This window comes from Chryseobacterium angstadtii (genome assembly GCF_001045465.1).
GTDB lineage: Bacteria > Bacteroidota > Bacteroidia > Flavobacteriales > Weeksellaceae > Chryseobacterium > Chryseobacterium angstadtii.
This window is the reverse complement of the sequence record NZ_LFND01000003.1, coordinates 115,344-346,029: the sequence shown is the minus strand read 5'-3', so window position 1 is coordinate 346,029 and position 230,686 is coordinate 115,344. Positions and strand designations below refer to the sequence as shown.

At 37.2% G+C, this 230,686-nt stretch carries 192 protein-coding genes (1 of these 192 running past the window's edge); 74 read left to right on the top strand and 118 right to left on the bottom strand.

Annotation, left to right across the window (positions count from 1 at the left end; genetic code table 11):
* From ACM46_RS09715 to ACM46_RS09705, 3 genes are all read right to left on the bottom strand, one after another.
* Positions 1–1,497: the 5' portion of a S9 family peptidase gene (locus ACM46_RS09715; RefSeq protein ID WP_048506454.1), read on the bottom strand. 498 nt of this gene lie to the left of the window's left edge; 1,497 of the gene's 1,995 nt are visible here — the first part of the coding sequence; it begins with the start codon at positions 1,495–1,497; its stop codon lies beyond the left edge, outside the window.
* 226 nt (positions 1,498–1,723) lie between these two features.
* Positions 1,724–2,068 (bottom strand): phage holin family protein, encoded by a 345-nt coding sequence (locus ACM46_RS09710; RefSeq protein WP_048506453.1) that lies wholly within the window; start codon positions 2,066–2,068, stop codon positions 1,724–1,726.
* Between the two features lie 111 nt (positions 2,069–2,179).
* Positions 2,180–2,602 carry a PaaI family thioesterase gene (locus ACM46_RS09705; RefSeq protein ID WP_048506452.1) on the bottom strand — a complete coding sequence of 141 codons (423 nt, stop codon included), beginning with the start codon at positions 2,600–2,602 and terminating at the stop codon, positions 2,180–2,182.
* A gap of 648 nt (positions 2,603–3,250) precedes the next feature.
* Between ACM46_RS09705 and ACM46_RS09700 the strand changes: the two genes are divergently transcribed.
* Positions 3,251–3,673: a hypothetical protein gene (locus tag ACM46_RS09700; protein WP_048506451.1), complete on the top strand. Its 423-nt coding sequence runs from the start codon at positions 3,251–3,253 to the stop codon at positions 3,671–3,673.
* A 4-nt stretch (positions 3,674–3,677) separates the two neighbouring features.
* On the opposite strand, the gene ACM46_RS09695 is transcribed toward ACM46_RS09700, so the two are convergent.
* From ACM46_RS09695 to ACM46_RS09650, 10 genes are all read right to left on the bottom strand, one after another.
* Positions 3,678–5,801: a type IA DNA topoisomerase gene (locus tag ACM46_RS09695; RefSeq protein ID WP_048506450.1), complete on the bottom strand. Its 2,124-nt coding sequence runs from the start codon at positions 5,799–5,801 to the stop codon at positions 3,678–3,680.
* 168 nt (positions 5,802–5,969) lie between these two features.
* On the bottom strand, positions 5,970–6,713 hold the full coding sequence (locus ACM46_RS09690; protein ID WP_048506449.1) for a M17 family peptidase N-terminal domain-containing protein: 744 nt from the start codon (positions 6,711–6,713) through the stop codon (positions 5,970–5,972).
* Between the two features lie 112 nt (positions 6,714–6,825).
* Complete coding sequence (locus ACM46_RS09685; RefSeq protein ID WP_048507125.1) at positions 6,826–8,193, bottom strand: alginate export family protein; 1,368 nt, start codon at positions 8,191–8,193, stop codon at positions 6,826–6,828.
* 128 nt (positions 8,194–8,321) lie between these two features.
* The gene (locus tag ACM46_RS09680) at positions 8,322–10,094 is read right to left on the bottom strand and encodes an amidohydrolase (RefSeq protein WP_048506448.1); all 1,773 of its coding nucleotides are present in this window, start codon (positions 10,092–10,094) and stop codon (positions 8,322–8,324) included.
* Between the two features lie 59 nt (positions 10,095–10,153).
* Positions 10,154–10,843: a hydrolase gene (locus tag ACM46_RS09675; protein WP_048506447.1), complete on the bottom strand. Its 690-nt coding sequence runs from the start codon at positions 10,841–10,843 to the stop codon at positions 10,154–10,156.
* A gap of 36 nt (positions 10,844–10,879) precedes the next feature.
* On the bottom strand, positions 10,880–11,755 hold the full coding sequence (locus ACM46_RS09670; protein WP_048506446.1) for a pirin family protein: 876 nt from the start codon (positions 11,753–11,755) through the stop codon (positions 10,880–10,882).
* Positions 11,756–12,045: 290 nt separating this feature from the next.
* Positions 12,046–12,630 (bottom strand): Crp/Fnr family transcriptional regulator, encoded by a 585-nt coding sequence (locus tag ACM46_RS09665; RefSeq protein WP_048506445.1) that lies wholly within the window; start codon positions 12,628–12,630, stop codon positions 12,046–12,048.
* 9 nt (positions 12,631–12,639) lie between these two features.
* The gene (locus ACM46_RS09660; protein ID WP_048506444.1) at positions 12,640–12,951 is read right to left on the bottom strand and encodes a response regulator; all 312 of its coding nucleotides are present in this window, start codon (positions 12,949–12,951) and stop codon (positions 12,640–12,642) included.
* 27 nt (positions 12,952–12,978) lie between these two features.
* The gene (locus ACM46_RS09655; protein WP_048506443.1) at positions 12,979–14,589 is read right to left on the bottom strand and encodes a Na+/H+ antiporter; all 1,611 of its coding nucleotides are present in this window, start codon (positions 14,587–14,589) and stop codon (positions 12,979–12,981) included.
* Between the two features lie 158 nt (positions 14,590–14,747).
* Positions 14,748–15,041, bottom strand: a complete 294-nt coding sequence (locus tag ACM46_RS09650) for a GNAT family N-acetyltransferase (protein WP_048506442.1) — start codon at positions 15,039–15,041, stop codon at positions 14,748–14,750.
* Positions 15,042–15,552: 511 nt separating this feature from the next.
* Between ACM46_RS09650 and ACM46_RS09645 the strand changes: the two genes are divergently transcribed.
* The 6 genes from ACM46_RS09645 (at position 15,553) to ACM46_RS09620 (ending at position 21,271) form a co-directional block, all read left to right on the top strand.
* On the top strand, positions 15,553–15,765 hold the full coding sequence (locus tag ACM46_RS09645; protein WP_048506441.1) for a DMT family transporter: 213 nt from the start codon (positions 15,553–15,555) through the stop codon (positions 15,763–15,765).
* Between the two features lie 11 nt (positions 15,766–15,776).
* Complete coding sequence (locus ACM46_RS09640) at positions 15,777–16,007, top strand: hypothetical protein (protein WP_048506440.1); 231 nt, start codon at positions 15,777–15,779, stop codon at positions 16,005–16,007.
* Positions 16,008–16,027: 20 nt separating this feature from the next.
* Positions 16,028–17,056: a methionine ABC transporter ATP-binding protein gene (locus tag ACM46_RS09635; RefSeq protein WP_048506439.1), complete on the top strand. Its 1,029-nt coding sequence runs from the start codon at positions 16,028–16,030 to the stop codon at positions 17,054–17,056.
* Entirely contained in the window at positions 17,049–17,705 is a 657-nt protein-coding gene (gene metI / locus ACM46_RS09630; RefSeq protein ID WP_048506438.1) for a methionine ABC transporter permease MetI, read from the top strand. Before ACM46_RS09635 ends, metI begins: the two co-directional genes overlap by 8 nt.
* 129 nt (positions 17,706–17,834) lie before the next feature.
* A complete protein-coding gene (metQ, locus tag ACM46_RS09625) occupies positions 17,835–18,641 on the top strand; it encodes a methionine ABC transporter substrate-binding lipoprotein MetQ (RefSeq protein ID WP_048506437.1) in 807 nt (268 codons plus the stop codon).
* 368 nt (positions 18,642–19,009) lie between these two features.
* Positions 19,010–21,271 (top strand): glycoside hydrolase family 3 C-terminal domain-containing protein, encoded by a 2,262-nt coding sequence (locus tag ACM46_RS09620; protein WP_048506436.1) that lies wholly within the window; start codon positions 19,010–19,012, stop codon positions 21,269–21,271.
* Between the two features lie 430 nt (positions 21,272–21,701).
* Here ACM46_RS09620 and ACM46_RS09615 read toward each other — a convergent pair whose 3' ends face one another.
* From ACM46_RS09615 to ACM46_RS09580, 8 genes are all read right to left on the bottom strand, one after another.
* Positions 21,702–22,661: a Fic family protein gene (locus ACM46_RS09615; protein WP_048506435.1), complete on the bottom strand. Its 960-nt coding sequence runs from the start codon at positions 22,659–22,661 to the stop codon at positions 21,702–21,704.
* A 131-nt stretch (positions 22,662–22,792) separates the two neighbouring features.
* Positions 22,793–23,347 carry a DUF2652 domain-containing protein gene (locus tag ACM46_RS09610; protein ID WP_048506434.1) on the bottom strand — a complete coding sequence of 185 codons (555 nt, stop codon included), beginning with the start codon at positions 23,345–23,347 and terminating at the stop codon, positions 22,793–22,795.
* A 59-nt stretch (positions 23,348–23,406) separates the two neighbouring features.
* Complete coding sequence (locus tag ACM46_RS09605; RefSeq protein ID WP_048507124.1) at positions 23,407–24,825, bottom strand: efflux transporter outer membrane subunit; 1,419 nt, start codon at positions 24,823–24,825, stop codon at positions 23,407–23,409.
* A 17-nt stretch (positions 24,826–24,842) separates the two neighbouring features.
* On the bottom strand, positions 24,843–27,983 hold the full coding sequence (locus ACM46_RS09600; protein WP_048506433.1) for an efflux RND transporter permease subunit: 3,141 nt from the start codon (positions 27,981–27,983) through the stop codon (positions 24,843–24,845).
* Between the two features lie 9 nt (positions 27,984–27,992).
* Complete coding sequence (locus ACM46_RS09595) at positions 27,993–29,138, bottom strand: efflux RND transporter periplasmic adaptor subunit (protein WP_048506432.1); 1,146 nt, start codon at positions 29,136–29,138, stop codon at positions 27,993–27,995.
* Positions 29,139–29,367: 229 nt separating this feature from the next.
* The gene (locus ACM46_RS09590; RefSeq protein WP_048506431.1) at positions 29,368–30,285 is read right to left on the bottom strand and encodes a helix-turn-helix domain-containing protein; all 918 of its coding nucleotides are present in this window, start codon (positions 30,283–30,285) and stop codon (positions 29,368–29,370) included.
* Between the two features lie 146 nt (positions 30,286–30,431).
* On the bottom strand, positions 30,432–31,178 hold the full coding sequence (locus ACM46_RS09585; protein ID WP_048506430.1) for a metallophosphoesterase: 747 nt from the start codon (positions 31,176–31,178) through the stop codon (positions 30,432–30,434).
* A gap of 72 nt (positions 31,179–31,250) precedes the next feature.
* The gene (locus ACM46_RS09580) at positions 31,251–32,639 is read right to left on the bottom strand and encodes an MFS transporter (protein ID WP_048506429.1); all 1,389 of its coding nucleotides are present in this window, start codon (positions 32,637–32,639) and stop codon (positions 31,251–31,253) included.
* 142 nt (positions 32,640–32,781) lie between these two features.
* Here ACM46_RS09580 and ACM46_RS09575 point away from each other — a divergent pair, with 142 nt between their 5' ends.
* Both ACM46_RS09575 and ACM46_RS09570 read left to right on the top strand, forming a co-directional pair.
* Positions 32,782–33,252 carry an Lrp/AsnC family transcriptional regulator gene (locus tag ACM46_RS09575; protein WP_048506428.1) on the top strand — a complete coding sequence of 157 codons (471 nt, stop codon included), beginning with the start codon at positions 32,782–32,784 and terminating at the stop codon, positions 33,250–33,252.
* Between the two features lie 223 nt (positions 33,253–33,475).
* Complete coding sequence (locus tag ACM46_RS09570; protein WP_048506427.1) at positions 33,476–34,243, top strand: methyltransferase domain-containing protein; 768 nt, start codon at positions 33,476–33,478, stop codon at positions 34,241–34,243.
* A gap of 45 nt (positions 34,244–34,288) precedes the next feature.
* On the opposite strand, the gene ACM46_RS09565 is transcribed toward ACM46_RS09570, so the two are convergent.
* The 10 genes from ACM46_RS09565 to ACM46_RS09520 form a co-directional block, all read right to left on the bottom strand.
* A complete protein-coding gene (locus tag ACM46_RS09565; RefSeq protein ID WP_241485986.1) occupies positions 34,289–34,804 on the bottom strand; it encodes a hypothetical protein in 516 nt (171 codons plus the stop codon).
* Positions 34,805–34,821: 17 nt separating this feature from the next.
* A complete protein-coding gene (locus ACM46_RS09560) occupies positions 34,822–35,871 on the bottom strand; it encodes a hypothetical protein (RefSeq protein WP_048506426.1) in 1,050 nt (349 codons plus the stop codon).
* Between the two features lie 314 nt (positions 35,872–36,185).
* Positions 36,186–37,478 (bottom strand): McrC family protein, encoded by a 1,293-nt coding sequence (locus tag ACM46_RS09555; RefSeq protein WP_048506425.1) that lies wholly within the window; start codon positions 37,476–37,478, stop codon positions 36,186–36,188.
* Positions 37,471–39,720 (bottom strand): AAA family ATPase, encoded by a 2,250-nt coding sequence (locus tag ACM46_RS22810; protein WP_053082688.1) that lies wholly within the window; start codon positions 39,718–39,720, stop codon positions 37,471–37,473. Before ACM46_RS22810 ends, ACM46_RS09555 begins: the two co-directional genes overlap by 8 nt.
* A gap of 418 nt (positions 39,721–40,138) precedes the next feature.
* Positions 40,139–42,313 carry a DNA/RNA helicase domain-containing protein gene (locus ACM46_RS09545; RefSeq protein ID WP_048506424.1) on the bottom strand — a complete coding sequence of 725 codons (2,175 nt, stop codon included), beginning with the start codon at positions 42,311–42,313 and terminating at the stop codon, positions 40,139–40,141.
* Between the two features lie 8 nt (positions 42,314–42,321).
* Positions 42,322–42,648, bottom strand: coding sequence for a nucleotide pyrophosphohydrolase (locus ACM46_RS09540; RefSeq protein ID WP_048506423.1), 327 nt, complete (start codon positions 42,646–42,648; stop codon positions 42,322–42,324).
* A 235-nt stretch (positions 42,649–42,883) separates the two neighbouring features.
* Positions 42,884–43,606 (bottom strand): FAD-binding oxidoreductase, encoded by a 723-nt coding sequence (locus ACM46_RS09535; protein WP_048506422.1) that lies wholly within the window; start codon positions 43,604–43,606, stop codon positions 42,884–42,886.
* Between the two features lie 81 nt (positions 43,607–43,687).
* Positions 43,688–44,560, bottom strand: a complete 873-nt coding sequence (locus ACM46_RS09530; protein WP_048506421.1) for an AraC family transcriptional regulator — start codon at positions 44,558–44,560, stop codon at positions 43,688–43,690.
* A 157-nt stretch (positions 44,561–44,717) separates the two neighbouring features.
* The gene (locus ACM46_RS09525; protein WP_131707568.1) at positions 44,718–46,256 is read right to left on the bottom strand and encodes a T9SS type A sorting domain-containing protein; all 1,539 of its coding nucleotides are present in this window, start codon (positions 46,254–46,256) and stop codon (positions 44,718–44,720) included.
* Positions 46,257–46,627: 371 nt separating this feature from the next.
* Positions 46,628–47,263, bottom strand: coding sequence for a LysE family translocator (locus ACM46_RS09520; RefSeq protein ID WP_048506419.1), 636 nt, complete (start codon positions 47,261–47,263; stop codon positions 46,628–46,630).
* Between the two features lie 748 nt (positions 47,264–48,011).
* Here ACM46_RS09520 and ACM46_RS09515 point away from each other — a divergent pair.
* The 4 genes from ACM46_RS09515 (at position 48,012) to ACM46_RS09500 (ending at position 52,515) form a co-directional block, all read left to right on the top strand.
* Positions 48,012–50,342, top strand: a complete 2,331-nt coding sequence (locus ACM46_RS09515; RefSeq protein ID WP_048506418.1) for a TonB-dependent receptor — start codon at positions 48,012–48,014, stop codon at positions 50,340–50,342.
* Positions 50,343–50,345: 3 nt separating this feature from the next.
* Entirely contained in the window at positions 50,346–51,161 is an 816-nt protein-coding gene (locus ACM46_RS09510; protein ID WP_048506417.1) for a DUF4249 domain-containing protein, read from the top strand.
* A gap of 161 nt (positions 51,162–51,322) precedes the next feature.
* Entirely contained in the window at positions 51,323–51,775 is a 453-nt protein-coding gene (locus tag ACM46_RS09505; RefSeq protein ID WP_131707567.1) for a hypothetical protein, read from the top strand.
* Positions 51,776–51,993: 218 nt separating this feature from the next.
* Positions 51,994–52,515, top strand: coding sequence for a hypothetical protein (locus ACM46_RS09500; protein WP_048506415.1), 522 nt, complete (start codon positions 51,994–51,996; stop codon positions 52,513–52,515).
* A gap of 120 nt (positions 52,516–52,635) precedes the next feature.
* Here the strand turns inward: ACM46_RS09500 and ACM46_RS09495 are convergent, their stop codons facing one another.
* From ACM46_RS09495 to ACM46_RS09425, 15 genes are all read right to left on the bottom strand, one after another.
* On the bottom strand, positions 52,636–54,213 hold the full coding sequence (locus tag ACM46_RS09495; RefSeq protein WP_048506414.1) for an ABC transporter permease/substrate-binding protein: 1,578 nt from the start codon (positions 54,211–54,213) through the stop codon (positions 52,636–52,638).
* Positions 54,210–55,130 carry an ABC transporter ATP-binding protein gene (locus ACM46_RS09490; RefSeq protein WP_048506413.1) on the bottom strand — a complete coding sequence of 307 codons (921 nt, stop codon included), beginning with the start codon at positions 55,128–55,130 and terminating at the stop codon, positions 54,210–54,212. The genes ACM46_RS09495 and ACM46_RS09490 overlap by 4 nt, the downstream gene beginning before the upstream one ends.
* A gap of 9 nt (positions 55,131–55,139) precedes the next feature.
* The gene (egtB, locus tag ACM46_RS09485) at positions 55,140–56,312 is read right to left on the bottom strand and encodes an ergothioneine biosynthesis protein EgtB (protein WP_048506412.1); all 1,173 of its coding nucleotides are present in this window, start codon (positions 56,310–56,312) and stop codon (positions 55,140–55,142) included.
* 121 nt (positions 56,313–56,433) lie between these two features.
* A complete protein-coding gene (locus tag ACM46_RS09480) occupies positions 56,434–57,417 on the bottom strand; it encodes an L-histidine N(alpha)-methyltransferase (RefSeq protein ID WP_048506411.1) in 984 nt (327 codons plus the stop codon).
* 430 nt (positions 57,418–57,847) lie between these two features.
* Positions 57,848–58,990, bottom strand: a complete 1,143-nt coding sequence (locus ACM46_RS09475) for a 1-acyl-sn-glycerol-3-phosphate acyltransferase (protein ID WP_048506410.1) — start codon at positions 58,988–58,990, stop codon at positions 57,848–57,850.
* A gap of 326 nt (positions 58,991–59,316) precedes the next feature.
* The gene (locus ACM46_RS09470) at positions 59,317–59,862 is read right to left on the bottom strand and encodes a hypothetical protein (protein WP_048506409.1); all 546 of its coding nucleotides are present in this window, start codon (positions 59,860–59,862) and stop codon (positions 59,317–59,319) included.
* Positions 59,863–59,916: 54 nt separating this feature from the next.
* A complete protein-coding gene (locus ACM46_RS09465; RefSeq protein WP_241485985.1) occupies positions 59,917–60,408 on the bottom strand; it encodes a hypothetical protein in 492 nt (163 codons plus the stop codon).
* Between the two features lie 62 nt (positions 60,409–60,470).
* Complete coding sequence (locus ACM46_RS09460; protein WP_117614428.1) at positions 60,471–61,718, bottom strand: phthiocerol/phthiodiolone dimycocerosyl transferase family protein; 1,248 nt, start codon at positions 61,716–61,718, stop codon at positions 60,471–60,473.
* On the bottom strand, positions 61,715–62,986 hold the full coding sequence (locus tag ACM46_RS09455; RefSeq protein ID WP_048506406.1) for a condensation domain-containing protein: 1,272 nt from the start codon (positions 62,984–62,986) through the stop codon (positions 61,715–61,717). Before ACM46_RS09455 ends, ACM46_RS09460 begins: the two co-directional genes overlap by 4 nt.
* A 6-nt stretch (positions 62,987–62,992) precedes the next feature.
* Positions 62,993–65,392, bottom strand: coding sequence for a glycosyltransferase (locus ACM46_RS09450; RefSeq protein WP_048506405.1), 2,400 nt, complete (start codon positions 65,390–65,392; stop codon positions 62,993–62,995).
* Positions 65,385–66,179 (bottom strand): alpha/beta fold hydrolase, encoded by a 795-nt coding sequence (locus ACM46_RS09445; RefSeq protein ID WP_048506404.1) that lies wholly within the window; start codon positions 66,177–66,179, stop codon positions 65,385–65,387. The genes ACM46_RS09450 and ACM46_RS09445 overlap by 8 nt, the downstream gene beginning before the upstream one ends.
* The gene (locus tag ACM46_RS09440; RefSeq protein ID WP_048506403.1) at positions 66,170–66,469 is read right to left on the bottom strand and encodes an acyl carrier protein; all 300 of its coding nucleotides are present in this window, start codon (positions 66,467–66,469) and stop codon (positions 66,170–66,172) included. Before ACM46_RS09440 ends, ACM46_RS09445 begins: the two co-directional genes overlap by 10 nt.
* Positions 66,457–70,689: a type I polyketide synthase gene (locus tag ACM46_RS09435; RefSeq protein ID WP_048507121.1), complete on the bottom strand. Its 4,233-nt coding sequence runs from the start codon at positions 70,687–70,689 to the stop codon at positions 66,457–66,459. Before ACM46_RS09435 ends, ACM46_RS09440 begins: the two co-directional genes overlap by 13 nt.
* 18 nt (positions 70,690–70,707) lie before the next feature.
* Positions 70,708–77,694, bottom strand: coding sequence for a type I polyketide synthase (locus ACM46_RS09430; RefSeq protein WP_048507120.1), 6,987 nt, complete (start codon positions 77,692–77,694; stop codon positions 70,708–70,710).
* A gap of 842 nt (positions 77,695–78,536) precedes the next feature.
* Positions 78,537–80,912 (bottom strand): TonB-dependent receptor, encoded by a 2,376-nt coding sequence (locus tag ACM46_RS09425; RefSeq protein ID WP_048506402.1) that lies wholly within the window; start codon positions 80,910–80,912, stop codon positions 78,537–78,539.
* A 109-nt stretch (positions 80,913–81,021) separates the two neighbouring features.
* On the opposite strand from ACM46_RS09425, the gene ACM46_RS09420 reads away from it, so the two are divergent.
* Both ACM46_RS09420 and ACM46_RS09415 read left to right on the top strand, forming a co-directional pair.
* Entirely contained in the window at positions 81,022–82,689 is a 1,668-nt protein-coding gene (locus tag ACM46_RS09420) for a histidine kinase (RefSeq protein WP_048506401.1), read from the top strand.
* Positions 82,686–83,384, top strand: coding sequence for a LytR/AlgR family response regulator transcription factor (locus ACM46_RS09415; protein ID WP_048506400.1), 699 nt, complete (start codon positions 82,686–82,688; stop codon positions 83,382–83,384). Before ACM46_RS09420 ends, ACM46_RS09415 begins: the two co-directional genes overlap by 4 nt.
* A gap of 40 nt (positions 83,385–83,424) precedes the next feature.
* On the opposite strand, the gene glsA is transcribed toward ACM46_RS09415, so the two are convergent.
* Positions 83,425–84,438 (bottom strand): glutaminase A, encoded by a 1,014-nt coding sequence (gene glsA / locus ACM46_RS09410; protein ID WP_048507119.1) that lies wholly within the window; start codon positions 84,436–84,438, stop codon positions 83,425–83,427.
* 437 nt (positions 84,439–84,875) lie between these two features.
* Here glsA and ACM46_RS09405 point away from each other — a divergent pair, with 437 nt between their 5' ends.
* The 3 genes from ACM46_RS09405 (at position 84,876) to ACM46_RS09395 (ending at position 88,433) form a co-directional block, all read left to right on the top strand.
* A complete protein-coding gene (locus ACM46_RS09405; RefSeq protein WP_048506399.1) occupies positions 84,876–85,292 on the top strand; it encodes a hypothetical protein in 417 nt (138 codons plus the stop codon).
* A gap of 177 nt (positions 85,293–85,469) precedes the next feature.
* Positions 85,470–86,657, top strand: a complete 1,188-nt coding sequence (locus ACM46_RS09400) for an FAD-dependent oxidoreductase (RefSeq protein ID WP_048506398.1) — start codon at positions 85,470–85,472, stop codon at positions 86,655–86,657.
* Between the two features lie 12 nt (positions 86,658–86,669).
* Positions 86,670–88,433: a flavin monoamine oxidase family protein gene (locus ACM46_RS09395; RefSeq protein ID WP_048506397.1), complete on the top strand. Its 1,764-nt coding sequence runs from the start codon at positions 86,670–86,672 to the stop codon at positions 88,431–88,433.
* A gap of 140 nt (positions 88,434–88,573) precedes the next feature.
* Here ACM46_RS09395 and ACM46_RS09390 read toward each other — a convergent pair whose 3' ends face one another.
* From ACM46_RS09390 to ACM46_RS09380, 3 genes are all read right to left on the bottom strand, one after another.
* On the bottom strand, positions 88,574–91,447 hold the full coding sequence (locus ACM46_RS09390; RefSeq protein ID WP_048506396.1) for a glycosyl hydrolase: 2,874 nt from the start codon (positions 91,445–91,447) through the stop codon (positions 88,574–88,576).
* A gap of 175 nt (positions 91,448–91,622) precedes the next feature.
* Positions 91,623–93,092, bottom strand: coding sequence for a serine hydrolase domain-containing protein (locus ACM46_RS09385; RefSeq protein WP_048506395.1), 1,470 nt, complete (start codon positions 93,090–93,092; stop codon positions 91,623–91,625).
* A gap of 154 nt (positions 93,093–93,246) precedes the next feature.
* Positions 93,247–94,389, bottom strand: coding sequence for a helix-turn-helix domain-containing protein (locus ACM46_RS09380; RefSeq protein WP_048506394.1), 1,143 nt, complete (start codon positions 94,387–94,389; stop codon positions 93,247–93,249).
* A 665-nt stretch (positions 94,390–95,054) separates the two neighbouring features.
* Between ACM46_RS09380 and ACM46_RS09375 the strand changes: the two genes are divergently transcribed.
* Entirely contained in the window at positions 95,055–95,753 is a 699-nt protein-coding gene (locus ACM46_RS09375) for a DUF1826 domain-containing protein (protein ID WP_048506393.1), read from the top strand.
* Between the two features lie 155 nt (positions 95,754–95,908).
* Here ACM46_RS09375 and ACM46_RS09370 read toward each other — a convergent pair whose 3' ends face one another.
* The 4 genes from ACM46_RS09370 to ACM46_RS09355 form a co-directional block, all read right to left on the bottom strand.
* Positions 95,909–96,643 carry an SDR family NAD(P)-dependent oxidoreductase gene (locus tag ACM46_RS09370; protein ID WP_048506392.1) on the bottom strand — a complete coding sequence of 245 codons (735 nt, stop codon included), beginning with the start codon at positions 96,641–96,643 and terminating at the stop codon, positions 95,909–95,911.
* A gap of 18 nt (positions 96,644–96,661) precedes the next feature.
* On the bottom strand, positions 96,662–96,880 hold the full coding sequence (locus ACM46_RS09365) for a tautomerase family protein (protein WP_048506391.1): 219 nt from the start codon (positions 96,878–96,880) through the stop codon (positions 96,662–96,664).
* Between the two features lie 379 nt (positions 96,881–97,259).
* The gene (locus ACM46_RS09360; RefSeq protein ID WP_048506390.1) at positions 97,260–97,628 is read right to left on the bottom strand and encodes a winged helix-turn-helix transcriptional regulator; all 369 of its coding nucleotides are present in this window, start codon (positions 97,626–97,628) and stop codon (positions 97,260–97,262) included.
* Between the two features lie 207 nt (positions 97,629–97,835).
* Positions 97,836–98,870, bottom strand: coding sequence for a PIN domain-containing protein (locus tag ACM46_RS09355; RefSeq protein WP_048506389.1), 1,035 nt, complete (start codon positions 98,868–98,870; stop codon positions 97,836–97,838).
* 1,219 nt (positions 98,871–100,089) lie between these two features.
* Here ACM46_RS09355 and ACM46_RS09350 point away from each other — a divergent pair.
* Together ACM46_RS09350 and ACM46_RS09345 are read left to right on the top strand one after the other, a co-directional pair.
* On the top strand, positions 100,090–100,653 hold the full coding sequence (locus tag ACM46_RS09350) for a hypothetical protein (protein ID WP_123892192.1): 564 nt from the start codon (positions 100,090–100,092) through the stop codon (positions 100,651–100,653).
* A gap of 33 nt (positions 100,654–100,686) precedes the next feature.
* Positions 100,687–101,223, top strand: coding sequence for a hypothetical protein (locus ACM46_RS09345; RefSeq protein ID WP_206541003.1), 537 nt, complete (start codon positions 100,687–100,689; stop codon positions 101,221–101,223).
* On the opposite strand, the gene ACM46_RS09340 is transcribed toward ACM46_RS09345, so the two are convergent.
* From ACM46_RS09340 to ACM46_RS09325, 4 genes are all read right to left on the bottom strand, one after another.
* On the bottom strand, positions 101,220–101,750 hold the full coding sequence (locus ACM46_RS09340; RefSeq protein ID WP_048506387.1) for a hypothetical protein: 531 nt from the start codon (positions 101,748–101,750) through the stop codon (positions 101,220–101,222). The genes ACM46_RS09345 and ACM46_RS09340 overlap by 4 nt on opposite strands.
* 4 nt (positions 101,751–101,754) lie before the next feature.
* Positions 101,755–106,638, bottom strand: a complete 4,884-nt coding sequence (locus tag ACM46_RS09335; protein ID WP_048506386.1) for a P-loop domain-containing protein — start codon at positions 106,636–106,638, stop codon at positions 101,755–101,757.
* Positions 106,635–107,708: a ComEC/Rec2 family competence protein gene (locus ACM46_RS09330; RefSeq protein WP_048506385.1), complete on the bottom strand. Its 1,074-nt coding sequence runs from the start codon at positions 107,706–107,708 to the stop codon at positions 106,635–106,637. The genes ACM46_RS09335 and ACM46_RS09330 overlap by 4 nt, the downstream gene beginning before the upstream one ends.
* A gap of 123 nt (positions 107,709–107,831) precedes the next feature.
* A complete protein-coding gene (locus tag ACM46_RS09325; RefSeq protein ID WP_048506384.1) occupies positions 107,832–108,539 on the bottom strand; it encodes a hypothetical protein in 708 nt (235 codons plus the stop codon).
* A gap of 116 nt (positions 108,540–108,655) precedes the next feature.
* Here ACM46_RS09325 and ACM46_RS09320 point away from each other — a divergent pair, with 116 nt between their 5' ends.
* The 7 genes from ACM46_RS09320 (at position 108,656) to ACM46_RS09290 (ending at position 123,304) form a co-directional block, all read left to right on the top strand.
* The gene (locus ACM46_RS09320) at positions 108,656–108,913 is read left to right on the top strand and encodes a hypothetical protein (protein ID WP_048506383.1); all 258 of its coding nucleotides are present in this window, start codon (positions 108,656–108,658) and stop codon (positions 108,911–108,913) included.
* A 356-nt stretch (positions 108,914–109,269) separates the two neighbouring features.
* Positions 109,270–110,646 (top strand): T9SS type A sorting domain-containing protein, encoded by a 1,377-nt coding sequence (locus ACM46_RS09315; protein WP_048506382.1) that lies wholly within the window; start codon positions 109,270–109,272, stop codon positions 110,644–110,646.
* Between the two features lie 139 nt (positions 110,647–110,785).
* Positions 110,786–120,859 carry a SpvB/TcaC N-terminal domain-containing protein gene (locus ACM46_RS09310; protein ID WP_164466666.1) on the top strand — a complete coding sequence of 3,358 codons (10,074 nt, stop codon included), beginning with the start codon at positions 110,786–110,788 and terminating at the stop codon, positions 120,857–120,859.
* 1 nt (position 120,860) lies between these two features.
* Positions 120,861–121,541, top strand: a complete 681-nt coding sequence (locus ACM46_RS09305) for a hypothetical protein (RefSeq protein ID WP_131707566.1) — start codon at positions 120,861–120,863, stop codon at positions 121,539–121,541.
* Between the two features lie 112 nt (positions 121,542–121,653).
* Positions 121,654–121,896 (top strand): hypothetical protein, encoded by a 243-nt coding sequence (locus ACM46_RS09300; protein WP_048506379.1) that lies wholly within the window; start codon positions 121,654–121,656, stop codon positions 121,894–121,896.
* Positions 121,897–121,900: 4 nt separating this feature from the next.
* Complete coding sequence (locus tag ACM46_RS09295; RefSeq protein ID WP_083429475.1) at positions 121,901–122,728, top strand: SOS response-associated peptidase; 828 nt, start codon at positions 121,901–121,903, stop codon at positions 122,726–122,728.
* Between the two features lie 243 nt (positions 122,729–122,971).
* Positions 122,972–123,304 (top strand): hypothetical protein, encoded by a 333-nt coding sequence (locus tag ACM46_RS09290; protein ID WP_048506377.1) that lies wholly within the window; start codon positions 122,972–122,974, stop codon positions 123,302–123,304.
* An 18-nt stretch (positions 123,305–123,322) separates the two neighbouring features.
* Here ACM46_RS09290 and ACM46_RS09285 read toward each other — a convergent pair whose 3' ends face one another.
* Entirely contained in the window at positions 123,323–125,182 is a 1,860-nt protein-coding gene (locus tag ACM46_RS09285; protein WP_048506376.1) for a PAS domain-containing sensor histidine kinase, read from the bottom strand.
* 394 nt (positions 125,183–125,576) lie between these two features.
* On the opposite strand from ACM46_RS09285, the gene ACM46_RS09280 reads away from it, so the two are divergent.
* Positions 125,577–126,563, top strand: coding sequence for an aldo/keto reductase (locus ACM46_RS09280; protein ID WP_048506375.1), 987 nt, complete (start codon positions 125,577–125,579; stop codon positions 126,561–126,563).
* Between the two features lie 219 nt (positions 126,564–126,782).
* Here the strand turns inward: ACM46_RS09280 and ACM46_RS09275 are convergent, their stop codons facing one another.
* Together ACM46_RS09275 and ACM46_RS09265 are read right to left on the bottom strand one after the other, a co-directional pair.
* Positions 126,783–127,064 (bottom strand): hypothetical protein, encoded by a 282-nt coding sequence (locus tag ACM46_RS09275; protein WP_073060384.1) that lies wholly within the window; start codon positions 127,062–127,064, stop codon positions 126,783–126,785.
* Between the two features lie 689 nt (positions 127,065–127,753).
* A complete protein-coding gene (locus ACM46_RS09265) occupies positions 127,754–129,358 on the bottom strand; it encodes a hypothetical protein (protein WP_048506372.1) in 1,605 nt (534 codons plus the stop codon).
* Between the two features lie 912 nt (positions 129,359–130,270).
* Here ACM46_RS09265 and ACM46_RS09255 point away from each other — a divergent pair.
* The 29 genes from ACM46_RS09255 to arsB all read left to right on the top strand — a co-directional run bounded on the left by ACM46_RS09255 (position 130,271) and on the right by arsB (position 148,437).
* Positions 130,271–130,675 (top strand): single-stranded DNA-binding protein, encoded by a 405-nt coding sequence (locus tag ACM46_RS09255; protein ID WP_048506370.1) that lies wholly within the window; start codon positions 130,271–130,273, stop codon positions 130,673–130,675.
* Between the two features lie 24 nt (positions 130,676–130,699).
* The gene (locus ACM46_RS09250) at positions 130,700–130,972 is read left to right on the top strand and encodes a hypothetical protein (RefSeq protein WP_048506369.1); all 273 of its coding nucleotides are present in this window, start codon (positions 130,700–130,702) and stop codon (positions 130,970–130,972) included.
* A 27-nt stretch (positions 130,973–130,999) separates the two neighbouring features.
* Positions 131,000–131,536 (top strand): antirestriction protein ArdA, encoded by a 537-nt coding sequence (locus tag ACM46_RS09245; protein ID WP_103290207.1) that lies wholly within the window; start codon positions 131,000–131,002, stop codon positions 131,534–131,536.
* A 49-nt stretch (positions 131,537–131,585) separates the two neighbouring features.
* Entirely contained in the window at positions 131,586–131,759 is a 174-nt protein-coding gene (locus ACM46_RS23495) for a hypothetical protein (protein WP_164465222.1), read from the top strand.
* Positions 131,760–131,812: 53 nt separating this feature from the next.
* Entirely contained in the window at positions 131,813–132,187 is a 375-nt protein-coding gene (locus ACM46_RS09235; RefSeq protein WP_123868161.1) for a hypothetical protein, read from the top strand.
* A gap of 25 nt (positions 132,188–132,212) precedes the next feature.
* Complete coding sequence (locus tag ACM46_RS09230) at positions 132,213–132,632, top strand: hypothetical protein (RefSeq protein ID WP_048506366.1); 420 nt, start codon at positions 132,213–132,215, stop codon at positions 132,630–132,632.
* 48 nt (positions 132,633–132,680) lie between these two features.
* Positions 132,681–132,929 (top strand): hypothetical protein, encoded by a 249-nt coding sequence (locus ACM46_RS09225; protein ID WP_048506365.1) that lies wholly within the window; start codon positions 132,681–132,683, stop codon positions 132,927–132,929.
* Between the two features lie 2 nt (positions 132,930–132,931).
* Positions 132,932–133,300 (top strand): DUF1281 family ferredoxin-like fold protein, encoded by a 369-nt coding sequence (locus ACM46_RS09220; RefSeq protein ID WP_048506364.1) that lies wholly within the window; start codon positions 132,932–132,934, stop codon positions 133,298–133,300.
* A gap of 26 nt (positions 133,301–133,326) precedes the next feature.
* On the top strand, positions 133,327–133,509 hold the full coding sequence (locus ACM46_RS09215) for a hypothetical protein (RefSeq protein WP_048506363.1): 183 nt from the start codon (positions 133,327–133,329) through the stop codon (positions 133,507–133,509).
* Entirely contained in the window at positions 133,506–133,760 is a 255-nt protein-coding gene (locus tag ACM46_RS23195; protein ID WP_074941775.1) for a hypothetical protein, read from the top strand. The genes ACM46_RS09215 and ACM46_RS23195 overlap by 4 nt, the downstream gene beginning before the upstream one ends.
* Positions 133,761–133,763: 3 nt before the next feature.
* Positions 133,764–134,141, top strand: a complete 378-nt coding sequence (locus tag ACM46_RS09210; RefSeq protein ID WP_048506362.1) for a hypothetical protein — start codon at positions 133,764–133,766, stop codon at positions 134,139–134,141.
* A 29-nt stretch (positions 134,142–134,170) separates the two neighbouring features.
* A complete protein-coding gene (locus tag ACM46_RS09205) occupies positions 134,171–134,731 on the top strand; it encodes a PRTRC system protein E (protein WP_048506361.1) in 561 nt (186 codons plus the stop codon).
* 18 nt (positions 134,732–134,749) lie between these two features.
* A complete protein-coding gene (locus ACM46_RS09200) occupies positions 134,750–134,968 on the top strand; it encodes a PRTRC system protein C (protein ID WP_048506360.1) in 219 nt (72 codons plus the stop codon).
* Positions 134,969–134,987: 19 nt separating this feature from the next.
* On the top strand, positions 134,988–136,172 hold the full coding sequence (locus tag ACM46_RS09195; RefSeq protein WP_048506359.1) for a hypothetical protein: 1,185 nt from the start codon (positions 134,988–134,990) through the stop codon (positions 136,170–136,172).
* Positions 136,159–136,893: a PRTRC system protein B gene (locus tag ACM46_RS09190; RefSeq protein WP_048506358.1), complete on the top strand. Its 735-nt coding sequence runs from the start codon at positions 136,159–136,161 to the stop codon at positions 136,891–136,893. The genes ACM46_RS09195 and ACM46_RS09190 overlap by 14 nt, the downstream gene beginning before the upstream one ends.
* Positions 136,890–137,699, top strand: a complete 810-nt coding sequence (locus ACM46_RS09185) for a PRTRC system ThiF family protein (protein WP_048506357.1) — start codon at positions 136,890–136,892, stop codon at positions 137,697–137,699. Before ACM46_RS09190 ends, ACM46_RS09185 begins: the two co-directional genes overlap by 4 nt.
* A gap of 662 nt (positions 137,700–138,361) precedes the next feature.
* Positions 138,362–140,536 carry a TonB-dependent receptor gene (locus ACM46_RS09175; protein ID WP_048506355.1) on the top strand — a complete coding sequence of 725 codons (2,175 nt, stop codon included), beginning with the start codon at positions 138,362–138,364 and terminating at the stop codon, positions 140,534–140,536.
* Between the two features lie 3 nt (positions 140,537–140,539).
* Positions 140,540–141,337 (top strand): cation efflux transmembrane domain-containing protein, encoded by a 798-nt coding sequence (locus ACM46_RS09170; protein ID WP_048506354.1) that lies wholly within the window; start codon positions 140,540–140,542, stop codon positions 141,335–141,337.
* Between the two features lie 226 nt (positions 141,338–141,563).
* Entirely contained in the window at positions 141,564–141,938 is a 375-nt protein-coding gene (locus ACM46_RS09165; RefSeq protein ID WP_048506353.1) for an ArsR/SmtB family transcription factor, read from the top strand.
* A complete protein-coding gene (gene merTP / locus ACM46_RS09160) occupies positions 141,935–142,537 on the top strand; it encodes a mercuric transport protein MerTP (RefSeq protein ID WP_048506352.1) in 603 nt (200 codons plus the stop codon). The genes ACM46_RS09165 and merTP overlap by 4 nt, the downstream gene beginning before the upstream one ends.
* Complete coding sequence (locus ACM46_RS23635; RefSeq protein WP_073060390.1) at positions 142,537–142,743, top strand: GDCCVxC domain-containing (seleno)protein; 207 nt, start codon at positions 142,537–142,539, stop codon at positions 142,741–142,743. The genes merTP and ACM46_RS23635 overlap by 1 nt, the downstream gene beginning before the upstream one ends.
* Before the next feature lie 224 nt (positions 142,744–142,967).
* Positions 142,968–143,294, top strand: coding sequence for an ArsR/SmtB family transcription factor (locus tag ACM46_RS09155; RefSeq protein WP_048506351.1), 327 nt, complete (start codon positions 142,968–142,970; stop codon positions 143,292–143,294).
* Between the two features lie 4 nt (positions 143,295–143,298).
* Positions 143,299–143,865: a hypothetical protein gene (locus ACM46_RS09150; protein ID WP_048506350.1), complete on the top strand. Its 567-nt coding sequence runs from the start codon at positions 143,299–143,301 to the stop codon at positions 143,863–143,865.
* Positions 143,866–143,921: 56 nt separating this feature from the next.
* Positions 143,922–144,395, top strand: a complete 474-nt coding sequence (locus ACM46_RS09145; protein WP_048506349.1) for a DUF6428 family protein — start codon at positions 143,922–143,924, stop codon at positions 144,393–144,395.
* A gap of 47 nt (positions 144,396–144,442) precedes the next feature.
* Positions 144,443–145,504: an ArsO family NAD(P)H-dependent flavin-containing monooxygenase gene (locus tag ACM46_RS09140; RefSeq protein WP_048506348.1), complete on the top strand. Its 1,062-nt coding sequence runs from the start codon at positions 144,443–144,445 to the stop codon at positions 145,502–145,504.
* Position 145,505: 1 nt separating this feature from the next.
* A complete protein-coding gene (locus tag ACM46_RS09135) occupies positions 145,506–146,279 on the top strand; it encodes a metallophosphoesterase family protein (RefSeq protein ID WP_048506347.1) in 774 nt (257 codons plus the stop codon).
* 15 nt (positions 146,280–146,294) lie between these two features.
* Positions 146,295–146,906, top strand: a complete 612-nt coding sequence (locus ACM46_RS09130) for an arsenate-mycothiol transferase ArsC (protein WP_048506346.1) — start codon at positions 146,295–146,297, stop codon at positions 146,904–146,906.
* Between the two features lies 1 nt (position 146,907).
* Positions 146,908–147,399, top strand: a complete 492-nt coding sequence (locus ACM46_RS09125; protein ID WP_048506345.1) for a GNAT family N-acetyltransferase — start codon at positions 146,908–146,910, stop codon at positions 147,397–147,399.
* 6 nt (positions 147,400–147,405) lie between these two features.
* The gene (gene arsB / locus ACM46_RS09120; protein WP_048506344.1) at positions 147,406–148,437 is read left to right on the top strand and encodes an ACR3 family arsenite efflux transporter; all 1,032 of its coding nucleotides are present in this window, start codon (positions 147,406–147,408) and stop codon (positions 148,435–148,437) included.
* Positions 148,438–148,523: 86 nt separating this feature from the next.
* Here arsB and ACM46_RS09115 read toward each other — a convergent pair whose 3' ends face one another.
* From ACM46_RS09115 to ACM46_RS09100, 4 genes are all read right to left on the bottom strand, one after another.
* Entirely contained in the window at positions 148,524–149,567 is a 1,044-nt protein-coding gene (locus ACM46_RS09115) for an IS110 family RNA-guided transposase (protein ID WP_048506343.1), read from the bottom strand.
* A gap of 274 nt (positions 149,568–149,841) precedes the next feature.
* A complete protein-coding gene (locus tag ACM46_RS09110) occupies positions 149,842–150,225 on the bottom strand; it encodes a hypothetical protein (protein ID WP_048506342.1) in 384 nt (127 codons plus the stop codon).
* A 77-nt stretch (positions 150,226–150,302) separates the two neighbouring features.
* Positions 150,303–152,732 (bottom strand): ATP-binding protein, encoded by a 2,430-nt coding sequence (locus ACM46_RS09105; RefSeq protein ID WP_048506341.1) that lies wholly within the window; start codon positions 152,730–152,732, stop codon positions 150,303–150,305.
* 121 nt (positions 152,733–152,853) lie between these two features.
* On the bottom strand, positions 152,854–153,627 hold the full coding sequence (locus ACM46_RS09100; protein WP_048506340.1) for an XRE family transcriptional regulator: 774 nt from the start codon (positions 153,625–153,627) through the stop codon (positions 152,854–152,856).
* A gap of 78 nt (positions 153,628–153,705) precedes the next feature.
* Here ACM46_RS09100 and dinB point away from each other — a divergent pair, with 78 nt between their 5' ends.
* Both dinB and ACM46_RS09090 read left to right on the top strand, forming a co-directional pair.
* A complete protein-coding gene (dinB, locus tag ACM46_RS09095; protein WP_048506339.1) occupies positions 153,706–154,854 on the top strand; it encodes a DNA polymerase IV in 1,149 nt (382 codons plus the stop codon).
* Positions 154,808–157,798, top strand: coding sequence for a DNA polymerase III subunit alpha (locus ACM46_RS09090; protein ID WP_338151990.1), 2,991 nt, complete (start codon positions 154,808–154,810; stop codon positions 157,796–157,798). The genes dinB and ACM46_RS09090 overlap by 47 nt, the downstream gene beginning before the upstream one ends.
* A 7-nt stretch (positions 157,799–157,805) precedes the next feature.
* On the opposite strand, the gene ACM46_RS09085 is transcribed toward ACM46_RS09090, so the two are convergent.
* The 24 genes from ACM46_RS09085 to ACM46_RS23325 form a co-directional block, all read right to left on the bottom strand.
* Positions 157,806–158,705 (bottom strand): hypothetical protein, encoded by a 900-nt coding sequence (locus ACM46_RS09085; RefSeq protein ID WP_048506337.1) that lies wholly within the window; start codon positions 158,703–158,705, stop codon positions 157,806–157,808.
* Between the two features lie 5 nt (positions 158,706–158,710).
* On the bottom strand, positions 158,711–160,090 hold the full coding sequence (locus ACM46_RS09080) for a hypothetical protein (RefSeq protein ID WP_074941779.1): 1,380 nt from the start codon (positions 160,088–160,090) through the stop codon (positions 158,711–158,713).
* Positions 160,083–160,913 carry a hypothetical protein gene (locus ACM46_RS09075; protein ID WP_048506335.1) on the bottom strand — a complete coding sequence of 277 codons (831 nt, stop codon included), beginning with the start codon at positions 160,911–160,913 and terminating at the stop codon, positions 160,083–160,085. Before ACM46_RS09075 ends, ACM46_RS09080 begins: the two co-directional genes overlap by 8 nt.
* Positions 160,914–160,923: 10 nt before the next feature.
* A complete protein-coding gene (locus tag ACM46_RS09070) occupies positions 160,924–162,966 on the bottom strand; it encodes a type VI secretion system Vgr family protein (RefSeq protein ID WP_073060396.1) in 2,043 nt (680 codons plus the stop codon).
* Between the two features lie 346 nt (positions 162,967–163,312).
* Positions 163,313–163,636 carry a molybdenum ABC transporter permease gene (locus tag ACM46_RS09065; protein ID WP_317041466.1) on the bottom strand — a complete coding sequence of 108 codons (324 nt, stop codon included), beginning with the start codon at positions 163,634–163,636 and terminating at the stop codon, positions 163,313–163,315.
* Positions 163,637–163,728: 92 nt separating this feature from the next.
* Positions 163,729–164,250: a hypothetical protein gene (locus tag ACM46_RS09060; RefSeq protein WP_048506334.1), complete on the bottom strand. Its 522-nt coding sequence runs from the start codon at positions 164,248–164,250 to the stop codon at positions 163,729–163,731.
* A gap of 67 nt (positions 164,251–164,317) precedes the next feature.
* Positions 164,318–164,770 (bottom strand): TraQ conjugal transfer family protein, encoded by a 453-nt coding sequence (locus tag ACM46_RS09055; protein WP_048506333.1) that lies wholly within the window; start codon positions 164,768–164,770, stop codon positions 164,318–164,320.
* A gap of 11 nt (positions 164,771–164,781) precedes the next feature.
* Positions 164,782–165,342, bottom strand: coding sequence for a conjugal transfer protein TraO (locus tag ACM46_RS09050; RefSeq protein ID WP_074941782.1), 561 nt, complete (start codon positions 165,340–165,342; stop codon positions 164,782–164,784).
* A 19-nt stretch (positions 165,343–165,361) separates the two neighbouring features.
* Entirely contained in the window at positions 165,362–166,261 is a 900-nt protein-coding gene (traN, locus tag ACM46_RS09045) for a conjugative transposon protein TraN (protein ID WP_048506331.1), read from the bottom strand.
* 24 nt (positions 166,262–166,285) lie between these two features.
* Positions 166,286–167,614 carry a conjugative transposon protein TraM gene (gene traM / locus ACM46_RS09040; RefSeq protein WP_048506330.1) on the bottom strand — a complete coding sequence of 443 codons (1,329 nt, stop codon included), beginning with the start codon at positions 167,612–167,614 and terminating at the stop codon, positions 166,286–166,288.
* Positions 167,604–167,885, bottom strand: a complete 282-nt coding sequence (locus tag ACM46_RS09035; RefSeq protein WP_048506329.1) for a hypothetical protein — start codon at positions 167,883–167,885, stop codon at positions 167,604–167,606. Before ACM46_RS09035 ends, traM begins: the two co-directional genes overlap by 11 nt.
* Before the next feature lie 10 nt (positions 167,886–167,895).
* Positions 167,896–168,519, bottom strand: a complete 624-nt coding sequence (gene traK, locus ACM46_RS09030) for a conjugative transposon protein TraK (RefSeq protein WP_048506328.1) — start codon at positions 168,517–168,519, stop codon at positions 167,896–167,898.
* Positions 168,520–168,540: 21 nt separating this feature from the next.
* A complete protein-coding gene (traJ, locus tag ACM46_RS09025; RefSeq protein WP_048506327.1) occupies positions 168,541–169,524 on the bottom strand; it encodes a conjugative transposon protein TraJ in 984 nt (327 codons plus the stop codon).
* A gap of 3 nt (positions 169,525–169,527) precedes the next feature.
* Positions 169,528–170,160, bottom strand: coding sequence for a DUF4141 domain-containing protein (locus tag ACM46_RS09020; protein WP_048506326.1), 633 nt, complete (start codon positions 170,158–170,160; stop codon positions 169,528–169,530).
* Between the two features lie 19 nt (positions 170,161–170,179).
* A complete protein-coding gene (locus ACM46_RS09015; RefSeq protein ID WP_048506325.1) occupies positions 170,180–172,687 on the bottom strand; it encodes a TraG family conjugative transposon ATPase in 2,508 nt (835 codons plus the stop codon).
* On the bottom strand, positions 172,687–173,022 hold the full coding sequence (locus tag ACM46_RS09010; protein WP_048506324.1) for a DUF4133 domain-containing protein: 336 nt from the start codon (positions 173,020–173,022) through the stop codon (positions 172,687–172,689). The genes ACM46_RS09015 and ACM46_RS09010 overlap by 1 nt, the downstream gene beginning before the upstream one ends.
* A gap of 9 nt (positions 173,023–173,031) precedes the next feature.
* Positions 173,032–173,865: a DNA adenine methylase gene (locus ACM46_RS09005; protein WP_083429476.1), complete on the bottom strand. Its 834-nt coding sequence runs from the start codon at positions 173,863–173,865 to the stop codon at positions 173,032–173,034.
* Positions 173,866–173,895: 30 nt separating this feature from the next.
* The gene (locus tag ACM46_RS09000; RefSeq protein WP_048506323.1) at positions 173,896–174,201 is read right to left on the bottom strand and encodes a DUF4134 domain-containing protein; all 306 of its coding nucleotides are present in this window, start codon (positions 174,199–174,201) and stop codon (positions 173,896–173,898) included.
* A gap of 271 nt (positions 174,202–174,472) precedes the next feature.
* Positions 174,473–176,011: a hypothetical protein gene (locus ACM46_RS23630; protein ID WP_228417761.1), complete on the bottom strand. Its 1,539-nt coding sequence runs from the start codon at positions 176,009–176,011 to the stop codon at positions 174,473–174,475.
* Positions 176,012–176,223: 212 nt separating this feature from the next.
* Positions 176,224–176,790, bottom strand: coding sequence for a hypothetical protein (locus ACM46_RS08990; RefSeq protein ID WP_157859437.1), 567 nt, complete (start codon positions 176,788–176,790; stop codon positions 176,224–176,226).
* A gap of 50 nt (positions 176,791–176,840) precedes the next feature.
* The gene (locus ACM46_RS23865) at positions 176,841–177,116 is read right to left on the bottom strand and encodes a DUF3408 domain-containing protein (protein WP_048507112.1); all 276 of its coding nucleotides are present in this window, start codon (positions 177,114–177,116) and stop codon (positions 176,841–176,843) included.
* 30 nt (positions 177,117–177,146) lie between these two features.
* The gene (locus tag ACM46_RS08980) at positions 177,147–177,545 is read right to left on the bottom strand and encodes a DUF3408 domain-containing protein (RefSeq protein WP_048506321.1); all 399 of its coding nucleotides are present in this window, start codon (positions 177,543–177,545) and stop codon (positions 177,147–177,149) included.
* Positions 177,538–178,317, bottom strand: coding sequence for a ParA family protein (locus tag ACM46_RS08975; protein WP_048506320.1), 780 nt, complete (start codon positions 178,315–178,317; stop codon positions 177,538–177,540). The genes ACM46_RS08980 and ACM46_RS08975 overlap by 8 nt, the downstream gene beginning before the upstream one ends.
* A 203-nt stretch (positions 178,318–178,520) precedes the next feature.
* Positions 178,521–178,685: a hypothetical protein gene (locus ACM46_RS23325; RefSeq protein WP_157859436.1), complete on the bottom strand. Its 165-nt coding sequence runs from the start codon at positions 178,683–178,685 to the stop codon at positions 178,521–178,523.
* 408 nt (positions 178,686–179,093) lie between these two features.
* Here ACM46_RS23325 and mobA point away from each other — a divergent pair, with 408 nt between their 5' ends.
* The gene (gene mobA / locus ACM46_RS08970) at positions 179,094–179,525 is read left to right on the top strand and encodes a conjugal transfer protein MobA (protein WP_048506319.1); all 432 of its coding nucleotides are present in this window, start codon (positions 179,094–179,096) and stop codon (positions 179,523–179,525) included.
* Positions 179,522–180,784 (top strand): conjugal transfer protein MobB, encoded by a 1,263-nt coding sequence (gene mobB / locus ACM46_RS08965; protein WP_048506318.1) that lies wholly within the window; start codon positions 179,522–179,524, stop codon positions 180,782–180,784. Before mobA ends, mobB begins: the two co-directional genes overlap by 4 nt.
* A 103-nt stretch (positions 180,785–180,887) precedes the next feature.
* Here mobB and ACM46_RS08960 read toward each other — a convergent pair whose 3' ends face one another.
* The 8 genes from ACM46_RS08960 to ACM46_RS08925 form a co-directional block, all read right to left on the bottom strand.
* On the bottom strand, positions 180,888–181,913 hold the full coding sequence (locus ACM46_RS08960; RefSeq protein ID WP_073061301.1) for a hypothetical protein: 1,026 nt from the start codon (positions 181,911–181,913) through the stop codon (positions 180,888–180,890).
* 27 nt (positions 181,914–181,940) lie between these two features.
* Positions 181,941–182,261, bottom strand: a complete 321-nt coding sequence (locus tag ACM46_RS08955) for a hypothetical protein (protein WP_123868160.1) — start codon at positions 182,259–182,261, stop codon at positions 181,941–181,943.
* 20 nt (positions 182,262–182,281) lie between these two features.
* Positions 182,282–183,049, bottom strand: coding sequence for a DUF2314 domain-containing protein (locus ACM46_RS08950; protein WP_048506315.1), 768 nt, complete (start codon positions 183,047–183,049; stop codon positions 182,282–182,284).
* A gap of 125 nt (positions 183,050–183,174) precedes the next feature.
* Positions 183,175–183,684 (bottom strand): hypothetical protein, encoded by a 510-nt coding sequence (locus tag ACM46_RS08945; RefSeq protein ID WP_048506314.1) that lies wholly within the window; start codon positions 183,682–183,684, stop codon positions 183,175–183,177.
* Between the two features lie 63 nt (positions 183,685–183,747).
* Positions 183,748–184,728, bottom strand: coding sequence for a hypothetical protein (locus ACM46_RS08940; RefSeq protein ID WP_048506313.1), 981 nt, complete (start codon positions 184,726–184,728; stop codon positions 183,748–183,750).
* Positions 184,729–184,738: 10 nt separating this feature from the next.
* On the bottom strand, positions 184,739–185,095 hold the full coding sequence (locus ACM46_RS08935; RefSeq protein WP_048506312.1) for a hypothetical protein: 357 nt from the start codon (positions 185,093–185,095) through the stop codon (positions 184,739–184,741).
* Between the two features lie 23 nt (positions 185,096–185,118).
* Complete coding sequence (locus tag ACM46_RS23100; RefSeq protein ID WP_073060406.1) at positions 185,119–186,210, bottom strand: putative toxin; 1,092 nt, start codon at positions 186,208–186,210, stop codon at positions 185,119–185,121.
* Between the two features lie 25 nt (positions 186,211–186,235).
* Positions 186,236–187,621 (bottom strand): hypothetical protein, encoded by a 1,386-nt coding sequence (locus ACM46_RS08925; RefSeq protein ID WP_048506310.1) that lies wholly within the window; start codon positions 187,619–187,621, stop codon positions 186,236–186,238.
* 587 nt (positions 187,622–188,208) lie between these two features.
* On the opposite strand from ACM46_RS08925, the gene ACM46_RS08920 reads away from it, so the two are divergent.
* From ACM46_RS08920 to ACM46_RS08900, 5 genes are all read left to right on the top strand, one after another.
* Complete coding sequence (locus ACM46_RS08920; RefSeq protein ID WP_048506309.1) at positions 188,209–188,733, top strand: RNA polymerase sigma factor; 525 nt, start codon at positions 188,209–188,211, stop codon at positions 188,731–188,733.
* Positions 188,734–188,820: 87 nt separating this feature from the next.
* Positions 188,821–189,627 (top strand): FecR family protein, encoded by an 807-nt coding sequence (locus ACM46_RS08915; protein WP_048506308.1) that lies wholly within the window; start codon positions 188,821–188,823, stop codon positions 189,625–189,627.
* A gap of 159 nt (positions 189,628–189,786) precedes the next feature.
* Positions 189,787–192,882, top strand: coding sequence for a SusC/RagA family TonB-linked outer membrane protein (locus ACM46_RS08910; RefSeq protein ID WP_048506307.1), 3,096 nt, complete (start codon positions 189,787–189,789; stop codon positions 192,880–192,882).
* An 11-nt stretch (positions 192,883–192,893) separates the two neighbouring features.
* A complete protein-coding gene (locus ACM46_RS08905) occupies positions 192,894–194,264 on the top strand; it encodes a RagB/SusD family nutrient uptake outer membrane protein (RefSeq protein ID WP_048506306.1) in 1,371 nt (456 codons plus the stop codon).
* Positions 194,254–196,779, top strand: a complete 2,526-nt coding sequence (locus tag ACM46_RS08900; RefSeq protein ID WP_048506305.1) for an alpha/beta hydrolase family protein — start codon at positions 194,254–194,256, stop codon at positions 196,777–196,779. Before ACM46_RS08905 ends, ACM46_RS08900 begins: the two co-directional genes overlap by 11 nt.
* A gap of 17 nt (positions 196,780–196,796) precedes the next feature.
* On the opposite strand, the gene ACM46_RS08895 is transcribed toward ACM46_RS08900, so the two are convergent.
* From ACM46_RS08895 to ACM46_RS08870, 6 genes are all read right to left on the bottom strand, one after another.
* Positions 196,797–197,057 (bottom strand): DUF6520 family protein, encoded by a 261-nt coding sequence (locus tag ACM46_RS08895; RefSeq protein WP_048506304.1) that lies wholly within the window; start codon positions 197,055–197,057, stop codon positions 196,797–196,799.
* A gap of 1 nt (position 197,058) precedes the next feature.
* Complete coding sequence (locus tag ACM46_RS08890; RefSeq protein WP_048506303.1) at positions 197,059–198,651, bottom strand: DoxX family protein; 1,593 nt, start codon at positions 198,649–198,651, stop codon at positions 197,059–197,061.
* 140 nt (positions 198,652–198,791) lie between these two features.
* On the bottom strand, positions 198,792–199,574 hold the full coding sequence (locus ACM46_RS08885) for a hypothetical protein (RefSeq protein ID WP_048506302.1): 783 nt from the start codon (positions 199,572–199,574) through the stop codon (positions 198,792–198,794).
* Between the two features lie 131 nt (positions 199,575–199,705).
* Positions 199,706–201,706, bottom strand: coding sequence for a conjugal transfer protein MobC (mobC, locus tag ACM46_RS08880; protein ID WP_048506301.1), 2,001 nt, complete (start codon positions 201,704–201,706; stop codon positions 199,706–199,708).
* 206 nt (positions 201,707–201,912) lie between these two features.
* On the bottom strand, positions 201,913–202,350 hold the full coding sequence (locus ACM46_RS08875) for a DUF1896 family protein (RefSeq protein ID WP_048506300.1): 438 nt from the start codon (positions 202,348–202,350) through the stop codon (positions 201,913–201,915).
* Positions 202,351–202,552: 202 nt separating this feature from the next.
* Complete coding sequence (locus ACM46_RS08870; protein WP_103290200.1) at positions 202,553–202,810, bottom strand: hypothetical protein; 258 nt, start codon at positions 202,808–202,810, stop codon at positions 202,553–202,555.
* A gap of 254 nt (positions 202,811–203,064) precedes the next feature.
* Between ACM46_RS08870 and ACM46_RS08865 the strand changes: the two genes are divergently transcribed.
* From ACM46_RS08865 to ACM46_RS08840, 6 genes are all read left to right on the top strand, one after another.
* A complete protein-coding gene (locus ACM46_RS08865) occupies positions 203,065–204,810 on the top strand; it encodes a helix-turn-helix domain-containing protein (RefSeq protein WP_048506298.1) in 1,746 nt (581 codons plus the stop codon).
* Positions 204,811–204,916: 106 nt separating this feature from the next.
* Positions 204,917–205,501: an RNA polymerase sigma factor gene (locus ACM46_RS08860; protein WP_048506297.1), complete on the top strand. Its 585-nt coding sequence runs from the start codon at positions 204,917–204,919 to the stop codon at positions 205,499–205,501.
* A gap of 64 nt (positions 205,502–205,565) precedes the next feature.
* Positions 205,566–206,711 (top strand): FecR family protein, encoded by a 1,146-nt coding sequence (locus tag ACM46_RS08855; protein WP_048506296.1) that lies wholly within the window; start codon positions 205,566–205,568, stop codon positions 206,709–206,711.
* 122 nt (positions 206,712–206,833) lie between these two features.
* Positions 206,834–210,433 carry a SusC/RagA family TonB-linked outer membrane protein gene (locus ACM46_RS08850; protein WP_053082687.1) on the top strand — a complete coding sequence of 1,200 codons (3,600 nt, stop codon included), beginning with the start codon at positions 206,834–206,836 and terminating at the stop codon, positions 210,431–210,433.
* A gap of 8 nt (positions 210,434–210,441) precedes the next feature.
* The gene (locus ACM46_RS08845) at positions 210,442–211,824 is read left to right on the top strand and encodes a RagB/SusD family nutrient uptake outer membrane protein (protein ID WP_048506295.1); all 1,383 of its coding nucleotides are present in this window, start codon (positions 210,442–210,444) and stop codon (positions 211,822–211,824) included.
* Positions 211,824–213,326, top strand: coding sequence for a TlpA family protein disulfide reductase (locus tag ACM46_RS08840; RefSeq protein ID WP_048506294.1), 1,503 nt, complete (start codon positions 211,824–211,826; stop codon positions 213,324–213,326). The genes ACM46_RS08845 and ACM46_RS08840 overlap by 1 nt, the downstream gene beginning before the upstream one ends.
* 59 nt (positions 213,327–213,385) lie before the next feature.
* Here ACM46_RS08840 and ACM46_RS08835 read toward each other — a convergent pair whose 3' ends face one another.
* From ACM46_RS08835 to ACM46_RS08770, 14 genes are all read right to left on the bottom strand, one after another.
* Positions 213,386–213,643 (bottom strand): DUF6520 family protein, encoded by a 258-nt coding sequence (locus ACM46_RS08835; protein ID WP_048506293.1) that lies wholly within the window; start codon positions 213,641–213,643, stop codon positions 213,386–213,388.
* A 406-nt stretch (positions 213,644–214,049) separates the two neighbouring features.
* Positions 214,050–214,319 (bottom strand): DUF6520 family protein, encoded by a 270-nt coding sequence (locus ACM46_RS08830; RefSeq protein WP_048506292.1) that lies wholly within the window; start codon positions 214,317–214,319, stop codon positions 214,050–214,052.
* Between the two features lie 98 nt (positions 214,320–214,417).
* Complete coding sequence (locus ACM46_RS23860) at positions 214,418–214,864, bottom strand: MauE/DoxX family redox-associated membrane protein (protein ID WP_048506291.1); 447 nt, start codon at positions 214,862–214,864, stop codon at positions 214,418–214,420.
* A 260-nt stretch (positions 214,865–215,124) separates the two neighbouring features.
* Positions 215,125–217,212 (bottom strand): type IA DNA topoisomerase, encoded by a 2,088-nt coding sequence (locus ACM46_RS08820; RefSeq protein WP_048506290.1) that lies wholly within the window; start codon positions 217,210–217,212, stop codon positions 215,125–215,127.
* 11 nt (positions 217,213–217,223) lie between these two features.
* Positions 217,224–218,693 carry a DUF3945 domain-containing protein gene (locus tag ACM46_RS08815; protein ID WP_048506289.1) on the bottom strand — a complete coding sequence of 490 codons (1,470 nt, stop codon included), beginning with the start codon at positions 218,691–218,693 and terminating at the stop codon, positions 217,224–217,226.
* A gap of 77 nt (positions 218,694–218,770) precedes the next feature.
* Positions 218,771–219,085, bottom strand: a complete 315-nt coding sequence (locus ACM46_RS08810; RefSeq protein WP_048506288.1) for a helix-turn-helix domain-containing protein — start codon at positions 219,083–219,085, stop codon at positions 218,771–218,773.
* Positions 219,086–219,324: 239 nt separating this feature from the next.
* Positions 219,325–220,173 carry an RteC domain-containing protein gene (locus tag ACM46_RS08805; RefSeq protein ID WP_048506287.1) on the bottom strand — a complete coding sequence of 283 codons (849 nt, stop codon included), beginning with the start codon at positions 220,171–220,173 and terminating at the stop codon, positions 219,325–219,327.
* Positions 220,174–220,587: 414 nt separating this feature from the next.
* A complete protein-coding gene (locus ACM46_RS08800; RefSeq protein WP_048506286.1) occupies positions 220,588–220,929 on the bottom strand; it encodes a helix-turn-helix domain-containing protein in 342 nt (113 codons plus the stop codon).
* 120 nt (positions 220,930–221,049) lie between these two features.
* Positions 221,050–222,219, bottom strand: a complete 1,170-nt coding sequence (locus ACM46_RS08795; RefSeq protein ID WP_083997365.1) for a site-specific integrase — start codon at positions 222,217–222,219, stop codon at positions 221,050–221,052.
* Between the two features lie 100 nt (positions 222,220–222,319).
* Positions 222,320–222,925, bottom strand: coding sequence for a helix-turn-helix domain-containing protein (locus ACM46_RS08790; protein ID WP_048506285.1), 606 nt, complete (start codon positions 222,923–222,925; stop codon positions 222,320–222,322).
* A 261-nt stretch (positions 222,926–223,186) separates the two neighbouring features.
* Positions 223,187–224,572: a tRNA uridine-5-carboxymethylaminomethyl(34) synthesis GTPase MnmE gene (gene mnmE / locus ACM46_RS08785; RefSeq protein WP_048506284.1), complete on the bottom strand. Its 1,386-nt coding sequence runs from the start codon at positions 224,570–224,572 to the stop codon at positions 223,187–223,189.
* 158 nt (positions 224,573–224,730) lie between these two features.
* On the bottom strand, positions 224,731–225,309 hold the full coding sequence (locus ACM46_RS08780) for an NAD(P)H-dependent oxidoreductase (RefSeq protein WP_048506283.1): 579 nt from the start codon (positions 225,307–225,309) through the stop codon (positions 224,731–224,733).
* 4 nt (positions 225,310–225,313) lie between these two features.
* Positions 225,314–226,330, bottom strand: a complete 1,017-nt coding sequence (locus ACM46_RS08775; protein ID WP_048506282.1) for a saccharopine dehydrogenase family protein — start codon at positions 226,328–226,330, stop codon at positions 225,314–225,316.
* Positions 226,331–226,446: 116 nt separating this feature from the next.
* Positions 226,447–227,013 carry a Crp/Fnr family transcriptional regulator gene (locus ACM46_RS08770; protein WP_048507109.1) on the bottom strand — a complete coding sequence of 189 codons (567 nt, stop codon included), beginning with the start codon at positions 227,011–227,013 and terminating at the stop codon, positions 226,447–226,449.
* A 158-nt stretch (positions 227,014–227,171) separates the two neighbouring features.
* Here ACM46_RS08770 and ACM46_RS08765 point away from each other — a divergent pair, with 158 nt between their 5' ends.
* Positions 227,172–228,464, top strand: a complete 1,293-nt coding sequence (locus ACM46_RS08765; protein WP_048506281.1) for a DUF389 domain-containing protein — start codon at positions 227,172–227,174, stop codon at positions 228,462–228,464.
* A 410-nt stretch (positions 228,465–228,874) separates the two neighbouring features.
* On the opposite strand, the gene ACM46_RS08760 is transcribed toward ACM46_RS08765, so the two are convergent.
* Positions 228,875–230,644 (bottom strand): aminopeptidase P family protein, encoded by a 1,770-nt coding sequence (locus ACM46_RS08760; RefSeq protein WP_048507108.1) that lies wholly within the window; start codon positions 230,642–230,644, stop codon positions 228,875–228,877.
* Between the last annotated feature and the right edge of the window lie 42 nt (positions 230,645–230,686).

The following is a 230,686-nucleotide window of genomic DNA, read 5'->3' as shown; positions in this document are numbered from 1 at the left end:
CGGCTGCCCGCCCCAGTCTTTGGAAATTTCTTCGTTCCATTTTGTTCCCCATCCCGGCATTCCTCTTCTGTTTGGAGCTACTACGATATAGCCGTTGGCTGCCATTAGAGAGAAATTCCATCTTGTGCTGAAAAACTGAGTCAGTGCAGATTGAGGACCTCCCTGACAATATACCAGCGTCGGGTATTTTTTGTTCGGGTCAAAATTGGGTGGATAGTGGAACCATACTCCCATTTCTTTACCGTCTGATGTTTTCACCATTTTCAGTTCAGATTTTCCCTGTGCCAGTTTAGCATAAGCATCTTTATTGGCTTCGGTAACTTGCTTCATTTCTCCGTTTTTAAGATTAACAGAGAATAATTCTGTTGCATGGTTTACATCTGTTCTTCCAACTAAAAGTGAAGTTTTATTATCGGTAAATATTTCATTGACATCGAAATCTCCTTTGGTGATCTGCTGAACTTTTGCCGCTTTAGGATCCAAAGAGAAAAGCTGCTTTGTTCCTCTGAATGCTGCTGTAAAATAGATCGCTTTGGAATCTCCGCCCCAGAATACATCTCCGGAAACGCTTTCATCCCATCCGGCCGTAAGATTGGTCGTCTTTCCTGACTTCCAGTCCATGATTTTTACGTCATTCTTATCTGCTTCATAACCGTCTCTGGCCATACTCTGCCAGATCAGGGATTTCCCATCAGGGCTGAATTTTGGATTAACATCATATCCTTTATTGGACTCCGTTAAATTCTTTGTTGTTCCTGAAGCCAAATCGTAAGCAAAGATATCTGTATTGGTGCTTGTAGAATATTCTTTTCCACTTTTGGGTTTGGTAACGTATAAAAGCTGGGAAGAATCAGGGCTCCAGATGAAGTCTTCAGCCCCACCGAAAGGTCTTTGAGGGGAATCCCACGTTTTTCCTTCCAGAAGATCTTTTGCCGTTTCAGCTTTATCTGAAACATTCACTACAAATACATGATTGTACTTTCCTTCATTGAAGTAATCCCAATGCCTGTGGTTCAGATCTGTATACACCTGAGCTGTTGTTTTGGGAGTATCGCTGTATTTGTCTTTCCCCATTAGTTTCTCCACCAAAACCTGCTTGCTGAAGGCTATTTTTTTACCATCCGGAGAAATCACAACATTATCTGCTTCACCAATAGTATAAAATTCAGACCAGGTTTTACCGTTATCTTTCGAAAGATAAAGTTTATCTCCTTCCTGTGCATAAATCCCGTTTTTATCCCACTGAATAAGGGCTTTTTTACCGAAATCTATTTTGGAAGACTGGTTATTAAGAACATTGAGAAAATAATTCTCGTTTTTTGTCTTTTCTGTTTTCAGATCTACCTGTCCTATTTTGTAGATTAGGGAAGCCTGATCGGGTGAAACAGCCTGTACTCCTACTTTTTTCAAAGTCCATAGAGTTTCAGGTGTCATAAGTTGTTGTGCATTCATTAAAAGCGGAGCTGCCAGAGCCAGCAGACTGTACTTAAATTTCATATGTTGATATTCATTTTTTAACGGAACTGTGAAATCATACTTAATTCCATCAATTCCTTTTAATTAATTCAAAGAACCCCAAAGTTAGTACTTAAAATAAAAATGAACGAAAGAATTAACATTAAAATTTCGGTGTATTTGCCATTGAGAGTCAATATCTCAAAAACACAAAAAAAGCCTGCCGTAAAAAACAGCAGACTCATATAAGTATTTTACTTTTGATCCGTTAATCTCCGTCCGAAAACATAGAGCTGGCCAGGGAAGTTACAAAAGACAGCAATACACTGAATATAAGTGCCCACCAGAAGCCGTCTACTACCATACTGTCTATAAAATAATCAGCAATCAGAATGATAACAGCATTAATGACCAAAGCAAACAGCCCTAATGTAATAATCGTAAGCGGCAACCCTAAAAGGCCCAAAATAGGTTTCACGAAAATATTTAATATTCCCAGTACAATGGCAAAAATAATCGCGGAAGAAAATCCTTCGAAATGTACGCCCGGAAGTACCTTCGTCAAAAGATACGCAACGATTGCTGTAACAAACAGCCTGACAATTAAGTTCATATTATTATTTTTTAATGTTTATAGGGTTTAAGGAGCAAAACCTGTTCCATTTAAGTTAAAAAAATGCAGTCCGGCTCTTTGTTTAAAGAATATTTTAATTCCGGGAATCTTTTATTTTATTCTCATCATCGTTACGAGTGAAGTTGCTACATGACTTTCCGAACCTGTACTTTCATCAAGAACATATATTTCAGTTCTTACCACAATAATCTGTACTCCGCCTTTAATAACGTAAGACTTTGATATCAAAGCATCTCCTAGAGCGGGACGAAGGTAATTCACCTTCAGTTCAACCGTCACGACATAACAGTCATCTTTATAATGGCTTACAGAAGCATATCCGGAAGAAACATCCACCAAAGAAGCAATCATAGCGCCATTGAACATGCCTGCTTTCCGGGTCATCATTTCCATTTTCGGAATTTTAATCGAAACAAAATCGGTCTCTACTTCCAATAATTCGGCTTTGTAGAATTTCAACGTTTCGGATCGGCTGAAGCTGTCTGTAATGAGTTTCTTTTTTTCTGGAGTCATAAATATTTAATTTAATCTGAATGTGAATACAAAGTACATGAATGTTTTTCAGAAATACCAGAAAATCTAAAATAAGTTTCTTTATTCATGGTGAATTTTTTAATTATGCCGCTTGTTTTTTCAACCACAAAAGACACAAAAGTTTTTAAACGCTTTAGTTATTTCTAAGTTGAATAAAATGGAGAGAGGAAGTACACAGAAGTTTTTTTAAAATCCAAGATTTTTATCTGACATGATAAAAAATCTGCCTAATTTGTTAGATCTGCGAGAGATTAAAACAATTGGACCAGTAAGATTTTTTTAAGTTTTTAAGGATATTAAGGTGAGCTTCGCTTGAAAAGGCACTGCTTAAAAAATCATTTGATTTTTCTTAACTATTCTTATCACCTTCATTGATCTTAATGGTTTATAATAACCACAAAAGGCACAAAAATTTTTGAAACACTTTAATTATTTTCAAGTTGAATAAAATGAAGAGACGAAGTGCACATAAGTTTTTTAAAAATTCAAAGAATTTTTGAAGGAGTAGTTCATATTCTCAACTAAAAATTCTATACACAATCATCTGTGCACATCTGAGAAATCTGTGGTCAAATAGATATTTCCAACCACAAAAAACAGTAGCTTTGCAACAAATTATACATCCCTATGAATTCCAAAAAATTTCTCCTTTTTCTAAGTTTTCTGACAGGCTGTATTTTTCATGCCCAAACCCTGCATCTGTACGGAGGTTCCAATCAGGATCAGTATTTAGGCTGCTTGAACTGCGATACTTTTGATAAAGACTCGATCTGGAATTCTTTCGGAGATTTTGGAAATATACTGAGTTCGAAATCCATTTGGAACGCCAGTGGAAATTATGGAAATGCATACAGCACTTATTCCCCGTGGAGTGCCTATGCATCATATCCTCCGGCTATTGTAGATCAGGATGGTAATTTTTACGGATATCTTACTTTAAATCCTTATGCCTCTGAAAAATCCAAGCTTGAACTGGCACAGGTTTTATGTACCTATCACGACAGCATCAGAAAAGACATCAGTGGATGGTATGGCAAATTATTCCGGTAAATTCTTAGGAAAGCTGTACCTGAAAATCTTCTCCGAGTGTCAGAATTCCCTCTGTCAGACCTTCGGAATGGGTAGTAAACCCTTTCAGTTTTGAGGTTTTTCCTTTTAAAACCAGATCTAAAAGCTGTTTATCCGATAATTTCTTTCCAAAAATGTCAAAAGTAACTTTAAAGCCACAATTCTTAAAATCAGAACAGCCCACCGCCGTTTTTCCTTTGATCAGGTTGTGTTCTTTACATTTCGGGCATTTTGTTTCTTCCCAGGACTGAAGTTCTTTTTTTACGGCAGGTTCGCGTTTTTTCTTTTCTTTGACTTCTTCCTTTTCTTCGTGTAACGTAATGACTTTTCCTTTTCCGTCCACTACTTTTTTGGTCAGTTCCGTTACCATCTGAATCAGTTCTTCTTTAAACTGGTTAGCTTCATATTCGCCGCTTTCAATTTTACGAAGCTTGGACTCCCATTCTCCGGTTAATTCCGGGCTTTTCAGCAGCTCGTCTTCAATGGTATCAATCAGCTGAATTCCGGTGGGTGTAGCAATCAGGTTTTTCCTTTTCTTCTCGATATACTTTCTTTTGAAAAGAGTTTCGATGATATTGGCACGGGTGGAAGGTCTACCGATTCCGTTATTCTTCAGAAGTTCACGCAGTTCTTCGTCTTCTACCTGTTTTCCGGCAGTTTCCATAGCTCTCAGCAATGTTGCTTCAGTATAAGGTTTTGGAGGGGTAGTTTTTCCCTGATGAATCATAGGGTCGTGCGGCCCGGTTTCTCCTACCACAAATTCAGGAATAGTCTGTTCTTCTTCCTTTTCTTTTTCTTTATCTGCAGCTTCTTCCTTCGGCTCTTTGGCGTAAACGGCTCTCCATCCCGGTTCCAGAACCTGTCTTCCACTTGTTTTGAACGGAATGGTTCCTACTTTTCCTTCCACTAAAGTATTTGAAATTTTACATTCCGGATAGAAAACGGAAATAAAACGTTTGGCAATCAGATCATAAATCAACTTCTCTTCCCTGCTCAGATTTTGGGAAGGCGGTACTTCAGTAGGGATAATTGCATGGTGATCCGTCACTTTCGTATCATCAAAAACAGCTTTTGACTTAGGAATGGGTGCTTCCAGCAACGGAGCAATCAACTCCTGATAAAAGTGCATTTTCCGAAGAATTCCTTCTATTTTCGGGTACAAACTTTCGGATAGATAAGTGGTATCAACACGTGGATAGGTCACGTGCTTTTTTTCGTACAGACTTTGAATATAATTTAAAGTATTTTCTGCAGAATACCCATATTTTTTGTTGGCTTCCACCTGAAGTCCCGTCAAATCAAAAAGTCTCAGGTTTTTTTCTTTTCCTTCTTTGATCTCAAAAGAGACAATTTCAAAAGGATTGAGTTTAAGGTATTCAAGACCTTTTTCAGCACGATCAAGGGTTTTTAAACGGTCAATCGCGGCATTGAAAATAACGTCCCGGTATTTGGTTTTGAGTTCCCAGTATTCTTCCGTTGTGAAGGCATCAATTTCTTTCTGACGCTGAACGAGCATCGCCAAAGTCGGGGTCTGTACCCTTCCGATGGAAAGCACCGCTTTGTTTCCTCCAAACTTTTTGGTGAATAATCTTGTGGCATTGATTCCCAGCAGCCAGTCTCCAATAGCTCTGGCATTTCCTGCCAGGTAAAGGTTTTTATACTCTTCTGCGGGTTTCAGGCTGGCAAAACCTTCCTTAATGGCCTCTTCAGTAAGGGAAGAAATCCATAAACGCTGAATAGGTTTGTTACATTTTGCCTTCTGCAAAACCCATCGCTGAATCAGCTCTCCTTCCTGCCCGGCATCCCCACAGTTAATCACCTCATCACATTCCTCTACCAATTTCTCAATGACTTTAAACTGATTCTCAACGCCTTTATTGGGAATTAATTTAATCCCAAAACTGCTTGGAATAATAGGCAATAGAAACAGGTTCCAGGATTTGTACTGGGGACCGTAATCGTGAGGTTCTTTTAAGGTACAAAGGTGTCCGAACGTCCATGTCACACAGTATCCGTTACCTTCCATATAGCCCTGTTTAGGCGTGGTAGCACCTAATACTTTGGCGATATCTCTGGCAACACTGGGCTTTTCTGCAATACAAAGTTTCATGAATTTCGGGATTATTGAAAGGGGGACAAAAGTCGGGATTTTTTTTGGATTTATCTATATTTAGTTGACAGTTATCTGCTGATCATTGAAAATGACATAGCCATATCTGAATAATAAAACTCCCCTTAAAAAAGGAGAGTCTTCACAATATTAACGAAAATCAATTCATTATTTTTTATTTATTTCAGCAATGGCATCTTTGATTCCTCCGCCTGCTACTTCAAAGAAAGACGGGCCTGCCAGAAGGTATACTTTTTCCAGTTTCTTTGTGGTGGAAAGCTTATGCTCTTTTAAATAGGTTTCGGAACGGTTGGCCAATGTAATTCCTTTTACTACATTTCCTGCTACCAGAGCGGTTGGAGAATCTATTCCTGCGTCTTTTAAATCGCTGGCAAATGCAAAATTGGTTACGCCCAGTCTCATGGCTTCACGGGCTGCCACTTCACCTACGGAAGTCATCAGCTCGGGAGTGAAGTTGTTGCGGTCGCCTAAACCGATCAGTAGGAGCTTTTTGGCTGACATAGAACCTGCGGGAGGAGTGATTAAAATAGTTTCCAGTGCATGTCCTTTAAACTGTCCTGATTGTCTGATTTTGGTGAATTCGCCTTTTAATGCATCATCCAAATGAACCAACCCGTTCAGATTGGCGGGTAAAGCCTGGGCGCTGTGAATATCATTGTCCGTATATTCAAAAACACAGGCTACCTGTAATTGGGCATTTGCGGAAGACGGCCCCTGTACCAGGCCAATCATTGAAATTCCGTCTACGGATCCCCAGTTTTTTGAGGTTCCTATTTTTGCAGGAGTTGGAGATGAATTGGCAGTGACAGTTTGTGCAAATGTGAGTGTTGAAAATGCTAATCCTGCAATTAACAGTGATTTTTTCAGATTATTTTTAAATGTATTTTGCATGTGATTTATTTTTTTGTGTTGCTATTTTATCTGTTTCAAAGGTAATTTTTGTGTAAAAACTTCTTCTTGATATGGGTTAAGTAATGTTATAACTGATCAATTTTTATAGTATTTAGAATTTAAAAACAATTCTGGAATTGATAAATAATCCGTCTTTATCATCATTGATCACATCATCCACAAATGCTCCTGTTTTAAAATACTGAACGCCTGTGTTAAAAGTGAAAAACTGATTGATTTTGTAATTAAAACTTCCCAAAAATGCAGTCCCAATGTACTTTTTTGCTGAATTTGAAGAAGGAAGGCTCAGTGTTCCGCTGGGTCTGTAAATTCCGTCCTGCGTAGAATATCTCCAGTTGAAAACCACATCCGCCTGAACTGTAATTTTACTGTTTACATCTACCGTTGCATAAGGATGAATATCAATTAAATTCACAGGACCTATCTGAGGATTGAATCCGAAATAGCCGCCTTTTGGATAGAGAGGATTGAATGTTCCCAGTTTCCCGTCTCCCTTTTGACGGTCTCCGGAAATATAATCGTTCCGAAGATTGATGGTAGGTTTTCCTTTCACGTTCTCAAACATATATCCAACATCTGCAGAAGCTGTCCAGGCGCTGATATTTCCTTTATTGAAGCCTCCCAACTGATAAGCTGCTTCAAAATTGTAAATAAATCCGCCGCCATATCTCCAGAACCGTCCTCCTAAAGTATGTCTGTTTTCATCTGAAATTCCGTCTTCAAAACGTACGTTTTTACGATGGATTCCCAAATAGTATAGTTCTAAATTTCCACTGTGAGGAAGGATAAATGTATTGTAACTTCCCCACAAATTGACTGATTTTGAAGCTTTATTATCAAAAACACCTGTGTTTATATCGCTTGCCATCATTATGAAAGCATCAGACTTAAAATTTCCTCTTTTGTACATGAATTTTAATCCGTCAAAATAGAGTCTCAAGTTCGGGCCCTCGCGAACGGAAATCAATCTTCCGCTTCCGTAGTCGAGTTCCTGTCGTCCCAGGCGAACAGTAAGCTTTTCCTTATCTTTTTTAATAATATCTGCGTCTATGAAAAAGTTCTGAATATTCAAATGATCTTCATCAATGGGTCTTGGCCCGTTCTTTCTGCCATTTTCCCACGCACTTCTGAGCTGCCCGAAAATCCGCAGCCTTGAGCTCAGATGCCAATCTGCGTGCACATTATACCTTTGAATCAAAAAAGGATTGCTTCCGATTCCCAGCCTTCCCCAGTCTTCATTATTAAAATATACAAATTCTCCCCTTGCTTCTCCTCCTAATGAAAGGTAGCTCTCTTTTTTCTCAGAAAGCGGAATGTACTTTACAGAGTTATAAAAGGTATCTGCAGAATCTTTGAATGATGAATAATCTTCATCGAACCTCATCAGTTTAAACTGTGCAAACAACTGAACGGGAATAAGAATTTGCAGGAACAACAGAATAACTGTCAGATTTTTCATCATTATTGGTTTAAGAAGTGATGTATTAGAGGACCGTCCCATCAAAAATTCTTTTGAATTTTCGCCACCCCTCCGGTGGAAGGAAATTTTGTGGCAACAAGATATTTTCCGGGGGCCAGCTTACATGATTATCTGGTTTGGTATCCTCCATAATATTTTACAGGAGACCAGTCCGGAATTACCGGTAAAGAAGCCGGAGCTGCGTTTTTATAGGTTTCGTCTCCGTATACAACCTTCCCGTCTACAATGGTTAATTTTGAAGTAATGCTTTTTATATCTTCTTCATTGACTGTGAAATAATCTTTATCCAAAATAATAAGATCAGCAAAGTAATCTTTCTTAATTTTTCCTTTTTGAAAGTCTTTTATCAACTCATATCCTCCATAGGTAGAAAGTGATAAAGCGGTTTGTCTGTCTAACGTGTTTTCTTTTGCCATTACCTGAGTTCCACCGACTGTTTTTCCTGAAGTGATCCAGTACAAAGCAATCCATGGGTTGTAGCTTGCCACTCTGGTTCCGTCTGTTCCAAGTCCAACGGGAATTCCCATTTCCAGCATCTTTTTTACAGGTGGAGAAGCCAAAGCTGCTTTTTTACCGTAACGGTGAATGAAGCCTTCGCCCTGATAAGCCATTCTGTGTTGAACGGCGATTCCTCCTCCTAATGCCTTAATGCGTTTCATATTGTCTTCGGTTACTGTTTCCGCATGATCGAAAAACCAGATCAATCCGTTCAGGGGAGTTTCCTTATTGACTTCTGCAATCACATCTAAAAATCTGGTGATGCTTTCGTTGTAAGTCGCATGAATTCTGAAAGGCCATCTTTTTTTAACCAAAAGGCTTAAAACGTCTTTCATATTTTTTTCCATTGTAGCGGGCAGTTCCGGTCTCGGGAAAAGGAAGTTCTCGAAATCTGCACCGTCTGAAACCAGGTTTTCTCCGCCGCCTTCCACATGGTAATCAATTTCATTAATTCCATTGTGGCCATGATCATCTATTTCCACCATTCCGGTCCATTTTGTATAATCTGCCAGTTCAGATCCTTTTTTCTGAGCAAATAAGTAGTAAGGCAGACGAACTGTAATTTTGCCCTGCTTATTGAGTGCGTCGGTGGTTCCGTAATCATCCGGGAAATTCTGAAAACCTCCTCCAGCATCCATGACAGCGGTGACTCCCAGTCTGTTCAGTTCGGTCATATACTGAAGTGTGGAATTTACTTTTTCGTCTTCTGTGAGCTCCGGTAATTTTGCCAGGGTAGAATATAAAATAAATGCATTGGGTTCTGCCACTAAAAGTCCTGTGGGATCACCATTGTTGTCTTTTTCAATCAGTCCCTGTATTGGATTGGGAGTTTCACCATTGATATTTAATTCTTTTAAACCAGCTTTATTCAGCCATGCTTTTCCGTAGAGATACATCACGAAAGCCGGAACATTCCCTGTAGCTTCGTTAATCTCTGCTAATGTGGGTAGTCTTTTTTCTTCAAACTGATATTCATTCCATCCGCCAATTACCCTTATCCATTGTCCTTTCGGGGTTCTCAGGGCCTGTTCTTTCAACATTTCCAGCGCTCTTTTGAGTGTTTTTACGCCATCCCACCGAAGTTCGGTATTATAAAATCTACCACCGCGGATAACATGTAAATGACTGTCGAACAATCCTGGAATCACTCTGTTTCCTTTTGCATCTATGAGCTGGGTTTTTGCTCCTTTTAATTTTAAGATTTCGCTGCTGGTTCCGGTCCGGAATATTTTATGGTCTTTAATGGCAACTGCCTGCACCTGAGGATTTTTTTCATCCATTGTGGTGATCTTTCCGTTGATGATAACCAGATCTGCTTTTTGAGCATTCATCAATCCGGTACCTACAAACAAAGAAAGCAGAAGGGTGTTCAATAATTTCATAGTGATGAATTTTAAATGGGAAGAAAAGCGGCAGAATATTCCTCTGCCGCAGTGTATATTTAGTGTTTAAGCATATCCTGCGCGTACTGAATTCCCAGTCCGTAAGCTCCTCCGAATCTTTTCATCAGGTCATTCACCGGTTTATAGGTTTCTTTTCTTGCCCAGTCTCTCTGAAGTTCCAAAACATACTGTACAGAGGTAATGGGATGTGCGCCTGCCTGAACCATTCGCGTAACCGACTGATCGTGAGCTTGTTTTGAAATATCTCCGGATGCATCCGTAATCACATATACGTCATATCCTTCATCTATTGCAGATAATACAGGTCCCACGATACATACGCTCGTCCACAATCCTGCGAAAACCAGTTTCTTTTTATTTTTTCCTGTAATCGCTTTATGTGCATTACGGTCTTCCCAAGTATTCATCGTGGTTCTGTCTATATATCCGCTGGAAGACTCCGGATAGGTTTCCAGAATTTCAGGAAATACCGGACCGCTAAATGATTTTTCGGCTACTGTGGTTACAACGGTCGGAACATTAAAAATCTTCGATCCGCCGGCAATAAGGCCTACATTATTTCTCAATACTTCCATGCTGATACTTTTTGTGGCAAAAGCCATCTGCCCCTCATGATCAATAAGCACTAATGCGTGGTTTGTTGGGTTTAATAATGATTTTCCGGGTTGCTGTGCTGTAGCAGTTAATGATAATAAACCTGCCGCAAATGATAGAATTAATTTTTTCATAGTAGTTATTTTCTTAATCTTGTTATTTCTTATTCATTACAGAGTCATAGGGACTTCCATAAGGAGAATTTCTGTATTTTCTTCAGTTGTTTTAATGTTCAGATTTCTGATATCCCAGACACCAAAACCATCGCGTTCCTGTAGTGCCTGGCCTTCAATTTCGGCACTTCCTTTAAGAATGAAAGCGTATACTCCATTTCCTTCTTTGTGAATTTGGTAGCTGCTTTCTTCTCCTTTTTCAAAATTTCCTAAGTGAAACCATGCATCCTGATGAATCCATACTCCTTCATCATGGGCATTCGGAGAGAGAATCTGCTGGAATTTGTTCCGGCTTTTTGTTTTATCCAAAGTAACCTGGTCGTATCGTGGAGTTACGTTTCTTTTATTAGGATATACCCAGATCTGAAGGAATTTGACAGACAGATCACTGTTTTTGTTGAATTCACTGTGCATGACTCCTGTTCCGGCGCTCATTACCTGAATATCTCCACTTTTGATCACCGCTGTATTTCCCATACTGTCCTTATGTTCAAGATCTCCTTCCAAAGGAATACTAATGATCTCCATATTATCGTGGGGATGGGTCCCGAAGCCTCTGCCTCCTTCCACCTTATCATCGTTTAAAACCCTCAGAACTCCAAAATGCATCCTTTCCGGATTGTGATAATTGGCGAAGCTGAAAGTATGTTGGCTCAGCAGCCAGCCATGATCCGCCTTTCCTCTGGAATCTGCTCTATGAATGACGGAATTGTCTTTAATTTTTGATTCCGGATTGGGTAAATGATTGTATCCGATGGGTTCTAACGGCTCGATTTCGTCGATCTCATTTTTCATTGTATTTCCTAGAGAAGCAGAGGCTACAAACATCCCTGTTCCCAATAAACCTTTCTTTAAAAAATCTTTTCTGTCCATATCTGTTAGGCATTTGTTTGATTTTGATAGGTCAAATTTAGGAGGATGAAAAACCCTGCACATTTAACTAGTTTAATAAATCGCTTTTCAGACTAAAAAAAATGCCTGATCGTGGATCAGGCGTAAGAGTTGAGGAAATATTTTTTCGCTAAGTCTTATTTGGATAGCGTTAAAATTTTGAGATGCACCAAGAGGCCATCTTCGTCGTTGATGAAGTTTAATGCATAAAATATATGCGTAATTGAATGATTTTAAGCCAATAATCAGGCAAGAATGAAAGAAGACTGAATTTATTTCTCTTTGGAAGCCAGTCTTTTTCTGATAGTGCTTACAAATTCCTTTGATACACCAAGATAGGAAGCAATATAATACTGCGGGATTCTCTGTGGTATGGAAGGATATACTTTAATGAATTCGAGGTAACGGTCTGATGCGGTTTTGGAAATGGTATTGACCAACCTATTCTGAAGTGTGGAAAGGTTTCTTTGCACCAACATTCTGAAAACCCTTTCGAATTTTGGAATTTCCTGCAATAGTTTTTCTTTAGTTTCCGGGTTCAGCATATAAATTTCTGAATCTTCCAATGCTTCAATGTATACTTTTGATGGTTTCTGTTCGTGAAATGAAGCTATATCACTGATCCACCAGTCTTCAACGGCAAATAACATGGTTACCTCGGAACCCTTGTCATCCAAACAATAAAGCCTGACACAGCCTTTATGGATGTATCCTTCAAACTGGCAGATTTCTCCTTGTCTCAATAATACTGCTTTCTTGGGAAAGGCCTGACAAAGCAATAAATCCGTAAAAAATTTTTCTTCTTCCTCCGTAAGACTTACAAACCGGGTAACATTCTTTATAATATTCTCAAACATATTGTAAATTTATACCTGCAAATTAGGGAAAAGGCTGTAAACTTCATTCTTTAAAAGCCCGCTTCCGCCTCCGTAATGATCAATTACTTTAACATCTTTATCCAGTTTTTCACAAAATACTTTAATCTCTTTTTCAAACTGCTCTTCCAGACCAGAACTCAGAAGAACAATATCCGGCTGATTTTGTTTAATATAATCATAACAGGCATTTTCATCATTTTGAATATCTGCCTGCCAGCCTTCATTATTTTCAACGATTCTTTTTAAGGTTTCAAGAATTTCCTGATTTTTTCCAATGATTAAAAATTGTAATGTTTTCATTTTGCGGTTCTATTTGGGATTTGAAAGTTATAAATGTTTATTTCCTGTTATTCTCAACTCATTTAAATCCAGTTGGGATTCTGCTTTCCGGATTTCATCGTCACTGAACAGTTTTTCTCTTTTCAGCCTGAACAGTTCTTTCCGCTGTATAGCAAAAATATCCAGCATAATCTGATGGTATTCTTTAAGATCATTCTGTCTGTTAGAACACATTTCCAGAGAGCTCAAATGACTTTTATGCATTTCAAGGTCATTCTCCAGACTGTTTTTGAAATTTTCAACCAGGCTATTGCCCGTTAAGCTATTTTTATATTTCTCGTTCAGTCTTGTGACGGCTAAATGATCCAATCTAATCTGAATACCAGCCTGCTGTTCATGAGAAGGTAGAATAGGATCAATTTCTCCTATTTTAATTAATTTAATAATCAGAGGAAGCGTAAGTCCCTGAAAAACCAGAGTTACAAAAATAACCACGAAAGTGATGAAGATGATCAAATTTCTCAATGGGAATTCCGCCTGATCGTTCATCATAACCGGAATTGACAATGCTGTAGCCAAAGAAACCACACCCCTCATTCCTGCCCAGCCTATGATCAGAGGATTTTTCCAGCCCGGACTAGGATCCTGACGTATTTTTTTACTCACCCATCTCGGAAAATGAGCTACCGGATAAATCCATAATAAACGGACAACAATAACAATCAGACTTATGATTAATCCGTATTTTATTCCTTCCATTAAAGATGTTTCCCCTAAACCATTGATGATATCCGGAAGTTCCAGCCCTATCAGTACAAATACCAGGGCATTCATTACAAATATCAAGGTATTCCAGACTCCTGTCATATTTATTCTGGTTGTACCTGTTTTAAATATTTCATGGGCACGGAAAGACATAAATAATCCTCCGGAAACTACAGCCATTACCCCTGAAAAGTGGAAATGTTCTGCACTCAGGAATAAAATATAAGGCGTCATCACGGTCAATGCTGCATCTATTGCAGGGGTTGTGGGCAAAAACCTGTGAATCGCATAGAATATATGAGCTCCCACAATACCTACAACAACTCCCATTCCCGCAACAATAAAGAATTGTCCTGTGGCTTCCTGCATCGAAAATACTCCAGTCATTACCGCTGCCAAAGCAAATCTGAAAACGATAAGTGATGAAGCATCATTAATCAGGCTTTCTCCTTCAAGCATGGCAATGGTTCTTTTTGGAACTTTCAACCCTTTTAAAACGGTTGTGGCAGCAATGGCATCCGGAGGCGAAACAATTCCTCCCAATAAAAATCCCATAGCGAGCGTAAACCCAGGAATGAGAGACTGAGCAGCGAAAGCAACTACCAAAGAAGTTAAAAATACCAATCCAAAGGCCATTAACGAAATAGTACGTTTCCATTTCCAGAAATCATTCCATGAAGTATACCAGGCGGCTTCATATAAAAGCGGCGGTAAGAAAATCAGGAAAATAATTTCCGGATCTAATTTTAAAACTGGAACTCCCGGAATAAAACTGATCCCCAATCCGGCCAATACCAGAAATATAGGATAGGCAATTTTAATACGCTGAGCCAGCATTACCAGCATCATTACGATTAATAAAAGCCCGAGTATCAGGAGAAGTTGTTCGTGCATGGTTTTTTTTGTTTAGAAATTAGAGGTTAGTCTGATGTTTTAGATTTTGGCTAAAGCCGGATTTTGATTTGTTTTTAGATTAAGTGGGCTAAAGCCCGCTCCTATTGAATATTTTCCTATTGAAATTCCTGTGGAACATTTTACAATATTCCTAAAATTTATTCTTCTTTGAACCAGACATCATTATATTCATCGGGATGACGTTTGAACTGCAGATGAACATAGGGACATAACGGTATAATCTTCAAATCGTTTTCTCTTGCGTAAGAAACCAGTCTTTCCAGTAATATTTTTGCAAAGCCTTTCCCTTCATGTTCAGGATTCACTTCCGTATGGTAAACGGTTAATTTTTTCCCGATTACAGAGATATCCATTTTTCCGGCTTTCTGATCGTCTGAGAAAAGCTGAATTTCTCCTCTCACATTTCCTAAAACAATTTCTGTTCTTTCCATTTTATATTTTTTTAGTTAGTTGTTCAAAATTAAGACCTTTCTTCAAGCTGAGTAATGATCTATGATAATTTCAGAAGGATTTGCTTTTCTGGGTCCTGTAACCCCTTCTGCCTGCACTTCTGATGCAAATTTACAAACCTCAGAAATCACGGACATTGAACTGGATTAATAATAACATTATTTTTTAATTTTCAATAACAAATTTAAAGAACTGATACACAATAACTTAAATTGTTCTAAAATAAAAATTATTAAAAAGTCTACTTTTTTAGTGGACTAATAAAAATATATGCCTTATATTTGCAACCATATTCAGGAAAAGAAAACAAAATGAAACAAGGATTTAAACATCAATCAATAAATAAACAGACCATCAAATTTATGATGATGTACAACTGTATGCCTATGCATCAGAAATCCCGTGGCTGACCTTACTTTTATATGACATATTTCAAAGGCCTTACCACGTTGTAGGGCCTTTTTTATTTCAGGAAACAAACACAAAAAAACAATGAGCAATTTCAAAAACAGCTGGCTGGTGCCGGTAGCATTCATCAATATTTACGTGATCTGGGGGATTACGTTTCTGGCAATTTCCTTTGGTCTGAAGGGGTTTCCACCTTTTATTCTGTCAGGATTCCGTTTTTTAGCAGCAGGACTGATGATGATTGGCTGGTTACTGACAAAAGGAGAAAAAGCTCATTCTCTGATCAGCTTTCCGTAAAACCTGCTGCTTTGGTAAGTACCCATACTTATATTAACCCTATTGTAACTGTATTTGCAGGCTGGGTGGTTGAAGGACAAACGATTAATGGAAATCAGCTGTACGGACTTTCTGTAATATTAATAGGGGTTCTTCTTACCAATGTGACGAAATATTTCAGGCTCACAAAACGCTCTAAGGTCAAATTAAGAAGGCTGAGACGATTTTTCGGCAGAACCATAAAGCCTTATCAGCCTATTTAAAATTAAACTATACATTTAAAATGATAGAAATCAAAAACATTTCAAAAACATTTCACCAAAAAAAGCAGACTTTTAAAGCTTTAAATAATGTAAGTCTGGCTGTTGAAAAAGGAGATATTGTAGGAATCATAGGGTTTTCCGGAGCAGGAAAAAGTACTCTGATCCGTACTGTAAATCTTCTGGAAAGACCGGACCAGGGACAGATTATTATTAACGGAAAGGATTTTACCCTATTAAGTTCCAAACAGCTGGCAGATGAACGGAAAAAAATAGGGATGATCTTCCAGCACTTTAATCTTCTTTCATCGCGAACTGTTTTTGATAATGTAGCCCTTCCTCTGGAGCTGGATCATGTCGGAAAAGAGGAAATCAACAGAAAAGTCAATGAACTGCTGAAAATAGTAGGTCTGGAAGATAAAGCCCATGATTATCCAAAAAGCCTTTCGGGTGGACAAAAACAAAGGGTTGCGATTGCACGGGCACTGGCCAATGATCCCTATCTTCTTCTCTGCGACGAGGCAACCAGCGCGCTGGATCCGGCAACAACACAATCAATTTTACAGCTTTTAAGGGATATTAATCAAAGATTGGGTATCACCATTTTGCTGATCACCCACGAAATGGAAGTCATAAAAGCCGTCTGCAACCATGTGGCGGTTATAGACAAAGGCCAGTTACTGGCAAAAGGAACATTAAGCGAGATCATCTCTGATAAAGAAAATCCGGTGATCCGACAATTTATAAATTCAGATATCATGACCATTCCTCAGGAAATCAATAAAAAACTTCAGAAAGAGCCACAGGACGGCTTATTTCCGCTTGTTGAAATAGAACTCAATGAAAACATCAGTGTGGAAAAACTTCTTTCCACACTTTATGATCAATATAAAATACCTTACAGGCTTCTGAAAGCAGATGTTGAATATATGGGTAACTCGAATTTTGGTAAACTGCTGCTTCAGCTGCAGGGAGAAGCGGAGGAAAATCAGAAGGCCATTTATTATTTTAACCAGAATAAAATTCAAAATACAGTAAAAGGATATGCTTAGTGATTCGGTAATTTCGCTTTTGGGAAAGGGACTTTGGGAGACGGTTTACATGACGTTTGTTTCCGGTTTTTTTGGATTTATTTTAGGACTTCCGGTAGGGATTCTGTTATTTTTAACGAGAAAGGGCCAGCTATTGGAAAATGCGGTGTATTACAGAGCTACTTCTATTTTGGTTAATATTTTCCGCTCTATTCCTTTTATTATTTTAATTGTGTGGATGATTCCATTTACAAGAGTCATCATAGGAACTTCCATCGGAATGAATGCCGCTCTGGTTCCTTTGAGTGTAGGAGCAGCTCCGTTTATTGCCCGTCTGGTGGAAAACAGCCTTCTTGAAGTACCCCACGGGCTGATAGAAACAGCAAGAGCTTTGGGTGCATCTCCATTACAGATCATTCAAAAAGTATTGCTTCCTGAGGCACTTCCTTCTTTAATCAACAATGCAGCCATCACACTGATTACTTTGGTAGGATATTCTGCCATGGGAGGAGCGTTGGGCGCCGGCGGACTGGGACAAATCGGATATCAATACGGCTATATTGGTTATGATGCCGTTATTATGAATGTGGTACTGGTATTACTTGTCGTGCTGGTGTTTATTATTCAGTTTGCGGGAGACAGACTGGCGAAGAAATTTGATCATCGGTAGTTAAAGGGAGAAAGGGCAAAATTGCTGAAAAGCAAAGAAGGCGAAGAAAGCAAATTTGCAAATCAGCCTTTTTGCCTAAAAAACAACTAAAATTTTATATTGATCTCAGATCATCAAAATAAATAAATCATGAACACAATAAAAACCTTTATTATCATTGCTGCCGGATTGCTGGTATTCAACGCCTGCACAAAAAAGAAAAATGATCCGAATCATATTATGGTAGGAATTACGTATGGCCCCGAGCTTGAAATCGCAGAAGCCGCCAAAAAAGTAGCAAAAGAAAAATATAATCTTGAGGTAGAATTGATTCCTTTCAATGACTACGTGGTTCCCAATGAAGCACTGAGCAACGGGGATATTGAAGCCAATGCTTTCCAGCACGTGCCCTATCTCACGGAACAGTCTAAACAAAGGGGTTATAAACTGGCTGTTGTAGGAAATACCTTTGTGTATCCTATCGTAGCGTATTCAAAAAAAATCAAAAATATCAGCCAGCTGCAAGATGGAAGTACTGTTGTTATTCCCAACGATCCTACGAACGGAGGCAGATCGTTGCTTCTGCTTCAGAAGAACGGACTGCTGAAATTAAAAGAAGGCATCGGATTATTACCCAAAGTAACTGACATTACCGAAAATCCAAAGCAATTGAATATTCTGGAAATTGAAGCTCCCCAGCTTCCGAGAGTGCTGGATGACAAAGAAGTAGTGATTGCCATCATCAATAATAATTTTGCTTCTCAGGCAGGATTAGATGCCGATAAACAAGGGATTTTAAAGGAAAATAAGGATTCGCCTTATATGAATGTCGTTGTTTCAAGACCTGACAATAAAAACTCTGCGAAAGTTAAAAACTTTGTAAAAGCTTACCAATCCGACGAAGTAGCCAAAAAAGCTGAGGAAATTTTTAAAGGAGGAGCGGTGAAGGGATGGTAGGGGTACGAGTTGCGGGTTTGAGAGTTGGAGGGTTTTAGAGTTTTTGTTGCGAGTTGCGAGGTTTATATTGTACGTTATTATAGGTTTATTTTCAGATAAGAGAGATGAACTGGTGACTTCGAGGCCCTCAGCCACCAGATATTTGCCCTTCATTCAATGATGCTGCATTCAGGGCCTCAAATTCTTAAACTCACAAACCCTCCAACTCTCAAACCCTCCAACCCTCCAACTCTCAAACCCGCAACTCGAAATCTCGCACCCCGTATCCCGAAACTCAAAACCAGCCATTTATTGATTAAAATTTATTTTCTCAATTTGAGATAATAAAAATTTTACTTACTTTTGTTACAATCAATAAAAAGGCATCTATGTTTAAGAAAACCGCCATTGTAAGTTTATTCACTTTAATTGCTGCATCTTATATGGCTCAGACCAATACTCTACCTGTTTATTTAGATGAATCGAAACCTGTGGAACAGCGTATTCAGGACGCTCTTTCCAGAATGACCCTTGAGGAGAAAGTGGCTATGCTTCATGCCCAATCCAAATTCAGTTCACCCGGTGTTCCAAGATTGGGAATCCCTGAATTCTGGACAACCGATGGTCCTCACGGCGTACGTCCGGAAGTAATGTGGGATGAATGGGATCAGGCAGGATGGACCAACGACTCCATTATCGCCTACCCTGCCCTGACCGCTCTTTCCGCTACATGGAATAAAAAAATGTCCTGGAATTACGGAAAAGCTTTGGGTGAAGAAGCCCGTTACAGAAAAAAAGATATCCTTCTGGGACCGGGTGTCAATATTTACAGAACTCCATTAAACGGAAGAAATTTCGAATATATGGGTGAAGATCCTTTTCTGACTTCGAAAATGGTGGTTCCTTACATCAAAGGTGTACAATCCAATGGTGTAGCCACATCTGTCAAGCATTATGCCCTCAACAATCAGGAAATGTTCCGCCATACCAGCAATGTGAATGTGGATGACAGAACTTTATATGAAATTTATCTTCCTCCTTTCAAAGCTGCGGTGACTGAAGGTGATTCATGGACGATCATGGGTGCTTACGATATGTACAAAGGCCAGTATGCAAGCCAGAATCAATATCTGTTAAACGATATTCTGAAAAAAGAATGGGGCTACAAAGGCGTAGTCGTTTCCGACTGGGGAGCCGTCAATAATACGGAACAGGCTATCCACAACGGATTAGACCTTGAATTCGGAAGCTGGACCAACGGACTTTCTGCGGGAACAAAAAATGCCTATGACAATTATTATTTAGCCAAACCTTATTTAGACCTCATCAAAGCGGGAAAAGTAGGAACGCAGGAACTTGACGATAAAGTGACCAGACTGCTTCGTTTAGCCTATAAAACGACGATGAACAGAAACAAACCTTTCGGGAATGTTGCTTCTGAAGAACATAAAGCGGTGGCCAAAGAGATTGGTGAAGAAGGGATTGTTCTACTGAAAAATCAAGGAAATGTACTTCCTATTGATATTAACAAAGCTAAAAAGATAGCCGTAATCGGTGAAAATGCCATCAAAATTATGACTGTTGGCGGCGGATCATCTTCATTGAAAGTAAAATATGAAACACTTCCTCTGGACGGAATCAAGAAAAGATTCGGAAAACAGGCGGATGTACAGTATGCAAGAGGGTATGTGGGAGATATCGGCGGAGAATACAACGGAGTAAAATCCGGTCAGAATCTGAAAGACGACCGTTCTGCCGCGGAATTACTAGATGAAGCTGTAGCATTAGCCAAACAATCCGACTATGTTATTTTCGTTGGAGGGCTGAATAAAGCAGATTTCCAGGACAGCGAAGGTAACGACAGAAAAAGCTACGGGCTTCCTTACCATCAGGACAATGTGATTTCAGCATTAGCAAAAGTCAATAAAAATCTTGCGGTAGTCTTGGTATCCGGAAATGCAGTAGCCATGCCGTGGATCAAAGAAGTTCCTTCGGTTCTTCAGTCGTGGTATCTGGGTTCTGAAGCAGGAAATTCCATTGCTTCAATTTTAGCAGGTGATGCCAATCCTTCAGGGAAACTGCCATTTACTTTTCCTGTGAAGCTGGAAGATAATTCAGCACATCAATTGGGAGAATATCCGGGACAGAAAGATGAACTAGCTGCCGGAAAAGGAAAAGATCAGAAAAACCCTATCAATATTACGTATAATGAAGGTGTTTTTGTAGGATACCGCTGGCATGATGCCAAAAAAATCAAACCTCTTTTCAGCTTTGGACATGGCTTAAGCTATACCACTTTTGAATTCGGGAAAGCAACTGCTGATAAAGCAGTGATGTCTCAGGATGATAAGATCACATTCACAGTAAGCGTAAAAAATACGGGAAAGAAAGCCGGTGCTGAAGTGGCCCAGTTGTATATCAGCGACATCAAAGCTTCTGTTCCGCGTCCTGCAAAAGAACTGAAAGGTTTTGAAAAGGTATTTTTAAATCCCGGCGAGCAGAAGGAAGTAACTTTCACTATTGATAAAACTGCTTTAAGCTATTTTGATGCAGATAAACATGAATGGACAGCTGAGCCCGGAGATTTCGAGGCGCAAATTGGTAATTCTTCTGATGGAATTAAGACGAAGGTGAAGTTTACGTTGAAGTAATTTTTTATTAATATATTTTAAGGGTGAAAGCAGGTTCTATGGAATCTGCTTTTTTTGTGAAAAATATTCTGCATTGTTTAGTCTGTTCTTTTGTCTTGAAATCACAGATTCGACGGAGTCAAACAAAAGAACCAAAAGTTCAAGACTTAGAACCTTCCGCTAAAAATGAAATCTGTTCTCTAAAAACTCTAAACTCGTGCGGTAATTACTTTATATTGAGAATCCGAATTTTGCCCCGCACTCGGACAAAAGAGTTTTTTTAACGTTCACAGAATTCATTTTTTTAACGCTCCAGTTTCTTATGTCGTTTGAAAGATGTTTCTAGCTAAATAAAGGAGTTCTTAGTTACGGTAATTTAATGCCTTTCAGCTGTTTTTTATAATCAATTCTTTCATCAATATTCCAGACATAAACCACCTTAACCTTAACCTTAACCTATAAACTGATATTCAGTCAATCTCTGTTCGCCATATTTTTCTAAAATCTTCTGCTCTACAGCCCATTTTAAATCTCTGCTGGCTGTAGGTGCAGATATATTTTTGAAATGCTGCAGATAATCCTTTCTACTGAATCTTTCATTTTGCATCTTTTCCTTAAAAATCAATATTCTGTCTTTTGTACTTAAATTATGATTCTGGGCCAATAAAACCTGCTGGAGGGCTTCTAAAATAATAGCCATCATAAATTCAATAAATGGTGTAGAATTTCCTTTTTTGTCAGACTCCGAAAGCTTGTTGTAATATTCCTTCTGATTCTTTTTAATAAGGCTTTCTACAGGAAGATATTCAAATACAGGATACTGCTGCATCAGAATAAGTGTTTGCCATAATCTGCCCATTCTCCCATTACCGTCTAAAAAAGGATGGATAAATTCGAATTCATAGTGAAATACACAGCTTTTTATCAAATTCAACTCAGGATCTTCTTTCACATACCGAAAAAGATCATTCATTAACCCTCTAACCATGGAGCCGTCCGGAGCAATATGTTCAACTTTGGAGCCTTTCACTATCCCTACATTGGAAGTTCTTAATTTTCCGGCCTTATCAATCAGATCTTTCATTAAAATAGCATGAGCCTTTTCCAGATCTTTAATACTGGAAGGATTAAACTGTTTTAAGCGTTCGTATACTTCAATAGCATTCTGTACTTCCTGAATATCTTTTAATGGGGCAATAATGCGCTTATTATCCAATAGTGCTGTTATTTGTTCTTCCGTCAATGTATTCCCTTCGATTTCCAAGGAAGACTGGATTGTTTTGATGCGGTTTTTTTTACGCAGCTCTGTTGTTGGTTTATAAAGATGATGAGCATTAATTTCTCCAATCTTTTCAGATATAGAAGCAACTAATGATAAAATTTTATCGGTAAGAGTATAAGGTGGTCTCAAAATATGATAGTATCATTTGATAGTATCAAAGATATGAAATCATTTTAATTTAAATAATCATTCATTAAAAAAATGCCCGGATCTCTCCGGGCACCGCATAGCAAATTTACAAGGATTAAAAAATAGATATGCTAGTTGACATTTTCAAAATAATGAATAACACCTCCTTCCGGAAGGTGATATTTCTGCGTATTAATTTCCAGCTCGCTGTTGCTACTGTTTTCTAAGAAAGAATTACTGAACAGTGCATAAGAAGGCTGTTCGGCAAATTCATTCTTTAACATCTGATGGGCTTCCACCACCGTTTTGCCATAAAGCTTTTTAAAAGTCCCGATTTTGTACTGGGAAAATTTTCCATAATGTACAATGAACTTCAGCGACATGTCGATGGACATACTGAGCTCTTTATTCAATTCTTTAATCTTTTGGTCAAAAGCATTCCGCATTTTCCAAAGCATTGTCGAAATCTTCCGGTAAGACGGGTTATTGTCATACCTGTAAAATAAAATGGCATCGCCCTCGATCTCTGAAATCTCAAAATACTGTTCGTTCATATCGATCAGTGTAGATAGTAGTTGTCTTACAATATATTCTCCTGTGTAAAGTTTAGTATTGAACACAAACTCTGTAAACCCGCTGAAATCAGGAATAAGAATGATACCCTCGTGTATATTTGTATTCTTCATAATGATGATAGTTTAAAAACCTGCTGCATCTTTACAGACGAAGCAGGTTTCATTTTACTTTATTGCCAGCCTCCGCCAACCGCTCTGTATAGAGAAGTAATGGCATTTAAGCGTTGGGCTTTCAGAGAAGCCAGATCCAGCTCCGTCTGAAGTTTATTGGTCTGTGCCAGGATCACTTCTACATAAGTTGCTGAATTGTATTTAAATAAAATATCAGCTTTCTTCACCGCTTCATTCGATTTCAAAGCCAGTCCTTCTGCAATTTTCTGCTGTTCCTCCAGCTTCTGAATCTGTACCAGTGCATCAGAAACCTCGCCAACCGCTTTTAAAACGGATTGTTTGAAATTAATTTCAGCCTGATCGGCAAGTACTTTAGATTGTTCATACTGAGTTTTCAACTGTTTTCCATTTAATAATGGCTGTGCAATCACTCCTGCCGCCATTCCGAAAAGAGAACCGGGAACACTGAACCAGTGACTTGCCTGGAAAGCATTCAAACCACCCTGAGCTGTAATATTCAGGGACGGATACATACTCACTTTGGCCACATGAATAGCCGCAGCACTTTTTCTTACCGTAAGCTCCGCACTCTTGATATCCGGTCTGTAGCTCAGCAGTTCCGAAGGAATTCCCGTTGCTATTTTATCCGGCGATTGTACATTGTTCAGACTGGCACTTCTTTCAATCCTGTCAGGCATTGACCCTGTAAGAAGACTCAATGCATTTTCCTGAACGGCAATGGAACTTTCAATGGCGGGAACAGATTTTAATATCTGATCTTTCACAATTTCCTGCTGCTGTACCGCAAGCGCCGTCGTTAAACCCAGCTCCTGCTGTTTGCTTAAAAACTTCAGTGTGCTGTCTGCATATTCGAGATTGGACTTTGTGATCTGCAGCTGGGTATCCAGCATCAGGAGGTTATAATATCCCTGTACTAAGGAAGCCACCAGTTGGGTCTTCACCGCTTTTGCCGCTTCCTGGGTTTTAAGATATTCCGCCAAAGCTTGCTCTTTTCTTCCTTTAATTTTCCCCCAGATATCTGCCTCCCATGAAATATTCAGCGAAGTCGTGTAATCTTCCATGTACCTTCTTCCCATAAACTGCCCTGCCATCATTCCGTTCATACTGTTGTCTGAAGGACGGCTGATACTGGCATTGGCAACGGTAGCACTTATCGTGGGAACATTTCCCCATTTGCTCTGGTTATAAGCCAGCGACGCATATTCTATCTGCTTCAAAGCTGAAAGAAGATCATTATTCTGCACCATTGCTTTATCGATCAGGCTTACAAGAACCGGATCTTTAAAAAAGTCTTTATAACTGATTTTGGCGATATTCTCGTTGGTATCTGCCATCAGACTGTCACTTCTAAATGTTTCCGGCATCTTTATTTCGGGCTGTTCATATTTCTGAACCTTGCATGAAACAGCTGCTCCTGAAACCAATGCGATATACGCTATATTTTTAATTGAATTCATTTTAATAATCATTTGGATTAATATTCCCAATCGGCTTCTGTTATTACTTTTCCACTCATTTTTTCATGTAAAGCCTGGAAAACCACAAACAGTACAGGTACCACGAAAATTCCTAAAACAGTTCCGAAGATCATCCCAGACACTGCAGCATATCCAATGGAATGGTTCCCCAAAGCTGATGGCCCTATCACAAACAGTAATGGAAGAAGTCCCGCAATAAATGCCAATGATGTCATCAGAATCGGACGCAGACGGGCTTTGGCTCCTTCTACGGCGGAAGCGATAAGGCTTTTCCCTGCTCTTCTACGCTGAATGGCAAATTCTACAATCAGAATCCCGTTTTTCGCTAAGAGACCAATCAGCATGACCAAAGCAATCTGAACATAAATATTATTGGAAAGATCTGCTATGGTAATTCCCACGAATACGCCTGATAGACCTACAGGAATAGCAATCAGTACAGCAAACGGAAGCACATAGCTTTCATACTGTGCCGATAAAAGGAAAAACACAAAAATGATACACAATCCAAAAATGATCACCGACTGTGATCCCGCGCTTACTTCTTCTCGGCTCATTCCTTTGTAATCATAGGTATATCCTGGAGGAAGTACCTGTTTACCTACTTCTTCGATAGCTGCCATCGCCTGTCCCGTACTGTATCCCGGAGCCGGCATTACCGTCAGATTGGATGAATTGAACAGGTTAAAACGATCGACTACTTCTGCACCGGTTACCTGTTTTAAGCTTACCAATGTATTGACAGGAACCATTTCTCCTGAATTATTTTTAACGAAAATACCGTTCAGTGATTCTTTATCCTGTCTTGTTTCGGGAGTAGCCTGAACCAAAACTCTGTAATATTTCCCGAATCTGTTGAAATCTGATGACTGGATACTTCCGTAATATCCCTGCATCACGCCTAAAACATCCGCTACACTTACACCAAGCTGTGCCGCTTTCACTTCATCTACAAGGACTTCAAACTGAGGATAAGTAACATCAAATGTGGTAAATGCCACGGCCACTTCCGGTCTCTGCATCAATGCCCCCATCATTCCGTAAGAAATATTTCCTAAATTCTGAAGGTCACCATTGGTACGGTCCTGAAGCACAAGCTCCATCCCGCTGGTATTTCCGAAACCGTCTACTGTAGGCGTATTGAGAACCAGGAAATTCGCTCTTTTGTCCTGAGAAAGTCCTCCCTGAACCTGGCCTATAATATCATTGATATTGCTTACCTGCCCTCTCTGCTCCGTTTTTTTCAGTTTAACGAAAATAGAAGCTGCTGAAGATGACATAGATCCGCTGAAAAGATTCAGCCCATCTACAGAAATCACTTTTTCAACCGCCGGGTTTTTCATTAAGAAATCTTCTGTATCGGAAACTACTTTGGTTGTTCTGTCTTTGGAAGCTCCCGGAGCCAGATTGGCTGTTACGATGATGAAACTCTGGTCCTCATCCGGAATAAATCCTTTAGGCGTCGTCATAGACATCCATGCAAACAAACCTCCGAATCCAACGATGATGATGGCTGCTACCCATTTTCTTTTTAACAGGAACAGAATTGCTTTTCCGTAACGGAAAGTCAGTTTATTAAAACTTGCATTAAAACCTGCAAAGAAACGGTCTTTAAAATTCATTTTCTCGTGCGTTCCCGGGTGATGCTGCTTTAAAAATATAGCACATAAAGCAGGACTCAGTGTCAATGCATTTACCGCAGAAATTACAATGGCAATGGCCAGCGTTAATGCAAACTGCTGATAAAATAATCCTGTAGAACCGCTCATAAAGGCTACCGGAACGAATACCGCAGACATAATCAGGGTAATGGAAACAATGGCTCCCGTAATTTCACTCATCGCCGACATGGTTGCAGCTCTCGGATTAAGCTTTTTATGCTCCATCTTCGCATGAACTGCTTCCACGACGACAATGGCGTCATCCACCACAATACCAATGGCCAGTACCAGGGCAAATAACGTCAGGATATTAATAGAAAAACCAAACAAATTCATAAAGAAGAACGTACCCACAATAGATACCGGAACCGCAATAGCCGGAATCAGGGTGGAACGGAAATCCTGCAGGAAGATATATACCACGATGAAAACCAGGATAAATGCTTCAATCAGGGTATGAATAACCTGATCAATAGACTGATCCAGAGCATCTTTAGTGGCATAAGGGATTTCATAGGCCATTCCTTCCGGGAAGGATTTTTCAAGTTCCTTCATTCTTTCCTGAAGGGCAATCTGTACTTCATTCGCATTAGATCCTGCCATCTGGAAAATGGCCATCGTTACCGAAGCCTTTTTATTGAAATTGGAAGAAACCGTGTAACTATATGCCCCAAATTCTACTTTGGCTACATCTTTTAACTTTAAAACAGAGCCATCGCTTAATGCTTTAATCGTGATATTTTCATATTGCTCCGGTTCAGTGAATTTTCCTTTATAACGAAGTACATATTCCATCGCCTCTTTAGTTCTCTCCCCGAATCTTCCAGGTGCTGCTTCTAGGTTTTGAGACTGGATGGCCCGAGACACATCTGAAGGAGTTAAATTGTAAGAAGTCAGTTTATTGGGATCCAGCCATACTCTCATGGAGTAATCTTTGTTTCCGTACACCATAGCATCTCCTACTCCTTTTACCCTTTTCAGTTCCGGAACAATATTGATTTTCGCATAGTTTTCAAGGAAAAGATCGTCCATCTTACCATCTTTACTGGTCAGTGAAACCATGGCAATCATACTGTTCTGTCTTTTCAGCGTAGTAATACCTGCCTGAATTACTTCTGCCGGAAGCTGGTTGGTCACCTGTGCCACTCTGTTTTGTACATTGATGGCTGCCTGATCGGGATCAGTACCCAGTTTAAAAATCACGGTGATACTTAAAGTACCGTCATTACTCGCCGTAGAAGTAATATAGTCCATATTTTCTACTCCATTGATGGCATTTTCCAACGGCGGGGCCACAGATCTTGCAATGGTTTCCGCATTGGCCCCCGGATACGCAGCTGTTACCATAACGGTAGGCGGTGCAATATCAGGGAATTTTGTAATCGGCAGGCTTACCACACCGACGATACCAAGAATGACCAGCAACACTGAAATTACCGTTGCCAGTACGGGTCTTTTTATAATTGTTTTTAACATGATTTCTTCTTACGATTTTTTCTGTTGAGCCATTTTCTTCTGTGCTTTTACAGGCATTCCGGGCTGTAGTCTGTCGAATCCGGCTGTGATGTACTCTTCACCAGCCTTTAATCCTTTTGATACAATAAAATTATCCCCGGCTTTTCCTGTGACCTCTACCGGAAGCATGGCTGCCTTGCCGTCTTTGATGGTGAACACGAATATTTTGTCCTGAATAGTTCTTGTAGAAGCTATCGGAAGCAGGATCACATTGCTGTAGAACTGATCCAGAATAATTTTTCCTGTATTTCCGCTTCTCAAAAGATTTTCAGGATTGTTGAATTTTGCTCTTAAAGTGATGGAACCTGTTGTTTTGTTAAATTGTCCTTCCACCGCATCTATTTTTCCGGTCTGTGCATATTTTTCCCCGCCGGAAAGCAATAAAGAAACCGCCGGAGTATTTTTAATCACTTCATTGATGCTGCTTCCTGCATGCTGTTTCTGGAAATTATTAAAATCCCCTTCGCTCATACTGAAATAGGTGTACACTTCATGAATGTCTGATAAAAGCGTAATAGGCTCCTGATTGGAAGGCGTCATTAAACTTCCGAGACGGTAATTGAATCTTCCGATAAAACCGCTTACCGGAGCTTTAATGGTAGAAAAATTAAGATTGATTTTCGCAGACTCGATGGAAGACATAGACTGGCTTACCGCTCCTCTTGCTGCATTATAAGCTGCTTCTGCCTCTTTCACCTGAATCTCGGAAACCATTTTGTTTCTGAACAGTTCTTTTTTTCTGTCCATATCAATTTTAGAAGTGGCAAGATTGGCCTGAGCTGTGATCAGAGATGCCTGCGCGCTTTTCATCTGCTCGCGGAAGATCTGGTCTTCTATTTTAAACAACGGCTGCCCGGCTCTCACATAATCTCCTTCATCTACAAAGATTTTACTTAAATAGCCTGTAACCTGCGGTCTGATCTCCACATTGGAAACTCCTTCCACAGAAGCTGCATATTCTCTGGAAACAGAAGCATCTCCCTGCGTTACCGTTTCTACCGGAAGTTCAGGTGCCTGCTGTTGATAAGCCTGATTCTGATTTTTTTTCCCACATCCCGCCAAGACAATGAGCGAGAGGAAAAGTATAGTTGATTTTTGAATGAAAAATCTCTGCATAACAATATTCCTTTTAAATTTACCGGACAAAATTCGTCCGAAAAAAATTCAATGGAAATATTCAAAAAACCCCTTGTTTTGTCAAAAAGACTCCTCATTTCTCAAAACATGAGAAATATCATTTATAGACAATATAAATGATTTAATTTGGTTTTTTATATCAGAAAATAATAAGAATTTAGTAAAAAGACATCAAAATCAAAAGCTTAAAATTTTAAAAGATTGATTATCAGTACAAATCATCTTTTTCATACTCCAATGGTGATCTTCCGGTATGCTTTTTAAAAAATTTACTGAAAGACGCCTGATCAGAAAACTTTAAATATACCGCTACACTATTAACATTAAGATTAGGATTCTTTAGAAGAAGTCTCGCTTCTATAACCAATACCTGATGAATAATATCTCTTGGTGACTTAAACATGGTTTTATTGATTACTTTGGTAAGATATTTACGACTGATACACAATTTGTCAGCATAGAACTGTACATTATGCTCATCTTTAAAATGTTCCTGCACCAGAATAAAAAAACTGGTGGTAAGCTCATCTTCCCGATGGGTAACCTGATGCGGCCTCTCTATTTTCTTGAAGTAGTTGTCGATTTCATAGATGACCAGAGAAAAATGATGCCATATCATCTCATTGAAATAATAATTCTCTTTTTCTGTATTATTTAAGGCCTTTAGCTCATCCAAATAAAAATTCATTCTTCTGAAAATTCCCGGCTCGTTCCTGATGATATGAGTAGGATCTGATGACAGGCTCTTCATCACATTATGGGATTTATAATTAAAACCTGCCTGGGAAATAAATTCCAGGGAAAAGAAAATATATTTAGCAGCATAATCTTCGGACATTTTTTCTATAAAAAAGGTCTCAGCAATAGGGCTAAAAATAACATCTCCATTCGCTACATCATAGCTCTGATCATTAAGCCTAAAACGGATACTCCCCTCCTGAACCAGAAACATACAGAAATAATCTGCGCGGTAAGGCGTATTGAATTCTATAGAATTGTTTGCCTTATTGATTTCCATGACGACAAATTCTTTGATTCTCAAATCAAATTCCACCTGCTGAAGAAGTTCTTCAAAAGTAAATACTGATATAAATTCTGATGGTTCCGGTGGGGTCTTTTTAGCCATGGGGATAAATTGAAATACGAAATTAGGGTATTTGGGCGGAAGGGCAAAAAAGGCGAAGAAAGCTGAATAGCAAAGAAAGCTAGGTTTTCAATTGACTGATTCGCCTTTTTAGCCTCTTCACTATTTTGCTATTTTTCCTCTTTACATTAAACCTCAATCATCAATTCCTTCTCATAACCATTATGCTTTTCATCAATATAGCCATGCGGGTTACAGATAATTTCGGTTTTCCCAATGGTGTATCTGCATGGTGTATGGATATGCCCATGAATCCAATACAGTGGCTGATGTTCTGCGATAAAATCTTCCAGATCGGATGCATAAGCGGAAGTCACAGGATCTTCTTTATACCGCTCAGGGACAGATTGAATACTGGGTGCGTGGTGGGTAACCACAATATTTTGTAAGCCTGCAGAATTTTCCAGACTTTCTTTTAGCCAAAGCTTTGAAAACTGGTGAATTTTAAACGTATCAATCGTCCTCATCTTTGAATAAGAGGGATCTCGTTTTATTTTTTTATAATCATTCATTATTGGCTGGCAGATCATTCCGTAATATAAAGGATCTCCGAAGATAGAAAAGTCCGTCCATAGTGTTGCACCATGAAAACGGATCCCGTCAATATCCACGGATTCATTTTCAAGAACAAATACCGTTGAGTTTTCTGCAGCCTGCTTTATTTTATTTAATGTTTTTGGATAAGAACCTTTATAATATTCATGGTTTCCCAGAACATATATGACAGGCTTATTTCCTAGTTTTGACTTAATCCATTCAATTCCTTTTGTCCCAAGATTAATATCTCCGGCCAATACCACAACGTCTGCATGATCAAAAAATAAATCAGTCGATCCGAATTCCTGATGAAGGTCGCTGATGATCTGTATTTTCATTTTGCTAAAATAAAAAGAACCGACATGATAATGCCGATCCTTTTTCATATAGTTTGTATATTTTTAATCCGTTTACGAAACCGCAATCTCCGTCTGCCTGATTTTTAAACTTTTAAAAATGAAATACAGTAGCATTCCCAGAGCCAGTAAAGCATAACCTACCAGGATAATTAAACTTAAATCTCCCACCGCATATTGTGAAGGAAAAATCTGGCTCATTAACGTCATGAATGAAAGCCCTATTCCGGCACCTAAGAAGTAACTGGTAGAACTCAGACTTGATGCCACACCATAATGAGAAGGCTCCACATCCTGAATTCCCATTACCGAAAGGGCGGTAAAACAAAACGTCATTCCAATTCCGGAAATACAAGCGGCTCCCAGTAGAACAACGGCCAACGGATGTCCTGTATACACTGCAATCAGTAAAGACAAAGCTCCTGCCAGCATAAAACTCCAGCCGAATACGCCCATTTGGGAAGAACTCAATCGTTTAGAAATAAAAGGCAGTATAAATTTCGCTGCCAATGCAGACATGATACTAAACGGGACAAGCATTAATCCTGCCGAAGCCGCACTGTGTCCCATATCTTTCTGAAGCATTAATGAAATAAGAAATAAAAATCCTATGAAAAATGCGCCTAATGTAAAGAAAACGGCATTGGAAATCATCAGTGACCTGTGCTTAAATAATTGTAAGTCAATTAAGGGCTGAGCTACGGATTTCAACCTCATGAATACTGCCGTCAAAAACAGGACTGAAAGGATCAGGGATCCTATAATCAGTACAGGATTTTCCTTGATATGAACCAGTTCATGGGTTCCGTAGGTAAGGCTTAATAATCCAAAAACAAGAAGCATTCCTGAAATAAGGTCTGTTTTCTGTCCGGATTCATTTTTTTCATCGGCAGGCAGATATTGATACGCGAAAATCAGAGTCAGTAAAAGAATAGGAACATTGATCAGAAAAACCCAATGCCAGCTCAGGTAAGTACTGATAATTCCTCCTACAGAAAGTCCGCTCCCGGACCCAATGGCGGCAAACGAGCTGAAAATCCCGATGGCACGGTTACGTTCCTGTTCTCCTCTGAAAGTGTTGGTTACAATGGATAATGCGGAAGGCATAATCAAAGCCGCTCCCAATCCCTGAAGGGCACGGAATATCGCTAAGACTTCAAAGCTCTGAGAAAGACCTGCACCTAAAGAAGTGAGCATAAAAACCAAAGCTCCTATCAGAAATATTTTCTTACGTCCGATCTGATCAGAAAGTTTACCTCCAATGATCAGAAAGCCTCCAAAAAACAATACATACAGTGTCTGAAGCCACTGTACAGTTGCTGCTCCGATATTGAACTGTTCCTGAATAGAAGGAATCGTTAAATTAATAATGGCAATATCCAAAGCTTCTACAAACGTTCCTACCGATGCTAATATTAATATCAAATTTCTCCTCGTACTCATATATTCAAATTTCCTGCAAAATTAATTTTAAAAGAACATATTTGAAAATTATATCATAAATTTGGAACATATTTAAATATAATCAATTTAAAAAAGAACATTTACACTTTTCCAAACAACAACAAGCTTAAAAACAGAACAAATGACTGCAGAACATTATACTCCCGACGAAAAAGATCTTTCTATTCTCCGTTGGCTTCAGAAAGACGCCAAAATGAGCATCCGTGATATTTCAGCCAGAATCAATTTAAGCCCAACGCCTACCCACGAACGTATCAAGCGGATGGAAAAGCTTGGAATCATTAAAGAATACACGACTGTTGTAGACCGTAAAAAGGTGAATAAAGGCATGATGGTTATCTGTATGATTGCCCTGAATGTTCACAATAAAAAAACAGCCGGAAAGTTTATTGAAGAGGTTGGAAAATTAAAAGAAGTGGTGGAATTCTACAATATCAGCGGAGATTTTGACTTTATGCTCAAGATCCTTGCTCCGAATATGGACGAATTTCATGAGTTTTTCGTGAATAAGCTTTCTGAGATTGAAGGAATCGGGCAGACAAAAAGTATTTTTGTGATGAATAGTATTAAGGAGAGTGTGCAGATTTTGTAGGAGAAGATGGAAATGGGAAGAGAAGGAGATGGAAATTTTTAATTTTGGGTTCCTATCCTTGTCAAGGTTTCGAACCTTGACAAGGATTCAGGGAAAGTTGGATTTTTCCCCGAAACGCAAACGCGTATCCCGAACCCGTTTTCTTTTAAGAATCTTTTAATACTTTAATTTTTTTGTTCTATTCAGTAATTACTAAATTGAGGTCACATTTAAATTACAGAATATGCCCTGGAATCCCGACGTTTACAATCAATTTAAAGATATCCGTTTCAAGCCGTTTTATGATCTCGCTGAGCTGATCATCAATGAGAAAGAGATGAAAGCTGTAGATCTGGGCTGTGGAACAGGAGAACAGACTTCGATACTTACCACAAAGCTTACAAATGCTACATTTACAGGAATTGATTCGTCTCCTGAAATGCTGGAAAAATCGAAGTCGCTGGAAACCGACCGCCTTCATTTCAGAATGGCTACGACTGAAGAAATGGTAGCGGATGATGAAAAGTGGGACCTTATTTTTAGCAATGCAGCGCTGCAATGGTCTGACAATCACTATGAACTTTTTCCAAAACTGATCTCAAAACTGAATCCTCACGGACAACTGGCCATACAAATGCCTTATCAGCCCGGAAATACCCTGAACAAAATTCTTTCTGAGCTGGCCAATAAAGAACCTTTCCGCACTCAGCTGAACGGATGGAACCGCCCTTCTGCCGTACTGACTATTGATGAATATGCGCAGATCCTTTTCGATAACGGAATTGAAGATCTGAATTTATCACAGAAAGTCTACCCTATCATCGCTGAGGATCATGAAACCCTATTCAAATTTATTTCAGGATCAGCTCTGATTCCTTATCTGGAAAGACTTGATGAGGAACAGCAAAAAATATTTACTGCAGAATTCAAACAACGTATTGCTCAGAATTTCCCAAAACTACCTGCTATTTATGCTTTTAAAAGAATTCTGATGTACGGAAGAAAAAAATAAAAAAAAGCCCTGTCACACAAATGAGTAGGGCTTTTGAAAAGTATTTTATTTCCAGTAATTCCAGAGTGTTCCGTCGAAAACTGCGAATGTTTTGCTCGCTGTATCATAACAGACCATTCCCGGATATGGATTTTTCACATTAAGATGGGGTGAAGAAATTTTAGGAAGAATCATAGCTTTGTCTTCTGACTCCAGAACAAGCACACCTTCTGCACTACCTGCCTGAGTTCCAATGACCACACCGTTTCCGGTTTCATCGGAGCTGTTCGCTATTACTGCTGAAGAATTTCCGGCATCGCTCAGGGATTTCCATGTATTGTTTTCGTACATCTTTATTTTATCATCGGATCTGTCAAAAACAAATGTTCCGTTTGCAGGACTACCTGCCGGAGCCACCTGTACAGCAGGAAGAATGAGTCCTTTTGTATTGCCGGAGGTATTATTAAAGTCCAATATTGTGCTGTTTCCATCAATTGTTTCTTTTTCTATGGCAACCTGAGCACATAGAGAATTAAACACGATCAATGCTGTTGCTATACTTATATTTTTTATAGATTTCATATTATTTACAGTTTAGATTAATCATTACAGCTTCTTTCTATGCATTTCCATTGAGCCCCGTTATAGAGTTTCACACAACGGTCCCGAATATCATACACAAGCATTCCTTCTTTCGGTTCTGCCACTGCGTCTCCCGGTTGAGGAGTCTGGCTCACATGCTGCACTCTGGTAATTACGAAACCTTTTGTTTTGGATTCCAATGCCAGAAAACTATTCGGAATATTTCCCGGCCAGCCATCTGCTTTCTGCTGGATGGTAATACCCATTTTAGTATAACCGTCAGGATCTCCCGAAACGGCGGGCTTGGTACAGAAACCGTCTATTTCATGAACAATCTCGTCTGCAAAACCACAGGTCAATTTCTCGCTGGGAAGTCCGGCAGGCCATAAAGAACACGTGGCCTGAGTGGCATTGGGTCCACAATAACTGGCATTTCCAGGACCTAGTGCTGTTACAGAATCCATGGCAATGGCTATGATCTGGCTATCGTTACTTATTACAGACGCTCCACCTCCACTTGCCTGGGCTTTCACAATATAATAAGCTTTCCCAAGAGGAGCTCCGATGTAATTAACAAAAGGATAAGTGGTAGATTGCTGAGTGAAAGTCCCACATATTTCAACGACACTGTTGGTTCCCATATCAATAGTTGAAGTGGTTCCCGGAAAATTCCCCATAAACGTGGGATCTCCCTGCGCTACCGATCCTGTAAGAGAAAGGTACGATTTGGTTCCTAGTTTCACTTTTGAATTTTTCTGGCTCCCAAATACACCAATTAAAATGGATCCCTCCGATTTCACACTCCCTGCATCACCAATTTCCAGATTTCCATTTACTGTAATCCCTTTTACAATAAGTTCTGCTCCTGGCTGGATAATAAGAAGTGCATCCTGTGGAATTGTGATATCGTTGGTTAAAGTAAGGCTTCCTGTAAGACAATAGGTTTCTCCTGAGTTCATTGCTTGCCCTGTATACACTATACATTGCGCCCCTGCAATACCGTAAAAAACAGCCATCAATAAGAAAATGAATTTCTCACCAATGGCCACAAAATTTAAATTATTCATATGACTTTATAATAAATTAATAATTTTTACATAATTTAAATAGTTAAAATTAAAACTTTATGCTAGCCCCCTATTGAACAATTTGCATACCAAAAAGATTGGAAAAAGCCTCAATCAGCATCCGTTTTTTAGAAATAAATTGGGTTACTCTGCGCAATAGAAGGAACTTAAATGGCGCAGAAAAAAAATGTTTTTTCTATATGCAAAACATAGCTTAAACAAAAAAATGCATCGTGGTGATGCATTTTAAGGGGTTGGGGTTTGTGATTTAGTCATTAATAAAATTATATCAATTTGAAAATTGAAATACAGAACTAATCAGTCTCCTTGATGTCACCAACCTGTTCAACTAAATTTCTTTCTAAAAAACTCAACACAAAATGATCAGAAAGCTGATCATTTTCATCAAATAAATTAGCAAAATAGAGTTCACATCCATGTGCCATTCCTTTCACAAATTCCGAGCTTTCATATTTCTGTACCCCTTTATTTAATTGATCAATTTGTGGGTAAAATAATATAGATTTCAAAGCATTAAATTGAAAATTATAAACATACATTTGTTTCAAATCATGATCTGATGGCTCACGATTTGAAACAATTTTCCATTTTGTATCAATAATTAAAGAACGTGAACTATTATCTTCTTTTTGATATTTTAGCACAATATCAGGTTTGATTGATTTATGCTGCCAAAATATTTTACGGTTCTGTTTGCTTATTGATAATTTCTGTTGAGAAAAATGGTTTTCGTATTTTTTGAGACATTTATAAATATAGACTTCAAAAAGGCGGTTCATATCAAAAAGAATAGCCATTATATGATGATTACCAGAAGAAAAATCGGGGCAAAAATTTTGAATTATCAAGTCAGCTAAAGTTATAGCATATTTATATTCCTCGGTTTTACGATCAAATTTTAACGATTTAATTTCGGATGAAGCTCCATTCCAGGTACTGATATTATCAAAATATAACAGGTTTTGCTTTACTTTCTGATTTATTGAGCTATTAGAAGTAATATATTTAATGACTTCAAGTGCTTTTTTTAAAATACCATTATATGTATTATCCCTGTCATAAACTGTATGTTCTGTAAAAAATCTTTCTTTGTGTACCGTATTAATTTGAATTTGTTTATGTATTAATAAACGCCCCTTTAGAACTTTACTATTACTTATATTCTGACGGTATTTTTTTACCATTCCCAAATGAATCAAACGCTCGACTTCATTTAAAAATGCATAAATGTAGCTATCCAGTAAACTTCCTCTGGCTGCGCTCTGCGAAACCCTTTCTGTTTCATTGAGTTGAATATATCCGGTTCTCTTTAAAATTGTTAATAGTGCTTTTTTCCATTTTAATACGGTTTGTTCATCAGACGAAGGTTTACGATCTGCTTTAGGCAGAATTTCAATAACCTTACCTCCTACCTGAATTACCCCCACATAAGATTTAAATTTGATATGATTAAAACCTACAGTAAAGTATTTGCCTCCATGTGTGTCATTAAATTTAACCAATGCATTGAAATGACTTTGATTAAAGCCTTCTTCATTAACTTTTAGTTTTTCATGTTCAAAGACATAAATAATATTGTTACTCATAAATGCTTTTGATCATTTCAAAAAATTCAAATTCAGAGATGTCGTCCAATCTCTTCATTGAGTAAACTATTCTGTCTTCAAAATCTGAAGAATCATATTGATCAACATTCATAAAAGAAGTTTTGCTTTTCTTAATATCTAAAAATGAAGAACCCAGAATCAAGCCTATTCGAGCATAATCATTGTAAAAATATTCTTGTAATAAAGGGATGATCTTATTAATAAAAGCCAATTTTAAATCTTTTATTTCGTTTACTTTGATAAAAAACGAATGTCCAATAGTGTGATCTCTGCTTAATAATTTTTCCAAACGCTCATTAATTGTTTCTAAAAGCTTTTTCAGATCAACACCAAGACTCTCTCCCTTACCCTCCAGATAAGTGGAATCCGGCATTATCTCTTCGAAAGAAAACCTTCTTCTGAAAGCAGTATCTAATGCTTCTATACTTCTATCTGCGGTATTCATAGTCCCAATAATTCTTAAATTTTTAGGAACTCCAAACAGGCTTTTAGAATAAGGCAATGTTATTACAATTTCAGAATCAGTTCCTAAGCGCTTGTCATCTTCTATAAGCGTGATGAGCTCTCCAAAAATAGAGGCTACATTGCCACGGTTTAATTCATCAATAATTAAGTAATATTCCTGAACATCTTTCCCAAATTTTCTATGTCTGTTTAGCTTTGTATCCGATAAACAAGCCTGAAGTGTTTCATAGCCTGCCAGCTGCGCTGCTTTTTCGCAAGCGTGATAAAATATTCCGGATACAAGTTCATATTGAAGTTTCTCAGAGCCTTCTTCATCCGGGTCTGCCAGAACAGGTTTAATACCTTCTATAAAATCTTCGTAGGAAAAAGACTGATGAAATGTTATAAATGTAAAATTCTTAGGGCTCACTATATTGCCGTCAACACTTTCATTATCTTCAAAATAAAATCCACTTTCTCTTAATGATGTTATTAAAGAGCTCCATCTGGTACCATGATTTAGTCTTACAAAAGTTTTGGTTTGAGAACTGTTTAAATATATTGGATGTTCGAATTTTTTTAACCATTTTACAGGAACTGTCTGAAAAGCCAGATCATTATTTATGGCTTCCGTATAATTATAATCTTCTAAAACCTCAGCAATTCCTAAAAAGCTTCTTCCGGAAATTACACAGATATAATCTCCTTTTTTCACTTCACGCAAATAAGATATCAATTGATAATTTCCCCAGCCCTCTTCTTCTATATGTTTGGGTGTAAGCTGATGCAAATCTCCCCAGGATTTATCGACCCATTCATAGCCAAGAATATTCCCATCCTTTAATTTATCCCATAAATAACCATTTCTTCCCGGTGCTAAATGCCAGAATGTACGGGAAATATCAAGCTTGGTTCTTAATTGAGTATGGGTAACGATCTCTTCTTCCAAACAAAAGTTTTTTCGCACCAAATAGGTTTTTCCTGTTCCCGGAGGTCCATAATAAATCTGATTAAAAGATTTCATTTCCAGAGGTTCGGACCGATGTTCGTCAGTGGATAATTCGTCTGCCGTTCTTATGGTTTCTGCATCATCCGGGCTCCCATACTCATTAAATAAAGCATCATACATACGGAGAATAGGCAATTGTTCATAGGAATAAACAACATTTCCTTCTAATCCTTTACTTATTTTTTTAAGGGCGGCATCTTTCATTTTTCTACCATTTCCTTCTCTGGACAAATTGTCTACGAAATGAGTAAATAAACCGGGATCAAAAAAAGAACTTTTTACCATCTTCAAGTGATTATTCAAATCAAAATAAAGCTGGATATCAATACTATTCCTTTCGGTATCATTTTCTGATTGTAAGACTTTTATTTTTCTGAAATTCTCCTCGTCTTCGTAGCTCTGCCGATCACGCAACATATCTTCTGTAAAAGAACTGTCAGATAATTGAATAGGATAAAACGCCTTGGGTGACTGGCGAATGGTAAGTACAATCAAGCTGCTATCCAGTCTAAAATATTTAAATGCTACAAATTTTTGAGATGTTAAAGGAAGATCTTTGTGTATGACATCAAAGTTCATTTTGGGATGCCCGTCAATATCAAGTTTTTCTCTTGCCTGCCAAAGATGTACAGATCTTCCGGATATTATAAATGCATAATCTCCTTCTTTCAACTCTCCTAATTTCATAGGACTCAGAGTTTCATAATACGCTTCCTGGATCTGTTGATTACCTGTTGTTTCTTTTATTTTTCCAAAAAAAATCTTCATGTTTTTAGTTTTATAGATTATCACAGAAGATCTCTGTGAATACTTTATATATTACCCGCAAGTATAAGGAAAAACTTTAATTCCTGCTTACGGGAAAACATAATATTTTCTGAAAATCTAGCCATTCCAAAAAAAATACCGCCTCATAGAAGCGGTATTTTTTATTGTATTATTTCCTTTTAAAAGGAACGGAATTATTTTTTGGATTTAAGGCTTTTTACTTCCTGTTTCAGGGAGTCAATCTGCTCTTTCAAGGTTTTAATTTTTTCTATCGGAAGGTCTAGGTCTTTATGAGATTTTCATAGTCGTTATCGAAGAGATTAATATATATCCTGCTTGGGTCATATATCTATAACCATTAGAAATATATAATCGGGCCTAATGAAGTCATTGTCTAAGAACAACTATTTTCAACTATCTACTCCAACACCTTAACAAAAGTCCCAATCACTTTAAAATCAATAACATCATCATACTTAAGCACAAGCTTTTTGAATTGTCTATCTGTTGATCTAGGTAACAAAATAATTTCTTCATGATACCATCCTTCATCATTAGCTATTTTTTTGCTAGAATATTCCTTGATTGTATAGCTAGAACCGTATTCTTCATCAAAAATGCACCTACCCTCGGTCAATACGATTAATCCGTTACGGGTGCCTCCATTATACTTTTTAAATAAACAGATGCTTCCATTAGGTATGATCTTATTCATGGATTCTCCGATAACTTTGCAAGCAAAATATTCATTCCCTACTAATGAACTTTCCACTTCAATATATTTTGTTTCCCCGGATTCCTGAAGTTCAGAAAATGTACCTGCTGCTATTTCCAGATCGTAAAAAGGAATGGTATTTTCAGATGGTTCATTTAAAAAATCAATCTTCTTATTACTAATTTTGGATACATACAAAGGAACAAACCGTTGCATGAACAGTCTTAAATTTTCATTGCATATATATACATATGTACCCTGAATACCTCTCAATAATATAGTCTTATAAATATTAATGACATACTCTAGAAGTTCGTCATCATCTTTAATAGAATGTTTACCATTTTTATCTTTGTATCGACTTTTATAAACAACAAATTTTTGCGCTTCAAAGTCATAATCTAACTCAGGACCAATAATGACTCCAGCATAATTCAAGTCATATCCTTGTGTAGTATGAATACACCCTACTTCATTAATAGCGTTTTTAGAATTTACCCAATCCTTGTCCTTACTATTCCATTTTAACTTATCATCACCAATAACAATATCAAACTGTTCCGGCTTTTTTTTAGAAATCCATTCCCAGGCAAAACCGGCTACCATTCTTGATAAACCATGAATGTGATCTTTCTTTTTGATTCTATCAACCATCTCTGCCAGATTATCAAAAATATAAAACTCGTAAGAGCTAATTTTATACTTCTCTACAGAAGAATTAGATGATTCATCAAAAAGTTTATAAATAAGCTTTATGTACTTATTCCCGCCACGAACCCTAAATTGACTTTTTAATCTTTCTGTTCGCGTAGAAGATTCTTTTTCTAACTTCTTAAAGCTATCTCTTGTCGTATCTGAAGGTTTTATTGATTGGTATTGATCATAAAAAATAATAGATTTTTTACTTTGTTTTTTAACCCAATCAAGTTCTGAAGCTGTAAATTTATCCAAGCCAAGCCTCAGACAATTGTTATCAAATCCACGATAATAAGATCCCAAATTCACCCTTCGTCTTAAACGGTGTCCTTCATCTACAATAACCAAGTCATATGTCTTTCTTCCTAAGTCTGCAGGCCCGATTACCATTTTGGCCGACAATCCATCTACATTTTTAAAAACATTAGAAATAGTCTTTCTGAATGAAGCCATTGGAATCACCAAAGCCATATCTAAATTATTATATTTCTCTTTGACTTCTTCTACCAGGGAGAATAATTCTTTGTCTTCTCCATCAAAATCAGTATAATTAAAATCACGTAAGTCCGTTTTTAATAGTTTAAATAGAAAAATAGCCAAAATGGATTTACCTGTTCCAGCTCCTCCATGTATAAGGCTTACTTTAGCATTTCTATCCAGCAGGCAGTTTAAGATCATTTTTAAACCCTTAATTTGTTCTTTTGAAAGTGACTTATAGGGTGAATATTTAAAAAGATCAGAATTATCAATATCTTTCAACTGTTGGTGGGCAATTCCTCTATTAATAAGTTCACCCCATATACTTTTAAACAATTCCCAATATACTTTCTTTTCGTGATATTGATGATTAGAAATCCCTAGGTTGCCATTTTTTAAAGCATATTTCCCATCTGCAGCGATATACTTAATAAGATTAGCCTCTAAATCTAATGTGGCAGACTTATGAAAAAGATCACTTAAAATCAGGTTTACCGATGATAAATGTTTTTTTTCGTCTGACTTTAAATGCGTGTTTATTCTAGTGAGAACATCCGTTGTTTCCCCAATATAGGCAGATTTCTTCCGTTCATTTTTCAAAAAATATACTATAGGCCAAGTCAAATAATCCCTATGATTATTATTTATTTTATCTTCAATGAAGAAATCAAAGTTATACTCTTCGGTAATTAAAAAATTATTCATCTCCAAAATTACAGTTCATCGTATTTGTCAGCCTTTCCTTTCGCCTTATTTACCGGATACTTCTCGTCATTCTTTTGAAGCTTTCTTAAAATAATACTATTTATATCAACATTATTTTTGTGAGCAAGTAGAAGGCCATACATAAATACATCAGCCAATTCCTCTTCCAGCTTATCCCTACTAAAATCTTCCTCTTTTTTCCATAAAAAAACCTCCAACAGTTCAGAAGCCTCAATTGATAAAGCTAGGGCTAGATCTTTAGAATTATGAAACTGTTCCCAGTCACGATCATCGCGAAATTTTAAAAGTTTTTGTAAGGTTTCAGTATCTATCATACATTGATTTTAAATCAGGGTTTCAATTTTACCTTAAAAATAATAAATTTATAGATAAAATCTTCTAAGAAGTTTGATTTCTGTAAAAATATAAATAGTATAAAAAAATATTGATGGTTAATCAAAATTAACAATTACTCTAAAATAGGTTGTATATATTTTATAAAAATGATGCATCCTAAAATCCTGACAATAACAAGTCAGCTATATCAAATGATTATTATAAGAGCTCATACTACAACCCCCTCTTCCCCTCCATCCAATACGCCTGCGATCTCACACACTTCCCATCCACGCCCTTTGCTTTAAGGAATTTCCGGACTACGGACATGGTATTTCCGTTTCCTGTAAGATAAAACACGGCTTCGTTATTCTGGACAGCCTGCTTTTCTTCTCTTAAAAAATCGTTTAAAGCGTCCATAATGTTCTGGATATCGTTTTTCGCGGTGTGATAGCCGTACAGTTCCAGATCTTTCAATATGGAAGGTTCTTCCAGTTCGTGGAGACAGACAAATGAACCGCCAATTTCTTCTGCTGCTTCTTTTATTGCGATGGAGCTTCCCAGTGACGTTTCATCGCCTATGGAAAAGTGAATATCTGCATCAAGATCGAAGAAACGTTTTCCTCTGGGCATTAAAATTTTTGTGGTGTCGCCTTTGGAAAGACTGTTAATGAAACTTCCTCCTACAGAATCCATATCATGAAGATGGAATATCACATCAAAAGTTCCTGCATACTTATTAAAATTGAATGGGGAGTAATTACGAAAATCCCTTTCGTTGACACGTATTCCAATGGCATAGGCAGGTTCAAAAGGAACATCTTCCAGATCGGAAGTAAAACGGATCATACGAAGATCTTTTGAAACAGTTTCTATATGGGTAACGGTACATTCTTTAAATTTTGAGGCCATGACATTTTCAAAAGTGTCATTGATCCATTTCGGTAGGCTTGGCATAAATAATTTTAATACAAAGGAAGCTTCAAAATGGAAACCGGCCGATAGCCATTTCAGGGAATTGATTGGACAATTCGCGGTTTAGTATTTATTTCCGGTCTTGTTACGGAATTCAGATGGCGGGCAGCCTTCAACCTTAGAAAATAAACGGGAAAAATAAGTATGATCGCTGTATCCAAGCTCGTAAGCAATTTCTTTAACAGTAAGCTGGGTAAAGTACAGAAGCCTTTTAGCTTCTATTAAAACTTCCTGATGAATCCAGTACTGTACAGATTTTCCTGTAACCTCCCGGATCACATCCGTAAGATAGCCCCGTGAAATATTCATGGCTTCCGCATAAGCGGAAGGGCTTTTTATCGTTTTAAATTCTTTTCTTACCAAAATTCTGAATGTCCGGGTCAGTTGAAGTGCACGGCCTTCACTGGATATTTCAGAACTCTTTTCTCCTAAAAAAATCATGGCATACATTCCTGCAAAAGCATTCATTAAAGACTGAACCACAAGAAATCCTTCTCTGGTAGCCAGCATCTCTTCTGTACAGGACATTTCCAGCATTTCTGCACATAAACTCAGTTTCCCGGCAGTGCTCTTATCAAGGAAAACAGGTTGTATATCGATCAGAACCTCTTCAAAAACCGACCGTACAGTATCGGGCAGCAGATCTGCTTTCACAGCTACAAACCATCCGCTGACATTTTCCATCAGCATCCCTGCATGCACCTGCCCCGGCAGCAGAAAAAATACCGCAGAATCTTGAGCTTCTATCGTTTTAAAATCAACCATCATCCTGGCACGACCGCTTTCCAGATAGGTGAAAATATAATGGCTGTCGCGATGAATTCCTTTATCAAAAAGATTGTCTTCCGTACTCATGGTCCGTTTTTCAATCCTTTCAATCAGAATACCATGATGGGTAATGCTGCTCAGATCATATGTTGGAATACTTTGTTTCATCTTTAAATGGCCGAGTAAAATTAGAAATATTCATCAGAATAGACGAAACCCAAACCATTATCCTTTAAATAAAACATAAAAAGATCCATGAGCTGGCAGATGACTACAAATAAAACGCCCAGATAAGTGTATTATCTGAGCGCTTCTATTGATATGATTATTCTTTTATGATTTTCCTTGTGCTTTCTTTATCCTTTTGTTTAATACTCAGATAGTAAACTCCTTTGGTAAGGGCAGAAAAATCAATTTCTGTTTTGTTTCTGAAGATCTGATTTCTTACAATAAGCTTCCCGCTGGAATCAGACAGGCTGAATGAAGCTTCACCATCATCTTTCACGGTTAACGTACCGACCGATTTCAGCGGATTCGGATAGAAACTGAAAGTGTATGATTGGTTAATTTCATCTGTAGACAATGCTCCTGAGTTAAAGTTCACCTTAGAAGTAACAAGTCTTGCTCCCATGTATGATCTGCTGGCCGTTACCATTAGATAATCAGGCTTTAAAGTGAACGATGCCGTAGATCCGTAATAACCAACAAGGCCAAAAAAACCGGCAAGCGGTACTCCGTTATTAGGAATATTCCCTCCGAAGCTGCTGTTGATCTGTCCGTTACTTTTTACATAAATCAAAGCATTCTGCCTGTTTCCTGAGCTTGCCGTAGAAACATAAGCCACTCCTACAAGAAAATCCCCGTTAGGAAGAGCCTGTATTTTGGAAAAATTGAGTGAGATCCATGGATATCCTATATTGAGTTCTCCATTGGTTCCAAAAGAAGTATCAACACTCCCGTCAGCCAGATATTTCTTCAGTTTTAAATCTGTTCTTGACGGACTCACAGACACACTGCTTCCTTCAACAGCTTTCCCGTCAGGAAAAATATAGGTATTGTTGAAAGAAATATTCAGGCTAGGATGACTCACATAGGAATTATCCTGGATTCCTGAAGCAGTTTCTATCTTATTGATTCGGATATTTGTGGCAGATGTGGTGTATCCGGCTCCCTGAACATACAGAGAAGAGCCTGAAACCATCATACTTTGAATCTGGGTATAATTATAGGCAGTTCCGTAATCAACCTGTTTAAGCCCCTGATCGAACATGCCTGTAAGCAGTTCTCCGGATTCGTTGAAACATCCGATCTCTGCCCTTGGCTTGTCCTGAAGGTCCGAATAATTATGTGAAATAAAATACTTAGTTCCTGCTTTGTATAAACCGGAACGGTAATGTTTATTGTATTTTAAAGGATCCATATAAATCTGTTTAGTCCCGGAAACACCGTAAGTCTGGTCTATTGTGCCATCTCCGTTCAGACGCAAAAGCTTTGGATTGCCATTGTTGGGAGCTCCCAGAAGCAGTAAAACCTTATTGCTTTCCGTTACTTCAAAAGAAAGTAAAGGTGGTTCTTCAGAAGATGTATATCCTAATAATGCGCTCAGATTAAGAACTCCATTGGTTCCGAATCCGGGATCAAAACTTCCCTGTGGTGTATATTTTTCTATGTAGAATGTATCATTTCTGAACCGTTCAGGAGCGGATGAATATAGCATATAAACGTTCCCGTCACTATCTACTCTGTTTATTCCCCAGGAATAAGAATACATATTTTGAAGGGAATCATAGTTCGACCATGCGAGTGATTGAGCAAAGCCTTGCAGAAAGAATATACAGGCTAAAAAAGATATAATTTTTTTCATTGAATGATGGTTATTATTTTTTATCGTTGGTGTTATTTTCAACGAGGCGCAAAAATACACAATACTTTTTATATATCAATCAGACATAAAAACAGACTCTCATCAGTATTTTATTTAAATAATTCTTTGGGAACAGTTTACAGAAAACAGATAGGATTACAGGTGGTTTGATTTCTTTTATAGTGCATATTTATCGCAAAGAAAAACAAAGGAATATTTCGTGCGGATGAGTGTAAAGAGAAACAAAGACACTTCGTTCATCAAGGTAAAACAAAGAAGTTGTATAACGAGAATAAGTTTTTGCCTTTGTTTATCTTAAAAATGATAAAAACCTCAGCCTTACTATTAGAAAACGTCATCCCGAGTTCTAGCTATTTAGCCTTTGACAAAGCCATTTTTACAGCCAGAAAAGCTAAAACACTTGCCATAAACCATTTTTGTACCTTAATCCACAAAGGATTATTCGCAAAAAACACAGCCACTCTTGCAGCAGTCAGCACAATGATAAAATTAACACTGAAACTTACGAACACCTGAATAACGCCAAGTTCCAGACTTTGGGTAAAAACAGAACCATATTCCGGTTTAATGAACTGTGGAAAAAATGAAAGATAAAAGACCGCTACTTTCGGATTCAGTACATTCGTCAGAAAACCGATCGTGAACAGTTTTTTAGGACCATCATGCTTCCCGTTGCTGTCTACCTCAAATATATTTTTACTTTTCGGTTTAATTGCCTGATAAGCCAGATATAAGAGATAAACCGTTCCCAATGTTTTCAGAACCGTGTAAGCCATCGGAACGGCCAGCAATACAGCCGTCAATCCAAAAGATACCATAACTATGTGAAACAGAAAACCGCAGACTACGCCGGCCAGTGAAATCAGTCCCGATTTTTTTCCCTGTGTTATCGATTTTGAAATTAAATAAATCATATTAGGGCCGGGACTTATAACTAACACAAGAGCAGCCAGGACAAAAAACAGAAGATCGTGAAGTGGAATCATATTCTACCAGTCATTTATTGATGTGGAACGCAACCGGAAAAGTTACCCGGCAATAAAATTTCACAAACAAATATACACCATTTTGCGGGCAATCCTCTCTATAATTCAGATCGGGCTCATAAGATCGCAGTTATGAATTAATATTAAAAATATTTCTCTGGCTAGTCATTTCAGAATATAAAAAGGTTCGGATTTATAAGCCGCAACGCTGAAAACCATACAATCAATTAATTTACAAACAATTAACCATATGTTTTTTTTAACTTAAAATCAGTTCGTCCCGATAATCCCGAACATTCGCAGGCTCTTTTCAGCATAGTTTTGTGCCTCACAATGATCGTATGGATATCGAAAATAAAAAGTCAGATTATACACGCTATATCGTTTATTACCAAAAGATAACAATTAAAAATAAGCCTGATAAAGGTATTTTATTATTTTTGTATTCTCTAAATGGGGAATTTTCCACTTTTTCAGAATAACCACTAAAAACTATGAATCAGATTACGACATGCAGCCTATTTATTCTACCCGAAGAAGGAAAAGCGGAGAAGAAATATTTCGCATCAAAGTGCACAATACCACATTTTTTTTCCAAAGACAGTAATATCGGTTGTTTTTTTACGTTTGACAGTAAACTAAAAGCCATATCCTAACATCTAAAGTTTCATTATTCTAATTTTCTGTAACATCCATCCAATTCAATAGACTATTTGATAGATTTCTACTACATTAAAATTTAAACTCAATGCAAAAATTGTTTTTTAAAACGGCTGTCACGGCCGCGGCGCTCTGTTTCGGCTCCCTGGCTCTGGCACAGCAAAAATATTCTGTAAGCGGTACCGTAAAAGACCAAAAGAATGGTGAACTGCTGATTGGAGTTACGGTAAAAGTAAGCGAAGATCCCTCTATTTCAGTGGTTGCCAATGAATATGGTTTTTATTCGCTTTCACTTCCTGAGGGAAACTACACGTTAATTGTTTCCTATCCGGGTTACCGTGATTTTGAACAGGCGATTAAGGTTGAGCAGAATACGAAGCTGGATTTACCTCTTAATCAGGATGACGGAAAAGTAGGAAAAATTGATGAGGTGGTTATTTCAGGGATTAAAAAAGACAAAAACCTTACCACCGCTCAGATGGGAACCGAAACACTGAGCATCAAAAATATAGAAAAACTGCCAGTTTTATTCGGAGAAAGAGATGTGATGAAAACCATACAGCTTTTACCGGGGATTAAAAGCAATGGTGAAGGCAGCAGCGGATTCAGTGTAAGAGGCGGTGCTACGGACCAAAACCTGATCTTGCTGGATGAAGCGCCTGTTTATAATGCTTCGCACTTACTTGGTTTTTTCAGTACGTTTAACAGCGATGCTCTGAAAGATGCCAGTATCATTAAAGGAAACAGCCCTGCCCAGTATGGAGGCCGTCTTTCTTCGGTAATGGATGTAAAGATGAAGGATGGGAACAATAAGGATTATAATGTAAACGGAGGAATCGGGCTGATCAGCAGCAGATTAAGTGTTGAAGGGCCTATTCAAAAGGAAAAATCATCGTTCATTGTTTCCGGAAGAAGAACCTATGCCGATTTATTTCTGAAGACGAGTGATGATTACAAAGACAGCAAACTGTATTTCTATGATCTTAATTTAAAGGCTAATTATCAGATCAATGACAATAACCGTCTTTATCTTTCCGGGTATTTCGGAAGAGACGTTCTGGGACTCGGAGATACTTTTTCTACAGACTGGGGAAATACAACAGCTACCCTGAGATGGAACAGCATCATCAACAGCAAATTATTTTCCAACACTTCATTAATTTACAGCAATTACAATTATAAAATCAGCCTTAAAAGCAACGATAATACTTTCGGCCTGGACTCGCAGATTGAGGATTTCAACCTTAAGCAGGATTTTACGTGGTTTGCAGGTAACAAGCATTCCGTGCGTTTCGGGCTACAGTCTATTTACCATACGATTACCCCAAGCAGCGCTTCAGGAACGAGTGTGAGCAGCTTTCCAAGAAACCCGAGAAAATCGTGGGAGAATGCCCTGTACATCAATGACGATTTCAAAGCGACTGAAAAACTTACCGTTAATTATGGTTTAAGACTTTCTACATTCAGTATTTTGGGAGGTGATACTTACAATACTTATGAAAACGGGGTTATTACAGACAGCCGGTTTTTAGAGAAAGGAAAATTCGGAAAGACGTATGTTAATCTGGAGCCGAGAATCAGTGCCAATTATCGCATTAATGAGGTAAGCAGCATCAAAGCCGGATATTCCCGCAATACGCAGAACCTTCACCTTCTGAGCAACAGCAGCAGCGGAAATCCTACAGATCAGTGGATCGGGAGCAGCTATTCTGTGAAACCTGAAATCGCGGATCAGATCAGTGCCGGATACAGCCGAAATTTCAATAACAATAATTATGAGCTGAATGCCGAGATCTATTACAAGTCTATGCAAAACCAGATCGACTTTAAAAACGGGGCTCAAATTACTTTTGATACCGCTGCCGATGTAGAAAGTGAATTACTTTACGGGAAAGGCAGAGCCTATGGTTTGGAGCTTATCGCCAAAAAGAAAAGCGGCAGACTGACGGGATGGATTTCCTATACTTTATCTAAAACTGAAAGAAAAATAGACGGCATCAACGATAATGAATGGTATAATGCCAGAATGGACAAAACCCATGACCTTTCTATTGTTGCCACGTATGAACTGAATAAAAAATGGTCTTTATCCGGATTATTCCTTTACAGTACAGGAAACGCAGTGACTTTCCCGACAGCCAAATATGAACTGAACGGACAGACTGTTTTCCAGTACAGCAGCAGAAATGCCGACAGAATGCCGGCTTATCACAGAATGGATCTGAGCGCCACTTATGAACCGGAATCTACAAAACGTTTCAAAGGCTCATGGTCATTCGGTATTTACAATATCTACGGCCGTGAAAATGCCTATACCATCACGTTTGAAGATAACCCGAATAACCCGGGAACTACCCGTGCCATGCAGACTTCATTATTCCGTTGGGTACCTAACATCACTTATAATTTCAAATTTTAGATCATGAAAAATATTATTTTAATCATATTATCGCTGTTTTTAGTCACTTCCTGTGAAAAGGAGATTGATCTGGATCTGGACGACAAAAGCGGAAACATTGTTATAGAAGGCAATATCACGAATCAGCCGGGGCCTTATTTTGTAAGAATAACAAAATCGGTGGCCTTTACGCAAAGCAATCAGTATCCTGCTGTGACCGGTGCTCAGGTGATTTTAAGCGACAATACCGGTCAGACCGAGATCCTGCAGTATGTAAGCGACGGAAGGTATAAGACAACTGCTTTTACCGGAGTTACAGGCAGAACTTATACCCTGAAAGTACAGGCGGAAGGAAAAGAATACACCGCCCAGAGTACGATGCCTGAAGTAGTGAATTTTGACGGTCTTACACAGGACTCCTTCACATTCGGAAGTGAAACCACTTATACTCTTTTACCTGTTTTCACAGATCCTCAGGCATTGGGAAACCGTTATCTTTTTAATTTTACAGTCAACAATATCCCTAAAAAGACATTTGAAGTATTTTCGGATAATATCAACAACGGTATGGTGAATCAAAGGCCATTGTTTCTTCCTAATGAAGAGGACGACGATGACCCTACCAGCCATAAAGTAGTGGTTGGAGATACCATTCATGTAGAAATGCAGTCCATTGATCATAATGTATTCACCTTCTACTCCGCTCTTCTGCAGATTTCAGGGGACGGCGGCCCGGGCGGAGGGATTACTCCTTCCAATCCTCCGAGCAATATCAACAATGGTGCTTTGGGATATTTCTCAGCACATACAACGCAAAGAAAAAGCTTTATTATTCAATAAATCAATAATCAAAATATGAATAAGAGACTGTCCTTTTTCGGGCGGTCTCTTGTGTTTTTTATTCCTATTTCAGGAAACCATAGAACTCAATTGTATTTTACGACAATAAATATTATCTTTAATCGTTGTGTAAAAGCGACGTTTTCAAAACTAATAGAATCATGAAACGTAAAGGATTATTTATAGGAATCCTCATGGGGCTTATTGCCCTTTCCAGCTGCTTAATTTCAATCGGGGCATTGATTGCTCATGAGTTGGCTTATAATACCTCCAGTTTTATCGGAGAACTCTTCTCCATTGATTCTTATTACGCGGAACATTTTACAACAGATCTTATTTTTCTGGGGATTACAGGAATAGGATATTGGCTGGCATTAGGAAAGATTAAAAATGAGGTTTTATCCTATGTACTTCTTCTCGCCTTTATGATTTCTCTGTTTGTATTCGGAAGTGATCTGCTCTTGCAGCTTAGTTCTGTCACAATGGAAAATCCTGACGGACAATCGGAATTGCTTATTTTTGAAAAAGTATTGCTCACAAGTATTATTTACCCTATTTCAGGGCTTATCTATGACTGGAAAAGGAGTAAAAAATTCAACCCGGAAAATAATTAAACTGATGATCAGAAAGATGGTCAGTTCATTTATAACGCAAAAAAGTGGTCTTATATTGATCTTTGTTTCGGGTGTGATCAGTATAGCTTCAGCAGTGATTTAAAAGTAAATCAAAATTCTTTTTTAGTCACTTATGAAGACTGGAGAAAGCTGGAAACATTGCTCCGGAAACTGAATATAACCGATTATCTGCCTGAAAGAAAATAATATCTAATCTTATGAAGAAAAAAACAATTCTGTTCGGCTTGTATATCTTTCTGATTTCAATAGGCTGTACTCTTTTTAATGCCCAAAAAGCTTTGAAAAATTTCGATATTACTCTCCTCAAGCCTGCTAGTGCAGAAATAAAAAATTCAAACTGGGATGGATCTGACGGTGAAAAATACTTTCAGATAAAAATCCTTCTGCGTGATTTCCGCTTTGAAAAACAAAATACCAAAACATCCATTGTATTAGATTTTATTCCTTCAAAGAAGATCAATATTCATGAACTGGAAAATAAAACCTTTGAATTTCCAATCAATCCCGATCCCGGTTATATTGACGGATCTATTTATCTTTCCCATTCCCACAATCCGGTAGATGTGAAAAAAATAACATTTGGAAAAATCACAGGTAACGTCATAGAAACGTCCATCTATTATGATATCATATTTGAATTTGAAAATACGGGGTACCGAAATATAACGGATCAGAAGATGACATTTCCTTTGTCCCTTGAAAAATTGAGGGATCGGTAAATAATGATCTTTGGAAAAAAATTAATTGCTATGATTAAAAAAACCTCACAGGTTTTGGAAACCAGTGAGGCTTATAAAATAACTTATAGGTTCAGTGTATTTATATTCTCACAGTCGGAATTATTGATCGCTATTTCCTCCATCAAAATACCTTTTCAAATCCGAAATCTTTTTTATTCCAAGCTCATCGGCCTGTTTTCTGCGCATCATCAAAGCATAGGCATTATTAAACCCAAGTGGTTTGAGCCATTGAATTCCATACTGTTTTTCAAATTCTGAACTGACATACTGATAGGTTTTATCCGCACTTTGAATCACTGTTTTTACAGTTTGTTCCGATGGTTTTAAAAGTACAAGAAGCCCTGTTCCCGTATATTCCGGATAAAGATCAATGGCGTCATTCATCAGTGCATCAAAACATATTTTCGTTCCTCCCAGACCTGTTTTCGTTTCTACTTTATAATCTGTATACCCCTGAATAAGCAAAGTATACATTTGGGCAAGAATATACTGCTCACCAAAGATCTTGGAGCCAATCCGTATCGTTTTTAAATTTCCTTTTCGGGGGCTTTTGTAGAGATTATTTTTAATCAGAAAATCTTTGGCTATTCTTTCAGGAGTTTGATGAAGCTCGTCTGCCTTGTAGTTAAGATCTGTCATGATAGAATCGTTAAATTTCCCTGCCAACAGATTCAGTGTTTCTTCAATCTCCGGGAATTTTTCCAGTGTTTTGGTTTTAATAATGGGAGCAGCGAAATAAGGCGGAAATATTTTTTTATCGTCTTCCAGTACATACAGATCAAAAGCTTTGATTCTGCCATCTGTAGAATAGCCGCTGATGAGATCCAGGTCTTCTTCATATGCAGCTTTGTACATAATCGCATCATTCACCACAAGCGGGTTTACATTGAGCCCATACACGGAACGCAAACCGAGATCGCCGTCCTGCCGTCCCATAAATTCAGGTGTAAAACCGGCTTTCAACCGATGATCCGAAGAAGAAAAAAATACATATCCGGCTCCGATCATAAGCAGGATAACCGGAATTCCATATTTCAGTTTCTGAAACACCTGATAGCCCGATTTCTGTATAACCGCAATGATCTGATCCAGCAAAATCGCCAGCAATGCAGCCGGAATTGCACCCGCCAGAATCATATTGGTATTATTGAGGGAAATTCCCCCAAAAATAAACTCACCCAAACCGCCTGCCGCAACAAAAGAGGCTAAGGTGGCTACTCCAACATTAATAACCGCTGCGGTTCTGATTCCTGCTATGATGACAGACATCGCCAATGGAAGTTCAACCTTAAAAAGAAGCTGATTCCGATTCATTCCCATCGCTTTGGCAGCCTCAATTACGACCGGGTCTACTCCTTTAATTCCGGTATAAGTGTTCCGGATAATGGGTAAAAGAGCATAAATCAGAAGGGCTGCAATTGCCGGTTTTGCTCCAATTCCAAAAACAGGAATCATAAACCCGAGAAGTGCAATACTGGGAATGGTCTGCAAAACGCCTGCAATACCCAGCACCGGGCTGGAAAGCTTTCTTTGTCTCGCAATAAGGATTCCCAAAGGTACTCCAACCACAATCGCCAGAATTAATGACAGAAATGTTAATCCGAGATGCTGTACCACCTGGATTCCTAATTTATCCTGCTGTTCTATGATAAACTGCCAAAGACTCTGTTCTTTCATACGATCTGCAGTTTTCTGTATTCATTGAATGCACTCACCAGTTTCTCGTAGTGCACCGTATTTTTATGATCTGAGCTCAGTTTTTGCAACGCGTCCCAGACATGAGTATCTCCCGAAACATTCCATTCATGGGACCAGTCTTCCACAGGGAAAAATGATTGAACATCCTGCAACGTGGTTGTTTTATATTCCAGTAAAAGTCGGTTTTCAGCAAAAAAATCGCGGACAAAACTGTTTTTGGAATGATAAAGCATTTCTTTAGGAGTCCCAATCTGCACAATTTGTCCTTTTTCCATCAGACAGATGCGGTGCCCTAATTCAAAAGCTTCCTGCACGTCGTGAGTGACCAGAATAATGGTTTTGTTTTTAAGCTCTTCCAGCGATTTGAACTCTGAATGAATATCTGCTTTTGTAATATTATCCAATGCTCCAAAAGGTTCATCCATCAGCAAAACAGGTGTATCAGCCATCAAAGCTCTGGCAATCCCTACTCTTTGCTGCTGCCCGCCGCTTAATTCTCCCGGAAATCTGGACAGGATCTCTTCCGAAAGGTGAAGCTTATGTAAAAGTTCGTGAGTTCTTGTTTCCGTTCTCTTTTTATCCCATTTCAACAGTTCAGGAACTACGGCAATATTCTGCTGGATGGTATAATGGGGAAACAATCCGGAATGCTGCATCACAAAACCGATTCCCATCCGTAATTCTTCAGGTTTCCGGTCGCGGATATTTTTTCCGTCAATTAAAATATTTCCGGAATCTGCTTCTATGAGGCGGTTGATCATCTTAAGTGTGGTGGTTTTACCGCAGCCACTCGGTCCCAGAAGCACAAAAATTTCCTGATCATAAGCCTGAAAAGAAATTCCGTCTACCGCAGGTTTTCCGTTAAATTTTTTAACAATGGATTCTACTGTAATCATAGGCAATACTTATCGGGCGAGTCTGATTCCTGTGAACTGCCATTTTAAACCGGTCTGAAAGAAATTCCGGTAGGTATTTCTGCTGTGGCCTGGAGGTGTAGCTATTGAAGCTCCTCTCAATACCATTTGATTGACCATAAATTTTCCGTTGTATTCACCTACTGCTCCTGCTTCTTTTTTAAAACCGGGATAAGGCAGATAGGCAGAATTGGTCCATTCCCAACGGTTTCCCCATTCGAAACGGCCGGATGCAGCCTCCCATTCGGCTTCGGTGGGAAGACGCATTTTTTTCCAGGAAGCAAAAGCCGAAGCTTCATAAAAACTGATATGACAGACGGCATCATTCAGGTTGATTTCCTGTAAGCCATTTAAGTTATAATTCATCCACTTTCCGTCAATATAATGCCAATACAGCGGAGATTTTGCGTGAGTCTGCTTTACCCAGTCCCATCCTTCAGCATGCCAGTGTTTAAAATCGATGTAGCCGCCAGATTCCATAAATTCAAGATATTCTCCGTTGGTTACCTGCTGATCTGCTATCTCAAAATCGTTCAGAAACACTTTATGCCTTCCCAGTTCATTGTCAAAACAAAAACCTTCTCCTTGAAAACCAATTTCATAAATTCCTTCGGGAAATCTGATAATTTCTCCATTTCCAGAGCTGTTCTTTTGGGGAATTAATTCCTTTCTGTAAGCCGGGAAAAGCGGGTTGTGACCCAAAATATATTTAATATCAGTCATTAATAATTCCTGATGCTGCTGTTCATGATTAAGACCCAGTTCCAACAGAGGTTCCAACGATTCGGTCATGAATCCGCTTTGCAGAAAAGCCTGCATGTGTTCGTCCACATATCTTCTGTAGGTATAGATATCCGAAACAGATGGACGGCTGAGATTTCCCCGATCGGTACGGATCACACGTGCTCCGATGGTTTCGTAATAGCTGTTAAACACAAAATTATACTGAGGATCGAAAACCTGATAGTCCGGAAAATTGGGAATCAGAATAAAGGTTTCGAAAAACCAGGTCGTATGGCCGAGATGCCATTTCGGAGGACTTACATCCACGATGGGCTGTACCACATAATCTTCTATTTCCAAAGGCCTGCAAAGTTCTTCGGAGTATTTCCGGATATCGGTATATTTTTTCACTATATCTTTTGTTGCAGTGTCTGGTGCCATATTTTTAGGATTTTAGTGAGTTATTCTGAATCAATCATCAGCCTGAAATTTTTAAAATATCATTTTCTCTTATGGGAGTGATGAGATGAATATAATCTTCTGTTATTCAGTAATTTTAATTTTATTTTACCTGCCAAACGGTATCTACAAACCATTTTTTAGAATCCATGATTTCTCCGGCCATAGTAAAACCTGATTTTTCTCCCAGCTGGCTGATGTCTTCTGGCGAAAACTTTTGTGAGATTTCCATATCTATGAATTCGTTTTCTTTCAATAAAATCTTTTCATTTCCAATCATGACTTCCTGATCTTTAAGGCTTATGAGAAAACTTCTGCAGGCTCCGCTTACAGGATCATAGGTCTGATAATGCTGAAACTGTTCCGGAATGAAATTTCCATCCAGCTCATTGTTGATCCGGTTCAGAAGATTAAGATTAAAAGCTGCTGTAATTCCTTCTTTATCGTTATAGGCATTTAAAATAACCTGTGGATTTTTCATGAGATCAAAGCCTATCAGTACTTTGTCGCCTTTCGCCAGATTCTTATTCAGATGTAAGCTAAATTCCTCCGCTTCTTCCCTGCTCATATTGCCGATGTTGCTTCCTAAAAACAAAATCACCTTTTTTCTGTCCGAAAGTGAAGCCGCCTTTTGAAGCATTTCGAAATAATCTCCTTCCAGAGCAGTGATCTTCAAATCAGGAAGCTCCCGGCTCAGTTTTTCGTGTAAAACAGAAAGAATATGACCGGAAATATCAATAGGCATATAGGTAAAGTCAGTTTCTTTTTCTACGAGGTATTTCAAGAGAAATGTAGATTTCATGGCATCTCCTGCACCCAGCTCAATCAAATCAAAGGGGTCATTTCCCGGGATAATCATTTGGGCGAGTTCGGCCGTTTTGTTTTTGAAGATATCGAGTTCACATGGGGTGAGATAATAATCGGGCATCGCCATAATCTCCTGGAAAAGCCGGTCTCCTTTTTCATCATAAAAATATTTTGAAGACAGCCTTTTCGGATTGCTTTTCAGGCCTTCCAAAACATCCGTAAGAAAGTCATCAACAGGGTGACCACTGACTTTTGCATGTGGGTTTAACTGTAAATTCATATGTTTTAATTTGTGTGGTTCTTAGTTCAATACAACTATCCTGCCGCCTCCACATTGAATTTTGCAGATTATTCTATCGTTTCATTAGAATAAATATATTAAATTTAGATTAGTTTAACTTCCATAATTCATTATTAATTTTATTTCACACATTACAAAATGTCATTCAATCCCTCTCTGTTTGCTGAAAAATTAAAGAACCGGAACTATGATTTTTTTATTCCCCGAAAAAATATTTCCGAAATTATTTTTTATTATTAATGAAGATAAAAAATTGAATTAAAATAAAGGAAAACGTGTGAATGTATAGGGTAAGTAAAAAAACAGACACCTCATCAGGATAAGGTGTCTATAGTTTTGAGAAATATTTTCTTCTGCATTATTACCATTAAAACTTTCAAAGCCTATCAATGGTAAATTACAGGAATCTTTATATTGAAGAATCTCCTTCAAGCTTCATTGTATTAACCAAAGGATTGGCATACATGGATAAGAAATACTCTTTTGAAACGGCATCGGAAGGGTTGATCCGCATTTCAAGCCTTCGGACAAACAGCTGTTTCTCCTGTTCTGAATATTGTGAAGCGTAGGTATCGGTATGGTGAAGCAGATCGTACGCTATAAACTTGGTAGGCCAAAGCTTATAATTCCGAATAATGGAATGGTCTATGATCTGTGCAAGTGCCTGCAGCTGTTTATTTTTATTATCAATCTTTGCCGCAATATCGTCCAGTTCGGTATCTATGACCTGTCCTGCGTGAATGTGAATCCTTTTTTTCTGCCCTATCACTCCACTGATCATGGTATTGAAATCTTCATTCTTTCCTTTGATGTATTGCTCATCTCTGTGCTGCGCCAATAGCTGCGGCATCTTCAGAGAATCGGTAGGATCATATTCGTAGGAGATGGATATGGGAACTATTTTCAGTGTTTTAAAATAATCTGTCAATGTCTGATCTCCGGCAGCCATTGCCAGCATTTTCAGAACGCCCTGCTGGGTAGCATCATTTCCGTTTTTGGTACGGCCTTCACGCTGGGCAATCCATACGGAACGCTTTTCATGGTGTAAAAGCTCGTTGATATATTCGGACATGAGTTGGGAACTTTTCAACTGCTCACGAAGCGGTAAGCCTCTTTGAACTAAAAAGTTACGGTTCAGCTTGGCCAGCACATGGAGGAATTTTCTGTGAACGAGGTTGTCTCCAATGGCCGAAGCAGTCATGATATGGCCTGTTTCCAGCAGCACCAGATTAAGGAGTGAAGTATCCAGAACAATATCACGGTGATTCGAAATGAAAAGATAAGGTGTATTTTTATCCAGCTGATCGAATCCTGAAGTGGTTAATCCTTCAGAACTCTTTGCGAGAATCTGACGAATGGTGAATGCTATAAAATGAGTCTGAAAATCCTTTATGGAATGTACATTTTTAAATTCTTCCAGCCAGGTCTTCTCCTCCTTACCGGGAAAAGTAAAATTCATCAGCGCTTTCATCATGGGATCACAGGCTATTCCAGCTAATGCTTCATTCACTTCATGATCATAGAAAGACCGGATTTCATCGTACTTCGACATGCAATTATTTAAAAAATTAAAACTTTTTGCAAAAGAACAAAAATTTATCGAGGGTACCGTACTGTATGTGTTAAAGTATTATGATTTACGTTTAAGTTTAACCTGAATTCGGGATAAGAAATTAAGATTAAAAGATGGGAAGATGGAAGATAGACGATGGAAGTTACTATTAGACGGTAAGTATTTAACAATTTCTTTTTACATATATTGAAGTAGTTTAAAAAGAATTAATAAAACACCACTGTATTTCTATCTTTGGACTTCAATAACTTCCCTCTTCAAGCTTCTGACTTCCATAAATCACGATAAAAACTATTTTCTTCTGACTATTTCACTTTTTCCAAAAGATACAGTTTTGCTCCGGAAAAAGCCAGCTTAGGCATCAGATTTCCTTCCAGCACCATTGTTTTACTGTTAACATCAATCACTGAAATGTAATTGTTGGAATTATATTCAATGTAGTTTTCTTTTTCTTTCGTTAAAGGGTTTTTCCCGAATTCCATGGAATATTTCACCCAGTCTTCCTTTTCAGAGCTGCAGTGTACAGGCTTAAATTTTGATTTTTTAGCCTTAAAAATAATCTGATCGAAACCTTCGGTACAGTCTGAAGTAAATGAAGCTTCCGGATTCTGATCATTTGAAAAGTCTTCAAAAGATCCTTTGTAAACACCCACTACTTTCCAGGTTCCATCCACACGGTCTTCATCTATTTTCCCTTTTGCTTTGCTTACCGCCCAGCTGATCCCGTTAACCGTTCCTTTTACTGCTTTATAACTTAAATCCACAGCCCCTTTTACGACTTTGGCGGCCGTAGAAACCACACATGAATTTAAAAGAAGAGCTGCAGAAAGGATGAGGATTGTTTTTTTCATATTGTTTTTTTAAGATGGTGAAGATAGGTAAAAGTTTAAAAACAGGTCGCGTTATCATGACAAATTATCTCCTTCCACAGCAACTACCGCTCCCCTTCTCCACATCCACTTTCTTAATCTCCACACAGGCAGATATACAAAAATAACAGACAGAACGCCCGCCAGTGTGCCAACAAGTACAGCCATCACAGTAGCATCCAGCCTGTAATATTTTGAAAAAACAGACTGTGCAAAAAGTAATACGGACAAAACCATTAATCCCGTAACAATGCCATGTAAAATACTCAGCTTCGTCAGCAGTTTCCTTTTATTAAGCTGCTCATCTACGGTAAATTCTATAGCCTCCTGCTCAGAAGCAATGATGACCCTGTTGATAATGTCGATCGTAAGGACTACAGGCAGGAATATAGCCATTGGCAGGGTAAGCCGGGCCAGATTCTGTGTTCCTGAAAAAAAGTGAGTGTAGCCCAGTTCCTGAAAGCTGGCATAAGCAATAATGAAATTGAAAAATACATTCGGAAGAACATAGTAAATGGTACGCTTCATTAAAAAGCGCTTCAATGTTGTTTTCTTGAGTTTTTTAGGTTTTGGAGGTTTAAATTTAAATTTCATGAGGTCAGGAGTTCAAGAGCTTTGTCTTTAATGGCAATGGCTTCCTCTTTTGGAAGGAAATTCTCGTTGGACATAAAAGTAAAGTCCATATGTTGATTGTATGTGGTGGTCACAAGCGTATTTGAATTCAGCCAGGGAAAAGCAACCGTAGGGCTGATAATCGTTTCCAGGGTGAAATTTTTATATGCATTCGGAATAGTAAGTCTTCCCATATTGGAAAGCGTGACATCATGTCCGCCATTACTGGTTTTCATCATAGAAATCATACGTTCTACCACGGGATGCATATGTTCGCCCATCCAGAGAAGTTCCCGGGCTTCCATCTTTTCTATTTTTTCTTTGAGATCTTTTTTGATCTGCCGGGCATTGTCCAGCACATTCTGATTTCCTTTGTTTATCGAAAGTTCTACAGTCGGGGCAAATGCAAATACATGATCCTGCCTGATTTCCGGAATAAAATGACGCACATCCACAGGACTGATTACTTTTCCTTTTGCCTGTTTGCCCTGTACCTGCCGGAAAGCTTCCATAAACGAAGCACACAGCAATGCATGCACGGAAACATCCTGAGCTTTAGATTTTGCCGTGATCTGCCCGGTTACAGCCGGAGAAAGCTTCCAGTGAACCACATAATTTTTTCCGGGACTTCCTTTTTTACTTTTGCGCTGCATGAGGAAAAACAGCCGGGCCATGATCAGATACAACCGGGCTTTTCGTTTCTTTTTTCTGACATTAAAATCATAAGGCAGAAAATCCTGAACGGAGTCAAATAGCGGATAAGAATCCAGTGCTACTGAAGGATCATCCAGCAGGGAAAGCAGTTCTCTCATCAGCGTGACAAGAGAAGTCCCGTCACAGATGCAGTGCGGCAGTACCCAAAGAATTTCGGAAACCTTCTGCCCTTTAATCCAGACCAGTTGGGCCAGTGGCTTTCGTTCATCTTCAAACAGATGCATCCATTCTTTTTCAGATTCGGTAAACCAGTCTTCCTCCGTTTTCCGCGGAACAATGCGGAGCGGAACAGGTTCAATATCTTTGACTTCGATAAAAAAAGGATACGGTTCGCTGGTTCTGTCAATTTTCACCCTCAACAAAGGATGTTTCTGCTGAATTTTAGCTAAAGCCGATATTAAATTCTCTTCCTGAATTTCACCTTTGATTCTCGCCGTAAAAACACAATTTACCGGAGTCTTCGGATCTGCATACATGATCCGTTCAACCAACATTAATTTTCGTTTCATCATAATACAGCAATATGATCCAGTTGTTGTTTAATGGTTTGAATGACCTCATCCCGGATAGCCAATGCCTGTGAATACGGCAAATAGCCTTCGCTTCCCATAAAACTGAAATCCATTTCCCCTCTGAACGTGGAAGTCACCATTGTCGTGGTATTTCCCAGCGGTCCGATTACAGAAGGGCTGAAAATAGTTTCCAGTGAAAAGTTCTTATACTCGTGAGGAATCTGAATGCGTCCCAGATTCGAAAACATACAGTCATTGGAAGACTTACCATGCTTTAGCAGCTTCGTAAAATTTTTCAGGGCATCATGAGCAGATTCCATCACCATCATGGTAATGTATGGATTGAGTTTCGAAGTTTTACGTTCCACAGTTTCCTGCATCAGCCTCAGGTTTTCCGAAAAATTCATTTTCTGATTGGCAGAAACTACAATCATAAGGCCAAAAGCAAAAATATGGTCATCTTTGATCTGCGGTGCAAAACGCCTGATATCCACCGGACAGGAAACCTTATTGAAAGCTGCTTCTCCTTTTACTTTCCTGAATGCACGGAGCACGGCAGCACTTAAAAAGGTATTAACCGTAACTTCCATGGATTTACAGTAAGAAATCAGTTCCTTGCTCATCGTTTTGTCTAATTTCCAATGAATCAGATAATCGTTTTGTCTTTCAACCGCTTTTTTACCGACGGGAATACATTTAATCGCGGTTGCCGCTACCCTGCCGATGATTTTTGCCTTCAGTTTTTGCCTGCGGTTTGTTAAAATATCGGAAGGAACCACATCCTGAATTCCAAGTATTGGATTTTCCACCCCTATCTCTGCAGAAGGATGGTCCATTATCTGCAAAAATTCATATAAAAAGGTCATGGCCGAACCTCCGTCACATAAACAATGATGAAAAGAAAAAAGCATATCTGAAACTTCTTCCCCTTTGATCCAAATAAACCGGAGAAGAGGCTGTTCCCCATAATTAAATAAGGTCTGCCATTCCATTCTGGATTCTTCCTGCCAATCGTCATCTCCTTTTCGGGGAACGATCCGGATGGGTATCGGAAGAGGTTGATCTGCCACTTCAAACCAGGGCACATTATTTTGATCATGACTGATGAGCGCTCTCAACCAGGGATGTTTGCCCTGAAGCTGACTCAGGGCATGTTCAATATGCTCTATTGTAAAGGTGCCCCGCAACCGGAACGGAATAACCGCATTAAAAGGTTCCGTTCCGTCTCCTAAAAGCATTCGCTCACCAAATAACAATTTTCTTTTCATAGATTCTTAAACTAAAGTTGTCTGTTCTTGCCGTACAAAACCTTCCAACAGTTCTACAGCGCGATCGTTCCCGCCTGCATTAATGAAGTTGGCTTTTACTTCCTGAGCCGCGTTTCTGTATTTCGGATTCTCCAACAATTCAAAAACTGTTTCGCGAAGAGCTTCTGCCCGTAGACGCTTATAACGGATGCTTATTCCGCAGCCTGCCTGTTCAATTAATTTAGCAATATGAAAATGATCATACGCAATCGGGGTGATGAGCATAGGAAGACCATTGTAGAAGGTATCATTTACCGTATTAAATCCTCCGTGGCAGATCACCATATCCATATGGGGCATCAGTTGAGATTGAGGGACAAATCCGCTCACAATGAAGTTAGACGGCCATTCATCAAATATCTCAGGAGGTGTCGCCGCTACGATGGTAACAGGCTGGTTTGCAAATGCCGCAATCACCTTTTCAAAGAAGGCTTTCCGGATATCTACCAGCAGCGTTCCCAAAGACACAAATATTTTCGGATGGGTAGACGCTTCCAGACGTTGCCAGTCAAAAGGAGTATTGTTCGGACGGCCTTTTACCGGGCCTACAAATCTCATATGCTGCGGAACCGTTTCAAAACCGGCGAAGGTTTGTGAAGTAAATACCAGATTCAGCTGATGGGAATGAATAAAAATTCCTTCCTCAGAAATTCCTACTTCTTTTTGAAGATCCTTGATGAGATTCTGCTGCCATTCCCATATTTTAGGGGCATTTTTCTCGCTGTCTCCCATTACATCGGGAGGAACAGGCGTTGTTGTTACACACGGAATATGATGTTTATGGGCAAAAAGTGCTCCTCCGAACGCAATACAGTCGTTCACCAAAACGTCAGGTTTCCAGGTGCTCATCAAACGGTCCAGTCCCGGCATCATCATCTTGGCAAACGGAACATAGGTTTCTTCCAAAGCCAGTTTCATCACCTCGGGTCCCGAGCATGACGGTCCGTCATCCTGTCTCTTTAAAATACGTTGGATTTCATCCTGATATGGGATAAGGTCTTCTTCAGGATAAATATAGCTTCCGCCTTCCGGAATATGTTTGCTGTCTACCGGAGTGATTCCGTACCACTTCACTTCATGGCCTCTGGCAATCAGACTGGCTCCAACACTCAGTGTAGGGCTGATATGTCCGAAAAACGGAGGAACAACGAATAAAAATTTAGATCCGGATTTTAGTTTTTCTGTCATAGGAATTAATGCCTGTTCGAGTAGATCAGCAGCGGTTGCCGTACCTCCTGCCTCAACAAAAGATTGACGAACCGTATCAGCCGCTTCTCTATACTCTGAATTATTTAAAATATTTTGAACTGCTTCGTTCAAATGATGAGATTTAAATCTGTTAAAATTAAGACGTTCACCTGCTCCGGTACGTACAACACGTCCTGCAACATGTGACTGATCGTACGCAATCGGAATAACGACTAACGGAAGACCATGTGAAAGGGCTTCGGAAACGGTATTGTGACCGCCATGACAAACCACGCCATCCAGATGCGGTAACAAATCCAGCTGCGGAACCTGCTGATAGACCATAAAATTGTCAGGCCAGCTTTCAAAAAGCTGAGGATCTGAAACGACAACGACCGTTAAGTTTTCGTCTTTAAATGCATCCACGACCTTCTGGAAAAAGGCTTTCTTGTGATCATGATCAAAGGTAGTTCCGATGCTGACCAGTATTTTTTTCCCTGTCCTGTTTTTAAATTGATCCCAGTCAAATTCACAGGAGATGCGGCGTTCCATGAGAACAGGACCCGTGAATTTGTAATGGGAAGGAAGTTCCATTTCTCCAAAGAAATATCCGGAAGTTAAAACTAAGGTCAGAAGGTCAGATGAAGCCAGTGAACGGTTTTCTGTTACGCCCAACTCTTTTTGCAGTTCAATGATTTTTCCGACTTCCCATTCATGTACTTTTGGAAGTTCATCCATAATTTTAATGGCGGCCGGAGCCGTCACTGTGGTACTGTATGGAAGATCCAGTTTTTTGGCAGCAACACCCGCCACAAACAGCTGATGATCGCCAATTACAAGATCTGGCTGATAAGATTTCAGTAATTTTAAAATTCCGTTGTAGCAGTGTCTGTTCAGGGGAATCAGTACATCTTCGTACAGAAACTTAACACTGTCGATTCCATACACTACTTTTTTGGAAATAATATCGAGGTATTTTTCGCTTTCCTGTTTTTCTTCGTCGGTCTGGTCATATTGAATCAACAGAAGTTCTCCTCCGGCAGGAAGTTTAGTATTTAAATTTTGGTCAAGACTGATCCAGGCCACCTGATGCCCTCTGTTCAATAATTCTGAGCCAATGCTCAGCGTTGGATTGACATGACCTGTTAATGGTGGAACAACAAATACAAATTTAGCCATGATTTTGTGTTAATGGTTTTGATAATGATTGAGATAAAAAATAAGCTACGGTCTCCGCAATCTGTACAGGTTCCTGGATCGGGATGTTATGATCTCCGGAAATCAGTTCCAGTTCAGAGGTACCAATCTGCGTATTCAGCCATTCGCCTGTAGGTTTACAATTGGATTCCACACCGTAAAGTAGTAATGTAGGAACCTTCATTTCTGATAAATGAGCTTTGCTCAGGAAGTGTTTTTCCCTGATCATATCTGCTTTGATACTGGTTTTTTCAAACAGGAATTCGTACATCCGGTGATTTTTCTCCATCTGCCTTTTACCCATCTGCACTTTGGTAGTGTCCGTAAAATTGGCCACATAATGTTCCAGGAACTCTTTACTGTATTCATCAATAATAGTACGGGCTTTTTCATCCTGAGGATCGGGTGCTTCTATAACGATCAGATGATCTACGCGGTCCGGTGCCTTCAATGCGGTTTTCAGCGCAATCAATCCACCGAAGCTGTATCCGGCAAGATGTACTTTTTCGAGCTTTAAATGATCCAGTAAAGCCAGCAGATCCGAAGACATGCTTTCAAGATCATAGCCGTCCGGAAAACGTTCGCTCATGCCGTGGCTTTTCAGGTCGTACATCACTACATGATAGTGTTTAGCCAGAATGGGAGCTATATTGAAATAATAAATAGAGAGGTTGCTGAACATCCCGTGAATAAGTACTACGGTCTGCTCAGCTCCTTTGTTGAGTTCCTGAATATGAACCTGTCTATGGTCAACCGTGATTATTGGCATTCGTAGATATAATTGATGATCATACGAAGGTCAAGATTGATCAGTTCGTCCAGATCCATGGAAGAAAGCCATCCCGTAAAATCAATCTGATCTCCGAAGTGGGCTTTTATTTTTTCGGAAAAGGAAACAATTTCTATGCTGTCCATTTCAAGATCTTTAGTGAATGAACTTTCCGGCGTGATATCCATTTCTTCTACAAATTCTGCTCCTATCACTTCCGTAATAAAGCCTTTTAAAAGAGTAAACAGTTCTTCGTGATTCAGTTTTAAAGTGTTGTTTATAGTGTCCATCCGATAATATAATTTTTATGTTTAATTGTTTTTATTTCAGTCTGGCGAATCCACAGGTGATCGCCTTCAATATGTTCAATTTCGAAGGTTTTTGGATTTCCCTTCAGTCCTGTTCCCAGGAATTTTGCGTATGCTTCTTTGGCTGTCCAGAATCGTGTAGTCCATTCTGCCTGATCTCTGTCTTTTAATAAAGCCAATTCGGCATCGGTAAATACGAGATCATAAAAGCCGGAGCTCCGTTCTTCAATGGTTTCCATATCAATTCCCACAGAACCGCCAAGTCTTGCAATTCCCACCGCATCTTTTCCTTTATGAGCCAGAGAAACATGAATATCCTCCGTAACATCTCCAATGAGATAAGGTTTTCCGACCTCATCCTTCCCTATTTCAAAAGTGATGGGATAACACGGATGATTTTTCTTTTCGCGAAGCAAATTTCGTACGGCATCTTTCACCGCGACACGGCTTACCATCCATTCTTTTCTCTTGTTGGGCAAAAGCTGCTGATGGTGTTTCTTTTCCGTCTGATTAAAGTATCTTTTAAGAATAAAATCCCAGGAAGCCACTCTTGTATACGCCTGATGAAAGAAAAATACTTCCGGAGCAATTTCCTCTGAAAGGCGGTTATGCAATGGCGACATAGAAACATTCCATAAAGGCTGATCAATTTCCAGACGGCGGTTCTGCCAGCCTGTAATAGCGCACCAGACTTTTCCGTCTCTCTGCAGGATAATATCTGCAATGGCAAATTCATCGTTGAGTTCCGTTAAGATGCAGGTGCATTCAAAAAGACCGTCCTGATCATCCATATCTCCGAAAAACTCGATATCTCTTATTTTCACGGGAAAGGCAATGCGGTCTTTCGTCAGGGTTAGCTGCAGCCACAATCCAAACAGCTGTCCGGCATTATCCAGCAAAGAACCTTTTCCGCCGTTTCCTTTTATTTTCCCGACAATTCCTTTTGTTCCTACTTTAGAAACCTCTGTAATTCCCTGATACTGTTCACCATGAAACATATGCTGTTCATAAATCTCCTCCGGTGTTCTTTCAATCGGTAAAAGATCTCCTACCGAAAGATTAAAGTCAGGGGCCACAGGTGCTGACAGGGCTAACAGAACTTCTGCATTCGCAAAATTTTCAATATCCAGATAAGCGTGGTAAGGTGATTTCCATTCACCTTTTACTGTTTTTTCAAAAGGTTTTGCCACGTTCATCCACTGAAAAACACTTACATTCATTATTTTATGAACCCTCGTTCCGGAGATTTCTGCCTGTGCTATTTCTGCCAGCTGTTCAAAAATCATGGTCATCGGAATCACAGGTTCCATATCTGCAACCTCTGCCCATCCTTTGGGTTGTCTCAAAAGACTGTGATCAATAAGATAAGGATGCGTCTCCAAATTCACATGCAGCAGTCCAGAAAAACTGGTGCTTACAGGAACCTGGGCCGCTACCGGTTTTGGAATAGTAATTTCCGGGCGGTTCTGAAACAGGGTCAGTACTTCTTCCTGCATACGGATCATATCGGTGATATTTTCCTGGAATGCCTGTACAAGAGGATGTCCCGTCTTAGCTACCGTAGCAGAAACAGAGGTTTGTTTTTGTGTACTGAAAGATTGGGCTAAAGCTTTAATTTCTTTAAAATCTCTGATAATAGGAGAACCTAATTCCAGTTTCATCCCTTTTCTGGCGGGCTTTTCTACATGTCGCTGTATTTCAAGGAAGTCAAGGGCCACCGTTTTTCCTTCTACAAATAATGCTGCTACCACACGCTGCAGCTGAGCCAGCGCAGAACGGGTAGGAACACTGGAAGCGATGGTACTGAACGCTTTTCCTTTCAAAGTATCATCTATAAACCCGATCAGTCCTCCGGTGCCGATCTGGATAAAAAATCGGGCCCCTTCGTCATACAGTTTGTCCGTCAGTTCACGGAAGCGAACCGGCTGAACGAGGTGCTCCGCACTTAGTTTTCTGATGGCTTCCTGATCTGCGGGATAAGGCTCCAGTGTCGTTGCAGACCACAATGGAATTTTGGTTTTCTGAAATTTTGCCTTTTCCATTCCTGCTAAAATCACGTCCAGTTTATCTGCAATAAAAGGAGAATGAAATCCGGACTGGAACGGCAATATCTGGTGAAATATCTGTTTTGATTTTAACAATGGTACCAATTCATCCAGTGCAGCATTGCTTCCACAGAGAATGACCTGATTCGGGCAGTTATCATTAGACACATAAAGATCAGAAATCTGTTCTATAAATGGAGTCACTGTATCTATTCCGGCTCCGATTGCAATGAATCTGGAGTCTTTTAATTCAAAAGTTTCGGGATTCAGAACATCAATTAATGCTTTTACGGAGTTTACTTCCGCCAATTCAGATGAATATCCCGCCAGCCACTCTCCCAGACTGTGTCCTGCATTCATATCAGGAACAATATCCAGTTTTTTCAGGGCGTGATCCAGGATGCTGCATTTGTTGAAAATTCCCAATGCATCGGTTAATAAACCTTCTCCTTCCGTTTGGATAGGTTCTGTTAATCCAAAATAACGGCTGACGCTTTCCACTTCGCCTTTCGCCAGACCATCCAAACCTGGAAATACGAAAGCGACTTTTCCTCCGTCTTTTAACAGAGGAGTATTGGTGTACCAGATATCTTGCTTATTGCGCCACGGATTATTTTTAGCCACAATTTTAATGGCTTTTTCAATTCTTTCAGGGGTAGGATCGAATAAAGCAATACGGTAATCGCCCTCTCCCAGTCTGGTTTCTTTATTTTTCAGGGCAGAAAGCAGTTCTTCATGAGTTGGTCTTGCCAACAATAGAACCGGATCTTTTTTAGGCACATCATAGCCTTCCAATACGACATGCGCATTGATTCCTCCGAATCCGAAGGCATTGACTGCTGCTACTTTCGGCAGACCTGTTTTTGACCAGCTTTTCGGTTCCTGTACAGGTAAAAATCGGGTATTCTGCATATCCGAAACCGGATTTTCACAGTATAATGTTGGAGGTAATGTATCGTGGTATAATGCCAGGCAAGTCTTAATCAGACCTGCAATTCCTGCAGCAGGCATAGCATGTCCTATATTGGATTTCACGGATCCGATGCCTGCAGCCGAAGCTGTTTCTTCTTTTCCGAAAAACTGAGCCAGGGTCTGAAGTTCTGTTTTATCACCAAGCGGTGTTCCTGTTCCGTGGGCTTCAAGATAGCCAATCCGGTTTTTATCCAGATCTGCATTGGTCCATGCCTGTTCTAAGGCTTTCAGCTGACCTTTTACGGAAGGACTCATTACGCTGGTTCCGTTTCCGTCGCTGCTCACGCCTACTCCTTTAATTACAGCATAGATTTTATCCTGATCGCGCACCGCATCTTCCAATCGTTTTAATACGACGAAACCACAGCCTTCCCCAATTAACAATCCATCGGCATCAGCGCTGAACGGTTTAATCTGTTGCTGACGCGATAAAGCTCCCAGCTGGGCAAAAATACTCCAGAACGCAGCATTCTGTCCGGTATGAACTCCTCCTGCAATCACCATATCACAACGGCCTCTGTTAAGTTCCTGAACAGCATGATCTACAGCCAGCAAAGCACTGGCACAGGCAGCATCTACCGTAAAGGCTGCTCCTCCGAGATTGAACCGGTTCGCAACCAGAGAAGCCACAAGATTGGGAATGAGTCCCATAGCCGTATCTGCTGCAAAACGTCCTTTGCGTTCCTGGAAAGCATGTTTCACCTTTTCGATATCTGCTGAAGATACCTGGGGTAAAAGTTCCTGAAGCAATGAGGAAATCTGCTCGCCTGTACGCACAATTTCAATGGCACGGGTTGCTCCCGGTCCTGTATAATTTCCTTTTCCGATAATGATCCCGGTCTTTTCAAGCGACATATTTTTTTCGAATATTCCGGCGTCTTCCAGCGCTTTCTGCACGAGATCAAGGGTTAATAAATGATCCGGTTCCGTCCCTTCTACAGCCAGCGGTAAGATTCCGAATGCTGTAGGATTAAATTCATAATCAGAGATAAATCCGCCGCGTTTACAGTAAAATCTGTCAACAGGATGGGTTGCATCGCTGAAATGAACAGGATCAATCCTGTCCGCAGGAACGGCCTGGGTAGAATCTACTTTACTGACAATATTCTGCCAGAAAGTGTTGGCATCCTGTGCCCCGGGAAAGACACAGGAAAGACCAATAATTGCAACATCTGTTTTTTTCATATCTATCATATGCAGAGGTTACCAGTTGTTTCCTGACATGATGAGCACCTGGCTTTCTGTCCCGTATTTTATTTCATTAAGAAAAATTTCTTTCCCCTGATCCAATGGAATCAGAGAAATTCCTCTGCGCTCGTATTCTGTTTCGAGAGTTGAAGAAACCATTCCTGCTCCTTTCCACGGTCCCCAGTTGATGGAAATTACTTTTCCTTTTAATTTTTTGTTTAACGCTTTGGCATAATCGTCTAAAACGGAGTTGGCTGCCGCGTAATCAGTTTGTCCTTTATTTCCGTATACCGAAGCGATGCTTGAAAACAGAACTACAAACTGGCAATCCGGACGAAGCTGTTCTGCCAGTACACGAAGCGGCTTAACTTTGGTATCAAAAACGCGTTCAAATGAGCTGGAAGTCTTCTGTCTGAAAAGTTTGTCTTCCAAAAGACCAGCTCCATGGATTACGCCGTCCAAATGTCCGTACTGTTCGTAAATACTGTTGATCAGGTCAGATAGCCCGTTCTCATCACAAAGGTCTAAAGACTGATACACTACGGTACTTCCCAATCTTTCCATATCACGGATTGTGCGCAGGATCTGATTGTTTTTGAATCTTCTTACCGTGGCTTTCTCTATTTCGGCAGGTGAAGTAAATCTTCCGGTTTTAATCAGATAGCTTCTGATTTCTTCTTTGGTTTTCATGCTTTCCAGTTCCTGCTCAGAGACCTCATCCCGGGGATCTGCTGATCTTCCGACAAGAATGTAAGTACACGGATAAGCTTCTGACATATGTTTAACAAGCTCAGACGTAATTCCCTGTCCGCCTCCGAGTACCAATACTACTGATTTCCTGTCCAATTGGATATGTGCTTCCTGAAGACTGGTAGATAATGGTGAAGGAATAATATCTACTTTGTGGCGCTGATCGTTTTTATAAATCACTTCTGACGGTTTATCAGTGGTCAGTATTTCTTTTAAAGCAATTTCAGCAATTTGTTCTATCTGCTTTGGGGTGCTTAAACTGATCAGCCTGCAGTTGGTTTGTTCAAATTCACGAGCGAGGCTTTTGAAAAGTCCCGGATGTCCTTTGTAATGGCGTAAAAGAGTGGTATCTGTCAGTTCCTGAACATGTGCAGGAATATCCGAAATCAGATAGATCCACTGTGCTTTATCAAGATCCATTTTTTTAATCAGATCCACATGATCTATAATGTTGTGTTTTACAGAAGAAGAGAACAGATCAAGGATAATTAATCCGTCAAAATCAGCAAGATCTCTGTTTATATCTATTAATTCTGCGATGGCTCCATGCTTTTCAAGTTCACTTTTGATGGCTGATGTTGCTTTGTTGTCATCCTGAGTAATGGCAAACCTTTTTCCCTGTAATATTTCAGTATTCTGTACGGGAGAAGCATCGGTAGGCGTCAGATCAAAACGAAGTCTGGACAACAGGTTTTGTACAGGTTCTGAAGTAGTGTTTCCACTCATCTCATTGATCCAGGATGCCAATCCGTTCAGTGTTTTAATGGCTGCCAGCTTTTCCATAAGATCATCGGCCTGCTCCAGATCCTGTCCGAAGCCTATCTTGGTTTTAAGATCTCCTATGATTTCCATTCTTTTAATGGAATCAATACTCAGGTCAGCTTCCAGATCCAAATCCAGTCCCAGCATTTCTTTTGGATATCCGGTTTTTTCACTCACGATATCCAGAATGGCTGTCTGAAGCTCCTGAAGAGAAAATACAGTTTGGTTTTGAGGTTTTGAAACTGTTGTTTCTGTAGTTCCGGTTTTCTCGGAAGTTGTTTTTGTTCCTGTATATTCTGTCAGCCAGGACACCAAACCGTTTAAGGTTTTAATTCCTGCCAATTGTTCCATAACAGTATCTTCATTAGCATGATCACCTGCAAGTGTTCCCAGTTCACTGCGAAGTGTTCCTATGATCTCTACTCTTTTGATGGAGTCGATGCTCAGGTCTGCTTCCAGATCCATTTCCATTCCCAACATTTCATGCGGATACCCTGTTTTATCACTTACAACCTGCAGCAATAAAGTTTTGATATCTTTTACAGGAGCTTCTTTCACTGGAATCACTGCTGTTTTCTGCTGAACTGCCGCCTGCACAGGGATGGTTACCACGCGATCATTCGCAGGTGCGGGTACTGATGGGGTATAAACAGGTGAAGGGCTGATCTGCGGATTCTGTCCCAGGAAGGAAAGCATCACATCACGCTGTGCCTGAATCAGCTGTTTCATGGTATTTAAATATTCCTGCAGCATACGTTCAGCAGGCTGATGTTCTGTTGCAGGAGCTTGATGGTTATTGGTAAAATTGTTCATTGGAATTGGATTTAATATAGGTAACGCGCCATTAGCCGGCAGAGTTCCCGTGGTTGGATGTGCAGTCTGCCCGTTCACGCGCCAGATGGCAGGACTTTTCTTATAGAGTTCAGGCTGGCTGAAGTCAACTAATTTTGCATTGCGGCCTTCAAAAAGCTTTTCAATAGTGAAGGAACGACCTGTTCCGAGGTATTGGGCCAGCATGGTGAGAAGGTGGCTTAGCTTATTTCGGTTGCTGTCTTCTACGTATAAACTCAGTTGATCTTTTTCCAGACATGATTTAGTGAGTCCGGTAAGAACTTTCCCCGGGCCGACCTCAATAAAGATCCTTGCACCGTCGTTGTACATGGCCTGAAGCTCCTCTACAAAACGTACGGGCTGAACCAGGTGATCGGTTAGTCTTTCTTTTATTTCTGATGTTTCTGACGGATAAATAGCTGCCGTGGTATTGGACCATACCGGAATCTGCATTTTCCCGAAAGGAATATCTTTTAATACAACATCATATAATTCTTTAGACTTAGCTAATAATGGGCTATGGAAGGCACATGCCACTTCCAGTTTCTTAGCGGAAATACGTTCCTGTTTAAGGATTTCCATTAATCTGTCGATGGCTTCAGTACTTCCCGCTACCACACATTGGGTTGGAGCGTTGTAATTAACAGGGTAACATCCTTCCACCTTATCCAATACCGGCTGAAGAAGTTCTCTTGTTGTACTTACAGCGACCATTGAACCCGGATCTCCGCCTTCAACAGAATCTAAAATAGCATGAGCTCTTCGGGTACTTAATTCTACTAGTTTTTCTTCCCCGAATACGCCTGCGAAACACAATGCAGGTAATTCCCCGTAGCTGTGTCCGGCCAACATATCGGGAACAATTCCCAATGATCTCAGTAATTGAGCTAATGCAAGATCAACAATTCCCAAAATAGGCTGTGCCAAACGGGTATCTTTAATGGTTTCTTTTTGCTTTTTTAAGGAGGCTTCATCGAAAGTAACGGATGGGAAAACCACTTTTTCCAGCTCCGGATGATCTTTTATCAGATTACGCAGATCAGGAAAGGCCACAAACAGATCTCTCGCCATATTGATTCTCTGGCTGCCCTGTCCCGGGAACAGGAAAGCTACTTTTCCTTCCTTTTTATTTACGGTGAAGGTATCTTTGCTTTCAATGCCTGATAAAGCCAGTTCGATGTTCATCATCAAATGTTCTGAAGTATCAGCAACAATACTTAGCTGAATAGGTTTTTCTGATCCTACGGCTAAACTGTAAGCCATATCTTTTAACGGAATATCTCCGTTGACTTCTAATAAAGATTTAATCTGAATCAGCTGGTTTTTAGCTTCCTCATAGGTATTTCCGCGGAATACAAATAATTCCGACGGCCACGACTGCAGTACCGCAGAATCGTCTTCCTTAGGATGGTTCGCAATAACCGTATGGAAGTTGGTTCCACCAAATCCAAAGGCACTGATGCCTGCATATCTGTTCTTCTCGCCCCACAATCCACTTTCCGCATAGAAAGCAAAAGGGCTGGTTTGTGCATTATAATAAGCATTCGGCTGCTGAAGGTGAAGTGTCGGTGGTTTCACCCCGTGATATACTGCGAGGGAAGCTTTGATAAGTCCGGCAAGACCTGCCGCACATTTGGTATGTCCGATCTGCGTTTTTACAGAACCTAAATGAGTCTGGCCCGGCGTAGCACCTGAACGGCTGAACAGATTGGTCAGGGCACTAAGCTCCGTTTTATCTCCAACTACTGTTCCTGTCCCGTGAGCTTCTATCAATCCGACTGCTGCCGGGCTGATTCCTGCCTGAGTATAAGCACGTTCCAAAGCTCTTACCTGACCTATTTTTCTAGGCGCAGTAAGTCCCAGGGCTTTTCCATCGCTGGAACCTCCAACCCCTTTGATTACCGAATAAATACGGTCACCGTCTTTGACTGCATCTTCATATCGTTTTAAAACAAGGATAGCAATCCCTTCTCCCAGAGCAATTCCATCTGCTTCACTGTCGAATGTAGCGCATCTTCCTTTTCTGGAAAGTGCATGGGTACTTGAGAACATCAGATAATCATTAATGCCGTTGTGTAAATCTGCTCCTCCTGCCAGAACCATATCCGATTTACCCAATACCAATTCCTGACAGGCAAGATCAATAGCGGCTAAGGACGAAGCGCAGGCTGCATCTACGGTGAAATTTCTTCCTCCAAGATCCAGACGGTTGGTAATACGTCCTGCGATGACATTCGCTAAAATACCCGGGAAGGAATCCTCTGTGGTATGTGGAAATGCTTCTTTCACTTCTTCATGAAGTTCACCGAAAACCTGTTTATAGTATCCTCTGAAACTATAGCTGTTGGCCAGATCATTACCGCCTTCAGCCCCTATAATAACAGAAGTATTTTCTCTGTTGATGTTTTTCTCGCCATACCCTGCATCCTCCATGGCTCTTTTCGCTACTAGCAAGGTTAACAGCTGTGTAGGTTCTATGGCAGCCAATGACTGCGGCGGAATCCCGAATGCAAGGGGATCGAAATCAATTTTAGGGATAAATCCGCCCCATTTGGAGTGGGATACATCCGGCCCGTCCGAATCGGGATGGTAATACAGTTCTTTATTCCATCTTTCGTCCGGAACTTCCGTAACGCTGTCTCTTCCTAAAACAATATTTCGCCAGTATTCGTCCAGGTTTTTGGCTCCCGGGAAAATACATTCCATTCCTACAATGGCAATATCAAGAGGCTTTTCTGTTGATACCGGTTCTTCAGGCAGTGCCGCCTGTTCTATATATGAATAATTGTCAGTGCTTACATTCTGATGAAGAGCTGCTAATGAAATAACGCGGTTTTGCATGGTAGCCACCTGCCCTATCATGTACATTCCCAGATCCAGCTGTTCGTTTTTAGGGATATCAACCAGTTGATTTCCTCTTCGGTCTACGCCTTTAGCTGCAATTCTCAAACGGCCTACGTTTAGGTTTTCAAGCTGTTCCCAGATTTGTTTTTTATCAATTCCGGCTGCAAGAAGTTTATTCTTTTCGGCAGTAAAATGCTGGGCAAATGCTGTATTTAAGCAACGGGTTTCGTGTCCCGGAGCTGTTTCCAACAATACCGTATCTTTTGCCTGCATAGCCTGCACCTGGAATTCTTCTTTGATGGCTCCGGTAAGTACAGCTTCTTCGGTATAGAGATAAGCCGTTCCTATTAAAACCCCTACTTTTACGCCTCTTGCCGTTAAAGAAGCCGCCATAATAGAAACGAACGCCGTTGAAAATGCGTTATGGATACCACCTGCAAAAAATACACTGATCTTTTCAGGGTGTTCTTCTTTTAAGATACGTTCTATTTGTTTTTCCCAAAGAACCATGCTGGAAAGCGGGCCTACATGTCCGCCACATTCGCGGCCTTCAAAGATAAAGTTCGTTGCCCCTTCCTTTAAGAAAATATCCAGCAACGCAGGAGACGGAACATGAAGAAAAGTAGTAATTCCTGCTTTTTCAAAAACTTTCGCCTGTGCGGGTCTTCCTCCGGCAATAAGCACTACGGGAGGTTTAGCCTCTAATATATAGGAAGCCTGCTCTTCTCTCAATTCCTGAGGAGCAAAACCCAGAATACCTACTCCCCAGGTCTTCTCCCCGGCCAGTTTTTTTGTTTCCATTACCAGAGATTTTGCCTGTTCCCCTTTCAATAAGGATAAAGCGACAAACGGTAAAGCTCCCGCATCTGCTACAGCATTCGCGAACTGAGGAACATCACTGACACGGGTCATCGGTCCCTGTGCGATAGGATAGCGCAAACCAAGATGTTTAGCCATAGCGTTATCTTCACTGATCACTTTAAGGGCTTTTGCCTGCTTCAGGTGACCGTACATAGCTTCTCTGAATCCAAAAACCATTTTCTTCAGATTCCTGAAATCTTCATATAAATCTACTGCCAACGAAATATCCTGTCCCATTGGAACATAACTTTTTTGGAGATCAAAATCTTTAAAGTATTCTGTTAATTCTTCAGCGGTTATATTTTCAGGCAATGCAGGTGAGTTAGGTCTCACTAATACACGATGGCCGGCAATAATTTTAGTTTCTGTTCCATTCAATTTTGAACACAGGTCTTTTATTTCCTGAGGAACGGAGCTTTCCGGGAACAGAGCAAGTTGGCTGTCCAGAACAACACCTGCTGCTCCTAATGCTTTCACAGCTGCCGCGGTATGAAGTCCTACGCCTCCCTGTACCCATACAGGTATGGTCTGAATTTCTTTGATAATACGCTGAAACAGTACAAATGTTGATTCATAGCCTACTAAACCAGCCGCTTCATTTCCTTTTATAATAATACCGGCCGCACCTGACTGCTCTGCCTGAACAGCCTGCTCTAAACTGCTTACCTGATAGATGGTATCTACATGAACAGCCATGCTCAGCGAAACCCCAAAAGGAAGAATGGCCAGTTTTACTTTTTCGGAAATCTGGAGTGATTCGGGTTTTTCATCGGAAAGACAAATACCATAAGAGGGAATATCTATCTGATCAAGTTGATTCACCGTTTCCTGAGCGGCATTTACATCACGTCCTAAACTTAGAACAGGGAACGCACCGGACTTATGCAGTTGATGCACAAGGTTGGCATCCGGCTTTTCAAAAGGCGTTAATCCAATAATGGTTAAGTTTTTCATTTCATTTATGGTATTGAGATAATAATTAGAAACTTCATAACAAAACATCAAATGTTTCAACACTAAGGTTGTTTGTTATGAGGGAATAAAAATAATGAATTTATGTTATATTTTTAATCATAAATGAAAATTCATAATAATTTTTTAACAATAAATTATTATGAATTCAAATAATATTAAAATACAAGAATTATATTTCTAATTTTAAGAAATAAGACGGTACAGTCTATAGAATTCAATTATAAGCGTTTATAATTAAATAATGCAAAGCAAATATATAAATAAAAAACATAATATTTCAAAAATAAGAGAATTATTTTTCTAATATTACAAAAAGATAACACATCTACAAACCTGCATTAAATCTGTAAAAACTAAATATTAACGATAAGATGTATTTTTGGAAAAAATTGTGTTTTGCATGATTTTCATCATCAAAATCCAAATTGAAGAAATCTCAAAAGACTATCGAAAAATTAAAATAAAAAGCAATTTATACTGGAATTCAGTGAATTATATTATTTAAAAAATGACTTTGCTTGAGTAACAAATAGTATGCCTTTATTTTATTTACTTTAAAAACCGCACATTTTTTGGATTCCAGAATATTTTGGGCAGATCACCTTCAATTCCTCCTGTTTTAAAGAAATGACCGCATTCAAAGTTTTGTGAAGCTTGAATTATAGAATTCACTACACTCCTTTTCCTATTCATCATAAAAAAATCTGCAAAACCCTTGAGATTGTTTAATCCCGCAGGTTCTGCAGATTCAGAAGTGTGTTTATTTATCCGAAAGTTAAATCAAAAAAGGGCTTGATTCAATCATTAAGGTTGGGAAGAGCTTAGTCTCTGTTACCACTTTTTGCCTGGCGTATAGCTTGGTTGTCTTTCAGATTAAGTCGGTACACCAATGTCAGGCGGTATCGTGCTGCATTAGGAATATCGGTTTGGCTGATCTCGTACCCCGAACCCACTGTTTTACTGCTGAATTTACGGAGATCAAACAGATTGCTTACATCAAACGTTATTGTTGCTTTATCTTTCAAAAAGGTCTTGCTGAAGCCAAAATCAATACTATGAACGGCATTTGTTCTGGTTTGAGCTGTAGCTTCGGCACCTTTTAAATTGTACAGCGCCTGGAAAGCAAGCTTTTTCTGCAGTTTGAACTGTGTACTTACACGGGCGGTAAGCGTGTTTCCCGAATAATCGAAGTTCTGATTCTGGTAACTTCCTTTTTCAGCATAATGAAAAAGATTAAGCTCTGTATTGACCTGAAGCCACTTGACCGGATTATACAGTATGGAAAGTTCAAAACCAGCACGCGTTTCCCTGTTGATATTGACAGGCATGGTTACAAATAAACCGTCAGCATTCCGGTAAGTATAATCTTCAATTACACCTGTATTCTGCTGATAATAAAAGGATGGATTAAAGGTAAGAGTCTTCCAGTTTTTAAGAAGGCTTACTTCAAAAACATGAGCATAAGACGGGTTGAGATCGGGATTACCCACATAGCGGCTGCTTAGATCAGTCAGTTCATTAAACGGATAGATCATTGCCAGCCTGGGCCTGTTGATTCTTTTGCTGTAACTGCCTTGTAAAGTTGGACCTTCATTAAAACGATAGCTGACATTCAGTGTAGGAAACAAACGGGTGTATCTTTTTGTATCGGAATAGGTTCCCTCACGGTCTTCGATGTTAATATTTGTCGATTCACCGCGGAGACCTGCCTGATAGCTGAAACTGCCTGCTTTTCCGGAAAACTGAACATATGCGCTCCCAATCAGCTCTTTGTACAGCAGGTGATTATCGATCTGATCAATAACTTCCCAGAGTGTCTGATTCTGCTGCTCCGCAATAAAATCGCTGTTCACCCTTCTGTCTTCCATTTTAATACCGAATTCCAGTGTTGAAGTACTATCCAGCGGCTGTATCATATCTGCTTTGATCATAAGATCTTTACTTCCTCCATCTGAACCAGTCCTGATCATAGGGAAAGCAGCCGGATCCGGAAAAGTTCTTTCGGTAAACAGGTTCCATTTCTTATCGCTTTTCCAGAAATCATACTGCATATCTACCGTTAATTTTTTCCCTGCTTTCTTAAAGGTTTTGGTATAATTGAATTCAAGCTGGTTATAGCTCCGATTTTCCCATGATTCGCCGCGGCGGCTGAGGCTGCTATCAATAACTCCGTTCCTGTTGGAATACAAATAGTTCAGACTGGTTTTGTCGTGATCCTTAGTGGCATTTCGCATAAAAGCCGCAGTGACAGTATTATGATCATTGATCTTAAAATCTGCCCCAAAATAGAGCAACTTACCATCATCATGACGATCTTCATCCTGTCTTCGATCCAGGTAGGCAGGTGTTCCTGAAAGCCCTGTTGACTGTTTCATGGTGTACAAACCTACATAATCCGTCAACCGAATGCCGTACGTCGCAAAAAGATTCAGTTTATTTGATTTGTAATTTAAACTAGGGCTGATGCGTGTATCGTTTGGAATTCCGCCAACAAGACGTAATTGTCCGCTGAATCCTGCTTTTTTATTCTTTTTAAGGATAATATTAATGATCCCTGCAGAACCTGCAGCATCAAACCGGGAGGAAGGGTTGGTAATCACTTCTACCCGCTCCACCTGATCGGCCGGTACCTGTTCAAGAGCATTGTTTTGAGTTAATCCTGTACGGCGACCATCAATCAGTACCAAAACATTAGAATTTCCCCGGAGGCTGATGGCTCCGGCCGGGCTTACACTCACTGAAGGCACAATATTAAGGAGATCTGTTACTGCACCGGACTGAGACAGGACATCTTTACCGACTTCAAAGACTTTTTTATCCAGTTTCAGGCTTACGGACTGACGTTGCCCGGTTAATGAAACCTCCTGTAATAGTTTTCCTTCAGGTTCCAATATTATTTTTTCTACGTTAACAATCTCGTCAGATTTAATTGTTATTGGCTTACTGATACTTTGAAACCCAATTAAACTGTACATGATGGTGTAATTTCCGGCAGGAATATTTTCCAGACGGAATGTTCCCTTGCTATCCGAAATTCCGGCCGCAACCGATTCACTATCCGGCTTATTTAATATTACAGTTACATTGGGTAAAGCCTGGGTTGATTTTTCCTGAACAGTACCGATGATTTGCCCTTTCTGTGCAAAAGAATACCCTGCGGTGAGGGTAGTCAAAAGGAGGATTATTATTTGTTTCATGTCGTAAATTTAAATCGTGTAAAGAGCCATTCACACAGGAAACATCTGAACGGCTCTAAAGGCTTTCCAACGACATCAGATTTATCAAATTAGCTTGTATATTTACATAATGCATAATTTGATTTTTTTATTAACCTTTATTCAAATATTAACAGCCCCCATTATTCGTAATGATGATCCCATCACAGTTTATAAGGTTGGCGATGATTTGGCATGGGCTGCAAAAAATTATGATGAGACAGGCTGGTCAGAAACACGGGGTAATACTTCGGACAAGATATTCTGGTCCCGGACTCATTTGGATCTTCGCTCTGCAGATCACAAGCAGATGCCTCTGGGACTCCGTATTGACTCTTTCGGGTCTTTTGATGTATACTGGGACGGTGTATTCATTGGCAGAAACGGACAACTTCCGAAAAACGGACAACCTGAAGTTCCGGGTACCGAAAGCACCTGCTACCTGATTCCGGATCATCTTATCTCACCCGGCATTCACACGGTTGCTTTACGGGGTTCACAATCTTTACATCCGGATATTCAGCGAAACAACAGATTTACCATAGACAGCTATGAGACATTCCTGACAGAACCACTGATTACGATGTCTTATATGAATCTGATGGCAGGCGCCTTTCTAATTGCAGCCGTATATTACTTTTTTCTTTATCTGAACAGCAAAAACAGACAGCCGGATATCCTTATATTCGGTACGATATGTTTTCTGTTTTTTGCTTTACTGATCATGGAATATCTTAAATTTCATGTATTTATTCCCTACTCTGATTTTTTTATCCGCCTCGAGATCATTGGGTGGCTGACTTTTGCCATTGCATTATTGGTTCCCCAATATTTTATCATTCAGTTTAAATTCAAGAGAGGAAAATGGCTCATGGCTGCTTTGCTGGTCTCTCTTTTACTACTTTACCTGTTCAATTACGGACATTATGATCTAACCGCCAAGCTCTATAGTCTGGCTATGCTTATCGCTGCATTGATCATTGTTCTGAACGGAATTATTCAAAAAGAAAAAGGAGGCTATATCGTAATGCTTGCTCTTTTAACCAGTGCCCTGGTCAATAATCTGGTATTTTATGATTATGGTCTTTTTATCAGTTTTACCATCATTGTACTGTCCATGCTTTATCTTCATTCTATCCGTACAAGTGTTATTGAAACGGAACATCAGCATGCGGTACTGCTTTCTTCAAGACTTCAGCTGGAATTGCTTAAAAAGAATATTCAGCCTCATTTTTTAAGAAATACCCTGACTTCTATGATGGATTGGGTAGAAGAATCTCCAAAGGATGGAGCCCGCTTTATTCAGGCATTGGCCGCAGAGTTCGATATTATGAATGAAATTTCCGAACAAACTCTTATTCCCGTTACCAAAGAGCTTGAGCTTTGCAGGCAACATCTTGCCGTAATGGGTTTCAGAAAGGAAATAAATTACCTCTGGGAACAAACCGGAATAGACGAAACGCAAATGATTCCGCCAGCCACCATTCATACTTTACTGGAAAACGGAATCACACACAGTGAACCCTTATCTGAAAATACAATTCAATTCATTATTCGGTATTCCTTTACAAAAGGTATCCATCAGTATACTTTTGAAACCCTTGCGAAAAATCGCCGGATCACTACAGAACGTACGGGCGGCAATGGATTCAAATACATCAAAGCCCGTCTGACTGAGAGCTATGGTAAGAACTGGACATTCGAATCAGGCCCTACAGAGAACGGCTGGCTATCAACCATTCAAATTTTATCAACATGAAGATTCTGATTATTGAGGATGAAGCGAGAATCGCCCGCCGTTTGCAACGTATGACATCCGAATTTTTTATGGATAGACCTGCTGATATCATCATCTGTGATTCTCTTCAAAAAGGGCTTGATGAAATAGCAGTTCAGGCACCTGATCTTCTGTTGCTGGATCTTAATCTTAATGGCGATAACGGTTTTGAAGTATTGGAGCAAATGGTAGCCGCTTCTTTTCATACCATCATTGTTTCTGCCAATACAGACAAAGCGATTACTGCGTTTACCTATGGAGTCCTTGATTTTGTTCCGAAACCTTTCGATGAGGAGAGGCTTTTCAAAGCTCTGACAAGATTTGTAAGCCCGGCATTAAAGCCGGATGCAGGCATTGAATATCTTGCTGTAAAGAGAGCCGGACAGGTACGACTGATCAATATTGCCGAAGTGATTTATATTAAAGGAGCAGGAATCTACACGGAACTCCATCTGAGAAACGGACAGAACGAACTGCATGACAAATCACTGGAACTTCTGCAACAGCTTCTCCCCAATCGGTTTGAACGCATTCACAAATCTTATCTGGTTAATTTTCAGCAAATTGAAAAGATACTGATTCAATCCGGTACCCGATACCAGGCACTCCTTAAAAACGGCGAAACTCTACCTGTGGGACGATCGAAATATAAGGATCTCAAGAATAAAATGATCTGATATTTCGATAGCGGCACAAAGTAAATATTATCTGAGCATTCTAAAATATACTCAGCCCATACTGTTTTACAAGGTCTAAAATCATATGATATCCGGCTAATGAATTTCCATGCGTATCTAAAGCAGGGCTGAAAACGCCAATCCCCATTTTTCCGGGAACACTGACTGTAATTCCTCCTCCAACACCTGATTTACTGGGAAGTCCGACCGTACGGGCATATTCTCCACTGAATTCATACATTCCCGCGATGAGCATCTGTGATTCTATCAATTTTGCCATCTCTGCATTTTTATATGTAGAATCTCCGTCAAAGCGAACACATTGATTGGCAAAGAAATATCCTATTTTAGCTAAATCTTCAGCGGTAAGTTCAATAGAGCATTGTTTGAAATAATTATCCAGCTGGTCTTCATTTCCTGAAATCAAACCATTGTTTTTCATCAGATAAAACATTCCCCGGTTACGGTGTCCGGTAGATTTTTCAGATTCGTAAACGGATTTATTATAGTCGATTGCGGAATTTTTAGTCATGTAGCGAACCATTTCCAAAACTTTAAGGAATGGTTTTTCGCCATCGCCGGAGATTAAGGAAGTGGTAAGAATGGCTCCGGCATTCATCATCGGATTGAGTGGTTTTCCTGCTGTTTCCAGATTAATATAGGAGTTAAAAGGTCGGTCGGTTCCGAAATAGCCCATTTTATCAAAAACATTGGCTTCTCCCTTTTCACTCACTGCAATCATTAATGCAATAATTTTAGAGATACTCTGCATGGTAAATTTTTTATGAACGTCCCCGACATTAAAAATCTTTCCGTTTTTTTCCACTACCGATAAAGCCACTGCTCCAGCCTCCATCTTGGCCAGTTCCGGAATATAATCAGCCACTTTTCCCTGTGCGGAATAGGTTCTGTTTTTTTCAAGAATACTGTTCAATGTTTTTTCTGAAACCGCTGAAATATCAGTTGTTTTCTGAGCGTATGCAAAGGTATTTAAAGAAAGAAAAGCTGCAACATATAGTATTTTTGCAGACCCTAAAAAGCTGTTTTTGTTCATAAAGGTATTTTCGGCCAACATCTTATCATCAATCCGGAAAAACAAAGATAAAGCATTCATCCTGTGTCAACAAATCTCCCGGAAAATATCAGCTTTGTCATTTTTATAATATCCTGATTTCTTTCCGATTAAAATAGAACGAGTCATAAAATCAAGGTTTAAAATTCTCAAACCTATATAGATTTCAGGCTTCCTATTTTAATTCAACCCAAAAGCAAAATCCTTGACTGTCCGGGCAATAATATAAGGCTGGATCAGGGTTCAGCAGGATTAAGTATTTCTACTCAAAGCCGTAATTGGTCATTTATACTCTATAAAAAATGGGGTCTTCTTTGTTACTTTGAACTACCAATTAAGCGTCAAATAGTAACGGTGAATCCACCCACTGACACGCTGAAAAGTATCATTCATACAACTAACAACCAAAACAATTCAATATGGAAACATCAAACGTAAGCGGAACCGCCAATTCATCCGGTCAGCTTCAACTAGGCAACGGAGCTCAGTTCTGGGTTTATCTTTCTCCTCAGAACGACACCTCCAAAATGATTTCAACATGGCGTGTAACCTTCTCACAAGGTAACTGGAGTGATTTCATTTCAAGCGAGAATCCTACAAAACAGATCCAAACTCCCAACCTTTCCGGAATCTTTGATATTAAAGTGGAATTATTAAGCGGATCTACAGGAACGTGGCGCCAAATCCCGCCTCAACAGGGAAGTAACAATGAAATAGGCTGTAATTCCAACTGTGCTTCTATGGTAGGCATCGTTGCCGACAGTATGAATCCATTCCCAGGTGCCATTAATGCTCATTTCTGGACTACTTGGGATGCTATGTGTAAAGCCCATTAGGCAGAAAAGAAAATTTAAATTCAACAGTCCATACCATTCCATTGCCGGCCTTGTTTTTTTGAAGTGTACCAATGCATGATCCTTATTTTGTGTTTTTACACTTTATGAAAAAATGGTTGGCAATTTCTGTTGACGATTTCCTCTTTCCGTCTTTCTAAAACTAATACAATATAACCTATGAAAACAGAAAATTACGACGTCATCGTTATTGGTGGCGGAGCCATTGGTTTAGCAACCGCTTACCATCTCGGCAAGCGAAAAGCCAAAACCTTAGTTCTCGAACAATTTACTTTTGTGAATCAGCTCGGAAGTTCAGCAGGCGTATCCCGCCAGTTCCGGATTCCCTACCCTGATGAATATATGGTACAAATGGCACTGGATGCGCAGCCTTACTGGGATGAACTGGAAAAAGAAGCCGGACAGTCCTTGCTTGATAAGGTGGGAACGCTGTGGTTCGGAGATCCTGCAGTACATTCCACCGAAGGCAATATTGCAGAGGCCGAAGAAGCTCTTAAAGCCTTGAATGTTCCCTATACGACACTTACCGCGAAAGAAATTGAAGAAAAATACCATTTCAAAAACCTGCCGGAAACGTATACCGGACTTTTTCAGCCGGATGGGGCGAGCATTAATTTTAAAGCGACCATCGAATCGCTTTTGAATTTGTGCAGAAAAGAAGAAACTGTTCATCTGGAAGAGAATTCGCCTGTGTTTGAAATCAAACAGATAGGAGAACTTTTCGAAATTACGACGCCTAACGGTATTTACATTGCTAAAAAGCTGGCCATTATTCCCGGTCCGTACATCAACAGTGTAATCAATCTGCTTGATTTCAAAATAGAAGCCACTTACTGGAATATGTCTTCGGCTTATTTTAAGAAAACCAATCCTGAGATACAATATCCGACCTGGTTTGTATTCCAGAATGCCGTGGGCGAAAACGGCAACCAGTTTTACGGTTTTCCATCGGTAGACTGGGATCATCCGGAATACATCCGTGTAGCACCGGATTTTGTGATTGAGCCATTAGAAGAACCCGGTGACAGAACATTAATTCCGAACCCTCAGGAACTTGGATATACGTCTGACTGGGTAAAAGAGCATATGACCGGACTGGCTACAGAACCGGAATATACTTCCACCTGTCTTATTGCCCTGAGTAAAATCCCCAATAAGGAACTTCTGATTGATTTCGCACCCAAATATGTTCCGAATTACAAAAACATTGTGGTGTATGCTACCGGATGGGCGGCCAAATTCACACCTCTGTTAGGAAAAATCATGTCCGATCTGGCTTTGGACGGTCATACGAAATATGACATCTCCCACTTCCAATTAGGACGCCAATACTTTAAAGCTCTTTAAAATTATAAAATCATGAATAAAAATACACCTCTGAATACCGGAAAACAGCCGGATTTAAAAACAGAAGTCGCCATTATTGGTGCAGGAACTTCAGGCCTATACACGGCTTACCGCCTGGTAACGGATAAAAAATATACTGCCAGCGAAGTACAAATCTTCGATATGAACGACAAACTGGGCGGAAGACTGGAATCTGTCATTATGCCGGGAATGAATTTCTGGGGCGAACTGGGAGGTATGCGTTACCTTACTTCTCAGGAAATTGTAACTACTTTGATTGAAGGCTACCCTCTTTCGGAAACCGATCCTGCAAAGCGTATCCCGGTTCTGAAAGATAAAATGACCCCTGTCCCTTTTCCTATGGGCGATCCCTCAAAGCTGCTGATGTATCTTCGAAAAGACCGCTGCAAGCAGGATGCCTGGACAGTGGCGCAGGGAGAAGGTGAAAAACTGCCAACCCGGTATTATCTGAATGATGATGATTTCGGTTTCAGTTCAGATCAGCTGTTCAACAAGGTTATTTACGATGTTTTAATGGCTGATGCCTGGGTAGCTGAAACTTATGGAAAAAAAATCATCAAAGGATCTTCCATTTACGATTATTCTTTTGAGTTAACGAGCAGAGACTGGGATGATATCAAGCCTAAACTGGTTTATAATTTCCCCAATTCCCCCTATGATCAGCGTAAAGTCAATGATTTAGGTTTCTGGAATCTCCTCAAAGATCAGGTTTCACAGGAAGGTTATGAATTTTTGGCTAATGCGGGAGGATATTATTCCAATACCATCAACTGGAATGCGGCTGAGGCTTTTCCTTATATGGTGGGAGATTTTTCCGCCGGAACGATTTACAAAACCATTGAAGAAGGCTATGACAGTATTGCCTATGCAGTAGCCAATTCGTATATGGAGCATGAAGGAGCCTGTATCTGGTCTAAAAACAAACTGCTTACCTTCACCAAAGACCATGATCTGAAAAGCACCTACAAATACCGGCTTACTTTCCTGAATCTGGAAACCAATACACAATGGAACGTTTACGCCAATACTTTGGTTCTTGCCATGCCTAGAAAGTCTCTGGAACTTCTGGATCAGGATAATTTCTTTTTCAATATTAATGAGAATTCAGTGTTGAATGAAAATATCCGCTCTGTTATTATGGAACCTGCTTTTAAAATACTCATGGGCTTCCCTTATCCATGGTGGAAGGAACTTGGCATTGATTCAGGACATTCTATTACGGATTTACCGATGAGACAGTGCTATTATTTCGGAACGGATCCCCAGACTAATAATTCCATGCTTTTAGGAAGTTACGGAGATATGGAAACGGAAACATTCTGGAAAGCATTATCTGATGACAAAATTCTTTTTGAAGTAAAAGCCGCCAAATCGGCCTCGCTGAAAGAACTGCATGAGCTGGATGATGTTCAGGCCACCCGAATGATGGTGGATGAACTGATGAACCAGCTTCGTGAGCTTCATGGTGAAGAAATTACAATTCCGGAGCCTTATGTGACGTATTTTAAAGACTGGACGGACGAGCCGTTCGGTGCAGGATATCATGCCTGGAAAGCCGGATTCTCTGTTGAAAACGTGATGCCTTACATGAGAAAACCTGTAGCAGATGAACAGATTCATATTGTAGGAGAAGCCTATTCCGATCAGCAAGGCTGGGTTGAAGGCGCTTTCTGTGAGGCAGAAAAAATGCTTCAGGAATATTTTGGACTGAACCGCCCGATATGGCTGAACCCAGATTATTATTTGGGGTGGTAGATAAAACAAGACTTACAAAAACAAAAGCTTCAGAAGTATCTGAAGCTTTTGTCTAATAATATATTTGGTAAAATTTGAGAAATAAAAACTCTGGATAACAAAATCAATTTCTCTTTTTTCACATTCATATTCCAATTTCCTTAATAAACAGTTACCGGGCCTACCAATCCCATAGACTGCAGCGGCTGGTCTTTCTTTTTCTGATTGGTCCAATATTGGGCTACCTCATTATTTTTGAGAGTTTTCATATAGTTGACCATAACTGTGGTCACTTTTATCTCGATTTCATTCGTTCCGTTACGGAGTAAGCCTTCCACAGGATAAATTCTTCTGCCAAACCATTGCGTTCCCAGCTCTTTCCCATTGACTGATACTTCGCAGATCCCGAATACATTTCCCAGATTGATATAGTGTGCAGTCTCTTTATCTTCCAGCCGGAAACTATTTCGGTAGATTACGGTTCCGGCAAAGTAAGCATATTCAGGGATTTCTTTAAGATCTTTCAGATTTTCCAGTTTTTCCTGTTTCACCGTGCCGTCATAATGTCTGAATTCTGCATTCCATTGGCCGTTGATTTCTTTTGCATCATTTCCTGTCAGAGGGCTTTCTTTCCATACGGTTCCTTTTTTGTGCCTATCGAAGACAATCAGTTTTGAATCTGCCGGACCTAAGTTGATATTCAGATGTCCATCCGGAGCATTCAGTTTAAACCGTTTACCCGTTACTGCATCCCATAACCAGGCTTGTTTGTTTTTGATGACATTTTTTTCAAATATTAAATCCAGTTGGGCACTGTGCTTACTGCTGGAATTATTAATCAGGGAAATTTCGGCATCATCCGTGTGATAACGTATCTGTGTAATAAATGTTTTGGGTTCCCTGATCTTCACATAAGGGGTGAGATTGTATTTCTCCTGAACACTTTTATACCAACCCAGAAAATCAGATGCGGGTTTATTTAAATGAATAAAATGCTCCGGATAAGCCTTCATTTTCTCAATCCAGCGCTGTACTTCCAGATCTCTTGCCTCGTAATTGTTCCAGCCCGAAGACCGATCCGGAATTGCTTCAATGCAGAATACTTTTCCGCCTCCATTTACAAACTCGTGCAGTTTTTCTGCCGCAGCTATATCCAGACTATGCACTTCAATCAGAAATAAGGTGTGATACTTTCTTTTTTCATAAGTAAGAAAACCTTTTTTCACTTCTGAATTCTTAATCACGTTTTCAGAAACATAATCACATGCATTGCCATTCTGATGGACAGATTCCCATATCAAAGCCTGATAAGCAGGAGATACCACCACCGGAAAAGGCTCATTCTGGGCTCCAAACTCCGACCACTGATCTGCGAAAGGCGCTAAAAGGGCAATATCCGCAAACATGGTTGCCTGCTGAAGCATGGCTGAGAGTCTGGCCCGATAGTCTGTATAATGTTTAAAATAAGGCCAGATTGTATTTTTCTCATTGAAATATCCGCCATAGGTAATCCAGCCCGGGAAAGCCGCTTCGGGAGGTGAATAATTGAATCCATGGAAAACGGGATGGGTCACTCCGGATATGGTGCTCTGGTCTCCTGCTATTTTCAGAATTTCAAGAGCTTCGTTGAATACCATATCGGTGTTGGTCAATTCTTCGGAGCTGATCAGTTTTTTATCTTTTAAATGAGCGGCTGAAGAAACCAATTTGTTGATCATGGTATTTCCTCTGCCCAAATGCCAGGGATACTGGGTGAATTTTTCTTCACTTATATCTTCTCCTATGCCATACTTCAGCCAGGTTTCGCCTTCGGGAATATCCAGGTCAAAACTTCCTTCCAATGGAAAGTAGCCTCTTCCATAGCCCTGCGCTCTTGATTTTATGTTATTATCTTTGCACCACTGCACAAAGGTATCTGCAAACCTCTCTCTGAATATTTCTGCTTTGGTCAGCTCGAAATCATAGCGCATACGGTTGATCATCTTTTTGAATTCCGGTTCGGTTTTTACGGGATAAAGGATATTGGTTCCCGTTGTATTTCCCATACTTCCTATTTTAAACAGGACAAAAGCCAAATAGGGATAAAGATCATAACCTCTCCTTTTTTGAAATTCATTCATCATATCGCTGTTCCAGTTTGTTCCTTCCGTTTCCAGACTGTCGATAAAAAACGAGCGAACCTTCCCTTTCAATGGTCCGATTTTTTGTTGAATGGTATTACTCATTCTGTTGAGATATTTCTTTACAGCAGCGGTATCATAGTGATTTAGAACTGGTCCCATTCCACCCGGAGCGCCTTGAATCACGCTCATAAAACGGTTTATTTTAACCAATCCGTACACTGCGTAATTTCCTTTGGGTACTGAAACCCTGATCATTCCGCTTTGAATCTGATCTGAAAGATTAATCACCTTATCCATATGATTAAGTGGATCCGGCACGAGTTTTACTTCCAGCATTTCCATGGTTCTGCCGCTGTATGGACTGGTAATGGCCGGATCTGCTTCTTTGTAGAGATCGAAAAGGGAAAATTCGGTTTTAAGGGGACCTTTGAGTTTTTTAACCGCTAAAACCACAATCTGTGAGCATTCTTCTTTTTCCAGAAAATCACCGCCCATAGGAAATCCTGTTCCGACGAGCAAATCGCAGGTCATGTCTAATGATTCTGCCTCTTCAAGGGTGAATTTCAATAATTCAATCCATTCATCGCTTAACCATTCTACGCTGGGTTTTCCCATATCGTCTGTGCGTAAAGGAAAGGATATGGGATTGATTTCCACCCCACCTATTCCGGCCGCTTTTAAAACCCTGAGCTCACGTGCCAGCTCTGCTTTTTCTATTTTATTGCCATTCCACCACCATCGGACAAATGGTCTGTACTGATTTTCAGGATTGCTGAATATTTCAAACAGTGACTTAGATCCCGGTGAATAATATTCGCCCGGCATTGCCCATGCATAAGATGGCAGTACATTCGCTAAAACCAAACCGGATGCAGCTGCTGAACATTGTTTCAAAAAGTCTCTTCTTTTCATGAGTCACTGGGTATTAAAATGATAATGCCGGAAGCAAAATAAACGAGCAGATCAAATTTAATAGATTTCCTTACAATATAATTATTCTCAAAGAAAAAATCACCTGATGGGGATCAGGTGACTGTATTTTATTCTAAAATTTAAAGTTTGGAATTAATAAATAAATTGATAATGATTATTTTACTTTTTGTACCATTGATGCTTCGGCCGTCAGGTGGTCTCTTTTCAGGATAACAGAGTTTGGTTTTCCATTGCTGAAATCGAATTTCAACAAGTTGGGATAATCTGTAATTCTAAACCACCCATCTTTCAGATAGACTAATTCGTTGTCGTTTTTACCTTTAAAATGACTTAATAACTCGGATTCAACATACAGGCGATTATCCCTTTCCACAATTTTGGTTTCCATTCCTAATCCATAAAGGAAATCGTCATATGTTCCGATTAATTTTTCTTTTAAGGCTAAAGGCATTTCCTGACTCTTTTCATCAGATTCTTTGCCGTTCCAGTTCATTATTTTCAGAATCTTTCTCTGAGCTTCGGTTATTACAGGGATACGATTTGGCTTTTCTCCATTGGCAAGAATCACAAAACCGTTCCCATCTTTCATTGTGGCAAAAACGCTGCCTCCCACTCCGGTATTGGAACCGTTGCACGAAAACCAGTCATAATTGTTGTAGCCAAAAGACTTCTGCCAGCCATATCCCCAGCCTCCGACTGCATGTTTTAAAGCGGTTACTCCCGTTACCTTTTTTGCTACCTGATGAGAAATCACTTTGTTATTTTTATTACGCAGAGCATTTTGTATCTCAATGGAAAGTTTAGCCAAATCAGTTGGTGTAGACCACATTCCTGATGCTCCCACTTGTGGTGTAATCGGCAGCCCGGTTTTAATCACTTTCCCCTCTTTATCATGCACAGAAGCAACGTCGCTGAAAAACCCCCTTTCATTGGGCTGTATCATGCTCGTATTTTTCAGGCCAAGCGGAGAGAAAATGTATTCGTTGGCCAGTTGTGCAATAGGTTTGTTTAAAGTATCTTCCAAAGCCATCTGAACAATAGTATAGCCTCCTCCGCTATATTGCCAATCTGTTCCCGGCGTGAAAAGAAATTCGATTTCTTTATTATATCTCGGAATCTGTCCTAAAAGACTTTGTTTCAGAGTTGGGATTGTTTCTCCCTCATAATGGTCTGCAAATCCATCCTGGGTGGTCCCTGCAGTGTGATTGAGAAACTGTCTCCACGTAGGACTGTGATTTTCAGTAAACTTACTTTTTGGCAAATGCCATCGTTTCAGAGACTTGTCTATGGGCTCATCTAAATTGATCAGTCCTTTTTCTTCAAGGATATGGCAAAGAAGTGCTGTAATCGGTTTTGAAATAGATGCCGTGGAAAAAGCGGTGCTTTCATCTATTTTTTCTTTAGAATTGGTGGATTTCAGTCCGAACTGGTTGGAATATACAATTTTATAGTTTTCAAAAACAACGAGACTGAATCCCGGAAGTTTATATTTTCCTAATTGCTGATCAATATGTAAGCTGTCTGTAAGAAAGCTGTAGTCTTTTTTTGCAATTGACCCCTTGTTACTTGTCTGGCAGGATGACATTATTCCTATAAGAACCAGTACATAAATAATGCTTTTCATGGTATCGTTTTTTAATGTTAAAAAAATATTTCGATACAAATATCCGTGAGAAATCCAAGCCAGGCGACCGAGTAAAAATAGTCGATCTTATTTATTTAAAAAAATGAGTACGAATCCTTTCAAAAACCAGTTCGAATAATTACAAAATACTAAATTACAGACTTTTACGGTAAAAAGTCGGAGTCGCTCCTGTATGTTTTTTAAAAGCCGTATTAAAGGAAGATTTTGAATTAAAACCTACTTCGTACAGAATTTCAAGGACCGTTAGTTTATTCTTGGTTGCATCTTTTAAAATATCCATTGCATTTTCTATCCGATAGGAATTAATAAAGTCGTAGAAGTGTTGTCCCAATTTATGGTTGATTAAAACAGAGAGCTCTCGAACAGGAATTTCGGTCCCGTTTGAAACATCCTGAATGGTTAAAGATGGATTCAAAAATGGCTTTTCTTCCGTCATATATTTCTTCAATTTCATCACCTCAGCATTAAATTCTTCTTCGTTCTCAGTGGTTTGAGGGTTGTTCTTTTTTTCTTCCAAAACAATATCTGAAACGAGTTGCAGCTTTGAATCAACACTTCTGAATAAACCGGGATTATTCAATGCTTTGAATAAATACCAGCAAACCATAAACAGCTGGAACACAATAAGTCCAATCTTTATCCAGTCTGAAATGTATGGATAATCTGAAAATTTAAAAATGTTTTTAAAAAGGGCAATTAAATACAAAACAGCCAGTACAACCGTAAACTGGAGCAGCCATCGATAGGAATTGATACTGGTACCAGCATAATTCTCAAGATATAATTTTTTTGTTTTTTTCAGTATCATAAAAACGGCAATTATATAGGTGATTATTTGAATATGGATCAGAATATGGTTGAATTTCAATTCCAATGAACTCTGACGGTTTATGATAAAATTAATTTTAGAAGCAATATCCACCATATAAAAATGGGGCAGTAAAACTACATTCGCTATTAAAAATGGCAGCAGATGTAGCAGATGTATGGGTTTCACTCTGAAATCTGAATAGCAAACTGATAAAACATAGAGGTAAAAAACGGGAATTTGTAAAAAAGCACATGTATTTCTAAGCATTCCCAGATTGGAAGGGCGGTCGAACAGTGAGCTTATTAAAGGTTCACAAATATCCATTGATATTATAATCAGGAACAGGGCAAAAAGAGAATTGCTGGTCTTGTATTTGGTTTTAACGGTAACCAGAAAAAGTGCCAGAAATAATGAAACGAAGAGGGAAATTACCGTCACGATAATTAATACATTACTTTTATCCATTCTTTATTCTTTTTTTGTGTCTCGCAATTATTTTTTTCTTTTTTTCATAAAGTTCCCGAAATTATGACGGCAACTATTATTCGAAGCAGAACCTCTGCAAATATAAAAATTAGATAGATGTTGTTTACATTTTTCACAGAAAAAGACCATGTATAAAGCAAATACTACAAATGAGTGTAGTGAGTGATCTTATGGAGAAACAGCGTTTTAAGCATCGTCTGAAGCTTTTATTCGAAGGCTATTGCTGCAAAATTGAAGAGCTCTGATTTATAAATATTACTTTATTAATAACCAAAGTGTACAAAACAAATACATTAATCATAACTTAATCTGATTTCGGAATAAGGAATAGCATTAAACTACTGATTATTAAAACGCTATTATTTATCGCAAAGCAAAACAAAGTTTTTTCTTTTTGAGTGTTTTTTAAGATAAACAGAGCCACTTCGTTTATTAACGTAATACAAAATTGAGTATTAATTAGATAGGTTCATTCACTTGTATGAAAAATCATCATATTAAAGCTTTTTGTATAGCTTTTCATTCAGAAAGCTTTATCCCGAGTTCAGGTTGACTGATAAAAACAAATGTAATCTTAGTATCATCTTGTAACCTATTCCCTATTTTTGCAAAGAATTAAGTGATTCAATCCGTTATTCCAAAATATGAACGATACATTTTCCAGCAACCATCAAATTGAAGTGGTTTCTTCTTTTTCTGAACTTGTGAATACCCAATTTAAGGGAACCATCAATGCTATCTGCTGGGACAGGAAGCTGGCGGGAGACTTTAAGGAAATTGTAAACCAACTTCAGTTAAAGGAAAATGTAACAGAAGTGTATCCTGAAGATCTTTTATCTCTTCAGTTATCAGAAAACGGGAATGCTGCAAGGGAAATTATTTTAAATGATTTACAGTTATTAACGGATTTCGGAGCATTGCCCTCTCTGAATTTACTCAAAAATTATGACCGGGATGAGGAGTTCGATTTTATTTCAACCGATGTCTATTCTTATCATGTAGACCGCTCACCAATTGGCACCCAAACTTTTTTATGTACCTATTACGGAGCTCCCAGTGAGATTCTTCCTAATGACCAGGCTACGCAAAAAGTTTTAATCCCTGAAATCAGAGAAAAGCTTAAAGAATTACACGATGGTCCCGAAGCGGAATTTGAAGCTTTTTTGGAGGAATATTATTTTGATCTGCATTATCAGCCTAACCCCAATGCCCAACCTGTCAATTTAGGACTGGGACATCTTTGGAAAATATCAGTAGATCATCCTGAACAAAAAGTTTTACCGTGTGTTCACCGGGCTCCCGTAGAAAATGATGGTGAGTACAGGCTGCTTTTGATTTGTTGAGGGTGATTGGATTGTCAATGTCAATCAAACTGTATCTACACAGAAAAACCGACATCCTACTTATAGATAAGATATCGGTCTTTCCGTATTAAGCTATTGTTATTGCCTTAATATACTGTAAATTTTAGAACACCAAGAGTATTCAACGAACAAATTTAGCTCAGGTTACGTCCGGCACCTTTACCCCCATCAACATTAATTATTGAACCGGTAATAAAATTGCTTTTTGCAACAGTATACACCATTTCTGCAATGTCATCAATTTCTCCTACTCTGTTCAGTAAGTGTAAACCAGCGCTCTGATCTGCATTATCACCATGCATCGGTGTACGTATAATTCCCGGCGCTATGGTGTTGATACGAATGTTCTGTTTTCCAAATTCTGCCGCCAACTGAACCGTTAGCGCATGAATTGCACCTTTACTTGAAATAGCCGCTGTAGCAGGCAATCCTCCAAAACCGTGAGTAACGAGAGGTGTCCCGATATTGATGACAACACCATCCTTTTGATCAAGCATTTGAGGAATAATCGCCTGCGTAGTGAAATAGGTTCCTTTGAAATTTGTGTTCAAAAACTTGTTCAGATAGTCTTCATCTACTTCTAAAAATGGTCTGCTGTCAAAAATACCTGCATTGTTGATCAGTACATCCACAGAGCCAAATTTTTCAATTGCGGCTTTCAAAAGTTGCTCTCCGGTTTGTTTATCACTTACATCGCCCGCGACCATCGCAAGGTTATCACCTGCTCCCAGTTCATTAAAAGTTTCTTCAAGTGCCTCTAATGACAATGAATTAATCACTACGTTATCACCTTTGTCTAAAAAATATTTTGCTATTCCCTTCCCTATTCCTGATGCGGCACCAGTAACTACAATTGTCTGTTTTTTCATTATTTTAAAAATTTAATTTTATTTGTTATTTTGCTTTAAAGCCTTTTCTCTTATCACTGAACCCTGTTCTCCGGCATAGCCCCAGTTATCAAGTTCAACTTCCTGAATGATGACATGGGTGTGATGAGGATCTTTGTTCAATGTCTCTGTTATTAAATCGGTTACCCCTTTTATAAGGATCTGTTTCTGTTCCCGGGTAACCCCTTCTCGTGTAAGTTCAATTTTTATGACTGGCATAACTATGTTGTTTTTATGTTAGTATATTTTGTTGCATGTTGCAGGATCTACAGTACTTTTTCGGGGATCCGATATCCATTTTTAAACATACCGATCCCACACACCCATTTTGTGCAATGCACTGTTGATGCGTTTTTATTTAACGATACTGTGTCTGATTATTGAGTAGGAAGTTCTCAGATTTGCAACTTTCCCAGGTGGAATAAAATCTTAATTGTTTTCCTATGTTGTATAGGAGTAATTATCAATGGGTGAATTATCCCGTATGCATAAATTAATCATAACTCATTTTCTTTGTTGCAAAGTTAGCATCAAAAAAAAGCTGTCACAATAACGGCATAACGATTCAGATACGGCAAAATTTTTCCCTATAGCGAGGCTATTTATGGTCCGTTCCTTTCTTTAGTTCAAGAAGTTTTTTGAAATGATCACTGTACTTATTTCCCCATTCCTCCATGGCAAGTGTTATCGGAAGCAGGCAGTTACCGAAATCTGTTAGTGTATATTCTACCTTCGGAGGTAAAACAGGATATATTTTTTTTTCAATGATGCCATGCTCCTGCAATTCATTCAGCTGGATATTAAGGGCACGTCTTGATGCGGCCGGCATAGCGCGTTGCAGGTCGCTGGGTCTGATAATACCGCTATGGATCAAATTTATCAATGTAGGTTTCCATTTTCCACCGATAATCTCGCTAGTAATTTCTATCCCACAGCTATATTCTTTTTCTATTTTTCTTTCGTACATCAGTTAATAATTTTTTTAATATCCCACCAACTGGAATTGTATTTAAATACTCACTCCGTCTTAGCGAAAGTCCTAAAGTTTTGTAAACCTAATCCTTCTAAGTTTGACATTATTGTAGATTATTATTTTACTTTAATATTTTTTTATTCAATTTTAAGTTATCTAGTTCAAAAACTAAATAAGAAAATCCGAGTTCACTAATCATATTTAATGACCGAATTTTCCTTCTTTATTGATAAGAAAATCATTTATTTCTATCTCTTCAATTATATTATTTTTGTAAACAGCACTTACATAGAAAACAGTTTTAGCTATTTCTGTTTTATTTTTAATTGTATTCTCAAAATAACCATAATCGTAATATTCAAAATTAATTTTTGTATCTGCCCATCCAGTAAAATTTATTATAAAATCTCCATTTACCATTTCATAAATAAAAATATCTTCAAAATCATTAAAGTTTACATTAATTGTTTTAAAAGAATCTGCACTATCTAATTCTGTTCTCCATTCGAACCAGTTCTTTACATAATGAGGACTGCTTTGGTCTATTTTTTCTCTTGCTATATCTGATAATAAACTTATATCAATATTTTTAGACAACCAATCGGTATCAAATTCATCTATTTTCTTAGAGTGTTTTTCAGTAAAGTCTTTAATACTTTTAAAATAATTGACTTTTATATTAAGTTCATCACAATCTTTTTGTAAATCAGGGTGTAAAATAGGATTCTGTTTATTGTCTCCGAAATCAGTTGGGTTATTACTAATAAATACGATCTGCTTTTCATGTGATTTCTCAGTATATTTTAGTAATGTTAGCCATATTATACAATCTCTAAATCCTCTATCTTCATCTTTAAATGGCTTTCTTTTTTGTATTGCTCTTTCAATTATTTTCGGTAAAAAGTCATTATCATATTCAACTATTTTGCTATTTGTAATACCTAATTTTCTTATCAAAAGGTTTATATACTTCTCAGACTCTTGTTCAATATTTACTTCCAATTCCTTCAAAAGTACCCTATTTAACAAATAATTTAAGTTCTCTGATATTTTGGATAATGAATTTATTTCTTCTTCTAAATTTCTTTTATATAATCCCATTACTTCTTCTAAAATTATTTGTGGCAAAACAAAACTCGAATCAGTTTTACCCAAATAATCTCTAAGAATTGTAAGATCATTTGACTTTAAATACCAATCTCCTCTATAAATGTTTGAATCTAAAACAATATCCATTCTTTTTAAATTTAATTTAATACCACCTAAAATATAAAAAAAGATTATACCTTATAAATACTAACCTTTGTAAGACACAATTATTTCACCCTATAATTCCTCAATTTTTAATATAAAAACCCAACATTATCTATCTGATTTACAATTACAAATCATTTTATTTTGTTGTTTGATTCTGATTATAAATATTAGGTATGAAGAATCTAACTGAAGGAATTAATCACACATTAAAAAAAAATCCCCTTAAATATCACATTCAAAGGGATTTTATATTATTATAATTGAAATCTAAAATACCACATCTACTTCCCGATGCAGAACTTGGAAAGTCCTAGTTTTCAATGGTCTGTCACCATTGAGGGACATATAAGGGATAAATTCGCACAAACCAATAATAACTCTTACAAATTTACGGATTTTATAAAAATGAACAAAATATAATAGAAACAACTTTCATTATTTCCCACTGTAATTCAAGAAATTATTGTCAATTTTTTAGGAAGCATAATGATCAAAAAATGAGTTATATTTTGACGATTTGATAATAGTAAAAATTGCTCATTTCTGACAGATTTTTAAGTTCATACTTGTGTTTAAACTTTATAATTTTAAAAATGAGGGACAAAATGCCCAGTTTATAAGTAAGTTTTTTTTGCGTATATAACTGTTATTCAGTTAGTTATTGATATTATCTTATTTTTCTCAACGCATTGATAATCAGCTTAATAAAGTATTTAATAGTTTTTATTTATCCAAAAATAACTTTAGATCGGTGGTGAAATCACTGGTGAATTCACCATCGTTTTTGTGAATTAAAAAGACGTTTTGTATCACAAGATGAAATATTTGTGAAGAAGTAAATGATTTATTTGCTGATGTTTTATTTATTTTCTGATTAACACCATTCTTTTTTTACTCGTAAGTTTACAGCTGATTCCTCTGTTAAAAATTTAGTTGAACACACTAACGATTTGATACGCATTATCATTCTTCTAATTTTACTATTTTTTTATATCTTAGTTATCTATAAAAGCGACCAATAATGAAAAGTATTTCTCAACTTATTTATCGATACCTAGAATCAATTCTGAACATCGGGTCTATTTTCAGATTTATAATCATATTGGTTGCCATATGCATGTTTGTATTATCATTTATTGCATTTATTTCAACTCAAAGGTTACTGTTCGAAAATCATTTCGACTTTTCACCTGATGGTATGAGTTTTTACATTAATCAATTCAGCAAATTTAATGGATTGTTTGCCGCAACAATCACAATCATACTCGCTTATTACGGTATTGAAAGGCTTAAAGCAGCAGAAAGAGCAAATATTGACAAGGTTAGACTTGACCGATATTCTGATTGGAAAACCATCACTGATGCTAGAATTGATGTCGTTAAAGACGAAAATCCATTATTCAGGAGAGAGTTTATCAACATTAGGTATCAGCTTTTTGAAGATTTATATCCCGCTTTTGCGATTGAAAATAAAAAGCAATTACGAGCTCTTTTTAACAAATATTTTGCGAATTTAATCCCAGCATTTGAATCAAATAATAAAAAACAACAAGGTTGTGGAGGAATATACCAATCTGCAGCATATACTTATTTTGGTCAAAATTTTCTTTTTGTTTTCCTTGGAAGTGTAATTGGAGTGAAGTATGATAATGCGACGGAAGATCTTTTGGAAATGTATCTTGCAAGTCTTCCGAGCGACAGAATTATAGATTCTCTCGCATATCAAAGCGCTTTAGAGCGCTACATTAAATACAATAATTAATTTACCCTTTTCTCCCAAAAAAATAAAGCAATCATGAAGGATTATTATCGCCTAACAACTTCCAAAAAGCAAGAAATAGCTCAAAACCTAATTGATATTTTTGAGAAAGATATCATACCTTCAGCCGATACAATAACCTTTATCTGTAACTGGGTCTATACGGACCGAAGTGAAAAATTTAAGGCTTATTATGACGTATGGGAAATTGTATTAAGAAATTTCATCCCAAAGACGAAACCTATACTGATCAGAAGCATTCCCCGTAGATCTAAAGCAGAATACATTGCGAGCTTTACAAATACGGCATATTCGGCTGTAAGATTCGGTGAGCGAAAAGGCTATTGGATTATATGCGATACAAAAGATTGTCTGCCATCATTGGAAATCAATAAAGGGAAATACAGAAATACCTTTTACCCCCTTAGCGATGTATTAAAAAAAGCAAAAGCTAATGGCGGATACGGTTTTTCTGACCGATTTCTACGAGACTACGGCGGCGAAGACGAATACATTATGAAAATAGACTATTCAGTGATGCAATTATTAAAATACATAGATTATAAGTACTAAACTATGTTTTCTTCCAGGAATTCCCTGCCGTTTTGGAAAAAACGAATATCGTATTTGCCCGTATTCTTTTTAGTTCCAAAAATTATTGCTATACCTAATTTGTAATTGTAATGATTACCAAGAAAATCAATGGTTAGGTGTTCAAGTTTAATCAGGTCAAATTCTTTATGTTTTCTTGTATGGCTGTCCTTTTTTACTTCGATTACAACTAAGTTATGGTCGTTTGTCTGCCTTCGATGAATAATGATGTCAGGACTTATTTTGTAATTATCATTTTCATTTGGTTTAAAACCTATTTCCATCATGCGATTTTCTGCTATATCCAGCGCCTTCCTATCATTTGGCTTATCTATGTCACCATTATATTCGGGATCAACGTCGAACTGGGGGAAAAAAGGCTTTAAATAAAAGGCCAGATGAGTAGAAATATTAAGTTCATTAAGACCTCTTGCTAGATTACCAGTTTCTTTTTCAAGTAGAACATTTATGGCGTCTTTGATATTTTTTACAATGATTTCTATTTTCATATTTTTATTTGTACTGTATTAATTCATCTTTCAACATGTATGCTTTTGGGGAAATGATAGTTATTAGAAAATCCAAGATAAAGAGATAATCAGCCAGCAATTCTTTGTTAGTTTTTATGTCGTTTCCATATTTGTAAAAAGCTTTCTCAGCGAAGTTTTCCAATAGCTTCCTATTCACTTCGTAAGCATTTTGGCTTTTAAGCATCAAGGCCACCCAACTTAAAGATTCCGGCATAAACTGCTGAAAAGCCACACCACTCAAAAATTTGATGCACTCGTTTATTTTGTTAAATCCATATTTGGTAATAAACTCTTTATAATAAAGGCTTTTTCCTTCAAGCACATGCCAATTTTCCGATTCCGCAGTCCAATCAAGATCCATAAAAAAGAGCGGTATGTAAACCGTTGTTTCATTCTCAAGTGTCCACTCTCGTAAAACATCCCAGAGTGCCCAAAAATTATCTTTAGGTGAGCCATTTGCAACAGACCGGATAAATTCTTTGAGGAGCCGATACAAATAATTTGTTACATCAGTGGTATTTAGCTTTTTGTCTTCAGTTATGGTAAGATTCAATAATTCCTTAAAAAGAGGCTTTGAAATTTCAACGGATTGTGAAAGTAAAAATCTTGGATAGAAGAACGTGAATGCATGTCTACTTTCAAAAAAATCAGACTTGCTCCAAGATTTTTTGTCTCCTAAAAATTCCAGGTGAAGTTTAAGAACTTCTTGTACCATGTTATGTTGTTCCGCAACTGTCGTTGTCCAAGGTATAATGCGCAGAGCATCATCAAGAAGCCAGTGAGTGGGCATATCAAGAGTGAATGATAGTTTTGCAGGTTTTTCAATACTGCCATTAAGAACCACTGTTGTTAAATGATCCACAAATTCTTCCTCCTTTACAACATCTGTATTCTCATTTTCCGTTTCCTCCCCGTACATCCACATAGCATCCCTGCGGCGTTGTTCAATAGAATTCATTTCTTTTTTGTATTCTATGAAGGATAACAGGCCATACCAGCAATTTAATACAAAATCAGGATCATCTTTTACGAGTTGATGTGCTATCCCAGCTTGAAGCGCAATTCGTTCCTGTTCGTCCAATCCACTTATAAGCAATCGAAAAATTAATTCCTTTATTTTCAGTATAGTTTTTTCGTCTGTTCCGTAATTAATATTATATGAAAGACCAGTAAGAGCCGCCTGCTTACCAAAAACGTCAAGATACATATCCATAGATTCTTGGCCCATCAGATTTTTTTCTGCAAAGTCCATGATTATTTTCCGGCACCATACTAATTGCTCCTCGTCCATTTCTGTAAAAAAATCGCGTAAACCTAATGATGCCATCAGAGTTTTCGAAGTCATAAAATCAAAGTGACCCTTTGATTGTTGAATATAATCATATCCTTCTCGCCACTTTTCGTAATGGTGATCATCAATAGGTTTATTGTCATACGCATCTTTTGCCCAGATAACATTAACAGCTGGTATTGTGTCAAGATCATTAGTTTCTGTCACATTTTTTCGAACTTCCTCATCATAGGCTGGTTGAATCTGGAGCATTTTTTTACCGTTATATTCAACTGGTATAAATTGGTATTTACGGGCATCCATATCAAATAGAAACTTTCTCCATTGAAATTCCTCAGCTGGAGCCTGTTCCCACATTTTATCAATTTCCTTATATAATAGATCATTATGGGTCCGATAGATAAACATATAATCAAAAACAAAACCTACGAGGCCCTGATAGTATTTTCGCCGGTGAACTTTTGAATTGGACTTGGTTCTTTCATTTTTCTCGTATTCATCATCATTGAATACTTCATTAGTATATAATTCTGACATCCATCGGCTTGATTCCCACCAGAAAAAAATTGGTATACCTAATAAACAAACCGAATTTTCATCTAAAAGTTCAGGATGTGCTTGTATTACACTTATCGTAATTCCCAGAAATGCAACATTGTTAGATTCTTTGATAATTTTTTGAAGGTACCCTTTTAATTGTTGATCTGTTGTTTCCCCAATTAAGTCTAAAAGTCCAGCTTCAAGAGCCATTAATAAGGAGGCGATATGCCGGTTTTCAGATCTTTTACTTCGATACATAGACCAATAGTCATAGGTCCCATAATAAGACTTCGAAGTGCCATCGTGGAAGCTTACGGTAATATCTTCAATATCCTCACCTTGCGATTTTAAAACGCTTTGGTTTTTTTCAAACGCAGCATTTAAAAAAATGATAATGAAATCTAATGCTTTATCTGGATGATAGAGAAACATCCAATAAAAAAATGTGTGATAGGCACTTGGAAAACCATGTTCGGTATTAAATCGTCGGCTCAAACCGAAATCCCTTGCATCGGACCTACGAAAATGGATAGGAGTATAAGGTGGTCTTCTATCTTCTTCTTTATTTAACCAATCTTCCCTCGCAATCTCCAATACATCATGTGGGAAAAAACGGCATATTTGGTCAGCCATGACGCCTTCAGTAATACATTTTCGAATTTGATTTAAAAATTGGATATTATTCCATCGCTCATTTCCAACATGTGGGTTTTTAGCAGCCTGTATTAAGTTTTCAACTAACGAAGGGTCCGAAGCGGTCAGTTGAAAGATTATTTTTACATAGGGCTCTAATACCGAGCTCACTGAATCATATTTTACCGCTCCAATAAATGCTTTCTGAACTCGATGAACGAAGTCTTCCAAAAAGTTGGCAACACTTTTGGCACATGATGGGATTATTTGAGGATTGAAGTCAGGTAGTTGTTTCGACCACGCCTCAATAAGTGCTATGTATTCGGTATCGATTTTGAACGATGAAATTGTAGCATAATTATCCCAAATAAAGTCAATAATATAGTCCCATCCGGAACCTGTTGGCAATAACTGATCTAAACTTTGTTTGGCCGGGTCGATACGTTTACATCCGATCTGGAGTAAAAACATTATCTGTTTCAGGAATCGCCCTTCGTTGTTAAGAAGATTATCTTTTAGTGCATCTAAAAGTATTGCAGCATTCCTGGAACGGAGTGATACAACTAAAAGTTCGTCTTTCCATGATTGCGACAATAAGCTATCTTGCAAAAGTTCATGAACGAAACTTACCGATTTGACCGGCTCAGTAAGGTAGAACTCTTCCATCCACAACCGAAATGCTCTTTTTATTGCAGGGTTATTTTCCATGGATTCTAAGAAAGTTCTACTGTCTGGCATCAGCTTTTTTTGCTCTGAAATAAATCTTATCAGCGCCCAATCCTCTAAAATATCGTGTGAGGGACTATATTCAGGATTTATTCCGATATCGTTCTGTTGTATAATATTGTCCCTCAAAAGTTGAGAAATCGTGTCTTCGCTTCCTGGAAAGTCGGTGAAGAGGCACATTTCTCGTGATCTTTTTACACAAATTTCGTAAAAAACAGCTCCTCTGGCGGTATTTCCATTCTCTACTATGTGCTGCCACATCAACTTCTTAAATTTTATTTCATCTAATTGTTGCTCACTTTCCAGGAAAGGAATAATACGAACTGCCTTGTCAAGATAATAGGGGTTATGAAGTAAATGTTTGATTTTTGGGTTTTCAAGTAATGTTTTAAGTTGGGGGATGGCATCCTGAACTAGTTGTATCTCTCCATCATTAAAATCATTGACTTCTAAATATGTATTATTTTTTGGAAGCTCAAAATAAAAATGAATGCGAAACCTCTGTAATAAATATTCCCTAACTGTTATTAAAAGAATTATGCGCGAATTTGATTTCATAATTTGGAGCAATTCATTAAATGCCCCCGAAAATTCGGATTCTATTAATTTTTCAAAACTTTCAATCCAAATCAAAACATTTCGTGCGGATAAAGGACTACCGACAATTTGTTGGATTGTCGCATTATATCCGGCACTCTTCATCGCTTCATCTAAGGTATTACAGTAGAGATTTTCTGGAGTAAGCGTAATGACAGTATAATCACCTTCGGATTTTAATTCTTTCACGACGGCTTTCGCCAGAGCTGATTTTCCTACACCGGGCTTTCCATGGATAACGACAAGATTATTTTCTTTAATAGCACGAATCAAAAGGGATGTGTCACGATGAACAGTGAATGAACCAACTGTCTCCCTAGTTCTCAAATTAATTATTTCTCTATTTTTATCCATTTTCCCATAACTATCCAATATTTCAGGATTAGTTTCGGGTTTCAATTCTTCGATGAGTTTGAATTTGTTAGGATCAATGAGGTTATTATAAGCTAAAACCTTCGTTGCTATAAATGTATTTCCATCTACGTAAGTATGAATTATTCCTACAAAATAGAGATTTCCGAACAGATCGGCATATGCTCCTGATCCTGAAAGACCAGCTACATTTGACATGGCCTGTTGATAAAAAGTATCTAGTGATCCTTCATGATGCAATGTAAAAATATTCGGATTATGCTTTTTATTTTCAAGAAATTTAAGCGAAAAAGGCTGGTCGTCTTTTTGATCATTAAAATTTGCGAATCCCCTAACTGTATATTCTTGGATAGTATCATCCGCATCAATAACCTGACTGAAAAACCTTTTTCCGGTTAGCGCTACTATATCATTCGCAGGTACAATAATTAAGGCCAGATCTTCTTCATTATTTACAGAGGTTATCACGACTGCAGTATCTGAAAGAACATATGAATGATAGGTCAAAGACTCATCATTAAAAATTTGATCCAGTAGTATTCCTTCTTTAGAATATGTTTTGTTAAACTTTTCTCCAACTAAGCAATGTTTAGCGGTTAAAATATATACATAATCAGTATCAGCATCTGGAAAGTATATAACTGCGGTCCCAATGTCTTCATTGCATTGAATTCTGATGGTAGAAAGCTGGGGTAACTTTAGATTCATATATTGTCAGTGATTTCTTCAAATAAAAATAGTTCGTTTTCGGGACCAATCTCTTTATAGGTAGTTTCAAATTCGTAACACGTTTCTATCTTTGCATCAATTTTAAATAGATCTCTCAATTCCTTTGTGTCACAGGAATAATGAATTTTAATTTTTATTTCGTTTTTCTTTCCATATTCTAATAGCCTTACCAATGCTTCTTTGTCTGGATGTTGATTATGGATTCCGTTACCGGTTACAACAAAATTTTCTGTCTTGACCATTTCTAATAACTCAATACTAGTGTTTGCTTTGCTTCCATGATGAGATAATTGCATAAAGGAGAGCGGAATGGGATTTGTTGAACTGTACCGCAAGGCAGAAAGACTATCTTCAATATCTGAGGGATGGCTATCTGCTAAAAGTAAAGCCGTAATGTCGCCAAATTCAACAAGGGTAGCGATAGAACTGCCATTTACCTCATCCTTATCTTGATGAAACGGAAGGTCTTTAAGTTCAGCTATAGTTTTCGCATGGTCTGACTGTGAAGCTTTTCTTCCAATTTTCATTGTCCGCTCTTCCTCGGTCCATAAATCTTCCGCTTTTTTTTGCTTTTCAGGCGTAGGCGAAAGTATCGTCATTTTCAGGCCAAAAACTTCAATTGGATTTGTTTCCGTATTAATAGACGTTTCAGTTTGAAAATAACTCTTTTTGATATATTCTCTCAATGTTATGCCATCACGGACTGAAATTTTCTCACGGGGTATTTGGATAGGTTCGGAGGTACTGTTAAATATAAATCCCTTAACAGCCTTGGACTTATCTTTTATGGTTTTATCCTGCAGGAAACCTAAAACTGAACCGATATGATCTCTGTCAATATGACTGATTATCCAATAATCAACGATTTCATCAGCAGCTAAAATTTCTTTAATAAGTTGAGCAAAAGCATTTTTATATTCACGAGCGTAACCTCCATCAATTAGTATATTGTGCCAGTTCGAATCTTCTCCTAAAAATCTAATGTGGATTGCATCACCACCTCCCGTGTCGTAATAATGGAAACTAATCTTGTGCGTTTTTTGAAGCATGATTAATATATTTTTTATTGGTTATTTACGTAAACATCAATTAACTTTTTACGTGTTTTAAGGTGCTTTAACAAGTAGGCATCCAAGATATAAAGCTTGACATCTTCATCAATCCTCTTCTTGTCATAATAATTTGCGTCCATAGCTTTTACATAATTTAGAAATCCTTTCAATGGCATCTTTTTTAAGGTCGTATATCTTTTCAATATAATGTGCATATCTTTTTTTTACGGAGACATACTCGCCAGCAAATTCGATGATAAAAAAATCGTAATGGAGATCAGAATGATAATCAAGTGATAGAAATCCTAATTCCTGCAGAGCAGGAATAGTTCTTTGAAAACGCATCTCGTGAGCGAAATGGACTCGGTCAAAAACATATTTTATTACGTCTACCTCAATTTCGGGAACTTCTAAAAATTTTGCAAGGCATAATCGATGTTGTCCGCCTATTGTAAAGTAATGGTTGCCGTACTGAACGACAGTTTTCGCTTCTTTTGCATTATGAATATGTTCAATCACCGTTTCTTTGGTTGGAAAATTGTCAATAACACGATCCAACCTGCGCAAATCAGTAAAAAACTGTAGCCAATAATATCGCCAGTCTTTTGGTTTATACATTACACAATTGTAGCCATAGGAGTAATCAATCCCACAAATTTTACTGGGATCTATTTTTTCCCTAAACGTTCCGGCAGATATAAAAAAATCAAAGTTTTTGATATGGCTGAAATGGACTACGACGTCATCGTGCCAATTTTGATCATCAAATTTTGGATTTAGGCTTCTTAACCATTCTATTCGCTGTTCATCTGAATATTTATAAGGCATTAATAAAGGCTTTTTAATATCAGGAATATACTAAAATTTCTATTTGAAATTAGAAAAAAATAGTACGATAAATTGGATTTTTAACTTTCATTTTTTTAATTTCAAGTTTCATAACTATGGAAGATACAATTAATTCAAAATTTGACGCTAATTCAGGACAGATTTTTAGGATCACCTATAAGAATAGAGATTTTCAGATTCGACTTTTAAAACGAGGAATTACTAAGGATATCATTGAAGTAGACCTTCTACTGGATGGAGTGATTCAAAAACTTCTTAAGAGAGACAAAACTTGGTATTTTGAAAACTCAGATGCGGATCAGGAACTTGCAAAAGATATATGGAGGGCAATTTCATTACGCTATCGGCTATAAAATCGATAATTCCTTACGGAAACACGTAAAAGTAAGACCTGTATAGATGTTGAAAATTTACTATGTTGGACGCTCATTCTTTTTTAAGCATCAACTCCCTAAATCATAAGCTTTTTTAATACATTTCATTCCTATTAAAATTTAAAAGTCTATATCTCAACTTGATACCGTGAAAACACCCATTAAAAATATGGGGTTTTCCCCCATACCGTGTATCGATTTTTTTTATAATATTGCCAGAATACCGCTAAGAAACCAGATGTTGATTATTTCTAAACGTATCTTATAATAATAAGATGCATGGATCTTTATTTTCATAGGTTTCCTAGCACTAACCAAAAAACATTTTATAGCCTATGAAAAGAATTGATTTTTCAAGAGTCATGCTCTGTGCGTTTCTTTTAGGTTCCCAATTAGCATTTTCCCAATTAATTTCCGGGGAAACTCAAATTTGGGAAAAAATAGATCCTCATTCAAGAGACGCTCTCAAATGTAAGGACGAAAATCTTTTGAACTTCCATTGTGGAATAAAAGATAAAGTCGTCAAAAAATTTATCAGGTATAGTAAGAATAAAAGTCACACACTCAGTCTTGTTCATACTGCCAAAGCGAATGAATTGATATGGGATAATCCCGAAAAAAATGTCGCACTTTCAAATAACCGTTACCAGAAAGGGGAAAAGAATGATATAGAATTAAAAAAGCGGCCAAGTATTTTTAGTTATATGAGCAGTCCTGATCGGGCAAAAGGTAAAACTGATAGCCTTAATATTAAATTATCCGACCAGAACCTTCATGAAATGATTTTTTATCCAAGAAGGGCCACACAAAAAGAATTGAATAATATCCACTCTTATCTTTCGATAAAATATGGAATCTCATTAGACAATTCAAAATATTATAATAGTGAAGGAACTGTTATTTGGGACCCCGACAAACACAGAAACTTTAAGACCAGGTTAACTGGAATGGGCAGGGATGATGGAAATGAGCTTTACCAAAAACAGTCAACCAATATTGAAGATCGAATCCTGACCATAGGGTTAAATGAAATCAAACGAACCAATGCGGAAAACTCGTCGCTATTAAACAACAATGAATTTATCCTTTGGTCCGATGACGATAAAGACCTCAACTTATCTCAGGAGGGAAATTTTTCGAAATTGAACCGCAATTGGCAAATAAATCTTTTAGGCTCTAAGGTCCAAAAATCCGGTTATTCCCTAAGAATCGAAAAATCAATCTTAAATCCCAGATCTTTACCCACAATATATTGGCTTTTAATAACCAATACTGCTGGGGACACAAGAAAGATTCAAGGGATAGAAACGGACAATTATATTTTTTTCAACAAAGTGGACTTTATTAAAGATGATGAAACAGGTGATTCCGCACTTTTTACATTTGCTATAAGTCCTACCAAAGATATCAAGGAAAAGGACGAAACAGTTATCAATAAAGCTCTTGATCCTAATAACCTTTCCCTTGATCTTGAAAAAATTGTCCTATACCCGAATCCAGTTAAGAAAGGACAGAATTTTACTTTACGTTTTCCGCCAATGGAAAATTTAACGGTTTCTATATATGACGGCGCAGGTAGATTGGTCGCGTTGGATAAAGTTGACAGGAACTCCAATCATTATGTGAACCAGTTACCAACCCAGAGTTCATACCTGATTAATCTCACGCAGAATGGGAAAATCATTAAAACTTTCAAATTAATCGTAGAATAATAACACCATGAGAATCGATTTACACAAACTTCCTAGTAAGAAGTCGTGTCTCTTTGTGCTTTTCTTTACCTGTATGCTTGTATTCGCAAGTTTTGATAAAGATGATAGGCAAAAGGTACGCATGCTTAAACAGGATTTAATGACTAAATTAAATCTTGGTAACAAACCATCTTCTACGGATGCAAAAGATCCGCCAGAGGAAAAAGCAGAACATTCGCTTTCCCAACCACTAAATCAAAATTGGGAAAAGCCATCAACAGAAATTTTTGAAAGCAATAAAGTAACTGATGAAAACATCGACCGAAATTCAGTTATTGATGCTTTTGATGCTGACGAAAATCAGGGAACTATCGGAACTTTCTCTGAAAAAGAGACAGATAATATTTCTGATAATTTCTTTAACATTCAGATAGAAGGGAAAATTGACAGATCAAAAACTGCATTTTTGGAGTATGATCTTTTTGGCCTTGATGATTATAAATCTGTATCAAGATCTATCAATCATGATATTGCTATAGGCGGAGAAGTTATTCGACCTAATGCGGATTGGAGCCACCAGAAAGAGGAATTCAATATTGATCTTTTAAAAAGTGGCAATAATACTATATTATTTACCCCACCATCCGCTGGCATTAAATATAAGATCAAGAATTTAAGGATAGTGTTTTCTTCTGATCCTGATTTATCTGATGATCTAAAAATCAGCAGCATACTTTCTTCAAATAAACTTTATGTCCGAGGATATTCCAAGAAATCACAAAGTTTAAAAATCAATAATGAGACTGTTGAGAATAACGGAAAGGAATTTGAGAAACTAATTGATCTCTCAGAACAGGACAATCGAAATGGAACATATACCGTTCATCATGGAAATCAAATCAGGACACTTAAAATTCCGGAAGCTGTAAAATCTTTCAAGATAGTCGGCAGGGATAATTACACTCCTAAAACACTGGAAATTTTAAATGGGCAAACTTATGATTTAAGTTATGAGCACTTAAATGTCAATGTTGAGAAAGGAACCTCGGAATCTGCACTGATAAAACTGCAGAAACTACGTGATAAGGATTTTCCTTCAACAACTCAGGGAATTAAAAATGTTACGCCCAATAATTCGGCATATAGAATATCCCTTGAATCTGGAAGCTTAAGTAAAAAGCTTAAAGTTTCAATGCCTTATGATGAAAGGAAATTAGGGCAAACTTCTCCTAAAGATATTCGAATTTTTTACTTTGATTATAGTAATAAACAATGGAAAATTGAACCATCAGCCGTTGTTGACGAAAAGTTAAAACTTGTCGTTTTCAATGCGGGACAGGATAATGATTATATAAATGGTATAATCTCCGTACCCGAATCACCAACAATCAATTCTTTTGCGCCAACTTCTATCAGTGGATTGAAATCTGCTGATCCGACTTCAGGCGTACAGCTGATGGCACCGCCAACAGCAAATCAGAAAGGTGATGCTGCCATTTCCTATCCAATTCAAATTCCGGCAGGAACCAATGGAATGCAGCCGCAATTGAACATTACCTATAACAGTAGCAAAGGAAATGGCTGGATGGGTGAAGGTTGGGATATTACTGGAATTTCAGGTATCACATTGGATACACGTTGGGGTACTCCAACATTTGATCCAAGCTATGAATCTGAGATTTACCTCTTGGATGGTGAAATGTTAATCTATGAAGGCGACTACCTTCCTCACAGGCATCTTAATGCTCAGGGAAGTATGGATATAACAAGACAGCCTAGAAGTTCCGGAAAAAAGAACTTCTATCTGAGAAAAAATAACAACTTCACAAAGATTGAAAGATATGGTTCCTCACCGACAAGTTATACATGGGTAGTAACCACCACTGATGGAACTAAAAAGTATTATGGTGGAACCGAATCTACCGTTGACAATAATGCCGTTGTTCAAAAGGACAATGGATCAATAGTCCAATGGGGAATTGTAAAAGAACTTGACGTTCATAACAATAATATAAAATATTATTATCTCAATAAGCTATTTACACAGGGAATGGTACCGATTTCGGGAGATAATATAAATCTTGAAAAAGGAAGACAGTTCCATATTGATAAAATTGTGTATTCAGGGGTAAATGATAATGATGGACCATATCAGATTCATTTTTCCTGTAAAGAACCCACAAGGCCGGATTATTCTATAAACACAAAAGATGGTGTAAAAAGGGTTGAAATTGAAAGACTGGACAATATATCTGTCACGAATACCGCACAGGCTGTCAGAAATTATAGTTTTACCTATACCACAGGAAAATTCTATAAATCACTTTTAAAATCGATTTCTGGCCCTGGTGTCAATTATCAGCTGGATTATCATGATGACACCGGCAATGCCATATTTGGCCCTGATAAATTTGTAAATGCTCCGGCACCGGATGCATTCTCAGGCGCAGTTAATTCTGCACTGACCCCTTCAAGAATCAGTGCGGATAATAATTTTGAATGGGGATGGGCATTAAGGACAGGAGCAGGGCTAGGACTTTTTATTCCACATAGATCAGGCGATAAAAATTTTATGGTTTCCGGATTTGTTGGTGAATCATATCCCGATATTAAAAGAGGACAGGAATTACTTGATTTTAATGGTGACGGGATTGTAGATATCCTTTATAGGAAGAGAAATGGAGATAATGGGATCAAGCTTATCCCCGGATCGTGGGAAAATGGTAATCTGGTTTTCAACAAACCGGAATTAAACGTACTGAATTTAAATAGCAATTTCACGAAAACCACAGGTAGTACATTTAATGCCGGAGCCACCGTTTTGTTCAATTGGTGGAAAATGGGCTTCGATTTCACGAAGAGCTGGTCTGAAAGCGAGTCTAAAACTCCAGTTTATCTTTTAGATGCTAATTCAGACGGTCTGCCCGATGTGGTTAAAGACGATAAAGTATGGTTCAATAAAATAAACGCCAATGGGCAGCCAGAAATGGTAACAACCAGTGACATGACAGAAAACATGGTCATGAAGGGTAATGTCCCCGTCCCGTACACAGAACCCGAAGATCTTGACGACGACGAAGGTGAAGAGCCTGTTAAAGCAAAAAATGATGTCGTAAAAGTCTGGATCGCTCCAAAAGCTGGCTATGTGACTATTTATGATCATATTTCAATTACTGACATCCAGGAAACCAAAGCACGGGCCGTCTACTCGATTGAAGTTAAGAATCCTAACGATACTTCAAAAAATGGTAGGGTTTATTTGACCACTTTAGCAGGAGGAAACCCAAATATAGACCTCAAAATCACAAAATATGATGAATATCCAGGAACTCCTTTAGGAATCAATAATTCTTCGCGAATTCATGTAGAGTCAGGTGACAAAATCTATTTCCGTCTGCATAAGAAGACCGGTATAAACTATGAAGTAAACACCACACCTTCGGTAGAATTTGTAAACGCTAACGGTTCGCCGATAGTTGATTCTCCTGAAGAAGAAATAGATGACTTCATGCCAAATAATCTAAAATATGAGGAAAACTTTGTTCTTAACAACCTGACAAAGACATTGAAGTACGACTATTTTGGAACCAAGCATCTTACCATTCCAGGGTTTTCAGTACCAAAATTAAACGATAATGTTACCTTCAAAATAACCTTATCCAAGGCAGAGGTAGTAAATCCTTGGGACGTTACCGTAATTTATGAAAAAACATATTCACAATCACTCGGAACCGTAAACATTGATCCAGTGGATATGGACTTTTTTGTACCACCACCAATACCAGGTGGATACCATTTAAAATTCTCAGTCATATCAGATTCTTACATGAACAAAGAAATTGAGTGGAAGAATATTTCGGTAACGACAGATGGTTATGTTAATATCCTTGATGTACCCGACTATCCATCTTATTATGTAAGGGATTTTAAAAAGAAATTTCATGTTGCAGATTTGGGAGCCAACCCACCACATGGAACAAACGATTACTTTATTTCTATAAACAAGAATTTTGCTTTTACTCCATCTTTGGAAGGTAACTTCATGTATGTTATAAAAAAAGGCGGACTTGTATTGGAAAAAAGATGGGTTAAATTGACCAATTCAGGTATTACTGAAACCTCTTTGAATGGTTTTCTCAATCCGATTAAGTTTTATACTGGTGATCCTTACCAATCCGTTCAGCTCGATGATAGGATTAATATTGTTGTTTATTGCGCTACCCAAAAAGATCGTGCAGCCTATGAATCTTTAAAATCGCAATTGCAGAATCAGATATTCAATATCTATGCTGGAACGAATACGAATCTTTGGTCTTTTACGGTGGAGACAGCAATATTTACTGCTGAGTTCAATACAATTAGTGCGGTTTATCGCAACTGGGGACAATTTATTTACAATGAGAGTAAAGATGTCAAAAAAACGAATAATTCCCTTACGCCACCTGGAGGTCCGCGTGATATACCTACAGCTCCATCGGGCGTAACAACACCAGACTATACAATCAACACAGATACACCAAAAGATTCTTATGGAGCATTGATCAATAATGAATTCCTTGATTCGCCATTCGGGATGTTCAATTATAACTTTTCTTCTTGCTCTGGAATAACTAATCAGGACCAGTACGGAGAGTGTGTCGGTGATATTATTCAGGCAGATTTCCAGAATATAGCAAACACAAACATTCTTGCAGGCTTTAATCCAATTGTTCCAATGAATACCTATTACACAAAAGGTGATAATGGAATCGTGGAGAAATGGATAAATAATGGTTTTACTGAACAGTTCTCAAAGGCAAGGTCTTTCAGGGATGAAGAATCTATGGCTCCGTTTTTTGTAGACGATGATCCAGATGAGCAGGATATCGAAGTGCAGGGAAATCCCAACACCGCCATGTACGCAATAGAGAAGAAACAAAAAAGCAAGGCCAAAACTACTAATTGGGGGATCGGCATTCCTGTTATTTCACATTCAACTTCTGAGCTAAGAGGATATGGAAACATCAATACGCAGGATTTCTTTGATGTAAACGGTGATGGTTATCCTGATATGTTATATAGAACAGAATCCCAATTAACAAATGCATTGGGAGGTCTTAGAAGTGCACAGGGGAGAAATCTAGAAAATAACCCTGACTCGGTTATTTCAAATAACGATAGTTTTCAGAAAACAAATACAATTGCATTCAATGTTTCTGCGGTGAAAACTGTCGGTAGAAATACCTCAAATTCTAATTCCGATTCTAAACCTGATACCTCAGCAGCATGGTCAGGAGGTGTTGGAGTCTCTGATTATCCTGATTCCTATGACAGAGGTGTAAAATATTGGATCGACATTAATGGGGATGGTTTGGTAGATAGAGTTGAATTAAACGATGGCCAGGTCAGATATAAACTCAACTATGGCAACGGACTTGTTAATAATCCTTTTGAAGACTATCCAAATTTAAAAACCTATGAATCCAAGCCTGTTGGCTCAACTTCTGTTAGCATAGGAGGCGGTCTTTCAGGAATGATTTCTCAAACCGCTACTTTCAGTTCTGGTTGGGGTATCTCAGGTAATTTAACTGGATCTTCATCTACCGGAAGTTCAAAACTTATGTTCCAGGATATTAATGGAGATGGAATGATTGATCTAATTTCAATGGATAATGATGGAAATACTTCTGTATCCTACAACATGGGTAATAAGTTCGCTCCGGCGCAGGGTCTTTCAAAACAAGGGGGTATAGTTAATTTCGGGAAGGACAGTCGAACATATAATGGGGCACTTACCTTAAATGGTGGATTCTATATCAATGTTCCAATTGTTTGGCTATTTGGAATTACCATTCTCTATTTCCGTGCGGGGGCAGATATGAGCGCGAATATTGGCGTTTCAATGTCTGAAATTGAAAAAGGATTAAGAGACGTAAACGGTGATGGATTCCCAGACTTGGTAATCAACAATGGTAGCGGCTTACAGGTAAATTATTCGAGAATTGGAAGAACAAATAAGTTATCCAAAGTTACAGAAAAGTCTACCAATGGTACATTTACCATCGACTATGCTTATACAGATCCATCCTACAATGATCCTCATTCGAAGTTGGTCATGAAGGAAGTAAAGATTCTCAATCCAAATGTTGATTCTGACGGATATACAACATCAACCGATAAAAATATCGTAACAAGATTTGACTATCAGAATCCTAAATACGACAGAAGGGAGCGAACAAGCTACGGATTTGAAAAAGTGATCACTGAGGATATGAACGGTACGAATGTCTACCGTAGAGGTGTGGAGACTTTTTATAATTCCAATTATTACAATAATGGAATCCCTAAAAAAAGTGAGATATACAGCGGAGGAACTACATTAAAAGCAACTTCGGAAAATAATTACAAATTATATAAATACAACAGTAGTTATACTCAACTTGAAGAAATTCCTTCTTCTCAATTTGAAACTTATGATACTGGTGGAACGCAGGGAAATAGAATCGCGATTGTATTACCTTCCGGAACTTCCAACACGACATTTGAAAATGGGGGGTCTATAACCACGAGCTCCACTATGACCTACAATGTCAAAGGTCAGATAATCGGATATCGCTATAACAGCAACGTCGCCGCCGGAAGTTTTTATTCCTCGATTGGATATCATGACATACCATCCTTAACTGCGAAAAATATATTGAATATACCTTCGGAAATTAAGGTCTTTAATAGTTCGAATATTTTAATTCGCCAACGAAGTTCAGAGGTTGATACGAATTATGGCGATCTGACAAAAATTAAGGTGAGTCTTACTTCAAGTCAAACCGCAGATACAGAACTTACATATGATTCCTTTGGAAATGTAAAAACGGTGAAAGACCCCGTTGACTATCTCCTTACTTACGAGTATGATCCAACAGGAAAATATGTGACAAAAGTAACTGATAGTTTTGGCGTATTTTCATCTGCAACTTATGATTCAAGATGGGATACCATATTGGAATCCATAGATGCTACTGGTAATAAAATAACTTATGAATATGATAATTATGGTAGGTTAACTAATATTCTAGCACCAAAGGAAATAGGTGTTTCGCCTTATACGGTAAAATATTCCTATTTTCTGACACCTTATTCAACCACAGGTACGCAGATAAACCTATACGGCGCAACTACGCAGAACTATGATCCTGACAATCCAACAAATCCAATTGAAACTATTTCATTAGCGGATTTTACGGGAAAAACTGTACAGGTGAAGAAGGACATTTTTATTGCAAATGCTGAGAAAATGTCGGTTTCTGGAATGACATCATATGATGTTTTAGGTAGACCAATTAGACAGTATCATCCTACAATGGAGGCAAAAGATGCTGTTCTGAACAAAAAACTCAAATTAACCCTTTCTCCTTATTCCAGTTCTATTCAATATGACAATCTTGATAGGCCAATTATTGAAATTGATGAAGATGGAAATGTGACAGATACCTCATATAGTATTGAAGGTACTTCCATGAAAAAAACTGTAAGTCAATTACAGAATCCGGGCAGTACAATGAAATCTGAAACATTATCAAATGCGGAAGGAAGAACAGTAATTGCTAAAAACTATCTGGGAACTTCAATTTTAGTTTCCCAGTACACGTATGATATTGTTGGACAGCTTCTCTCGTTAAAAGATCCTGAAAATATTGAGTTTAAATACGATTATGATTTAGGTGGAAGAAGAACTTCAGAAAAGCATCCTGATCATGGAACGACAAGGTTCACATATGACAAGGCAGGTAAAATGACGACAAGGTTATCTCCAAATCTTGGCCAATCCAGTGCGATCTCCTATAAATACAATAAAAATAGGTTGATGGAAATAACTTACCCTAATCTTCCTAATGGAGCCACTAATCCTAATAATGTCAGATATACCTATGGTATCGCTGGAACAGCAACTGGAAGGTTAGCTTCAAAAATTGACGGTACGGGGCAGACTAAATATACTTACGGAACATTGGGTGAAATAGTATCTGAAAATAGAAAAATTACTGGATACAACATTCCGACAATGAATTTTATTACTAACTATGAGTATGATAGCTGGAACCGTATTAAAACAATAACCTATCCTGATGGAGAAATCGTAAAGTACAAGTATGATTTAGGCGGAAATTTAAAATCCATAAAAAGCCAGCAGAATGGGGATTACGTAAAAGATATTCAATATGATGAATATGAGCAGCGAACCAAGATCCTAAATGGAAATGATACCTATTCACTGTTTACTTACGAACCAAAAACCAGATATCTTGCTTCTCATACGCTTACTAAGGATAATTACACAACCTATCTTGCTAATAGCTATAAATATGACTTTGCGGGGAATGTAGTTTCTAATATCAATAGCAGTATTTTAACACCTAACCAATTAGGGGGAAGTTACCAGCTTCTATATGGATATGATAGCTTGAACAGGCTTACACATGCGGTAGGGGCAATGCTAAAAGATATAAAAGAAGATCCTAATAACCCTTCTAATGTTGGAGCAAGTTATGAGACAACCCTAACTTACACTACTGGAAATGGCTTTAAAGGAAAAAACCAGACCCATGTGGTAAGCGGTATAACAAATCCTTTAAATACTTACAATAATAGTTACAAGTACGTCAAAGGAACCCATATGGTCACTTCTGTTACCGATTTGAACAATGGGTTTGTAGAAAGTTTCAAATATGACCTGAACGGTAATCCAATAGATCTAAATTCACCAAATGGCACTGTCTCGATGGCGTGGGATGAAGAGGACAATATGAAAGCCTACTTTAAAAAGGCTGATGGTATATTCCAGTATTATTCCTATGACAATAAAGGCGACAGAACTATTAAGTATAATTTACAGGAAGGTCCTAAATTATATCAGAATGGGTCACTCGTTGATGGCACAATGCAGCTGTATGGATACAAAGTCTATCCGAACTCCTATGTTGTGGTAAGCTCAGATAATACTTATACAAAACATTATTATGCCGGAACACAAAGGATCGCAAGCCGATTGGCAGACAATCCAGGTCTTTTTAACAGAGTAGCAGTAAACCAAAATGTCAACGATGATAAGGACAGTGTGCCTGACGTTGAAACTGAATTTAAAGCTTACTCAGAAAAAATGGGTGTAGATATTACAAAACTGGAAACTGAATTTGCTAAAAACAGTTCACAGGCAGGACTATATTATTTACACAGTGATCATTTATCGACAGCAAATTTTGTCACAGATGCAAATGCCGTAGCAACACAATTTTTCCTAAATTTACCTTTTGGTGAAACGTTCATTGAACAGCAGGTTCCTGGAGTCTATGAAAATCCATACAAGTTCAATGCAAAAGAACTGGATAGTGAAAGTGGCCTATATTATTATGGTGCAAGATACTATAATCCAAGACTGAGCATCTGGTATGGCGTAGATCCACTAGCTATCCATAATCCGGTTATGGAGCACCAATTTTATGGGAATGGTCAACATAATTCAGGATTCTATTTCATAGGTAATTTAAACCCATATATTTATACCTATCAAAATCCTGTACGATACACTGATCCAAATGGAAAACAGGTTGATACTGTTATTGATGGTCTCAAAAAGATGTGGAATGGGATCAATCCTTGGAAAGCCGTTGAAGGTAGTAAAGATGGTCCTAGGGTTCGCTCAGGCGAGGAAAGATTTCAGGAGTTTAGAACAGGAACTATACAGGCTGCTAAAGGAGCGGCAACGGCTGAAGTTGGGCATGTTGTCCTCGATGCAGCTGGTGTTGTTGATCCTACTCCTGTTTCAGATACGGCAAATGGTATTTGGTACGTCTTTGAAGGTGACTGGAAAAATGCTGCAATCAGTGGCATATCGGTTGCCCCCTATATAGGTGATGGTGCTAAAGGTGTTAAATATGGTGGAAAAATTATAACGCAGATACAAAAACACCACATTATTCCTCAGCAACTATATAAATTAATGCCAGAAATCGGAGATTTCATATTAAAGAATTCAGGTATAAATTTAAAGAAATTACCAAATAGATTTCATGGAAATCACCCAGCTTATACAAATTGGGTGAAAAATAAGATTGACGATTTATTAGCTGAGGGCGATCTTACGAAAGAAGGACTTGAAGGAGTAATAAAAGAAGCTAATATTGAACTTAATAAAGCCTATAAAGAGTTTAAAGAATCAGGGCAGTCATTGAATGATTATTTTAAAAACAAAAAGAAATAACATGCATAAACAGAAAAATTATTATCAAATTGAACCGACCATAGACAGTAAAATCATTGGCAAAAGTGAATTGGCACTTTCAGTTGAAATTACCAATAAACAATTTTTGGCATTCCGAAAAGATAAATTGGTCTATGTTGACAATTATTTTGAACAGACTGAACCATATAAGGATTTTCCCAAAAATATAACAGGCAAAATGTATCAGAGAAAGAAATCTCCCATTGATATTATGCAAGTCATGCCAATGTGCCTGGGAATTCCATTTATTATTAGTGGAAAAGTAAAGGAAATATTAGAGAACTTAAATATAAAAAAATCCGAATACCATTTGGAAGATTTGAGTATCGATGGATCTTCAGAGCCATTTTATTTTCTCTTTATTCCTATGCTTAAAAATTCTGAGACAATTGATTATTCCAAGAGTGTTTTCTATAGTACATTACAGGATAGATTTGCTGTTTTTGATACTTATGAAAAATATCTCACAGAAAAGAACAATAGATTCAAAGTTAAAAATCTGTTTTTATCTAAAGCACTGGAAAGTCAGGATATTATAAGTGTCCAGGCAGCAGGACCGTTTTTTAGCGAAAGAATAATTGATGCCTTCAAAGAAAATCATGTCATTGGTTACGATATAATAAAGGGCGGAGATTTTAAAGTAGACCTTAAATTCTCCTGATTTTATGTTGATGTGAATGTTTTTGAAACCACCGAAAGGTGGTTTCTTTTTTGCCATTTAAAAATTAAAAATGATTAACTTTAATTGTGGTAAATCATTGACAAATAATTGAATGGGCAATCTTTTTGAGAATAAAATAATTGAAATCATATCAGAAGGTGTAAAAATTGCTGTATCTGAACATACGGTAAATGATCAGCAAATATATCGACTGATCTTTTCCGATGATAGATTACCTCTTGTAATTACACGTATTTCCACTTTTTCTGGTAATAACTGGACAAGTGTTCCGCAGGGAAGACAGAAAGAAGCTGAATTATTTGGTAATGAAATCCTAAAACATTTAAAAAAATAATGATATGTGTTATTATAACGGACAACGTGTTTCAAGAGCTGAGTTCATTCGTTTAATGGACTTGGAAAAAGCGGTTGTGAATTATGATTTTTTAAATCAGGATCTGCACGAGGGTTTTAATTATGGAAAGATAGCGGTTCTGCGTCCTTCCGAAGACAAATGTAATTTTGAAATTGTGCAAATGGAATGGGGTTTCATCCCTTCTTATATTAAAAATCGCGATGCGGTTCAAAAGATGCGTTTTGGATACAAAGACTCCCTGGGTAAGTGGCATCAACCCTATACAACACTTAACGCTAAAGGAGAAGAGCTTCTGCTGATCGATGAAAATTCGGGCAAGGAAAAAATGTTTCGCAAAGCTGCACTTGATCGAAGATGCCTTATCCTGTCTAGTGAATTCTACGAATGGCGACACATTTATCGTCTGAACAAAAAGACAAACCAGCCTTTAAAAACAGCAGATAAATATCCTTACCATATTGGTTTAAAGGACAAAGAGTATTTTTTTATTGCAGCGATATGGCAAAACTGGATTGATAAGGAAACCGGAGAAACAATTGACTGCGTAGCCCTGGTAACAACAGAAGCAAATAGCTTAATGAGACAAATTCATAATTCAAAAAAACGTATGCCAACAATGTTGCCTGATGACCTTGCCTGGGAATGGATGATGGAAGATCTGGATGAAAAAAGAATTACTGAGCTGGCAACCTATCAGATAAATCCTACTGAAATGGTCGCTTATACGGTTGAAAAAGAATTTAAAACAACCGGTACTCCTTCAAAGGCTTTCGTTTACGATGAGATCCCTGATCTTTCTTATGAAGTCTAACAGTTAAAAATGATCGGCTAAAAAAATCCCATTACATAGAAGTTGCCGTTTTAAATATTTAAAGTTGGTCAATAAATTGGTTAGATGATGGGAATTGTCATACTAATGACTTCTTATGCACCATCAAAAACAAATAGATGTATTCCATGTTTTAAACTTTGCATGTATAGGGTTGTTATTGCCTTGTGATAGGATCAACCTAATATGTCATTTCTTTATTAATTTCTGAATTCTATAAAAAATATGAATGGAATAATTTTTCAGCATAACAAGGCCCATATCGGATGTTCTGCTAAATTTATGTTTATTCCTGAGCCTGGGCAAAGGTCAATTCCAGCAATAGCTGAATTTCAAGGTGGTGAAAAAGCATATGCCGTAATAGAAGAGGTAAATGCTCTTGAAGTTGTTTTAAGAATAGGTGAATACTTAGATGCCAAAGGACTCAAAGTTCCTGAGAAAGTATGGCGCATGAGATATGATAAAGACAATGACCAATGGCAAATTGTTGGTAGTTTTTTATCTAATGAAAATCTAAAAAACAACCGAAGAAAGAAATCAAAAATTGGAAAGATTTAATTTTTTTATTCGATTTTTTTAATCTTTGTTTTCCAACACAAACTGAAAGGTAGAACCTTTACCTTCTTCACTTTCCACACTTATAATTGAATTGTGATAATGCAATATCTCTGCGACAATATAAAGGCCGATACCAAAGCCGGAAATATTCGCAAGTTCCTTCCTTTCGACCCTAAAGAATCTTTTAAAAAGTTCTTTCTGATCTGCATTACTTATTCCGACACCTTCATCACTGACAAAAATCCTTAAAGAAGCATTACTGATTTTCTCACAGCCTAACACAATAGTTCCGCCTTCGGGGGAATATTTTATGGCATTGGTCAAAAGATTTGTTAAGACCTGACCGATTTTATCTCGGTCGGCAAGCACTTCATGAGAGGAATTACATTGAATCTTTATTATATGCTTTTCGCTGATATATCTTGCCTCCGATACGATCTCCTGCAACAAACCTAAAATTTGAAAATATTCAAAATGCATCCTGATTTTACCCTCCTCGATCTTTGCGAGGTTCAGAAAATCCTGAATCATCGAAGTCATCCGTTTCGCCTGATTTTCGATCCCGACTGACAAGTTTCTTCCTATTTCCAAATTATTATTCTTAAAACCTCTTTGCATGGCCTGAGAACTTAATAATATGGAAGTAAGCGGTGTTTTAAGCTCATGGCTCACCATTGAAACAAAATCATTTTTCCTTCTTTCTTCCTGTTTTTTTTCCGAAATATCCCTGGCTATTTTGGATATTCCCATGATTTCACCATTGGCGTTCTTAATGGGTGATATTGTCAGGGACACATCTAATAGTTTACCAGATTTTGTCAGCCTCTGCGTTTCAAAATGATTTATGGATTCCCCAGCCCTGAGTTTTTCCAAGATATAATCTTCTTCCCCCAAGCGCTCTTCAGGGATTATCTTTATGATCGGCTGACCGATCATTTCATCGGCACTGTAACCGAATATTGTTTCTGCAGAACTGTTCCAGGTACTGACAACTCCATTCAATGTTTTACTTATGATGGCATCAAAAGAAGAGTTCACTATGGCCACAAGTTTTGAATGGTACTCTTCTGAATTTTTTAGATCCGTAATATCAAGTACGCAGCCGACGACCCTGTGTAAACCTTCGCTTACTTGTTTCTGTATAATTCCCTGCACCCTGATCCAGACAGGAATAGCATTCGATTTTAAAAATCTAAAAATAATATCAAACTCACCGTTATCCCTATATTTCACATCTGAAATATGGGATTCCACCTTTTCTTTATCTTCCGGGTAAATATAATCTTTAAGCAGACCACCTGCATCAACTTCTATCGGGATTTCAAGCATCTGCCGAAGTTCATCTGAAATTTGGATATTTCCGGTAATTAAATCTAATTCCCATATACCCAAGTTAGATGCTGAAATCGCAAGCCGTAAACGTTCCGCACTTTCCGCAAGTAGATGGTGAAGTTCGTTCTTGCGTTTTTCTTCTTTGACCAGCTCGGTTACATCTCTGGTGAAACATCGCGTATGGATAAATTTTCCGTCCTCTATCAGTACATTTGAACTGATTCTGACATATTTGACATCCCCATTTTTGGACAGTAGACTGGCCGGAAAATCCTGTACCGTTTCATTATTGGAAAGTTTAACCAATAGCTCCGAAATTATATCACTATCGGCATGAAAATTCTGGATCGGAAAACCAATATATTCTTCTTTGGTATATCCCAGAAGATCGAGTTCGGCCTGGTTTGCCCAGATAATAATACCGTCCCCATTTACCCAGTGAAGGGGCATACTTCCGTTTTCGATAAAATCCGTCAGCTCTTTCACACGATATTTTAGCGATTCTAATTCGATTCTCAGATCCTCTACATTTTCAGGTTGGGCCATAGTCAATTAACTTTCGATATTTTAACTAAGTAAATTTATTAATTATACAAATATATAGCGCAATAATCATTTATTTATCCTACGTGGTATGGCTTATTTCACAACTGGTTAAATATCAGTGATGTGCGAATAAAATAACTGTGCGATATAGAATTTGTATGTATTAACAGAAGAGATTAAATAGAGGCTGGGCAAAATACCCAGCCAAACGTTACTAATAGTATTAATGGAGCGCGTTTAAATAAAACAAATACAGAAATCATTTGTTTAGGCATTTCTATAATATTTAGGTCAAAAAAACACTGCTTGCTATTCTATTTTACTGCAAATTATTTTTAATTTTAGTAAGCTTATATCGCTATAACAATTAATTTACCTCTAAACCTATATTTCGATGCAGTATAGATCTTTGGGAAAAAATGGGCCAAAAGTTTCTGCAGTATCCATTGGTACACGCAGTATGACACCAAATAGGGATATTGATTCCACGGAAAGTTCAAGAATAATTAAAGTGTTAGAAACAGCAATAGAAAAGGGCATTAATTTCATAAATACCGCTGATTTTTACAGTATGGGCTTAAATGAAATGCAGATCGGAAAAGCCATAAAAGGAAAGAGAGACAAAGTTTTTCTCAGTGTAAAAACTGGACTCAGAAGATCTCCGACAGGAGATTATCTCGGTCTTGACTGTACTCCATCTTCGATCAAGAATTTTTGCAACTATTCCCTGACCAGATTGGGTGTTGAGGTCATTGATCTCTACCAGCCCGCACGCATAGACCCCAATGTTCCGTTAGAGGATACCGTAGGAGCAATTGCAGACCTTATTAAAGAAGGAAAAGTCCGATACCTTGGTATGTCAGAGGTAAATGCCCGGCAGCTTAAGATTGCGAATGAAATATATCCGGTTTCCGCACTTGAAATTGAATATTCACTGGCTACCAGATTCATTGAGCATGAAATTTTACCTATGGCAAGGTCTTTGGAAATTTCAGTGATACCCTATTCAGTTCTCTATTATGGTCTCCTTACAGGCGATATTAATGGCCCGTTTTCTAAATCTGATTACAGAAGCACCCTGCCTAGATTCAACAGCGAAAATCTTACGGCAAATCTGGAAATCATTGACTTTCTAAAAGACTTTAGTGCCCAAAAAGGATATAGCCCCAGCCAGATAGCAGTTGCATGGTTGCTCAATCAGGGAAATGATATTATACCTATCATCGGAATGGGATGTCCTGAGAGAGTGTCGGATAACCTGAAAGCACTTGAAATAAAATTTACCAATGAAGAGCTTCTGTTTTTGGACAGCACTTTTTCAATGGGTGCTATTAAAGGCGACCGTTATCCTGAAACACTTAAATCAATAATTCCGTCCTAATTTATTAGCCTAGAGAAATGGTTATTTAATTTTTTCTTTTTCAAACGGAATATCAGAATTAAATTTTATTTTAGTGTTATCTTCCTCCTTAGAAGATGATCAAATATAGCTAAGCACCGAATTCTCTCTCGGTGCTTTCTTTTTCAAGTCAAAAAGTATATCAGTAGAGCAGTTTTGGGTTGTCATTATTATCCCCAACTAAAATATAAATGAAAATGGTTAATATTCCGAATATTTTTTGTCTACTTTCCATATATTTTCTTCCAGTTTTTTAAGGAACCAGGATTTTTTACTCATTTTGGTTCCAGAAGCTGTAACATATTCGTAGACATTCAGGATCAGTTCTTTGTCATTCAGAACTTCCATATCACCTTTTGCTATGATTCCATCAGTAAATTCAATATCTATTTCAAGATATGCGCTGCGGGAAGAGACAGGAAACAATATTTTTCCTATTGAACCAGCATAAAGATGGCTATTGTCAAACATTATCTTTTTCATAATTACGACAGTTTGGACAGATTTAAATTCAATGAAGTAACACCACCTAACCTTACTTTTAAAATGATAATTACTCCTAATGGAACTTTACATACAATTTACGGTTTCTAATTCAGATATCGTTTCAAATTGCCGTATAAAAAGCTAAAGTTATTTCAAATTTTGGGTTTAACATGAAAACGATCTTCTCTAAAAATATAAATAGTTGTCCAATAATAACGAAAGCTATCCTGTTTTGGGATAGCTTTCTATTTTTTCCTCTCGGTTCGATCAACAAATCCTGTCTAATGATGCTTTTATTACAATTACAGGAATTTTTGCAACCACAGACTGAATAAGATCAGAATATTCAGAACAAAAAGACAATTAACAGTTATATAAATTGAACGTTTGCTGAATTTTTTTAAAAAGAAAATGGACAAAACCGGTATTATCAAGGTGATAAAGTAGATGATTGATACTATTTGATTTACCATTTTAAATGTCGTAACCGTCATGCCCAACTTTTCTGATATTTCAGAAATTCTTTCGGGGTATGCGTCTGAATAAAAACCGCTGCCGGTTACCATATGCCAGATTGCACCTACTCCCATGAACGGGGTAAAAAGCCAGAGCACGAGCTGTAATAAGCACACCATAAATGACAGGGCATATAAAACTTTTAATGCTTTCATATTTAAAATTAATGATTAATCCTTACAATCGCTACTCAGTGTACTTAAAGGCTTTTTACCGTCAATTACATCTTTAACCGTATTCCAGTCTGGACGATGGATTTCTTGCTTTCCCGGTGCTGCTTTTCCTCCGTTTTTGTTCACGAAATCTGAAACCATTTTTTGATAAGAATTCCATAATGCATCCGCTTTACCGAATGGCCCTGCATTCGGTACGCCAAAAAAGTTTGCAACTGCTTGGAAATTGCTGCCGTCGATATAGGATAATCTATCCACGCCACGTGTATAAAACGTATAGGAGCCATTCGCATTTTTTACAAAACCAAAATCCCGGTTACCGGACACTGGATGCCCCTTATATTGGGGTTCAAAAATTGTTGTGAAAGTCCAGCCTCCACTATTATACTTACTCACAATAACAGAACCGTTATCAGGGCCTAAAATATCAATTGTAATAACAGCGTTTTTTGGATTACTGGAGTTCCATAAATTTTGGTCAGCAACTCCCCATTTGTCATATGGTGAAAATTTCGAATAATACGTGTCAACAAAATTATTGATATTTTTGCGGATATGTTCCTGAAACTGCTCAGGGGTTGCAGTTTTTCCATTAATAGTCGGCATTTTATCGATATTAATAGGGAAATAATCCATATTGACCAACGGACTGAATGCATCATTTATATCAAGTGCGTGAGAAACAGGACTTCCGAAATATGCTACATCAAATTTCCGAATTTTATCTTTCGTCGATTGGTCAATAGCGAATTTAGCCATTGCTAACCACTTCTTGATTATTGCACAGTCGATATTTGGGATTAAAGCAAAAGGTTTGTTTTTCAGCTGATTTTTCAGTTCATCCACATTTGGTTTAGGGAAATTGTCACTTGGGGCACCTGGAGCTCCACCACCGCCAGTACCTGTTGGGATAGGATCATCGGAACATGCAGCATGGGGTAATTTTGTCTTGGGAAAAGTCCATACGGTATTGAGTTGCCCTTCAACATAACCTTCAACAGTTCTCTGATCTTCTTCTTCCTCTGGCTGACATCTTGGATCACCGGGTAGTCCGCCTGCTTTCAGCTTAGGTGCTGACCTATCTTTAAGCCAGCTATTATCCGCATTAAATGTAGAAAAATATGCCTTTCCTCCATAGTATTTAGTAACGGTAAAGTTGTTATCAAAATATCCTTCAGAAATAATACGTCCTGTAAACCCGTTAGGTATATCTTTCCCATATTCAGGCAGATAGATAACTTTTACAAAATCCCATTCTCTTTTTTGGTTTTTAGTCGCCTTTAAAATCAGGTTGTTGCTTAAGTCGACAGGTATCGAATCGTTCGTGAATATTTTCACATCACTTAACAATTTTACCCTCACAATTGCCGTATCTGCCGTTTTGAAAGTCACGCTGTCCCATAGGATCTGCGTATTGAAATTCTTGCTGAAATTTTTTCTGTCCGCCGGAAGGCCACTGTCGCTATGCTGTTTTTCAAATGCTGCTTTCAGCGAAAGAACCTGTTGATTGCTGTTTTCTAAACTACTGACATGATCTTTTTTGCAGCTCTGAAATCCCACAAATAGGGTCAGGAGCATGCTCAGATAATAAATTCTTTTCATCTACATCTAATAATTGTTATTTAAACTGCTTATTTTTCGTCCATCATAAGATTATATCTAAGACGGTTAACAAAACAAATTGTCCCGAAATATTTTGATTTTTTAATATGATTGAGACATGTTTATTTGTATTCAAAAGAAATAAATTAAAAGGTGTTTTTCAATTCTTTTTTGATTTTAAAAGTAATCGATTTGTCATGTTTTGTTTAGATTAAAAAATGTAATTCAAGTGTAGTGGGTTAGATACAATGGTGATAGCTGTATTTTGCCGACTTACAACGCATTTAAGATCCAATTAAATTTTTTGAGATTATAGGGACAGAAGGCATAAGGGGAAGATCTGACTTGTCGTGATCTTTTTCGTATCGGGGCGTGTCAAATTGAGACCGCGCTTTTTGTTCCAAGTCCTCGCTGAGCTGTGGGCTATCCACTTCAATCGCTCTCGCATTATTGTATGTTTCCCATCGCGCACGCCAAAGCACATTTACCTCCCAGCTTCTTTCCGTCCCATAAAAGAGCTTTTGGCTTCCCATGATCAGAAAATTGTAAGTCAGATCCCAAAACAGTTCCCAACATCTGCCTTTCAAATCTCTGATGTCCGGACAACTAAATATCCGGATTTTTTTATGCATAGAAATTCAATGAATATCATTTTCAAAGAAAAGGATAAAAAGGCAGCCAAGTTAGTTCATCCATCCGACCCACATCCCACCAAGAGAAAAAAGTGAATGAACGGTTTCCCCCCAAAGGCCCCCCCCATTAAATCATTTTTTCTCTTGGTCTACGCAGTTGTATGATCTGTTTGTCTGCTTTCTTTTTTTCCTTTTTTTCTTTTGAAAATAATATCGGGGCCGAGCCTCGGAAGGACTGGAAGAACATAACAAGCAATGTAAAACAATAAAACAAAACGTTATGAACATCACCGCAAAAATCACAAGAACAGCAGAAGTTAGAACAACTTCAAACGGCAAAGAGGTAGTAAATTTTGGCGTAGCGATTAGGCACACCTTCCGAAACAAAGAAGGCGAAAAAATCAGTCAGCCAACTTTTTTTGACTGTGCCTACTGGAGAACTCCAAACATTGCCCCATACCTGACTAAAGGCACTATTGTAGAACTTTCGGGAAGGGTCAGCCCTAGAGCGTGGATAGACAAAGAAGGCAACCTAAAGGCAGGACTGAATTTTCACGTAACAGACATAGTTTTTCACGGTGGGGATGGAAAACAGGGGGGAGAAACAGTAAAAAAGGAAACTGTAAAAACTGGCAACTCTACATCCGTATTTGCGGGGGACAATGACGATGATCTACCATTTTAAAACAACGCAAATCTAAAATTCATCATGAAAAAATCAGCCCAAAATACAGGGGTACAGATACCCGATAATATAGCACAGATTGCCCTATTGGTTAGAAAAGACTGGAAAAACGTCTATTTCGGGGCTGTGCCTTATTTGGATGCAATGCACTCACTCAGTAGCGTAAATGAAAGCTATTACGAAGATTCCGCAAGCTCGATAATCAATTATTTCCTTGCAAATGCGACAACTTGGCGCGGAGAGGTTGCAAGGGCGGTAAAAGCCAAATTAAAACAGCTTGTCGCAAGTGCAAACTAATTTTTAAACCTTCAAAAATTTAACATCATGTCAACAATTCAAATAGATATAACACAGGCTAGTATTTACGTAGGAACATACGCTAAATATAACGATGGGTCAATTTTCGGAAAATGGCTAAAACTGTCCGATTATGCAGATAGGGGCGAGTTTTACGATGCCTGCGCCGAGTTGCACAGTGACGAGGAAGACCCAGAGTTTATGTTTCAGGATTACGAACATATACCCAAAGGCTTAATAGGCGAATCATGGTTATGTGAAAACACTTTTGAAGTACTGGAAGCCCTCGGAAATCTTGACGATAACGATCTTGAAGCATTTTTAATCTGGTGTGACAATGATCACAAAGACTTTTCCAAAAGTGACATTGACGAGCTTATCAGTGATTTTAAAGATGATTATGTAGCCCATTACGACAGTGAGGAGGATTTTGCACGGGAACTGGTAGAAGGTCGTTCAGATCTCAGCGATTTTGCGAAAGAGTATTTTGATTATGAAGCCTACGCAAGGGATCTTTTCTGCGGAAGCTATTGGAGCCAGGACGGACACGTATTCTATAACTAAAGTTTAACCACAGGCGACTGTGAAAGCAGTCGCCTATAAATCTAAAAAAATGGTACTGGAAACATTCAAAATAACATTGAAACATGATACAGGTTTTTTCAAGGTCAAAGTGACCTCACTCAGCGGAGAGCAGGGAGCAATTCAGCAGGTAATGGCCTGTGAAAGATGTCCAATAGGGGCAATAATCAGGATTAAAAAAATCGGTCAGAAATCAATCATTTAAAATTTACCGCTATGAATATTGGCGTAATAACATACAAAAAGTACGACGAAAATGTGCTACTGAACGCACATTTCAATGTAGATGAATTATTCAGGATCATCCTGCACGACAAAGATTTTGTACGCTTTGAAATCTTCGACAGGGAGAAGAAATTATTGGCATCTACCTATTACCCGAATGTTGACGGAAAGGGGCTGTATATCCATCCTGTCAAGGTGTTCAGGGACGAGGAACTTAAATGGATAGACTATTACGCATTTAGATCGCCTTCTACAATCAGGCATTATAAGGTGACTTGGAAAGTAGACGGTGCGGTTTTCCGAACAAGGAAAAAAGCCACTGAATACGCAAATCTTGTCAATAAAAGGGTTGCATACAGAATTGAACCTTTCATTGACCGAAGCACTTACCGCAGGTCGCAGAACTGAATTTTACACATCAAAATTTATCAAAATGAAACCATTGGACGAAATGAACAATATAGAAAAGGCTTATGTACTAGCCCGATTATTCCCTAAAGATTTAAAAGACCTTATCAGCTTTGTTCAAAAGGAGATAACCCATTTTCGGGAAAAGCAGGAAGATATTAAACTGGCTTGGCCACCCCAATGCCTGATAACAGCGAATTATTGGTATAGCCTGATCGCAGAAATTGAAAAGCTATTGGAAAGGCTCAATGTTCAGCTTCACAGAAGCCCGAAAATATTTTCCGAACATCTTTTTTGGGGACACAATTCAATTTTTATGATGCACTGCCTTGTGCGCTTTGTCGGGTGTGAAAATCCCCACCATAGCCTGAAACTGGCAATAGAACTACTGTTCGGAGATAAAGAAATAGTATCCATAGAATTTACAGAAAATACGGAAGATTAAAGTTTAACCACAGGTGACTGTGAAAAGTCACCTGTAAATACAAGCAAAATGACACAGGCAGAATTAACGGAAAATTTCAAAGCATTGATGACCATAAACCCACCCCTAAAAGAAATTGAAGAACTTTTCTTTAAGGCTGTGAACAGTGGCGCACTGGATTTTGAAGATGAACCACAGGACAGTTATAGAACTGCGAAGATTATTTATCATGCCATTCTTTGTACGATGGCGGCAAAATGGTTTCCCCTCGCAATAGAAAATTGGAAGGAAGCCCAAAACCTTAAAAAATTCTTGTAATCATGGCAAATTGGTGTAATAACACGCTTGTCTTCGTGGGAACTCCCGGAGCTATCGAGCAGATAACAGTCCTATTTAACACAATAGCACAAATGGGACAGCAGATAGATTTTGAAAAACTGCCTGATTTTCTAGGCGGTACGGAAGATCATTTTTTCTGCTATATAAGCTATAACCATGACGGTATGGTGGAATATGAAACGAGATGGACACCCAACATACAAGCTGTGGTGCGGATAGCAAAGCATTATAATGTTGATTTTACACTGGGCTATCAGGAAATAAGCAATTGTCTATATGGCATGGCAACCTATGCTAACGGTATTCTCAAAACTATCTGTTTAGACCCAATGGATTTTGGCAGATTCTAATCTGGTTGAACTATAATTAATTAAAAATGAAAATAACGGATTTAAACGGTCTGGAAATAACAGTGACCGATCTTGATAAAGCGATTCAGCAGGCGGAACTATTTAAGGATATGCACCATGTTCCGCCTGTACCCTACGATAAAGTAAGGCAAAAATACTGGACTGACGTTTACAACAAACTTTTGGAACTAAAATCAAAAATATCATGAGCAATCTAGCAGATAAAACAGAATATCGGGCACTTTCGATCATAGCCCGAATGGTTAAGGATTTTGAACGCTTGCATTGCCTGAACATGACGGCAACAGACGATTGGGATGCCACAGGAGCAAGGAATCTTTTGGAAGGCATCGTGCAGAGCAACGGCTACAAGATAAATTATGACCGTGACGGAAAGGGAAATAGACCGCTTCTCAAAGATGATAATATTTCAGATGCTAAACACAATTACACACGGTAAATCATGGACAAGGACAATCAATTTATGGACTTTCTTTTCAATGAATTTTTGATGATGGAAAGAAAGTTCGGAAAAAGCCGATCACATAAATATTTGACAATTATTTCAAAATATATAGAAGTCGGTTTTAGCTACAATGACCCTGAAAAAGCACAACAATACGCCTGCATGACTTATTCAAGTATTTTATATGCGATCTATAACTGGAAAACACATTTACTTGACCTCAAAGGAAAGGACGAGGAAGCTATACGGTTCGCAAGGTATAAAAAGCGATTAAAAAAACTGGGTTATTCCGAGGACGAAATTGCAAATCTTCTCATAGATAGATTTAAACTCAATAACCCGACTGAAATCATTTCCCCATACGGGCAATTATAAATAAATCAATATTCACAAACAACAATATTATGGAAGCGAATTTTTTTAAACAGATAGCAAAAATGGACTTGCAGAGCAAAGTAACGCTTACGATTGCCAAAGCAACAGAAGATAAAATAGTTGTCTCTATTTTGGTGCAGAATGACGGATGTGGAGATAAAGCAAAGTATATAATCCCCCCACTTAATCTCAAAGGAACGGCAGAAGAACTGGACGCTGAATTTTTCTCACATATCAAAAAACCGATTGAATCCGCTTCGGGGCTTATGTCCAATATGGAAGCTTTTATGAAGCAGATGGAGGAAGCAAAAAAACAGTCCGCTATGGAGAAAGAAAAAGCGGACAAGGCGAAAAAGGAAAAGGATGTGAAGATTAAAAAGTACAACGATGCAATGGCGAAAGCCGAAGCACTTGAAAAAGAGGGAAAATTCAAAGAAGCATGGACTGCGTTACCAAAGGCTTCCGAATATCCCGACCATGCCGAAACAATAGGTCAGAAGCAAAATTTGTATCAGTCCCACTTTGCAGGTGATCTTTTTGCCTCACCACAGAACCAAAATGAAGAGCCATTGGCAGAAGTGAATGTTTAACAATAAAATTGAAAGAATATGTTATTGAGCGTTGAATTAGCGAGAGTGTTTGTTCTCATGGACAAGGGATTGAAAATAATCCTTGACGACCCCGAACCACGTTGGGGCGTGGATGCAGTGATGAATTTTTATGCGAATACTTATCCCATTTTGACGACTTCAAAGGTTTCTGCGCCAGTAATTAAGGATGATTCTGTCGTATACACTTTTGAAAGTGTGATGGGTACGAAGGGTTAATTATTAAAGAATTAAAACAATGAACAATGCGAAAACAGATCATATCGGGAACAATAAAAATTCCCGACAAAGAAAGAGAAACCAACCTGCACCGCAGGATTGCGGAGTTCGCCCGATGGATGGAAAAACCAAAAGATGCACAGGAAATTTTCAGGGACAGAAGGAAATCCGTACCGATTGCCATGTTGCCAATGGTTTACTAAACTGCACATTTCTACCTAAGTTCAGGCAAACAGAAATGAATCAGGTAAATGAAACCTCTGCAAAACTTGAAAGTGACTTTTTCAGGTCACTTTCAAGACTGGCAGAACACTACAAAATCGAACCGTTTGCCAAGTCCGATAATTATAAATTTCCCTACAATATCAATCTTGCAATTTCCGACATAAAGGGGAAACTAAAAAAGAACGTGCTGAACTTTCACAGTTTGCGGTTCAAAAAAGAAAATGATAAATTTTATGTGGTTTCCGAAGAACGCTGTGATACAGGGGCGACACTCTTTTACATTCCTGTTATCCCGCTTTTCAGAATGCTTAATGACAAAAAACGGAAAAAAACAGCGCATCTTTTATTATCCGTGTTTTCCTATCTCTATCACATTGCTGATATACCCTATTACAGACAGGAGGGAAGCTATTTATATTATGAGTATGAAATATTGAAAGACTGGATAATGGATGATCCCTACGAAGACGAAGAAGACAACCGTGTAAGCGAAATCGAGATTGCGGAATGGGTGGGAGATAAAATTGAACAGAAAATTTACAACCGTGAGAACCTCACTTTTTTCGATCAGCGGATTGCCCATTTCGATGCCAAAGATGATTTTGATACCAATTGTTTGATCTTGGCACAAAAAACACTGGCAATTTACCGTGAATATCCCGATGCCAGTATTTTTCGCAATGCCAGTAGTATGTTCGATGAGGATGAAGAATATTTGGAAGATCAGATCATTCCGATGGAAAAATATATTTCTTTCTATGCCGATAATAAAGGTTGGCTCGCAGAAACCGTATTTGAATCCGTCAATAACCAGTTTCAGGAATACAGTGAAACGCAGGAACCTGCCCTGATCCAATGTTTTGACGGACAGAAAAATGAAACTAAAGACCTTGCATTTGAGGAAAGGCTCTTTGAACTATTGCATGACCTTACTGATTTAATTTACGATTATAGACAATTGAGCGATGAAAAACAATAACATAGACATTACGCAGGATTTTGACAATAAGCTTTATTATCCCAAATGTGCATTGGTGCTTTATGAATCACAGGGACTTGACCCTGATGTATATGTAGAACATTTTGATATGGACGGTAACGGAAACCCGATAAACGCCCATCCCCTGACAGTGATGGAAGCCGATATTCTGGCGAAAACGCTAATGCTCGAACACGAAAAAGAAAGCGCATTTTTAAAACCTAAATCTGTCCTTCCGAGCAATGTTTTGAGCCTTGACCCGAACACCGAAAAAGGAACAGTGATCTGGCATACCAAAGCACAGCAAAGAGAACTGTTTTTTGTCGAAAGTCTAGGGATTCCAAACGGCAAAGCCTATGTTCCGCCTATGCTGTGGAAGGCTAGCAAATCCAGTCTCACGGTATTTGCGCTTAAAAACAATAGAAGACCAACTTTAAAGTCACAGCTTTACCATTGCCCTTTTTTCAATATATACGCTGACGGAAAAGTATGTTTGGGAACAATAAAAATAGACATTAAAAATACGACTTCGGTAGAGGATTTTATGAAAGCATGGGAACACTATTTCTTCCACAGTTATTTTAGCCATGCCCTTGTTACAGGAGGACAGAGCAAAGAAAATTCCGTGACACTATGGAAAAGGCTGATAAAACAGGGAACGATTTTTCCAATAGAGGTGCTAATGCCCCATAAATTAACCCTTAAAAATATATTGCTATGAATCAGGAGAAAACAAAAATGCATTTTACAGATAACTACCTGTTAGCCCCGACAAACCCGATCACTGTCAATTTGGTGGGAGCAGGCGGAACAGGCTCAAAGGTACTGACTGGATTGATGGAAATCAATGAAAGCCTATTGGCACTAGGACATACTGGTCTGCAGGTCAGGCTATGGGATGATGATATTGTCACATCCGCAAATTTGGGGAGACAGCGTTTTTTTGACTGTGAGGTCGGATTGCCGAAGTCCGTGGCTCTTATTAACCGTATTAACCGTTGCACGGGGGCTAACTGGAAAGCCGAGACGGTCAAATTTGAAAAGGATAAGTTTGGAAAAATGCCCAAACAATCTAATGCGACAATTACGATTACCTGTGTCGATACGGTACAGGCAAGATTTGGAGTTGCCGAAATACTCACATCGGTTAACGGGCAGCGTAACCATGTTCGGGATTCGCCCAAATATTGGTTGGATTATGGCAATAGTAAACATACAGGGCAGGTTATCCTTTCCACAGTGGGTAACATCGTACAACCGGAATCTGAAAAATATATTCCTGTGAACAACCTGCCATTTGTGACCCAAGAATATGGCGAACTGCTGATGCAGTCAGAACGGGACGACAATACGCCAAGCTGTTCCCTTGCAGAAGCACTTGAACAGCAAGACCTCTTTATTAACGCTTCCTTAGCGCAGATGGGATGCAAGTTACTGTGGAGTTTATTCAGGTTCGGAATGACTAAGTACAGGGGATTATTCCATAATCTTGAAGATTTCAGGACTAGCCCGATATTGATAGACTGATCACATCGGGCAAAAAGACATTTCCTTAGCAGGAAAAGTCTTTTTGCGTAAAGCGAAATAGCCGCTTTAGGATATGCCCATTGATTTTCGCCCTACTCCGGGCACTAGGCATATCTTCTTTTCTTGTCGTATGGGCGACCAAAGAAAAGATTCTGTGTTATTTTTCAATTTTTTTTTAAAATATTCTTTTATCAGTTTGTAAAAAGTTTAATTAAATTGTTATTAGAACACTTAAAAAAGTGAATATAAATTTTCATATTTTTGCAGAATGAAGTATCTGTCTTACATATCGGCTATAATGATTTTGCTGTTATCTATAGCACCTTGCCTTGTAGAAGATAGTTGTATGGATGAACCTTTTGAAACTTCAAATAGTCAACAAAATGACGATAATTGCAATAAAAATTGTTGTTCACCATTTTTTAATTGTAAAACTTGTGCAGGTTTTGTTGTAAACTCATTTCATTTTTCAATATCGGGTTTCGTGAAGCAACCTGAAAAAAAGATAATGGTAACAACTATTGCTGCTATTTCCGACTTCCGATATTCAGTTTGGCATCCCCCGAAATATGCTTAATGTGTAGTGCTTTCAGCACAAATTAATTAATAACGATGTCTTTGCATCGTTAAGTTTATACAATCACATTAAATATCATTTTATAATGAAGAAAATGCTCATATTGTCGTTTTTTATGGCAATAAACCTTTGTGTATATGCACAAAACACATTAAAAGCCGTTGTTAAAAATAACGAAACAAAAGAAGTTCTTGTTGGGGTAACAGCTTCTATAAAAGGCACTTCAAATGGTGCAATATCTGATGAAAAAGGACAGATTACATTGTCAAATATCCCCGATGGATTACAGGAAATACACTTTAGTTACTTAGGCTTCGAAGAGTTTACTGAAATAATAAAATTCCCATTAAAAGAGAACGGCATAATAGAAATTCTTCTTAAAGAAAACTCAGAGGAATTAGAGAGTGTGGTAATTACATCAACAAGAAGTACGAGAAGCATTCAAAATATCCCAACTCGGATTGAATTTATCGGCGGCGAAGAACTGGAAGAAAAAGGCAATATGAAACCCGGAGATATCAGAATGTTGCTTGCTGAAAGTACTGGAATCCAGACGCAGCAGACCTCAGCAACCAGTGGAAACTCTGCCATACGTATCCAAGGACTCGATGGTAAATATACGCAGGTTATCCGTGATGGTTTTCCATTATATTCCGGGTTTTCAGGTGGTCTGGGTCTATTACAGGTAGCACCTTTGGATCTTCAGCAGGTTGAGGTGATAAAAGGATCATCTTCCACACTGTATGGTGGCGGAGCAATTGCAGGCTTGGTAAACCTCGTTTCAAAAAAACCAACCGAGCAAAGACAGCTTAATTTTCTGCTCAATGGAACCTCTGCCCTGGGACTTGACGCCAGTGGCTTTTATGCCCAAAAGTTTAATGGTATAGGAACAACAATATATGCGGCATATAATCATGGGACTGCCTATGATCCTGCTGATATTGGACTTACGGCTATTCCTAAATTTGACCGTTTTACGTTGAATCCCAAAGTATTTTTCTATTTCAATGAGAATACCACATTAATGGCTGGAATCAATGCAACTTCCGAAAAACGAATTGGTGGAGATATGGAATATATCAAAGGCAATGGGAGTACAGATCATTCCTACTTTGAGGAAAATAAAACCGGACGTTACAGTACTCAGTTAGAATTGGATCGTAGAATAAATGACAGGGCTAAATTTGTGATAAAAAACAGTGTCAGTTACTATGACCGTACCATTGGCTTGCCTGCTTATCAATTTTCTGGTGATCAATTGTCTACGTATACGGAAGCAAACTATTCCCTTAATGGCGAAAAGACTGACTGGGTGCTTGGTGCAAATTTTTTGACCGATAAATTTACGGAGAAGCAAGTAGCTGGAACTCCTGTAAGAGATTATAATTACACAACTGTTGGCGGATTTGTTCAGAATACATGGAATACCTCAGATAAAATTACCATCGAATCAGGTATTAGAGGTGATTATCATAACCGCTTCGGGTTCTTTTTTCTTCCTAGAATATCTACTTTATGGAAGATCAATGAACATTTTTCAACACGATTGGGTGGTGGTCTTGGCTATAAAGCACCAACTGTATTTACCGAAGACGCTGAACGTATCCAGTTTAGAGGAGTTTTGCCTTTGAATTTGGATGATACAAAAGCCGAGCGCTCTTATGGTGCGAATTATGATATCAATTACAAAACAGCATTGTTTGATGGTCAGGTACGTTTCAGTATCAATCATATGTTTTTCTATACCCGTATCAACAATCCGGTTCTGCTAACCTCTACAACAGGTAACATGTATCAGTATGTCCAGCCTTCCGGAAATTTTGATACCAAAGGGATGGAAACAAATGTCAAGCTTACATACGGGGATTTTAAACTATTTGTGGGATATACCTATGCCAATGTTAATCAGCATACGGATGGTACTTCAAAAATTTATCCGCTTGTTTCCAAACACAGGCTCAATAATGTGCTGATGTATGAAATCGAAGAAAAGTGGAAAGTGGGTGCTGAGGCTTATTATTTCAGTCCACAACAGTTAAATGATGGAAGTACCGGTAAAGGTTATTGGACAGCGGGATTGATGGCAGAAAGAATTTGGGAACGTTTTTCAATCTTTGCGAATTTTGAGAACTATACAAATACCCGTCAGACCAAATTCGGACCGATTTATTCAGGACCTATTACAAACCCTGTTTTCCAGGATATATATGCGCCTGTTGATGGGTTTGTAATTAATGTTGGCATAAAGCTTAAATTCTAAGCGATGAAGAAGTCGACTTTCGAAATTAAGCGAATGGACTGCTCTGCCGAGGAACAGATGATCCGTATGAAACTTAGTGAGATTACAGGCATATCCAGATTGGATTTTAATCTGGCAGCCAGGAAATTGGAAGTATACCATCTGGATAACATGGAACAGATCAAGGCGGCTATCAGTGAACTGAATCTCAAGGACAGTTATATCGGTTCCGTCGATTCACTTGATCATAATCCAGTTCAAAAAGATGAGCGCAAAGAGCGAAAATTATTGTGGCTTGTTCTACTGATCAATGCCTTTTTCTTTGGTCTGGAAATCATTACAGGTTTTATTTCAAATTCAATGGGACTGGTAGCCGATAGCTTAGATATGCTGGCCGATGCACTTGTTTATGGACTTAGCCTATGGGCAGTGGGTGGATCAATTATGCGAAAAAAGAATATTGCAAAGGTAAGCGGATATTTACAGCTTATTTTGGCTGTTTTAGGATTTTTCGAAGTCATACGCAGATTTATGGGATATGGAGAAACACCTGTGTTTTCAACAATGATTACGATATCCCTTTTAGCTTTAATGGGTAATGCTGCTTCATTGATCATTCTCCGTCGTACAAACAGTGATGATGCTCATATTAAAGCCAGCCAGCTTTTTACCTCAAACGATGTTATTATAAATATAGGTGTTATCCTTGCAGGAATTTTGGTATATGTTACTTCTTCCCGAATACCAGACCTGATAGTTGGAACGGTAGTCTTCGCAATTGTAATACGTGGCGCATTTTCTATTATGAAACTAGCAAAATAATATCTTATAAAAAGCCGAATACTAATCTATTCGGCTTTTTTACTTTTATCCATTAGAAAAAAATATCTCTTAAAAAGTTCAAAAAAATCGGAATGTAAAGAAGGTAGGTATCCACTGTATCTTTTTCTGAGCAATAGATTCTGTATTATAATCCGAACAATTCTTAAAACATTTCAATCATTATTTAAGCACTTGCTTAAATAATAAATTTAGCTATATTTGCAAGATGGAAAATAATTCGTGCATAAGACAACGGGCGGATATTAGACAGATCAATCGCTGTAAAAATCGAGTTTTAGAACTCCAAGACCCTTTTGATTATTTATCAAGTGGACTTGAATTAGCGGGAAATAATGTAAGGCTGAAAATCTTGTTTCTTCTACATGAAGAAAAACGACTTTGTGTATGTGATTTAAGCGATATACTAGATATGACAATTTCAGCAGTTTCCCAGCATTTACGAAAGCTTAAAGACCGAAAGCTAATCATAACAGAAAGAGAAGCACAAACCATTTTTTACTCATTGACAAAAGAGTACGAAAAATTGCTGGATCCATTTTTTAAAATACTAGTTGATAATAAAGTTTTAGAAACAATATGAAAACGGATAAAAAACTTATCGGTACTGGACTTTTAACAGCTATTGCAGCTTCTCTGTGTTGTATAACACCTGTTTTGGCGCTTATAGCTGGAACAAGTGGTCTTGCTTCAACTTTTTCCTGGCTTGAACCTTTCCGTCCATATTTTATCGGTTTAACAATTTTAGTGCTTGGCTTTGCATGGTATCAAAAATTGAAACCGCTAAGGAAAATAGATTGTAATTGTGAAGTAACTGAAAAACCAAATTTTATGCAGACAAGTTCATTTTTAGGAATTGTTACCGTCTTTGCGGGTTTACTTTTATCGTTTCCAATTTATTCTCACATATTTTTTTCCCAGACTAAAAGTAAAACTATTATAACTCAGACTTCCAAGATTCAGAAAGTTGAGTTTGCTATTAAAGGAATGACTTGTTCTGGGTGTGAACAACATATTAAAACAGAGATCAACCGACTAAAAGGAATTGTCGAAGTTGTAGTATCTTATGAAAAGGGCAACGCTATTGTTAAGTTCGACAGTAAACAAACAAGTATCACGGAAATTGAAAATGCTATCAATTCAACAGGATATAAAGCAATAAATAGTAAAACTATATCGTAATGGAAATAAAGTTACAAACAATAATAACTTGTCCAGACTGTGGTTACAAGAAAGAGGAAACAATGCCAACAAACGCCTGCCAATATTTTTACGAATGTGAAAAGTGCAAGAGAGTTTTAAAACCTCTCAAGGGTGATTGTTGCGTATATTGTAGTTTCGGCTCTGTAAAGTGTCCGCCAATTCAAGAAAATAAAAAATGCTGTTAATCTCTGGGTATTTATTTAAACCTAGATACAATTACAAATTCTTGGATAAAAACAAGGAGTAAATTATAATGACAAACGCAGCCTCTTTCACTTAAACTTCAAAGAAACAATTTAAATTATCCCTTTTTTTATATTTAAGGTTTGCGGTAACATATAAAAAAATATCATCATTATCTTTTTATATCAAAAATAATATCGTAATATTGCAATATAATAATTATGACATGGGAGCTACAAAAACAGAGCATTTTACTGAAAGCCAGAACCAGATAGCGGTTATTGCTAAAGCCTTGGGACATCCTGCTAGAATTGCTATTATCGAGTATTTGTTGAAGGTCAATACTTGTATAACTGGAGACATTGTGAATGAATTACCGTTAGCACAGCCAACTGTATCACAACATTTAAAAGAACTGAAAAACGCAGGATTGATAAAAGGAAGCATTGAAGGTAATTCAGTTTGTTATTGTATTGACGAAAATACTTTTGACATATTGAAAGAGTATTTTTCAAAAATAATCTTTACGGTAACTAACCAAAAATGTTGTTAAGAAAATGGAAATTGCTTTCATTATATCATCGATATTATTGATCAGCTATTCACTACTGGCAGTATTTGATGGTGTATTCTTACACCTATATAAATATCGCCTCTATCAACATGAAGAAAGTCGTTTTGAACATCTTACACATACAATAAGAGCCTTATTATTTACGGGTATTTTAATCTCTCTATTCATCAATATTGAAAACAACAATTTGTTTTTATTAGGCTGCATTTTGATTGCAGTTGATATTATCACCTTGTTGGTCGATGCCTATGTTGAAAAAGATAGTAGAGCATTTATGGGAGGGTTGCCAAGATGGGAATATATTGTTCACCTTTTGGTAAATGGTTTCCACTTCGCGGCTATCGCTGTTTTTTTAGTGATTAAAATAAATATAAATGCTGATGGCATCAGTTTAACTGAAAATTTTCAGCAGATAGAAAACTATCAAACTTTCAAGATCATAGCATTGAATCTTTTACCGGGTGCAATTATCATAAGCCTTTTGCATATTATGGTTTATAGTCCGAAATTCAATTATTACTTTAAAAAGATACAGCTCAAATGCTGTTAAAAAAATTTGTCAACAAATATCGCAATATTGCATTATAACTATAAAATATTAAAACAATGAAATTATCAGAAATCAAAGAAATTCTTCCAACATTAGAAAATGTTGAATTTCAGTTAGAAAATGGAACATTTGTACCTGAACATTTCCATGTTACAGAAGTTGGTCAGATCAATAAAAAGTTCATTGACTGTGGTGGTGTAATCCGTGACGAAAAAGCTGTAAACTTTCAGCTTTGGAATGCGGATGATTATGAACATCGTTTAAAACCAGGTAAGTTGTTAAACATTATCAGACTTTCTGAGGAGAAATTAGGAATCGAAGATTCGGAGATCGAAGTTGAATATCAAAGTGATACCATCGGTAAATATGATCTGGAGTTTAACGGAAAAACATTTGTGTTGAAAAGCAAAACAACAGCATGCCTTGCCCAGGACGCTTGTGGTATTCCATCAGAAAAGCAAAAGAAAAACCTTTCTGAGTTAACGGTAAATCAGAGCAATACATGTACACCCGGAGGTGGTTGTTGCTAACTATCCGAAGAATGTAATATATAACTTCTAAACAGTATTAAAATCCGATGGAAGAAATTTTTGATGTTATTGTTATTGGAGGGGGACAGAGTGCCTTAGCTTGTGGATATTATCTGAGACGAGCAAAACTGAAATATATTATACTGGATAAACAGGCTGTTCCAGGTGGTGCATGGCTCCATACCTGGGATAGTCTGACTCTTTTTTCTCCCAGAGAATACAGTTCATTACCGGGTTGGCTAATGCCTAAATCTGAACATCAGTTTCCGCTAAGACAAGAAGTAATTGATTACTTGGGCAAGTATGAAGACCATTATCAACTGAATGTTCAAAGGAGTACTGAAGTTACTGAAATTAAAAAAAATGAAGGTTTATTTTACGTTCATACTCTTCAAGGGATTTTTAAAACCAAAACAGTTATTTCAGCAACCGGAACTTGGGAGAATCCATTTATTCCAACGATTGATGGAATAGAAGATTATAAAGGTTTACAGATACATTCGGGAAAATATAAGAACCCTGAAAAATTTATCGGACTGAAAACATTAGTAGTAGGCGAAGGTAATTCAGGCGCACAGATTGTTGCAGAGCTTTCAAAAGTTACCACTGTAAAATGGTCAACCAAAAAGGAGCCTGAATTTTTACCTGATGATGTAGATGGTTATTATTTATTCACTGTTGCCTCTGCCCGATACAAGGCGGAAAAAGAAGGAAAACCGTTTGATTCATCGCAATACAATTTAGGTAATATCGTAATGGTTCCAACCGTTAAGGAGGCTAAACAAAGAGGCGTATTTGTATCAAGTGGTACATTCCATCAGCTATACGATAAAGGGGTAATCTGGTATAATGGTGAAAAAGAGGAATTTGATGCTATTATTTGGTGCACAGGTTTCGGTTACAATACCTCTTATCTTAAATCACTTATAGAAACGGATGAAAAGGGCATTGCAAAAACTACAGAAAGCAAGTCCTTAGAAGTGACCGGACTATGGCTTGTAGGATATGGCAACTGGACTGGTTACGCCTCTGCAACATTAATAGGGGTAAACAGAATAGCAAAACAGACCATTGCTGAAATCGAAGAATTTTTAAACCAACAAAACTAAAATGAAAATTGCATTATTCAGTGATATTCACGCAAATTTACCGGCACTGGAAGCTTTCTTTAAAGATGTCGAATTCCGTGATCCGGATAGTATTTACTGTTTAGGAGATCTTGTAGGTTACAATATTTGGCCCAACGAGGTGGTCAATGAGATCCGGAAGAGGAAAATACCAACCATTGCCGGAAATTATGATTTTGGCATTGGGCGTATGAGCAACGAATGTGGTTGTGCCTATAAAACTGACGGTGAAAAAGACAATGGTAACATTTCCATTTCTTTTACAAACTCCATTATGATGGACGATGAACGCTCCTATCTGCGAACACTTCCTGCACACATCAAAGTTGAGTTCCAGCTTAATGAAGACAAATTAAATCTTCTATTAGTACATGGCAGCCCAAGAAAAATCAATGAATATCTGTTTGAAGACCGGGAGGAAAAAAGCATGCTCAGGATCATGGAGCAAGCGGATGCGGATATTATGTGTTTTGGACATACCCATAAGCCATATCATCGCATTTTAAATTCAGGTACTGAGGATCTTCCGCATTATCGCCATGCAGTTAATATCGGTTCTGTTGGAAAACCAAAAGATAATGATGTGCGGGGAGGCTATGTTATGTTAACGATCAATGACAATAGTTCTGTGCTTAATAAAGACAGTATCAAAGTTGAATTTATTCGATTTGATTATGATATTGAAAAAGCGGCACAAGCAGTTGAAAACAGCCCACTACCTAATGAATATGCAGAAAATTTAAGAAGAGGCTATTAATTTTAGAATTTAGAAATGAACCAAACACTTGTAAAAAATATCGAAGCACTCTCAGCTGGTACGATATCAGAAGAACGAAAAATAGTTTTGCAACCTTTAGTTGATTATGTGCAGAGGAAAATAGAAACTGACCAGACGATCCGTTTAAATTTCATCTGTACCCATAACAGTAGAAGAAGTCATTTATCGCAGATCTGGGCGCAGACTATGGCTTATCATTTTGACGTTAAGAACGTATATTGCTATTCAGGTGGCACTGAGGCAACAGCGATGTTTCCGAAAGTAGCAGAAACGTTAAGTAACCAAGGTTTTCAGATCCAAAAACTTAGCGAGAACGAAAACCCTGTCTATGCAGTAAAGTACGCACAAAATGAAGCTGCTGTAATCTGTTTCTCCAAAGAATATAACAATGACTTTAATCCAAAAAATGAATTCGGAGCAATTATGACCTGTAATAATGCGGATGAAGGCTGTCCGATTGTGTTTGGAGCAGAGGATAGATTTCCAATAAAATACGATGATCCCAAAGCTTCTGACAATACCCCGGAACAAACTCAGGTCTACGCAGAAAGAAGTTTACAGATAGCATCAGAAATGCTTTATGTCTTTTCACAATTAAAGAAATAATATGGATATAATTTCATTTGGTAAAGAACAGTTTAGGGAAATTGCTGAAATCTATAGACAGGGCCTTGAAACTGGAAATGCGACTTTTGAAACCTCAGTTCCCAATTGGGAAGATTGGGACAAAAGTAAATTAGAGCATAGCCGTTTTGCTGCTGTCATTGACAATATCATAGTGGGATGGGCAGCGTTATCTGCGGTTAGTGATCGCTGTGTATATGGCGGAGTGGCTGAAGTGAGCATTTACATTTCCAATGACCACAAAGGAAAAGGAATAGGAAAAGCCCTGATGACAAAATTGATAACGGAAAGTGAGATCCATGGAATTTGGACATTACAAAGTGGAATGTTTCCAGAAAATGAAGCTCCAATAGCTCTTCATAAGAGTACGGGATTTAGAATAATAGGTCACCGTGAAAAAATCGGAAAGCTTGGAGATACCTGGCGTGACACAGTAATCATGGAAAGAAGAAGTAAAACAATAGGATTAAATTAAAATAGTATGCAACCAAAATTAAAATTTCTTGATAGATACCTAACCTTATGGATATTTCTTGCTATGGCCATCGGCGTGGGCTTAGGTTTCTTATTCCCTGGTATTTCAAAGGTAACAGATTCCTTATCCATGGGTACAACCAATATCCCATTAGCAATTGGATTGATCTTAATGATGTACCCTCCACTAGCTAAAGTGGACTATTCCCTTTTACCGACTGCCTTTAAGGATAAAAAGGTAATTAGTATTTCACTATTGCTAAATTGGGTTATAGGACCAATTTTAATGTTTGTTCTAGCCATTTTATTTTTGAGAAATGAGCCAGACTATATGATAGGATTAATCCTTATCGGATTAGCAAGATGTATCGCTATGGTCATCGTATGGAATGATTTAGCAAAAGGAAATAGAGAATATGCTGCTCTTCTGGTAGCTTTAAACAGTATCTTTCAGGTATTTACCTACAGTTTTTTTGTCTGGTTATTTATCAATGTTCTGCCTGGTAAATTAGGTCTTGCTAATTTCAATGTCAGCGTATCCATGAAAGATGTTACAGAAAGTGTACTTATTTATCTTGGTATTCCTTTTCTAGCCGGATTCTTAAGCAGATACATTCTAGTAAAGTCAAAAGGGATCGAATGGTATAATAGAAAATTTGTTCCAAGAATTTCCCCGATTACATTGTATGCTTTGTTATTCACGATTGTTTTAATGTTCAGCTTGAAAGGTGAAAAAATCGTAGAGCTTCCAATGGACGTAATCAAAGTTGCCATACCATTGATAATCTATTTTATCCTAATGTTCTTCGTTAGTTTCTTTGTAAACAAATCCTTAAAAGTACCTTACGACAAAAATGCATCTATTGCCTTTACAGCGACAGGGAATAATTTTGAGCTGGCCATAGCGGTTGCGATTGCTGTATTTGGTATTAATTCTCCACAAGCTTTTGTTGGTGTCATTGGACCTTTAGTGGAAGTTCCTGTACTCATACTACTGGTCAGAGCAAGTCTGTGGCTGAAGAAAAAATACTATTCTTAAGATAATGCAATAAAATTCAGGGGTAGTAGTATAATCTAAAACCTTTTAAATAAATTATAGGGAGGTCGATTTGGAACTGATAAGTTTTAAATCGACCTCCCTCTTTTTAATTTTATGGAATAATCTACAAATTGCGGATCATAATATGAATTATTTTTCCATAAAATAAAAGTCAACTCTAATAGTTTTCTTTGAATGGCCACAACAGCTTTCATTTTAATTCCATGCTTTGAAACTAATCTTAAAAAAATCTCTCTGAACCTTCCGTCGGTTCTGATTGCAGCTAGAGCAGGAAAATGCATTACCTTCCTTAAATAGCGATTACCCCGCTTGGAGATTCGGGGTTTCGATTTCACTGAAGTTCCAGACGTCTTTTCTTTTACATCCAATCCTGCATAGCTGACTAACTGTCGTTTATTTTTTATCAACTCAAAGCCATTTGTTTCGGCTATAATTGTTACAGCTGTTAGGCTTCCTATTCCCGGAATAGAAGATACTATTGTCATCTTATCCGCTAAAACGTGATCTCCTTTGATAAGTACAGCTATTTCTTCACGTATTTCTTTTTCCTGCAGATCTATTATGGATATTCTCTTTTTTGTTCTCTTCACTGAACTGGCATTTGAAGTTTCAGAAGTATGGTCAGCATGCAGTTGATTTTTTAACATTGTACGCTCCTGTATCAACTGTTCACGCTCTCGACAAAGTTGCTTCAAATCATTGTATATTTTTAAAGGAGGTTCCCAAACTTCCAATTGTCTTTCCAAACCAAATCTCGCAATGGCTTGTGATGCACTCTTGTCCGTTATCGTTTTTATGTCTAGTGTTCTCGAATAATTGCTGATCTTATTCGGTAAAACGATACTGACTTGTTTTTTAACATTGTATAGATAGTATGCCAGGGATTCATGGTAAACACCTGTCGCTTCCATTACATACCGTATCTCTGTTGAGGTCGATGTCTGCTTATTGACCCACGATACAAGAGCTGAATAACCTTTTTTGGTATTTGCAAATACTTTATAAGCATAAACTTCTATACTGAGATGCTCATCCATTCGGCCAAGTGATACCACCAATTCGTTTTGTGCCACATCAATGCCTACCGTTTGTTTTAATAATACCTTCATCTTATTTGTTTTAGATAAGTGAAAACCTTTCGTCATCTTTTCTCCTGAGTGGATATACTGGCTATACGACTCTTGATAATGAGTGCATTCCTTACATTCTGTTCAGATTCTAAAAGGTAAAGAAGAGGAGGTAGTTTCTTTTCCCGAATATACCGTATGGCTATTTAAAGCAAAATCTACTCTCACTCTTCTTCACTTAGATTATAATTATACAAACATAGGAGAAGCAAAAGAACGTCGGCTGATTAAAATATGTAGCTTTTAATTTCTTCCATTATTCTATTTCGAGTTCAAAGTAGGTATCTTCCCAATTGAATTTAGCCTTTAAAAATTCCCAGGCTCTATCAAGTACCATGTCCTCGTCCTGTCCAAGATTCTTCGCGTTACTTATAACAAAAAATCCCGTGTAATTTTCAGTCTTATATACAAAGTCCTTATGTCTTGATGTAAAATTTTGGGGCTCCCGTCCATTCATATACAGGAACTCGATCAGTGATTCGCTTTTTAGGTGATAGACCCAGGTTCTTTCATCTTCAATATAGTACCCGTCCAGTAACGAGTCCGCCTTCTGGGACACAAGCTCACCGTCATTCTCGTAATCCTGAATGCTTTTTTCGCAAAAAAGAAATTCTGGTTGATGAAATTCAATGCTTTTCATGATAGATGTCCTTGATTGTTATGATCTAATATACGATTATTTTTTTGCTGCTTCAATTTGATATTCCTTGTTATATTTTATTCATCATTCAGGAATAGTCGATCAAGTTCCTGATCAATATTCAGTTTCAGCAGGCTATTATAAAGTTCATCCTGCTGTTTACTATCTCCAAGGTTTTTACCGAAATACTCAGCCATAAATTCGGCGAAGAACCTGTGAAAAATTCTAACATAAGTCTGGGCTTTTTCTGCTATATCTGTGTCTCCAATATTGATTAAACCATGAAGGGCCAAGTAGATCCTGTAAAGTAGATTGAAATTCTTTTCCTTTAAACCAAATTGGTATAATAATTTCATCTCGTTTGGTATCAAAAGAAAGCATTTCCGTATGGCCTGAACTATGGGTTCGATTATGCCTTCCTTACCGCTTATAATCTGTCCGATCCCTTCCCATTCGTAGCTTTCATAGGATTTCATATTCAACAAAGATCTACGATCTGCCCTGTGGATAAATATAGGGGATGAAGCAATTTTATGAATAAAGGTCAGATGAAAATTGTAAGGGGTCAGATCTGAATTTTCACAATGATTTTCATCGCCCATTGGGAACGGAGCCAATTGCGACAGTACCGCAAAAGGAAAAAAATCTGCGATCAACAAACCTTCATTTCCATATTTTTTTTTCTCATAATCGATGTCGATGTGACCTGCGTTTTCATCAAATAAAAGTAATCTTGACTGATCAGAAATCACTTCCTTTTTTGGCTCTACTTTTAGCATTCTGTTGATAAGATCTGAAAACAATTTTGGTTTTGTTTGAGAAATCTCCATCAGTACAGCGGCTCCCACAATATCGCAATATGGAACTGCCATAGTCAATTCGCTAAAATAATTGAGATTTTGATCAATATCTCTGGTCTCAGAATCTTCCGCGAGAAGGCGTGAAATTATTGGAATACAATAATTGGCTAATAGTTCAGGAAGTTTGGGGTATAGTATACTAAAACCATTGTTCCGAAAATGCCTGATCACCGTTATGGAAGATTTTATCAGTCCCTCGTAATGGTCATTATATTTCCGTTTAAATATATCAATCGTAATAGAACCACTTAACGATGCAGCCACATTAAGATCTGAGTTTTGTTTCCGCAAATTATTTTCTTCCATAAAGCATTCTGCCATCATTGACATCAGACGGTGAATTTCTTGCGAATAAGTTTGGTTGTTTGTAAGGAGCTTTAAAAGGTAAACATCAGGTATCGGCTGGATCTTATCATATTGCCCTTCGACAAGGGCATCATTTTTATACAGAGAAATTAAATGTCTAATAATACGTGGTTCTCTATATTCAGCTGCATAATGTCCTCCATTTTCAATAACCAACTTGAATTTATCAAACATTATTTCATTTGCCTGAAAATACTCATCGTCGTCGAGCGCATCTAATTTTATAATTTTACTTTTCTCGCCTATAACAGTTTTATAATTTTTAAAAGGTACATAGGCTAACTGTTGTAAATTGAATTCGTCTACCGTATAAAGGATTCGATGGTGTCCATCATCAAAAATGTCAATTAGCTCAATGATTTCGTCCATAATAACATTGGAGATACTCTCGTTGAAGTTATCAAGCAACAAATAGAACCTATTCTCACTACCCACCCTCAGTGAAGAATGTAACCATTCCCTGATCTGTTCGTCACTCACACGCATACCGGAGTTTTTTGTAAAGGTATTGGCTAGTTGTCTATAAATTGAATAGTTATGGTCATGACAGTCCAGATAGAAGACAAAATTTTCCTGTGAATTCAACCTACTGAAGAATTGGTAGAGCAACATTGTTTTTCCGCTGAATGCCTGGCCTTGTACGCCTATCAAAGAGGTTTTATCGTCGAATGCTTCAATCACCTCTGCTAGAATGCTGCGGTCAATCACAAAATCTGGGCATATAGGCTTGGTTAAATCTCCAATTTCTCCCGTCAATCGTAAAAATTTTTGTTGGGTTATCTGGTTAATAACATGAGCGAATAATTCTGGATCGTTATTCAACAGGAGATTTACGGCATCCTTGAAATCATTTGCTGCCAGGGCGAAAGAATCCTTGATGCACTCATTTATCATCCCAAAATCTACACTATCGGTAATAATTTCTTCTTTGGTATAGGTGTTAAAAAAACGATTGATCTTTCCGTTAGAAATTAATGTTATCGCTGGCATCTGATCTAAAAGTCGTGCGTAGGAAATTCCTTGAGCTATATCTCCAGAAGAAATAGCCACATTCTCCTGTTTCAGTTCCAGGAGAATCACATTTTGCCCATCAATTTTCAATATAATGTCGGAAATTCCCCGTACAATATTTTTTGCTGAATATCCGGAATCTAATGGGATATAGTGATGTCCTATTTTAAGCGTAAATGAGGTTTGGTGTTCTACTTTTACCTCCTTGAATGTTGGAAATACTGTGTGCAGTACACAATCAATTCTTGCTTCTAACGTAGCTTCATTCATTGTTAATAATATGTATAAATTGATCCCAAAAGTTGGTTCTGAGGGATTAAAGCAATTTACAATTTTTCACCAATATATTCACCCTAATTATAATCCGATCTCCAAGATATAAAACGCTCAATTACGATGTTAATTTTGAAAGATCCGATTTGATTTCATTGAACATTTTGATAATAGTAGTGTTGTCCAACAGAAGTTCATTTTGTTGTGATTCCTCGACAGCAATACTCGACGTAAATTCCCAAACCTCCAAAAGATCTTTCAAAAGAATATTGTATGGCTTATAAAAAGAGTTGTCGGCCATAACCTCCAATGCGGTCGGTTGTACTGCCGATAATCTTTTATAGGTAATTCCTTCATGTGTTAAAAAAATATATGTCTTCCCGATCTTAATGTCATTCAGTGATTCTATATACCTTCCGATTATATAAGCACCGTCTTTATGAGGTGGCATAGAATCACCTTCTACTGGAAAGGCTCTATATTTTCCATTTCGAAGAAACGGCAGAGACATAGTTTGTAAGGACTCTATATAGTCAGGATCTGCATAGCTCATAAGATAGCCCATTGAAGCTTTGAATGGAACAATCTCGATTTTATTTTCACCCATCTCGTCGGTTTTTATAGGAAGTAGGATTCTGTTGTCAGGTAAATTGACCATTTCTTCTAACCTATATTTTCTAAGGTCAACGGTAAGAAGTAAGTCGGTACTTAAATGATAAAATTTAGAAAGCGCCACAAGTACTTCCAGAGGAAGAGAAACTTTTCCGTTCTCATATTTAGAATAGCGATCTCTTGTTATACCTATGGCCTCGGCTATTTTCTCTTGTGAAAGCTGCGTTTTCTGCATCCGTAAATACCTGATGTTGTCGGCCAAAAAAGTTTGTAATGTCATTTTGGGAATATTTTTCCCAACAAATATAAACCATCTTGGGAAATTTCTTCTCAATTTTGCTAAATAAATTAGTATAAAATGGAGCGGACGATTGTACATTGTGACTTGGATACATTCTTTGTATCGGTTGAAAGGCTGATCAACAGCGATCTTATCGGGAAACCAGTATTGATCGGAGGAAGTTCTGACCGTGGCGTTGTTGCGTCCTGTTCTTATGAGGCCCGCAAGTATGGTATCCATTCCGCCATGCCCATGCGCCTTGCCAGACAGCTCTGTCCCGAAGCTGTGCTTGTGCGGGGCGACCATGATCTTTACAGTAAATATTCAGACATTGTTACGGAAATAATCGAAGATAAAATTCCGGTTGTTGAGAAAGCGTCAATTGATGAACATTATCTTGATATGACCGGAATGGATAGATTTTTCGGTTCCTGGCAATTGACACAGGAACTCCGCAAAACCATTATTAAAGAAACTGGACTCCCCATTTCATTTGGTTTTTCAAAAAATAAAACCGTAAGTAAGATTGCCACGGGCGAAGCGAAACCCTGTGGAGAACGAAAAATTGATGAAGGGACTGAACGGAATTTCCTTGCTCCGCTATCTATTCGTAAAATACCGGGTATCGGGGAAAAGACCTATCCGTTATTGCGCAATATGGGAATATCACAGATCCTTACTTTACAGCAGATGGACGTCATTACCATGAGAAAGGTACTGGGTGAAAATGGCGTCAGCATCTGGAACAAAGCCAACGGTATTGACAACAATGCGGTTATTCCTTTCAGCCAGCAGAAAAGTATGAGCAAGGAGACGACATTTGAACAGGACACAATTGATATGGATATTCTCAGACGGACGATGCTTTCAATGGTGGACGAGCTGGCATTTGATCTGCGTAGAGACGGCAGACTGACTTCATGTGTGACAGTAAAGCTTAGATACAGCAATTTTGATACCCATACCATGCAGACAAAATTGCCCTTTACATCATCCGAAAGGGTTATTTCTGAAAAAGTAATGCAGCTTTTTGAAAAACTATACAGCCGCAGGATGCTGATACGCCTGATCGGTGTAAAATTCAGCAATCTGATAGCAGGTGGATATCAGGCAGATCTTTTCAATGACACACTTGAAGATATCAGGCTGTCTGAGGCAATGGACAGGATAAGAATAAGATATGGGCACGATTCGGTGCTCAGGGGCTTCGCACTTCCAAATTTATAATACGATGCTGCTCAATTTACATAGTTATTATAGTCTACGATATGGTACAATAAGCGTAAAGGATCTGATTGAGGGTATCCGCAAGTATGGATTTGACACAGCTGTACTCACGGACATGAATAATTCTTCAGCAACAATTGATTTTATCAGACAGTGCAGGGAAGCTGGTATAAATGGACTTGCAGGAATGGAATTTCGTAATAATTGTAAGCTTCTCTATATCGGAATCGCAAAGAACGAAAAAGGTTTCAGGGAACTCAACGAATTTATGACTGCCCACAATCGTGATAAAACATTATTGCCACCAATAGCACCTGGCTTTCGGGATGTTTTTATAATTTATCCTTATGGAAGTATTCAAGAAGCTGCTCTTCGGGATAATGAATTTATAGGAATACGGCCTTCGGAGCTTACCCGTTATATCGTTGCTCCAAAACGTTTTATGGATCGATATGTAATCCTTTCCCCCGTATCATTTAAACAGGATGATTTTCAGTTGCATAAACAGTTGCGCGCTATTGATAACAATATTCTGATATCACAGCTTCCTGCTGATCAGATGGCGGAGAAAGATGAAATATTTGTTCATAAGGAAAAATTAATGCAAATATATGGCCTGGTTCCTGAGTTGATTGCAAATACAGAAAAGTTACTTTCAGAATGCCGTTTTGATTTTGACTTCAAGGGTTCCAAAAATAAAAAGACTTTTACGGGAAACCGTTATGACGATAAACAATTATTGTTTAAGTACGCTATGGACGGGTTTGAACGACGGTATGGATCAAATGACAAAATTGCCAGAGATCGGGTTCTGCATGAACTGGATATCATTCATGAGCTGAATTTTTCCAGTTATTTCCTCATAACCGATGATATATGCCGTTATGCAAGAAACAGGAACTTTCATTATGTCGGTAGAGGCAGCGGAGCCAATAGTATTATCGCATACTGTCTTGGGATAACTGATGTTTGTCCAATCGAACTGAACCTTTATTTTGAACGGTTCCTTAACCCTAAAAGGAAAAGTCCACCCGACTTTGACGTTGACTTTTCATGGCGGGATCGGGATGAGATATATGATTATATTTTCAAAAGATATCAGGGCGAACATACTGCTCTCATGGGAGCAATGGGAACTTTTCGTGACCGTTCGATCATAAGGGAACTTGGAAAGGTTTATGGACTTCCCAAACCTGAAATTGATCGACTGATCAGTGACCCCTCCAATATGCTCAACAAAAATGAAGTTACCAGGACAATCCTGGGAGTTTATAATCAAATGGCAGATTTTCCCAATCAACGTACGATACATGCCTCCGGTGTGCTGATATCGGAAAATCCGCTGACCTGCTATTCTGCGCTGGATTATCCGCCCAAAAACCTGCCGACAATGCAGTTTGATATGTATGTTGCCGAGGAAATAGGGTTTGAAAAATTTGATATTTTATCACAGAGAGGAATCGGACATATTGAGGATTGCAGGGAAATCGTTAGAACCAATAGGGGCGAAGCCATCGAAACTTCCGATCCTAAACGTTTCTTTAACGATCCAAAGATTGCAGATCAGCTAAGGTCAGCCCATACCGTCGGATGCTTCTATATTGAATCCCCGGCAATGAGGCAGCTCATAAGTAAATTGAAATGCGATGATTATTTGACGCTTGTCGCTGCAAGTTCAATAATTAGACCCGGAGTAGCGTCGTCGGGAATGATGGGGACTTTTATTGAAAGGCATCTAAACCCTGAAAAAGTTGAGTATATCCATCCGGCATTTAAACAGGAACTCGAAGATACCTATGGTGTAATGGTATATCAAGAAGATGTAATGAAGATCGGTCACCGCTTTGGGGGATTGGATCTGGCTGATGCGGACGTACTGCGTAGAATGATGTCCGGCAAATACCGAAATAAGAATCATATGCTCGAAATTGAAGATAAATTTTTCTCCCATTGCAGGAACCAGAATTATCCGGAAGAAATATCCCGTGAAGTATGGCGGCAGATGGAAAGCTTTGCCGGATATTCGTTTAATAAAGCGCACTCCGCATCTTTTGCCGTGGAGAGTTACCAAAGCCTTTTTTTGAAGACTTACTATCCGCTTGAATTTATGGTTGCAGTGCTGAATAATCATGGCGGTTTCTATGACCGTGAAGTGTATGTGAACGAAGCAAAAAAAGCAGGCGCTAATATTTGTCTGCCCTGTATAAACAGAAGTATATTCGATACCTCAATAATTGGTAAAGATATCTACCTTGGTTTTGACTGTATTTTGAATCTGGAAACAAAACTGGCACAGTCGATCTCAGAAGAACGGAAGAAAAATGGCCCGTATCTGGGGATTGAAGATTTCAATCAAAGGACAGGAGCAGGGCTTGAACAGATCATCATTCTGATACGTTGCGGAGCCTTCGGATTTCTTGACGTTGATAAAAAGGAACTGCTGTGGGAGGCACATCTGATCCTTAATTCCAATAAAAACATGAACTTTCAGTTGGGCCAACTCTTCCAGAGTTCAAACGAAAAACCGAAACTTCCAGTCCTCATTACCGATCCGCTGGAAGATATTTATGATGAGATTGAACTGATGGGTTTTCCTGTTTCGGGCAGTATTTTTGATCTGGCAAAATCAAATTATCGAGGTAATGCATGCGCCGATAATATGTCCTTATTCGCAGGTCAGACGGTAAGGATCGTCGCCTATATGGTAGCTGAAAAATGGGTAAAGACGAAAACCGGTAAACCCATGAAATTTGGAACCTTCCTGGATAACAACGGTGACTTTATAGACACCGTGCATTTCACACAGAGCCTGCTCAAATTCCCCCTTCGTGGAAAAGGATTATACCTGATAGAAGGTAGAGTTACCATTGAATATGGATGCCCATCAATAGACGTTCAAAGATGTGCAAAAATGCCCATAAGACCTGATCCAAGAAGTATATAGTATTTGTTTATATGAATATGAAACTATCCATGTGACCATATTTACTACACCAGAAGTCAGCCCATAAATGAAATGCTTTCTCAGTAGAGACTTGTTTTAGTCGCTGTAATCTTTCTCCGACTTCTTTAGGGGTAAAGCCAATACCATTAATTGTGAACCAGGCTTTGTCATACTCCCCACTTACAATATACTTTTCAAATAGCTCTTTTTTATTTGTATTTGCTAAAAGCCATTCGGGAATATCCTCGATTGGTTTGTATTTTGGATCTTTTTTAAAAAAGGAAAAACTTGACTTATCTTTATTATACCCGATCCATTCTTTGTGAAAGATTTCAAAGTAACAAGACTTTGGAACATTGCTCAAAATTATCAGTTTATCGTTAGAGGGAAATTGACCATCATAAATTTCATTTTCGTTTACACATGAAAGTGGTCTATTTGTATTGATTACCGATATATTACATTCTGGATTTTCTTGGTGGTTCTGATTTGCTTGTTGAAATTCTAAAAAATCCTGATTCCTTAACCCCATGAGTGCCGCACATTTTTCTAGTCTTTCGGTAACTATGCAATCCTCGCTGTTTACGAATTCGTTAAACAACAATCGCGAAAACAGTTGTTTCTCGTTTCTAGCAATTTCACTTGTTTGAAACCCAGCTCCATCTGTCATATCACCAAAACTAATTTTTCTATCTGAAAACCAGTGTTTAACCATTCCCACATGATAATGGTCTGCGTCATAACTATACATAAAAGGTATGAGAAACGGTGGATGAGCAAATGAGCCTGTATTTGTTTCTTCAATATAAAACCTAAACATGCTATATTCATCAATAATCGGAATTTCACCTTTATACAATGATTTAAGTTCCTTTCCTAAATTTAATTCATTTAATAATTCTTCCATTCTTCTTAATCTAAGTCGTTATCGTCAATTGGTCTAGGAGGATATTCATATAATGGTTTTTCATGCTGTGGACTAACCGGATCTCTGGTTGGATGCGGACCCTGAGTAGTTGCTGGATGTATTTGGTTCAAATGCTGGTCAGTACTCTGGGTTGGATATAAATTTTTAGGATCAGTAGCATGCTCTGGATAACGCTGTAATGGCCAATTGGTATGATGTATTGGGCCTTCCGGTAAGTCTACACCCTGTTCAGAAGCCAGTTTTTTAAATTCTCGCTCAATCGTTGAAAATGCATTCCTCAATTCTGTATTTGTCATCTGTCTATTATTACGCATATTTGCTTCGTATCGAGTAAAAGCATTTTCTTGTCCCGTGTTTCTTTTGTTTTCTTTGGCTTGTTCCCACAAGGCACGCCAGACCGGATTATCAAAAAGTGATTGCAATCCAAATCTCCCCTCTAAAGTGACACGCTCAAAAAGCTTACCATTTTTCAATGCATTAACTGTCTGCGCTCCCTGTTTGTAAATTCCAACCGCCATATTCGGGTTTGTCCTCGCACTTTCAGCCATCGCTCTTTGCCCAACCAGTGATAATCCAGCATAATAGAAATCCTGCCAATTCAACGGTTGTGGATTTGAGCCAGTAGCTTTTTGGTATATCTGAATAAAGGGTTGCTCAAACATCGTTAAACCTGAAATTACTTCATCGCCTGTTTCACTTAGACTTTTACCATTTCTTAATATCCCCTCGAAGCCTACCTGATCTACAACAGCAATTCCCCTTGCGGAAACGTTCAGAAAAGCAAAATTGAGCAATGCTGTAGACATTGTGGGGGTTGCGGTTCCTGCGAAAGCACCAAAGCCCGCTGATCCAAGTTTACCCAGCATAGCACCTTCTAAAACTGCCCAGCCAGTGTTTCTTGCAGTGTAGATCATAGCCTGCCAGGTACTCGTAATTCCTTCTGCATAAGTAACCGTGCCACCTATAATGCAAGTCATTTGGCATTTTGAAGTTAAAGAATACGCATCTTTACGTCCATAGGCATTTAACGTGGAGTAACCCACCCACTTTCTGAAAGGAGCTGCCAGACCTCCACAGAGTGCAGCACTTGCAGCCACTGCGACTGCCGCTAATAAAACCAATGCCGCACCTCCGGTAACAATGCCAGCTGCAGCTATCGCGGCAGCGATAACCACTGTCCAGCGGCAACAGAAATCGCCCAGCTGTTGTGTTGCAGTATCATCTTTAACTAAATAATAGAATTTATCTTTTGTCCCGTGGTTTGTTTGCGTCGGGTACATCTTTGCCGGAGCAAGACCTGATGAACATGTAAAATACATATCACTGGTCAATGCCACATAGCCGGTTTGTCCTGATTCACTCATACAGTCTAATTTTATAATGAACTTCGCCTCCAAATTTATCATTGATAGCTTCAGAAAAATTCACTTCCCCGTCAATAATAAAGCCACTCAATAGGTCTATATTATATTGTGCGTTATACAGATATACCGGTTTTAAAGCGTCAAAATCTGAAATCGGGAACCCACCATATAAATCTTTCAGATGATTCTCTGCCACTATATTCGGATATCCATCAACCTTGATAGTATAGATATTTTCCGCATCCGGACTTTTGTTCCCATCATATCCCAAGGCAAAAGGAATTAAACCTGACCTAAATAAATTAGGAATATTTTTTTTTATCCTTCCAAAAAAATCCCTGCCATAAATATTATTTAAATATATGTCAAAAAATTCCATAGCCTTTACCATTGCATCCACACCGCCAACCTTTTCAAAAGCTTCATCTTGGATTTTAAACAACTCAACCAATGAGGTATTGGCCTTATTGTATTCAATTGTCTCAGCCTTAACATCTTCCCATCGTTCCTTTATCTGTTCCAAATTTTTAACCCGCAGAAGAGTACCTTGCTTATCTACGGTAAAAGTGATTTCATTGAGAGCCTTTTGTAATTGGCTGACAACTTTATGAATTTCTATGTATCCCATATTATCCGCTTTGACCATACGGTGATCAAGCGTAATAAGTTCAAATGTATAATCGTGGGAGCCTATTTCTTTAAGTGTAAGCATCCATCTTAATTCCACTTCTGTTTCACTCATCATGCCATTTAAAAGCATATTGCTAGTAATGTTGACAAGGTATTTCTTAGTACTTAAGGTCTTAAAATTTATATATTCCATTCAGATAACCTTAATTAATAAATACGTTTCCACCACTCCAGGAACCTTCACCAGTAATTTCTATTTTTGCTCCGTTGACCTTAATTCCTGCCGTTGAAATTTCAAGACTGTTGTCACCAACTTTTAAGGTTAGCTTTTCCAGCGAACTTAAATCAATAACACCATCTTTTCCCATGGTAAGAACACTTTGACCGTTTCCAACATCTGTTTTGTGGATATCTCCAACAGTTACCGTATTTTTTTCACCAACTGAAACAGATTTATTCTTGGTAGCATTGGTGTTCGCATTCCCGGCACCATCAAATTTCATGTTCGCACCACCTTGATCTGTAAGGAAAACAGATCCTTCACCGTCATTCAATTCTAGCTTATTTCCACTTTTACTACTAAGACTTTTGATATTATTTCCTTCTCCTCCTCCGGCGCCAATCCCACCGTGATACATTCCTCCCATAACAAAAGGCCGATCAGGATGCAGATGGACATAATTGACAATTACCTGGTCACCAACTTCCGGAATTGACATAAATCCCCGGTTTTTTCCAACTTTATCGCTGCTTCCAGCATCTGGTGACATAACGCGGATAAACTCCGTGGTATCCTGGCCCTTTTGCCAGTCAAGCTGTACCTGTACTCTTCCTTGATTTTGTGGATCGGTATTGGATATTACTTTTGCAAACTGGGGCTCCGCTAATGGATTGATATATTCCGGTCTTGGAAGAAAGCCCGTATCGGAGGCAATTGCTTTAAATGATCCTTCATAATAGCCTCTGGCATCTACCTGATGAAGAGCTTCAATAACCATTAATTTCGTAAAAAAAGTAGTCTCATTGGAGTCCGGTTTTCGCATTTCTATATCCGTTATGCATCCTGGATAAAGAAATGGCAAACTTGTTTTCCCAGAGGTAACGAGTACCTCAGCGGCTTTGCTCCCTGCCGTACCTCTTTGGGAAGCATCAATATCCATAAAAGATATCGCTTTGATAGGGGCAACACGTAAAGAAGGTGTTTGAAAAGTGCGTTCTGAAATCTCATAAGCACGTTTTGCAATGTCTGAAGTATGTGTAATTTTTGAACTGCTTCCGATAAACTTTTCATCTTTACTACTATTGTAACCATAAAAAGTTGGTTTAACATGCTGTGCCTTCATTTTGATCTTTACATCACTTAAATTACTTCCATAAACCAATTTTATCGGTTTCTCCTGTGGTGGCAATTTGCCAAAATGAAGAATCTCTCCATCATAAAAAAACTGCTCACCATAAGCCTCGGCGATTCTTGACAGATAATTAAAATGTGTTTCCTCATATTGACAACTGTAAGAAATATTACCATGCTGAGAATCAACACGAAAATCAAATTTTCCTTGATCCAGGGCTTCTTTAATCACTTCATTTGCAACGCTGTTCAAACTTATCGGTTGCGAACCTCCAAAACTTTGTATATGTGGAGCTGCATCTAATAGGATCGTTGGACTATAGCCCTTAAAAACGATGTCTCCTAAACTGCCTTTTTCCTGACTAAATCCAATCTCTGTAATAACACCTACAAAATTTCTCTCAGGGCTTTGATCCACATCTTTATATTTAAAAACAACGGTGATTCTTTTCCCTAGAAAAGCCTGTGCGTTTTCAAGATTATGGTTTTCAGGATCTCCCAGTGCATCGTGGGCAAGAACCATTTCAAACTTATGATGGTTAGATGCCTTCTGTTTTAATCTAAAATGTTTAAAATGTCTGATTTGCTTACCTTCAACATGAATGTCAAGATTTATAACCCGATTAATACCTGCAATTGCGTTTTCCGGGATTGCATGGGCATTGAAAATTTTTGAAGTCGGTTGATTGCTCCAGATCTTTTTATTGGAAATTTCCGCCTCATTAGGAGTTATCGGCTTATTAAACATCTGGTTTCCTGAACTTATAGCATCTTGGGCTTTTAAAGCATCGCTTTTCAGGTTTTCAATATTTACATTTTTTTTGAATTCGTTTTCATAATTCATCTTATCCGAATACTTTCCGGTTTGGGAAAGATCCTTTTCTTCTTGAAACATGATAATAATTTTTTCGGTTGTGTTTAATTAAAATATAATCCTTTGGGTAGGATTCTTTGAGGACAACTGCAAACAAAAAGGTAGGCCCTGTTCCATTTACATTAATTTCACTTGCTTGTAATTGTAGCGAAAACTAGCGGGAATACCTCAACAAGAGGTGATTTGAAGATTAAATAAATGACTCATTAGCGGTTTTTAATAGGTTAATAATTAATGACTTGGTAAGCCAATATATAACTATAAAAATTTCTGACAAAATTTTATACCACATTTTTGAGAAATTGTCGTATTTCTACGACCGGAGATATAAGGATAGGATTATATGGAATTTTAGCTTTTAAATAGCTTATTTCTGATAGGCTTCAATACTCTTTTGGCGTCTTTCCTGATCTTTTTTGAAAGTTCTTGCAGTCCATAAAAAACCAATACCTAAAATGATCAGTGCATACGCTATCCATTTGCCAAATCTTTCTGCTAAGGTTACAATGACGGATCGCTCATAACTGGAAAAGCCTTCTGCGCCTGCGGGACCACGACGGTAGAATTTACGCCTGTTGATCCAATAACGTAAAGCCAGTCCGAGAATTAAAAAGCCAATGCCCATAACTAATAACGGTATCATATTCAGTGTTTCGGTTTCCATAAAAATACGAAAAAATTTTTTCTTCATAAGATATTACTAAGAAAAAATTGGGTTGTTTCAGTGTGAAACAACCCAATTTTCATTTCCTCAACCGGATAATCCTGCAATCCTGATTTAATCTATAATCTGAATCTTCCTCTTTTCCGTTCCGGTTTCCGGTTCTTTTTCTGATCTGAAAGACTTTTGTCTTGTTTATCTTTTTGCTGAGTGACTGGGTTTTCTTTTTCAAAATGTCCGACATGCTCCACAGTTTTTTCTTTTGGGTTATTTTTTTCATTACTGATCTCCTTTTTTTCAATTTTTGTTAGTTCGTTCTCCACTTTGTCAGCATAATAAAAAGCTGTCATTTCCACATCGATTAAGTTTCCCTTTCTTACAAGTATGGTAGGATCTTTTATGCCTTCCAGCATCGCTTTATAAAGCCATTCTACCGATAACTGAACCACAAAATCACGATCCGTGGTGTTTTCAAAACAATATTCTGTCGCATCATAATTAGTTCGGAAAGTGGGAAGTGATTTCAGGTCTTCAAGGGTGCATAATGTTATCCAATCACCGTAGGCTAAATACTTGTCACCTTTATCAAGTGTTCTCTTTAGATAGTCCATTGTCAGCAAATAATCGTTTTCTGAAATCGTCATCGTTAAGTTTTAATGAGAGAAAAATAAATGAGACAGCTTTGATCATTAAGCTGTCCCATTACATTAATTAATCAATACTGTTAAATTGAAAGCTCAATTGTCTTTCATTGCCAAAATTATCGAGTATCCAAATGTCAAATGATTGCTGGACATTGGATTGCGATGTGTAATAGAAGGTGATCTCCGAACTCTTGGCATCGGAAAGAAAGTATACTTTATTGGGTAGAAAGGCTTTTTTCCCTGTCTTCCCAATCTCATAGATCAGATTTCCATTTCCGTCATACTGAAAATACCGGAAGAAATATTGAACACCAGAAAAACTTCCTGTATTTTTGATTTTCATGGAAATTGCCTCCGTCTGGCCGACTGCAATTGCTTTGTTAACAGGAAGGACAACAACCTCAAATGGGAAGTTCTGCTGAATATCAAGATCATCATTTTTACAGGAAAATAATAAGCCAATACTCATTAATAAAATGAACCAGCTATACTGGAATTTTGTATCTAAGAATGTTTTCATATAGATAAAATTTAAAGGTTAAAACGAAGGCCAATACCCGCGGAAGGACGGAACTGATTAAAATTTGTTCCCCAAACGTATTTCGCTCTGGCCTGTAAGGATAGGATAATAAAATTGGTCAGATATGTCTCTAGGGTCAGCCTGCCTCCGGCACCGTACACAAAACTGCTTTCATTGTTGATTTGTGAACCATCCGCTAGCAATAGTTTGTTGTGATTGACCAACTGATAACCACCACTGGCTTCAACTGCTGAATTTAAATTCACAATTTTATTTGGTAAGCCTATAACATGGAAACTATATCCCCCCGATAATAAATAAGTTTCAATCGGAATGGGGTTTTCAGTATAGAATGTTGTCCTACGCTGATATTCTGCTGAAAAGAAATGATAGTTTCCTTTTTTGTGATTTTGTGTCAGCTCCAGATTCACAAAATAATTGTCCTTTGGCTGATCATTGGAAAACATGCCAGCAGTGACCTGTAAACCTTTTTGATAAGGTAGTAATCGTTGCGCCAAAATTGACGTAAATGGCAATAGAACCATTAAGAATATGCTTAATATCTTTTTCATATCGTTTTAAATAAGATTGTTATTTAATTTTTAGTGGTAGATCCTTTAATAGTACTGCACGGAGTAGATCCTCATTTTCAACTTCAAGTCGTTGATGCCTTCCACCATTCTTTTCAAAAAGCTCAATTACAAGTATTTTATCATGATCAAGTGTGAACTGATCCAGCAGATAAACTTCACGGCTCGTTTTGTTGTCCGGAACTTCGGCAATATCGCTGTAAGTCCGTACGATATTTAGTGGTTTCTCTTGAAATACAGTACGTTTTGCTACTTTTTTATCGACTATTTTAAAATTTATAAAGTCTATCTGATAGGAAACATTGGTTTTATTCTGAATCTGCGTATTAAAGTAATATTTCCCCTGGTATATGTAAATCCCTTTCAGACTAAAGAGAATTCCAAAACTTCTGGAAGCAATGTGCCTGATATTGTTCCGGTTTTTTTTATAGATAGCTTCCATGAGCTGATCGGGAACATAAGGAGAAAAACCCAGGTCTTCCAGATGTATATTGGCTCTGGAGTTTGATACGGATTTATCCATTGGATCAAGGTTATAGGTTAGGATCTCGGGATAAGAACTGTAAAAAACACTGAAGCTATAAAATTTTCCGTCATCCGTAATCACTGAGAAATTGGATTCATCTTCAAAATCTTTCACTGCTGCTTTGATCCGTAATACATTGTCCGCATCATCAGCTTTTCCCGCAGTGAGAAATTCACTTCCCAGATCAACATAACGGATCGCAGATGGAAAGATAAGGTGCGTTGTTTTATTATACGTTACAGTGATGTGATAAGGCTCAACGTGTTCTGAATCTAACTGATGATTTAATGAGTCTGTAATTGTTTGTGCATGCGAATAAACAAAACCAAGCATTGCACAAATCGTTATTAATATTTTTTTAATGATCGATTTCATTTCTATTTGATTTAAGAATTAGTATTATTTTTTTGAAACTAAAAAGACCTGATGACCTGCCTTTAACATTACTTTGGGTGTTCTTACTTTCTTTGAAAAATAGCCCGCAACTCCTTGAACCAGGCCACGGGAGAGGTCGCCCGCTATTTGCTGGCCTGCGGATCTGCTCATCATGATAGAAGTACCGGAAGACTGGCTCATGTTAGCAGCAATTTCATTGACGGCACTCATTTCAGCGGAATATGGCACGTTCAGCCCCAATTGACCGTCCAGATCATAAATATTGATTTCTACCGGGAAAATATTGCCGCTGGATTCTATTGAAGAAACCTTTAGGCTTAAACGTCCATTGTTGAATTTTGCTCCGGCAGTAACAATAGAACCGGAGGGAATAGTGAAATCAGGAGTCTTTGAATCTTCAAGAAGCCGCAATTTCACGGTTCCTTCACCAACAATGGTTGTGTTTTCATGAATGCATGCCCGAATACTATTCTTAACTTTGGTAGCCTGTTGGGTTACACCCACAGTGTAGAATCCACGGTTTCTTTCTCCGTTAATATTTTCCAAAAACTCCCGATCTGAAGGTTCACGATAAAGTGCAGAAACCACATTTGCACGCATAGGCGAAAAAGCAACAAAGGATGTTTTCTGACCTCCGGTATTTCTAATGGCTGTACTGTCTGACTTTTTTTGCTCACCACCATTATTTGGAAGATACTTGGACGCCATCTGGTAAGATTTTTCCATGAGCTGCAATTGGTCATTAACTGTCAAGGGAGCAGGATTCGCATCCCTTTCATCAAGTTGCCTTTTTAATCCTGCAATCTCTTTGCGAAGTTCATTTGATTCATAATTTTCATTACTGTTATAAAATGACCCTAAAGTCGCCTGTGCGTTGCGATAGGAGTTTAATGCCGGACTTTCGGCCTGATAGCTCTTTCCTGATGGATTATTTGTTGGATTCTCATTTAATCCTGAATTCGGATCGGCGGCCTGCATCGTACTGTCACTATTCCAATAATCGGAAAGTGATGTGAGCATATTCTTTTTTTGCTGGTTTTTCTCGTCCATCATTGCCTGCTCATAGGCTTTTTGTTTATCGGACTGCATACCTATTTCTGTTGCCTGTGGAACAGCACCATTGAGGCCCGAATCTTTGTTCTCATCCTTATCGGACGATGGTTTGAAAATCAGATATAGACAGACAAGGAAAACAATTCCCATTAGAAGATAGATCAATGGCTTTTTTAATTTTTCCAGCTTGGATTTGTCATTCCCACTGATTAAATCTTCAGATTTCTGGTCAGATTCTTCGACTAGAATACTGATTCTTTTATTCTCGTTATTTTCCATTATTCTCATTTTTTAAGTTAATTGATACACTGTCCTTGGCTATAAGACCGGACTTTTCTGTTTTTTCGACAGGATTCTCAATATGCCGGATGGCAACTTCCTGATCTGCTTCTCCCGTTTCGACACATACGTTTACCACAACAATAAGCGTTAAAATGGTGTACAACAGGAAAAAATAAATAGTATATTTTCGCTGCTTTTTTATGGGCAATTCGCGCCAACAGTCATCAAGATCATTGATACGATTTTCGATTTTTGTTCTTAGATTCATAATGATAGATTTAACGTTCTACAACTTCCAGATCCCTGTTCTCCAACACGGCGAATTTCTCGATGTTGAAGCCCTGTGGGTTATTATCTGACCGAACGGAGTTTAGCAGATTACAGGAAGTGACCAGATTACGCTTGGTCACGTTGCTTGAACGGATGATAAATTGAGTGGAATAAGTTTTTACTGAATAGGGGTAAGAATCGAAGTTGCAGATTACACTGTCAACTTCGACCCTTTGCTGTACATTTCCACTGATGATACGATTATAATATCCCTTTTCCGCAAGGTCATTGTAATAGTCAAATACGCTCTTGTCGGCAAGATTAAAAGCACGCTTCATGTTGCTCTCAATAGCATTTTTGTCCGGGGCCAGGGTAAAAAACAGTTCGTGAAAACGTCTTACATGCTCTCTTGCCTCAACAGGGCGGTTGATGCTGGCATCCTGTGCAAGCGCCAGCATCAATGATTTGCCCTGATCCAAGACATAGATTTTTTCCCGTTGCTTTTCCGCGAAACTGTATGACTTCCAGATTGCGTATCCAACGATACCAGTGCATAACAAGGCAAAAATTATCGCATAAAGCCTGATCTGGCGGAAGCTATTTTCTATATTCCGGAGGGTTTTAAATTCCATGTTTTTAATTTTTTAGGTATGTTATTTTTTAAGTAATCTCCCACCAATATTTCCGGCAACAGCCCCCGCACCACCACTAGCAACACTTGCAGCCTGCTGAATATTTCGGGTGAAATTTGTAGCACCAGAAGCTTGAATGATCCAGCCTGTTACCGTAGGAACCGTAAAATATCCTACTATCCCGATGATCATAAAAATGATGTATACGGTGTTGGTTGTATCTGGAATAAAGGAAGGATCGGATAAATTCTCGATATCGCGCTCCAAAATCAGAGACTGTATTCTGGCAAGGATGGAGCTGAACAGGTCAGCAACAGGTAGCCATAAATACACGCTGACATATCTCGTAAACCACTGATTTAATGTGGACTGAAATCCATCCCAGACACTTATGGCAAATGCGATTGGTCCTAGAATTGAAAGGACTATCAGAAAAAATGTTCTTATGGTATCGATCACCAAAGCCGCTGCATTGAATAATATTTCCAGAAACTCCCTAAAAGAATCTTTAATACTCTGTCCAAATTGGAACATTCCCCGCTCAAAATACATAGCGCTCATGGTAGCAAGGTCCCCAGGCGACCAGCCAAGTTCTTCCAGTTTTTTGTCAAATGCTTCGTCAGAAACCAAATATGCTTTTTCAGGATTTCGGATCATTGCCTCATATTCCAGTTTGTCTTTCTTTTCCTGTAAAGCATTTAGGTCAAGAACCTGATTTTCGAGCATGGCATGGGTGCCTTTTACAACCGGGCTTAAAACAGCATTGATAGATCCCAGCACAATTGTTGGAAAGAACATGATACAAATGCCCAAAGCGAAGGGTCTGAGTAAAGGAAAAACGTCGATAGGTTCAGCACGGCTTAATGCTTGCCATACCTTTATAGCCACATAGAAAAGCGCTCCTAAACCGGCTACACCTTTAGCCACTCCCGCCATATCAGCTGAAAGTGGGATCATCTCGTCGTATAACGACCTTAAGATTTCATGTAAGTTCTCGTATTCCATGATTTACCAATATTTTTGATCAGGATTTCCATAGAGTTCAAGAACTCGTTGGGTATTGTTTTTCTTCTTGGCACGAATGATACTCACGGAAATATTTTTGTTGGTAAAGTATTTTACAAGGGCATGGTATTCCCTTACTTCCTTGTATACTTTATCAATAACTTCCATTCTTTCCTTGTCATTAAGAGATAGGCCGTTGGCAGTGATAATCTGCTTTAATTCTTTTAAAAGCTCAGTACTCTCATTAAGCAAGGCAGAATAGCCGTTTGCAATGGCTGCCAGTTCATTCGGTTTGAAATTGGGGTCATTCATCATTTTACCAAAATTGGTAACGTACATTTCAGATACATCGCCAACGAGTAAAACTGTTTGCTGAACTTTGCGCGCGTCTTTTACTAGATTATTTACAGCCTTGAGCTTATCGTAGTATTCTTTTCCTTGCTCATAGACTCGCTTGACTTCGTTGAAATTCTTGATTACATTTGAAACTGTCGAGGATGTCTGGACAATCTCGTTTGCACTGTTGACAATACCCGATGCAAGATTTGTCGGATCGGTTACTACCCACTGCGCCTTTGCTAATGGTGTGAAGGCGAATGTAAATGCCATCATCACCATGAAAATGATCTTTTTCATTGTTTTAAAATTTTAGAGATTAATTATTATTTTGATTTGCGGTATTTTTGAGAACAATGCGTTTTATGGCATGCTCAACATTCCCGCCGAGTTCCTCAGCCAGTTGCATGACCTCCAGTTTTTCGGTTTCTTCCGTGGTATAGGCATAATATTCGGCCATTGAAACCTCCGTTGCGTAGACTGCAGAGTGAGTGCCCCCAAGCCCGATCCATACTTCCTTATATTTTCTGGAAGGATCATTGTTCATATTGATCGAAAGTATCTGGGATTTCTCTTTTTCGGTAAGACCTAGCATCGCTTGGATGTCATCGAACTTATTCATATATTTACGCTGATCAAGGAGAATTTTGCAATCAGAGTTGTTGATGATAGTCTCTTTGACCACGGGTGAATGAATGATGTCATCTACCTCTTGGGTCACGACGATTGCTTCTCCGAAGAATTTTCTGACCGTTTTAAAGAGGTATTTTATGTATTCCGCGAAACCTTCTTTTGCTATCGCTTTCCAAGCCTCTTCAATCAGAATTAGCTTCCGGATACCCTTTAACCGCCTCATCTTATTGATAAAAGTTTCCATTATAATAATGGTCACAATGGGGAAAAGAATTTTATGATCCTTGATAGCGTCGATTTCGAAAACAATAAACCGTTTATTCAGTAGATCCAGCTCCTTTTCGGAATTTAGTAAATAGTCATATTCTCCACCTTTATAGTAAGGCTCTAGCACATTTAGAAAATTGGCAAGGTCAAAGTCTTTTTCCCGGACTTCCTTGGCTTGGAGAACTTGCTTGTATTCGTTCTTGACATATTCGTAAAATCCATTGAAGGACGGTTTAACATCGCTGTTTTTAATATGTTCGATGTACCCGCTTACCGCATTCGATAAAGCAACTTCTTCTGAACGTTTTGGTGGTTCATCATCTCGCTTCCATAGTGTTAGGATAAGCGTCTTAATACTTTCCCTTTTTTCAATATCAAAAACGTTGTCGTCTGTATAGAATGGGTTAAAGGATATTGGATTATCTTCGGTGTAAGTGAAATATACCCCGTCTTGCCCTTTGGTCTTACCCTTTATCATTTCACATAACCCCTGATATGAATTCCCGGTATCGATCAATAAAACATGCGATCCCTGTTCCCAGTATTGGCGAACCATGTGGTTAGTGAAAAAAGACTTGCCCGAACCGGAAGGACCAAGAATGAATTTATTTCTGTTTGTGATGATACCTTTTTTCATCGGGAAATCAGATATATCCAGATGAACTGGTTTTCCCGTGAGCCGATCTGCCATTTTTATCCCGAAATGAGAGGGGGAATCATGGTAATTTGTTTCCTCGGTAAAAAAACAGAGCGCTGGTTCAATAAACGTATAGAAGCTTTCCTCACTTGGAAAGTCGCCTGCATTGCCGGGCATTGCTGCCCAAAACAGCGTAGCGACATCAACAGTGTTATGTCTTGGCTTGCATTCCATTAGGGCCAGTGCACTGCCGGTATCATTTTTTATACGTTTCAACTCTGCAGGATCATCTGACCAGGCTATCACATTGAAATGTGCCCTTATCGAAGAAAGACCAAAAGAATGCGCTTCATTGAGATATTTTTCGATCCATTCCCGATTTATCTGATTGCTTCGGCTATACTTTGCCAACGAATGCATGTTCCGTGCGGATTTCTCAAATTTTCTGAGGTTATCGTCAGAATTATCCAAAAAGATGTATTGGTTGTAGATATGATTACAGTTAAGCAACAAACCAACAGGTGAAGCAAATGACAGTAAACAGTCACTACGGTCCGTTGATAGTTTCTCGTACCTGCTATCTATTGAAACAGTACCAGGAAGATCATCGGTGTCCGATAAGGTATGTACACAGAGCCTTTTATTACCAACGCGCACTTCTTCGTTTCCAAGAGATATGTCCTGTAAAGGTTCATCTTTGGCTCTTGAAAGGGTTAAGTATTGGTCAAGGAGGCCAGGAACATTGTCAGTTCCGGTAATTTCCTCACTCGTAAGCCTTTCAAGAGATATAAATCCACTGTCATTTAAAATCCGTTCAAACTGTGCCACGGCCTCCATGAACCTATGGATGTTTTCTTTGTCACGTATTTCTTTGGGTATCAAGACACCTTTGCAAAGCGAGGAGAAATTAGATTGCATCCGCATTCTTTCCTTACTGGTCTTGGTCAGAAATAGATAACAGTAATGGTTTAAGAATGGTCGCTCATTGAAATGCTGTTGATAGGATTTCCCTAAAAAGCTTATATCTTCTTTGGAAAGATCCGGTTCATAACTCTCTTTAATGAACCAATCCTGTTTTAGCACGATTGAATGATCGGGCAAGGTTTTTATCGCTTTATGCCAGGCAGAGTGCATTGCATCATACTCAGCAGATGATACCGTAAATACTTCCGGAAGGATAACTTTGAAACATACAGTGATGTCCGCTTCTTTCGATATAATACAGTTCTCTTCAACTGCAAGTAGCGGAAACCTTGATTCAAGTGTCCTTGTCTTTGCCATATTTCTCATTATTTGATTGATTTGAAATTCAACTTGGATTTTAGTAAGCGATAAATCCGCTTTTGGCTGATAATGAACCTAGGATGTCGCTTTTTTGAAGCTATTTTCATAAGTCCATGTTCACCATACTTCCCATTAAGTGAGAAAGTCTGCCAGATGAGAACCGATGATCCCGTAGTTCCCAGTACAAGGCATACATAGGAGTTTAGACCAATCATGTACATGATCATGACCAGGATCAATACACCCAGAAGACCTGCCGCAAAAATGAAAAGGTACTGGGCCTTAAGCCCTTTAAATTCAACCGAACGGCCCACACCTTTATTGATATTAAATGTTTTCATCGGTATGGTCTAAAAGTTTATAGTTCCCTGAATTGCGTTCAGGTCGTAATTCGCCGTCAAGACCTCAATCTTCTTTTTATGCGGTTTTCCATGTGCATTATCCACCATTACACTGGACTGCATCTGTAAAGTGTACCAGCCCTCGTTTTTTATGTATTGCTTTAACTCAGGGCTCGGATAACTGCTCAGCAGAAATTTCCCACTGATCTGGGACAGGCACCGTAGGAGTGAGGAATAATCTTCTCTCGTATAGCCGTCATAATGGCCACAGTCAGAATTGTAATATGGTGGATCACAGTAATGAAATGCAGAAATGTGATCGCGTGAATTAATGATGCGGAGAGCATCGGTATTCTCGATCTGAACATTCTGTAACCTGATCGCATATTCCTCTGAAAATGAGTTGCGCTTATTGCTGATCTTTCTGGCGCTCGTAGAACTGGTTTTGTCGTAGCCCCAGGTGTCCCCGATAATTGAACTAAAGGATTGGTTACAGAGAACCCATACTGCCCAGGCACGCTTTAACCTGTCAAATAAGTGAGGGTTGTTGTAAATCACTAGGGCGTCGTTGTGTAAGGATCTACTGTGGAGACTTATTCTGATCAGCTTTTCCAATTCTACGAACTGGTTTTGGACCATTTCGTAGAAATTGATCAATTCCCTATTGTAGTCGTTGATAACTTCAACCTCGGTAATAGGTTTTGACCAAAATATAGCCCCGCCACCGACAAAAGGCTCAACGTATGTTTTATGTGGCGGGATAAGAGGAATTATAACCTTTGCGAGTTTTTGTTTACCCCCATAATATGTTAATGGAGTAACTATTTTTTTTGCTGTCGTCATAGCTGTTGATTTGAAGGTTTGAATTGAAGGCTACAGGAAGAATGATCGTAAGATCGTAGCCGCGACAATTAAAAAAATACATGCTCCAAACCAACTGGCAGCAGTCTTACTGGTATCGGGGTCACCAGAGCTAAATTTGTTGTAAACCTTGACACCTCCAATCAGCCCGACTACTGCGCCGATAGCATAAACCAATTTTGTTGCAGGATCAAAATAAGAAGTAACCATTTGAGTTGCTTCCTGAATACCGCCCTGACCGTTTCCCTGGGCAAATGCGCCAAAAGTTGACATCATTAACAATGCTGTCATCAAAATTCTTTTTCTTTGTTTTTCCATGTTTTAATCGAATTTTTTGTTATTCTTTTCCTGCACCCTGCAGGCTTACATGGCAAATGTGAGATAGAATTGAAAGCACTCTTTTAAATTGGAAATCCGTGGAATTATTTGGCTTTCTAAGGTTGTCAGGGGGTACTTTTGCGACCTAAATAATGAGTATTTATAACCCTAGAATACAGGTCAGCGGATGGGACGATTTTATCTTTCTGGGGAACAAAAAAAAGTGCTAGATTCTAAGAACTAGCACTTTTAATCTTATAGTTTGAAATGGTTAGAATTTCCGCCCTTTACTTTTCTTTGACTGATTATTGGCCTTTTGATTGTCCTGACTTTTTTGTTGTTTTTCCTTATTTTCTTTGATGACATCAACAATAAAAGTTTTTTCCCAGAGAATTTTCTTGGCTTCAAAATGGCTCTGTACGCCAAGCCATTTTAAATCACTTTTCAGATCCCACCCACCTTCACGGTTCCATCCAATCGGATCAAGTTTTGTTTGAAATGGAAATTCAATGGCGATCAGATCTTTTGGAATGCTGGAAATATTTGCGTAGTCCAATTCGCGAAATTCATGTTTTATGGGATCGTACGGAATGAGATAAGCATCTTTCTCTTCCGAATAATAGTGGTCAATATCATCAAAATTTATCCCTTTAGATGCGAAATCAGTTGCCGAACGGAGCATATTCATCCTGATGTCAACAGTAAAGGTATGGCCTTCAATATCGATAGTTGGAAGTTTGCCCTGCATCCGGCTGTGAAAAGCCTGTTGATCAACCATAAAATGAAAGTCATCATGCGATTCCACTTCCATGATGGAGACGTTGTATTTTTTTGCCATGCCTGAAGGATCAAGTACAACAAATTCAGGTAAGTGAATATCCTTGTCATTATATTCGATCAGATATCCATCACCACTGTCCTGCATTTCTTTTAACGGAATTACATTATTTGGATCGGACTTGTCACGGAACTCAAATCTATTGATATCGACAATAAATGTAGTCCCCTCGATCAGTAATTCCAGTTGGCCCTGATCATTCCTATTTGCTGGTATAACCTGGCTAATTTCGTTCAGACTGTAGGCAAGGTCGTATTCAAGCTTTAGATCATGGTATAAAAGGCCAAATTTTAGCGGTAATTTTGCCGCATGGTTTTTACCTATAGGATCTATGGTTCTTATGTCTGGAATCTCCACAAGCCTAACAGACTCAGTATCCATAACACTTTCCTTTTTGAGATCAATAACCCGTCCGGTTGCAGGTTCATACAATATATTATATGCTCTGTTTTTGTCACTATAATAATCTCTAACCAGGTCAAGGTCAATGTCCGGTTTTCCCTGAATCGACCATAAGATATCATTGTCCGGATCAACAACATATTGATTGCCGCAAATGTTTACTTTGACGGGATGACCGTCAATTCTCTTATTGTAAACATCCTGGTTAACCATCAATTCAAAGTCAGTCTTCTCAACCATATCTTTGCTGGTGCAATTGTACTTCTGGCTAAACCCTAATGGATCAATCTCTGTAATCCTTGGAATTTTAACATTCTGGCTGGTCTCAAAATAAGGATCAAGGATAATTTTTCCAGTGTCGTCAAATTCGGGATCGATAACGATAAAATCGTGATTTTTAGAGATTGGGCTGTAATTAAAGGAATAGTGTGTCCCATGATCTTCCATGTAGGCAAAGCTGATCGAATTGGCTGGATTGTCTTTTTCTATAAGAGCAAGCCTATCAATGTCAAATTGAAAAACAGTTCCACTTATTTCAATTTCCGGGAGTTGTCTTTTGGTCTGTTCCATAATAATGAATATTTGTTATTGTTATGGAGCAAAAATGTTTGGAAAAGCAATAGCATTGTTTAAAAGGAATTTTAGGGCATCTTTTGTCTTTCAATTGCGCTGTCGCCCTAAAAATAAATCATATAACAGGTTTTGTACTTCAACGGCAAATAATGAGAAGGATTTTTTAAAGAACTAATGACTTGAAAGCCGGTAAAAAAACAAAGGGGATCTTAAATAAAATCCCCAATGTTAAAATCATCACTGTTTTCAGAAGTTTTAGGTTCTTCTTCGTTTGGCAAATTCTTATTCAAAAGATCTGCGATCTTACGGGATGAACCTTCCATAGCATTTTCCAAAAGATAGAACAGGTCGGTACCTTCTATTTTACGAACTACAGCAACGGCCTTTTTAACTGAAACAGGTTCCGGATCATTGTTCCTTAATACCTGCCCGGCATCATTGAGTTCCTGAAAGGAAACCCCTTTGGCATACCCTCTGACATCATTTGGAAGTCCCATGTTTTTAAATTCTTCCTCTTCTTCCTCGTAGTCAATTTGCTCTTCGGAATTTTCATCAGAATTTCCATCTGGAACAGGATGTTCTAAACCCTTTCCCTCGGTTTTCATTTCAAAATTATTCTCTTTATCCTTTCGCTCATTTATTTGGCTTTCAGTGGATACACTTGGCGCGGTAAGTCTTCCATCATAGTTGGATTTGCCCATGATATCCTTCTGATCTTTCTTAGGAGCGACGATCTGAGTTCTTGTAATTTTGTTTATAACCAATTTATCTTTCAACAAAAGAATGATTATTGTTAAAAGAAAGATTAAAATCAATACTTCCATCGTTATAATATTGGTTTTTGGTTCAGGGCATGGATTGTGTTTATCTCGTCAGCGAAATTTTCAAAATGCTGCTTCAGGACATTATGGATATAGTCAGTGAGGGTAATTTCACCGTCCCCAAGGATACATACGATCCGGGTAAGTTTCTTGTGAAAATCCGAACATATGTAAACCGATTTTCCACATCTGGCTACAGTACTTGTCGGCTTTAAAAAAGCACATTCATACTCATCTATATGAAGTGTTTTTTTCAATTGGCTATTCTGTTGTTTTTTCATTTTGATATTCATTGTTATAAATTGAAATAATTAGAAGATTGGTTTAAACTTATCATTGAAGTCATCTGTAATTGCCTTTTCAAAAAGTTCAAAGTGGTGATTCAGAATATTGTCTAGATAGGCATACAACGGGATTTTATCTTCGCCAATAACCTGTACTATTCTTGATAAACGTTCATGATATTCCGGCCTGATATAGATACTCTTTTCACCTCTTCGGTTCATGGAATGATTTTTAAGAAAAAGTTCCCCGTAGCTTCCTTCTGGCTGTCTTTTTCCTTTCGGTTTATCTTTCACCACAGGCTTATTTTCAGCAGAAGGTTCTTGCTGAACTGGCAGATTTGGATCCCGTGTACCCTCAGCCATAACTTGCATAAGATATTCTTCATCAACTTTTGGGAGGTTCGCTTTTTTCTCATTTTTATCCATTATCCTTCAGTTTTATTGTTTTCAGAAATTCCTCAATGAACATATCCATTTTACAGGACCTTACAAGTCTTCTATCCGGTGGGAGCAGAGTTGACCTAAAAACCGTTTTCGCTTCTGATTCACTTTCTTTTCTGAATCGTTTGCTGTCAGTAACTCTAGTTTCCATCAATGTCAATCCCAGTTCATGAATTATTTTATCATAATGGTTATATAGAACAGACCTTTCCCTGCCGTCTACCTGATTCCAGAAGAGTCTAATTGTTTCAATCGAGGTCTCTCCATTTTTGATCAAAACGTTGGTCATGACATCGGTAAAAGAAAGTGTACTTTCAAGCACAACGCGATCCGCAGTTATCGGAGAAAAAATGTGGTTCATTCCCGCAAGAGTGCTTAGAAGGCCGGGAGTGTTAACTGTTCCAGGTAGATCAAAAAATATGATGTCAACAGGAATGGGCGACAATTTTAAAAATTGCTCTGCTTCTTTTAAGGCAAGTTCAGGCTTACATTGAAATATGGGATAAGCTTTCTTATTTATTGTCTTAAATTGTTGGAAAGCCAATTTTTTAAAGGTCTCATTTTTCATAATTGCGGATTGGTCTCTCTGTCTCATCTGGGCAAGACTGTGTTGGGGATAGTCGCAGTCAAAAACAGCTACATTAAGTCCTCGACTATAATGTAATGTACTCGCTAAAATCGCGGTGAAAGTACTTTTACCGACACCTCCCTTTTGGCTGGAGAATGCCACAAATAATGTTTTTTTCTTTTTTTCCATTTTTCTAGATTTTTAAAAATTATTATAAAATAGTATTTGGTCTATCCTGCAAACCGGATCTCCTGCGTGATGGCTTGCCATATTTATTGTTCTCTTTCCAGATAGAATGACTGACTGATTTTCCAAAAGGAATCCGTCAAGCCTGCATTCTTGCCGATTTTCATCCTATCCTTCAGACTTTCTATCCATCCTGCCGATCTTATTTATTTCCGGAAAGCAATCTGTCCATCAATTCTTCCTTCATCCCTGAATCCCGGATATTTTTCAGGCGGGACAGGATCATAACTCGACTGTCGTCCTGAAATCATGTTTTCTGGCAGGCTTGAAAACAAGTTCGCTGTATAACTGGCCTGATGATTTGCCCCCATGACTTTTTGCCTGCCTGATATCCGGAAAACTATCAGCTTATCTTGCTTGATAGCACAAAGAAGAAGTATTTTTTAATGCACTATAATTACCTGGAATTGATTGACCAGAAGCGGCGGTTTTTGGCTCTTGTTGATATGGTGAGCCTTTGAAAAACTAGCCTTTACTTTGTATAGGATTCGTGGAAGACATAAAAGAAGCTCATATACTGTTGATGGATTTAAAAAATAAAATCCTTTAATCGTTGTTACTCAATCCGCCATCGCTGGCGGAATCCTTTCATCGGAAAGGAGCAAGTTATCTTTTGAGCAGCTCGAAATAAATTCCGCCGCTCAAAACAACTTGCCCTAGCGGGGCTTTAAAAACACTCTCCGAAGTCGAGGTTTTCATTAAAACATTAATTTTTGACAATGGACAATCAAAAAAAAGAGCAAATCAAAAAGTCTGGGCGCAAGCCCAAGGTTGATCCGGCAAGACACCGGTATTCCATAAGTTTGAACGATAAGGAGAATGATCGTTTCTTATCGCTATTTGAGAAGTCAGGTATGAAAGTAATGGCCCATTTTATCACAGCTTGCATGTTTGATAGAACCATAAAGACAGTAAAAATTGATATGAATGCAGTGGATTATCATACCAGGTTAACCAATTTATATAGCCAATTCCGATCAATAGGCGTAAATTATAACCAGATAGTAAAGATTTTATACCGAAATTTTTCAGAGAAAAAGGCCGCGGCATATCTTTTCAAATTAGAAAATCAGACTGCTGAACTTGCAGAACTTTGTCGGAAAATCATTGACTTAACACGCGAATTTGAAAAAAAACACCTTGAAAAATGATCGCTAAAATTGGGAAAGGAGCAAACCTTTACGGAGTAATTACCTACAATTTTCAAAAAGTAGCAAGTGAAAATGGGGAGATTCTTGGTCTTAATAATATGCCGGAAAGTTTCGATGGAACTTATTCGGTCAGTTATCTAATGAAATGTTTTGATCCATATCTTACAGCTAACAATAAAACAGAGAAACCAATCCGTCATATTTCTTTAAATCCTGATCCGAATGATAAAGTAGTGGACGATGATCTTATTAATATTGCCAATGAATATATGAAAAAAATGGGATTTGGAAATCAGCCTTACATTATATTTAAACATACAGATATTGAAAGAACCCATATGCACATAGTTACCACATGTGTAAAATCTGACGGAAAGAAAATTCCCGATTATAATGATCACGGCAAATCGATGACTATCTGCAGGAATATTGAAAAGGAATATGGGTTATTGCCCGCAACGGAAAAATTAACTAAAGATGAGCTTAATTTTAGACCTGTTAACCATAAAAAAGGAAATATCAAGAGCCAGATTTCAGCGGTGGTCCGATATATACCCCAACACTACCAATTTCAGACTCTTGGGGGGTATAACGCGCTTTTATCATTATTTAATATCACCGCCGAAGAGGTTAAAGGAGAAATTCAGGGACAGCCTAAAAGTGGTCTTGTTTATTTTGCGTTGGATGAAAAAGGTAATAAAGCGAGCAATCCTTTTAAAGCTTCATTATTCGGAAAAAAGGCTGGAATGGAATTTCTACTCAGTCATTTTGAAGAAAGCAAAATCGCTATGAAATCCAGCCCAGCAAAATCAATTTTAAAGAATACCTGTGAATCTGTTCTAGCAATTACCAATAGTGAGATAGAATTTAAAAAACAGTTGGCAAAACAGGGAATCAATATTGTAGTACGCAGAAATGATGAAGGTAGAATTTATGGTGTAACTTTTATCGACCATGAAAGTCATTCTGTCTGGAACGGCTCACAGTTAGGGAAGAACCTTTCTGCAAATTTCTTTAACGAGTATTGGTCGATAGGGGCAAGGCCACTCAGCGATGATTATGGTACTGGTCAAAAAAATGACCTGCCGATCCATAAATTATTTGATTTCATAGATGAAGGAATTTTAACCAATCTGACCGATAATTTTATTGAGGGAACGGGCTCAATGATACCAGGATCACAGGGAGAAGATTTTGAGGAAATTGATTTTGAAAACCGGATGAAAAGAAAGAGTAAACGTAAACGTAGAAAACTGTGATCTATTTATCTTTTTTTTAGGCAATATTTGAAAAAGTGGCAGTAAACAAATTACAATTAGAAGTCGAACTTTTAATTTCAAGAACTAACAGTTATTGATTTATTCAAAGTACTACTCTTTGATCACTATATTTTTTTCTTTCGATTTTTAATGATGTTAACCACTCTAAATACATTCCTTCCGGCATATTTCTGTATCCGATCTTATGTATGTAACTATATTCAGCATTGATTTTTGAAAGCAGCCTGACAGCACTTGAAGAATTTTTTTCAAGTTTTAAATATTGGTTTTTATGCGTTTCCGTTTTTAGAATTAAGGCCGTTATCAGATTCGGAAATATTTGTATCGCACGATCAGCACATTTTAAAGCGAAGCTGCCATCATTATCCGGAAAAGACCTATTAAATGCATTTGCCAGATCTACCAAGCACAACGCTAAGCTTTCTTTATCATCAAGCGCTTTCATATATACACCATTTTCAATCGCATCCAAATGGATAAACCCCGATGCCATTAGCCAGGAATCCTGTGGGAATATACCACTGGTAAGTTCGGTATTATACCAACCTATTGACTTAATGTTATGCTTTATATAAATATGATTGGGAGCAAGGGCCAAATTAGCATTTACACCAATTTCCTCGGCGAGGATCTTATATAGGTAGGGCAACGAGTTACAGTTGCCTTTCTGTGTATTTATCAGTTTGGAAACAAACAGATTCGCCAGCTCTCTGTGTCCAAACACGTCCTCAAAATCATAAGAAAATGGTTTGTAGCGAATCGTATCCTGGTTTATTAAAATTGGCGTTTCCTCACAGATCACCGAGAAAATTGCAGCATATTTGCTAACCGTCTCCTTATCTTTTTCATTGTAAGTAAGATCCCGGTTCTTAATAATTGTTTTGCAAAAGTTGGCCATAAATCGGATTTTCCTGTCAAGCTCAACTGTGTCTAGTTTGCCCTGATAATATGCATTTTCCACACTCAGAACAGCAGTTTTAAAACTGTATTTCTGCTTATCGTCCAGCATATTATCAATAGTCTGGTAGGCATCGGTATAAAACTGGTTCACCTGGGCTTTGATTACCCCTGCAAAAAAGATAAATAAAGAGAGATAGAAGTATTTCATAATTTTGGTTCCCAACATGGGATATATTTAAAAATCTGGATTTTGAATATGGTCTATAATGTCAATTGCAAGTACGTCATCTGTCTTTCGATCATACTTAGAAAGATAATAATCTATTAATAAACCAAGTTCTTTTAGTGAACAAAGCCGTTCATATGTAATCCCATTATCATTGAGTAATTCCTTCATTGCCCTTTTTAATTTAAAGAATCTATAATTTGTATCAGTTCCTATAGAGTACTCTCCATACAGAATGATTTTCTCATAGTCCATATCACTCACTTCTTCGGTGAGGAAATCATTAATCGTATTTCTTCTGATTGCTTTTATAATTTCATCTAATTTCATGGCTACCTGCATTAATTTTTTTATTCAACAAGATTCAACACTTTCCAACCGTTATCCTTTGTTAGACCAACCCAAAATTTATTGACCGTTATAAATCCGTCCGGATAGTAAAGCGTTTCTTCAATTAGCTCCTGATCTTTTCTTCTCTCTATAAGGTTGAACACGCGCTCAATGGTCTCAAAATTTGGAAAACCTTTATTCTCTAAATCCTCTAATAGAGAAACCCTCAGCACGCTTACTACTTTAGAATGGATTTCTGAATCCCAATCCATATTGTGTTCTTGCATCACATTTTCCGCTTCCAGATAAAAATCTTTACAGGATAAAATACCTTCCATATTATTTTCATTGTAAAAATTTTCCAAAGTGATTATTGCACCTTCAGGAGTTGAACGGTCTGGTCTGAAAAAATCATTCCCATGATCAATACGATATCCACAATATATTTCAAAATTTACTCTTTCATCCTCTGATAGCATATTGTAATAATGACGTATGGTGTAGCCACCTATCAGTCGTTGGTTATCTATTAACAGCCAGTCAACAGATTCTTTTCGGAGAACGATTTCCGGCTGACCTGTTTCAGCGAGAACTCCTTTGTAATATTTTCCTTCAATTTCAATATTTTCCAACCAAACGAAAACATCATTTTTGTCTTTGAACTTTATAGAATTATATCCTGTAAATCCACCTGCGATCAACTGATCGAAGTACCATAGCGTGCTGCTGGCCTTATATAAATTATATATAAATTTATCATCGACCTCAATTGTTATATGATTGTCCATTATTCTCTTAATACTTTGGGGGAAATTGGTGGCTTCTTTTTAAATAGGTAATATTGGGTATTTTATTATGGTTAAAATTAGCATCCAAAAAACTTAATTGTAAGGCTATTCATATTGCCATCTATTTAGTCAAAATCTGGATAGACGAAATTGTATTTTCCTGTCCTAATTCGTTCCGCTATTGCAAAAGGCGGTATTACAATTCCAATTTCCGCGATTCGGTTTTCTCCTTCCAGTTTACCAACTTTTCTGAAACCTTCATCATTAATTTTCCATACAAACCACCTTTCAGAAACTTTTATCGGTTCATCCCCAACTTTATTACCATAATCATTTGTATCCCGAAATAAGACTTCCTCTAAAGTTGGATAAACAATACTTTTACCTTCCTGCATATATAAGCCCTGTTTTACTCCAATATTGATCACGGTATGTGCATGAAATTCAATATCGCCCTTCAACAGTTCCGAATAATCAGGAATTACACGGGCTGGATATTCTCTTTTAAATGATCTAATAACATCGCTGTTCAATTGGGTTCGGTCATTAGCGATGTATTGGAAATATTTTTTATTCCCATTTTCTAATTCCACCGAGAATATGTCCCCGATTTCTGTTTTTACTCTTTTACCCATTTTATTTGACGAGGAATTTTATAATTTTTCTCAATTTAGGCAAATAGCGAATTTTAATTTTTTTTACCGACAAATGTCCTTAATCCATTGCGCCGATTTCAAAAATCGTTTTGCCGTATCATCGCTCCATTGGACCCCATAATCTATTTTATGATCCGTACAATTATTATTATCCAAAACTGTATTTGCTGTTTGTAAAAGTTTAGAACTGCCTACTCTTACGGTCAGTTCATCTAACTTTTTTAACCAACTCGAACTGGGATTTGCGCCTCTCGCTGTGTCAAAGAAATGAATCAGCTGAACTTTAATCTCAAAGTCATCCCAACTGTTTTCAACTATTTCCAAATTCATAATTCGGTTAATAATTCTGTAGCAGCACTGATTATTGGCAACTTTAAATTTTTTCAGATAATCAATCAATAAAATGTCTTTGGGAGACACTAATTTTAAAATCTTTTTAAAACAGATTACGTCATGGTGGAAGCTGATCTGATTTATAATTTCCAGTATATTTTTCAAAGTTGATAGTTTAACTTCCACAGTAGCTTTTTTGAAAATACTTCTGGACTGTTCAATTTTTATAATACCTTCCAAAAAGTTGCTGTTCGGCGAAACAAAATAGTTATGCTTAAGATAAACCGTAATATGAAAATAATCTTCCGGTGAATACGTAATCATCTTGTCATTCACAAAATTTGGGATAAGATTATTTCCGAGCAAAGCTCCCAATCTGGCGACGTATAACGACCTTAAAAATGCGCCATTAAATTCATTGTTATAATGCAACAATTTTGGCAGGATGTACTTATAGCTGTTCTTTTCAATTTCTGATGAGATCAGTTCATGGAAACTATTCTCCAAGTTCTTTTCCGCATTGAATTGTTCTTCCTTATCACTTGTTAATTCTTGATGATATAGAAGTAACTGGTCAAACCAATCCTGAATTTTTAAAAAATCACTTTCAGAAATATTTAATGCTTCGGCTAAAACTTTAGATTCCTTTAGGTCATCATCTTTAAATTTTAAATATGGATTATCCGTCATAAATCTGAATTTAGATCATTTCCCCAAATTTTACATTTTCACCATCTTTAGTATAGGGATAGATTTGCTGAAATCTGCTTTCAGGTGAAAGAATTAAATCCACAACCAATACATCCTTACCCTGATATCTTCCGTCCTGAGCAATAGCATAAACCCGAATATCCTCATCTTTTAAATCATCATATGCGCCAGCCAGCAAAATATCATACATTTCTTTTGAATTTGTTGATTCTGAATAAGCAGAGATATTAGTAAGGTTACCATTTGCTCTTACATAGGTAGCATAGGGTGCGAATTCACCACTTTCAATTAAATACTTTGTTGCTTGCTCTTTTATGGCATTGAGCAATTTCTCAATATTATTCATAAATAAATATAATACTTTTTAAACTATGTGCACCCAGGAACACCACCACAGGGATCTTTAGGTTTTGGTACAGGAATAAGCTTAGGAGCAGGAGCAGGTGTAACTCTAAGATTATCAATTTTGGGTTTTGCAGGAGGCGTATAGCGTTGAATATTAATACCGGAATTTTTAAGCGGTTCGCTTAGTTTTGCAGATTCATTAATTTTCAAAATAGCTTCCTGTCCACTTGCTTTTGAAATTTCCTGCTGGCCCCTAAGCTGTTTTGTAAACGATTGTTTGGCAACATGCTTTATTTCCACAGTTCCCCCTTCATCTGTCATTGCGTCGGGTATAGTTTTTCCGGTCTTTCCAGTCTTAGGATCGGTGTATTCATAGGTTTTGGTATTTTTCTCCTTTCCCATTTCCGCAAGCTGTTTTTCTTCAACATATCTACCAAAATTGAAATGTTCCTGCTGAGCTTTTGTTACGGCTTCACTTTGCTTTGTTCCTACTTCACCAGTCTTGGTAACTGTTTCAATTATGTTCGGTTTAATTGACGATTCTTCAAATAACGGCATTAAACGTAGCCACCAACAACACTCAGTAGCATCTTCCGGCGCTAAACCTGTGGGATCTTTAAATCTTACAGGGTTATTGAAGGACATACTGTAAGGGCTCCAACTTGGGAACTCTTCACTCAGGGGGTCAGGACTCATCCAGCGTCCATGTGTATCACCGATCGGTTGTGCGTCCGGATCTTCAAGATCTACTTCAATGAAATCAACAACCTCACCTTTTTTGACGTTGAATTTTACTGATCCTATCGTAACAATACTGTCCTGATCATGAAATTCAAGGTATTTTCCCTTACTTAATGTAGCTACCTTGGGGTAGTAACCATATTTTTTAAATGGGTTTCCTGCTTCTATATTTTTTCTTCTTCTTTCGGCTTCGGCAGGACTTAAGCTATCTCTTGTCTTAAGCACTTCCGACATATAGGGGCGGGATCGCTCTTCTTTTGTCAATTTAACGGGGTTTACCCATTCTTTTTCTTTTGTGTGTTTTTTCTTTTGTTTTTCCTGCGCTTGCGAAAAGCACATAAGAAACAGGAAAACACAAAATAAAATCTTTCTCATAATTTATTTGTTTCTTGATTATCAGTTATAAAAATTCCTTTGGAATTTTGTAAATCTTTGGGGATTCTTTTTTAGGTAAGATAGGTTTTGGTTTATTTTGAGCTTCTCTCTGCTTTTGCGCGTTTAAAATTTTGATCCTTTCCGCAATTTCATCACTTTTTTGTTTGTTCTCAGTACTTCTTAATGAGCTGAGCCATTTTTCATATTGATCCAGTGGCATCTGGGAAAACCCCGATTGATCAATATAGTCAAAGCTCAAATTTATTTGACGAAATTGGTCTTCCAATGGTGGGTAATTACGGATATTTTGCAGCTGCTCCTTAATCTGAGGGTCAATTCCAAATCTCGCGCAAGACTGCATAAAACGAACTTGATCCGTATTGCTTTTCCATAAAGTCGCATTGATATTCTGTGGATTTAAAAGCAAAGCCTTATCAAGAACCTTAGAAACGAATTCATCATAACCAAATTTATGTATATAACCACTTGCTAAATCCACATATGTCTGCGATAAAACTTCCCGTTTATTTAAGTTTTGCATGTATAGCTTATTCTTTAATGCCTCTGCTTTAATATATCCTGAATTGAGTACAAAGGAATTGGCAGAAAACATTCCATTGGTCAATTCAATACTTAGTATTTCTCCATCATCATTTTTAAATCTGATATAGGAGTGATTCGGAGACATTACCAAATATGCATCCGCTCCAATTTGTTCTGCTAATATTAGATATAGTAATGGCATTGAATGACACTGACCAGAATTGGTTTTCATCAGTTTAGACACAAACATTTTTGAATAATCTTTGGCGCCCATATAATCGTCAAAATCGTATTTCATAGCCTTATGAACTACTTTCCCATTCTGTTTACTGTCCTCCGCGAAATACCTAAAAATTGATAGATTCTTGGAAACGTTGTCAGAATCTTCCACTCCGTTTTTCTTTAAATCATTTCTTATAATATTAGTTGCTTTTTGGATTTGATTTTGGTAAGATTCATGGAAGTTTTTATTGTTATCGTAATAAGCATTTTCAACTATAAAAACAGCATCTGCTATGGAATAGCTTTCGGGATCAAGTTGTGACAGATTTTCATAAGCCGCATAATATGAAGAGGTACCTTTTTGATCTGCTAATGAAGCAAGCCTAAAGTTCTTAGCGAAGGATTCGGCCCTTATCTCTGCAATCTGACGTTCAACCTCCTTATTAATATGTTCTTGATCTGCTTGTTGATTTATACGTTGATCGGCATGGGAATTAATGCGAGAATGATTATAACGACCAGGAGTGATCGTCTGTGTTTCCTGTACCCTAAATAGATTATTCTTTTGGGGCATTTCAGGAAACTTGGGTATTTGTCCGAGACAAATAGAACTGACATTAAAAAATAGTATAATAATATATCTCATCGGTATAACTGTGCTTTTTTCGGAGGGATTTGCAATTTAATTCTATTTATGTTTTTCGGCTCTAGGTATTTTCACGGAATTTTTACTTTTAAATTCTCATTCAAAAAATATATGGAGCGAAATTATAACTGGAAAACGTCAGAACCTGTCGCATTTTAAACTTTGGGAAGTTTAATTATCTTTCTTACCTATTTATTGGGGATAAACAAAGAAAGGCATGGTACTGAAGCCAATCGTCTAAAGAGGTACCGCTAAGAACCCAGATGCCGAAAAGACTTAGCCCATGCCAATAGTAGGCACAGGCGTAAGTCTATCGAATTGCATCTGTTTTTGAAAATTAGCGGTTTTCTTTAGATTAAATTTTCGATAGCTTACGCTCGTTTATATCTTAATATTCTATTAAATATTCCGACTGCTAATATATTAATTTTTTAGAAATAAATATTCCAAATGATAATAGTGTTTTATTGTTGAGAATGTAATTATGAAAAATGCTGATGTTGTGGTATATTTTTCCAGTATAATTAAAAATTATTTCGATAAATTTAATTATATATTAAAAAATTACTAATTTTGCTATTAACACAATGTGGTCTCTTAACCGACATATCAGAATTGAAGAACAACAATATCATAAGCTTCTTCATAAATTTAATCCACTAATATTTTCTCTCATTTATAAAAAGATCAATAATAGGGACGATGTTTTGGATGTCTTTCAGAATGTCATTATTCATATATGGGAATATCGGTCTAAACTGGATGCTGGCAATATTGAAAGCATAGTTGTAAAAACCTGCCAACAGGAAATAGCACATTTTTATAGGAACGCAAAAATCGATAAAACTAGCGATCTACCCTTACATTTTTCCGATACTTCGCATGAAGATTTAATCATTGCAGAAAATAAGGAGCGAAATCTCTCAGAAATAGAAACAGCAATTGAAGAGTTATTTCCTCCGCTTCGTAGAAAAATTTTCAAAATGAATAAAATAGAGGGTGTCACGCAAGAGAAAATTGCCGCTAATTTCAATATCTCCAAAAGAACGGTTGAAAAGCATATACATCAATCTATGATCTACCTGAGAGACAAAGTGAAAATTACTAAATGATGTTAAAGTATCATAAAATAAGTTAATTTTTCATAAAAACCGTGTGGTTTTTTCCTCCGTTCTCCTATACATAATAAAGGCTCTTTTATGAAAGACAATTTTCCCTATCTCACAGAGGAAGAAGAGAATAAAGTATGGACAAATGCTTTAATCGCTATTCGTCGTAAAGAAAAGCAAAAAAGAAATCGTAAAAATATAATGTACGGCGGCATTGCTGCAGTCGTGATTTTAAGTGGTAGCGTTTTAGGCTATAATTTTTTGATTAAGCCAGATGTCTATATGGCCGTTTCTGATCCTCGTAAGGTCTTACTGCCTGACAAATCAGAAGTAATTTTACAAAAAGGAGCGAAGCTGACTGTTGAAAAGTCATTTCCTTCAGATACACGTGAAGTTACACTTGATGGAGACGCAATCTTTAAAATTTCTAAATCAAAAGAACATCCATTTATTGTTCATGGTAGAAATTATGAGACTAAAGTATTGGGAACCGTTTTTAAGATTTATCAAAATGAAAAATCTTTCAGTGTTGACCTGTATGAAGGTAAGGTGTTGGTCTATAGATCTGAAAAACCTAACGAATCATTTGAACTAAAACCAAAAGAAACGTTTTCAAATTTGGGAACTGTACAAGTTGCAAGAATATCTGCCACATCACGGTCAACAGAATCTCAACTTAAATCAAGTTTATCCTTCAACGATTGCTCACTAAGTAAAGTAGCCCAAATCATAGAAGAAACCTATAACGTAAAAATGATAATCCCTGATAAAGATAAGGTGGTTAAGATTACGATTTCATCTACTAATTCTACCGCTAAATCCCTTATTGAAATCATTGCTTTCCAGCTGGATTTCAAAATAAAACAAATCAATGATAAAACATTTCAATTGGAGTGAAAAACTATGGGCTTTAATTATGCCCTCGCTCAGTGACGACACGTGAAGCCGAAAATTTAAATGTTGAATAAGAAAATGACCGACGGGTGCGACCGTCGGCCAATGTATTCAACCAATAACTGTTCGATGAATTATTAATTATAAATACGTTACAAAAATATGAAAATTTTGTACAAAGCCGCCGTGTTCTTTTTGATCGGATGGCAGGGTCTTAATGCCCAAGAGAATCTCTCTACCATGAGAGTAAATTATGATTCGGAAGCATTACCCGCAGTTGATGCAATTGAACTCTTTTTGAAGGAAAATAAAATACGTCGTTTTTCTTATAAAAAGAAGTCATTTATAAACTACAAAGTGCCAAGCACAAAATGCAATAACGAATTATTAATGGATTGCCTTGCGAAGTTATTCAAGGAATTACCCTTTGAAACAACCATTTTTAATAATACGGTTGTCATTCGCGAAAAGAAAATTAAAGCAATTAGCCAAATAACTCCACAAGATCAAAGTTTACCTGTTGACACATTAAAATCCGAGTCTTTTGCGGGTAAAGAAACAAAAATTGAAGAAATCACTTTAAATGCCGGATACTATAAAGTCACCGAAAGGAACAGCACTGGAAGTATTTCAAAGGTTAAGGCAAAAGATATCGAAAACCAGCCTGTAACGAATGTATTATCCTCTTTGCAGGGCCGAATGTCAGGAGTTAATATCACGCAAAATTCCGGTATTCCCGGTGGAGGGTTTACAATACAGATCAGGGGACAGAATAGTTTAAGAACAAGTATGAATTCCTCGATTGACGGTAATCTTCCACTCTATGTGGTTGATGGTGTACCTTTAAGTGAAATAACAGCTGAAAACACGCAAATCGGCGCTACAGTGATGCCTTCTGGTAAGATTAATCCATTAAATAGCATAAATCCGGGTGATATCGAGAGCATTGAGGTACTAAAAGATGCTGATGCGACTGCTATCTATGGTTCCAGAGGAGCAAACGGAGTTATATTAATAACCACTAAAAAAGGTAAATCAGGTAGACTGAGTGTACGACTTACAACCAATTACGGTATAAGTGAGGCTATTTCCAACCTCAAATTATTAAACAAGGACCAATACCTTAACATGCGCCGTACAGCTTACCTGAATGACGGAGTTGTAAACTATCCGGCAACAGCCTATGATCTTAATGGCGCTTGGGGAAACAATGAAATAGATTGGGAAAAAACATTGATCGGAAACAAAGCAACCTATAGTAACACCCAACTTTCATTGAGCGGTGGTAGTGAAACAACCAGTTTTTTAGTCAGCCTCGGACACAATGAGCAGACAACTCCTTTTGGACAAGGTTATAAATATCTCAGCAATACTTTTAATTCTAATCTGTCACATCGTTCAAAGGATAACCGCTTTCAGCTCAGTTTATCTAATATGTTTACCAATCAGAAAAACAATGTTGTTAGAACTGATATTACTGGCAGTAGTTATACGCTACCACCTGTATCACCTCTGCTCTATAATGAAGATGGAAGTTTAAATTGGGCCGGAAATACTTTTAACAATCCTTTAGCGGCCTTTAATGCCACTTATAGTAACGATACCAAGCTCTTTCAAACTAATATAAACGCTGATTACAAGCTTTACTCGGATATGAAATTTAAGATTAATGCAGGATTAAATTACACGGCAATAAATGAATTATCTCTACTTCCCAATACAGTCAATAATCCATCCCTTGCAAGCGGTGCTTCCAGTGCAACTTCACAATCAAGAAAAAAAGATCAGGATATATTTTCTTTCATTATTGAACCTCAATTAAACTGGTCAAAAAATTGGGGAAACCATAAAATTGATTTTTTGATAGGGGGAAGTTTTCAGAGAAATGTTAGGAATACTGATGAAATTACAGGAATAGGATTTGAAAGCAATCAGTTTATTACAAATGTTTCCGCTGCAAAAACGATAAGAATGGGCGACCAATCATCTATTGAATATAGATATGCCGCATTATTTGGTAGGTTAAATTATCAGTATAAAAATCGTTATATCCTGAATGTTACTGGTAGACGTGATGGGAGCAGTCGTTTTGGACCTAATAACAGATTTGCAAATTTTGGAGCGTTGGGAGCCGCATGGATCTTTACAAAGGAAAATTTTCTAAAGGATTCTAAATGGTTATCTTTTGGTAAGATTCGCGGTAGCTATGGTTCGACAGGAAGTGATAATATCGGGGATTTTCAATTTTTGGATAATTATAATGTTTCCTCAACATTAATATACAATGGAATTACCGGACTGTTACCTGCCAGACTATTTAATCCCAATTACAGTTGGGAAAAAACAAGAAAGTTTGAAACTGCAATTGAACTAGGTTTTTTGGACAACCGTATTACTACTAATTTAGCATATTATCGTAATAGATCTTCAAATCAATTGGTTGGCTACCAACTATCTGCCGTAACTGGATTTCCAAGTGTGACAGCAAATCTGGACGCTACAGTGCAGAATACCGGACTGGAATTTGAAATAAATGCAAGACCAGTTTCAACTAAGAACTTTAATTGGGAAACTAATCTTAATATAACATTCCCTAAAAATAAACTGTTATCATTTCCAGGTCTAGCCGGTTCACCTTATGCAAGTCAATATTCCATTGGCTCTTCAACGCAGATTGTTAAGCTATATCAATTGGAAGGTATTAATCCGCAGACAGGACTTTATCAGTTCACTGATTTTAATGGAGACGGCAAAATATCTTCTCCAGATGACCGTCAGGTTATTGAAGATCTTCAAATTAAATTTTTTGGTGGCATAAATAACAGTATTCGATATAAAAATTGGGATTTATATTTTTTATTTCAATTCGTCAAAAAGAAAAACTATAACCAAAATTCAATTATGCCTCTTCCGGGTACAATGGTTAACCAACCTGTGGAAGTACTGGATGTTTGGTCTGCCGAAAATCCTAACGGAACATATATGCCTTATAGTGCATCAAAAAATTTGCTCAATCATAATTTATTTAAAGGAAGTACTGCTGCTGTTTCAGATGCATCCTTTGTAAGATTAAAAAACCTAGAATTTGGTTATAATATACCGATGTCGTCAAGTCCTTTTAAAAGTGCTAAAATTTACTTTCAGGGCCAGAATTTAATAACATGGACTAAATTCTTTGGTGTTGATCCAGAGGCAATAATCTCAGGTTTTCTTCCTCCCTTAAGAACATACTCTTTCGGACTACAGTTAAATTTTTAATTTCTAATCTCATGAAAAATTTTAAATATTTATACACATGCATTCTCGCATCTTTCTCATTGTATTTTTCGATTTCGTGCGAAAAATTGATTGACGTTGATCTACCGAATAATCAGATTGCCAGCAACGAAGTATTTCAGGATCTTCAAACAGCTAACGCTGCATTATCGGCTTTATATGCCGATGTAATGTCAAATTCCCCGATTTCAGGAGTGAATCTTGATGCCGCCTTAGGCGTTTATACGGATGAACTGGATGAATTCAGTACAACGATTACTCCAACTAGGGAACTTTATCTAAACCAACAAACTGACACGAATCAAACCGTATACAATATCTGGGTTTCATCTTTTAAACATATTTATACAGCTAATGCTATTATTGAAGGTGTTGATAAATCTAACGGGATTTCAATGTCCGACAAAAAGTATTTGAAGGGAGAAGCTTTATTTATTAGAACGTTAATGTTTTTTTATTTGAACCAACTTTGGGGGGATATTCCATATCCTGAAACAACGGATTACACAATAAATCAGATTTTAAATAAAACACCTTCAAATGATGCATTGAAAAAAATGGTAGAAGATCTTCAACAGGTCCTGACACTATTGCAGGATGACTATCGAAATGCTGAACGGATATATGCCAATAAAATGACAGCAAGGCTTCTACTGGCAAAGATCTATATGGCACAGAAAAATTGGAATCAGGCAGAACAATTGTTAAAAGAAATTACCCAATCTTCGCTTTATCAAATAGAAACCGATATAACAAAAGTATTTCAAAAGTCAGGTAAACACATTCTTTGGCAATTAAAACCTATTAATAATGCTTCTCTGAAACAGGCTACCTTATACTATTTCTCAAATGCAAAGCCTAGTTCTTATGCGTTGAATATGAATCTCGTAAACTCCTTCAACTCTAATGACCTAAGAAAACAGCACTGGATGGCGTCAGTATCCTATAATGGATCAATATGGTATAGAGCTGAAAAATACAAAAATCGCGATAATACAAATGCTAATGAGTATTCTATCATATTCAGGGTGGAAGAAGCTTATCTTTTATTGTCAGAATCTTTGGCTCAGCAGAGTAAACTCACCGAAGGGCTTATTTATTTAAATTCGATAAGACAAAGGGCAGGTTTAGCGGCATTAACCAACTTAAGCCAAGCTGATCTCCTTAATGAAATCCTTTTGGAAGATAGACGTGAATTCTTTACTGAAACAGGACATAGGTTTCTTGATCTGAAGAGAATGGATAAACTCAATTTATTGTCAACTGCAAAGCCTAACTGGAAGGATTTTCATAAACTTTGGCCGATCCCCCAAAATGAAATTCTCCTCAATCTAAATCTCAAACCTCAGAATAATGGCTATTAAGATCAAATATTTACTGGTTTCCATAATTCTTAACGGCTTCATATTTATACCTGCTCAACAGCAGGGGGATACCTTAACCCAATGGAAGGCAAAATTTGCAACATTGGGCGGGGTTCCCAAGATTTCATCTGAAGGAACATGGATAGGAATCAATAAGCAGTATAAACTTGGTGGTGATTCGGCTTATGTTGTTAGCACAAAGGACAAGACAATACATAAAATTGTATCGACGGGAGTTTTGGACTTTCTTAATGAAGAAGGGGTTTTTGGGAGAAAAGCCGATCAATTACAGTTTCTGAACCTTAAGACTGGTAAAATATACCAATATAATAATGCCAGCAATTATTATCGGCTGGATAATTTAAATAGATATGCCATTTACTCCAGAGATAAGCACCTTATTTTTTATGATCTGACGGGCAATCAGCTACAGGAAATGGCAGACATTGATGGTCTTATGGCAACAGACTCAAAAAGTAAGCTATATGTTGTAAGGCAGAGTGAAGGAAAAGCCAAGATCCTTGAAACAACGGGTAAAAGACAAGAAATTGTATATTCAACAGAAAATCGAATATCAAAGATCGAACTTACGCCATCAGGCAAACAGCTACTCATTACAGAAGTTCAGATTCAGAAAGGACATAATCAATTGACTATACTCGATTCAGAACATGACTATAAAAAGGTAATTCAATTAAACGTTCCAAGCAAATCAGAATTAAGTTTGACGGAAATTCAAAATGGAAAGTACTTTCTCATCAATTCAAGGGTAAGATTCTCCGAAGAGCAGTCTTCCTTGGTTGACATATGGTATGGCAATGATCCATTTGTCAACCTACATAAAAGAATGTACGTAAATAACGAATACTGGTTATGGGATACGATAGCGAATAAACTGCAGTCATTAAAAATTCAGGAGAACCATGTACTTGAATCTTTAAATAATGCTCGATATTTTCTGACCTATCTACCTAGAAAAGATTACAATTTTAATACGTTTACGCCAGATATCAATGATGCCTATATATTTGATATATCAACAGAAAGTTTAACAGCAATCGGCAGCTTAAAACAAATACCTACTTTAACAAAAGGTTGGAGACCCGACTTTGTGGGAAATAGGTTTTTTTGTTCCAAGAATGGCAGGTTGTTCCTAGCGAGCAATGATGGTAAAAATTGGTCCTTGTTCAGTACTTCGGGCAAGAGAGAAGCCTTAATAGAAAAATTTGGTCTTGAAAAACCTGTTTTTACGGCAAACAGCAATCAAATTTATTTTGAAAGCAGTGACGACCTCTGGAAATATGACATCAATAGAAAGAAGTTGACCGCTTTGGGCATTGCAAAAGGAAAAAAAGTTGAAATTAAAAATCAAACTAACGAATTTGGTGAAAGTACATTAAATTCATTTTTACCGGAAGATTCCATATTGCTGGAAGTATATGATAATTATTCAAATAAAACTTTTTACAATATGTACCGCAAGGGAAAATGGAAAGAGGTTGTACCGGAAACAGAAAACAGGATTGACTCTGATCATCTACTTTTCAACAGAAATATGACATCCTTTTATACGTTGGAAAGAAATTTCAACCAGCCTCCTACATTGTATTCCTATGTCAATGGACATAAAAATAAATTGTTCAATGCCGGAATTAAGGATGTTGAAGCACAAAAGATCAAACAGAAAATTTATAATTTCAAAGCTGTTGGAAAAAATCTAAGGGGTATTTTATACTATCCAATAGACTATGATCCAAAGGGAAAATATCCAATGGTAGTCCATATCTATCAGGTACAACGGACTTTAAGCAATGATTATCTTTCTCCAAATAATGTATCACCTGTAGGATTCCAGATCAGGACTTTATTGGAACGAGGGTATTTTGTATATCTCCCCGATATAGAACAAGGCAAGGATGGCCCCGGCATGTCAGCTTTAGAATGCGTAAATAGCGCGCTGGATGCTTTATTGAAAAACCCTCTAATTGATCAGGATAGAATCGCGCTTTTAGGACATTCGTATGGTGGTTATGAAACCAATTTCATCGCCACACAATCGCAGCGCTTTAAGACATATGTATCAGGAGCAGGTTTCAGTGATCTGATCAGCAGTTACCATTCTTATAGTTATCAGTATGTTAAACCGTTTTATTTCTTTTATGAAACTGGGCAGTTCAAGATGGGAGACTCAGTGGCTGAAGATAAAGAAAAATATTTACTGAATAGTCCTATTTTAAATGTTGAAAATGTCAAATCACCAATTTTATTATGGGGAGGAAAGAAGGATGAAAACGTGCCATTGGACCAGGTTATGGAATTTTATATTGGTCTTAGACGTTATCAAAAACAGGTGATAGCCCTTTTATATAAAAATGGTAATCACGATTTTCTCCATCATCCTCTCGAGGAGAAAGACAGGGACGAAAAGATCTTAGAATGGTTCGATTATTTTCTGAAAGATATAAAAGATGTTCCATGGATCAATAAGCAAATAAAAAAGAAGGCGCCTTTTTAAGCGCCTTCTCTTCGAACTTATGGAGTAGTTCTGAATAGTTCTTGTGAACATTGTGTTTCACTATCCATAAACTCATGTAAACGCGAAGTACCGTCTCCATCCCAAGTACAAACAAATCCGCTTGTGGCATTACAATCTTGTTGTACCTGAACACATTTGTTATTCTCATCAATACGATAAGTCGGAATTACTTTAGAGGCTTTACTTGCCAAATTGGTAGCGAAAGCTGCGCCTGCACCCATTGCTACAATAAGTGCTGGCAATAATATTTTTTTCATATTAAGTGTTTATTGGTTTATGCCTAATCTTTTCAAGGTTTTCGGCAATCCCTTTTTTGGGTTCCTTATCAACAGGCTGCTCCCTGAGCGGCCTGTTTCGTTTTGAATTCACGTCAAAAGCACCATCCCGGATTTTATAACGAACAAGTTCATTTCCAATAAGGACGAAAAGGTTGTTGTCCTGAACGATCATTGCAGACATTGGTATATTATTTTTATGTCGAATGTAAAAACTACCAATATATTGCTGTTGATCAGTGCTGTATACATCAATTATGGAAGATGTTTTCCAGGATTTTGAGGGCTCATGTTTGCCTTTCAGGTTGGATTGATTAAATAATAAATTACCCGAAACCAGTGAACCTTTATTTACGCTAAAAGGCGGAGCACTCATTTTATTATTGCCATTGGATAAACGTACTACAGAAATTTTTGCACGGCTTGTTGTATCAATGGTATTTAGACGATTCAATATCTTGAAATTGTTATCCATCACAATGTACTGGTTGCGATAGACATAGGTGTAGACCAGTTTTCCGCTCTGACTATCAGAACTCAAAATTCCATCCACATCAAAAATTCCGTCAATCTGTTTTTCTAAAATATCCGGTTGCAATTCCAGTTTTTTATTTTTATCTAAATCCAGTGAGGCTAGAATATACCGTTTATCAGACCTCCGCTGAGTTCTAATGGCAAATCGCATTGAATCAAGTATGGCAAGCTGATTAAAATATGCATCACCAAAGCTTATTGTTTTTGCTAATGAGTCCTCCAACTTCCCTTGATAAATTACTGGTACAGAACCATCGTACATATAATAATATGGTTTACGGATTGTTAACTTTAAGTTTCGGAATACATGATTTTTATTGTCCAATTTTACCTTTATATCTGACATCCCTCTTAGTGCGGTGTCAATTTTTGTTATGAAAAGCGGTGCAGTTGTATTTCCCAAATAGATATTTCCATCCTCCAACCCAGCAAAGTAGTAAGAATTTACTCCCAGATCATAAATCTGTTCTTTAACAAGTGGATGCGGTACAAATCGCCTTGTAAAATTATTCTCCTGCTTAATAATGTGTTCGGAACTTAAAAATAAGCATACAACAATTCCACAACTGACAATACTTATGGCAATAGATTTGGATATGGGTAAGATCAGTCGATTTTGTGGATTCTGTTTTCTTTCCCTGTAAAGAATTGCTGTAAAAATTAGTATCACGACCACGATATTAAAAATCAGGTGTTCAGTCCACCCTAATTTTTCTAATATTCCGCCGCATGAACACGGAACAAAATCACTATAATTTATTATCAGATAAATATAGATAGTAAAAGCTGTCATTAAACCCAAAGAGCCATATAACGCAAATAATTGATAATCTGGAACACAGACATAAACTGCCAACGCAAATTCAACTATAATTACGGCATAGGAAATAAATCCGGCATAGGCACTCAACAGTGGGGATTGCGCGAGTTGAACCTGGAAATTTTCAAAATCCAAAAGTTTACTCATAGCTGCATATACAAAAAGCAGCGCTATGAAATAAGCTACAATACTTGCATAGTCTTTTGCAAAATATTTTTTCATCACAATCGGTTTAATGATTATCTATAACCAAATTTCAAAAACCTTTCTTGAAAAAAAATATCTTGAATGAGCTAATGTATTTCAAATAAATGCTTTTTTATTATAAAAAATTCCTACTAATAGGAATTTAATTATCGATACTATAATATTTGTTTGAATCTGGGTAAGTCATCCAGCACGATTTTATAATGTTGATTATATATTCTGTAGAGGTTTAAATAATCTCCAAATTGATTATTATAAGCAATTTCCTTTTTGTTCATATCCGAAAAAAGAATATCACGGTTTGCCCCGATCATCTTTAGTTTGATATAAAATTGATAAAAAGTATCCTCTAGATAAATCTTACAGTCTTTCTGGAACTTCTTATAATTACGATTAAATGATGTTACAAAGTCTTTTAACGAACTTCTTACCTTTGCATCATACAGATCAAGAAGCCTTCCAATATAATCAAGATCCTGCGCAATTATATCAATTAAAATTCTCGGTATTTCAAATTCATGAAGCAGAAATCTAATCGTTTTTCCATAGGAGTCAGTCGCTGCAATTCCTGTCAATAGGGCTAAATTATGGGTTTTAGGATATTGGGTGTGAATGGGAATAATGCGGTTTTTGACATCATCTTCGATTTCTTCAATAACAAAGGATAAACCAGATAAAATTTCATCTTCTTGTGCTTTATCGAAATCCTTTATTCTTCGTTCAATAAGGCAAGATTTTTTTACTAAATCCAAATCTTTGGGCAGAAATCCGGTTTTTTGAAAAAATTCAATGTAGTAATCCATGAGTTTATTCAACTGCAGTTGAATCACATCAATTTTGTTAGCGTGAAATGCAGGAGAGACCCAATGAAGTTTTGAAAACTCTTCAATCGCGTCCTTTAACGTACTTTCTACCAATGCTAATAAATAAGTGTTCATAATTATTGGCCAGTTAGTATAACAAATTTCTTATAGAAAAGAAAATCCAATATTTTACTAAGTAATGAAATAATTTTGATTTTCTAAGAAAAAAATAAAATTAATCTTTGTTATATTAACCCTTCAATATCCTAAGATTCCTTTTTTATCAAATGAGATAAAGATGGATCATTACTTATACGATCTAATTCCCGTTCAATAATTCCGTTAATGTCGGCTTTGATCTGTTTGTAATTCCCATCAATTACTTCTTGCATATTGTCATTACCATTTTCATCAATAAACTTGGTGATTTCGGGTATTTTTTGATATGATTTTGTCTCTGCTGCAACCTTTTTATTGTCCACGACAATCTGGGCATGAAATATTTTCTGATCAATGCGTTCATCGAAGTTGTCTGCAACTGATCCCACGAACATTCCTTGGGTTAAGGTGCTGATCTTCGACGCAGGAATTAAACTGTCAAGTTGTGTGGAAATGGATATCGATTTGTCATTACGGTTTATTGTCATGCTTTGCCTTTTCTGCAAGACCTTTCCAAAACGATCAGAAAGAGTCTTTGCAGTCTCTCCAACAACCAGACCACTTACTATATTACCTACCAAGTTTTGTATCACTTTACTTTCTTTATCACCATAATCTCTGGTTAGCTGCGAGAAGTCCTGAATACCAAAGAGAGACGAAATTTTTAGGGATCTGGCGTAGGAAATGTAATCCAGTCCACGTATATATATTGTAGGTAACTCATCAATGATAATGGAACATTTAAGTTGATCCTTTTTAGAAATTAGTTTAATAATACGAGAATTATACAATCCTAAAGCAGCCGAATAAATATTTTGACGATCCGGGTTGTTGCCAACACATAGTATTTTTGGTTCCTTTGGATTATTGAGATCTAGAGTGAAGTCGTCGCCTGACATAACCCAGTATAATTGCGGGCTGATCATTCTTGATAAAGGAATTTTTGCGGAAGCAATTTGTCCCTGCAATTGGTCCTGGGCGCCGCCCTCCCAAGCATCCATAAAGGGAGAGATATAGTTTTCCAGTTCTGGATATGAAGTCAATATGGTAAATATATCCTCATACTTTTTGTTTAAAAGCTCTATAGCATGTGGGAAAGTACAATATCTGCCATTATCATAAATTTTCAGATACCAAATAATTGCAGCTAATAATATTATTGGTGAATCGACAAAAAATTCGCCCTGCTTAGTTATCCAGGACCTATTGAGGTTCAGCATAATTGTGTACGCAGACTCATATGCATCAGAGATGTCCGTCATAAATTTGGGATTGATTGGGTTACTTCTGTGACTTTCGCGGGGATTATCAAAATTGATTACATAGAACTTTGGTTTTACCTTGTAGCAGTGAGTATTCCTTAACAGGTGATTATATGCTATAGTTGAGAGATCTGGGAATTTAAAGTCATAGATATACATCGCAAAACCCTTCTCAATATGCTGTTTGATAAAATTATTGACGACGGCATATGATTTTCCCGATCCGGGGGTTCCCAGTACGATTGTCGCACGAAAAGGGTTAACAATGTTGATCCATCCATCATTCCATTTTCCTTTATAATAGAATTTAGTTGGTAAGTTTACCGAATATTCGTTCTCCATCAATTTGGTTTCCTGCATGAAGCTTTCATTTTCGCTATTAAAGACATCATCCATCAGATTGTTCTTTAAAAGCCGGCTTAGCCAAATACCACCTACCATCAATGAAATATATCCAATACTTGTCGTAAGAATGTATAAAAAGAAGCCTATGTCGGGAGAAAGTAATAGTAATGATGTGTTTAGAAAATAAAATACAAATCCTACTAATAAAATGGTATTAATTTTTGTCCAGGTAATTTTTTCATTTTTCACTCCTTTCGTTCCCAAGCAGCTTAATGCAAGAAGCAGGAATGCAAAAGCCTTCGTATAAAGAGTATGTGAAAATAAACCTGCCGTCCTTTGGAAGTTGCTTAAAATTCGGTTGACCACCTCTATGTTCCAGCCCTTGTCTGCAAATGCACTATAACAAAACCAATAAAAATGCATAAGTATCAGAACGATACTTACGGCCCTCATAAAAGCAATAATTTTTGCTAATCCTCTTAAATCATCATCTCCTTGCATATCTGAAAAATTAAATTTGCAAGTGAAATTATTGGGAATCTGTATCCGTTGATTAAATTGGCTTTTCAGGGAATTTTAAGGATTAATTTGGCATTATTAGTTATGTTTTTGACCGAAAACATATAATAAAAAAACTGCTATCAAACAGGTCTGTAGCAATTCTTTGGATTTTCAATAAGGTGATGTAGGATGCTTTTTATTAGAGATTATAAATTCAAGTTCTTTTTAATCCATTCACTAATAATAGCTTTGATATCGTTATAAAGATAATCATAGTCAGTACTATACGCAAAGTCATCCGTTAGATCATATTTTTTAAATATATCATCGCAGACATTCAGCATTTTTAGAGAAAATGGTCTTATCTCTTCATCAACAAAAAAGGTGTCGAATTCGTAGGTGACAACTTGAAAAATTGTATTGAACTTGGAAAAATATAGAGCTTCAAAAAGAATAGAATTTGCGATTCTCTCAGCTTCTTCTTCAGTATTTTTACCTTGAATAGCACCTTCATAAGCTTTAAAAGCCCAATTTGAACGTTGAGAAATAAATTTAGAATCGTAAGCCTTTTCAGGATAATTGGTGTATAGTAATTCTTGAAGGTTTGATCTAAAATACGAGAGGTTTTTAAGTAAAATATCCATATAATATAATTTTTAATGGATAAACTTAAAGAAGTAATATGATACCCTTCAAAATGTGGCAGTGATTGGTATTTTAAGGATAAATTTGTCTCAAAGGAAGCAATTTTTAATTTCTATTACCATTGGAAAAGATGCCTCTGACTTACCTCATGATCTGTTCGTTATATATGCATTGCGCACTGCATATATACAAACAGTTTGATTAGTTTTTGATTTTCCACTGTCCACCATTTTTAGGAGGTGGATCTTTATAGTCAATTTCTGCCGCATCAAATTCACCTGAATTCGATACTTGATTTAGACTATCCGCATTTCTGTTGGATAGTTTACTTATTGATTTTTCAAACTTAAAGTCCTGCTCTAAAGCCTGATCATCGTCCTGCTGTCTACAGGAGTGCATAAAAACAATTCCCGCTAAAATTGTAATTATTGATGAAATAATTGAGATAATCTTTTTCATAGTCATAATATTTAGAAGATTTATCCCCGGGGTTTTAATAGAATTCTGACTTCGAAATTATTGGACTTTTCTCGCTCTGAAAACCTTTGTATGGTGCGCTTCTAAAATAATTATGTTGTATTTCTAGAAAAATAACATTCGTAATTATTTATGTTTCTGGATGTTGACCTAGATATTGCTTCCATTTAATGTTTATTCAATAAAAGGTCATATTTGGGTGATTTTTTTTAATTTTATATGAAAGTCACCTAACCATGAAAGCCTTCCTTAAACTTTATATAATATGTTTTTCGTTTTTTTTCACGATGTCTTTGAAAGGACAGAATGATGAAGAGTTTAGTGAATACTATCTTCTGCGAAAAAATTATGAGGGACTTTCAGAAAATGATGAACATGCGCTTCAGTTTATAAAGCAGTATATAGCCAAAGCGAAAAGAGAAAAGAATTACGAACAATTAATTCAGGGGTATTTGGATGGTATTTTGTACTCATCACACCCAGAACAGAAATTAAAATTTGCGGATAGTACAATTTATGCCTCAAAACTCACTAAAAATAATGAAAAAATAAGCGCTGCATATTTGGAAAAGGGAGTTGTGTATTATTTCCAGTATAAGAAGTATAATCTCGCATTAGATGAATACATAAAGGCATATCAATACGCCAAAAATAGTACAGATTATTTTTATAACAATAGGCTAATCTATCTTATGGGTGTTGTCAACAGTTATATGGGAAATTATAATGAATCCCTGGAACAGTTTAGAACCACGAGTGAATTTTTTAAAAGTGAATCTAAAAAACCTCAACATCCAAACCTCATTTACAACAATTTAAGAGGTTATTTTAATTCTATCCATCAAATGGCAGTATGTTATAGAAATCTTGGACAGTTTAAGCGTTCGGATTCATTAATTGCTGTTGGTCTATTGCAGACATCAACGAGCAAAGAATATATGCAGGAATACAGTTATTTTTTGAAAGAAAAAGGAATTCAGCAATTCAGGAATAGAAAATATGAACAGGCAATCTCATCCCTAAATTCCTGCATGAAATCCATTTCAGCTGTCAATGATTTTGCTTGGTTAACGGTTTGTTATTCTTACATTGGTAAATCATATCTTGCCCTTGGAAAAGAAGATCAAGCTGCAACATATTTTAAGATGGTGGATTCCGTATTTCAAAGACATAACTTCATTTTACCAGAAGTAAGAAATAACTACGAATCTTTGATAAATTACTATAAGACCAAAAAAGATCTTCATAAAGAATATTTTTATACAAAGCAATTATTAAAAGCAGATATAGTCCTTAATAGGGATTTCAGATATCTTTCTTCTAAAATTCATAAAGAATATGATACCCCGTTATTGCGGGAAACAAAGCTTAGTTTAGAAAAGGAGATTTCCAAAAGTAAGTGGACAACTTTAATAATTATAATTTTGAGCTCTTCCGTGATATTGTTCATGATAATATGGCATCAATCTCAAAAGGATAAACTACTTAAAGCCTATTATCTTCTAGAACAGAAAATTTTAAATAAAGTTGAGGAACCAAAGCCTGAAGATTCTTCTCCCATAAATAATTCGGTTGACCCTTATATTCCCCAACAAATAATAAATGAGATATTAAAAAAACTGAAAAAATTTGAACAGAACAATGGTTTTATAGAAAAGGGCTTAACATCTAAAGACCTTGCAAAAAAGTTTGATACAAATTACAAATATCTCACAAGTATTATCAGAGAATCTAGGGGAATGAATTTCACCGATTACTTGGCTCACCTAAGAATAAATTATATTACAAACAAACTATATAATGATAGGAAATATCTGTCATATACCATTATAACTTTAGCCGAGGAATGTGGTATAGGGTCGCGTCAGAATTTTAATGAAAAGTTTCTAAAAATTAATGGTATTAAAGCCACAACCTTTATAAAAAAAAGACGGAAAGACTTAAATTTCGATGATGATCCAATAGTAGAAATTCCCCTATGATGCTTTTTAAAAGTATATTTTCAAAACGCTTTCAGTCCTTTATAAAAATTATGATTTTTAAAATTTAGAAATAATAGCTAATTTTATAAATTATAGCCACCTAAAGATGAAGAATGTTGAAAATATGGCCTATGAAATATTACTGCAGGGACTGCGGAATGGAGATCAATATGCCTTTCACCAAATCTTCCAAACATTTCACAAAGCAATAGTTTATTTTGCTTCTAAGCTTTTACCTGAATACAATTATTCTGAAGCTGAGGAAATTGTACAAGATGTTTTTGTCAAGCTTTATGAAAAGAGATCAACTTTTAATTCTTTTGAAAATATTAAAGCATTTCTATACATAGTAACAAAAAATGCGTGTCTGGACAAGATTGCTAAAGAAAAAGTTAGATCTAATCGCTTTGGTAGATACATTCAGGATTTTGAAGAATCAGAAGAAAGTATTCTTCAAAATATTATTGATGCTGAACTTATTAGCCAATTGGGAGCTGAAATTGATGCACTTCCTGAAAAGTGCAGGATTATAATGAGGCAGTTTTTAGATGAAGATAAAAATGCAAAGGAAATCGCAGATGATCTCGGCATAAGCGTAAGTACTGTCAATAATCAAAAATCCAGAGCCGTCTCTATCATAAAAAAACGGCTTGGAAATGCCGGAATCGCCCTTTTATTATTTTATTTATAAATTTTTCAATTTTCTTTAGAGAAACCTATACTATTTCCCGTTTCTATATTATAAACGCGGAATCATGGAAAGGAAAGATGTTTACATCAGTTTTGAAATAAGCAATATATTAAAAAAAATCGTTCAGGAAGAACCTTTGACTTTTAGTGATCATTCAACTTTAGAAACTTGGTTATTAAAGGATGAAGGGAATAAAATATATTTCAATAATTTAAAAAATGAAAATCTTGTCGCTGATTCCATAAAGAAACTTTATAATACTGATTCAAATGTTCAATTCAAACTGATTGAACAAAAAATCAGAAAGAAAAGAAAATTAATGCTGTTCCGAAAAATGAGCATTGCTGCTGGATTCATAGTCGTTTTCGGAACGTCAATTTGGTATTTAAACTATAAGTCGGGTACGCAAGAACCAACATTTAAAACCATAGAAAACGACATCTTACCGGGCTCAAATAAAGCTACTATAACTTTTGGGAATGGTAAAGCTATTAATCTGAAAGAAACGGAAGGCATTTTGGTAACTCCCAGCGGCCTAACCTATAGTGATGGGAGTTCTATAAATGATTCAGAATTCATCGGATCAGCAATACTGAAAACCCCGAGAGGTGGCCAATATAAAATTACCCTTGCAGATGGTTCTAAAGTTTGGCTAAACTCCAATTCGTCTTTAGAATATCCAGTAAAATTTTCAAACAATAATAGAGAAGTCCGATTAAATGGTGAAGCTTATTTTGAAGTTCATCATGACCCAAAACATCCATTTCTCGTCAACACAACTCTCCAAGAAGTTAAAGTTCTTGGAACAACCTTTAATATTCGTGCCTATGAGGACAAACAGTATACGACTCTCGTTCAGGGAAGCGTAGAAATTAAATCTAATGGCTCTACATTTACCAGAAAATTGAAGCCCAATGAACAGGCTATAATTGATCATTATAGCCTTTCCATTAAAAATGTCGATGCTCTTGATTTTATCGGCTGGAAGGAAGGGTTGATAAATTCGGGAAATATTTCTCTCGTGGAACTTTCAAAGGAAGTTGAACGTTGGTATGATGTAGACTTCAAATTTCCCCAAAATTTCAAAAATTCAGAGAGTGCAGATTTAAGCATTAACAAAAATGAAAATCTTTCCACTGTTCTAAAAGTAATAGATAAAACATACGGTGTAAAAACTGAGATTCACGGAAAGGAGGTGATCATCAGATAAGAACGTTTCATATGTGTTTATGCCCGTAGTTCGTAAGAATATACCGTCCCGAGGTCCAGTCGGGACGGCTGCGGGTTTTTAAAAGTTAAATAAAGCAAATTACTAACCCTAACTCAAATGTAATGAATAATACCATTATCGACAATGGTAAACCGATTTCTATTCCCCTATGGAAACGGAAAACCAATGAAAAACAATTAGAAAAAAGACAAGTCATGAAAAACCTAATATTTTTTATATTGATTATTTTTCTCGCTTGCACAAAACTTACTGCACAAAAAATAACATTGATCCAAAAAGATGCACCTTTCAGGACTGTTATTCGCCAGATTAACCAGCAATCGGGCTATTCTTTTTCAATAAATAGCAGGCATATGAAGATTGCTAAGGCTGTCACTATATCTGCAAAGGAAAAAGATCTAAAAGCGGTTCTAGATGAAATCTTCAATGACCAACCGTTCGATTATTCTATTGAAGGAAAAATTATAGTTTCTGTCGATAGGGGGAAGGAAACAGGTTCTAAAAACCCAATAGATAAAGATCAGACTCCCATAAGAGGAAAGGTTTCTAATGAACGGGGTGAACCGTTGTCCGGAGCTTCTCTTCGAGTAAAAGGAAGCAATGTAAACTTTATGACAGATGCAAATGGAATTGTTATGATCCCTGGTTCATTAAAGGACGAGGTACTTCAAGTTTCATTTATCGGTTATACACCAGTAGAAGTTCCTGTAATAAATTCAGGTAATATTATTATGCATCAAAACGATAATATTATTGGAATAGTAGATGTTGTTTCGACCGGATATCAAAACATACCTAAAGAACGAGCAACGGGCTCATTTGTCCAAATAGATAACCAATTATTAAACAGACGTGTTAGCACGAATATTTTAGACAGACTGGACGGTGTTACAAGTGGATTGATTTTTAATAAAATTTCAGGTCCAATAGGGTTAAATCCTCCGAATGAAAAATTAGGAATAAGCATAAGAGGAAGAGTTACAATTGATGATAAAGTTAGCGCTGATCCTCTGGTTGTACTTGACAATTTTCCCTATGAAGGAGATATTAATAATATAAATCCAAATGATATTGAAAGTATCACAGTACTTAAAGATGCTGCTGCAGCTTCGATCTGGGGTTCGAGATCTGGGAATGGTGTCATTGTAATCACTACCAAAAAAGGAAAATTTAATCAACCCTTAAAGATTGATTTTAATTCAAATTTAACCGTAGGGGCAAGGCCAAATTTAAAATATTCAAGAAATTTTCTTAAATCCTCTGAATTTATAGATGTCGAAACGTTTCTTTTTAATAAGGGGTATTATGATCCCAATTTAAACGACAACAATTACTATCCTGTAATATCACCAGTAGTTGAGCTTTTATCGAAACAAAGAAATGATCCTTCAAATGAGAATATTACTGACCAAATAAATAGATTGAGAAATGTGGATGTTCGCGACCAAACATCCGAATATTTTTATCGTCCCAGTATGAATCAACAATATTCATTGGGTTTTAGAGGAGGTTCGGAAAAATCTATTTATTCACTTTCTATAGGATATGACAAAAACCGTAATACCTTGTTTGGTTCTGGAAACAATAGGTTTACTATTAATTCAACAAATACATATCATCCCATTAAAAATTTGGAAATTACAGGTTCTGTATTATATACAAAGAGTGAGAATAAATTTGGATATCAATACACTTCTCCGTATCCATATATAAGTTTTGTTGATGATAATAAAAATCCGCTTGCGGTACCATATGGAAAAAGAGACAGTTATCTTGAAAATAGCCAAAGTTTAGGCTTTTTAGATTGGAAATATAGACCCATTCAAGAAAGAGACCTTTATGATACCAGTACTAAAACTGATAACATCCTTATAAGAGGCATTGTCCGGTATAATTTCACTGATTTCTTAAATGCTGAAATTCAATATCAGCATGAAAATGAATTCGGAAATAATCGTGGTTACAGAAGTCCCGAAAGTTATGAAGCGAGAAATTTCGTTAATATGTACAGCCAGCGATCTAGTGAGGGCTCATTTACATACCCCTTTCCAAAAGGAGGAATTCTCTATTTAACAGACAGAAAATTGTATTCCAATAACTTCAGAACACAGTTGAATTTCAATAAAGAATTTTCACAAAAACATTTAGTATCTGCAATTGCGGGAGCTGAGATAAGAGAAATAGTAAGTGAGAGTACTGATAAAGCGTTGTATGGCTACAATGATGAGTTTGGAACTTCTGTGACTAATTTAAATTATAATATTCCTTATCCAATGAACCCATCGGCACTTGGATCAACGGTTCTTCCGTCTCCTCTTGGGAAAATTATAGGTAATACAAATAGATATATATCTTATTATGCAAACGGCGCTTACACGTATTTAGGTAAATATACTTTTTCACTGAGTGGAAGAAAAGATGGTGCAAACATTTTTGGAGTGAAAACAAATGATAAAATGACACCACTTTGGTCAACTGGTGTTGCTTATGATATCAGCAAAGAATCGTTCTATAAATTTTCGTTAATACCTTATTTAAAACTAAGGGCATCATTTGGATATAATGGAAATGTATATAATGCCTCATCCTATTTGACGGCAACCTATGATGTCAGCCCAATTACTGGACTACCAATTGCCTACATCACGAGTGCCCCAAACGCAGAATTAAGATGGGAGAAAATTAGAAACAAAAATCTAGCTTTAGATTTTTCATCTAAAGGTAATCGCTTGAATGGTTCATTTGAAATTTATGAGAAGTTGGGTACTGATCTTATCGAGGATGCTTTGTTAGCACATTCAACCGGGTTTTCTTCTTACAAAGGAAATGCCGCAACTGTTAAGACAAAAGGTTTTGATATTAATTTAAACTCAGTAAATCTTAATGGTAATTTTAAATGGAATACGACTATACTATTAAGTTATAATAAAGATAAAGTAATATCTTATGACACAAAATATACTTCGCAATATCTAACAAGTTCAGGGCTTAATATTGATGGTCCTGGAAGATATGGTTTATATATCAAGGAAGGAAATAGTCTTTTCGGAGTATATAGTTTTAAAACAGCGGGACTTGATCCAACAAATGGAGATCCTCAGGGATATTTAAATGGTGTTATAAGTAAAGACTACCTCAATATAATTACAAGTTCGAATAATGAAGATATTGTATATCATGGTTCGTCAAGACCAAGAAATTTTGGGGCATTACGTAACACTTTCTCTTTTAAAGGAATCTCTTTATCCGCTAACGTTACATATAAATTTGGATATTACTTTCGCCGAAGGTCAACCTCATTAAACCTGTCAGACGTTGTAAATAGCGGATATGCCAATCAAGAATTTCAAGACCGATGGCAAAACCCAGGAGATGAAACGCGAACTACAGTTCCCTCAGTCTTATACGAATTCAACTATAATCGCAATATTTTTTATCAAAGCTCTGAATCTCTTGTTGAGAAAGGAGACCATATAAGATTACAGGATATTAGCCTTAGTTATGATTTTAATAAGGAATTACTTAGAAATCTTCCAATTTCCTCATTACAAATTTATAGTTATATAAATAATATTGGTATAGTGTGGCGAGCAAATAAGAAAGGAATTGATCCGGATGTTAGTGAATATAACCTTTCCGGTTATAATTCCTACCCAAATCCGACAACAGTATCATTTGGTATTAGGACAACATTAAAATAAATGCAGTTATGAAAAATATTATAATCTATGCAATATGTACATTTATCCTTGTTGGTTGTAAAAAGCAAGATGAATGGTTAGAGAAAAAATCAAATAAATCAGATATTATCCCATCTACCGTTGAAGATTTTCAGGCTTTACTAGATAATACTGATGTGATGAATACCAAATACCCTGCAATTGGATTAATTGGTGCTGACAATTCCTATATTTTAGATCAAACTGCCATCTCTGGTGGTACATTACAAGAAAGAAATGCATATAAGTGGTCAAGCGACATTTATGAGGGAGAGTTATTTGCTCCAGACTGGACTTATCCTTACCAAGTTATCGAATATTCTAATGTAGTACTTGATGGCATTGAAAAAATTAAAAATATTAATGATACTCGAATACCAGAAGTAAAAGGAACAGCATTATTTTTTAGAGCTTTTGCATATTATCAGTTAGCACAATTATATGCGAAACAATACAATGAAAGTACCGCAGATTCAGATCTAGGGCTTCCCCTTAAATTAAATTCCGATGTAAATGATTTGCCAAACCGTTCCACATTAAAAGAAACTTATGATAGAATTATTAATGATCTTATTGAAGCCGAATCTTTACTCCCTCTGCAAGTCAGTTACAAAACTCGGCCTACAAAATTAGCGGCAGAAAGCATGCTTTCAAAAGTATATTTTAATATGCAAAATTATACTAAGGCTAAAGAATTTGCAGATATTGTCCTTTCTAAAAATTCAGAACTTATTGATTTCAATACCTTAAGTACAACTGTGAATTTTCCATTTCCTACTGTTCGAGGTAATAATACTGAAATTATATTTTATGCACAAACTATTTCATATACTTTTAACAGTAGACAGGAATTATGTGTAATGAAAGATTTATTTGATACATATGAAAATGAAGATCTTCGTAAGGCAATTTTTTTCAAAAAAAATACCAATGGCGCAATTAACTTCGGTGGTAGATATACAGGAGCAGGCGCACTATTTTGTGGAATAGCTACAAACGAGATATTTTTGATTAGATCAGAATCATTGGCTAGATCGGGGAATTTTGTTGAAGCAATGAACGACTTAAACAAGCTTTTAAAAGAGAGGTGGAAAAAAGAAAATGGACGAAGTACATATTCAAATAAAACAGCTTCAAATCCTACTGAAGCTTTGTTATTAATAATTAATGAGCGCAGAAAAGAACTACCCTTTACTGCCAATTTAAGATGGGAAGATTTACGCCGTTTAAATATGGATGATAAATTTGCAAAAAAACTAACACGTAATATAGGCGTAAATATCTACACTCTAGAAGCCAATAGTCCAAGGTATGTATTCCCAATCCCTCCTGTAGAAATCAATTTTCATCCATTAACTCAAAATATTCGATAATGAAAATGATAGTCAAATTTATAATATTAGGCATTCTTTTGGTAAATTATGCTAATGCTCGAACTATTCAAACAAATTCGAAAGGCGGCAATAAAGTGGCATATTTAAGAATTATCATAAATGACTTAACTAAAAAAAATAATATCAAATTAGCTTATTGGGATAACGGATGGGGTGCTAATTCAGGTGTTAATAATAAAAATTTAACTTCCAACTCTGGAGAAAGAATAAAAATTGAATTTAAGAACAATGAATCATTTTTGTATGCTGATTTATCTGTAGAAAATGGGCAGACAATATTTAATAATTATATAATTGAACCTGGTGATGATTTAACTTTTAATATTGAAAGGAACATTATTACTGTTACCGGAAAGGGTAAAGAGAAATATGAACTCTTTTTTGATATCCAAAAAGATTTAAAAAAATTGTCCGTTCAAACTTTAGATTCGGTTCGAAAGTTAGAGAAAATATATGGTTATGAATACTTTGCTTTAAGAAAAACTGATATTACAAGCTATGAAAGAAGGTTTGATAATGCTTTTGTCTCATTAGAAAATTCTAAGTTGACGGCTTTAGGTGCATTGGAAAAATACCGAGATAAATTATCTAAATCAATTTATTCATTACTAAAGGCTAATATAACGTTCAAGTATAAAAATGACTACCAACAAGCTTATATCTTTTATACTTCCGAAGCTAATGCTCAAAATAAAGAATTTGCTGATTCTTGTATAAATAAACTAAAGAAGATTTACTCTGAAAATTTATTAAAATTCGACCAAAAATTTGACAGAGATATTCTTCTGTATTCCGACTATTACTACGATTTTATATTAACTGGTTTACGGAAAAAAGACTTCCCTCCACCTCAGGCAGTTGCATTTCTTAGAAAGGATTTTAGCGGACTATTTCAGGATAGGTTGTTAACCTCATATTTACTTGTTAAAAAATTACAATCTGACAAATATTCTGATATTATTATTGAAGTTACAAATTCAGTTAAAACACCTTACTGTATTGACTTATTAACAAAATATCGCGATAGTTCTTTGGCAGGAAGCTTAGCATATAATTTTTCTTTGCAGGATACTCTAGGAAACGTCGTAAAACAAAGTGATTTTTTAGGAAAAGTTTTGTTGATAGATTTTTATTTTACAGGCTGCACAAATTGCCGTATTCTTAACGATCAAATGACTGAAATATATAATATCTATAAAGATAATCCTAAAATAAAATTTATTAATATTAGTATCGACAAGAGTAAATATGAGTGGATTAAATCTGTGCGAAGTTTAGAATATTCGCATCGAGGAAGTTTAAACTTATATACTAACGGAAATGGTTCAGAAGAAAAACTTATTAGTCATTATAATATACGTGGATATCCAACAGTATTAATTATAGATAAGTTGGGAAAGATTGCAAGTTTAAATCCGCCTAGACCATATGATGAAAAAAATAGGATGAATTTAATTCAATTAATAAACTCACTTCTTTAAAATTTTAAGCCTAAGGTTTTACCAATAGATATCATCTTAGGCTTAAACTGTTCTTATTCCTATTCTTCAACCCATCTAGCATTTGTGTGATAAGGTTGGAAATTATTAGGATCGGTATTACTACCGGACGGATTGATTTTAGTGTAATCACAGGTTTGACTAGACTGAGTTACACAATCCCCCGAAGGTCTACTTGATTTTAATTGGTAAGTAGAACCAATTAGCACATATTCTCCAGCAGCTTTATTACTTGCAGTAAATGCGCTTCCAACGGCAAATACTACTGCCGCACCTAATAATAATTTAAAATTTTTCATAATAAAAAGTTTTTGATTTGTTGCTTACTCTGGTTGAAGGTTTTCAGCTTCCCCTTATTTTGGACCCAATAATTTTAATTCACTTATACTGATCTAAATTATTCTAGCGGGTTATAAAGTAAATGATTGGACGAATTTATCTTGTTTGCTGGATGGTAATTAACATAATCATAAAATATCAAAATAGCTCTTTAGTTGGAGTATGACTTTTAATTTTCCACTTCAAGATATAATGGAGATTATAGTGAAATAAATCGATTAATACGTAAATTTACAATCTGTTAGAAGTTTAAAATATCTTTATAATGGGAGTCAAAATCTAAGAACTCTAATAAAGAAAGAGATTAAATTAATAAATTCACTACAAAATTTAAGGTGCCATTAATGATAGCACCTTAAATATTCTTTAGTCCTCACCTTCAACCCATTGGGCATTTCTCGTATTAGGGGTGAAGTTATTTGGATCTGTATTACTGCCAGATGGATTAATTTTGGTATAATCACAAATTTGACTTGGCATTTCTCGGCATTCTCCGGCAGGTCGATTTGTTTTAAGCTCATAAGTATTAGGAGCGATTAAAACATATTCTCCTGCATAAGCTTTGTTGCTAGCAGTAAAAGCGCTTCCAACGGCAAATACTACTGCCGCACCTAATAATAATTTAAAATTTTTCATAATAAAAAGTTTTTGATTTGTTGCTTACTCTAGTTGAAGGTTTTCAGCTTCCCCTTATTTTGGACCCAATAATTTTAATTCATTTATACTGATCTAAATTATTGTAACTGGTTATAAAGTAAATGATCTGACAAGTTTTTCTTGTTTACTCGAATAGCGAGTGAAGTGATCACAACGAAAAAAAGGTTAAAAATTAAATGTTGTGGCCATGTTAGATTTTTTATGACGCCTCCACATGAACACGGCACATACTCAAAAACATGAAATAGAACTAGCGCTGTATAAATTGTAAATAAGCTCATCAAAAACAATGATGCATATAAACCTATCAATCTGGCTTTTTCAAATAATAGAGCAATTACAATTGAAATTTCAGTTATTGGTATTAACCACCTTAACAATGGTGTTAAGCTATTCGGAAAGGGCTGATTATTTAAATCATAAGTAAACCCCTTAAAATCAACAAATTTGCTTACACCAGTATAGAGGAACAAAATGACCAATAATACAACTACTATCTCCGTAAAAATTCTCTTTTTTTGCATGACAATGGTTTTTTAGCTTTTTCATTTCTCACAGTTGAAATTTAAAGGCTATTACCATTTTTTTTTCGATATAAATTTCAAACTGTCGTGAGAAATAATTCAAACAAATGTAGAGGGAGAAAACAACATGATGCAACATAATGATGTTACGATTCTAGAAAAACACCATAACTTTCCTTTATTCAAAGCAAAAATTCATATTGTAATAATTCTAGAATAATAACAAAAATGACGGTCTTTGGAAGCGCCATTCTTATAAATCACTTATTTTTTTTCTTTTTTTTATCAAATTCAAATGAAGTTTTACCATTTTCGTCAAGTATAATGTATGCATCAAACTTATTTCCTGATCTACTTTTCATGCCTTTCAAAAGTGATGTCCTTTTTTTGGTAATTAAGTTTTCCATTTCCTTATCACTTAGGGCAACCTCACAGACCTTCTTAAACTGAATCCATTCACAGTTCTTATCTGGACATTTTACTACATGTTCATTAAAGATTAAATTATGAGTTTTGCATTTTGGACATTTTAATTGCAATGTATTTGGTACAAACTCAGTAGATAGAAGTTCTGTGGTAATTTCTTTAGCATAGGCTTCCATTTCATTTTGAAATAGATTAGCATTTAACTCATTATTTTCTATCTTCTGAAGAGCAAGCTCCCATTGCGCAGTCATAGCGACATCGGCTATTTTCTTTTCTTTTACGAGTTCATAAACCTGAATTCCCTTTTTGGTTGGAACTAGATTTTTTTTCTCCCGGACAATATAATTTCGATCAAACAAAACTTCAATGATAGCTGCGCGAGTGGCTGGCGTTCCAATCCCAATATTATTAAGTGATTTACGCTCTTCTTCATTTTCAATTTGCTTCCCTGCATTTTCCATTGCCGATAGGAGACCTGCCTCAGTGTAAAGAACTGGCGGACGGGTCTTTTTTTCTAATATATTTGCCTCATTAACGCTGAGTGAATCACCCTCTTTTAATGTTGGTATATCCAATAATACCTCTTCATCATTGTCCTCATTTTTAAAGAGGTTTTGTATAGATCTCCATCCCGGATCAATCACACGGGCTCCTTTCAGAATAAATTCAAAGTGCAGTGATTCCAGCTTAACTTCAGTAATTTCTTTTGTACATTGGTAGCATATTGATTCAAGAAGCCTAATAGCAATCATATCATAGATAGCATTTTCCTTACTCGATAGGGCTGAAGGAATTTTATCTGTTATCAATAATGCATGATGATCTGTAACTTTAAGGTCATTCACAATTCTTTTATTGAATCGGCCCCATTTTACATTGTTTATCCGCTCTTTATAACCAACGCGATTCTCCAAAGCTCTGACTAGATCAGGGATCTCCGGCCAAATGTCATTAGATATATATTTACTGCCTGTTCGGGGATATGTAATGAATTTCTGCTCATATAAGCTTTGTGCAATTGATAAAGTCTCTTCGGCAGTAAGATCTAATTTCCTATTAGCTTCTTTTTGTAAAGAAGTTAAATCGAATACTAGAGGTGGCTGTTCGTTTGAATTACGTTTATCGACTGAATTAACAATAGAACTTCCTAAACGCTCAATCGATTTTAATACTTCGGTAGCTTTTTCTTTATCATCCCATTTTTCCTTCGATATACTGGAGAAATAGAGTCCATCTTTTAAATATTTGAGTTCCAATTGCCAATAGGTTTCAATTTTAAAATTTTTATTGTCAATGTACCTCTTACAAATTAAGCTCAGAGTTGGTGTTTGCACTCTTCCTAGAGAATAAATTCCATTTCCAGCTTGTAAAGATAATGCCTGAGTTGAATTTATTCCCACAAGCCAATCCGCACGGCTTCTGGCTTGGGCAGCAAAAAATAATCCATCGAAATCGGTTCCTGGCTTTAGATTGGCAAAACCTTGGTCAATAGCTTTTTCTGTTAATGAGCTAATCCATAGTCGCTCAAAAGGTTTTTTACAATTCAAATAATTATAGATATATCTAAATATTAGTTCACCTTCTCTACCAGCGTCAGTTGCAACAATTATGCTGTCACATTGTTCAAAAATAGTTTCTATTATTTTTAATTGCCTAACTGCACTGGGATCGTCAAGATAACCTTTTTCTTTTTTGACTTTTCTTACTGTAAGTAAGAATGGATCTGGCAATATTGGTAAGTTGTCTTTTTGAAATCCGGTAATACCATATTCCGAAGGCATTCCCAAAGAAATTAAATGACCTATTGCCCAGGTAACGATATAGCCATTACCTTTTAAAAAACCTTCATTTTTTTCTGTTGCTCCCAAAAGTGCTGCAATTTCTCGCGCAACGCTTGGTTTTTCAGCTATTACTGCTTTCATATTAATTTATTTTAGGATACTCTTCGACCTCTTTTTTTAGGCGCATTGTTGGTTTCTTTTTGCGTGTTCTGCTGCCTTTTATTAGCAGGCGTACTTTGACCTGATTTTAATGGCTCCTTGATATTTTTAGTAGCTTCATTTGTTTTTCCATCGGAATTAACAGCGACCTGGGTTTTATGAGTTTCAGCTGTGGTTGCATTTTGTTTAAGTTTATTGGGGTTTTTAAAATTAAAATCCAATTCTCCTTTTTCTTTATTTAGCCATACATATCCCGGATATTCCTTCCCAGCACCATCCTTAAAATCGGTAATATATACTGTTTCACCCTTGCTAAGTTTATTATACTGGTCGAATGTAAATTCTTTCCTTCTAAAAGTTTTTGGTATTTCTGCAGATTGGTTTTGAGAGTTATCCTGTTTTTGAATTTTGGAATTTCCTTTATCAAATTGAAATTCAATATGACCTTTGAAAGCATTAAATTGGATTTCACCATTAAATAAAGTATCTCTTTTAGAAAGCATCCCTTCAAGATATACAGGCTTACCTTCCAATAAAAGATTTTTTTGATCGGGAGTAAGGGTCACTCCTTTGATAATATCATCAATACGCATCTTTTCAACCGGAAAAGAAACTAATTGATTTGTATCCTTATCTAGCGTTATCACATGGAAAGCCTTCGTATTATTATCTGTAATTAGTTCTACAGCTCTTCCCATATTTCCTCTTTCTAATAGGTTGGTTTTATCCTCTTCGGTAAATTCATGTCCTTGAAATTTTTTATCTAATTCAATTTCATTTTTTTTGGGAAGCATGTTAAATACCGCTAGACCATCCTTTCCCTGTTCAAGCCATAACTTAGCTTGGGTTTCAATTTCTTGATTTCCAACTTTTAACGATACTGTAAGCATGTCATTTGTTTTATAACCTTTTAAAAGAGAGTCCAAAAGATTGAATTTCTCAAATTCCTCGCGGCTGTATCCAAGATTTTCAAGGCTTTTCCAGTCGATTTTTTCAATGGAATAGTGATTACCATTACTATTTTCCGTTTTGTTTTGTTGTTTCGCCATAGTATTTTTATTATTGTTTTTACTCAAAATATCTTTTAGTCCTTCCAGAAGCTCTTTACCTTCAAGTTTTGCTGTATCAATAAATTGCTGCATTTTTTTCGCTATCATGACAGCAGTTTCAATAGGAACTTTAAAAAAATTGAAGCGTGTGGGATTGCCGATCTGACTAAAAAAATTCTTTAAAAAATTGGAAAGCATATCTTCATTTTTGTTGAGTTTCAAAAAAGAATTTTCTTTTCTTTTAGTTGGATCAACCGTTTCAAGCTCATCTTTTTCACCAGGTTTTTTGCCGGATTTTTTCTTTATTCCTTTAACCGCGAGAATTTTATTGGTTTCTGTATCATGGACAAGCAATGTATCTGTTAGATCATTTGCTTGATCAGATTTCTGATTTTTGGATTGATTAGTACTCATAACTCTAAATTTTTGTAAATCTCAGATCAAGGTATTTTATAAATCAATAGCAATAACTAAGTTGGAATTTTATGGTATTATTCGGCTTTCAATTTCCTCTTACGCTTAGTGGGAGTGTTAAAACTATCACGAATAAATTGGTGGACATCTGATAATTTGTAATAAAGCTTACCACTAATAGTGTAATAGAGTAATTTACCATCAGACCTGTATCTCTGTAATGAACGATTACTAATTTTTAGCATTTGAAGCAAATCCTGATTGTCTAGCAATTCTTCTCCATCAATTGCATTGTTAGTTTTCTTCATTTCTCTTACGCTCTCGGAAATCAAATCGAATCGATCCATGATTCTTTCCATCCAAGCAATAAATTCTAATCTGTCAATATTCATCTGTTTAAAATTTTTGTTCACAGACAAATTTCTTAGAGTAAAATAGCTCAGTAACCCAAGTTTAATCAAGAGCTGCCAAGAGAAATTGAAAATTTTTTTTTGTAATTTTTATTCTTCAGATGCTCCAATTCTCACGAATGAAAGGTTTCTATTTTGTTGGTTTATTAGGTCAACTTGGCATATCTTGGCATAACTTGGTAAAAAAAAGACAACCTATTGGCTGTCTTAATCAAATAATGTTATAGGTTCCTGCTCATGTATTCTTCTAAACTTACTTTAAGATGGTCAAGAAAAGCTGTTTTACTTCCGGACCTGACTTTCATTCGGTGGAAAGCATGGTGGAAATCGCCTAGTTCTATCTGGAAAAGTGTTTCAATTATGGTACTGATTTTTGATATTGCCAATCGACCATTGGATAAAGACCTGGCAGCATATAATGCATATATTAACTCTATTAGAGCGTTCTTAGAATCGGTCCAGAACATATCATCGTAATTGGTATATGTTAGCGATGGTGAATCATATTCATTGTCAGGGCTCAACCTATTTCTTATATAAGTATATAATAGTTCATCTGCAATGATATGAGCGACTTTATAGTCATAATATGTTGAAAAATTTGGATCGATTTCAAAGACAAAACTATTTAGTCCTTCTATTATATCAATATTTCCTAAAGCAAAATATTTCTTATCCAGATCTTTACGATCTGATTTTATATATCGATAAAAATCTGAATCTACAAAATGCTCCTGAAATTCTTTGTTTAATTTTTCAAGTTCATTTTCGAAATATATCTTATAAAGTTCACCAGCTTTTGTTGGACAAGATGTTTCAATTCTATATACCTTATTATAATAAATAAGCTTTCCTAGAAGTTGTGGTTTTACGTATTTAAAAAAATTGATCTCCTGATCTTTATCAATGAAACCTTTGTCTGATACAAGCTTTTTTGTTTCATTCAATAATTCTCGGAGAGAGGTCGCCATTTGATAGGCTTCTTTTATAACCTTTTCTTTAGTTAGCGTAATTTTGCATTCTTGAATTTCAATACGTTTTACTATTGTATCATAAATTGATTTTGTCATGGTAAAAATATATTTGAAAGGTTCTCATTATCAGGTCCAGTGATCAGCAGTCCTAAAAATATAATATTTTTCCCTTTGTGGCGATTTATTTAATTTATCAATTAATTATATATTATTTTGCTAATAACCTTTATTACATTTTTAAATTTTTATTGAAATATTTTATTCGTTCATAATTTGATTCATAAGCAATTTAAATTAATGTAAGGTGAAATTATTTGCTGTTTAATATTTGAGTGTGATTAGCAAATATTCGTTGTGTGATGTTTGATATAACAGGAACTAATTGACAAAATTTGTTCTAATAGGCGACTTACGTGCTAAGAGATAGATCTCCTTTATATATGGTCTAAACTATTGTAAATAAAAACCTTCCAAAATAAAGTTGGAAGGTTTAAAATGCTTGTATGATTTCTAATGCCATCTTTTTTTTGTTATTCTTTTTAAGATAGCATTACCATCACTACTTAATTCATTTAAGGATTTTTCTTTACCCTCTTGAATCCATTCTAATAGTTCCATTTTAGAAAAATGCAATCTATTTCCCTTTTTATAAAACGGTATTTCGCGTAGACAAACTTTAGAATATAATGTTGGTAATGATAATTTTAAAATTTTGCAAGCCTCTTTCGCATCAATAAATTCAAGTTCTGGCATTTCATTTTGGATACGATCCAATAAAATTTCTTCTAAACTTTCCAATCTTTCTTCAATTCTTCTAAGAATATTTGGTATTTGATCAAATGTATATTCCATTTTTTTTTTTTCAAGTTAATAAGACCTTGAAAAACGTTCTTGATAATGACTTGATCTGTCGTAATTTGTCTTTTGAAGGTATTTATAGCTTACTAACTATTTCATAAAATCTCAAAATTACTAGATATTTAAATTATCTGTTGGAGGATCAATCTGGTCGATATTTACGATGTTCTTACCTATATCAAATAAATTAATTTTAATTTTTTCAGAGGCTTCTTTTTTTAAACTGTCAACTATTTTCGCATATATCTCTGTTGTTTTGATATCTTTATGTCCCAATAGTTTTGAAACTGTATATATAGATGTTCCAGCAGCTATTTGTAAGGTCGCAAAGGTATGTCTGAAACCGTGGAAGGTGAAATGTTTTTCTATACCAGCATTTGCCAACCACTTTTTCAACTCTGCTACTGTGTTATGATAATTTAATCCTTCAAATACTCTTGAATCAGAATTTCCTCTTGGACCTAACAATTTTATAGTTTGATCAGATACTGGATGATATTCTGCATTCTCTGTTTTTTCCTGATTATATACTATATAATAATTGCCTTCGGTTCCATGAATTTCACTCCATAATAGCTTTTCAACATCTGAATATCTGAAACCGGTCATAGCAGAGAAAAGTCCTGCCTTTTTTACTATTGGATTTCGACACTCAGAATTTGCCATTCTTTCTAATTCCTCCATGAATAAAAATGGACGATGAGTTTCCTGCGGTGCAATACTGTCAATTATTGAACCTAGGTCTGTGGGTAAAAAGCGCTTTTTAAAAGCCTCCTTTAATGTCAGCTTAAATCTTCCAAAATAAGCTACGGCAGTATTCTTTTTTATGGTTTTTCTGCGTCCCAATGCGGGGCATGTTAACAAATAATCTGCATATTCCTCACATAGCGTTTCATTCAATTCATTAAATGGAATTTCGGGCCCAACAAAAGTCTTAAAATATCTAACAGACATTACCCAGTTATAACAGTTGTTTCTTTTTTTAGCTTCAGCTTCAAAGAATTCAATAAAGTTTGATTTCATCTTTTCTTCAGAAATAAAATCAAACCTCTTGCTTTGTAATTCTATATGCCTTTGAGCTCTTACATATTCTCCTAAAGCTAAAGTTTCTTTATTGAACTTCCTTTCAGTTTCGTTTTTGGGACGATTATAGATATATAATTTTAGATAGTGTTTTCGTTCCATTTGTCCTGTTTCTGGATTATAAATGGGAGGCCATATGTCCAGAAATAAAGATTGTCTGCCTTTTGATATAGGTTTTTTCCTTAATGTTACTTTTGACATAATTTTGGATTTTTGAGTAATATTAAAAATTGATAGTGTAAGCCAGATTTTATGGCTCTCTTAGGGGAAATTTGGCGTCAGAATGCCAAATAAATTGGTGTTATCCTGAATAAATACCCAACTCAATCCTCTTTAAAATATGCTCAATTTTAACTCTTGGTACATATACAAATTTGCCCTTCTGAAATTTTGGGATATTATGTCTTTCTATAAGATTTTTTAAGGAAGTCGGAGAGATATTATACTCTTTTTGAATTTGACCCATTGTGAAGCAATCCTTTAAAGGTGTCCATTCAATCTTTTCCAAATCTTCTGTTGGATTTTGGATTACTTTTGGCTTGACTTCAAATAATGCATCAATATCTTTCTTTAATAGACGAATCTTTCTGATGGATAAATTAGCTGCAGGAATACTGCCATTTTTAACCATTCGATAGACTGTTCTCTTATCACATTTCAATAAAATAGAAGCTTCCTTGACTGTTAAGTAATCAAGGGTTTTGAGGGCAAAATAAGAGTTAGGATCTTCTTTAGGTTTTGATTGAGGTTTGGAAACTTCCTGAGTTGCTTCAGTCAATTTTTCTCTAAGTTCCCTAACATTAATCTTGTAAGCTCTGGAATTACAGGTTTTGCAACAGTATCTGGTTACTGTTGTTTGGGCAATAAATTCAAGTCCACAATGTTCGCAAATCTTCTTGATTTTCATAATATTTTATTTGTGGAAGAGATAATTTGGCTTAAGGTACATTATGGTACATTTAAGTACAATTAGGTACAATAAATTACCTTAAGTGACACTAACTCTCCCGAGTTAAAAAAAATAAAATATTATTGGTTTGAGGGACAACTGGGGGACAAAACTGAACAAAACTAACCAAACTTTAAAAAACTCATACAAAATCAATATTTTTGTAAATAGCTAATAATCAATCGTTTGGTTTGTTTTAGTTTGTTTTATTTGTCGTACTTATTTGCCGATACAAAACTTAGAAAAAATATTCCCCAGCACCTCATCATTTGTTACTTCACCGGAAATCTCACCTAAATGTTCTAATGCATTACGAAGTTCGTACGCAAGTAATTCTGTAGAGATCTGGAAAGATATTGCTTCTTTTACTTTATGGGTTGCTTCCAAAGATTTCTGAAGAGCCTCAAAGTGTCTTTGATTGGTGATTACTACGTTATTTTCCTGAGATTTCAACTGTTCTACATAGGAAGACAGTTCATTTTTAAGATCCTGAATATTCTGATTTTCAACTGCCGATATTCTGATAAAATCGAATTCCTGAGGTATTTCATTTCTGAAAATATCTTCTACGGCTTCATGTTTCGGAGGCAGAACTTCATCAATTTTTGTAGCACAGATAATCAGTTTCAGATCATCTCTCTGCAGAGATCTGATCATTTCAATATCTTCGGAATAATCCTCAGTAGCAGCATCAGCCAGATAAACCAGAATATTGGCATTTTCCACCTTTTCTTTGGCCTTTTTCACTCCGATAGCTTCAATTTCATCAACTGTTTCGCGAAGTCCGGCCGTATCAATCAGACGGAATGCATGGCCTTTGATATGTAAAACTTCTTCAATGGTATCCCTCGTCGTCCCGGCAATATTGCTTACAATAGCTCTCTCTTCCTTCAGCAAAGCATTTAACAGAGTTGACTTTCCGGCATTCGGTTTTCCGATGATAGCAACTGCAGTCCCATTTTTAATGGCATTTCCGTACTGGAAACTTTCGATCAGAGAATCTAATTTTAATTCGATTTTATCCAACAATCCATTAAGAGCCGATCTGTCTGCAAATTCTACATCTTCTTCTGCGAAATCAAGTTCAAGTTCAATAAGGGATACGAAATTCAGTAAATCTGTTCTCAGTAAGGATATCTCATTGGTAATCCCTCCTTTCAGCTGATTGATGGCTACTTTTCTGGAAGCTTCATTTTCGGAAGCAATCACATCTGCAATAGCTTCTGCCTGGGAAAGGTCTATTCTTCCGTTGATGAAAGCACGAAGGGTAAATTCTCCCGCTTTGGCCATTCTAGCTCCGTTTTTAATCAACGTTTCCAGAATACGTTTTCCGATATGCGGCGAGCCATGAAAAGCAATTTCCACAGAATTTTCTGTAGTAAAACTTTTCGGAGCCAGAAAAATAGAAAGCATCACTTCATCAATCGCTTCCTCACCATCCATAAAATAACCGTAATGAATGGTATGGGACTTCTGCTTTTCGAGGTTTTTACCCGGAAAACTTTTCTGGACAACCGGTAAAGCATCATTTCCTGAAACTCTGATAATGCCTAAAGCTCCTACTCCGTTGGCCGTAGCCAATGCACAAATCGTATCGTTATTCATGGTGCAAATTTACGGTTTTTCATCCTAATTTTTGACGGGTGCTTTTATACGGTTTGTCTATGGCTTTGATTGGAATTTTTCTTTGTAAAATTGAGCCTCCCGCAGAATACTACCCTTGTCAAGGTTTTGAACCTTGACAAGGGTTATTTAAGGGTTATTTACTGTTGCAGTCTTCCCAACCTTCTTACCTTCTGAAGCCACAAAACCCTCTGCATATCAGTAGAATTTCTGACCACACCTATGTATGTTACCTTCACAGGTTTAATACCACAAAACTCCAATGTTGATTTTTTCAGCTGATTGACGCTTGGTCTTCCGTAAAATAGCCAATAATACCACCCCGGCTGGTCGATTGTTGTGATAATATGAGCGGTCTTTCCTTTCAGTAATTTATCCCACCAAACCGAATTTTCTCGGTATTGATAAGCTAAACCGGGAAGAAAAAGTCTGTCGATGAAGCCTTTCATCAAAGCAGGCATTCCGCCCCACCATACCGGATGAATCCAGACCAGATGATCTGCCCATTGTATCGTTTCCCAGGCTTTCAACAGATCCGGTTCCAGCTCCATTCTTTTCTGATATCCGAAATGAAGAATAGGATCAAAACTCAGTTCTGCAATGGTGATTTCTCTGATCTCCGTATCCGATTGCCCGGCTCCTTCTTTATAGGCTTCCGCAACTCCAAAATTGAAAGATTCTCTATTGGGATGTCCGTTGATGATGGCTATTCTTTTCATAAAATCAGAGGATATTAATCGTTTTATAAGCTTTAAGTTTCTCTTTAAGTAGTTCCGGCCTATGCAGCTGGTGGCTGAAATAAATAGCATTCTCGTGGGAATTGTTAAACAGCTCTTCGATGTGTAACACTGCGGAAAGGGCTGTCAGTTCGGCCTGTCCCTTTGTACTCTGAAGACTTAGTTTCTTATCTCCATGATCTGTTTTTACAATAATCTCAAATACACTCTGATCTCCATTTCCACTGGAACCGAAAATCATTTTTCTTTCTTTTAAGGATAGAATGTTGAAAATTTTCATTTTTTGGAATGCTCCCAGAAGCCACGTGATCAGCTTTGAATTGTAAGTCATTTTAACACTGACATTGGGAATTTTTTCGATCTTATTTAAAATATACAAGTCCGGTACATCGAAATTATAAGCAACACGTTCTCCGATCCCAAAAGAAAAATTGAATCTTTCAGCATCCAGAAAATGTCTGACGAACACAGGCTTATTATCTTTATAGTTACAGAAAGAAACAGCCACGTTTTCAGCCATAAAATGAGCGGAGCTTTCTCCCGCAAGGTCTTTCACAGAATAATATACGAGAAGTTTCACGTCCCGGATTTCCTTTGGATCTTCTACGAGCGTTTTTACAAGACCATTCACAATACCTCCCATCCATCCGGAGCTGAACACAATTCTGCTGCTGACCTTTTTGTGGCTGGCCAGCGCATATGCTTTAACAAGATCGGGAGTGGGTTTCGTAATATCTAAGTAATCAATTCCGTTTTCAATGGCAAAGCGGAGAACATGGTCGGATTTATCATTGACAGAAAGAATGACCAGCTTTATTTTCTTATCGAGAATCACCTGAAAAGTTCCGGGATTGGTAACATCAATTTTTAAATCATTCTCTGTTCTTCCTCCTTTTCTTCCTCCTGTAAAAACATGGGCCTGCGGATTTCTTAAAGTCAGAATCCGGATCATCGTTTTACCTACCAGGCCGTTTCCTCCAATAACCAGAATATTTTGTTCCATATATTTTTTTTACAAAACTATAGAGCCGCAATTCTGAAGTATAGGACAAATGTCTAAAAATCGAAAGAATGAGTATTATCTTTTCTATCCCAAAGATCAAGTTAAATTTGATGGATTTATATAGAAATTTCTTTTCTGATCCGGCTGAGATGTCTTTGTGTAATTCCCAGATAAGAAGCAAGATATTGAAGCGGAATTTTCTGAACATAATCCGGCTGATTGTCCAACAGCGTTTCATACCGCCGAGCCGCAGTATCTCTCTGCAGCAGGAAGAACCTCTTTTCAAGTTCCAGATATTCTTCTTCTGCAATCATTTTTAGAAATTTCGTCCAGTTAAGATCATCTTTTACCAAAGTGTCGATGGCTTCTTTTTTCAGAACCATCAGATGAGAATCTGTGATAGCCTGCATATTTTCTCTGCTGGGAGTGTCTGAAATAAATGACGAATAGGCCGCCATAAGCTGGTCGGGAAATCTGAAACAGTAAGTGATATCTTTTCCGTCATCAGAAATATAATAGGAACGAAAAATTCCGGAAACAATAAATGCTATTTCCCTGCAATGATCCCCCTCCTGAACAAAAAAATCATTTTTAGATACTTTTCTGGTTTCAAAAAGCAATTGTATATCACTGATTTCCTGCTCTGAGAAAACTCCAAAATTCCGAAAAAAACTATCTACCATCTTTTTACAATTATCCACAGAATCCGTCAAATCATTCCATGTTTTCAGCAAAAATAAATAAATCCCTGAGCTATGACAACTATTGAACAGCGGAAAAAATTCATTACTTCATAATAATGTCATATCTTGATGAATAATTAAATAGTCAATTACAACAAATGATACAAAAATTTATCAGGTTTATCAGTCTTCACCTCGGGGAAGAAGACAAGCAGAGAGTACTGGAAAACGTAAGCGATGATATCTCTTTCCGTGGATCTAATCTTTGGATTCTGGCATGTGCCATCGTTATTGCCTCGGTTGGGCTCAATGTAAACTCTACAGCGGTTATTATCGGGGCGATGTTAATATCCCCTTTAATGGGGCCTATTGTAGGGGCGGGTTTTGCTTTGGGTACTTATAACTTCCAGTTGCTTAAAAGATCCATGAAAAACTTACTGATTGCCACCATAGTAAGTTTATTGGTGTCTTTCATCTACTTTTCCCTGAGTCCGTTTAAAGAAACCCAGTCTGAGCTTCTGGCGCGTACCTCTCCGAATATCTATGATGTTCTTATTGCCTTTTTTGGAGGTCTGGTGGGAGTCATTGCCATTACCAGAGTAAAAAAGGGAAATCCCATTCCCGGGGTTGCCATTGCAACGGCCTTAATGCCTCCTTTATGTACAGCAGGATATGGTTTGGCGGTGGGTAACTGGATTTACTTTTTCGGTGCTTTTTATCTTTATACCATCAATTGTTTTTTTATTTGTATCGCAACGTTCCTGATTATTAAATACCTTAAATATCAGCCTATCAAACTGGTTGATAAAAAGTATGAATTGCAGATAAGATATGGTATTACCGCTTTGATTATCATTATGATTGTTCCGAGTTCTTATCTGGCTTACAATTTATTGAATGAAAAGAAGTTCAATCAGGATGTTGATCAGTTTCTCAATACGGAATTTTCTCAAAAAGGGTATACTCTTATTTATAAAAAATTAAACTACAATACTTCTCCCAAAAAAATTGAACTGGCTTTTCTTTCTAAAAAATTCAGTGCAGATGAGTTAAAAGCATTGAATAATCAGCTTAAAAGTATGGGACTCCTTAATACCGAAGTGGTTATCAAACAGGATGCTACGGATATAAAATCTGAAATTCTGAATGAAATAGGACAACAAGCAAGCGTCCTTTCAGAAAAAGATATCGCCATTAATAATTTAAGGCAGAAAGTTGAAAAATATAGCATCAAAGATTCCGGTGTTGTCAAAGAGATTAAAATTCTCTTCCCTGAATTCTATAATGTTTCCATAGGTAAGATCACCAATAATCCCAATACGGACAGCGCGAATGTAAGCAGCATTATTCTGTACCAGTCCCAGAAAGAAGAAAAAGATCAGGAATTAAAGCTGAAAGACTGGATTTCAGAAAAATTATCGGATAAAAACGTTAAAGTGATACGCCAGTAAAACCAATACAATACCTCAGCAAGAAATATATTTATCATTTCAATTTTGGATTTCATTCAAAATGATTTCCGCGTTATGATAAAAAAAAGACCATTTCAGAGTGAAATGGTCTTACTGCTTTGAATTTACTAAGTATATATGAAGTTATGAATGATGTCTGATGTCTTATTATTGAAGCAAAGATAAAACACTCCACATTCTCTTCTGTCAGGGGAATCACTAAAATTATATCCGTGAAAATACGGTTGCAGCCATGAAAAAGCCCTGCAGAGGATTCCGCAGGGCTTCAAGAATTTATCTAACAATTATTAATGTTCACAGTTCAAAGTTTTGAGCTTAGTTTTTCCCGGATTTTAACCCAAAATTTAATCATCCGCAATTACTCATTATTCATTGCTCATTACTTATATTTAAAGAGGGCTTACCAGCTCCAGGAACCATTCTTTAATTTCGCCTTCAAGATAAGGTCCTAATTTCTCTTCACAGGTTCTGTGGTAATCATTCAGCCAGGCAATTTCCGTTTCAGAAAGGATTTCTTTTACGATGGTATCTTTAAAGAACGGGCAGAATGTCAGCGTTTCAAATTCATAGAATGTTCCGTGAATTGTTTTTTCAGCTTCTTTAACGGCGATAAGGTTTTCATGACGGATTCCGTACTCTCCTTCCAGATAGTATCCCGGTTCATTGGAACATACCATTCCCGGAAGAAGATCCTGAGGGTTCATATCTTTTCTGATGTTCTGAGGACCTTCATGAACATTCATGAAACTTCCTACTCCGTGGCCTGTTCCGTGGTTGAAATCTTTTCCTTCCATCCAAAGCGGAAGTCTTGCAATAGCATCCAGATGAACGCCTTTGGTTCCTTTCGGGAACTTTACCATGGATAAACGAATCAGCCCCTGAAGCACTAAAGTAGAATTTCTTTTGAAATCTTCAGAAGAGGCTCCTAAAGCCAATGTTCTGGTGATATCGGTAGTTCCTTCCAGATACTGACCTCCTGAATCTACAAGAATAGTGGCATCATTGGTAACCTCCTTGCTTCCCTCAATTTTTGCGGAATAGTGCATAATAGCACCATTATCTTTATAGCCTACAATGCTTCCAAAGCTTTCACCCACGAAGTTTTCTCCTTCTGCACGGAGACCTCCCAGTTTCTTACCGATAGAATATTCGGTCATGCCTTCTTTTCCTGCATTATGGGTAAGCCAGTAAAGGAATTTTACCATAGCCACACCGTCTCTTACCATTACGGTTCTGAATCCTTCCAGCTCAGTTTCGTTTTTCTGGGCTTTCATTAAATTCCCCGGAACCGGAGCTTTGATCAACTGATTATCAGCTTTCAAAGTCTCAATAATCATTTGGTTGCTGTTCGGAGAAACGAGTACTTTTTCGTTTTTAAATGCTTTAAGGTAGTTGTAAAACTCTTCGTAAGGCATCATTTTCACAAAAGAATCGTCCATTTGCTTTCTTGCGCCTACTTTCAGTTTCTCAAGATCTGTGAACAGAACTGCATCATTTTTAGTAATGACGATATATCCCAGGAATACAGGGTTGCTTTCTACGTCACTTCCTCTCAAATTCGAGGTCCAGGCTACGTCATCAAGGCTTGAAATAATATGTACTGTAGTTTCCTGATCTTCCATTTTCTGACGGATTGCTCCTAATTTATCAGCAACAGATTTTCCGGCTCTTTCTACAGGGTGTACAAAAATTGGATTTTTTGATGGTGTTCCTCTGTCTGTCCAGATCTGTTTTAGCAGAGGCAGGTCTTCAAGTTGTATATTTTTCGGCTGCAATTTCTGTGAAAGCAGTTCCCAGTTGATATTGGAAGTGGCCACTGCATTAACGGCAACTTTTCCTCCGGCAGGAATTTCAGAAACAATCCAATCTATATAATGAGGAGTTCCTTCCATACCGTCTTTAAAAAGATCGATTCCTGAACCTTCCAGCTCAATCGCTGCCTGGGTAAAGTATCTTCCGTCTGTCCAAAGTCCGGCTTTATCTTTTGTAATTACCACAAAACCTGCGGAACCCAGAAATCCGGAAAGCCATGCTCTCTCCTGCCATTCTTCCGGCAGATATTCGCTCATATGGGGATCTGCAGAATATACTATAAATGCATCAACATTATTTTTCTGCATTTCTTCACGAAGCGCAGCCACTTTTTCCTTTGAAGTCATTCTTTTCATTTTTAAACACCGAAAGTTACAAAAAATTGAGAT

What these genes read in the sequence shown, in the direction of transcription:
- ACM46_RS09200 (WP_048506360.1), top strand. Translation starts at nt 134,750, where the DNA reads ATGTTATTGAGCGTTGAATTAGCGAGAGTGTTTGTTCTCATGGACAAG.
- ACM46_RS09605 (WP_048507124.1), bottom strand. Translation starts at nt 24,825, where the DNA reads ATGAATTCAATTAAAAATATAGCGTATATCGCATTGGTTTCAGGAGCA.
- ACM46_RS09265 (WP_048506372.1), bottom strand. Translation starts at nt 129,358, where the DNA reads ATGAAAAGAATTTATTATCTGAGCATGCTCCTGACCCTATTTGTGGGA.
- ACM46_RS09610 (WP_048506434.1), bottom strand. Translation starts at nt 23,347, where the DNA reads ATGAAGAATACAAATATACACGAGGGTATCATTCTTATTCCTGATTTC.
- ACM46_RS09100 (WP_048506340.1), bottom strand. Translation starts at nt 153,627, where the DNA reads ATGACATTACAAACTTTTTTGGCCGACAACATCAGGTATTTACGGATG.
- ACM46_RS08910 (WP_048506307.1), top strand. Translation starts at nt 189,787, where the DNA reads ATGAAAATTTTGTACAAAGCCGCCGTGTTCTTTTTGATCGGATGGCAG.
- ACM46_RS09470 (WP_048506409.1), bottom strand. Translation starts at nt 59,862, where the DNA reads ATGAAAAAAACAATCCTCATCCTTTCTGCAGCTCTTCTTTTAAATTCA.
- ACM46_RS09320 (WP_048506383.1), top strand. Translation starts at nt 108,656, where the DNA reads ATGGAAGATACAATTAATTCAAAATTTGACGCTAATTCAGGACAGATT.
- ACM46_RS09070 (WP_073060396.1), bottom strand. Translation starts at nt 162,966, where the DNA reads ATGTTTCAAGAAGAAAAGGATCTTTCCCAAACCGGAAAGTATTCGGAT.
- ACM46_RS08780 (WP_048506283.1), bottom strand. Translation starts at nt 225,309, where the DNA reads ATGAAAAGAATAGCCATCATCAACGGACATCCCAATAGAGAATCTTTC.
- ACM46_RS09670 (WP_048506446.1), bottom strand. Translation starts at nt 11,755, where the DNA reads ATGGACAGAAAAGATTTTTTAAAGAAAGGTTTATTGGGAACAGGGATG.
- ACM46_RS09635 (WP_048506439.1), top strand. Translation starts at nt 16,028, where the DNA reads ATGATAGAAATCAAAAACATTTCAAAAACATTTCACCAAAAAAAGCAG.
- ACM46_RS09515 (WP_048506418.1), top strand. Translation starts at nt 48,012, where the DNA reads ATGCAAAAATTGTTTTTTAAAACGGCTGTCACGGCCGCGGCGCTCTGT.
- ACM46_RS08840 (WP_048506294.1), top strand. Translation starts at nt 211,824, where the DNA reads ATGAAAATGATAGTCAAATTTATAATATTAGGCATTCTTTTGGTAAAT.
- ACM46_RS09680 (WP_048506448.1), bottom strand. Translation starts at nt 10,094, where the DNA reads ATGAAATTATTGAACACCCTTCTGCTTTCTTTGTTTGTAGGTACCGGA.
- ACM46_RS09700 (WP_048506451.1), top strand. Translation starts at nt 3,251, where the DNA reads ATGAATTCCAAAAAATTTCTCCTTTTTCTAAGTTTTCTGACAGGCTGT.
- ACM46_RS09455 (WP_048506406.1), bottom strand. Translation starts at nt 62,986, where the DNA reads ATGAAAAGAAAATTGTTATTTGGTGAGCGAATGCTTTTAGGAGACGGA.
- ACM46_RS08955 (WP_123868160.1), bottom strand. Translation starts at nt 182,261, where the DNA reads ATGAAATTAGATGAAATTATAAAAGCAATCAGAAGAAATACGATTAAT.
- ACM46_RS09345 (WP_206541003.1), top strand. Translation starts at nt 100,687, where the DNA reads ATGAAGGATTATTATCGCCTAACAACTTCCAAAAAGCAAGAAATAGCT.
- ACM46_RS09255 (WP_048506370.1), top strand. Translation starts at nt 130,271, where the DNA reads ATGAACATCACCGCAAAAATCACAAGAACAGCAGAAGTTAGAACAACT.
- ACM46_RS09685 (WP_048507125.1), bottom strand. Translation starts at nt 8,193, where the DNA reads ATGAAAAATCTGACAGTTATTCTGTTGTTCCTGCAAATTCTTATTCCC.
- ACM46_RS08900 (WP_048506305.1), top strand. Translation starts at nt 194,254, where the DNA reads ATGGCTATTAAGATCAAATATTTACTGGTTTCCATAATTCTTAACGGC.
- ACM46_RS09165 (WP_048506353.1), top strand. Translation starts at nt 141,564, where the DNA reads ATGGAAAATAATTCGTGCATAAGACAACGGGCGGATATTAGACAGATC.
- ACM46_RS09460 (WP_117614428.1), bottom strand. Translation starts at nt 61,718, where the DNA reads ATGATGAAACGAAAATTAATGTTGGTTGAACGGATCATGTATGCAGAT.
- ACM46_RS09150 (WP_048506350.1), top strand. Translation starts at nt 143,299, where the DNA reads ATGGAAATTGCTTTCATTATATCATCGATATTATTGATCAGCTATTCA.
- mnmE (WP_048506284.1), bottom strand. Translation starts at nt 224,572, where the DNA reads ATGAATAACGATACGATTTGTGCATTGGCTACGGCCAACGGAGTAGGA.
- ACM46_RS08790 (WP_048506285.1), bottom strand. Translation starts at nt 222,925, where the DNA reads ATGAAAATCAAGAAGATTTGCGAACATTGTGGACTTGAATTTATTGCC.
- mobA (WP_048506319.1), top strand. Translation starts at nt 179,094, where the DNA reads ATGGACAATCAAAAAAAAGAGCAAATCAAAAAGTCTGGGCGCAAGCCC.
- ACM46_RS08775 (WP_048506282.1), bottom strand. Translation starts at nt 226,330, where the DNA reads ATGGAACAAAATATTCTGGTTATTGGAGGAAACGGCCTGGTAGGTAAA.
- metI (WP_048506438.1), top strand. Translation starts at nt 17,049, where the DNA reads ATGCTTAGTGATTCGGTAATTTCGCTTTTGGGAAAGGGACTTTGGGAG.
- ACM46_RS09695 (WP_048506450.1), bottom strand. Translation starts at nt 5,801, where the DNA reads ATGAAACTTTGTATTGCAGAAAAGCCCAGTGTTGCCAGAGATATCGCC.
- ACM46_RS09105 (WP_048506341.1), bottom strand. Translation starts at nt 152,732, where the DNA reads ATGAATGAAGCTACGTTAGAAGCAAGAATTGATTGTGTACTGCACACA.
- ACM46_RS09525 (WP_131707568.1), bottom strand. Translation starts at nt 46,256, where the DNA reads ATGAAAAAAATTATATCTTTTTTAGCCTGTATATTCTTTCTGCAAGGC.
- ACM46_RS09400 (WP_048506398.1), top strand. Translation starts at nt 85,470, where the DNA reads ATGAAAACAGAAAATTACGACGTCATCGTTATTGGTGGCGGAGCCATT.
- ACM46_RS09275 (WP_073060384.1), bottom strand. Translation starts at nt 127,064, where the DNA reads ATGAAAAAGATAATGTTTGACAATAGCCATCTTTATGCTGGTTCAATA.
- ACM46_RS08800 (WP_048506286.1), bottom strand. Translation starts at nt 220,929, where the DNA reads ATGGAATATACATTTGATCAAATACCAAATATTCTTAGAAGAATTGAA.
- ACM46_RS09315 (WP_048506382.1), top strand. Translation starts at nt 109,270, where the DNA reads ATGAAAAGAATTGATTTTTCAAGAGTCATGCTCTGTGCGTTTCTTTTA.
- ACM46_RS09020 (WP_048506326.1), bottom strand. Translation starts at nt 170,160, where the DNA reads ATGAAAAAGATCATTTTCATGGTGATGATGGCATTTACATTCGCCTTC.
- ACM46_RS09295 (WP_083429475.1), top strand. Translation starts at nt 121,901, where the DNA reads ATGTGTTATTATAACGGACAACGTGTTTCAAGAGCTGAGTTCATTCGT.
- mobB (WP_048506318.1), top strand. Translation starts at nt 179,522, where the DNA reads ATGATCGCTAAAATTGGGAAAGGAGCAAACCTTTACGGAGTAATTACC.
- ACM46_RS09035 (WP_048506329.1), bottom strand. Translation starts at nt 167,885, where the DNA reads ATGAATCTAAGAACAAAAATCGAAAATCGTATCAATGATCTTGATGAC.
- ACM46_RS09075 (WP_048506335.1), bottom strand. Translation starts at nt 160,913, where the DNA reads ATGGAATATATAAATTTTAAGACCTTAAGTACTAAGAAATACCTTGTC.
- mobC (WP_048506301.1), bottom strand. Translation starts at nt 201,706, where the DNA reads ATGCAAGGAGATGATGATTTAAGAGGATTAGCAAAAATTATTGCTTTT.
- ACM46_RS09065 (WP_317041466.1), bottom strand. Translation starts at nt 163,636, where the DNA reads ATGAAGAAAAAATTTTTTCGTATTTTTATGGAAACCGAAACACTGAAT.
- ACM46_RS09500 (WP_048506415.1), top strand. Translation starts at nt 51,994, where the DNA reads ATGAAGAAAAAAACAATTCTGTTCGGCTTGTATATCTTTCTGATTTCA.
- ACM46_RS09000 (WP_048506323.1), bottom strand. Translation starts at nt 174,201, where the DNA reads ATGGAAAAACAAAGAAAAAGAATTTTGATGACAGCATTGTTAATGATG.
- ACM46_RS09085 (WP_048506337.1), bottom strand. Translation starts at nt 158,705, where the DNA reads ATGGAAGAATTATTAAATGAATTAAATTTAGGAAAGGAACTTAAATCA.
- ACM46_RS09325 (WP_048506384.1), bottom strand. Translation starts at nt 108,539, where the DNA reads ATGCCTTATAAATATTCAGATGAACAGCGAATAGAATGGTTAAGAAGC.
- ACM46_RS09545 (WP_048506424.1), bottom strand. Translation starts at nt 42,313, where the DNA reads ATGAATAATTTTTTAATTACCGAAGAGTATAACTTTGATTTCTTCATT.
- ACM46_RS23630 (WP_228417761.1), bottom strand. Translation starts at nt 176,011, where the DNA reads ATGGAACAGACCAAAAGACAACTCCCGGAAATTGAAATAAGTGGAACT.
- ACM46_RS08945 (WP_048506314.1), bottom strand. Translation starts at nt 183,684, where the DNA reads ATGGGTAAAAGAGTAAAAACAGAAATCGGGGACATATTCTCGGTGGAA.
- egtB (WP_048506412.1), bottom strand. Translation starts at nt 56,312, where the DNA reads ATGGCACCAGACACTGCAACAAAAGATATAGTGAAAAAATATACCGAT.
- ACM46_RS09395 (WP_048506397.1), top strand. Translation starts at nt 86,670, where the DNA reads ATGAATAAAAATACACCTCTGAATACCGGAAAACAGCCGGATTTAAAA.
- ACM46_RS08855 (WP_048506296.1), top strand. Translation starts at nt 205,566, where the DNA reads ATGGAAAGGAAAGATGTTTACATCAGTTTTGAAATAAGCAATATATTA.
- ACM46_RS09375 (WP_048506393.1), top strand. Translation starts at nt 95,055, where the DNA reads ATGAACGATACATTTTCCAGCAACCATCAAATTGAAGTGGTTTCTTCT.
- ACM46_RS09660 (WP_048506444.1), bottom strand. Translation starts at nt 12,951, where the DNA reads ATGAAAACATTACAATTTTTAATCATTGGAAAAAATCAGGAAATTCTT.
- ACM46_RS09475 (WP_048506410.1), bottom strand. Translation starts at nt 58,990, where the DNA reads ATGTCGAAGTACGATGAAATCCGGTCTTTCTATGATCATGAAGTGAAT.
- ACM46_RS08975 (WP_048506320.1), bottom strand. Translation starts at nt 178,317, where the DNA reads ATGGAAAAAAAGAAAAAAACATTATTTGTGGCATTCTCCAGCCAAAAG.
- ACM46_RS09115 (WP_048506343.1), bottom strand. Translation starts at nt 149,567, where the DNA reads ATGAAGGTATTATTAAAACAAACGGTAGGCATTGATGTGGCACAAAAC.
- ACM46_RS09450 (WP_048506405.1), bottom strand. Translation starts at nt 65,392, where the DNA reads ATGGCTAAATTTGTATTTGTTGTTCCACCATTAACAGGTCATGTCAAT.
- ACM46_RS09565 (WP_241485986.1), bottom strand. Translation starts at nt 34,804, where the DNA reads ATGAAATCTATAAAAAATATAAGTATAGCAACAGCATTGATCGTGTTT.
- ACM46_RS08865 (WP_048506298.1), top strand. Translation starts at nt 203,065, where the DNA reads ATGAAAGCCTTCCTTAAACTTTATATAATATGTTTTTCGTTTTTTTTC.
- ACM46_RS09365 (WP_048506391.1), bottom strand. Translation starts at nt 96,880, where the DNA reads ATGCCAGTCATAAAAATTGAACTTACACGAGAAGGGGTTACCCGGGAA.
- ACM46_RS09135 (WP_048506347.1), top strand. Translation starts at nt 145,506, where the DNA reads ATGAAAATTGCATTATTCAGTGATATTCACGCAAATTTACCGGCACTG.
- ACM46_RS09530 (WP_048506421.1), bottom strand. Translation starts at nt 44,560, where the DNA reads ATGAAACAAAGTATTCCAACATATGATCTGAGCAGCATTACCCATCAT.
- ACM46_RS08905 (WP_048506306.1), top strand. Translation starts at nt 192,894, where the DNA reads ATGAAAAATTTTAAATATTTATACACATGCATTCTCGCATCTTTCTCA.
- ACM46_RS09495 (WP_048506414.1), bottom strand. Translation starts at nt 54,213, where the DNA reads ATGAAAGAACAGAGTCTTTGGCAGTTTATCATAGAACAGCAGGATAAA.
- ACM46_RS09355 (WP_048506389.1), bottom strand. Translation starts at nt 98,870, where the DNA reads ATGGATATTGTTTTAGATTCAAACATTTATAGAGGAGATTGGTATTTA.
- ACM46_RS08960 (WP_073061301.1), bottom strand. Translation starts at nt 181,913, where the DNA reads ATGAAATACTTCTATCTCTCTTTATTTATCTTTTTTGCAGGGGTAATC.
- ACM46_RS09510 (WP_048506417.1), top strand. Translation starts at nt 50,346, where the DNA reads ATGAAAAATATTATTTTAATCATATTATCGCTGTTTTTAGTCACTTCC.
- ACM46_RS09580 (WP_048506429.1), bottom strand. Translation starts at nt 32,639, where the DNA reads ATGAGTACGAGGAGAAATTTGATATTAATATTAGCATCGGTAGGAACG.
- ACM46_RS09600 (WP_048506433.1), bottom strand. Translation starts at nt 27,983, where the DNA reads ATGTTAAAAACAATTATAAAAAGACCCGTACTGGCAACGGTAATTTCA.
- ACM46_RS08885 (WP_048506302.1), bottom strand. Translation starts at nt 199,574, where the DNA reads ATGAACACTTATTTATTAGCATTGGTAGAAAGTACGTTAAAGGACGCG.
- ACM46_RS09015 (WP_048506325.1), bottom strand. Translation starts at nt 172,687, where the DNA reads ATGAGAAATATGGCAAAGACAAGGACACTTGAATCAAGGTTTCCGCTA.
- ACM46_RS08890 (WP_048506303.1), bottom strand. Translation starts at nt 198,651, where the DNA reads ATGAAAAAATATTTTGCAAAAGACTATGCAAGTATTGTAGCTTATTTC.
- ACM46_RS09645 (WP_048506441.1), top strand. Translation starts at nt 15,553, where the DNA reads ATGAGCAATTTCAAAAACAGCTGGCTGGTGCCGGTAGCATTCATCAAT.
- ACM46_RS23635 (WP_073060390.1), top strand. Translation starts at nt 142,537, where the DNA reads ATGGAAATAAAGTTACAAACAATAATAACTTGTCCAGACTGTGGTTAC.
- ACM46_RS09340 (WP_048506387.1), bottom strand. Translation starts at nt 101,750, where the DNA reads ATGAAAATAGAAATCATTGTAAAAAATATCAAAGACGCCATAAATGTT.
- ACM46_RS09245 (WP_103290207.1), top strand. Translation starts at nt 131,000, where the DNA reads ATGTCAACAATTCAAATAGATATAACACAGGCTAGTATTTACGTAGGA.
- ACM46_RS08810 (WP_048506288.1), bottom strand. Translation starts at nt 219,085, where the DNA reads ATGAATATTGACAGATTAGAATTTATTGCTTGGATGGAAAGAATCATG.
- ACM46_RS08895 (WP_048506304.1), bottom strand. Translation starts at nt 197,057, where the DNA reads ATGAAAAAAATATTATTGCCAGCACTTATTGTAGCAATGGGTGCAGGC.
- ACM46_RS09690 (WP_048506449.1), bottom strand. Translation starts at nt 6,713, where the DNA reads ATGCAAAATACATTTAAAAATAATCTGAAAAAATCACTGTTAATTGCA.
- ACM46_RS22810 (WP_053082688.1), bottom strand. Translation starts at nt 39,720, where the DNA reads ATGAAGATTTTTTTTGGAAAAATAAAAGAAACAACAGGTAATCAACAG.
- ACM46_RS09310 (WP_164466666.1), top strand. Translation starts at nt 110,786, where the DNA reads ATGACTAAATTAAATCTTGGTAACAAACCATCTTCTACGGATGCAAAA.
- ACM46_RS09535 (WP_048506422.1), bottom strand. Translation starts at nt 43,606, where the DNA reads ATGCCAAGCCTACCGAAATGGATCAATGACACTTTTGAAAATGTCATG.
- ACM46_RS08920 (WP_048506309.1), top strand. Translation starts at nt 188,209, where the DNA reads ATGTGGTCTCTTAACCGACATATCAGAATTGAAGAACAACAATATCAT.
- ACM46_RS09665 (WP_048506445.1), bottom strand. Translation starts at nt 12,630, where the DNA reads ATGTTTGAGAATATTATAAAGAATGTTACCCGGTTTGTAAGTCTTACG.
- ACM46_RS09290 (WP_048506377.1), top strand. Translation starts at nt 122,972, where the DNA reads ATGAATGGAATAATTTTTCAGCATAACAAGGCCCATATCGGATGTTCT.
- ACM46_RS08875 (WP_048506300.1), bottom strand. Translation starts at nt 202,350, where the DNA reads ATGGATATTTTACTTAAAAACCTCTCGTATTTTAGATCAAACCTTCAA.
- metQ (WP_048506437.1), top strand. Translation starts at nt 17,835, where the DNA reads ATGAACACAATAAAAACCTTTATTATCATTGCTGCCGGATTGCTGGTA.
- ACM46_RS09380 (WP_048506394.1), bottom strand. Translation starts at nt 94,389, where the DNA reads ATGGATAAAAGTAATGTATTAATTATCGTGACGGTAATTTCCCTCTTC.
- ACM46_RS09490 (WP_048506413.1), bottom strand. Translation starts at nt 55,130, where the DNA reads ATGATTACAGTAGAATCCATTGTTAAAAAATTTAACGGAAAACCTGCG.
- ACM46_RS08935 (WP_048506312.1), bottom strand. Translation starts at nt 185,095, where the DNA reads ATGAATAATATTGAGAAATTGCTCAATGCCATAAAAGAGCAAGCAACA.
- ACM46_RS09010 (WP_048506324.1), bottom strand. Translation starts at nt 173,022, where the DNA reads ATGAAAACATTTAATATCAATAAAGGTGTGGGCCGTTCGGTTGAATTT.
- ACM46_RS23325 (WP_157859436.1), bottom strand. Translation starts at nt 178,685, where the DNA reads ATGGGGGCAAATCATCAGGCCAGTTATACAGCGAACTTGTTTTCAAGC.
- ACM46_RS09155 (WP_048506351.1), top strand. Translation starts at nt 142,968, where the DNA reads ATGGGAGCTACAAAAACAGAGCATTTTACTGAAAGCCAGAACCAGATA.
- ACM46_RS09655 (WP_048506443.1), bottom strand. Translation starts at nt 14,589, where the DNA reads ATGCACGAACAACTTCTCCTGATACTCGGGCTTTTATTAATCGTAATG.
- ACM46_RS08940 (WP_048506313.1), bottom strand. Translation starts at nt 184,728, where the DNA reads ATGACGGATAATCCATATTTAAAATTTAAAGATGATGACCTAAAGGAA.
- ACM46_RS09175 (WP_048506355.1), top strand. Translation starts at nt 138,362, where the DNA reads ATGAAGAAAATGCTCATATTGTCGTTTTTTATGGCAATAAACCTTTGT.
- arsB (WP_048506344.1), top strand. Translation starts at nt 147,406, where the DNA reads ATGCAACCAAAATTAAAATTTCTTGATAGATACCTAACCTTATGGATA.
- dinB (WP_048506339.1), top strand. Translation starts at nt 153,706, where the DNA reads ATGGAGCGGACGATTGTACATTGTGACTTGGATACATTCTTTGTATCG.
- ACM46_RS09205 (WP_048506361.1), top strand. Translation starts at nt 134,171, where the DNA reads ATGGAAGCGAATTTTTTTAAACAGATAGCAAAAATGGACTTGCAGAGC.
- ACM46_RS23195 (WP_074941775.1), top strand. Translation starts at nt 133,506, where the DNA reads ATGAGCAATCTAGCAGATAAAACAGAATATCGGGCACTTTCGATCATA.
- ACM46_RS09125 (WP_048506345.1), top strand. Translation starts at nt 146,908, where the DNA reads ATGGATATAATTTCATTTGGTAAAGAACAGTTTAGGGAAATTGCTGAA.
- ACM46_RS09585 (WP_048506430.1), bottom strand. Translation starts at nt 31,178, where the DNA reads ATGAAAATACAGATCATCAGCGACCTTCATCAGGAATTCGGATCGACT.
- ACM46_RS09280 (WP_048506375.1), top strand. Translation starts at nt 125,577, where the DNA reads ATGCAGTATAGATCTTTGGGAAAAAATGGGCCAAAAGTTTCTGCAGTA.
- ACM46_RS08760 (WP_048507108.1), bottom strand. Translation starts at nt 230,644, where the DNA reads ATGACTTCAAAGGAAAAAGTGGCTGCGCTTCGTGAAGAAATGCAGAAA.
- ACM46_RS09465 (WP_241485985.1), bottom strand. Translation starts at nt 60,408, where the DNA reads ATGAAGCGTACCATTTACTATGTTCTTCCGAATGTATTTTTCAATTTC.
- ACM46_RS09595 (WP_048506432.1), bottom strand. Translation starts at nt 29,138, where the DNA reads ATGCAGAGATTTTTCATTCAAAAATCAACTATACTTTTCCTCTCGCTC.
- ACM46_RS08765 (WP_048506281.1), top strand. Translation starts at nt 227,172, where the DNA reads ATGATACAAAAATTTATCAGGTTTATCAGTCTTCACCTCGGGGAAGAA.
- glsA (WP_048507119.1), bottom strand. Translation starts at nt 84,438, where the DNA reads ATGAACAAAAACAGCTTTTTAGGGTCTGCAAAAATACTATATGTTGCA.
- ACM46_RS09080 (WP_074941779.1), bottom strand. Translation starts at nt 160,090, where the DNA reads ATGAGTGAATCAGGACAAACCGGCTATGTGGCATTGACCAGTGATATG.
- ACM46_RS09590 (WP_048506431.1), bottom strand. Translation starts at nt 30,285, where the DNA reads ATGGCTAAAAAGACCCCACCGGAACCATCAGAATTTATATCAGTATTT.
- ACM46_RS08795 (WP_083997365.1), bottom strand. Translation starts at nt 222,219, where the DNA reads ATGTCAAAAGTAACATTAAGGAAAAAACCTATATCAAAAGGCAGACAA.
- ACM46_RS09190 (WP_048506358.1), top strand. Translation starts at nt 136,159, where the DNA reads ATGAAAAACAATAACATAGACATTACGCAGGATTTTGACAATAAGCTT.
- ACM46_RS08845 (WP_048506295.1), top strand. Translation starts at nt 210,442, where the DNA reads ATGAAAAATATTATAATCTATGCAATATGTACATTTATCCTTGTTGGT.
- ACM46_RS09350 (WP_123892192.1), top strand. Translation starts at nt 100,090, where the DNA reads ATGAGTTTTTACATTAATCAATTCAGCAAATTTAATGGATTGTTTGCC.
- ACM46_RS09390 (WP_048506396.1), bottom strand. Translation starts at nt 91,447, where the DNA reads ATGAAAAGAAGAGACTTTTTGAAACAATGTTCAGCAGCTGCATCCGGT.
- ACM46_RS09230 (WP_048506366.1), top strand. Translation starts at nt 132,213, where the DNA reads ATGAAACCATTGGACGAAATGAACAATATAGAAAAGGCTTATGTACTA.
- ACM46_RS09420 (WP_048506401.1), top strand. Translation starts at nt 81,022, where the DNA reads ATGCATAATTTGATTTTTTTATTAACCTTTATTCAAATATTAACAGCC.
- ACM46_RS09195 (WP_048506359.1), top strand. Translation starts at nt 134,988, where the DNA reads ATGAACAATGCGAAAACAGATCATATCGGGAACAATAAAAATTCCCGA.
- ACM46_RS09425 (WP_048506402.1), bottom strand. Translation starts at nt 80,912, where the DNA reads ATGAAACAAATAATAATCCTCCTTTTGACTACCCTCACCGCAGGGTAT.
- ACM46_RS23865 (WP_048507112.1), bottom strand. Translation starts at nt 177,116, where the DNA reads ATGAAAAAACAACAGAATAGCCAATTGAAAAAAACACTTCATATAGAT.
- ACM46_RS09170 (WP_048506354.1), top strand. Translation starts at nt 140,540, where the DNA reads ATGAAGAAGTCGACTTTCGAAATTAAGCGAATGGACTGCTCTGCCGAG.
- ACM46_RS08770 (WP_048507109.1), bottom strand. Translation starts at nt 227,013, where the DNA reads ATGGTAGATAGTTTTTTTCGGAATTTTGGAGTTTTCTCAGAGCAGGAA.
- ACM46_RS08950 (WP_048506315.1), bottom strand. Translation starts at nt 183,049, where the DNA reads ATGGACAATCATATAACAATTGAGGTCGATGATAAATTTATATATAAT.
- ACM46_RS08820 (WP_048506290.1), bottom strand. Translation starts at nt 217,212, where the DNA reads ATGAAAGCAGTAATAGCTGAAAAACCAAGCGTTGCGCGAGAAATTGCA.
- ACM46_RS09570 (WP_048506427.1), top strand. Translation starts at nt 33,476, where the DNA reads ATGCCCTGGAATCCCGACGTTTACAATCAATTTAAAGATATCCGTTTC.
- ACM46_RS09385 (WP_048506395.1), bottom strand. Translation starts at nt 93,092, where the DNA reads ATGAAAAGCATTATTTATGTACTGGTTCTTATAGGAATAATGTCATCC.
- ACM46_RS09055 (WP_048506333.1), bottom strand. Translation starts at nt 164,770, where the DNA reads ATGAAAACATTCTTAGATACAAAATTCCAGTATAGCTGGTTCATTTTA.
- traN (WP_048506331.1), bottom strand. Translation starts at nt 166,261, where the DNA reads ATGAAATCGATCATTAAAAAAATATTAATAACGATTTGTGCAATGCTT.
- traK (WP_048506328.1), bottom strand. Translation starts at nt 168,519, where the DNA reads ATGGAATTTAAAACCCTCCGGAATATAGAAAATAGCTTCCGCCAGATC.
- ACM46_RS09050 (WP_074941782.1), bottom strand. Translation starts at nt 165,342, where the DNA reads ATGAAAAAGATATTAAGCATATTCTTAATGGTTCTATTGCCATTTACG.
- merTP (WP_048506352.1), top strand. Translation starts at nt 141,935, where the DNA reads ATGAAAACGGATAAAAAACTTATCGGTACTGGACTTTTAACAGCTATT.
- ACM46_RS09140 (WP_048506348.1), top strand. Translation starts at nt 144,443, where the DNA reads ATGGAAGAAATTTTTGATGTTATTGTTATTGGAGGGGGACAGAGTGCC.
- ACM46_RS09005 (WP_083429476.1), bottom strand. Translation starts at nt 173,865, where the DNA reads ATGACGACAGCAAAAAAAATAGTTACTCCATTAACATATTATGGGGGT.
- ACM46_RS09540 (WP_048506423.1), bottom strand. Translation starts at nt 42,648, where the DNA reads ATGATAGATACTGAAACCTTACAAAAACTTTTAAAATTTCGCGATGAT.
- traM (WP_048506330.1), bottom strand. Translation starts at nt 167,614, where the DNA reads ATGGAAAATAACGAGAATAAAAGAATCAGTATTCTAGTCGAAGAATCT.
- ACM46_RS23860 (WP_048506291.1), bottom strand. Translation starts at nt 214,864, where the DNA reads ATGCAAAAAAAGAGAATTTTTACGGAGATAGTAGTTGTATTATTGGTC.
- ACM46_RS09220 (WP_048506364.1), top strand. Translation starts at nt 132,932, where the DNA reads ATGGCAAATTGGTGTAATAACACGCTTGTCTTCGTGGGAACTCCCGGA.
- ACM46_RS08870 (WP_103290200.1), bottom strand. Translation starts at nt 202,810, where the DNA reads ATGAAAAAGATTATCTCAATTATTTCATCAATAATTACAATTTTAGCG.
- ACM46_RS08835 (WP_048506293.1), bottom strand. Translation starts at nt 213,643, where the DNA reads ATGAAAAATTTTAAATTATTATTAGGTGCGGCAGTAGTATTTGCCGTT.
- ACM46_RS09215 (WP_048506363.1), top strand. Translation starts at nt 133,327, where the DNA reads ATGAAAATAACGGATTTAAACGGTCTGGAAATAACAGTGACCGATCTT.
- ACM46_RS23495 (WP_164465222.1), top strand. Translation starts at nt 131,586, where the DNA reads ATGGTACTGGAAACATTCAAAATAACATTGAAACATGATACAGGTTTT.
- ACM46_RS09090 (WP_338151990.1), top strand. Translation starts at nt 154,808, where the DNA reads ATGGGCACGATTCGGTGCTCAGGGGCTTCGCACTTCCAAATTTATAAT.
- ACM46_RS09335 (WP_048506386.1), bottom strand. Translation starts at nt 106,638, where the DNA reads ATGAATCTAAAGTTACCCCAGCTTTCTACCATCAGAATTCAATGCAAT.
- ACM46_RS09440 (WP_048506403.1), bottom strand. Translation starts at nt 66,469, where the DNA reads ATGGACACTATAAACAACACTTTAAAACTGAATCACGAAGAACTGTTT.
- ACM46_RS09560 (WP_048506426.1), bottom strand. Translation starts at nt 35,871, where the DNA reads ATGAATAATTTAAATTTTGTGGCCATTGGTGAGAAATTCATTTTCTTA.
- ACM46_RS09185 (WP_048506357.1), top strand. Translation starts at nt 136,890, where the DNA reads ATGAATCAGGAGAAAACAAAAATGCATTTTACAGATAACTACCTGTTA.
- ACM46_RS09430 (WP_048507120.1), bottom strand. Translation starts at nt 77,694, where the DNA reads ATGAAAAACTTAACCATTATTGGATTAACGCCTTTTGAAAAGCCGGAT.
- ACM46_RS09145 (WP_048506349.1), top strand. Translation starts at nt 143,922, where the DNA reads ATGAAATTATCAGAAATCAAAGAAATTCTTCCAACATTAGAAAATGTT.
- ACM46_RS08805 (WP_048506287.1), bottom strand. Translation starts at nt 220,173, where the DNA reads ATGACAAAATCAATTTATGATACAATAGTAAAACGTATTGAAATTCAA.
- ACM46_RS09300 (WP_048506379.1), top strand. Translation starts at nt 121,654, where the DNA reads ATGGGCAATCTTTTTGAGAATAAAATAATTGAAATCATATCAGAAGGT.
- ACM46_RS09520 (WP_048506419.1), bottom strand. Translation starts at nt 47,263, where the DNA reads ATGATTCCACTTCACGATCTTCTGTTTTTTGTCCTGGCTGCTCTTGTG.
- ACM46_RS09305 (WP_131707566.1), top strand. Translation starts at nt 120,861, where the DNA reads ATGCATAAACAGAAAAATTATTATCAAATTGAACCGACCATAGACAGT.
- ACM46_RS08860 (WP_048506297.1), top strand. Translation starts at nt 204,917, where the DNA reads ATGAAGAATGTTGAAAATATGGCCTATGAAATATTACTGCAGGGACTG.
- ACM46_RS09480 (WP_048506411.1), bottom strand. Translation starts at nt 57,417, where the DNA reads ATGAATTTACAGTTAAACCCACATGCAAAAGTCAGTGGTCACCCTGTT.
- ACM46_RS09405 (WP_048506399.1), top strand. Translation starts at nt 84,876, where the DNA reads ATGGAAACATCAAACGTAAGCGGAACCGCCAATTCATCCGGTCAGCTT.
- ACM46_RS09650 (WP_048506442.1), bottom strand. Translation starts at nt 15,041, where the DNA reads ATGGAAAGAACAGAAATTGTTTTAGGAAATGTGAGAGGAGAAATTCAG.
- ACM46_RS08850 (WP_053082687.1), top strand. Translation starts at nt 206,834, where the DNA reads ATGAATAATACCATTATCGACAATGGTAAACCGATTTCTATTCCCCTA.
- ACM46_RS09210 (WP_048506362.1), top strand. Translation starts at nt 133,764, where the DNA reads ATGGACAAGGACAATCAATTTATGGACTTTCTTTTCAATGAATTTTTG.
- ACM46_RS08830 (WP_048506292.1), bottom strand. Translation starts at nt 214,319, where the DNA reads ATGAAAAATTTTAAATTATTATTAGGTGCGGCAGTAGTATTTGCCGTT.
- ACM46_RS09360 (WP_048506390.1), bottom strand. Translation starts at nt 97,628, where the DNA reads ATGTACGAAAGAAAAATAGAAAAAGAATATAGCTGTGGGATAGAAATT.
- ACM46_RS09110 (WP_048506342.1), bottom strand. Translation starts at nt 150,225, where the DNA reads ATGAAAAGCATTGAATTTCATCAACCAGAATTTCTTTTTTGCGAAAAA.
- ACM46_RS09705 (WP_048506452.1), bottom strand. Translation starts at nt 2,602, where the DNA reads ATGACTCCAGAAAAAAAGAAACTCATTACAGACAGCTTCAGCCGATCC.
- ACM46_RS09370 (WP_048506392.1), bottom strand. Translation starts at nt 96,643, where the DNA reads ATGAAAAAACAGACAATTGTAGTTACTGGTGCCGCATCAGGAATAGGG.
- ACM46_RS23100 (WP_073060406.1), bottom strand. Translation starts at nt 186,210, where the DNA reads ATGAGAAAGATTTTATTTTGTGTTTTCCTGTTTCTTATGTGCTTTTCG.
- ACM46_RS08915 (WP_048506308.1), top strand. Translation starts at nt 188,821, where the DNA reads ATGAAAGACAATTTTCCCTATCTCACAGAGGAAGAAGAGAATAAAGTA.
- ACM46_RS09505 (WP_131707567.1), top strand. Translation starts at nt 51,323, where the DNA reads ATGAAACGTAAAGGATTATTTATAGGAATCCTCATGGGGCTTATTGCC.
- ACM46_RS09435 (WP_048507121.1), bottom strand. Translation starts at nt 70,689, where the DNA reads ATGAAAAAAACAGATGTTGCAATTATTGGTCTTTCCTGTGTCTTTCCC.
- traJ (WP_048506327.1), bottom strand. Translation starts at nt 169,524, where the DNA reads ATGGAATACGAGAACTTACATGAAATCTTAAGGTCGTTATACGACGAG.
- ACM46_RS09445 (WP_048506404.1), bottom strand. Translation starts at nt 66,179, where the DNA reads ATGCCAATAATCACGGTTGACCATAGACAGGTTCATATTCAGGAACTC.
- ACM46_RS09250 (WP_048506369.1), top strand. Translation starts at nt 130,700, where the DNA reads ATGAAAAAATCAGCCCAAAATACAGGGGTACAGATACCCGATAATATA.
- ACM46_RS09555 (WP_048506425.1), bottom strand. Translation starts at nt 37,478, where the DNA reads ATGAGTAACAATATTATTTATGTCTTTGAACATGAAAAACTAAAAGTT.
- ACM46_RS09225 (WP_048506365.1), top strand. Translation starts at nt 132,681, where the DNA reads ATGACACAGGCAGAATTAACGGAAAATTTCAAAGCATTGATGACCATA.
- ACM46_RS09060 (WP_048506334.1), bottom strand. Translation starts at nt 164,250, where the DNA reads ATGACGATTTCAGAAAACGATTATTTGCTGACAATGGACTATCTAAAG.
- ACM46_RS09710 (WP_048506453.1), bottom strand. Translation starts at nt 2,068, where the DNA reads ATGAACTTAATTGTCAGGCTGTTTGTTACAGCAATCGTTGCGTATCTT.
- ACM46_RS08925 (WP_048506310.1), bottom strand. Translation starts at nt 187,621, where the DNA reads ATGAGATATATTATTATACTATTTTTTAATGTCAGTTCTATTTGTCTC.
- ACM46_RS09330 (WP_048506385.1), bottom strand. Translation starts at nt 107,708, where the DNA reads ATGCTTCAAAAAACGCACAAGATTAGTTTCCATTATTACGACACGGGA.
- ACM46_RS09620 (WP_048506436.1), top strand. Translation starts at nt 19,010, where the DNA reads ATGTTTAAGAAAACCGCCATTGTAAGTTTATTCACTTTAATTGCTGCA.
- ACM46_RS08815 (WP_048506289.1), bottom strand. Translation starts at nt 218,693, where the DNA reads ATGAGTACTAATCAATCCAAAAATCAGAAATCTGATCAAGCAAATGAT.
- ACM46_RS09675 (WP_048506447.1), bottom strand. Translation starts at nt 10,843, where the DNA reads ATGAAAAAATTAATTCTATCATTTGCGGCAGGTTTATTATCATTAACT.
- ACM46_RS09575 (WP_048506428.1), top strand. Translation starts at nt 32,782, where the DNA reads ATGACTGCAGAACATTATACTCCCGACGAAAAAGATCTTTCTATTCTC.
- ACM46_RS09130 (WP_048506346.1), top strand. Translation starts at nt 146,295, where the DNA reads ATGAACCAAACACTTGTAAAAAATATCGAAGCACTCTCAGCTGGTACG.
- ACM46_RS08980 (WP_048506321.1), bottom strand. Translation starts at nt 177,545, where the DNA reads ATGGATAAAAATGAGAAAAAAGCGAACCTCCCAAAAGTTGATGAAGAA.
- ACM46_RS09285 (WP_048506376.1), bottom strand. Translation starts at nt 125,182, where the DNA reads ATGGCCCAACCTGAAAATGTAGAGGATCTGAGAATCGAATTAGAATCG.
- ACM46_RS09415 (WP_048506400.1), top strand. Translation starts at nt 82,686, where the DNA reads ATGAAGATTCTGATTATTGAGGATGAAGCGAGAATCGCCCGCCGTTTG.